Origin of the sequence: Halomonas sp. DP1Y21-3 (assembly GCF_019801245.1) — a bacterium.
GTDB classification, from domain to species: Bacteria; Pseudomonadota; Gammaproteobacteria; order Pseudomonadales; family Halomonadaceae; genus Halomonas; species Halomonas litopenaei.
The window spans coordinates 57,672-219,847 of record NZ_JAHVJM010000007.1 but is presented as its reverse complement, the minus strand read 5'-3'; the positions used below and the strand labels follow the sequence as shown (position 1 = coordinate 219,847).

The window sequence follows — 162,176 nt, the reverse complement described above, 5'->3', positions numbered from 1 at the left end:
AGTGGGAACCACCTGATCCCTTGCCGAACTCAGAAGTGAAACCGCTCAGCGCCGATGGTAGTGTGGGGTCTCCCCATGCGAGAGTAGGTCATCGTCAGGCATTTATTCAGAAGAAGCCCAATTCCGAGAGGAGTTGGGCTTTTTCGCATGCATGGCTCTCTACAAGTTCAGCCCCGCTCTTTATATGTGGGGCCGCACTGCGTGCGGTCCGGCCGCTCGCAAGCTCGCGTCGTTCGTCACCCCTTGCGGCGTTGCCGCAAAAGCTCGGGGTGACTCACCCCCATGCGAGCGACCTTGCTGTCTAAGCGTCATCGTCAGGCATTTATTCAGAAGTAAGCCCGATTATTGAGAGATAGTCGGGCCTTCTTTTTGTAAAGAGCGCATGCATGGCTCTCTACAAGTTCAGCCCCGCTTTTTATATGTGGGGCCGCGCCGCCGCCCCCGAGGTGTGGTCCGGCCTGGCTCTTCTCAAGGGCAGGCTCGCGTCGTTCGTCCCCCCTTGCAGCTTCGCTGCAAACCCTGGGGTGACTCACCCCCATGCGAGCGACCTTGTTGTCTTAGCGTCATCGTCAGGCATTTATTAAGAAGTAGGCCCGATTGTCGAGAGACAGTCGGGCCTTCTTTTTGTAAAGAGCGCATGCATGGCTCTCTACAAGTTCAGCCCCTCTCTTTATATGTGGGGCCGCGCCGCCGCCCCCGAGGTGCGGTCCGGCCTGGCTCTTCTCAAGGGCGGGCTCGTGTCGTTCGTCCCCCCTTGCAGCTTCGCTGCAGCCCTTGTGAAGAGCGCTGGGGTGACTCACCCCCATGCGAGCGACCTTGCTGTCTAAGTGTCATCGTCAGGTGTCGATTCAAAAGAAGGCCCAATTCCAGGAGGAGTTGGGCCTTCGTTTTGTAAAGTCTGGTCATCGAGCAGCTGAGCCATCGCTATCACCGGAATCTTCCACCAGAAGGGGAGAGTCGGCGACCGACAAACTTGATTTAGGCTTGTGCGATACGCGGGTTGAAGCACGGCGGCTGGACCTCCATCTTGTACAAGCACGTGACAGATAGAGTCGATTGTCTAATTTATCGATCCATGGAGGATGTCATGACGCAGCAAGTGGAAGGCAAACGTGTCGCGATTCTCGCCACTCACGGTTTCGAGGAGTCGGAGCTGGCGGTACCCAAGGCGAAGCTTCAGCAGCAGGGCATCGTGGTGCACGTGGTCTCCCCGGAGGCCAAGGGCATCAAGGCCTGGGCAGAAAACGACTGGGGCGACACCTACGACGTCGACGTGGCCCTGGATGATGTCAGCGAACATGACTATCACGCTCTGGTGTTGCCTGGCGGCCTGTTCAATCCCGACGCCCTGCGCCAGGACGAGAAGGCCTTGAGCTTCGTCAAGGCTTTCTTCCAGGCTCACAAGCCGGTGGCAGCGATCTGCCACGCCCCCTGGATCCTGATCAACGCCGGGGTGGTTGAAGGTCGCAGGCTGACCTCCTACCCGAGTGTCGAACAGGATCTGCGCAATGCAGGCGCCGATTGGGTCGACGAGCAGGTAGTGGTGGATAACGGCCTGGTGACCAGCCGTAAGCCCGATGATCTGGATATCTTCTGCCACAAGCTGGTCGAGGAAATCCACGAAGGGCGTCACGAGAAGCAGCACGCCTGACGCTGTTCGATACAGCAACCTGGCGGAACGCAACAGGCCCCCGGCGACTTGGTCGCCGGGGGCCTGTTGCGTGTCGAGGTGGTGTTGGCTGGTGATGTAGCCGAGCCAGTTCGACGGGCTAGTTCGAAGGGCTGGTTCGACGGGCCTATTTGACGGTGGAAGAAGCGTTCATTGATGGAGTGACCGAATCGGTCTGTTCCTCGCCAGTGGGCTCGATGCGCTTTACGCCGAACCAGCCGGTCCAGGGCCCGATCATGGCAAGCAGGATCGAGAAGACGATACCCAGGTAGTTGAACAGCGCCCAGGGAGCGTAGTCCAGTGTGGCAACACCCAAGGTACCTGCCATGTAGACGGCGGAGACGGTCCAGGGGGCCAGCGGCTCGGGAATCATGCCGCCGTCTTCCATGCTGCGCGACAGATTGAGCTGGTGGAGGCCTCGCTTGCGATATTGCTCGGCGAACAGCTCACGGGTCAAAAAGAAGGTCACATAGCTGTTGCCGGTGGCCAGGATGATGGTACTGCTGGCCGCCAGCGAGGCCAGGATGGTGCCGCGGGCGGAGCGCACGTAGGCCAGGCTGCGATCGAGCACGACCTTGAGGATGCCGGCTGCCTCCAGCGCCGAGGCAAAGAAGAAGGCGCACAGCGCGAACAGCACTGCTCCGTGCATGCTGTAGAGCCCGCCACGGTTCAGCAGGCTGACCAGTGCCGGGGGCAGGGTGGCGACGTCCAGGCCCGGGTTGAAGCCGGCCAGCAGGCTGACGTTGAAGCCCGAGACTGCGGCCTTGGCCACCGCCTCGGGGCTGGCGCCCTGGAGCAGTATCGCCAGCAGGGCGGCGCAGGCCGAGGCCAGGAATAGTACCACCAGGGTCGGCTTCTTGCGCACCGAGCCGAACAGCACGATGGCCACCGGCAGCAGCAACAGGAGGTTCAGCTGATAGAGCCCGCCGATGGTCTCGGCGCTGGCGGCGATGGCCTCCGGGGTGCCCTCTGCCAGGTCCATGTTGAGGCCGAGTATCAGGTAGACCACAGCGGCCACCACGCTGGCGGGCAGTGAGGTGTACATCAGGTGGCGGATGTGTCGGTACAGGTCTTCGCCTACCACCATGGAAGCCATGATGGTGGTGTCCGACAGCGGCGACAGCTTGTCGCCGAAGTAGGCGCCCGAGAGCACCGCGCCGGCGGTGATCGCCAGGTTGATGTCCATGGCCGCGGCGATGCCCATGATGGCCACCCCCAGGGTCCCGGCGGAGCCCCAGGAGGTGCCGGTGAAGGTGGAGACGATGGCGGTGCCGAAGAACGCCATGACGTACAGGTAGCGGGGATCGATCAGCTCCAGGCCATGGTAGATGAAGTAGGGAATGGTGCCCGAGATCATCCAGGTGCCGATGATGATACCGATGCTGTAGAGCACCAGTAGCGCGGACAGGGCGGTGCGTACCTTGTTGCCCATGATGTCCATGACGCCTTCCCAGGTCCCGCCGTGCAGCAGACTGAACAGGGTGGCGGCGGCGCCCAGGGTGATCAGCACCAGTTCGGTGGGTAGGCCCGCCACCACGATGCCGTAGACGATGGCGAAGGCGATGGCGGTCAGCAGGATCAGGGATGGAACAAGTCCAGGTTGTCGTTGTATGGCTGGCATGGGATGTCCTCCTCGTGGTGATCAGCGGTCGAGCGCGGCGAACCCCCGCTCGAGGTCGTCGATGATGTCGTCGATGTGTTCAAGCCCGATGGCCAGGCGAATCAGCGGCTGGCCGCTGCCGTCGGGGCGCATGGGAGACAGCGCAAGACTTTCGTAGCCGCCCCAGCTGACGCCGATACGCATCAGTTCGAGGGCGTCGATGAAATTCGCGATGCGCGAGTAGCTGGGGTGGTGAAGCGCAAGGCTGAGCAGGCCCGAATGGCCGTGCAGCTGGCGGGCGGCCCAGTCGGCGGCGGCGCCTTTGGCGAGGCTCGGGTGATGCACCGCTGCGACCTGCGGGTGGTCAGCGAGAAAACGGGCGACCGCCAAGGCGTTGCGCTGATGCTCGGCCATGCGCACCGGCAGGGTGCGTAGACCGCGCAGGATCAGCGAGGCGCTGTGGGGCGACAGAGCGGCGCCCAGCAACTGGTGACCGTTGGCGAAGAGCCTGTCGATCAGCTCGGCGTCGGCGATGACTGCGCCGCCGACCACGTCGCTGTGCCCGCCGATGTACTTCGACAGCGAGTGCACCACCATATCGATGCCGTGGGTAAGCGGCTTCTGGAATAGCGGGGTGGCCCAGGTGTTGTCGATCAGCGTGAGGATGCCGCGTTTCCGGGCGATGGCGGAGATAGCCTCGAGGTTAGCCAGCTCCATGCGCAGCGATGACGGACTCTCGATGTAGATCAGGCGGGTCTCGGGCCGCAGGTGGTCGCTCACATCCTGATCACCGCCAATACCGTCGTGGCTGACGCCGTAGCGGGCCATATGGTCGAGCAACTCGACGCTCGGCCCGTAGGTCTGGTTAATGCGCAGGACGTGGTCGCCGTGCTTCAGCAGCGAGAATAGCGTGGCGGAGATGGCGCCCATGCCGGAGGCAAAGGCCTTGCAGGCCTGGCCACGTTCCAGCGCCGCCAGCTTGTCTTCCAGCAACTTGACGGTGGGATTGAGCCCGCGGCTATAGATGAAGTGGTCGCGTTCGGCCAGCTGTGCGCGGCTGAAGCTTTCGAGGTCCGGGAAGGTGAAGATGCTGGTCTGGTAGACGGGAGGTGCCACGGCGCCGTGATGATCCTGGCTGTGTTCGAAGGCGTGACTACAGATATGGCGATCCTGTGGGTCCACGGTGCGGTCTCCGCAAGCAGGGTGGATTGAGCTATCAGCCTGTCTGATAGCTAAGCTAGCACGGCCCTGCTGGCCCCACAATTGATCCAGAAGAGGTTTGCCGTTACCGTCGATCAGGCCCCTGGACGCCTTTCCTGCCTGGATGCCAACGTCATGAAACGACTCTACTTATCGGACACCGTCGCCGGAGAGATCAGCGCCTATATCGCCAAAGAGCAGTTGGCGCCGGGGGCGCGCCTACCTTCGGTGGGGGAGTGGATGGAGCGCCTGGAGGTAGGTCGATCTACCCTCCGGGAGGGCCTCAAGAAGCTCCAGGCCGAGGGCATCATCGAGGTGGTCAACGGCAAGGGGATCTTCGTCAGCGAACAGCGGACCTTTCAACTGCTGGCCAGTCTTGGCATCCACGACGCCAGGGCGCATCTGCTGGAGATGCTCGAGGTTCGCCAGGCGCTGGAGGCCCAGGCCATTCTGTTAGCCGTGCGGCACGCCGAAGAGGCCGCCTTCGAGGCCATGGCCGGCCACCTGGATGACTATCGACGTGCTCGGGCGAGGGAGGATTTCCTCGCGGTCAGCGAGGCCGACGCGGCCTTTCACCTTGCGATCTATCAGGCCTGCGGCAATCGCGTGCTGGTTGGGCTGATCCAGATGATGCACGACGAGCTGTACCTGTCCTGGGACTCGCCGGACGATCGTCATGAAGTCTTTGACGCAAGTTTTGCCCACCACGAAGACCTGCTCGAGGCCATGCGGCGGCGTGATGAGCAGGCCGCTCTGGCCGCCTTCGACAACCTGGTCGGTGCCACGCGCAAGAGCGTCGAGGCCATGGTGTCGTGAAGACGCCGGCCTGGTGGCTGGTTCGTTGCGCCTGCAGCAATAGCGTACAGGGCGGGCTTCGCCCATCAGATATTGCTGCTTCGATGCAGCAAGCAGCGACGCAGTGGCCAGTCAGTAGGCGGCTGGCATTGGCGTTGTGGAGGACTTTCGAGTCCAGGCTCCGGCATTGTCCGCGTGGCTACAATCGAGCAGAGTGGCGGACGCTTGCATGGTGCCATTTTCCTTTTGCTCGCCACCGCCCGCCGGTGCTCGTAACACCTGGAGGAGTTGCTCAGAGGCACACCCACAGGAGTGTTGCAGACGCGTGGATTTCCGGCGACAGGCGACATTCGATAGACTATGCCCTTTTCCCGTGGAAGGGGCGAGGGATGACCATTGGTGAGCTGATTCGGCTGTTGAGTGACGGCGAGTTCCACTCCGGCCAGCAGCTGGGGGAAAAGCTGGGCGTGTCGCGGGCGGCGGTGTGGAAGCAGCTGCGCAAGCTTGAGGATCTCGGCATCCCCATGGAGGCGGTCAAGGGGCAGGGGTATCGGCTAGCCGAACCCCTTGAGCTGCTCGATGGGCCCTCGGTGGTAGCCGCGTTGTCACGCGAGTCGCGTCGACACCTCTCGCGCCTCTTCGTGGAAGACACCCTGCCCTCGAGCAACGAGTTCCTGCGCGAGCGTTTTCGTCAGGGAGCAGGGCACGCTGAGGCCTGCCTGGTCGAACAGCAGAGCGCCGGCCGTGGGCGGCGCGGGCGCACCTGGACGACCCCCTGGGGGCGCACGCTGATGTGCTCCGTGGGCTGGCGCTTCGATTCGGGTGTCGCTGCCCTGGAAGGCCTCAGCCTGGCCATCGGTGTGGTGCTGGCCCAGGTGCTGGAACGCCATGGGCTCAAGCCCGGGCTGAAGTGGCCCAACGACGTGCTGTTGCCCTTGGGCCCGCAAGGGTCGGCTCAGCAAGGATTGGATGAGCAGGGAGCGACCGGGCAGGGGGCGGGTCAGCAGGGCTTTGGCAAGCTGGCCGGTATTCTGGTCGAGATGAGCGGTGACGCCGCCGGCCCCTGCGAGGTGGTGCTCGGCATGGGCATCAACGTGGATCTGCCGGAGAGCTTCCGGGCGAAGATCGATCAGCCGGTCGCTTGTGTGCATGATCAGGCTCCAGGGCTATCCCGTAACGTGCTGGCGGCCGAATTGCTGGACGGTCTGCTGGGCATGCTGGCAGGTTTCGAGGAGCAGGGGTTCGATGCCTGGCGCGACGCCTGGAACGCACGTCACGCCTTTGCCGGTTGGGACATCGAAATCATTCGAGGGGAGCAGCGCGAGCTGGCCCAGGCAGGAGACGTGGATGGCAGTGGCAATCTCTGGGTGCGCAAGGGCGTTGACGGAGAGCGGCAAGAGCGCCTGGTGGGAGGAGAGATCAGCGTGCGGGCTCGCCCATGATTCTTGATCTGGATATCGGCAATACCCTGTCCAAGTGGCGCCTGAAGGACGCTGACAGCAGCGAGATTCGCTCCAGGGGCGCGGTGTGGACCCGGGAGGAGTGGAAGCCCGGGTCGGACATTCCCGACCTCGACGTGGTCGAGACGGTGCGCATTTCCAGTGTAGCGAGGCGTTCGGTGCTGGCGCAGACCGAGTCGCTGCTCAAGGACCGGGTGCGTTCGGTGCACGTGGCGCGCTCCTGCCACGAAGCACTGGGCGTCACCAACGGCTATCACGAGCCGGGTCGACTGGGCGTGGATCGCTGGATGGGGGTGCTGGCGGGCTATCAGCTCGCCGGTGCCAGCTGCACGGTGGACTGTGGCAGTGCCATCACCATCGACTTCGTGCTGCCAGGCGGGCGTCATCTCGGGGGGTACATCCTGCCGGGGCTGCGTCTGATGAAAGAAAGCCTGAAGCTGGGCACCCGCAACGTGGCCATCGACCCGGACAGCGAGGCAGACGAGCTGCTCGCTCCTGGGCGGCGCACGGTAGAGGCGGTCAATCACGGCATCTACATGGCCGCTGTCAGCGCGGTCAATCGGATCTACAGCGAGGTCTGCGACCGTGAGGGGGTGGCGCTACCCATGCTGGTCACCGGCGGCGATGCCAGGGTGGTGTCTCGTGGTATTCGCGTACCCCACGCGATCTGGCCGGACATGGTCTACGCCGGTCTTGAAGCGTGTTTCCCTCTGACGGCAGCAGAACGTGCCGGCAAGATGGCGGGGGCGCCGGTGCCGCCGGCTCCGGTGGCGCTGGAAAAGATCCGCGCGGGCCTGGCGTTTTCGATGCTGCTGTGACCGTGGTTTTCCGGTGCGCCGTAAAAAAAGCCTATGGAAGCCTTGCGTTATCCATTCTGCTTTGACACAATGCGCCGCGTTCCGAGGTACAGCGACCCGCGGGTTGCAGGCTGCCGTCGAGATAGGTTGTAAGAGTTTTGCGTACAGCTTGATTCTTTTAAAACAACCACTTGACTTCTCGGAGCAGGGCGATAAAATACGTCGCCAGTTGGAGGGGTTCCCGAGTGGCCAAAGGGAGCAGACTGTAAATCTGCCGCGAAAGCTTCGAAGGTTCGAATCCTTCCCCCTCCACCAGATTTTGATCGATCAGAGTTGTGGTTTCTGGTTGATGTGGAGCAGGCGGTCGGACGCTGCCAGGCTGGTTTGGGTTCGGTGGGCTTTGCTTCAGCAAAGAAGGTTTAGTACCGATTTTGCGGGCATAGTTCAATGGTAGAACCTCAGCCTTCCAAGCTGATGATGCGGGTTCGATCCCCGCTGCCCGCTCCAGAGTTCAGGCAATGTGAAGTAGTTGGATTGCCGAAGAGTGCGCTCATGTAGCTCAGGGGTAGAGCACACCCTTGGTAAGGGTGAGGTCGACGGTTCAAATCCGTCCATGAGCTCCATCTAAGAAAAGCGAGCCTAGGCTCGCTTTTTCTTTCTCCGCCGCGTCTGCAGGGCGGAGGGGGTTGCCAGGCGAGATCCGTTTCGCTATCATGGTGCCCGCTGTTGCAGAGGCTGCCCGCAAAGGGTGGTTTGCATCGAGTACAGGCCAGTAGCTCAATTGGCAGAGCAGCGGTCTCCAAAACCGCAGGTTGGGGGTTCGATTCCCTCCTGGCCTGCCAGTCTTCCCCAGGCTGGCAGTTTTTTATATACTTTCGTGTTTCGATTGCCGCGCCCTGAGGAGTCTCGTTTTCATGAAGCATAACGCCGAGGTGCAGGAGTCGCGCCACGACGGGCTCAAGTGGGCGGTTGTCGTCGTTCTTCTGGTGCTGGCCGTCGTTGGCAACACCTACTTTGCCGACCAGCCGCTTCTGTATCGTGTTCTGGGCGTTGTTGCCCTGTCTGTCGTTGCTGCCCTGGTCGCATTGACCACCACCAAGGGGCGTGAATTGGTGGAGCTGGCGCAGAGCGCCAGGAAGGAAATTCAACGTGTCGTCTGGCCGACGCGCCCCGAGACCATCCAGACCACCGCCATCGTGCTGGTGGCTGTGCTGGTGGTCGGGCTGCTGCTCTGGTTGATCGACACGCTGCTCAGCTGGGCGATGTCCGGCGTCATCGGTTAGGAGTCTTCATGTCCAAGCGTTGGTACGTCGTCCACGCCTACTCCGGCTTCGAGAAGCACGTCATGCGCTCGCTGATCGAGCGTGTGAAGATGCACGGCATGGAAGATCTTTTTGGTGAGATTCTGGTGCCGACCGAAGAAGTCGTCGAGATGCGTGACGGCAAGCGCCGCAAGAGTGAGCGCAAGTTCTATCCCGGCTATGTGCTGGTCGAGATGGAAATGGTCGACGAGACCTGGCACCTGGTCAACGAGACGCCCCGTGTCATGGGCTTTATCGGCGGGACCAAGGAGAAGCCGGCGGCGATCACTCAGCGCGAGGCCGACGCCATTCTCAGTCGCGTCAGGGATGGGGCCGAAAAGCCGCGTCCCAAGACCATGTTCGAGCCCGGTCAGTCGGTGCGCGTCATCGATGGCCCCTTCGCCGATTTCAACGGCGTGGTCGAAGAGGTCAACTACGACAAGAGTCGTCTGCAGGTCAGCGTGCTGATCTTCGGGCGCGCCACTCCCGTCGAGCTGGAGTTTTCCCAGGTCGAGAAGGAGTAGGTCGACAAGTTTCTTACGGTGGGTCTGCTCAGGCAGGCCCGCCGTCATGTGCTGAAAGTTTTCAGTGCGTAGGGGTCGCCTCGAGAGGCGGCCGTTTTGTCCGGGGAGCCGCAAGGCGCTACTACCCAACTGGAGTCCATCATGGCCAAGAAAGTACAGGCTTACATCAAGCTGCAGGTTGCAGCTGGTAAGGCCAACCCGAGTCCCCCCGTGGGTCCCGCGCTGGGTCAGCACGGTGTCAACATCATGGAATTCTGCAAGGCGTTCAACGCCGAGACGCAGAACATCGAGCCGGGTCTCCCGACTCCCGTGGTCATCACCGTCTACTCCGACCGCAGCTTCACCTTCGTCACCAAGACACCGCCCGCCGCGGTGCTGCTGAAGAAGGCCGCTGGCATCAAGTCCGGCTCTGGTGAGCCGAACAAGAAGAAGGTCGGTACCGTGACCCGCGAGCAGCTCGAAGAGATCGCCAAGACCAAGGAGCCGGACATGACGGCTGCCGATCTCGACGCCGCGGTGCGTACCATTGCCGGTAGCGCCCGCAGCATGGGCCTCAACGTGGAGGGTCTCTGATCATGGCAAAGCTTACCAAGCGCGCAAAGCAGATTCGCGATAAGGTTGACGCCACCAAGGTCTACTCCATCGACGAGGCCGTGGCTCTGCTCTCCGAGCTGTCCACCGTCAAGTTCAAGGAGTCGCTGGACGTCGCCATCAACCTGGGCGTCGATCCGCGTAAATCCGACCAGGTGGTTCGCGGTGCGACCGTGATGCCCAACGGTACCGGCAAGGACGTGCGCGTTGCCGTCTTTACCCAGGGTGCCAACGAAGAAGCCGCCAAGGAAGCCGGTGCCGACATCGTCGGTATGGACGACCTGGCCGAGCAGGTCAAGAAAGGCCAGCTCGACTTCGACGTGGTCATTGCCTCGCCGGACGCCATGCGTGTCGTCGGCCAGCTGGGTCAGATCCTGGGTCCGCGTGGCCTGATGCCGAACCCCAAGGTCGGCACCGTGACCCCCGACGTCGCTACCGCCGTCAAGAACGCCAAGGCCGGTCAGGTGCGTTTCCGTACCGACAAGAACGGCATCATCCACACCACCCTGGGCAAGGTCGATTTCGAAGCCGACGCCATCAAGGGCAACCTGGATGCGCTGCTCGCCGACCTGAAGAAGCTCAAGCCGAGCACTTCCAAGGGCGTGTACTTCAAGAAGATGACCCTGTCCACCACCATGGGCCCGGGTCTGACCGTCGATCACTCCGCGCTGGTGTGATGCGACACAACAGGCAAGACACTTTGCGGTCCCCGTGCCGGGTGATTCACCCGGCCGGCGGGGCACCGTCAAAGACCGCAGGCGCCGCCGCCTGACCTTCGGGTCTGCCGGCGGCTTAATCGCCCCCGGGCACCTGCGCAGATGGTGTTGCCGCCAGGCATCTGGTGAGCACCATCATTGAAGCCCCTCTTCTACGGAAGGGGAGATGGTAACCATCGGAGCCCTCGGGTTCCGGCACGAAGGAGTGATCACAGTGGCACTAGCACTCGAAGGCAAGAAGGCAATTGTTGCCGAGGTCAGTGAAGTCGCCAAGGATGCACTCTCCGTCGTAGTTGCCGACTCTCGCGGCGTCGCGGTCCACAAGATGACCGAACTGCGTAAGCAGGCTCGCGAGAATGGCGTCCAGGTGCGTGTTGTGCGCAACACCCTGGCACGCCGCGCCCTGACCGGTACTCCCTGGGAGTGCCTGTCAGAGACCTTCGTTGGTCCGACTCTGCTGGCCTTCTCCAACGAACATCCGGGCGCTGCCGCTCGTCTGTTCAAGGAGTTCGCCAAGGATGAGAAGAACTTCGAAGTCAAGGCGCTGGCCTATGAAGGTGAGCTGATCCCGGCAAGCGATATCGACCGTCTGGCGACCCTGCCGACCTACGATGAGGCGATCGCCAAGCTGATGTCCGTCATGAAGGAAGCTTCTGCCGGCAAGCTGGTTCGTACTCTCGCTGCGCTGCGCGACCAGAAGCAGGAAGAAGCCGCTTAAGGCGTCGTCCTGTCGACCGACCACGATCCATTTCGCGTTCTCGGGTGACCGAGACGCCCGCAAAGTTAGGAATCTAGACAATGGCACTGACCAAAGAAGATATCATCAACGCCGTCTCCGACATGTCCGTCATGGAAGTCGTCGAGCTGATCGAAGCCATGGAAGAGAAGTTCGGCGTTAGCGCCGCTGCTGCTGTCGTGGCTGGCCCGGGCGCTGGTGGCGAAGCCGCCGCTGCCGAAGAGCAGACCGAGTTCGACCTGGTGCTGACCTCCGCTGGCGACAAGAAGGTCAACGTCATCAAGGCCGTCCGCGAGATCACTGGTCTCGGCCTGAAGGAAGCCAAGGGTGCCGTCGACGGCGCGCCGGCGACCATCAAGGAAGCGATGAGCAAGGACGACGCGGAAGAAGCCAAGAAGAAGCTGGAAGAAGCCGGCGCGTCCGTGGAGCTCAAGTAATCCTTGTGCCCATGGCTTTACGCGCTGCGTAAGCTTCCACGGCTGGTGGCGGGACGCCCGCTACCGGCCTTTTTCTGTTGTCACTAGCTGCCTGCCCCCAAGGGCCTGTAGCTTGCAGAATTCCGACGGCGAGTCACTCATCCGAGGACTTGCCGTCAGCGCCTGACGGAGACCGTCCGTCGGGTGGCGCCGACACGCATCGGTCACCCATGGTGAACAAGCTGGGGAATACAGATGGCTTACTCATACACTGAGAAAAAACGCATCCGCAAGGATTTCGGCAAACTGCCCCAAGTGATGGATGTGCCTTACCTGCTGGCCATCCAGCTTGATTCCTACTACGACTTTCTCCAGCAGGACCGCTCTCCCGAAGAGCGCATGGAAGTCGGCCTGCACGCCGCCTTCAGGTCCGTGTTCCCGATCGAGAGCTTCTCCGGCAACGCTGCGCTCGAGTACGTCAGCTATCGTTTCGGCACTCCGGCCTTCGACGTCAAGGAATGCCAGCTGCGCGGCGTCACCTACTCCGCTCCTCTGCGTGTCAAGGTTCGCCTGATCATCTACGACAAGGAGTCGTCGAACAAGGCCATCAAGGACATCAAGGAGCAGGAAGTCTACATGGGGGAGATCCCCCTGATGACCGAGAACGGTACCTTCGTGGTGAACGGTACCGAGCGCGTCATCGTGTCTCAGCTTCACCGTAGTCCCGGCGTGTTCTTCGATCACGACAAGGGCAAGAGCCACAGCTCCGGTAAGCTTTTGTACTCCGCTCGCGTGATTCCTTACCGCGGCTCCTGGCTGGACTTCGAGTTCGACCCGAAGGACAACGTCTTCGTGCGTATCGACCGTCGTCGCAAACTGCCGGCGTCCGTGCTGCTGCGCGCGCTGGGCATGAGCGCCGAGGAGATCCTCGACGAGTTCTTCGACACCAGCACCTTCCATATCGAGAAGTCCGGCTTCTCGGTGGAGCTGGTGCCGTCTCGCCTGCGTGGCGAGACCGCGACCTTTGACATCAAGGGCGCCGACGGTGAGGTCATCGTCGAAGAGGGTCGTCGTGTCACCCAGAAGCATATCCGCCAGTTGGAGAAGGCGGGTCTCGAGCGTCTGGAAGTGCCGATGGACTACCTGTTCGGCAAGACCCTGGCCAAGGATCAGATCAACCCCGCCACCGGCGAGCTGATCTGCCCCTGCAACTCCGAGATCACCCCGGAGCTGCTCGAGGCCCTCGGTCAGGCCGGCATCACCACCATCGAGACGCTCTACACCAACGATCTGGACTGCGGTCCCTTCGTCTCCGACACCCTCAAGCTGGACACCACCGGTTCCCAGCTCGAGGCGCTGGTCGAGATCTACCGCATGATGCGCCCCGGCGAGCCGCCCACCAAGGAAGCCGCCGAGACGCTGTTCAACAACCTGTTCTTCAGCGAAGACCGCTATGACCTGTCCGGCGTCGGCCGGATGAAGTTCAACCGTCGTCTGCGTCGTGATTCCGACACCGGTTCCGGTGTGCTGGATCGTACCGACATCCTCGACGTGCTGCGCGAGCTGATCAACATTCGTAACGGCTTTGGCGATGTCGACGACATCGACCACCTGGGCAACCGCCGCATCCGCTGCGTCGGCGAAATGGCAGAAAACCAGTTCCGTGTCGGCCTGGTGCGTGTCGAGCGCGCGGTCAAGGAGCGTCTGTCCATGGCCGAGAGCGAAGGCCTGATGCCTCAGGACCTGATCAATGCCAAGCCGGTGGCCGCTGCGGTGAAGGAGTTCTTCGGCTCCTCTCAGCTGTCCCAGTTCATGGACCAGAACAACCCGCTGTCCGAGGTGACCCACAAGCGTCGTGTGTCCGCTCTCGGCCCGGGTGGCCTGACCCGTGAGCGCGCCGGTTTCGAGGTGCGTGACGTTCACGCTACCCACTACGGCCGTCTTTGCCCGATCGAGACGCCGGAAGGTCCGAACATCGGCCTGATCAACTCGCTGGCGACCTACAGCCACACCAACAGCTACGGCTTCCTCGAGACGCCGTACCGTAAGGTCGTGGATGGTGTGGTCACCGACGAGGTGGTGCACCTGTCGGCCATCGAGGAAGGTGACTTCGTCATCGCCCAGGCCTCGGCCACCGTCAACGCCGACAAGAAGCTGGTCGACGATCTGGTCCAGGTGCGTCACCGCGGCGAGACCACCTTCATGCGTCCCGAACAGGTGACGCTGATGGACGTGTCTCCGCGTCAGGTGGTGTCCGTCGCCGCCGCACTGATTCCGTTCCTCGAGCACGATGACGCCAACCGCGCCCTGATGGGTGCCAACATGCAGCGTCAGGCGGTGCCGACCCTGCGTGCCGACAAGCCGCTGGTCGGTACCGGCATGGAGCGCTTCGTCGCCCGTGACTCCGGTGTCTGTGCCGTGGCCCGTCGTGGCGGCGTGATCGACTCGGTCGACGCCAAGCGCATCGTGGTGCGGGTCAACGAAGACGAGATCATCGGCGGTGAGGCCGGTGTCGACATCTACAACCTGACCAAGTACCTGCGTTCGAACCAGAACACCTGCCAGAACCAGCGTCCGATCGTTCGCCCCGGCGACAACGTCGCGCGTGGTGACATCCTGGCCGACGGTCCGTCCGTCGACATGGGTGACCTGGCGCTTGGCCAGAACATGCGCATCGCCTTCATGCCGTGGAACGGCTACAACTTCGAGGACTCCATCCTGCTGTCCGAGCGGGTGGTCCAGGAAGACCGTTTCACTACTATCCACATCCAGGAACTGACCTGTGTGTCCCGTGACACCAAGCTGGGGCCGGAGGAGATCACCTCCGATATCCCCAACGTCGGTGAATCGGCACTGGGCAAGCTGGATGAGGCCGGTGTGGTGTACATCGGTGCCGAGGTCGGTGCCGGCGACATCCTGGTCGGCAAGGTCACGCCCAAGGGCGAGACCCAGCTGACCCCGGAAGAGAAGCTGCTGCGTGCGATCTTCGGTGAGAAGGCGTCCGACGTGAAGGACACCTCTCTGCGTGCCCCCACCGGCATGAAGGGCACCGTCATCGACGTTCAGGTGTTCACCCGCGACGGCGTCGAGAAGGACTCGCGCGCTCTGTCCATCGAGCAGATGCAGCTCGACGAGGTGCGTAAGGACCTGCAGGAGACCTACCGCATCGCCGAGGACGCCACCTTCGAGCGTCTCAAGCGCACCCTGTCCGGTCAGCCGGTCAACGGTGGTCCGCGCCTGTCCAAGGATGATGTGCTGTCCGAGGACTATCTCGAGGAGCTGCCGCGTCAGCAGTGGTTCAAGCTGCGCATGCAGGACGAGAAGCTCAATGAACTGCTGGCTCAGGCCGACGAGCAGCTCGAGAACCGTCGCAAGGAAATGGACGAGCGTTTCGAAGACAAGAAGCGCAAGCTCACCCAGGGCGACGATCTGGCACCGGGCGTGCTCAAGATCGTCAAGGTCTACCTGGCGATCAAGCGTCGCCTGCAGCCGGGTGACAAGATGGCCGGCCGTCACGGTAACAAGGGTGTCATCTCGGCTATCATGCCGATCGAGGACATGCCGTTCGACGACAACGGTGAGCCCATCGACGTGGTGCTGAACCCGCTGGGTGTACCGTCGCGGATGAACGTCGGTCAGATCCTCGAGACGCACCTGGGCATGGCGGCCCGCGGTCTCGGCGTGAAGATCGAGCACATGCTGCGTGACGCCCGCGAGCAGCAGCTGGCTCAGCTGCGCGAGTTCCTCGGAGAGGTCTACAACTCCACCCAGGGTACCCGCGTCGAGGAGATCGAGTCGCTGTCCGATGACGAGATCATCGCGCTGGCCAAGAACCTGAAGAAGGGCGTGCCGATGGCGACGCCGGTGTTCGACGGTGCCAAGGAGCACGAGATCAAGCACCTGCTGAAGCTAGCCGATCTGCCGGATTCCGGCCAGATGACCCTGTACGACGGGCGTACCGGCGAGTCGTTCGATCGTCCGGTGACGGTGGGCTACATGTACATGCTGAAGCTCAACCACCTGGTCGACGACAAGATGCACGCGCGTTCCACCGGCTCCTACTCGCTGGTCACCCAGCAGCCGCTGGGCGGCAAGGCGCAGTTCGGTGGTCAGCGCTTTGGTGAGATGGAGGTCTGGGCCCTGGAGGCCTACGGCGCCGCTTACACTCTGCAGGAAATGCTCACGGTCAAGTCCGATGACGTGGAAGGTCGTACCAAGATGTACAAGAGCATCGTGGATGGCGATCACACCATGCAGGCGGGCATGCCGGAATCCTTCAACGTATTGGTGAAGGAAATCCGCTCGCTGGGCATCGATATCGAACTGGAGAGCTGAGGCGGCCCGAAAGGCGCTTCAATGAATGACGGTCCGCGGGGAGCAATAGCTCCCCGCCCATGACAACTCCGCAACGGAGCCGACCTAATGAAAGATTTGGTGAAAGTCCTCAAATCGCAGTCACAGTCCGACGAGTTCGACGCGATCAAGATCACGCTCGCGTCGCCGGACATGATCCGCTCCTGGTCCTTTGGCGAGGTCAAGAAGCCGGAGACCATCAACTACCGGACTTTCAAGCCCGAGCGTGATGGCCTGTTCTGCGCCAAGATCTTCGGTCCGGTGAAGGACTACGAGTGCCTGTGCGGCAAGTACAAGCGCATGAAGCACCGCGGCATCATCTGCGAAAAGTGCGGCGTCGAAGTCACCAAGGCCGCCGTGCGCCGCGAGCGCATGGGGCACATCGAGCTGGCAAGTCCGGTCGCCCACATCTGGTTTCTGAAGTCGCTGCCGTCTCGCATCGGCATGCTGATGGACATGACCCTGCGCGACATCGAGCGCGTGCTCTATTTCGAGAGCTTCATGGTCGTCGATCCCGGCATGACCACCCTCGAGCGTGGCCAGCTGCTCAACGACGAGCAGTACTTTGAGGCCCTCGAGGAGTTCGGCGATGACTTCGACGCCCGTATGGGTGCCGAGGCCGTCCAGGCGATGCTCAAGGATATCGATCTCGAGGAAGAGATCGAGCGTCTGCGTGAAGAGATCCCGCAGACCAACTCCGAGACCAAGATCAAGAAGCTGTCCAAGCGTCTGAAGCTGCTCGAAGCCTTCCAGGGCTCCGGCAACGATCCGGCGTGGATGGTGATGGAAGTGCTGCCCGTGCTGCCGCCGGACCTGCGTCCGCTGGTACCGCTGGATGGCGGCCGCTTCGCGACCTCGGATCTCAACGATCTGTACCGTCGCGTGATCAACCGCAACAACCGCTTGAAGCGTCTGCTCGACCTCAATGCGCCGGACATCATCGTGCGCAACGAGAAGCGCATGCTGCAGGAGTCCGTCGATGCGCTGCTCGACAACGGTCGTCGCGGTCGCGCCATCACCGGCTCCAACAAGCGTCCGTTGAAGTCGCTGGCCGACATGATCAAGGGCAAGCAGGGGCGTTTCCGTCAGAACCTGCTGGGCAAGCGCGTCGACTACTCCGGCCGCTCGGTCATCACCGTGGGCCCGACCCTGCGTCTGCACCAGTGCGGTCTGCCCAAGAAGATGGCGCTTGAGCTGTTCAAGCCGTTCATCTACTCCAAGCTGCAGGCCAGCGGCCAGGCGTCCACCATCAAGGCCGCCAAGAAGATGGTCGAGCGCGAGCTGCCGGAGGTGTGGGACATCCTCGCCGACGTCATCCGCGAGCACCCGGTGCTTTTGAACCGCGCCCCGACCCTGCACCGTCTCGGTATCCAGGCGTTCGAGCCGCTGTTGATCGAAGGCAAGGCGATCCAGCTGCACCCGCTGGTGTGTGCCGCCTACAACGCCGACTTCGACGGTGACCAGATGGCCGTGCACGTGCCGCTGACGCTGGAAGCCCAGCTCGAAGCGCGCGCGCTGATGATGGCCACCAACAACGTGCTGTCACCGGCCAACGGCGAGCCGATCATCGTGCCGTCCCAGGACGTGGTGCTGGGTCTGTACTACATGACCCGCGAGCGCATCAACGCCAAGGGCGAGGGCATGGTGTTCTCCGACCTCAACGAGGTCGAGCGCGCCTTCGGCACCCAGAACGTGTCGCTGCACGCCCGCGTCAAGGTGCGCCTGGACGAGGTCGACATCGACGAAGAGACCGGCGAGCGCTCCGAGCACCGCCGTCTGCGTGACACCACCGTCGGCCGTGCGCTGCTGTTCCGCATCCTGCCGCAAGGGGTGCCCTTCGATCTGGTCGACCAGGCCATGAAGAAGAAGGCCATCTCCAAGCTGATCAACGAAGTGTATCGTCGCGCCGGTCTCAAGGCCGCGGTCATCTTCGCCGACCAGCTGATGTACACCGGCTTCCGTCTGGCCACCTGGTCCGGCGCCTCCATCGGCGTCAACGACTTCGTCATCCCGGACGCCAAGGCCGAGATCGTCGAGGCGGCCGAGGAAGAGGTCAAGGAAATCGAGGACCAGTTCTCCTCCGGTCTGGTGACCGCGGGCGAGAAGTACAACAAGGTCATCGATATCTGGGCGCGTGCCAACGACCAGGTCGCCAAGGCGATGATGGCGGGCATCTCCAAGGAGACCGTGATCGACCGCGAAGGCAAGGAAGTCGAACAGGACTCCTTCAACAGCGTGTTCATCATGGCCGACTCCGGTGCCCGTGGTAGCGCCGCCCAGATCCGCCAGCTGGCGGGTATGCGTGGTCTGATGGCCAAGCCGGATGGCTCGATCATCGAGACCCCGATCGTCGCCAACTTCCGTGAAGGTCTGAACGTACTCCAGTACTTCATCTCGACCCACGGTGCGCGTAAGGGTCTGGCGGATACCGCCCTGAAGACCGCCAACTCCGGTTACCTGACCCGTCGTCTGGTCGACGTCGCCCAGGACGTGGTCATCACCGAGGTCGACTGTGGCACCGAGCGTGGCCTGACCCTGCACCCGGTCATCGAAGGCGGCGACATCATCGTCTCGCTGGCCCAGCGTGTACTCGGCCGAGTGGTCGCTCAGGACGTCATCGACCCGAGCACCGACGAAGTGCTGATTCCGCGTGGCACCCTGCTGGACGAGGCCTGGTGCGAGCAACTCGACACCATGGGCGTCGACGAGATCATCGTGCGCAGCACCATCACCTGTGAAACCAGTCACGGTGTGTGTTCGTCCTGTTACGGGCGCGATCTGGCCCGCGGCCACCAGGTCAACATCGGTGAGTCGGCCGGCGTCATCGCCGCCCAGTCCATCGGTGAGCCGGGTACCCAGCTGACCATGCGTACCTTCCACATCGGTGGTGCCGCCTCGCGGGCCTCTGCGGTGGACAGCGTCCAGGTCAAGCATGGCGGCAAGGTGCGCCTGCACAACATCAAGTACGTGGAACGCGCCGACGGCAAGCTGGTCGTGGTGTCGCGCTCCAGCGCCCTGGCGGTGGCCGACGAGCATGGCCGCGAGCGTGAGTACTACAAGCTGCCTTACGGTGCCGAGCTTTCGGTGCGTGACGGTGATGCGGTCGATCCCGGCCAGGCCGTGGCCAAGTGGGATCCGCACACCCACCCGATCGTCGCCGAAGCGGAAGGCCAGGTGCACTACGTCGACATGGACGAAGGCCTGACCATGCACCGCAGCGTCGACGAGATGACCGGTCTGTCCTCGATCGAGATCATCGAGTCCGCGGCGCGGCCGATGGCCGGTCGCGACAAGCGCCCGATGATCATGCTCAACGACGCCGCCGGCAAGCCGGTGACCGTCTCCGGCAGCGACACTCCGGTGCAGTACCCGCTGCCCGGCAAGGCGATCGTCACCGTCGACAATGGCTCGTCCATCGGCATCGGTGAGATCGTCGCGCGTATCCCGGTGGAGGCGTCCGGCAACAAGGACATCACCGGTGGTCTGCCGCGCGTGGCCGACCTGTTCGAGGCGCGCAAGCCGAAGGAGCCGTCCATCCTGGCCGAGATCAGCGGTGTGATCAGCTTCGGCAAGGAAACCAAGGGCAAGCGTCGTCTGACCATCACCCCGTCCGAAGGCGACCCCTTCGAGATGCTGATTCCCAAGTGGCGTCAGATCGCGGTGTTCGAGGGCGAGACGGTCGAGAAGGGCGAGGTGATCTCGGATGGTCCGAGCAACCCGCACGACATCCTGCGACTGCTCGGCATCGCCGAGCTGGCCAAGTACATCGTGGCCGAGGTACAGGACGTCTATCGTCTGCAGGGCGTTGGCATCAACGACAAGCACATCGAAGTGATCGTGCGTCAGATGCTGCGCAAGGTCGAGATCACCGACGCCGGTGACTCCGACTTCATTCCGGGTGATCAGGTCGAGCTGGTCCGTGTGCTGGAGCAGAATGCCGTGCTCCAGGCCAATGACAAGTTCCCGGCCAAGTACCAGCGCCTGCTGCTGGGTATCACCAAGGCCAGCCTGGCCACCGAGTCGTTCATCTCTGCGGCCTCCTTCCAGGAGACGACCCGCGTGCTGACCGAAGCGGCGGTCACCGGCAAGCGCGACTACCTGCGCGGCCTGAAGGAAAACGTGGTGGTGGGACGTCTGATCCCGGCCGGTACCGGTCTGACCCACCACGAGGAGCGTCGTCGCAAGCGTGAAGACACCGAGCGACTGCTCCAGCCGTCGGCCTACGACGTCGAGCAGGAGCTGGGCGCCCAGCTCACCGCGCTGGACTCGGACGACGACGAGATCTGATGTCGGCAAAAAGCCTGGAGCCTTTGCGGCTCCGGGCTTGACGCGCCTTGGCATCAGCCAGTAGAATGCGCAGCCTTTAACAGTGGGGTGGGTGTATCCGCGCCACTGTGAAAAGGCTTAGGCAACCCATTGGAGTCAGCTAACAGCTATGGCAACGATTAATCAGCTCGTGCGCAAGCCGCGCAAGCGTCAGGCCGCGAAGACCGACGTGCCTGCGCTTCAGGCCTGCCCGCAGAAGCGCGGCGTCTGCACCCGCGTCTACACCACCACCCCGAAGAAGCCGAACTCCGCACTGCGGAAGGTCTGTCGTGTGCGCCTGACCAACGGCTACGAGGTGTCCTCTTACATCGGCGGTGAAGGCCACAACCTCCAGGAGCACTCTGTGGTCCTGATTCGTGGCGGTCGAGTAAAGGACCTTCCGGGTGTGCGTTATCACACCGTTCGCGGCGCTCTCGACACCTCCGGTGTCCAGAACCGTCGTCAGGGCCGTTCCAAGTACGGCACCAAGCGTCCGAAGTCCTAAGGGCTCCGTCGCTTTCCATTACCAAGTTTGACCCGGTCTGATAAGAGTAAGGTCGAGCCGCCAAGCGCGAGTCTCGGGTTTACCTGAAGGACCCTTCAACCGAGGGCTTATCATGCCTAGAAGAAGAGTTGCGGCCAAGCGCGAGATTCTGCCGGATCCCAAGTTCGGATCCGAGCGTCTGGCCAAGTTCATGAACCACCTGATGATCAGCGGCAAGAAGTCCGTAGCTGAGCGTATCGTCTATGGTGCGCTGGACAGGGTTGCCGAGCGTTCCAATGAAGAGCCGCTGGAAATCTTCGACAAGGCGCTGGAAACCATCCAGCCCATGGTCGAGGTGAAGTCTCGCCGCGTCGGCGGTGCGACCTATCAGGTGCCGGTCGAAGTCCGTCCGTCCCGCCGCCAGGCGCTTGCCATGCGCTGGCTGGTGGACGCCGCTCGCCGTCGTGGCGAGAAGACCATGGTGCAGCGTCTGGCTGGCGAAATGCTGGATGCAGCCGAAGGCAAGGGTTCGGCAGTCAAGAAGCGTGAAGACGTGCATCGCATGGCAGAAGCCAACAAGGCCTTCTCTCACTACCGCTTCTAAAGCGCATCGCCAACCAACGGGAGTTACATCGTGGCTCGCAAGACTCCGCTTAAGCGTTACCGCAATATCGGTATCGTGGCCCACGTCGACGCCGGTAAGACGACTACTACCGAGCGTGTCCTGTTCTACACCGGTCTGTCCCACAAGGTCGGTGAGGTCCATGAGGGCGCCGCCACCATGGACTGGATGGAGCAGGAGCAGGAGCGTGGTATCACCATCACCTCCGCGGCGACCACCTGCTTCTGGCAGGGCATGAACAAGCAGTTCGATGAGCACCGCATCAACATCATCGACACCCCTGGACACGTTGACTTCACCATCGAAGTCGAACGTTCCCTGCGTGTGCTTGACGGTGCCGTCGTCGTGCTGTGTGGCTCCTCCGGTGTGCAGCCGCAGACTGAGACCGTCTGGCGCCAGGCCAACAAGTACGAAGTTCCGCGCATGGTGTTCGTCAACAAGATGGACCGCAGCGGCGCTGACTTCTTCATGGTCGTCAACCAGCTGAAGGATCGTCTCGGCGCCAACGTCGTGCCGATCCAGATCAACTGGGGCTCCGAGGACGAGTTCAAGGGCGTCATCGACCTCATCCAGATGAAGGCCATCCTGTGGGATGAAGACAACTTCGGGATGAACTACGACCTCGTTGATATCCCGGCGGAGCTCCAGGAGACCGCCGAAGAGTATCGCGAGCAGATGGTCGAGGCCGCCGCCGAGGCGTCCGAAGAGCTGATGGACAAGTACCTCGAAGAGGGCGAGCTGACCAACGACGAGATCAAGGCTGGTCTGCGTCGTCGTACCCTCGACAACGAGATCGTGCTGGTCACTTGTGGCTCTGCGTTCAAGAACAAGGGCGTTCAGGCCGTTCTCGATGGCGTCATCGAGTACATGCCGTCTCCCACCGAGGTCAAGGCGATCGAAGGTGAGCTCGACGACAAGGACGGCACCATCGCGACCCGTGAGGCCGATGACAGTGCGCCTTTCGCCGCGCTGGCGTTCAAGATCGCGACCGACCCCTTCGTTGGCACCCTGACCTTCATCCGCGTCTACTCCGGCGTGCTGAAGTCAGGCGACAGCGTCTACAACTCCGTCAAGCAGAAGAAGGAGCGCGTCGGTCGTATCGTCCAGATGCACTCCAACTCGCGCGAGGAGATCAAGGAAGTTCTGGCCGGCGACATCGCCGCCTGTATCGGCCTGAAGGACGTGACCACCGGTGATACCCTGTGCGACCTGAACGACAAGATCGTTCTCGAGCGCATGGAGTTTCCGGATCCGGTTATCTCCGTGGCCGTGGAGCCGAAGTCCAAGGCTGACCAGGAAAAGATGGGTATTGCACTGGGCAAGCTGGCCCAGGAAGATCCGTCCTTCCAGGTCAAGACCGACGAAGAGACTGGCCAGACCATCATCTCCGGCATGGGCGAGCTTCACCTCGACATCATCGTTGACCGCATGCGTCGCGAGTTCAAGGTCGAGGCGAACATCGGCAAGCCGCAGGTGGCCTACCGTGAGACGATTCGTCAGAGCGTCGAGCAGGAAGGCAAGTTCGTTCGTCAGTCCGGTGGTCGCGGTCAGTACGGTCACGTACACCTGCGCATCGAGCCGTTGACGGCCGAAGACAAGGGCGACGACGAAGAGATGCACTTCAAGTTCGCTTCCGAGATCGTCGGCGGCGTGGTTCCGAAGGAATACGTGCCGGCCGTCGAGAAAGGGGCCTATGAGCAGCTCCAGAACGGTGTCATCGCGGGCTACCCGATGATCGACGTCAAGGTAACGCTGTTCGACGGTTCCTACCACGACGTGGACTCCAACGAGACCGCGTTCAAGGTCGCCTCTTCCATGGCGATCAAGCAAGGCGCTCCCAAGGCCAAGGCAGTTCTGCTCGAGCCGGTGATGAAGGTCGAGGTCGTGACCCCTGAAGAATTCATGGGTGACGTCATGGGCGACCTGAACCGCCGCCGGGGCCTGGTCCAGGGTATGGATGACTCTTCCTCCGGCAAGGTCATTCGCGCCACCGTGCCGCTGGCTGAGATGTTCGGTTACGCAACCGACCTGCGCTCTCAGACCCAGGGCCGCGCAAGCTACACCATGGAGTTTGCGGACTACGAAGAGGCGCCGTCCAGCGTCGTTGAAGCCGTCATCAACCAGAACGGTTAACCGTTAGCTAACGAAAGAGGTCATAGCAGTGGCTAAGGAAAAATTCGAACGTTCCAAACCGCACGTCAACGTCGGCACCATCGGTCACGTCGACCACGGCAAGACTACCCTGACGGCGGCCCTGACTCGCGTTTCTGCCGAGGTGTTCGGCGGTGACTGGCGTGAGTTCGACACCATCGACAATGCTCCGGAAGAGCGTGAGCGTGGTATCACCATCGCCACCTCTCACGTCGAGTATCAGTCCGAGGAGCGTCACTACGCTCACGTCGACTGCCCGGGACACGCTGACTACGTCAAGAACATGATCACCGGTGCTGCCCAGATGGACGGCGCTATCCTGGTCTGTTCCGCTGCTGACGGCCCCATGCCGCAGACTCGCGAGCACATCCTGCTGTCTCGTCAGGTTGGCGTTCCGTTCATCGTCGTGTTCCTGAACAAGGCCGACATGGTCGACGACGAAGAGCTGCTCGAGCTGGTCGAGATGGAAGTTCGTGAACTTCTGTCCGAGTACGACTTCCCGGGCGACGACACTCCGATCATCACCGGCTCTGCCCTGATGGCTCTGGAAGGCAAGGACGACAACGGCATGGGTACTACCGCCGTTGCCAACCTGATCAAGGCTCTGGATGCTTACATCCCCGAGCCGGAGCGTGCTGTCGACCAGCCGTTCCTGATGCCGATCGAAGACGTGTTCTCCATCTCTGGTCGCGGTACCGTTGTGACCGGTCGTGTCGAGCGCGGCATCGTCAAGCCGGGCGAAGAGATCGAGATCGTTGGTATCAAGGACACCACCAAGACTACCGTTACCGGTGTCGAGATGTTCCGTAAGCTGCTCGACGAAGGTCGTGCTGGCGAGAACGTCGGTGCCCTGCTGCGTGGTACCAAGCGTGACGAAGTCGAGCGTGGTCAGGTTCTGGCCAAGCCGGGCACCATCACTCCGCACACCCAGTTCGAGGCGGAAGTGTACGTGCTGAGCAAGGACGAGGGTGGTCGTCACACTCCGTTCTTCAAGGGCTACCGTCCGCAGTTCTACTTCCGTACCACCGACATCACCGGTACCTGTGAACTGCCGGAAGGCGTCGAGATGGTCATGCCGGGCGACAACGTCCAGATGGTCGTCAACCTGATCGCTCCGATCGCCATGGACGAAGGTCTGCGCTTCGCCATCCGCGAAGGCGGCCGTACCGTCGGCGCTGGCGTCGTGGCCAAGATCCTGGTCTAAATCAGACCGGTGATCACCGAAGGGGGCTCCGCAAGGAGCCCCCTTTTCTGCGCATCGTCATTGAGGGTTTGACTCTCGATGGCGCGGCGCATATAATGCGCATCCTTTGAATGCGTGGGTTGACGGCTCGCGCCGTCAAGTTCCATTGGAGTTAGGGCAAATGCAGAACCAGAAGATTCGCATTCGGTTGAAGGCTTTCGACCATCGCCTGATCGACCAGTCCGCCGCGGAGATTGTTGAAACCGCCAAGCGTACCGGCGCCCAGGTTCGTGGTCCGATTCCTCTGCCGACCAATCGCGAGCGTTACACCGTGCTGGTTTCCCCGCACGTGAACAAGGACGCCCGTGATCAGTACGAGATTCGTACCCACAAGCGTGTGCTCGACATCGTCGAGCCGACCGAGAAGACCGTTGATGCCCTGATGAAGCTCGACCTCGCCGCTGGCGTGGACGTGCAAATCAAGCTCGACTGATATCACTAGACACTCGCGGCCCAGCGTTCCTCTCACCCAGTAGAGGTTCAGCAGCCGCCACGCCGGGATGGCGTTACACAACGTGCTAGTGGAATGCTCTGGAAAGGGCAGCCATAGCGGGTGATAGCCCCGTACACTAAAGGAGACTAAGCATGACTATCGGTTTGGTCGGTAGGAAGGCCGGCATGACCCGTGTCTTCACCGAAGACGGCGCGTCTGTGCCCGTAACCGTTATCGAGGTTGATCCCAACCGCGTGACCTGCGTGAAGTCTGTCGAATCCGACGGCTACGCCGCGGTCCAGGTGACAACCGGCTCCCGCAAAGCCAAGCATCTGTCCAAGGCCCAAGCTGGCCTGTACGCCAAGGCAGGTGTCGAGGCTGGTCGTTCCCTGATGGAGTTCCGCCTGAGCGAAGGCGACGAAGCTCCGGAAGTGGGCGGCGAACTCACCGTATCCCTCTTCGAAGCTGGTCAAAGCGTTGACGTGACCGGCACCTCCAAGGGTAAGGGCTTCCAGGGCGCAGTGAAGCGCTGGAACTTCCGTACCCAGGACAACAGCCACGGTAACTCTCTGTCCCACCGTGCTCCGGGTTCCATCGGCATGTGCCAGACCCCGGGTCGCGTGTTCAAGGGCAAGAAGATGGCCGGCCAGATGGGCAACGCACGTTGCACCGTTCAGAGCCTGGAAATCGTCCGTGTCGATGCCGAGCGCAACCTGCTGCTGATCAAAGGCGCCGTTCCTGGTGCTACCGGCAGTGATGTCATCGTGCGCAGCGCCGTCAAAGCTGGCTGAAGGGGAACTTTCCAATGAATCTGAATCTTGCAGGTGCAAGCGCCGGGACCGTTGAGCTGTCCGACGCTACCTTTGGCAAAGAATTCAACGAAGCGCTCGTGCACCAGGTCGTCACCGCCTATCTGGCTGGTGGTCGTCAGGGCACTCGCGCCCAGAAGAACCGCTCCGACGTCCGTGGCGGCGGCAAGAAGCCGTGGCGCCAGAAGGGCACCGGTCGCGCTCGCGCCGGTACCATTCGCTCGCCGATCTGGCGCAGCGGTGGTGTGACCTTCGCGGCCCGTCCGCAGGACCACTCCCAGAAGGTCAACCGCAAGATGTACCGTGCGGCCATGCGCTCGATTCTGTCCGAGCTGGTCCGTCAGGAGCGTCTTGTTGCCGTTGATGCCTTCTCTGTCGAGTCGCCCAAAACCAAGCAGCTGGTCGCCAAGCTTTCCGACCTGGGCCTGGAGAAGGTGCTGATCGTCACCGAAGAAGTCGACGAGAACCTGTACCTGGCAGCCCGCAACATCCCCAACGTGGATGTGGTGGACGTCGCCGCCGCCGACCCGGTCAGCCTGGTCGCCTTCGACAAGGTCCTGGCTACCGTCTCCGCACTGCGCAAATTCGAGGAGAAGCTGGCATGAACCAGGAGCGTGTATTCAAGGTTCTGCTTGGTCCGCACGTGACCGAGAAGGCCGCCATGGCCGCCGAGCGTAACCAGTACGTGTTCAAGGTGGCGAGTGACGCAACCAAGCCCGAGATCAAGGCTGCCGTCCAGGAGCTGTTCGGCAAGAAGGTCGACCGCGTTTCTGTTCTGAACGTGAAGGGCAAGACCAAGCGCACCGCGCATGGTGTTGGTATGCGCAAGGGTTATCGCAAGGCGTACGTGACACTGGCCGCCGGCGAGACGCTTGAAGACTTCTCTGGCGCCGAGTAAAGGCAGGAGTACGGATCATGGCAATCGTCAAGACAAAACCCACATCCGCCGGTCGTCGCCACGTCGTCAAGATTGTTGGTGAGGAACTGTACAAGGGCCGCGCTTACGCGCCGTTGCTCGAGAAGCAGTCCAAGTCCGGTGGTCGTAACAACCAGGGTCGCATCACCACTCGCCACGTCGGCGGTGGTCATCGCAACCACTATCGGATCATCGACTTCAAGCGCACCAAGGATGGCGTTCCGGCCATCGTCGAGCGCCTGGAGCATGACCCGAACCGTAGCGCCCACATCGCGCTGCTGAAGTACATCGACGGTGAGCGTCGCTACATCATCGCCCCCAAGGGCGTGAGTGCCGGTGATCGCCTCGAGTCCGGCGTCAATGCGCCGATCAAGAAGGGCAACGCACTGCCGCTGCGCAACATCCCGCTGGGTTCCACGGTGCACTGCATCGAACTGAAGCCTGGCAAGGGTGCTCAGATCGCACGCAGCGCCGGTACCAGCGCCCAGCTGGTGGCTCGTGAAGGCAACTACGCCACCCTGCGTCTGCGCTCCGGCGAGATGCGCAAGGTGCTGGCCGAGTGCCGCGCGACCCTGGGTGAGGTGAGCAATTCCGAGCACAGCCTGCGTCAACTTGGCAAGGCCGGTGCAAAGCGCTGGAGAGGTGTGCGCCCGACTGTTCGCGGTGTCGCGATGAACCCGGTGGATCACCCGCACGGTGGTGGTGAAGGCCGCACCAGCGGTGGTCGTCATCCGGTGTCCCCGTGGGGTATGCCCACCAAGGGCCACAAGACCCGCAAGAACAAGCGCACCGACAAGCTGATCGTCCGCCGCCGCAAGGCTCGCGGTTAAGATCCCACGCCAAGACATTAAGAGGTAACGGCTGTGCCACGTTCACTGAAGAAAGGTCCTTTTGTAGACCTTCATCTGCTGAAAAAGGTTGAGACTGCAGCGGAAAAGAACGATCGCAAACCGATCAAGACCTGGTCGCGTCGTTCAATGGTCCTGCCCAACATGGTCGGGCTCACCATTGCAGTCCATAACGGTCGCCAACACGTCCCGGTGCACGTCTCCGAGGAAATGGTTGGCCACAAGCTGGGCGAATTCGCTGCTACCCGCACCTATCGCGGCCATGCGGCGGATAAGAAAGCCAAACGGTAAGCCAGAGAGGATTAAGAGATGGAAGTCACAGCAAAGCTGCGTGGCGCCAGTTTATCCGCCCAGAAGGCCCGTTTGGTGGCTGATCAGGTGCGCGGTAAGCCTGTCGCCGAAGCAATCGACCTGCTGACCTTCTCACCGAAGAAGGCGGCCAAGCTGGTCAAGAAGGTGCTGCAGTCCGCCATCGCGAATGCGGAAGAAAACAACGGCATGGACATCGACGAGCTGCGCGTCTCGACCATCTGTGTCGATGAGGGTACGACGCTCAAGCGCATCCGTCCGCGCGCCAAAGGCCGTGCGGATCGCATTTTGAAGCGCACTTGCCACATCACCGTCAAGGTAGCCGAGAAGTAGGAGTCGACCAGATGGGTCAGAAAGTCAATCCGACAGGCATCCGACTGGGTATCGTCAAAGACCATACCTCTGTCTGGTACGCCGAGCGCGGCGCCTATGCCGATAAGCTCAACAACGACCTCGCGGTGCGTAGCTTCCTGGAAGAGCGTCTGAAAAACGCCTCCGTTAGCAAGATCACCATCGAGCGTCCCGCGAACAACGCGCGCATCACCATTCACACTGCCCGTCCGGGCATCGTGATTGGCAAGAAGGGCGAAGATGTCGATCGCCTGCGTCGCGACGTCACCGAGATGATGGGCGTGCCTGTTCACGTCAACATCGAGGAAGTTCGCAAGCCCGAGCTGGATGCTCAGCTCGTCGCACAGAACATTGCCGGCCAGCTCGAGCGCCGTGTGATGTTCCGTCGCGCCATGAAGCGCGCTGTCCAGAACGCCATGCGTCTGGGCGCTGGCGGCATCAAGGTGCAGCTCTCCGGTCGCCTCGGCGGCGCGGAAATTGCCCGCACCGAGTGGTACCGCGAAGGTCGTGTTCCGCTGCATACCCTGCGTGCGGACATCGATTACGCCACCTACGAAGCAAAGACCACCTACGGCATCATCGGTGTCAAGGTCTGGGTCTTCAAGGGTGAAATCCTCGGGGGCATCGAGGAGGTCCGCGCCAAGGCGAAGCAGAGCCAGGCAGCGCCCTCCAAGAAGAAAGGTTCCAGGTAAGGGGAGAGCGATTCGATGTTACAACCCAAGCGTACAAAATTCCGTAAGGTGCAGAAGGGCCGCAACCGTGGCCTGGCGCATCGCGGAAGCAAAGTGAGCTTCGGCGAGTTCGGCCTCAAGGCCACCGGCCGCGGTCGTGTCACCGCCCGTCAGATCGAAGCTGGCCGTCGTGCCATCACCCGTCACGTCAAGCGTGGCGGCAAGATCTGGATCCGTGTCTTCCCGGACAAGCCGATTTCCAAGAAGCCCCTGGAAGTCCGGATGGGTAAAGGTAAGGGCTCCGTCGAGTACTGGGTCGCACAGATCCAGCCCGGTCGTGTCCTTTACGAGATCGAAGGCGTTTCCGAGGAACTGGCCCGCGAAGCTTTCGCACTGGCCGCCCAGAAATTCCCGGTCTCCACCACCTTTGTGAAACGGACGGTGATGTGATGAAAGCCCAGGAAATTCGTGAAAAGTCCGCCGAGCAGCTCAATGAGCAGCTCCTCGAACTCCTCCGCGAGCAGTTCAACCTGCGCATGCAGAAGGCCACCGGCCAGCTGAGCCAGACTCATCTGCTCAAGCAGGTTCGTCGGGATATCGCCCGCGTGAAGACTGTGCTCAACGAGAAGGCAGGTGTCTGAGATGGCCGAAGAGAAAAAAGCCCGTACGCTCACCGGCAAGGTGGTGAGCGACAAGATGGACAAGTCCATCGTTGTAATGATCGAGCGTCGTGAGCGCCACCCGATCTACGGCAAATACGTTAAGCGCTCCACCAAGCTGCACGCCCACGACGAGACCAACCAGGCCAAGGCCGGTGACACGGTATCCATCCAGGAATGCCGTCCGCTGTCCAAGAAGAAGGCCTGGACCCTGGTCGAGGTTGTCGAACAGGCCAAGGGTTAAGGCCACGGCCTTAACCTCGTGCAGTCAGTTTAGGTTTGGAGAAAACCGATGATTCAGACTCAGACAATGCTGGATGTCGCCGACAACAGCGGAGCGCGCCGGGTGCAGTGCATCAAGGTGCTGGGTGGTTCACACCGCCGCTACGCTCGCGTTGGTGACGTCATCAAGGTCACGGTGAAGGAAGCTATTCCGCGCGGCAAGGTCAAGAAAGGCCAGGTGCTGAAAGCGGTAGTTGTCCGGACCCGCAGTGGCGTCCGTCGCAGCGACGGTTCGCTGATTCGCTTCGATGGAAATGCGGCCGTCTTGTTGAACAACACCAACGAGCAGCCGATCGGTACCCGTATCTTCGGGCCGGTGACGCGTGAACTTCGCAACGAGAAGTTCATGAAGATCATTTCCTTAGCGCCTGAAGTGCTGTAAGGGAGCGAGGCGACATGCAAAAGATCAAACGTGATGATGAAGTGATCGTCATCGCCGGCAAGGACAAGGGTAAGCGCGGTACCGTGAAGCGCGTCCTCAAGGACGAGCGGTTCGTGGTAGCGGGTGTGAACATGATCAAGCGTCACACCAAGCCGAACCCCATGGCCGGCAATCAGGGCGGTATCGTCGAGCGCGAGGCTCCGATTCACGCGTCCAACGTAGCCATCTTCAATCAGGAGACCGGTAAGGCGGATCGCGTCGGCTTCCAGATCAAGGAAGACGGTACCAAGGTACGTATCTACAAGTCGACGCAAGCGCAGATCGACGCCTAACGCGAGTCGGGTAGCAAAATGGCGAACTTGAAAGAACGTTATCAAAACGAGGTGGTGGCTCAACTGAAAGAGCAGTTCAGCTACGCCAACGTTATGCAGGTACCCCGGATCACCAAGGTGACTCTGAACATGGGTATCGGCGAAGCGACCAGCGATAAAAAGCTGATCGACGCTGCCGTCGGCGACCTGGAGAAGCTCTCCGGTCAGAAGCCGATGGTGACCAAGGCACGTAAGTCCATCGCGGGCTTCAAGGTGCGTGAAGGCTGGCCGATCGGCGTGAAGGTCACACTGCGCAGTGAGCGCATGTGGGACTTCCTCGATCGCCTGGTGAATATCGCGATCCCCCGCGTTCGTGACTTCCGTGGTCTCAACCCGAAGTCCTTCGACGGTCGTGGCAACTACAGCATGGGGGTGCGTGAGCAGATCATCTTCCCGGAGATCGAGTATGATAAGATCGACCGGATTCGTGGTCTGGATGTCACCATCACCACCACTGCCAACACCGATGACGAAGGTCGTGCGCTCTTGAGTGCACTGAACTTCCCGTTCAAGAAATAGGGGTGGGATCATGGCAAAGAAGAGCATGATTGAGCGTGAGCTGAAGCGCACGCAACTGGTTGAGAAGTATGCTGCCAAGCGTGCTGAGCTCAAGGCGATCATCCAGGACGTGAACAGCTCCGATGAGGAGCGCTTCGATGCGCAGCTGAAGTTGCAGTCGCTGCCGCGTGACTCCAGCCCCGTGCGTCAGCGTAACCGCTGCCGCGTGACTGGCCGTCCGCACGGCTACTACAACAAGTTCGGCCTTGGCCGTAACAAGCTGCGTGAAGCCGCCATGCGTGGCGACGTGCCCGGACTGAAGAAGTCCAGCTGGTAACGCCACGTAGAATCATCAGGAGCGCAAGTTAAATGAGCATGCAAGACACTCTGGCGGATATGTTTACCCGTATCCGCAATGCGCAGCAGGCCACCAAGGAGACGGTCACCATGCCGTCCTCCAAGATCAAGGTTGAAGTGGCCCGCGTGCTGAAAGAAGAGGGTTACATCACTGACTTCGCCGTGAGCGAATCAGCCAAGCCCGAGCTGACCGTCAGCCTCAAGTACTTCGAAGGCAAGCCGGTCATCGAGCATCTGCAGCGGGTTTCCAAGCCGTCCCTGCGTAGTTACAAGGGCAAGGATGCGCTGCCGAAGGTCGCCGATGGCCTGGGTGTCGCGATCGTCACCACCTCCAAGGGTGTGATGACCGATCGTGCCGCGCGTCAGGCTGGTGTCGGCGGCGAAGTCCTCTGCACCGTATTCTAGGAGTTTGGAATGTCCCGCGTAGCCAAATATCCGGTTAAAGTGCCCGCTGGCGTCGAGGTCAAGATCGACGGCGCCACGCTGACCGCCAAAGGCGGTCAGGGCACCCTCTCCATGCCCGTTCACGACGATGTCGTGGTCGCGCAGGAAGATGGCCAGCTGACCTTCCAGCCGAGCAAATCTGCTAAGAGCTGGGCCATGGTCGGCACCACCCGTGCCCTGGTTCAGAACCTGGTCACCGGCGTGTCCGAGGGCTTTACCAAGTCTCTCGAAATCATCGGCGTCGGTTATCGCGCTCAAGCGAAAGGCCAGACGCTCAACCTGACACTGGGCTTCTCTCACCCGGTCGACTATCAACTGCCTGAAGGTGTCACGGCGGAAACGCCGAAGAACACCGTCATCGTGCTGAAGAGCGCGGACAAGCAGAAGCTCGGCCAGGTCGCAGCGGAAATCCGCGCTTTCCGTCCGCCTGAACCCTACAAGGGCAAGGGTGTGCGTTACGCGGATGAGCAGGTCCGCCGTAAAGAAGCCAAGAAGAAGTAAGGCAGGGTTATGAACGCGAAGAAAGAATCTCGTCTCCGTCGTGCCCGCCGCGCTCGCGCGAAGATCCGCGAGCTGGGCGTGTCTCGCCTGTGCGTCAATCGTACCCCCCGTCACATCTACGCGCAGATTATCTCGCCGGATGGTGGCAAGGTCCTGGCCAGCGCTTCCACGCTGGACAAGAGCCTGCGCGAGGGTTCGACCGGCAATGCAGACGCCGCAGCCAAAGTTGGTGCGCTGATCGCTGAACGCGCCAAGGAAGCGGGCATCACCCAGGTGGCCTTCGACCGCGCTGGCTTCAAGTACCACGGTCGTGTGAAGGCCCTGGCCGACGCCGCACGTGAAGGCGGCCTGGAATTCTAAAGGGTTTTACGATGGCGAAGAACGAACAGCAAAACGGCGATCTGCAGGAAAAGCTCGTGCAGGTCAACCGTGTCGCCAAGGTGGTCAAGGGTGGCCGTATTTTCGGCTTCACCGCTCTGACTGTCGTGGGCGACGGTAACGGTCGCGTCGGCTTCGGTCGTGGCAAGGCACGTGAAGTGCCGGTCGCGATTCAGAAGGCGATGGACCAGGCGCGCCGCAACATGATCAAGGTGAACCTGGTCGGCGGTACCCTCCAGTATCCGGTCAAGGCACGTCATGGCGCCTCCAAGGTGTACATGCAGCCGGCCTCTGACGGTACTGGTATCATCGCCGGCGGCGCCATGCGCTCCGTGCTGGAATTGGCCGGCGTGCACAACGTGCTGGCCAAGTGCTATGGCTCCACCAATCCGGTGAACGTGGTCCGCGCGACCGTGAATGGCCTGGCTTCCATGCAGTCGCCGGAAGACGTGGCCGCCAAGCGCGGTCTCTCAGTCGAAGCGATCACGGGGTAATACACCATGGCAGCTACGATCAAGGTTACCCAGACCCGCAGCACCATCGGCACGTTGGCCAAGCACAAGGCCACCATGAAGGGCCTCGGCCTGCGCCGCATCGGTCACACGGTTGAACTGGAAGACACCCCTGCCGTTCGCGGCATGATCCACAAGGTCAACTACCTTGTGCGTGTTGAGGGAGAGTAATCCATGAAACTTAACAGCCTGAGCCCGGCACCGGGCTCCAAGCACGCTGAAAAGCGCGTCGGTCGTGGCATCGGTTCCGGTCTGGGCAAGACCGGCGGCCGTGGCCACAAGGGCCAGAAGTCGCGCAGCGGTGGCAGCGTGAAGCCCGGCTTCGAGGGCGGTCAGATGCCCCTGCAGCGTCGTCTGCCGAAGTTTGGTTTCACCTCCGCCAAGTCTTTGGTTTCCGAGGAAGTCCGCCTGGCCGAGCTGGCCAAGGTCGCGGGTGACGAAGTCACTCTGGAAAGCCTCAAGGAAGCCAATGTGCTGAAGGATTCCACGCAGCATGCGAAGGTGATCCTTTCCGGCGATCTGAACAAGGCGGTCACCGTTCGCGGTCTGCGGGTCACCAAGGGTGCCCGCGCAGCGATCGAAGCCGCCGGTGGCAAGGTAGAGGACTAAATGGCCAAGTCAGGAAACATGCCGGCGATGGGCAGCGGTCTGAGTGAACTGTGGGCGCGTCTGCGCTTCGTGCTCCTCGCCATCGTGGTCTACCGTATCGGTGCCCACATACCCGTTCCCGGTATCAATCCTGACCAGCTTGCTGCCTTGTTCAGGGAGCAGCAGGGCACCATCCTGGGCATGTTCAACATGTTCTCGGGCGGTGCCCTGGAGCGCATGAGTATCCTCGCCCTCGGCATCATGCCGTACATCTCGGCGTCGATCATCATGCAGCTCCTGACCGCCGTCTCGCCCCACCTCGAGCAGTTGAAGAAGGAGGGCGAGAGCGGCCGCCGCAAGATCAGCCAGTACACGCGCTACGGCACGGTGGTGCTGGCCCTGGTTCAGGCCACCGGCATGTCCGTGGGTCTGGCCAGCCAAGGCATTGCCTATACGGCCGATCTCAGCTTCTATTTCACCGCGATCATCACCTTCGTGAGTGGCGCGGTGTTCTTGATGTGGCTGGGTGAGCAGATCACCGAGAAGGGCATCGGCAACGGCATTTCGCTGCTGATCTTCGCGGGTATCGTCGCCGGCCTGCCCGGAGCTGTGGCTCAAGCCTTCGAGCTTGCCCGCAACGAGGGCGCGTGGAATGTGTTGCCGCTGTTGGCGCTTAGCCTTCTGGGTATCGCCACCGTGGCGTTCGTCGTGTTCATCGAACGCGGCCAGCGCCGGATCACGGTGAACTACCCGCGCCGCCAGGTAGGCAACAAGATGTATGCAGGGCAGAGCAGCTACCTGCCGCTCAAGGTCAACATGGCGGGTGTCATTCCGGCCATCTTTGCCTCGAGCATCCTGTTGTTCCCCGCCTCCCTCGGTCAGTGGGTAGGTGCGGGCGACGGCATGGAATGGTTGCAGCGCGCGTCCCAGGCGTTGGCCCCAGGTCAGCCCCTTTATATCTTGCTTTTCGCGGCGGCGGTGGTATTCTTCTGCTTCTTTTACACAGCGCTGGTCTTCAACCCCAAGGATGTGGCCGACAACCTCAAGAAGTCGGGTGCCTTCCTGCCGGGGATTCGTCCTGGCGAGCAGACCGCTCGTTATGTCGACAAGGTCATGACTCGTCTGACCCTGTTCGGCGCTCTCTACATCACTGCGGTTTCCCTGATGCCCCAGTTCCTGATCGTAGCGTGGAACGTGCCGTTCTTCTTTGGCGGTACCTCGCTGCTGATCGTGGTCGTGGTCATCATGGACTTCATGGCCCAGGTGCAGTCGCACCTCATGTCGCACCAGTATGAGTCGGTGATGAAGAAGTCCAACCTGAAAGGCTACGGTAGCGGCGGCATCATGCGCTAAGGCGCCGCAGGCCGATTTGGCACGCCGCAAGCCGATTTTGGAGAGAACGATGAAAGTTCGAGCTTCCGTGAAGAAAATGTGCCGCAATTGCAAGATCATTCGTCGCAATGGCGCTGTTCGCGTCATCTGCACCGAGCCGCGGCACAAGCAGCGCCAGGGTTGATCCTGGCCTGAATTGAACCGGGTGCTGGCATACCCCTTGCCCTAATGATGGGAAGGGGGTATGCTATTGCGCCTTTTGTAGTTGATTAACCGAGCAAGCCGCTCAAACTTCGGAGTAAGCTGATGGCCCGTATTGCAGGCGTCAATATCCCGGACAACAAGCATGCGGCGATCTCGCTGACCTACATCTTCGGGATTGGCCGTACTCGCGCACAGGAAATCTGTGAAGCGACCGGCATCGCGCCGACCACCAAGATCCAGGATCTGTCATCTGAAGAGATCGACAGCCTGCGTAGTGAAGTCGGCAAGTATACCGTTGAAGGCGACCTTCGTCGTGATGTGACGCTGAACATCAAGCGTCTCATGGACTTGGGTTGCTACCGTGGTCTGCGTCATCGTCGTGGTCTTCCGATGCGCGGTCAGCGCACCAAGACCAACGCGCGTACCCGTAAGGGACCGCGTAAGCCGATCCGCAAATAACACGCACGTTCTGGCGTAAAGACAGGAATTGACATCAACATGGCTAACCCGCGTAGCAACCGTAAAAAGGTTAAAAAGCAGGTAGTGGATGCCGTTGCGCATATCCATGCCTCTTTTAACAACACGATCATTACGATCACAGACCGCCAGGGCAACGCTCTTTCCTGGGCGACAGCCGGTGGTTCGGGTTTTCGTGGTTCTCGCAAGAGCACCCCGTTCGCTGCTCAAGTGGCAAGCGAGCGTGCAGCAACTGCTGCAGCCGAGTATGGTGTGAAAAACGTCGACGTGCTGGTCAAGGGCCCCGGTCCTGGCCGTGAATCCGCCGTGCGTGCACTCAACGCCGCCGGCTTCCGCGTGCAAAGCATCACCGACGCGACGCCCATTCCCCACAATGGCTGCCGTCCGCCGAAGAAACGCCGCGTTTAAGGAGACAGATTCATGGCTCGTTACATTGGACCGAAGTGCAAACTGTCTCGCCGGGAAGGTACCGACCTCTTCCTCAAGAGCGGTGTCACTCCCTTCGAGAAAAAGTGCAAATCCGAACAGATTCCGGGTGTGCACGGCCAGCGCCGTCAGCGTCTTTCCGACTACGGCTTGCAGCTTCGCGAGAAGCAGAAAGTACGTCGCATGTACGGCGTACTCGAAAAGCAGTTCCGCAACTACTACAAGGAAGCCGCCCGCCTGAAGGGTGCGACCGGTGAGTTGTTGCTGCAGCTGCTTGAGTCCCGACTGGACAACGTCGTCTACCGCATGGGCTTTGGCGCCACTCGCTCCGAGGCTCGTCAGCTGGTAAGCCACAAGGCGATTGCCGTCAACGGCAAGACCGTCAACGTGGCCTCCTACCAGGTCAAGCCCGGCGACGTGGTATCCGTTCGTGAAAAGGCCAAGCAACAGGCGCGTATCCAGAACGCCCTGAGCATCGCCGCCAACCGTGGCGACGTGGCCTGGATCGAACTCGACGCCAAGAAGATGGAAGGCACCTTCAAGGCCCTGCCTGAGCGCGGTGACCTGACTGCCGACATCAACGAGCAACTGATCGTCGAGCTGTACTCGAAGTAAGCGGTCCGTCCGCGCCGCCCTCCTCCGGGAGGGCGGCGGTTATTACCGAGTATTCGTTTGGCAGCCTGAAAGGTGTTCATATGCAGCGTTCAGTGACAGAGTTTCTCCGTCCTCGCGACATCAAGGTCGAAGAGATCAGCGCACACCACGCAAAGATCGTGCTCGAGCCGTTCGAGCGTGGCTTCGGCCACACGTTGGGCAATGCTCTGCGTCGTATCCTGCTCTCGTCCATGCCCGGCTGCGCCGTGGTGGAGACCGAGATCGCCGGCGTCGACCATGAGTACAGCGCGATCGAGGGTGTCCAGGAAGATGTCATCGAAATCCTCCTGAACCTCAAGGACGTGGCGATCAAGATGCACAGCCGCGACGAGGCGATGCTCTCGCTGAACAAGCAGGGCCCGGCCGTCGTCACCGCTGGTGACATCGCCGTCGATCACGACGTCGAAGTGGTCAACCCCGAGCACGTCATCGCCCACGTCAATGAAGGCGCCGAGCTCAAGATGCAGCTGAAGGTGGCCCGTGGTCGCGGCTATGAGCCTGCGGATGTCCGCAGCGAAGCCGACGACGAGACACGCGCCATCGGCCGTCTGCAGCTGGATGCGACCTTCAGCCCCGTGCGCCGCGTTTCCTACAGCGTCGAAGCCGCCCGCGTCGAACAGCGCACCGACCTCGACAAGCTGATCATCAACCTGGAAACCGACGGCACCCTGGATCCGGAAGAGGCGATCCGTCGCAGCGCGACCATCCTGCAAGAGCAGCTGGCAGCGTTCGTCGACCTGGAAGCCGACAAGGAACAGGAAGTGGTCGAGGAAGAGGATCATATCGATCCCATCCTGCTGCGCCCCGTAGACGATCTCGAGTTGACCGTTCGTAGCGCCAACTGCCTGAAAGCCGAGAATATCTACTACATCGGCGATCTGATTCAGCGCACCGAGGTGGAGCTGTTGAAGACCCCGAACCTCGGCAAGAAGTCCTTGAACGAGATCAAGGACGTGTTGGCTGCTCGTGGTCTGTCCCTTGGCATGCGGCTTGAAAATTGGCCGCCGGCTAGCCTGAAGGACGACAAGGCCACCGCCTAAGCGTCGGCTCGAGTCCCAGTTTGGTAAGGAATCACAACCATGCGTCATCGTAAGAGTGGTCGTCACCTCAATCGTACCAGCTCGCACCGCCAGGCCATGTTTCGCAACATGAGCGTGTCGCTGGTCGAGCACGAAGTGATCAAGACAACCCTTCCCAAGGCCAAGGAGCTGCGTCGTCATATCGAGCCGCTCATCACCCTGGCCAAGGAAGACAGCGTCGCCAACCGGCGTCTGGCCTTCAGCCGTACCCGCTCGAAGGAAGCGGTCGGCAAGCTCTTCAATGAGCTGGGTCCGCGTTACGTCGAGCGTCCGGGCGGTTACGTCCGTATTCTCAAGTGCGGTTTCCGCACCGGCGATAACGCCCCCATGGCCTACGTCGAGCTGGTCGATCGCCCCGTCGTTGAAGAAGAGGCCGTCGGCGAGGAGTAATCCTTTCGACAGCGCTTCGATACGACGCGAAACCGACACCTCCGGGTGTCGGTTTTTTTGTGTCTGTCATTTGTCGACGGGACTCTTGGGCATGATGGTCGGAAGCTGGGCCGGCCCGAGAGGGCTGGCATCCAGGGGCAGCGATGACATAAGCGCCAGGGCTGTGTGTCCGCACGGCGTGGCTTCCCCTATGCTGTCAGTCAGGGACAAGGTATCGGGGGAAGGCATGCAAAGGACCTGGCAGAGGCTGTTGTCGATGCTGGTGCTGTCGCCAGTCATCGCCGTGGCGCAGACGCCGGGCGATCCAGAAGAAGCGGGCAAGGAGGCTGCCCAGGCGTCATCATTGGCCGAGGTGGGGGGCAGTGCGGCGCCCACGGTCGCCGCAGGCGAGGTGCGCGACTGCTTTGTACAGATGGGCCAGGGGGCGGTGGGTGACTGCATCGGACTCGCCGCCGACGCCTGCCAGCAGACCCCGGGCGGGGCCACGACCCTGGGCATCGTCGATTGCCTGGCCCAGGAGACCCGGGTCTGGGATGAACTGCTCAACGCCCAGTATCAGGAGCTGCGCGCGTTGATGCGCGAGCAGGACGAGGGTAATCCTGACGTGGGTATCTCCCGGGTGGACGCGCTAAGAGACGTGCAGCGCGCCTGGATCACCTTTCGCGACGCCGAGTGCGGCTACGCCTATGCCCGCTATCAGGATGGCACCATCCGCAGCGTCGTCGCCGCCGCCTGTCAGCTTGAACAGACCGCCCAGCGGGCGCTTACCTTGAAGGGCATCCTGCACGAGAGCAGTCTTTAGGCGTGCGCCTTGCCGCCACCCAGCGATCGCGGCCGCGTCTTCCTGTGGTTTACTGGACGCTTTGACTGAGGCGCTGATCGATCCAGCGGGCCAGGTCGCCCAGCGCGTTCAGGGCGCCTTCTCGGGTATAGGGGTGGGGCCAGGCATCGAGGACCAGATAGCGCTTGTTGCTTTCAAACCTGAAGTCTTTAGGTTCGCCATCGCGATAGAAGGAGCAAGCATCGCTGCAGGTGTCCGGAACGGTGCTCATGAAGTCCTCGGCGATGTCCTCTAGATCTGCAGAAGTAGCCTGCCGGTCGATGTAGCCTCTGACGTAGAAGCCGATACTTTCGCTGTCGGCAGCGTCAGACTCCGAGGTGGGGTAATAGACCAGGCAGGCCTGGTTGTTATGCCCTTCCCAGTGGGGGCAGGAGAAGCGGAGTACCCGCTGTTCGTCACGCCAGGTGCTGCTCGACTTGATGATCTCGTTTTCCGAAATATCCAGAGTGGACGCCAACGTGCGAGTGCACTGCTGAACCAGTTCGCTTTCCAGTAGTCCGAGTTTCCTCGCCGCCTGCTTGAGTTGAGCGAAGTGCTTGAGGGCGAACGTGAGTTCCTTGTCGTCCATGATCATGGCCTTGTCCTGGTGGGCGATGGCGTGCAGGTGCTGCAGCAGTTCCTGATAGAAGACCTGCCATTTGGTAAAGGTGCTGGTGGCGACTTCCTCGCCGAATCGCTCTCGAGCGGCGGTGATCAACTCGTCGTAGGAGACGCATACCCAGTCGACGGGGACATCGTCCCGCTGGGTCAGGGGGCTCAGTACGCAGCGGACCTGATAGGGCTGCTGATAGGCGTCAATCATGGCGGCGTAGGTAGTGAAGGGGTTGTATGACGCCGACGCCCATACCTTGTGTTCGATGCCGATCACAAAGCTGTCGCTCGAGATGACCAGATCGAGCCGCTTGTCGTTGCCATCCCGAACGTCCGGCGACGGGACTTCGCGCTCGACCGAGAGGCTGTCCCAGTCAGTGCACAAGAGCAGGTCGTCTTCTAGCTCACCCGGGAAAGCGCCCTTTTTCAGAAGGCACGCCACTAGCGCCTTGGCCAGCCACCTTGGGGCGCCTTCGTGGCTACCCATGAAGATCGCCATCAGGTCCGACAGTCGGTTCTCGTGTTGCCCCGGCCCTGAAATGGAAAAAAGGTTGGGCTCTGGCGGCGCCGGCGGGGGCATCTGCTCCATCCTTTCGAATAGCGCTTCCAGTGCGCGATGCTCATCATCAAGTGATGGCTCCTTGTTCTCGTGTGGCATGGCGGACCTCCCTGTGTGGGCAAACCGATGATTGTGTGTCTCAGCATATCGAAAGGTGGAGGCACAAAAAGTGATCGAGTTCAGGTGCCAGTCTTCTATTGGTGTTGATATCTGGTATTCAGATGACAACGGCAGTCGCAGGATGAGGCCGCGCCTGTTCCCCGTGATAAAAGTGCGCGACGCCTGGAAGATAAAAGGGGAAGGCCTTGGCCTTCCCCTTTTTTCATTTGCCTTATCTCGGGCGTCTTGCGTTGGCGATGTTGCGACACCCGCTCGTTGTGTTCCGAGGCGTCCTCAGGCGGTCGCGGTTTCCTTGTCGCCCTTGCGCGAGGTGGGGGCGGCGCGTTTGAGCAGCGGCTTGAGGAAGCGTCCGGTGTGGGAGACCTCCATCTCGGCGAGCTGTTCCGGGGTGCCTTCGGCGATGATGCGTCCACCGCCGGAGCCGCCCTCCGGGCCCAGATCGATCAGCCAGTCGGCGGTCTTGATCACGTCAAGGTTGTGCTCGATGACCACCACGGTGTTGCCGTGGTCGCGCAGCCGGTGGAGGACCGTCAGCAGCTGGCGGATGTCCTCGAAGTGAAGGCCGGTGGTGGGCTCGTCGAGGATGTACAGGGTCTTGCCGGTATCGCGCTTGGCCAGCTCCCGGGCCAGCTTGACCCGCTGGGCCTCGCCGCCGGACAGGGTGGTAGCGCTCTGGCCCAGGCGGATGTAGGTCAGGCCCACGTCGACCAGGGTCTGCAGACGACGGGCGATGGCGGGCACCGGGCTGAAGAACTCCAGCGCCTCCTCCACGGTCATCTCCAGCACCTCATCGATGGTCTTGCCCTTGTAGTGGATATCCAGGGTCTCGCGGTTGTAGCGCTTGCCCTTGCACACGTCGCAGGGCACATAGATATCCGGCAGGAAGTGCATCTCGACCTTGATCATGCCCTCGCCCTGACACGCCTCGCAGCGCCCGCCCTTGACGTTGAACGAGAAGCGGCCGGGCTTGTAGCCGCGTGAGCGCGCCTCCTGGGTGCCGGCGAACAGTTCACGAATGGGGGTGAAGATGCCGGTGTAGGTCGCCGGGTTGGAGCGCGGCGTGCGGCCGATCGGGCTCTGGTCGATGTCGATGATCTTGTCGAGCTGATCGAGGCCCTCGATGCCGGTGTAGGGTGACGGCGTCAGGGTAGTGGCCTTGTTCAGCTCGCGCGCGGCGATCGGCATCAGGGTCGAGTTGATCAAGGTCGACTTGCCCGAGCCGGACACCCCGGTAACGCACACGAACAGCCCCAGCGGCAGCTCCAGGGTGACGTCCTGGAGGTTGTTGCCCGAGGCGCCGGTGAGCTTGAGCATCTTTTCCGGGTTGCCGGGGATGCGCCAGGGCGGTACCTCGATGGCGCGGGTACCGGACAGGTACTGACCGGTCAGCGAGGCCGGGTTGGCCATGACCTCCTCCGGGGTGCCTTCGGCGACGATCTCGCCGCCATGGACACCGGCGCCGGGGCCGATGTCGAGCACGTGGTCGGCGGCACGAATCGCGTCCTCGTCGTGTTCGACCACGATCACCGTGTTACCCAGGTCGCGCAGGCGTTCCAGGGTCTGCAGCAGGCGGTCGTTGTCGCGCTGGTGCAGGCCGATGGAGGGCTCGTCGAGGATGTACATCACGCCCACCAGGCCGGCACCGATCTGGCTGGCCAGGCGGATGCGCTGGGCCTCGCCACCGGACAGGGTCTCGGCGCTGCGCTCCAGGTTGAGGTAGTCGAGGCCGACGTTGACCAGAAACTCGAGCCGCGCCGAGATCTCGTTGAGGATCTTCTCGGCGATCTCGCCGCGCCGGCCAGGCAGGCTCAGTTCACTGAAGTAGCGCTGGGCGTCGCCGATCGGCAGGCGCACCACCTCGGGCAGGGTGGTGTCGTCGACGAACACGTGGCGGGCTTCCTTGCGCAGGCGCGAGCCCTCGCAGGTGCGGCAGGGCTGCACCGCGATATAGCGGGCGAGTTCCTCGCGGACCATGCTCGACTCGGTCTCGCGGTAGCGGCGCTGCATGTTCGGCAGCACGCCCTCGAAGGGATGCTCGCGGGTGACCTTCTTGCCACGATCATTGACGTAGCTGAAGGCGATGTCGTCCTTGCCGCTGCCGTTGAGGATCACCTCGCGCTCGTGGCGGGCCAGATCCTGCCACGGTGTCTCCAGGGTGAAGCGGTAGTGCTCGGCCACCGACTTCAGCTGGTTGAAGTAGTAGACGCTGCGCCGGTCCCAGCCCTTGATCACGCCTTCCGCCAGGGACAGCTCCGGGTGGCTGATCAGCTTTTCCGGGTCGAAGAACTGCTGCACCCCCAGGCCGTCGCAGGTGGGGCAGGCGCCGGCCGGGTTGTTGAACGAGAACATCCGCGGTTCGAGTTCGGCGATGGAGTAGCCGCAGACCGGACAGGCGAAGCGTGCCGAGAACGCCATGTCGTCCTGTTCACCGTCCATGAAGTGGACCATGGCGGTACCGTCGGCCAGACCCAGGGCGGTCTCGAAGGATTCCGCCAGGCGCTGCTCGAGGCCTTCGCGCACCTTGATGCGGTCCACCACCACGCTGATGTCGTGCTTGCGGTTCTTGTCCAGCGGGCGCACGTCGTCGAGTTCCAGCACCTGGCCGTCGACCATGGCGCGTACAAAGCCCTGGGAGCGCAGCTCCGCCAGCAGCTGCAGGTGCTCGCCCTTGCGTCCGCTGACCACCGGGGCCAGCAGCATCAGCTTGCTGCCTTCCGGCAGCGCCATCACCTGGTCGACCATCTGCGAGATGGTCTGGGCCTCGAGGTCCTCGCCGTGTTCCGGGCAGCGTGGGGTGCCGGCACGGGCGAACAACAGGCGCAGGTAATCGTAGATCTCGGTGATGGTGCCGACGGTGGAACGCGGGTTGTGGGAGGTGGACTTCTGCTCGATGGAGATCGCCGGCGACAGCCCCTCGATATGGTCCACGTCGGGCTTTTCCATCATCGACAGGAACTGGCGCGCATAGGTGGACAGCGACTCCACGTAGCGGCGCTGCCCCTCGGCGTAGAGGGTATCGAAGGCCAGCGACGACTTGCCGGAGCCAGACAGCCCGGTGACCACGATCAGCTTGTCACGGGGTAGTTCGACGTCGATCTGCTTGAGGTTGTGGGTGCGGGCACCCCTGACCAGAATCTTGTCCATTCCCACCTCGAAGACGCGGCAAAAGGTCGATTATACGTGGCCGGTCGCCCGGCCGGCAAAGCCACCGGTGAAAAGACGCTTGTGAAATGACTCGAGTGTCGGCATTTTCTGGATCGCCCCCAGGCGCTAGAATATGCGGTCCACCTTCGGGGCTCTCTCCCCGCTCTCAAGCCGGAATTCGTTCATGTCCAAGGCCAGACTCTTGTTAGCCTCCGAGCGGCGCGCCATCGTCGGTCTGGCGGGGCTCTATGCCACACGCATGCTCGGGCTGTTCATGGTGTTGCCCGTACTCGCCCTCAACGCCGACCACCTGGTCGGGGCCACCCCGCTGCTGGTGGGGCTGGCGCTCGGCGTCTATGGCCTGACCCAGGCGGTACTGCAGATTCCCTTCGGTCTGCTGTCGGATCGCATCGGGCGCAAGCCGGTGATTGCTGCTGGCCTGGGGTTGTTTCTGATCGGCAGCGTGGTCGCCGCTCAGGCGGACTCCATCGCCATGATGATTGTCGGTCGCAGTCTGCAGGGCAGTGGTGCGGTGGCCGCCGCCATCATGGCGCTTCTGGCCGACCAGACCCGCGAGCAGGTTCGCACCGCCGCCATGGCGACCATCGGTCTGTCGATCGGCGTGGCCTTTGGCGTCGCCATGGTGCTCGGCCCGCTGGTGGCCAGCCACTTTGGCCTGGCCGGGGTGTTCTACTTCACCGCCCTGCTAGCGGCGCTGGGGATGCTGGTGCTGTGGAAACTGGTGCCGCCGGCGCCGCGCCGGCGCGGCCATCGTGACGTCGGCCTCGACCGCGGGCAGCTCGCCAGTATCCTCGGGCGCATGGACCTGTGGCGCATGGACGCCTCCATCTTCAGCCTGCACCTGATCCTGATGGCGATCTTCACCGCCGTGCCGTTCAAGCTGGTCGATGCCGGCGTCGTCGAAGCCCGCCATGGCCTGGTCTACCTGGTGGTGATGGGACTGTCCTTCGTCGCCATGGTGCCGCTGGTGATCGTGGCCGAGAAGAAGCGCAAGATGAAGCTTATGTGCCTGGGTGCCATCGCTACCATCACCCTGAGTCTGGTCGGGCTGGGCCTCGCCGGTTCGGGCCTGGTAGCCCTGGGCGCCTGGCTGTTGGCCTTCTTTACCGCCTTCAACCTGCTCGAGGCCACCCTGCCGTCGATGATCAGCAAGCTGGCGCCGGCCGGGGCCAAGGGCACGGCTATGGGGGTCTATTCCACCAGCCAGTTCCTGGGGGCCTTCCTCGGTGGTGTGATGGGCGGCTTCCTGGCGCAGCAGTTCGGGCTGTCGGCGGTGTTCCTGGGGGCAGCGCTGCTGGGGCTTGGCTGGTTCGTGCTGATGCTCGGCATGCGCGCGCCGCGCCACCTGTCCAGCGAGGTGGTGGCCCTGGCCGACGAACACGAGAGCGATACCCTGGACAACCTGATGGCGCGCTTTGCCGCCGTCGCCGGGGTCGAGGACGTGCTGGTGGTGCCGGAAGAGCGGCTGGCTTACCTGAAGGTGGATCGCGCCACCCTGGACACCGAGGCGCTGGCGCGGCTGACCCGTTCTTCGACCCAGCGCTCCTAGGTAGCGGTAGATAGTTGCGGTAGATAGCCGCGGCAGATAGTCGCGGTAGATAGTGTCGGCACCTTGTCGCGACATCACGTCGCCGCACACTGTCTGCGCTCGAGTGCCGAGCCGTTCTTCACGGCGGCGAATCGTCTCGATCTCGCGTATAGTAGCGACATCCGCTTTTGTGGCGTCGACCGATCGACGCCGACCGATTGTCACCGGGGGCGTGGCAGCTATCCTGCCCGCCGGCCCGGCACCCATTGTCTGCATCAAGGAGTCAACCATGGCCCGTGGCGTCAACAAGGTCATCCTCATCGGCAACCTCGGCCAGGATCCGGAGGTACGCTTTACACCGTCCGGCACCGCCGTGGCCAACCTGAACCTCGCGACCACCGATACCTGGATGGACCGCCAGAGCGGCCAGCGCCAGGAACGCACCGAATGGCACCGGGTGGTGATGTTCAACAAGCTGGCCGAGATTTCCCAGCAGTACCTCAAGAAGGGCTCGAAGCTGTACATCGAAGGTCGCCTGCAGACTCGCAAGTGGCAGGACCAGAACGGCCAGGATCGCTACTCCACCGAGATCGTCGCCAACGACATGCAGATGCTCGATGGTCGCGGTGAAGGCGGCCAGGGTGGCGGCTTCGGCGGCGGCCCTCAGGGCGGCGGCAACTTCGGCGGTGGTCAGCCCCAGCAGGGCGGTGGCAACTTCGGTGGTGGTCAGCCCCAGCAGGGTGGCAACTTCGGTGGTGGCCAGCCCCAGCAGGGCGGCAACTTCGGTGGCGGCCAGCCCCAGCAGGGCGGCAACTTTGGCGGCGGTCAGCAGGGTGGCGCTCAGCAGAACCGTCCGCCCCAGCAGGCGCCCAACCAGGGCGGTGGTCAGAAGGGCGGCTTCGGCGCACCGGACCCGGGCAACTTCGACGACTTCGACGATGAGATCCCGTTCTAAGTCCCGTTGTGGATGCCATCAAATGGCGTCATTAGCAAACCAAGGAGGCCCTGCATCGGCAGGGCCTCCTTGCGTTTCGGGTCTTCTTTTTTGGTCAGCACCTCTTCAGTGCAGAGCCTCTTCTCGCCCAGTGCCTCTCTCTTGCAGCGTCTCTCTTCGGCCAAGGCGCTTCGCCTCAAGTGCCCGGGGTATCAGGGCGTCCTGGGCATGGCACGCTTGTGGGCGGTGCGTCGCCAGGTGGCGATGATGCGCTCGGCGTCCTCGGGGGCGACACTCTCGCCGGTGAGGAAGCGGTCGATCGCGGCGTAGCTGACGCCGAGGGCTTCCTCGTCACTCAACTGCGGGCGCAGTGACTCCAGGTCCGCCGTTGGTACCTTGTTGACCAGGGTGTCCGGGGCGCCCAGCTGTGCAGCCATGTCGCGGACCTGGCCCTTGGTCAGGCCGGCCAGTGGCGCCAGGTCGCAGGCGCCGTCACCGTGCTTGGTGTAGAAGCCCATCACTGCCTCGGCGGCCTGGTCGGTGCCGATGACCAGGCCTCCTTGAGCGCCGGCCACGGCGTACTGGGCGATCATCCGCTGGCGCGCCTTGATATTGCCCATCACGAAGTCGCGGTGGGCCTGATCGCGAAACTCAAGGCCTGCCTGCTCCAGCGCTTCCAGCATGGCGTCGCTGGCCGGCTTGATATTGACCGTCAGGCACTCGTCCGGCTGGATGGCGTCCAGCGCCTGCCTGGCGTCGTCATCATCCTGCTGCTCGCCATAGGGCAGGCGCATGGCGATGAAGCGTGCTTCGGGCAGTCGCTCCCGCGCCGCCTCGACCGCCCGCTGGGCCAGCAGGCCGGCGCTGGTCGAGTCCACGCCGCCACTGATGCCGAGCACCAGGCAGTGCTGGCCGGTGGTGTGAAGCTGGTCGATCAGAAACGCCTGGCGCCGCTGAATTTCATCCCTGATGTCCGCCCCGGGCTGGACTTCGAGTTCACGCGCGATGATGCGCTGCAACTGGTCGATATCGTCGTGGGTCATCCGTGCCTCCTTGCGGGATTGGGGTGTCAGTCGTGCTCACGCCAGTAGGGCGCGAGCTTGCCGTCGCGAATGTCGCGGTGCCAGTCACACACCCGTTTGAGGGCATGATGGGCCGCCGCCAGGCGGACCTCGTTGCGATCCCCGTCGAAATGCTCGGTGGTGGTGATCACGTAGATCTTGTCCTCGTAGCGAAAACCCCAGCCCAGGCACACCGTGCCCTTGGGCGGTCCATCCTCGGGTTCGCCTGGGCCGGCGATGCCGGTGTTGGCGATCGCCAGCTTGGCGTTGGAGTTGTTCAGGGTGCCCAGCACCATCTCCCGGGTGATCTCCTCGCCGGTCAGGCCGTAGCGCGAGATGGTCTCGAAGGGGATCCCGAGGTAGCGGTTCTTGGCCTCAGGCGAGTAGACGGCCAGTCCGCTGTCGATGACCTGGCCGCTGCCAGGTACGCGGGCCAGTTCCGAGGCGATCAGACCGGCGGTGCAGGACTCCGCGGTGGCCAGCTTGATGTCGTGCTCGGTCAGGTAGTCGACAAGATCTTCCAGCCATTCCATGGCGTGCTCTCCTGCGAGGATGAGAGTGGGAAATGCTCGTTTTGGCAAATTCAGCATAGGGGCTGAAGGCCGGGTCTTCCAACCCACTCCTTGCGAGACGGATGCCTCTCTATCTCCACTGATGTCTTATGTTGCCGTGCAGCCAGACAGGCTAAAGTGATAAGCAGACAAATAATTTAGTGGTGATCCAGGAGGGAGCGGCGGATGCAGGATCTGTTGTGGTACCAGTACGCGTTGATCGGGCTGATCTTCTGCTGGAGCGGTTTCGTGCGCTCCAGTCTGGGGTTCGGTGGGGCGGTGCTGGCGCTGCCCTTCCTGCTGCTGGTGCTCGATGAGCCACTGGTGTTCCTGCCGCTGGTGGCGGTGCATCTGTTGATCTTCTCGAGCTGGATCGCCTGGCGCGGCCATCGTCAGATCCAGCAGACCGGCAATACCGGAGACAGCAATATCGACTGGCGCTACTTGAAGCGCGCGCTGGCGATCATGATCGTGCCCAAGCTGATCGGCGTGGTTGGCCTCTTGACCCTGCCGGCTGAGCTGATGACGGCGGTGATCTTCGTGATCGTGATCGTCTACGGCGCCAGCTACGCCCTCAATCGCCCCTTTCGTAGCCGCAGCAAGACGGTGGACGTGGTGCTGCTGGCGCTGGGCGGCTACGTCAGTGGAGCATCGCTGATCGGCGCTCCGCTGATCGTCGCGGTATTCGCTTCCCATGTGGCCAAGCACCAGTTGCGCGACACCCTGTTTGTGCTGTGGTTCATCCTGGTGGTGATCAAGATGGTGTCCTTCATCATCGCCGGAGTGGACCTGCAGCTCGAGCATCACCTGTGGCTGTTGCCCTGCGCCATGGTGGGCCATGTACTCGGCGAGCGAGTCCACCAGGCGCTGCTAGGTGCTCGCTCCGAGGTGTTCTTCCGGGTGCTCGGGGTGGTGCTGGTGGCGGTCAGTCTGGTGGGCCTTGCGACCAGCGTCGGCTGATCGCGCCAACCGGCAGCAAGACGTTTCACCTCGATGGATGGCGAGGGTCTGCTACCTCCAAGAGGGGCGCTGATCGATGAGCAGTTGGTGTAGAATATGGCCCTTTGGTGTCCTCGGGCGTGATGTGCGAGTGGTGGTTCTCGCCGCTATTCTTGTCGCAGCGTCTGGACACCGGCCGTAACGCCAGGGCGTCGTACGAGTCTCGTGCGGCGCTCTCATGGACGAGGAGTCGTCGTGAAGCTGCTGATTCTGGACGCCGGGCATTGTCTGTCCCTGGCCCTGGCGCGGGAAAGCAATCGGCGCGGTGATACCGAGCTGGTGATCGATCCCGCGACCCGCGTGGATCCTGAAGCGCTGCGTACGCTGGCGCCGGACGCGCTGATCATTCCCCCCTTGTCGCGCCCCTTCAGCGTGCCGCCCGCCGCGGTGGTCGAACACGCCGAGGCGGTCGAGGCCTGCATGGAGGCGTGCCGTGACGTCGGCATACCGCTGGTGTGGTGCGTCTGTGACCAGCTCTACGAGGATGGCCACGATTCGCCCATCGACGAGCACGTGATTCCGGCGCCTCGGGATGAGGGGCTGCGCCGGCTGGTGGCGACGGGCGACCGTATCCGTGCCGAGTGCCCCGAGCACCTGATCGTGCGGGTCGGTCCCATGTTCGCCCTGGAGGGTAGCCACGCCTGGCTCGGCGAACTGCTCGATACCCTGATCGATGGCGGCACCGTGCCCGCCGAGACCGACGTGACCCTGTGCCCGACGTCCGCTGATGCCGTGGCCATGGCGCTGATCGGCATGCTGCAGCAGCAGTCCTGCGGCGCCAATGCCTGGGGCAGCTACCATCTGGCCGGGGTAGAGCCGGTCAGCGCCTATACCTTCGTGTGCATGGTGCGCACCCAGTTGGGCACGCGTCTGGAAGGCCAGGGCGAAAACATCGCGCTGGGCGAGGTGAAGGCGCTCAGCCACCACCATGATCAGCCGCTGCGCCGGGTACTCAACTGTCGCCGGGTGCTGGAAGTGTTCGGGGTACACCAGAAGCCCTGGCGGCTCGAGGTGGGGCGCATGCTCGACACCTGGTGTCGGGCGCGGGAAGACGTGGCCTGCCAGGCGACGAGTCAGGGGAAGGACGCATGAATCTGCTGCGCAGCGTGATCTTCTATATTGGCTATTTTGCCGCGATGCTGGTGTGTGGCTTGCTGTTTCTGCCGCCGGCGCCGCTGCTGCCACTGCGCTCGCGCTATCGGCTGCTCAACCTCTACAACCACTTCATCATCGCCTGGTTCAGCCTGGTGTGCGGGGTGCGCTACGAGATGAAGGGGCGTGAAAAACTGCCCGATGGGCCGGTGGTGATCCTGTCCAATCACCAGTGCGAGTGGGAAACCGTCTACCTGCAGTTGCTCAAGCCTCCGGTGTGCACGGTGCTCAAGAAGGAACTGTTGAACTTTCCGATCTTTGGCTGGGGGCTGCGCCTGTTGCACCCCATCGCCCTGGACCGCTCCAAGCCTGCCCGGGCCATGCGCCAGGTACTGAGCCAGGGAGGCCAGCGGCTCAAGGAGGGGTTGTCGGTGCTGATCTTTCCCGAGGGAACCCGGGTAGAGCCAGGCAAGCGTCGCCGCTACAACAAGAGTGGGGCGGTGATCGCCTGTCGCGCCGGGGTGCCGGTGGTGCCGGTGGCCCACAACGCCGGCGAATGCTGGCCGGGGCGTGACTGGATCAAGCGGCCTGGCCGCATCTCGCTGGTGGTGGGCGAGCCTATCGCCACCGAAGGACGCACCCCTGAAGAGGTGCTGGTCGAGACCGAAGCCTGGATCGAGGCGCGCCTGGAAGAGATCTCCAGCGTGCCGAGACCCGCGCCCGAAGAACTGGCACGCAGTGTCAGTCGCTGAACGCGATCCGGCCCCACTGGGGCCGGTCTTGGGGCGCTCGGCATCATCGCCGATCGCCGAGAGCAAAGGCGGTCAAGCCGTCGCTTCGGTGGTGTTTTCCATCTCCTGATAGCCTGTCCGCTGCCTTTCGGCAACACTCAGGTCGTGTACACGCTCTCGCATGCCGTGAACGTCCCTGATGCCGGGAATAAGTTGGCGCGGATGGGGCCGGTCTGCCGTCAGCAGTATCAGGTTACCCAAGCCAAAGAGCCTGAGCAGCAAAGGCTCTGATGTCGACAGGTCGCGGATGCGTGCGATCTCCAACTGATCCACGCGGCGATTCAAGACGCCGTGATAGTAGTAGACTCGGCGCGGTGTGATATCAAACTTGGTGGTGGCCAAGCCAATGATCTTGCAGATGGGAATAATAAGACAGAACACCCAAACAGTGATGATGGCGCAGGATCGGTTCAAGATGATTGAACTGTCTGGAATGTGCAGGCTGATGAGAAACCCATAAAGATAAACGGCAACATGTACTAAATAGTATGTTCCGATTGATGCGAGCAACAATCCAACTATCAGTGAACCCACTCCCGCCAGAATCGAAGGCTTCAGCGTTGCGATAACGCTTTCATTCGAGGTGCTGCCGCTCATGGTCTTCTCCTTTTGTCGTTGGTGCGGGCAAAGCGAGTGTGGCAGCTCCGAGCATGAAAGGGCTGAAGCTGCCACCTATCGTCAGTCCTAGCCGTTGGCCAGGCGCTCGCGAATATTGTCGGCGCGTTCCATGGAGCCCGGGTGTGACGACATCAGGCTGCTTTCGCCGCCGTCGAGATCGGCGAACTTCTGGAAGCCGGTCATCAGCCCCTCGCGCGGGATGCCCCGCTCGGTCAGCAGGTCGAAAGAGAAGTTGTCGGCGTCGCTTTCCTGACTCTGGGAGAACTGGGCGTTGATGAACTGCTCGCTCAGGTCACCCAGTTGGGAGTCCGACAGGGTCGCCATCGCGCTGTTGCCAGATGCCGCCATGGCATCCCGGGCGATCGCGGTGGCGTAGGCCGTCTGCATGCGCTTGCGGCTATGCCCCAGGGCCACGTGGCCGAGTTCGTGGCCCAGTACGCCCTCGATCTCGTTGTCGTTCATCATGTCCATCAGCCCGCTGTAGACACGCACGCAGCCGTTGGCCATGGCCCAGGCGTTGATGTCGTCGGTCATGTAGACCTTGTAGTTGACCGGGGTGCCTTCGATCTGGTGACCCAGGTGGTCGGCAATGCTTTTTAGGCGCTGTGCATACTCAGAGTCGGGCGACGCCAGGACGGATTGGCTGTCCATCTGCTGGCAGCTCTGGTCAGACATGGCCTTGACCTCGGCGTCGCTGATGGTGGCGGCGTTGAAGCCGGCGAGCCCGGTGTTGATCATGCTGTCGGTGGACATGTTCTCGCAGCCGGTCAGCAGGGTGGTGCAGCCAAGCACGGCGACAGAAAGCGTAAGGCGTAGGTTCATGCTCATCATCCTTGATGAAAGAGGGAGTCGGGATGGTTCCTGCAGGACAGGGTCCTGATCGGCGGTTGCGCGCGCAGGATCGCGACGGGAGTTTCTGGAGCGCAAGCTGACCGTGTTCGGAGTTGTAGCACGCGCTATTGCAGCGCAACAAACCTACCCATTTTTCGTGTTTTTCAGACAACACTTTGTCAGCAATATCGTCTTGCTCTCCCTGGCAGTGGGAATAGCGCTATCCACAAACAACGACGGCGCCCCGAGGGGCGCCGTCGTGTTACTACCTGGCCGGGCTTGATCAGTCGTTGAAGCGCTGCAGCACCAGACAGGCATTGGTACCGCCGAAGCCGAAGCTGTTGGACAGTACGCGATCCAGCTTCACGCCATCACGGCGGCTGGTGACGATATCGAAGCCCTGGGCCTCGTCGTCCAGGTCGCTGACGTTGGCCGAGGCGGCGATGAAGTCGTTCTCCATCATCAGCAGCGAGTAGATCGCTTCCTGCACGCCGGTGGCGCCCAGCGAATGCCCGGTCAGAGACTTGGTGGAACTCATCGCCGGGGTGCTGTCGCCGAAGACCTCGCGCACCGCCTTGAGTTCGGCCACATCGCCCACCGGCGTGGAGGTGCCGTGGGTGTTGATGTAGTCGATGTCGCCGTCGACGCTGGCCATGGCCTGGCGCATGCAGCGAATGGCGCCTTCACCTGACGGCGCGACCATGTCCTTGCCGTCGGAGGTTGCGCCGTAGCCGACCACCTCGGCGTAGATCTTGGCGCCGCGAGCCTTGGCGTGCTCGAGCTCTTCAAGCACCAGCATGCCGCCGCCGCCGGCGATGACGAAGCCGTCGCGGCTCTTGTCGTAGGGGCGAGAGGCGGTCTGCGGGTCGTCGTTGTAGCTGGTCGACAGCGCACCCATGGCGTCGAACAGACACGACAGCGTCCAGTGCTCCTCCTCGCCGCCGCCGGCGAATACCACGTCCTGCTTGCCGAGCTGGATCTGTTCCATGGCGGAACCGATACAGTGGGCAGAGGTGGCGCAGGCAGAGGAGATGGAGTAGTTCACGCCCTTGATCTTGAACGGGGTCGCCAGACAGGCCGAGACGGTGCTGCCCATGGTGCGGGTGACCCGGTAGGGGCCCACACGGCGCAGACCCTTCTCGCGCATCACGTCGGCGGCCTCCACCTGGTTGGCGCTGGAGGCGCCGCCGGACCCGGCGATCAAGCCGGTACGTTCGTTGGACACCTGCTCGGGCGTGAGGCCGGAATCCTCGATGGCCTGGGCCATGGAGACATAGGCGTAGGCCGCAGCGTCACCCATGAAGCGGCGCAGCTTGCGGTCCACCAGTTCGTCCAGGTCGATGTCGACCACGCCGGCGACGTGGCTACGGAAGCCACGCTCGGCGTATTCTTCCTTGAAACGAATGCCGGACTGGCCGTTCTTGAGTGCCTCGAGTACCTGTTGCCGGTCATTGCCCAGGCACGACACGATGCCCAGACCGGTGACTACCACTCGTCGCATGGGAGCCTCCTGATCAGAAATTCGCGGTGGAGGTGAACAGGCCGACACGCAGGTCGTTGGCCTGATAGATATCGCGGCCATCGACGGAAACGGTGCCGTCCGCCATGCCCAGAATCAGGCGGCGGGTGATGACGCGCTTGATATTGATGCGGTAGGTGACCTTCTGGGCGTCAGGCATGATCTGCCCGCTGAACTTGACCTCGCCGCAGCCCAGCGCCCGGCCGCGTCCGGGGTGACCGAGCCAACCGAGGTAGAAGCCCACCAGCTGCCACATGGCATCGAGGCCGAGGCAGCCGGGCATGACGGGGTCGCCCGGAAAGTGGCAATCGAAGAACCACAGGTCAGGGCGGATATCGAGCTCGGCGATCAGTTCGCCCTTTCCGTACTCGCCACCCTCTTCGTAAATGCGCGTGATGCGGTCGAGCATCAGCATATTGGGGGCCGGCAGCTGGGCATTGCCCGGGCCGAACAGCTCACCGCGGCTGCAAGCCAGCAGTTCATCGCGATCAAAAGAGTGTTGCTTGGTCACTGGAGCGTTCCGAGAGTCGAAGTGATGTACGCCGCGCACGGCAATCTGCCGCCATGCGGCCTGCCTAGTCTACTGTTCGTGGGGGCTGAATGCACCCCGTGGGCCTTCGATCATGGTCGTGGTAGACAGAAAGTCTGCTTTAACACTACAGATTCGGGGGAAAGCGCCGATAACGACAGCACACTTTTTTCGCGTTCTCTATCGCGGGAGTCCAATTCGACCATGTGGCCTCGGTTATCTTTCAATCGCCCGCTGATCTGGCTCGGGCTCTCGGCGATGTCAGCCGTCCTGTGGCTGCCGAGCGTCTCGCTCAGGCTCGGTGCGCTGTTGCTGATGGCGGTGGCCATGTGGGACGGCTGGCGTCAGGTGAAGCTCGAGCAGCGTCGCTCGCGGTTGACCGAGCAGGTGATGCGACAGTCGGGGGAGGCGGTGATGATCACCGACGACCAGCACCGTATCCAGGCGGTCAACCCGGCGTTTACCGAGCTCTCGGGGTTCGAGCTGTCCGAGGTGGCCGGCCTCAGCGCCAGCAACCTGGCGGCGGCGCGCCATGACAGTGCCTTCTTCGAGCGCTTCTGGCAGGCGCTGATCAGCGCCGGTCGCTGGGAAGGCGAGCTGTGGCAGCGACGCAAGGATGGCAGCGAGTACCCCATGTGGCTGGAGGTCCAGGTGATCACCGACCCCCATGGCCGCGCCGAGCACCATATCGCCACCTTTACCGATATCTCGCTGCGCAAGGCCCGGGAGCAGGACCTCAGGCGGATCGGTCGGGAAGACCCGCTGACCGGCCTGCCCAACCGTTTCCGTCTTCATGAATTGCTGGCCTCGCGTCTGCGTCATCTGCGTGCCGGTGAGTGCCTGGATCTGGCGCTGATCGATATCGATGGTTTCAAGGAGATCAACGACGGCCTCGGTGTCAGCGCCGGTGATCGATTGCTGGCACGTTTCGGCAAGCGCCTGGCCGGGCATGTGGCCGGCGGTGTGGTCGGGCGGCTGGGCGGGGACGAATTCATGGTCCTGCGTACCACTACCTACGACGATCACGAGCGCTGGGTCGAGGGCTTGAGGAGCCATCTGGGGGAGCCGTTCGAGATCGACGGCAGCACCTTGAGGCTCGGCATTACCATCGGCAGCTGTCGTGCCCCGGAAGACGGCAACGATGATGGCGTGCTGTTTCAGCGCATGGAGGCGGCGCTGGCGTCCGCCCGCCGCCATGGCGGTAATTGCTGCCAGCGCTTTCGGCCTGCCCTGGACGTCGGTGACGGTCCCAATCTGACGCTGCTCAATGACCTGCGGGAAGCGCTGGCCCAGGGAGGACAGCTTGAGCTTCACTACCAGCCACAGCATCGCCTCGCCGATGACGCCATGATCGGCATGGAGGCCTTGCTGCGCTGGCGTCATCCCCGCGACGGGATGATCTCCCCGGCGGAGTTCATCCCCCTGGCGGAGCGTCATGGACTGATGGCGCCGCTGGGTGACTGGGTGATTCATCAGGCCTTGACCCAGCTCGCCCACTGGCGCTCGCGGGGGCTATCGCCGCTGCCGGTGTGGATCAACATCTCGGCGATGCAGCTGTTCCAGGGCGACCTGGAGAAGACCCTGGCCACCGGCCGCGCGCGCCATGACGTGGCGTCCCAGTGGCTGGGGCTCGAGCTGACCGAGTCGGTGCTGCTGGACGATCGTGGCGGCGATATCGTGCCGCGCCTGGAGCGATTGCGTGACCTGGGCCATCGCATCGCCCTCGACGACTTCGGTACCGGCTATTCGTCGCTGGGCTATCTCAAGGAGTTGCCGCTGGACAAGCTCAAGCTGGATCGTGCCTTCATCAAGGCGCTGCCGGGTGACAGTGCCGATGCGGCCATCGTCAACGCGGTCACGGCGATGGCCCGAGGGTTGTCACTGGAGATACTGGCCGAGGGCGTCGAAACCGCAGAACAGCGCGACTACTTGCGCCAGGCCGGTTGTGATGAGGTGCAGGGGTACTTCTACGCCCGGCCGATGCCGGCCCACGAGCTCGAAGCCCTGTGGCGGGAAAGCGCTACCCGTCAAGAGGCCAATACCCGTCAGGCGGTGGCCTGATGGCGCCTTCCGCCCTTGTTCAGCCTGAGCGTCGACGCAGGCCGATGCCGATGACCAGGCACAGCGAGGCCCAGATCAGCGCCTGGGTCGGCAGCAGCCAGTCGGCCAGCTCGACGCCCGCCAGTGCCGCGCCGCCCAGATAGGACGAGGGGCCGCCGATCAGGCCGCCGAGGGCGGCGAGCCAGGGGCGCGCCCATAGCCACTCCAGCGAGTGATGAATCAGGGTGGCGAACAGCGGCCACAGCCACAGTAGCCACAACGCCAGCGGACCGAGGCTCGGGTTCTGCGGGTCGAAGCGATAGCCGCCCAACGCCGCCAGTGAGCCATCGATCACGACCCCAGCCAGCAGAAACCCCAGCAACCAGCGCCATTCTCCGGGCTTGGCCAGCCAGCGCAGGTGAGCCACGATCACCGCCAGGGCAATGGCTCCGCCGGCCCAGGCGCCCATCAGCACACAGCCGAACCAGCCCAGCTGGAAGCCCGCCACATTGAGCAGCGAGGCCTGCCAGCGGGGGGGCATCGGTCCCCTGATCACGGCTTGCCGAGCCGAGTTCGCGGCCGCGCATCGGGCTTGGCCAGCAACAGGTGGCAGGTGCTGATGGTGCGCTCCGCGAAACCCGCCTCGCAGTAGCACAGATAGTAGCGCCACATCCGCACAAAACGCTCGTCGTAGCCCAGCTTGCCGACCTGATCGAGGCTCGCCTCGAAACGCTGGCGCCACTCACGCAGGGTACGGGCGTAGTGCGGGCCGATATCATCCAGATCGACAAGGTTCATCGAGGTGTGTTTCGTCAGGTTCTGCAGCAGTACCGTGGGCGATGGCAGAAAACCACCGGGAAAGATGTAGCGCTTGATGAAGTCCATCTCTCTGCGCGCGGCTTCATAGCGCTGATCACGTACGGTGATGGCCTGCAGCAACGCCAGCCCCTGGGGCGCCAGCAACTGGTCCAGGGTCTTGAGGTAGCGCGGCAGGTAGTCGGCGCCGACCGCCTCCACCATCTCCACCGAAATCAGCCGGTCGTAGCGCCCGCTCAGTTCGCGGTAGTCCTTGTTGAGCAGGGTGACCTGGTCCTCGAGTCCCTCCTCGGCCAGGCGGCGAGCGGTATGCTCGTATTGCTCGCGGGAGATGGTGGTGGTGGTCACCCGGCAGCCGCGGGTACGGGCGGCATGGATCGCGAGCCCGCCCCAGCCGGTGCCGATCTCCAGCAGGTGGTGGTGAGGCCTGACGTCCAGCTTGTCGAGCATGACATCGAGCTTGTGCGTCGAGGCCTGCTCGAGGGTAGCCTCCGGGGAGGGGAAGATGGCACTGGAGTACATCCAGTGTTCACGGTCCAGAAAGGTCGCGAACAGGTCATTGCCGATGTCGTAGTGGGCCGCAATATGGCGCCGGGAGCCCTTGCGGGTATTGCGCTGCAGACGCAGCAGCGTGGACAGCAGGGCGCGTCCCAGGCCGGCCAGGCCGCCTTCCACATCGTCATTGACCCGGTCGATGTTGCGCGCAAACAGACGCACCAGTCCGACCAGATCGTCCACGTCCCAGTCACCGTCCATGTAGGCTTCTGCCGCCCCCAGGGTGCCGCCCAGCGCCATGCGCTTCCACACCCGACTGCGGCGTACCACCAGGGTTACGCTCAGTTCCCCCTGTTCCCCAAGCTGATGGCGCTCATGGCCGTCGACAAGGGTGATGCTGCCGTGGCGCAGTTGGCCCAATTGCGCCAGCACCCGAGGCTTGAGCCAGTGGCTGAGCCTGTCGCCGCGTCGGCTGATGGTGACGCCTTGTTCGCTCCTGAGTGTGGTCAAGACGGAGTCTCCTCGGATCTGGATGAGAGGCCTTCGGCCGGCGGTGGGTGATCGTGCAGCGGGACGCCCTTGAGCCACAGCTTGATTGCCTCCCAGTGGATGGCCGCCAGGGTCTTGGTGGCCATCCAGGGTTGCCGCGCAAGGCCGGCGAGCAGCGCCGGTCGGGTAGCCGGCCGGCCTGCCAGGGTCAGGGTGGCATCGAAGTGGCGCTGGCCATCCCGCCAGGTCTCCATATGCATGGCGAGCTCACGCCCTGGGCTGTTGAAGCGCCAGTGGTAGGTCATGCCCATGGGCAGAAAGGGCGATACGTGCAGGTCCTTGTCGAACTCAGCGCGGTGGCTGTGACGCTCGGGGTCTACCGCGGCAGCGTAACGGGTGCGCTCGCGCCAGGGGGTATTGGTGACTTCACCGAGTATCGCGCCCAGACGCTCGCGTCCCTCGGCGTCGGGTTCGTGGTAGAGGTAGTAGAGCGAGATGGGATTGAACGACACCCAAGGAGAGCCAAGTTGGGTCAGCAGGCAGACGCGGCCCTGGGGCGCCTCGCCCAGGCGCTCGCGGACCTCGGCCCGGGCGGCGTCGGCCAGGGTTATCTCGCTGCCCCGTGCCGGCAGGTAATCCTCGCGCCTGAAGCGGGCCAGCGCCGGCCTGCGGGCACTGAAGCCGGGCACCCGGTCGAACAGTTCGGGCAGCTCCTCCAGGTCGAGCCAGGCCATCCATACGCGATAGGCAAACTCGTGGGGTCGCGGCAGAAAGCGCCGATGGCGCAGGGTGCCGCGGTAGATCCGCGAACGCGGCTTGGCGATCATGGTGCCACCGCCTCCAGCCGCTCATGGTCGCTTTCCTCGCAGCCCAGCGCCTTTGCCACCCGCAGCGCGCTCCATACGCCATCCTCGTGAAAGCCGTTGCGCCAGTAGGCGCCACAGAAGTGAGTACGCAGCGCCGCAGAGGAGATCTCGGCATGACGCGCCTGGGCCAGGCTACCCTGGGCCGTGAACTGGGGATGGGCGTAGCGAAAGCGCCCGAGCACCTTGGCCGGGTCGATGCTGTCGGCGTCGTTCAGGGTCACGCAGAAGGTGTGCGGCGCGCTCAGGCGCTGGAGGATATTCATGTCGTAGGTGACCGAGACCCGGTCAGCGTCGCTGCGGCTGTCGAGGCGATAGTTCCAGCTGGCCCAGGCGCGCCGACGGCGCGGCAGCAGGCGAGTATCGGTGTGCAGTACCACCTCGTTGTCGGCGTAGGGCAACGCCGACAGCACCTCGCGTTCGGCGTAGCTGGGGTCATCGAGCAGCCCGAGCGCCTGGTCGGCGTGGCAGGCCAGCACCAGTTGGTCGAAGCGTTCCTCGCCGGCATCGGTGCGCAGCACCACGCCGTCGTGTTCCCGACGAATACCGCGCACCGGCGTCGCCAGGCGGATGGCGTCGGCGTAGGGCGCCACCATGGCATCGATATAGCCGCGCGATCCCCCTTCCACGGTGTACCACTGTGGCCTGTCGTTGACCGACAGCAGCCCATGGTGGTGGAAGAAGCGCAGGAAAAAACGTGTGGGAAAGGCGCGGATATCGGCCAGGCTGGCCGACCAGATGGCGCCCCCCATGGGCAGCAGGTAGTGGCGCTGAAAGTCGTCGCTGAAGCCATGGCCATCGAGATAGTCGCCAAGGGGCATCAGCAGGGCATCGCTGGACGTATCCTGGCCCGGTCGCGCCAGATCGGCGATGGCCAGTCGGTTGAAGCGCAGGATCTCGCCCAGCAGGCGGTAGAACGCAGGGCGCAGCAGGTTGCGACGCTGGGCAAACAGCGAGGTCAGGGTGTGGCCGTTGTACTCGAAGTCGCGGTCGGTGCGATGCACCGAGAAGCTCATCTCGGTGGCCTGAGCGTTCACCCCGAGGTGTGCCAGCAGGCGCTGGAAGTGCGGATAGGTGCGGTCGTTGAAGACGATGAAGCCGGTGTCGATGGCGTAGTCACGTCCGTCCAGGCTGACATCCACGGTAGCGGTGTGTCCCCCCAGCCGGTCGGCGGCCTCGAACAGCGTCACTTGGTGACGCGCGCTCAAGTAGCGGGCGGCGGCCAGGCCGCTGATACCCCCACCGATCACCGCGATGCGCTGGGCCTCGAACGGCGGTTGAAGGCGAGTCATTGGTTGCGTTCCTTGTGGGGGGTGGAAGCGTCATCGTCTTCGCGCCTGACCAGGCGCTTGCCCAGGGCGATCCTCAGCCGCAGGGGCAGGATGCCCATGAACTTGACCAGGTAGGTGAAGCGCCGCGGGAAGTGGATGTCCCGTCGGCGTGCCGACAGTCCTTCGAAGATCGCCTTGGCCGCCTGTTCCGGCGTGACCGCCATGGGCATGGGGAAGTCGTTGCGTTCGGTCAACGGCGTCTTGACGAAGCCGGGGTGGATGACGCTGACGTCGATGCCTTGATGGGCCAGGTCGAGTCGCAGCGACTCGAGAAAGTAGCTCAGTGCCGCCTTGGACGCGCCGTAGGCTTCGGCACGCGGAAGCGCCAGATAGGCCGAGGCACTGGACGTCGCCACGATCTGCGGGCGGGCACCCTGGCATCGGGCCTTGTGCAACAGCGGCAGAGCCACCTCGATGCCATGGATGGTGCCGAAGAAGTTGGGTTCGAAGTTGTCGCGAACCAGAGTGGTGTCGACGCGGCCGCCGTCGAGGTAGACGCAGGTCCCGGCGTTGAAGATCACCATGTCGAGGCCGTCGAAGGCCTCGTCGATGCGTGCGGCGGCCTCCTGCATCGACGCGCGGTCGGTGATGTCGGCGGGGACCGGCATGGCATTCTCGTGATCCTTGGCCAGTCGTTCCAGGCCAGCCTTGCCGCGCGAGGTCAGGGCGACGCGATGGCCATCGTCGAGCAGGCGTCGTGCCAGTGCCTCGCCGATGCCGGAGGTGGCGCCGGTCAGCCAGATGCGCTGAGGGTTGGGGTCGCGTGCCATCTACTGTCGCTCCTTTTGCGGTGCGGCCTTGCTGTCTGAGCTTGCTGTGGGCTCGATTCACGCTCGCTGCGATTCACGCTTGTCGAGACTCACTCTTGTTGTACAAGGTCGGATCAGAATTCTGGGCCTGCTGTCAGCTACGTTTCGGTGCCGTCCATGGTTTCAGCCGACGGTGCGTATATTTACCGAAGGCGCGGGCATCGACCGGCGCTGCCAGCCTCAACCGGCGGCGTGTCGCTTGATGCTGCGTATCACCGCGCCGAGCAACGGCAGGCGCTCGTAGAGCAGCGCACCGGCGTCGAAGTGGTCCTGGTGGTGGACCACCTTGCCGCCGTCCGGTGAGGCGAAGCGCAATACCGAGCAGCCTTCCACGTCGATCTGGCGGCCTTTGCAAAGGCGCCGGTGGCGCAGCGCCATGGTCCAGCACACGAAGCCCCGGTCGCCGTCCCGCAGGCCATGGTGAAAGCGGAAGCGGCAGTCGATCACGTTGGCGTACAGGGCGTCGAAGTCGCGCTTCAGTGCCTCTATGCCTTCCACCCGATGCAAGGGGTCGATAAAGACGATGTCGCTAGAATATATACTGTATAGCTTTTCTGTACAGGTATTGTCTAGTTTGTTGAAGGTGTCGCAGAAGGTCGCCAGCACAGGGTCCTGGATCATGGGGGCTCCTTGTCGGTGTTGTTGTCGTCGGCAGATCGGACTGAGGTGGATCGGGCTGGGGCGGATCAGCAAAGGGACCACAGGATGACGCTGGCTTGTGCCGGGCTATCTCACGCCAGGCCAAGCCAGACAGTGTCCTTATCCCGCGTCCTTCGACAGGCTCTTGAAGGCGTCGAGTGCGCGCTCGCGGGCGGCGCGGTGGTCGACGATGGGGGCGGGGTAGTCGAGGTCGGTGAGCAGATCCCGGGTCGGGGCATGTCGCTTCTTCGGCGCCAGTGACGCAAGCTCCGGCACCCAGCGCGCGATGAATTCGCCTTCGGGATCGAAGCGTTCGGATTGGGTGGTGGGGTTGAAGATGCGGAAGTAGGGCGCGGCGTCGGTACCGGTGGACGCCGCCCACTGCCAGCCGCCGTTGTTGGCGGCGAATTCACCGTCGACCAGGTGCTCGAGAAAGAATCGCTCTCCACGTCGCCAGTCGATCAACAGATGCTTGGACAGGAACATGGCGGTCACCATGCGCAGGCGATTGTGCATCCAGCCGGTAGCGACCAGCTGGCGCATGGCGGCGTCGACCAGCGGATAGCCGGTGCGTCCTTCGCACCAGGCGGCAAAATCCTCGGGGGCATCGCGCCAGTCCAGGGCCTCGGTGTGGCGTTGAAAGGCCCGATGGCGGCATACCCTGGGGAAGCCTGTGGCCACGTGCTGGTAGAACTCTCGCCACACCTGTTCGCTGACCCAGGCGGTCAGGCCGGCGTCGCCGTCGCTCAAGCTACCGTCGTTGATCGCCATCACCGCCTGCATGCACTGACGCCAGGAGATCATGCCCAGCGCCAGATAGGGCGATAGCTCGCTGGTGCCGCGTCTGGCCGGGAAGTCCCGCTGCTCCTTGTAGCGCTTCGCCGGGCTGTCAGGGAAACCTCGCAGAAAGCGCGACAGGCGGTCACTGGCGGCCTCCTCGCCGGCCGGCCAGTGGCGACCATCCACGTTCTTGTCCGGATAGTCGGGGCGCTGGCTGGCGCTGGAGGACAGCTCCAGCGGCGCCTGGCGCTCCGGTGGGTCCAGCACCTCGAGTCGCTCGGCGCTGATGGCCTTGTGCCAGGCCTTGGCGAAGGGGGTGAAGACGCCGTAGTAGTCGCCCTTGCCGGTGAGCAGCTCGCCGGGACTGAAGGCCACGGCGTCGCGCAGGGCACGTGCCTCGAGGCCGCTGTGCTCGGCCTGCGCCAGCACCGCCTGGTCGCGCTTGACCTCATCGAGAGGGTACTCGCGATTGAAATAGAGGGCGTCGGCGCCGAGCTCCTCGGCCAGCGCCATCAGTGCCTGGGGAGCGTCATCGAAGCGCGGCACCTGACGCTGGATCAACGGGATATTGCGCTCGGCCAGGGCTTCGCCCAGGGCCTCGACGCCACGACACAGAAAGTCGAGCTTGTTGTCGCCGTGGCCGTGTTCGCGCCACTGCTGCTCGGCGTGCAGAAAGACCCCGATGACCGGGCCGCGTCGGGCGGCGTGGTAAAGCGCAGTATTGTCGTGAATACGCAGATCGCTGCGAAACCAGACCAGAGTGACAGGCATGGGGAGCTCCCGCGAATCGTGTCGTGGTTAGAGGGGGCATCGCGCCGCGACGGGGATGATCAGGCTGTCTTGTCGTGGCTCAGTGCTGGCGAATCAGCGGCCTCAGCCGGTCCAGCGCCATGGGGATGTCGTCACCGAGCACCTCGATCTGGCTGTCGGCCAGTTCGGCGGCGCGGATGCGTGCCACCGGGCCGCACAGCGCCAGCGGAGTGTCGAGCTGTTCGGCCAGACGAGGCAGCAGTCGACGGACCACGTCGGAGCGTTCGGCCTTGCCGCTGCACAGCACCACCGCACCGGGGCGCAGGCGTTCCAGCGCCAGCGGCAGATCGGTGAACGGCAGCGGCGCATCCATCAGGGCGATGCGGTAGCCGCGTTCACTGGCGGCGAGCGCCAGCATCAGGGTCCATAGCGAACCGTCATCGTCTGGCAGGGTGTCCAGCAGCAGGGTGGAACCACGGGCGGTGCGATTGGCGTGAAACAGGCGAATACCGATGCGCGTGCGCAGGAAGCTCTCCAGGCTGCGTCGCTGCAAGGCCGCACCAAGCTGCCCTTCCCAGCGTTCCTCAAGCTCCTGGACCACCGGCTGCCATAGCTCACTGATGCAGGTGCCGACCGGGTAAAGGGCCAGGGACTGCTGATACAGGCCGTCCAGATGATCCATGTCGAGGGCATCCACCGCGCCCAGCATCTGGCGGCGCTGCGAGGTCCAGTCGCCGGCGGCGGGCGGTGCCGTCTCGGCGGGCTCGGGCTGGGTCAACAGATCCTTGACCTGACTGACCGGGACTCCGCGGTTGAGCCATTGCAGAATACGCTCGACCCGCTCGATGTCTTCCCGAGCGTAGAGGCGATGCCCCTTGGGCGTGCGGCGCGGCTCGATCAGTCCGTAGCGCCTCTCCCAGGCACGCAGGGTCACCGAATTGACCCCGGTGAGCCGCGACACTTCGCGGATGGGGTAGAGAGGAGATTCGGTGGGGGGCGCCGTATGACTCATGAGGGCCTCGATGCGTGTCCTGGTGCGATTGTGAAGGCGCAAGCTGCGCCCTGTCCCTGGAAGTTGTCGATGGCGTAGGTGACTCGACGTTTCCGTAGCTGTACAGACGCTACAAAGTGTACAACAGTTTTACCGCTTTTCGCTCACGCTGATTGAACGTCTAGGCTTAGTCTGAAAAGTCGGCGAGCGAAGGTTAGACAAGGCAAAAATCGGTGAGACAGCGCAGTTTACGGGGTGTAAATGAGCATGTTGATCCGATTTTTAACGCCGTATTACCGAGCGTAGGCACTTTTCAGACAAGCCCTAGGGGGCTGATCAGGGGGCGGGTGACAGCGTCTCGCCGACCTGGTCGGCCACTGCGCTTGCCAGCGCCTCGACGAACACGGGGTGTTCTCCTACCGGCGCCAGCAGCGTCAGCTCGAGCCCCGGGTGTTCGCTGCGCAGGGCGTCGATCTGGGCAGGCACATCCTTGCGCAGATGACGACCGGCGGCGAAGAACAGCGGCAGCACCTCGATGCGGGTAGCACCGGCTGCGCTCAGTTCGGCCACGGTGGACTCCAGCGACGGCTCGCACAGCTCCATGTAGGACAGCCGGATCGGCGTGCCAAGGCGTGGCGCCAGGGCGTCGCGGAAGTGCTCGAAGGGCGCCCGCCAGTTGGGATCGCTGGAGCCGTGTGCAAGTAGTACCAGTGCGTATGACATGTTCGGTTTCCTGATGACCTGAAAATGGGTAAGCCTGTGACTGGCGCCCGCTTCAGGCGTCGGTGGCAGTACGATGCAGGGCCTCGGCGACGTGCACGCCCGACAGCCAGGCATCCTCGATACGTCCGCCGCGCAGACCGTCACCGGCCAGTGCCAGGCCATCCTCGCCGAGACGGTGATCGGGCGCCGCCAGCGTAAGGTCCGCGGTGGCGTAGCGCCAGCGATGGGCACCGCTGGCCGTGATCTGGGGCAGAGAGGAACCTGTCGGCAACCGGGTTGCGAGGGCCTTCTGCAGGGCTGCCGTCAGCCTGCTGGCCACGTCCTCGGCGTCGTCCTCGAGATGGCGCTGACTCCATTCGTCCCGGGCCAGCAGCGAAAGCGTCTCGCTCTGGTGCTCGCGCCCGGGCTTGCGATTGTGGCGAACCGCCAGGCGCAGCGGCCCCTGGTCAAAGCGTACCACTGGCCAGTCGGCGTCGATGCCCTCGAGCGTCAGCGCTGTGTCGAAGCGCACCCAGGCACTCCAGCAGGGCAGCATGCGGATCTCACGACAGGCCTTCGCCAGCGCCTCGTCGTGGGGGCGCAGCAGGGGTTCGGCCTGGGCCGCCGGCGCGGTCACCACCACCCGGTCGAAGGGGCCGTAGCTGTCGCCCTGCGGGTCCTCTAGCCACCAGCCGTCCAGGCGATCGGTCAAGCGGGTGACGCGAGTCGCCGCAAACAGCTCATGGGGGGCGGCCAGGTGGCGGGTGATGGCGCTCATGCGTGGAGTGCCGCAGTAACGATGTTGATCGTCGCCTTCCTCATGCCAGGCGCCCGAGGCGTCGACCCGATAGCTGGAGGGCGGCCAGGGCGTGGCCACCCCTGCGGCTTCCCAGCGGTCGACCTCGGCGGCGAAGGCAGCGTCACGCACGCTGAAGTATTGAGCACCCAGGTCGAGGGATTCGTCTCCCTCCCGGCGAGAACTGGCGCGCCCACCGGGTCCTCGGCCCTTGTCGAACAGCACCGCACGGTGACCGTGTCGGCGGAGCTGGCCGGCGCAAGCCAGGCCGCTGAACCCCGCTCCAATGATGGCGACCTGCAGCATCGACGGAAGCCCTCCTCGAGTCTGTGGTGTCAGTATCTTGGATGTAGCGTATAAGTGATGTACAACTTGAGTCAAATGAAGTCCTAGGCTCTGTCCGAAAAGTCGACGAGCGAAGGTTAGACAAGGCAAAAATCGGTGAGAAAGCGCAGTTTACGGGGTGTAAATGAGCATTTTGACCGGGCTGGCGCACCAGCCGATTTTTAACGCCGTATTACCGAGCGCAGGCACTTTTCAGACAAGCCGTAGACCGGCCAGCGCACAACCGACTAGGCTGGAATCAGGCTGGTCGCACGCTGCGGTGGTCGCTGCCGTCAAAGAGGGCCGACGGTATGTGGTCGGGGCCAGGGATCGTTGTGTATTGCGAGAGGACAAGCTATGCGAGTACTGATCACCGGTGGCAGTGGCTTTGTGGGCCAGCGTCTGTGTCGACGCCTGGTGGACGCCGGTCACCGCGTACAGGTGGTCTCCCGCTCACCGGCGCAGGCGGCGAAGGTGCTTCCCGAGGGAGCGGATGTACGGGTCAGCGCGCTGGACTTCGTCGACGCGCCGCCCGGGGTGCTGGTCAACCTGGCAGGCGAGCCCATCGCCGACAAGCGCTGGAGTGACACCCAGAAGGAAAGACTTATCGATTCGCGCATCAACGCCACCAGGGAACTGGTGATGCTGTGCGAACAGCTGTCGCAGACCGCCAAGGCCCCCAGGGTGCTGGTCAGTGGTTCGGCCATGGGCTTCTACGGCGATCAGGGCGGGGGCGAGGATGCGCCGCCGGTAACCGAGCAGACAGCGCCCCATGATGAATTTGCCCACCGCCTGTGCAAGCGCTGGGAACAGGCCGCCGCTGGAGTGAAGGACTTCGGCGTGCGCCTGGCGATCCTGCGCACCGGCCTGGTGCTGGATGAAGGCGGCGGCATGCTCAAGAAGCTGCTGCCACCGTTCAAGCTGGGGCTGGGGGGGCGGCTCGGCAAGGGCGATCAGTACATGCCCTGGATCCATCGCGAGGATCTGGTGGAAATGATCCTATGGTTGATCGAGAAGGAGCACCTGAGCGGGCCCTTCAACGGCAGTGCCCCGGAGCCCGTCACCAACCGCGAGTTCACCGAAGCGATCGGGCGTCACCTGAAGCGCCCGACGCCCTTTCCGGTGCCGGCGATGGTGCTGGAGACCGCCTTCGGCGAGATGTCGCGGCTACTGCTGACCGGCGCGCGCATGGTGCCGCAGCGCTTCGAGGAAGAGGGCTTCAGCTTTCGCTACCCGACCCTGGACAAGGCGCTGGACGACATTCTTTAAGACGGCGCGAGTTCCGCTGTTCGACACCGGCGGTCGCTACTGCCGGTCAATACCCCAGGCGACTCACGTTACGCCAAGGCCTTGCACCGGACACATCTCGCAAACAGCAGGAGCCCCGCGCTGTCGGTCGCAGCGCGGGGCCGCCATATCCGAGACGATCCTTAGGCGCTGTCGTCGTCGATGGTCACGATTACACGCACGGCGTCCAGGCGCAGGCGGGTGCCTTCGATGGCCTGGTCCAGCGCCTGGCGCTCGTCGCGCAGGGCGGTGATCTCGTCCTCGCGTACCGACGGGTTGCGCTGTGCCAGGGCCTCGAGTCGGGTCAGCTCGTTGTCCAGCGTCTGGCGCATGCGCACCTGGGCGGCCTCGACAATCGTCGGCAGCTCACGCTGGGCCTCGGCCTCGGCGCTGTCGAGCAGGTCGCGCAGCTGGTCGTGACGACTCTTGATCAGGTCCCGCGCCACCGCCTTCTTGACCTTCTTGAGGTTCTTCGAAAGACCGGTGAAAGACACCTTGTCGGTGAGGTTGGCGCCGGACTCGTCGAGCAGCACCCGCACCGCGGTGGGCGGCAGGAAGCGATTGAGGTGCAGGCGCTTCGGTGCCGGACAATGGGTGCGGAACACCAGCTCCGCCATCAGCCGGCCGGCAGGGATCGCCGGATGCTTGAGCAGGGCAAGGGCGGTGTTGCCCATGTTGCCGTCGAGGATGCGGCCCATCATCTCGCGCAGCAGCGGATGTTCCCAGGACAGCCGCTGGACGTCGTCCCGGGCCAGCGCGCGGGAGCGCGAGGTGGTCACGGTGAAGCCTTCCTCACCCTTCACCAGCCCTGGCAGGCCGTCGAGCATGTGCGAGCCCGGTGACAGCAGGGTCAGGTCGTTGCCAAGTTCGCGACTGTCGACGCCGAAGATGTCCAGCGCCTGGTCGAGGTAGCGTGGCAGGGCGCGGTCCTCGTCGAGTTCGACGATCCCCTGCTTGACCGACTCGACCCGCTCGGGACGGCAGGCGTTGAGCTCCAGCAGGCGATTGCGACCGGCGTCGCGTTCCGCCAGCTTGGCGTCGAACAGCGCGCGGGTCTCGCCGATGACTTCTTCCAGGGCCTCGTCGTCGAGCAGGCTCTCGGCCAGGTCGTCGCCGAAGGCGTCGAACAGGTCATTGCCGATACCGTGCGGCGCACTGAAGGCGTCCATCCCCTCCTGATACCAGCGCAGCAGTTTCTCGCCGGGGCTGCCTTCGAACACCGGCACATGGATCTCGATGGCGTGGCGCTGGCCGATGCGGTCGAGACGGCCGATGCGCTGCTCGAGCTGATCCGGGTGCAGCGGCAGGTCGAACATCACCAGATGACGACAGAACTGGAAGTTGCGGCCTTCGGAGCCGATCTCGGAGCACACCAGTACCTGGCAGCCGTCCTCGTCATCGGCGAAGGCGGCGGCGGCGCGGTCGCGCTCGACCAGCGACAGGTCCTCGTGGAACACCGGTGCCTGTACCCCGCCGAGCACGCGCAGGCCGTCAGACAGCCCCTGGGCGGTCTCGCGATCGTGGGCGATCACCAGCACCTTGTCGTCGCCCATCTCGGTCAGCCGTTCAAGCAGCCAGGTTACCCGGGGGTCGAACTGCCACCAGGGTTCGGCGTTGAGCGGATCCTCGGTCAGGGCGCTGTACATGCCGTCCAGATAGACCATCACTTCGGGGTGGTCGAGGCCAGTCTCGATCAGCAGCTCGTCGAGGTAGTCCTCGTCCCGCCCCAGGCGACGCAGCACTCGGCGATAGGACGACGGCAGCTCCAGCTTGTCGACGTGCAGGCGACGTTCAGGGAAGCCGCCGACGTGGCGACGGCTGTTGCGGAACATCACGCGGCCGGTGCCGTGGCGGTCGAGCAGCTGGTCTCGCAGCTGGGCGCTGGCCTGCTGGTGCTGTTCCAGGCTGCATTCGGGGTTGGACAGGGTCGCCAGCAGCGCCTGGCTGTCGCCGTCGTCGGCGACCGCGCCGATGGTGTCCCGGGCGCCGGCATCCAGCGGCCCGTCGACATCGCCCAGGGCGTCGATGGCCTCGGCCACCGCCACATAGCCCTGCTCTTCGGCGCGGAAGGCCTCCAGGTCCGAGTAGCGCTCGCGATCGAGCAGGCGCAGCCTGGCAAAGTGGCTGGCCAGCCCCATCTGTTCCGGCGTCGCGGTCAGCAGCAGCACGCCGTCGGTGGCGCCGGCCAGGCGCTCGACGCAGGCGTAGCCGGGGCCGACCTCGTCCTCGCTCCACTCCAGGTGGTGGGCTTCGTCGACGATCAGCAGGTCCCACTCGCAGGCTTCGGCCTGTTGCTGACGGTGGGTGTTGGCGAACAGCCAGTCCTGGCTTGCCAGCACCAGTTGGCCGGCCTCGAAGGGGTTGGTGTCACCATGGGCCTGGCTCTGCTGTTCGTCGAGCAGGGTCACCGACAGCGAGAAGCGTCGCAGCAATTCCACCAGCCACTGGTGAGTCAGGCTCGCCGGCACCAGGATCAGCGCCCGCTCGACGCGTCCGGTCAGCAGCAGGCGATGCAGGATCAGTCCGGCTTCGATGGTCTTGCCGAGGCCGACTTCATCGGCCAGCAGCACGCGAGGCGCCTGACGCGAGGAGACCTCGTCGGCGATGTACAGCTGATGGGGGATCAGATCGATGCGTGGGCCGGCCAGACCCAGCGCCGGGTTCTGCTCGATGCGATGGTAGTGATGCAGGGTGCGAAAGCGCAGGTCGAACCAGTCGTTGCGATCGACCTGGCCGGTCAGCAGACGATCCCGGGCCTGGTCGAACTGCATGCTGTCGGCCAGCCGGGCCTCCGGCAGTTCGCACAGCTCGCCCTTGTCGTCTTCGCCGATATAGACGATCAGGCCATCGATTTCCTTGGTGTCGTCCACCGTCATCTGCCAGCCCTCGGCGGACTGGATGCGATCACCACTGCCGAAGGCGACTCGGGTCAACGGGGCAAGACGGGTACTGTAGGTGCGGGTTTCCTGGCTGGCGCCGAAGAGCACGGTGACGCTGCGCGCGTCGCAGTTCAGGATAGTGCCCAGGCCGAGTTCGGCCTCGCCGTCGCTGATCCAGCGCTGGCCGGGAGAGAAGTCGCTCATGATGCCTCGGGAGATGCGTCGTTACGGTTCGTGGTCGCGGGCCAGGCCCGCCGCCGACAGGGCGCGGTATCTTACAGCAATCTTCAGTCTGGCTTAAGCGCCATCGTCATGCCCGTGATCAGATGTCGCATGGCGGCTGAAACCTTCGCATCGAGGCGTTCCCGAAACGCCCCCGCGCTTGCCGCCGTGCCCGGGCCAGCGATGAGCTTGGCCGTGAGGTGGCGGATTCAGGCTACGTCAGTGCAGGAAAAGACAGGTTGGGCGGGCCGAGGCGGGGTGTCCCCCTCGGCCCTGAGACTGCGGGTGCGGTTCACCTGCAGTATGTGCTCAGGTTGGCAAAGTTTCAGCGCGCCAGCCAGTCGTCCAGCAGAGGCAGGGTCAGCTCCCCCACATGGCGCTCGAGCAGCTTCCCTTCGGCGTCGAACAGCAGTGTCGTGGGTAGCCCGGGAGATTGACTCGCGGCCAGCAGTTGCTGGCGCGGGTCGAGCAGGGGGTAGCGAAAGTCCAGGCCGGCCTCGTCCAGGTAGCGCGCGACCTGAACCAGCGGCTCGCCCTGATTGGCCACGACCACGGTGACGTCGTCGCGTTGGTCGATGTCGGCCAGCAACGGCATCTCGCGCCGGCAAGGCGGGCACCAGGTGGCCCATAGATTGATGATCAGCGGCTTGCCGGTGGGGCCGCCTGCCAGCGAGGCCAGTTCGATGGGGGCGCCATCGACGTCTTCCAGGGTCAGCTCTGGCACGCGTTGCGGCGCCGGACTTGCCGACAGCGGCGCCCAGCTGACCAGCGCCAGCCAGGCAAGCGAGGCGACCAGCGTCAGACCCAGGGCACCGAGCAGGGCGCCGAGGCGATCACGCAGTGACCACAGGGTCCACAGGGCGGCGGCGACCAGCCCCCAGACCCCGCTGTAGCCGGGTAGCCACAGCTTGATGATATCCAGCCAGTTGTCCTGATAGGCGGCCCAGTGCGGCAGCACGTGCCCGAGCCGAGCGCCGACCAGCCAAGCCAGCATCAGGCCGTTGAACCAGCGACCGTGGCGGCGGCGGGGCAGGCCCAGCAGGAAGGCGCTGGCGGCCAGCAGCAACAGGGTGACGACGAGGGCGTAGAGACGCGGCAGGCTCACTAGCACCGGTCCGATGGCGATGGCATCCATGGATGGGGCGAACTCCATTGGGGAAACGCGAAAGCACGAAAATGCGCAGGCGAGCAGGTACACTTGGTGGGCTCGATCCGGCAAGGCTACTGCGCCCGATGCGCGCTGTCATCTCGAGCCGCCTGCCGGGCCATCGGTTTTCGAGCCATCTCTCTGATTCAGGATCTGTGATGTCACCACCCAAGACCTTCGACCCCCTGCGCGCCCTGGCCATCGGCAGCCAGGCCCTCGGCTTCGTGATGATCTTTGTGCTCGGCACCACCCTGGACCACCCGCGCCCGTGGCAGGGGCTCACCTTGGGGCTGATGCTGGTGGTGGCGCTGGTAGTAGCGATCGTCCGGCGCTACCGCAACAACCGCCTGCAGAAGTTCCGTGACGAACGGCGCCAGCGGCTGTTGGGTGATGACGAGGGTGACGAAGAAGCGGGAGACGGCGAGGGTCGCGATTGATCAACGGCGTCAGGCCCGGACCTCTCGGGTCGATGAGGCGCAGCGGGCCGGATCGATGGCGGTAAGCCTCAGCCAGTGCCCCTCCGGCATCCGGCACAGCACCACCCGAAAGGCGCACTGACGCGAGGTGCTGTTGTCTCCCTCCCAGCTCTGTACAAAGCCGCACTCGTGTCCGCAGTCTTCCAGGCGTCGACGCAGCGCAGGAAAGCTGGCGGCGTCGACCTCGAGATTCAGTGTTCTCGGCGGCGTCGGGGTGTGGCTCGCCAGCAACATCAGCACCTGGGTGTTCTCGCCGCCTCCCAATTCAAGGGTCACCCCAGTGTCGCTGGCGACCAGCACCCGAAGGCCCAGTGTCGTCTCGAAGAACCGACGCATTCCCGCCAGGTCGCTGACCTCCAGGGCGCCCGGCTCCAGACTGAGATGCTGCATGACATGCCTCCGTGGGATCATGTGTCGGATTCAGTCTGGCGCCGAAGCCGCCGGTTTTCCCTTCAAGCCTGTTTATGGCCTTTATCGCCTGGCGCTATGGGCGTGGCGATTGGCCGCTTGCTGGTGCCTCCTTGCAAGACTTTTCAGGGCGTCTTGTCCATCTTCCTTTTCGTACAGATGGACGACGTCTTCGTCCATAGGTCGCCCTGCCTGAGTATGACGAATCGGCGGCAATGACGTGACCGCTGCATGACAGTCGCCCCCAACTCCTTGTTTTTTCTACCTCTGGCGAGGTAGTGCCGGTGCGCTTGCTCCGTGTGCAGGGAAATTTGTCATCTCAATGACATTGTCTAGACAACTGGCCTTCATCTTTGATGTCCAGACTGGCGCCATTCCTAGAGGAGAGGCGTCATGTCCATTCCCACCATCATCGTCGAGCGGCTCAACAAGAACTTCGGCCATAGCCGAGTGCTCGAGGATGTCAGTTTCGAGATCACCCCGGGGGAGATCGTTGCGCTGATCGGCCCGTCCGGCTCCGGCAAGTCCACCCTGATGCGTCATCTGGTCGGACTGACCTGCTGCAACCGTGATCGCGGTGGCCGAGTCAGCCTGCTGGGGCGCGAGATCCAGGCCAGCGGTCGCCTGCGCCGGGCCAGCCGTGGCCAGCGTTGCCGGGTCGGCTACATCTTCCAGCAGTTCAACCTGGTCAATCGCCTCAGCGTGCTGACCAATGTGCTGATCGGCCAGCTCGGGCGCATGCCGCGGGCGCGGGCGCTGCTCGGTCGCTTCAGCGACGAGGAACGCCAACGGGCCCTTCAGTGCCTGGCTCGGGTCGGCCTCGAGGGCATGGCCTACCAGCGTGCCAACACCCTTTCCGGCGGTCAGCAGCAGCGGGTGGCCATCGCCCGGGTGCTGATGCAGGACGCCGACGTCATCCTCGCCGACGAGCCCATCGCCTCGCTGGACCCGCGCAGCGCCCGGGAGGTGATGGAGATCCTCGAGCGGATTCACGCCGAGGATGGCCGCACCGTGGTCATCACCCTGCATCAGGTCGATATCGCCCGGCGCTACTGCCACCGGGCCATCGCGCTCAAGGATGGGCGCCTGTACTTCGACGGCAAGACCTCCGAGCTGACCGACGCACGCCTCAAGACCCTGTACGAGAACGCCGGCCTCGACGAGCTGCGTGCCGGCAGTCAACCCGACCTGCCGTCACCGCTGCGTGAGCCGAGCTACACCCAGGCCCAGACGGCTGTGTCGGCGCAGGTCGTCCATAGCTGAGCCACCACATCCTGCGACACCTGTTCCCACAACGACCGATAACCTTCAGGAGAATCCCATGTCTCTCGCATCCTTTCGTCGCCTGTCGCTGCCATTGATCGCCGGTATCGGCCTCGCCGCCAGTGCCCAGCTGGCCGCCGCCGAGACCGAGACCCTCAAGTTCGGCATCATCTCCACCGAGGCCAGCCAGAATCTGGCGCCGCTGTGGGACCCGTTCCTGGCCGATATGTCCGAGCAGATCGGCATGGAGGTCGAGCCCTTCTTCGCCACCGACTACGCCGCGGTGATCCAGGCCATGCGCTTTGATCAGATCGACCTGGCCTGGTACGGCAACAAGTCGGCCATGGAAGCCGTCGATCGTGCCGACGGCGAGATCTTCGCCCAGACCGTGGCGGCCAACGGAGCCCCGGGCTACTGGAGTCTGATGATCACCCACAAGGACAGCGACATCGAAAGCGTCGATGACGTCCTGGCCAACGCCTCCGAGCTGGTGTTCGGCAACGGCGATCCCAACTCCACCTCCGGCTATCTGGTGCCGGGCTACTACGTCTTCGCCAAGAACGGTGTCGACGCCTCGTCAGCCTTCAAGCGCACCCTGAACTCGAGCCACGAGACCAACGCCCTGGCGGTGGCCAATCAGCAGGTCGACGTGGCCACCTTCAATACCGAAGGCATGGAGCGTCTGGAAGTGACCGCGCCGGACAAGGCCGAGCAGCTGCGGGTGATCTGGAAGTCGCCGCTGATCCCGTCCGACCCGCTGGTGTGGCGCGGCGACCTAGACGACGCCACCAAGGAAAAGCTGCGTGAGTTCTTCCTGAACTACGGCGATGACGCCGAAGAGCAGCAGATTCTCGAGCCGCTGCAGTGGTCTGGCTTCGATGCCTCCGACAACGACCAGCTGTTGCCGATCCGTCAGCTGGCGCTGTTCAAGGAGCGCTCCGAGGTGGCCAAGGACGAAAGCCTGGACGAAGGCGATCGCGAGGCCCGACTGGCCGAGATCGACAGCCAGCTCGACGATCTCGATGCGCGCATGAAGGAAGTGCAGGCCGCCGAGGCGATGCCCGAGGATGCCGCCACCAACGCCGGCTGATGTGACGCCAGGCCGCGCCGGGACGAAGGCCCGGCGCGGCCTGGACCGCTCACGCTGTCACCGCTTTCTCAAGTTCCCCCAGGAAAACGCATGACCACCCAGACACAACTTTCCGGCATCAGCCTGCCGCCCAAGCGTAGCTGGACCACCCTGGCGCTGTGGGGCGTCGGCCTGGCGGTGCTGGCCTGGTCCTGGCAGGGCGTCGAGATGCGCCCGAGCCTGCTGGTGACCAACGCCGACAATATGGCGACCCTGGCCGGCGACTTCTTTCCCCCGGCCTTCGGCAACCTCGGCCACTACATCGAGCAGATGCTGGTGACCATCCAGATCGCCATCTGGGGCACCCTGCTGGCCATCCTGGTCGCCATTCCTGCGAGCCTTCTGTGCTCCGAGAATCTGGTGCCCTGGTGGGTCTACCAGCCGGTGCGCCGACTGATGGACGCCACCCGTGCCATCAACGAGCTGGTATTCGCCATGCTGTTCGTGGTGGCGGTGGGGCTTGGGCCTTTCGCCGGAACCCTGGCGCTGTTCATCCACACCACCGGGGTGCTGGCCAAGCTGTTTTCCGAAGCGGTGGAAGCCGCCGAGGCCGGGCCCATGGAAGGCATTCGGGTCACCGGAGCAGGGCGCATCGAGGAGATCGTGTTCGGTCTGATTCCCCAGGTGCTGCCGCTGTGGATCTCGGTGAGCCTGTATCGCTTCGAGTCCAACATCCGCTCGGCCACGGTGCTCGGCATGGTCGGTGGCGGCGGTATCGGGGTGGCGCTGTGGGAGACCATGCGCGGATTCCAGTACGCCGAGACGGCCACCATCATGCTGGTGATCATCATCGCCGTGACGGCGCTGGACATGGCCTCGCAGTTCGTACGCAAGCGCTTCATCTAGGCTGACACAGCAGAGCCGAGTAAGCAGACCAGAACGGCTGGTCTGCCGGTGGCTTCGGCCACCACCCGATACCTTCTTTTTTGGAGCGAAGATGTCTAGACAAGTGACCGAGGCAGGCAGCCCGCCGCGCTATCGCCAGTTGGCCGATGTCCTCTCGCGCGAAGTCCGGGCGCAGTACTCTCCCGGCGATCTGCTGCCCAGCGAAGCGGCGCTGTCCAGGCGCTTCGGCGTCAACCGCCACACCGTACGCCGGGCGCTGGACGAACTGGTGGCCGCCGGCATGGTGACCCGTCACCAGGGCCGTGGCACCCAGGTGGTGGACCGCCGCCTGGACTATGCGGTCAACGCCGCCAGCAAGGTCACCCACAACCTGGCGGAACTGGGCCTGGCCACCGAGACCTGCTGCCTGACCCAGGGCCTGGCGGTGCCGCCGGAGGCCATCGCCCAGCGCTTTGCGCGTGGGCCGGGCGAGAGCCTTCTGTGTGTCGACACCATGCGCCATGTCGACCGGGCCCCGCTGTTGCGGCTGCGCCACTGGTTCGACCCCGAACGGGTGCCGGGCTGGCTAGATCGCTATCGCGGTGGTTCGACCCGGGCGCTGCTGGACCAGCACTACGGGCTGCGCCTGAGGCGCTCCCGGGTGCGCCTGGAAGCGGTCCAGGCCGACGCCGACGACAGCCGCATGCTGCAGTGCGCCCGCCTGGCGCCGCTGGTGGTGCTGACCAGTGACAACGTCGACGCCGATGGTCGTCTGGTGGAGATCTCCGTCAGTCGGGCACGGGCCGATCGGCTGGCCTATCACTTCGACTTTCCCGCGGACGAGCGTCCGCAGTCCCACGACGACGAGGGCTTCTCATGACACCGACCATGACCCCGACGCAACGTCATCGCCTGCTCGCGTTGACTCCTTTCGACCGTCTTGCGCAAGGCTGGCAGTCCCTGGGCATCCAGGCGAGCCACCGCTGCGTGCGTGGCCCCGAGACCGGCATGGCGATGGTCCGTGGTCGCATGGGCGGCAGTGGCTCGGCCTTCAACCTGGGCGAGATGACCCTGACCCGGGCCAGCGTCGCCCTCGATGACGGCACCCTTGGCCATGGCTGGGTGCGTGGTCGCGACAAGGCCCACGCCGAGCTGATCGCCCTGGTCGACGCCTGCGCTCACCACGACCACTGGGCCAGGCGTATCGACAGCGAACTGATGGCACCGCTCGAGCAGGCACTCGATGAGCAGCGCAACCAGGCCTCGCAGACCGCCGCCGCCACCCGCGTCGACTTCTTCACCATGGTAAGGGGCGAATGAACATGACCCAGCAGACCTCCGAGGCCGTCCGGCCCCACGACTGGCCGGGACTCGCCGATCCCGTTCACGACAGTCAGCGGCTGTTTCGTCAGCTGCTCGGCGCCATGTCCGAGCCCGGCACCCTGACCGAGCTTGTCTTGCCGGAGCTGCCGACCGGCGCGGCGATCTCGCCCGCCGCCTGGGGCGCGCTGCTGGCGCTGTGCGACCTCGATACCCGGGTGTGGGTGGACCAGGGGCTGGCTGGCGCCAACCTCGCCGCCGCCCTGGCCTTCCACACCGGGGCGCGACTGACCGACGACCCGGCCCAGGCCGACTTCGCCCTGGTGACCCCTGACACCCTGTCCCGCGAAGACGGCTTCGCGCTGGGCTCGGACGCCTGGCCCGATCGCAGCACCACCCTGATCGTGATGGTCGAGGCGCTGGCGCAGGGCGAGGACTGGTGGTTATCCGGTCCCGGGGTACCCGGTCAGCGCGGCCTTGCGCTGGGTAACGCCGAGCGCGCGCTGCCGTTGATGCGTGTGCTCGCCGCCAATCGTGCCCACTTCCCCCGGGGGCTGGACGCCTTTATCGGCAGCGGGACGCGACTCACTGCCATCGCCCGCAGCACCCGCCTGGCCGGACCTGGATTGGCCACCACCGATGACGCCGAACATCAAGAGGAGACCGCCTGATGTATGTCGCCGTGAAAGGAGGCGAGAAGGCCATCGCCAATGCCCATCGCTGGATGGCCGATCGTCGTCGTGGAGAGCGCGACCAGCGCGAACTCGAGGTGTCCCAGGTCCAGCAACAGCTGGGGCTGGCGGTGGACCGGGTGATGGCCGAGGCCTCGCTGTACGATCCCGAGCTCGCCGCCCTGGCGCTCAAGCAGGCCAGCGGCGACACCGTCGAGGCGGTGTTTCTGCTGCGCGCCTATCGCACGACCTTGCCGAGGCTGGCCGAGACGCTGCCGGTGGATACCGGCGCCATGCGCATCGAGCGTCGCATCAGCGCCACCTTCAAGGACGTGCCCGGCGGCCAGGTGCTGGGTCCGACCTACGACTACACCCACCGGCTGCTCGACTTCATGCTGCTGGCCGGCGAGGAGGTCGAGACCGATACATCGGCGCCTCCGCGTGCCGAGGAAGGTCTCGAGGCCTGCCCCCAGATCCTCGACTGTCTCAACCATGAAGGCCTGATCGAGCGGGAAGAGGACGACAGCAGCGAGCCCTACGACATCACCCGCGATCCCCCCGACTTTCCGGTGGATCGCGCCACCCGGCTGCAGATGCTGGCGCGTGGCGACGAGGGCTACCTGCTGGCGCTGGGCTATTCGACCCAGCGGGGCTACGGGCGCAACCACCCCTTCGCCGGCGAGATTCGCCAGGGTGCGGTGGAGGTCGAGATCGAGGTCGAGGGCTTCGACGGGCCGGTGTGCGTCGGCGAGATCGCTATGAGCGAGTGCCAGATGATCAACCAGTTCGCCGGCAGCGGTGACACCGCCCCCCAGTTCACCCGGGGCTACGGCCTGGCCTTCGGCCGCAACGAGCGCAAGACCATGGCCATGGCGCTGGTCGACCGCGCCCTGCGCGCCGAGGAGCTTGGCGAGCCGATCCAGAGCCCGGCCCAGCAGGCCGAGTTCGTGCTGGCCCACGCCGACAGCGTCGAGGCCTCGGGCTTCGTCTCGCACCTGAAGCTGCCGCACTACGTCGACTTCCAGTCGGAGCTTGAGCTGATTCGCCGCCTGCGTCGAGAGCACGCCGAGCGTACCGCCGCCACGGCCGAGGCCGTGTCTGACACCCAAGCCGCCAGCGCACGTCCTGCACCAGGCGATGGCGACAGTACCCGTTCTGAAAAAGCCCAGACCGCAAACGCCCAGGCCAAGAACGTCCAGGAGAACGTCCGATGAACACCGCCATCGACAGTGGCTACAACTTCGCCTACCTGGACGAGCAGACCAAGCGCATGATTCGCCGTGCCCTGCTCAAGGCGGTGGCGATCCCCGGCTACCAGGTGCCCTTCGGCGGGCGCGAGATGCCGATGCCCTACGGCTGGGGCACCGGCGGCATGCAGCTGACCGCCAGCGTGCTGGGCGCCGACGACACCCTCAAGGTGATCGATCAGGGCGCCGACGACACCACCAACGCGGTCAGCATCCGTGCCTTCTTCGAGCGCGTCGCTGGGGTCGAGACCACCACCGCCACGGCAGAGGCCAGCGTGATCCAGACCCGTCACCGGATTCCCGAGAAGACCCTGCGCGCCGACCAGATCCTGATCTTCCAGGTGCCGATCCCCGAGCCGCTGCGCTTTATCGAGCCCAGCGAGGAGGAGACCCGGGTCATGCACGCCCTCGAGGAATACGGGGTGATGCACGTCAAGCTCTACGAGGACATCGCCCACCACGGCCATATCGCCACCACCTACGCCTACCCGGTGAAGGTCGACGGGCGCTACGTGATGGACCCCTCGCCGATTCCCAAGTTCGACAACCCCAAGCTGCACATGAGCGAGGCGCTGATGCTGTTCGGCGCCGGCCGCGAGAAGCGCCTCTACGCGATTCCGCCACACACCCGGGTGGAGAGCCTCGACTTCGAGGACCACCCCTTCGAGATCCAGGCCTGGGACGAGCCCTGCGCCATCTGCGGGGCCACCGACAGCTACCTGGACGAGGTCATCATCGATGATCAGGGCGCACGCATGTTCGTGTGCTCGGATACCGACTACTGCAACTCCCGCAGCGAGGAGAAGGCATGAAGCGCCCACAGCTTGAACGTCCCGCCCTGCTCGAGGCCCGCGCCATCCAGCGCCTGTACGGCCCCGGCAAGGGCTGCGAGGAGATCGACTTTACCCTGCACCAGGGCGAGGTGCTGGGCATCGTCGGCGAGTCCGGCTCGGGCAAGTCGACCCTGTTGCGGGTGCTCTCCGGGCTCGAGGCGCCGGATCGCGGTCAGGTGGTCTATCACGCCGGGGAGGCCGGCTCGGTCGGCGGCAGCCCCGGCAAGGACGAAGCGCTCGACCTCTACGCCATCAGCGAGGCACGCCGTCGCGCCCTGCTGCGCATGGAGTGGGGCCTGGTCCACCAGAACCCCCGGGATGGCCTGCGCCTGGGCGTCTCCGCCGGGGCCAACGTCGGCGAGCGGCTGATGGCGCTGGGCCAGCGTCACTATGGCGAGCTGCGCGCCGCCGGCCAGGACTGGATGGGCCGGGTCGAGCTCGACCCGGCGCGCATCGACGACGCGCCCCAGACCTTTTCCGGCGGCATGCAGCAGCGCCTGCAGATCGCCCGCACCCTGGTGACCCAGCCGAGGCTGGTGTTCATGGACGAGCCCACCGGCGGCCTCGACGTCTCGGTCCAGGCGCGGCTTCTGGACATGCTGCGCACCCTGACCCGGGAGCTCGGCCTGTCGGTGATCCTGGTCACCCACGACCTGGCGGTGGCCAGGCTGCTGGCCCACCGCCTGATGGTGATGCGCCGGGGCAGGGTGGTGGAGGCCGGGCTGACCGATCAGATCCTCGACGATCCGCAGCATCCCTACACCCAGCTGCTGGTGTCCTCGGTGCTGACGCCATGAATTCGCTTTCTCAGGAGTCCAAGATGACGTCCCCCTTTCTTACCGCCCGACGGCTCGACAAGACCTTCGTGCTGCACGCCCAGGGCGGCCAGGCGCTGCCGGTGATGCGCGGTCTCGATCTGTCCCTGTCGCCGGGCGAGTGCCTGGTGCTGGCCGGGCGCAGCGGCATCGGCAAGAGCACCCTGTTGAAGATGGTCAACGGCAACTACCGGGTCAGCGGCGGGCAGCTGACGCTGCACTTCGAGGACGGCGAGCTGGAGCTGTCGGCGCTGCCGGCCCACGCCTGGCACCTGTTGCGGCGCGACGTGATCGGCTACGTCAGCCAGTTTCTGCGGGTGGTGCCCCGGGTCTCGGCCCGGGAGGTGGTGATGGAGCCGCTGCTGGCCCGGGGCTGCGACGTGTCCGAGGCCCGCACCCGTGCCGAGGCCCTGCTGGCGCGGCTCAACCTGCCCGAGCGACTGTGGGAGCTGGCGCCGGGCACCTTCTCCGGCGGTGAGCAGCAGCGGGTCAATATCGCCCGTGGCTTTATCGCCGAGCACCCGCTGTTGCTGCTCGACGAGCCCACGGCGTCGCTGGACGCCGCCAACCGCGAGGTGGTGGTGCAGTTGATCGAGGAGGCCAAGGCCCGTGGCACCGCCATGCTCGGCATCTTCCACGACGAGGAGGTGCGCGAGCGGGTCGCCGATCGCCTGCTGGAGCTGGAAGGGCATATGCTGCTTGGTGGCGCCGACGCTGACCGCACCGGGTCAGACCATACCTCATTCCGTCAGACCGACTCCGGGGAGTCTCTTTCATGAACCAGGATCAGATTCTGACCAACGCCAGACTGGTGCTCGACGACGAGGTGGTGCACGGCAGCCTGGTGATCAAGGACGGCGTGATCAAGGCGCTGGAACGCGGCCCGGTGTCGCTGCCGGGGGTGATCGACTGCCAGGGCGATATCCTGATGCCCGGCATGATCGAGCTGCACACCGACAATATGGAAAAGTACTTCCAGCCAAGGCCCAAGGTGTCCTGGCCGGGCCGCCAGGCGGCGCTGGCCCACGACGCCCAGATGGCCGCCAGCGGCATCACCACGGTGTTCGACGCGGTGTCGATCGGTGACGTCGACGAGCAGAGCATGCGCCACGGGGCCCTCGACGAGATGGTCTCGTCCTTGGCTGCGATCAACGACAACGGCATGGCCCGGGTCGACCACCGTCTGCACCTGCGCTGTGAGGTGTGCCACCCGGATACCCTGGCGCGTTTCAAGAGCTTCATGGACTCGCCGCTGCTGGGGCTGGTGTCGCTGATGGATCACTCGCCGGGCCAGCGCCAGTTTGCCAGCCTCGATGCCTACCGGGTCTACTACCAGGGCAAGTACGGCCTGGACGATGCCAGTCTCGAGGCCTTTATCGAGAAGCAGCTGGCCAACAGCACCGCCTATTCCAGCGCCCACCGTCGCGCCATCGCCGAGCTGTGCAGCGAGCGCGGCCTGGCCCTGGCCAGCCACGACGACGCCACCGTCGCCCACGTGGCGGAAAGCCTCGAGTACGGCACCCGGGTAGCGGAGTTTCCCACCACCCGGGAGGCCGCCGAGGCCTCCCATCGTCACGGCATGGCGGTGATGATGGGCGCCCCCAACGTGGTCCGCGGCGGCTCCCACTCCGGCAATATCGCCGCGGCCGAGCTGGTGCGCCTGGGCGTGCTCGACATCCTGTCCTCCGACTACTACCCGGCGGCGCTGCTCGATGCGGTCTTCCGTATCGCCGCCATGGAGGACGGCTACGACCTGCCCCGCGCGGTGGCCACGGCCTCGCGTAGGCCGGCCGAGGCCGTGGGCCTTGATGATCGCGGACGCATCGCTCAGGGGCTGCGCGCCGACCTGGTGCGGGTGCGAGAGGTCGATGGCCATCCGCTGGTCCAGCGCGTGTGGTGCGCGGGCAGGCAGGTGCACTGATGCTGGTCTACCTGATCGGTGCCAGCGGCGTGGGCAAGGACAGCCTGCTCGACGCCGTGCGAAAGCGGCGCCCGGACCTGCTGGTGGCGCACCGCTACATCACCCGGGCAAGCGGCGTCGGCGAGGACTCGGTGGCGCTGTCGCCGGCCGAGTTCGAGGCCCGGCGGGCACGTGGCCTGTTCTGCCTTGACTGGGTCGCCCACGGGCTTCACTACGGCGTTGGCATCGAGGTGGAGGCCTGGCTGGCGGCCGGGGCCACGGTACTGCTCAACGGCAGTCGTCGCGAGCTCGCGGCCGCCCGTGCGCGCTTCGGCGAGCGCCTCACGCCGGTGGTGGTGACCGCCCCGCCCGGGGTGCTGCGTGAGCGGCTCGCCAGGCGCGGGCGCGAGAGCGACGATCAGATCAAGGCGCGCCTTGCGCGCCACGCCGAGGTGGAGGCCGAACTCGAGCGCTGCCATCCGGCGCTGGATCGCGTCGACAACGGTGGCAGCCTGGACGAGAGCGTCCGGGCGCTGGAGGCGATCATCGCCTCCCGCCTCTGACGGAGCCGGCGTCGAGTCTGTCGGCGCCGGCCTTGTGTCGATCGTCGACTACAGCGGCAGTGCGTACCACCTCATCAGCGCAAGCGGCTTGTGCCTCTTGCTTCAGCTCGGAGACTTCCATGGAGTTTCGCTTCAACGGCACCGGAGACAGCGCCCAGGTGCCTCGCTTCGGCTGCGACTGCCGCGCCTGCACTCGGGCCAGGGTGTTCACCAGCCATCAGCGTGGCCCCTGCTGCGCCGAGCTGAGCGTGGACGGCCGGCGCTACCTGCTCGACGCCGGGCGCATGGACCTGGCCCATAGCTGCGAGCTGGAGCGTCCCGCCGCCTTCTTCGTCACCCACTACCACGCCGACCATGTGCAGGGGCTGTTTCACCTGCGCTGGGGGACCGGCACGTCGATCCCGGTCTACGGCCCCAAGGATCCCAACGGCTGCGCCGATCTCTATCGCAACAGCGGCATCCTCGACTTCCAGCCGGGGCTCAAGCCGTTCAAGCCGCTGGACTTCGATGGGCTGACGGTGACCCCGGTGCCGCTCAATCACAGCAAGCCGACGCTCGGTTACTGCCTGGATGATGGCGGCACCCGCCTGGCCTACCTGACCGACACCCAGGGTCTGCCCGGCGCCACCGAGCGTTTTCTGCGCCAGTGGGACGCCGACGTCGTCGTGCTCGACGCCTGCCACCCGGCCAGCCAGCTCGAGACGCGCAACCACAACAGCATCACTCAGGCGCTGGAGATCATCACCCGGCTCGACCCGCCCCGGGCCTATCTCACCCACATCAGCCATGAACTGGACGCCGAGCGCCTGGACCAGCCGACCCCCTTGCCGCCCAAGGTGCGCATCGCCCGGGACGGCGAGACGCTGGAGGACTGGGATCGCCTGGAGGCGGTCTGCTAGGGCTTGCAGGAAAAGTGCCTGCGCTCGGTAATACGGCATTAAAAATCGGATCAACGTGCTCATTTACACCTCGTAAATTGCGCTGTCTCACCGATTTTTGCCTTGTCTAACCATCGCTCGCCGGCTTTTCGTACTAAGCCCAGGCAAGGCGCTGCTCCAGTTGCGGCCTTGGCTTCCTTCATGCTGACTTATCTGCGAGAGCACCCCTGATCATGTCCGATGTCCCCACGCCGTCTGTGTCTGACGGCTCCTTGTCTTGTGACTCGCCCAGTGGCTCACCCAGAGACTCATCCAGCGCGCTGGACCAGCCGACATCCCCGCGTCTTTCCGAGCGGCCTAACGTCGCCGCGGACGCTCGCCTGCACCACAGTGAGCTGGGGCGCTTCACCGAGGTCGGCAGTCGCTGCGTGTTCAACCATGTCAGTCTCGGCGACTACAGCTATATCGAGCGTGATGGTGACGTCATGTTCGCCACCATCGGCAAGTTCACCTCCATCGCTGCCAGCGTGCGCATCAACCCGAGCAACCACCCCTGGTGGCGGCCGACCCTGCATCACTTCAGCTATCGCCCCGGCAAGTTCGGCTTCAGCGACGAGGCCCTCGACGGCGAGGTATTCGCCTGGCGCGAGGCCGACCGGGTCGTCATCGGCCACGATGTCTGGATCGGCCACGGCGCCATCGTGCTGCCCGGCGTGACTATCGGTCATGGCGCCATCGTCGGCGCCGGCAGCGTGGTGACCAGAGACGTGCCGGCCTACCACATCGTGGTGGGCAACCCCGCCCGGGTGCTCAGGCCACGCTTCGATGATCCCGCCATCGCCGAACGGCTCGAACGACTGGCCTGGTGGGACTGGCCGGACGAGCGTATCAAGGCCCATCTGAAGGGCTTTCAGGGCGACGTTGAGGACTTTCTGGCCGAGGCGGAGCGGAGGACATCCAGGTAGAGACAAGAGGGGCAGGCGGTGTGGGGGAGGCTTCATGACCCCTAGTCGGTTGGACATTGACGTTATAGGGCGCCGACATACGCCAGCGACTTTGCTGAATTGAAACGATTGATGACGCTTTGATGGCAGCGTTGTGAATCGCCGCCTAGCTTTCCTGAATCGTCGGGAGGAGCGCTCGAGCAGTGGCCAGGGCTCGCAGATTCTCTCCGGCTCTGTCGGCGACCGTCCCTGCTCAGGAGTGCCCCTTTTGATCCACCGCCTCTTTTCCCCAGTGCAGCGCCCCCCGACCCTGACGGAGGCGCTGGTATCGCTGATCGCCCTGGTGGTCGGCATCGGCGTATCCATCGTCGTCTACGGGCTCGACCCGCAGATTCCCATGTTGCTGGGGGTGATCGTGGCAAGCCTGGTGGCGCTGCGCTGCGGCTACCGCTGGGACGATATTCAGGAAGGCATGGTGCGAGGCATCCACAACGCCCTGCCGGCCCTGATCATCCTGATGGTGGTGGGGGTACTGATCGGGGTGTGGATTCAGGCCGGGGTGGTGCCGACGCTGATTTCCTATGGCCTCAAGCTGCTGTCGCCGACGATCTTCCTGCCAGCGGCGGTGGTCATCTGCGCCATCTCGTCGCTGGCGACCGGGTCGAGCTGGGGCACCTCCGGCACCCTGGGGGTGGCGCTGATGGGGATCGGCGGCTCGCTGGGGATTCCGCTGCCGCTGGTGGCCGGGGCGGTGCTGTCCGGGGCCTACTTCGGCGACAAGATGTCGCCTCTGTCGGATACCACCAACCTGGCACCGGCCATGGCCGGTACCGACCTGTTCACCCATATCAAGCACATGTCCTACACCACCGGGGTCAGCATTGGCCTGACCCTGGTGATCGAGATGGCGCTGAGTCTTTACTACTCGGGCACGTCCGGCGGGCTCGAGCGGGTCGAGGTGATGCAGCAGACCCTGGCGGCGCACTACGTCATCAACCCGGTGCTGCTGCTGCCGCCCTTGCTGGTGCTATTCGTGTCCTACAAGCGGCTGCCGGCGATACCCGGCATCACCCTGGGGGTCATCGCCGGAGGTCTCTGTGCACTGGGCATGCAGGGGGCCGACTACGCGGAACTGATGCAGGTGGCCTTTGGTGGCGTGACCTCCGATACCGGTGTCGAGGCGGTGGACAGCCTGCTTAGCCGCGGCGGCCTGAACTCGATGTTCTACACCATCAGTCTGGTCATCGTGGCGATGATGTTCGGCGGGGTCATGGAGCGCACCCAGCAGCTCAGGACCATCGCCGAGACCATTCTGAAGGCGGCAAGGACCCGGGGCTCGCTGATCCTGTCCACGGTGCTGACGTCGATCGGCGCCAATGTGGTGCTGTGTGATCAGTACATGGCCATCGTCATGGGCGCACGTACCTACGCCGAGGCCTACCGAGAGCGGGGACTGGCGCCGGAGAACCTGTCCCGGGCGGTGGAGGATTCGGCCACCGTCACCGCCAATCTGGTGCCCTGGAACTCCGGCGGCGCCTACCAGGCGGCGACGCTGGGGGTCGCGACGATTGCCTATCTGCCGTTCAACTTCTTCTGCTGGTTGTCGCCGCTGGTCACCGTGCTCTACGGCTACACCGGCTGGACGATCAAGCCGCTGGCAGCACCCGAGGGCGACGCCACGCCAGCGGTACCAGGCGCCAAGGAGTGAAGACAGCGCCAAGGGGGCGGTGGCGCCAAGGCGACACAGGAGCTACACCGGAAAGTCGTGCTGGCTGCCATCCGCCAGCTCGATGGTCAGGCTGACCTTTCCACCGATGGCTTCGACATAGCGCTTGATGGAGCTCAAACGCACGTCCTGGCCGCCTTTTTCCAGTCCTGCGATGGTGGGTTGCTTGACTCCCAGCGCATCCGCCATCTCGCGCTGGGTCATTTCCGCCAGTTTGCGAATGTCAGCGATCCTGAGCTCGGGCAGCATGGCGTCGGCTTTCTTCCTGGCTCTTTCGACGAGCGCTGGATCTTCGCGGGAGATCAGCGTCTCCAAATCTGTGGCCATGGGGTTGCCTCTCTGAGGACTGACCAGATGGTCATGGTGCGCGTGCGACTTTGTGGTCGCCCCGTGGCTTTACTATCGGAAACGATCGCCCCGTGGGCCATAACACAGGCCATTTGCGCCTAGATTGTCAGACCCTGTGGCAAGACACCTGACGCAAGAAGCGAAAAAAAGCGCCACCTGCGGTAGTAACCTCAGGTGGCGCCTTTGGTCAGGTCTGATCGACGATCAGCCCGTCAAGAGATCAGCGATGGCAGCGTCGGTCTGCCGGTCTACTGATCCCACTTCGGTGCGAAATCGGGGCTGGCGACACGCTCGCCCCGATCCAGCTTGGCGATGGCGTCCATGTCCTCCTGGGACAGCTCGAGCTTCAGCGCCTCGAGATTGCTCTTGAGGTTCTGCTCCTTGGTCGAGGAGGGGAAGGTCGGGATACCGAGCTGGTTGAGCCAGGCGATGGCGACCTGGGCCGGATTGGCGCCATGCTTCTCGGCGATGGCCTTGAGCGTCTCGTCCTCGAGCACCTTGCCCACGGCCAGCGGCATGAAGGCGGTGGGGATGATGCCGTGGCGTTCGCAGTGGGCGATCAGTTCGCGGTTCTGCAGGAAGGGGTGGACCTCGATCTGGTTGGTCAGGATCTCTCCCTTGCCGAGGATATCCACCGCCTGATCGATGTGCGCCTTGGTGAAGTTGGACACCCCAATGTGGCGCGCCTTGCCGGCGACCTTCACTTCCTTGAGGGCGGTCAGGTAGTCGCGCATGGGGACTTCATCGTCCGGCGACGGCCAGTGGATCAGCAGCAGGTCGACGTAGCCGGTGCCCAGCTTGGACAGGCTCTCCTCGACGCTTGCCTTGAGTGATACCGGATCCAGACGATCCCACCACACCTTGGTGGTCAGGAAGATCTCGTCGCGGGGGACCGAACTCGCTTCGATGGCGGAGCCGACCTCGGCTTCGTTGCCGTAGAACTGGGCGGTATCGATATGCCGATAGCCAAGCTTCAGCGCGGTGGTGACCGCGTGACGCAGGGTGTCGCCCGTCAGGCGAAAGGTACCGAGACCGGGGTTGGGGATAGGCTGAGACATCTTGGCTCCATTGTCGTGGCGAGGCCCGCACAGCGGGACCCTGGATTCCTTTGTCACCGGCAGGCCGGTGTTTTGCCGATACGTGCTTCGATGTGTCGTTAATGACATGCGGGGAGACCCTTGCGACTTCAAGGGTTCGTCAAAAAAAATTTAGCAGGCGAAGCAATAATGCGACAGCCACGAGGCTCTTCCGTTCGCTCGGTGGCTGTCGCGGGACGCGGGTCGCGGGTCGCGGGCTTCAGGCGCTGGCCAGGCGAGCGGCGCGACGCTGATCGAGCCTGCCGGACAGCCGGGTCAGTACCAGCGCCGCCAGCACGATGATGGCGCCGATCCAGGCGGTGTCGGTCAGTGCGAGGTGCGTGACCACCTGGCCTCCGACCACCGAGCCCAGCGCGATGCCGATATTGAAGGCAGCGATATTGAGCCCTGAGGCCACGTCCACCGCTTCGGGCACATAGCGCTCGGCCAGCTTGACCACGTAGACCTGCAGGCCCGGCACGTTACCGAAGGCGAAGGCGCCCCACACCAGGATCGTCAGCACCGCGGCGACCGGGTGGACGGCGCTGACGCTGAGCACCAACAGGATGGCGACGAGTCCGGCAAAGATCAGGGTCAGGGCGGGGATGGGGCCGAGACGGTCGGCCAGCCTGCCGCCGTAGAGGTTACCGATGGCCACCGAGGCGCCGTAGACCAGCATGATCAGGCTGACCATGGACGGCGCGAAGCCGGTGGTCTGCTCGAGGATCGGGGCGAGGAAGGTGAAGGCGGTGAAGGTGCCGCCGTAGCCCAGGATGGTGATGGCGTAGACCAGCAGCAGTCGCGGATGGGTCAGTACCTTGAGTTGCTGGCCCAGCGTCGCCGGAGCCGAGCGCTTGAGGTTGCCAGGAATCAGCAGGGCGCTGCCGATCAGGGCGAGCAGGCCGAGCGCCGAGACCACCAGGAAGGTCGCGCGCCAGCCGAAGGTCTGGCCGATCCAGGTGCCCAGCGGCACGCCGGTGACCAGTGCCACGGTCAGGCCGGTAAACATGATGGCGATGGCGCTGGCTTCCTTGTCCTTGGCGACCAGGCTGGTGGCAATGGTGGAGCCGATCGAGAAGAACACGCCGTGGGCGAGGCCGGTCAGTATGCGGGCGGTGATCAGCGAACCATACCCGGGGGCCTGCCAGGCCAGTAGATTGCCGGCGATGAACAGCGTCATCAGGCCGAGCAGGACCCACTTGCGATTGAAGCGGCCGGTCAGGGCGGTCAGTACCGGTGCCCCTACCGCGACACCGGCAGCGTAGAGGCTGACCAGCAGTCCCGCAGAGGGCAGGCTGACGCCCAGGTCCTGGGCGATGGTGGGCACCAGTCCGACGATGACGAACTCGGTGGTACCGATGGCGAAGGCGCTGAGGGTCAGCGCAAATAGCGCGATGGGCATCTGTTTCTCCTGTCGAGATGGCGTCGTCTCGGGAGACGACTTGACGACGCGGAGTCTGGGGGAGGAGACTTTTGCGATAAACGCGTCTAATCGAGAAACACTTTTGTCGCTATCGAGACAATTGCGCGCTAAACAGAAACGAACTCAGCAGCGCCGAACCGAACAGGAACCGCAACGATGAAGACCCGCTCAGAAGATCTGGAACTGCTGCTGGCGGTGGTCGATAGCGGCGGCTTCAGCGCCGCGGCGTCGCGTCTGGACGTCCCGGTGGCGCGGGTCTCCCGGGCGGTGCAGCGCCTGGAACAGCGCCTCGAGGTGCCGCTGTTGAACCGCACCACGCGAAGCGTCGCCCTGACCGATGAAGGCTGTCGCTTTATCGAGCAGGTGCGCGTCGGGCTCGAGCGCTTGATCGCCGCCGAAGAGTCGCTGGCACTGGGGCGCGGCGAGCCCAGCGGACGCCTGCGAGTGGACGCTGCCAGCCCCTTCGTGCTGCACCAGCTGGTACCTCTGGTGGGAGAATTCCGTCGTCGCTATCCCGGTATCGAGCTGGAGCTGTCCGCCAGCGACGGCATCATCAATCTGCTTGAGCAGCGTGCCGACGTGGCCATTCGCATCGGTGCCCTGGCGGACTCCACCCTACACGCCCGGTTGCTGGGGCGCTCGCGGCTGTACCTGGTGGCGAGCCCCGCCTATCTCGAGCGGGCCGGACGGCCAGCCTCGGTGGCGGAGCTGGCCGATCATCAGCTGATCGGCTTTCTCGCCCCGACGGCACTTAATCGCTGGCCGGTGGAGGGCCTGGACGAGGAGATCACGCCCACGCTTGCGACCTCCAGTGGCGAGGTGATGCGAAACCTGTGCCTGGCCGGGGAGGGCATCGCCTGCCATTCGAACTTCATGGTGGGCGATGATATCGCCAGCGGACGCCTCGAGGTCATCCTGCCTGACGCCATGCGCCACGGCGGTCCCCGGGAACTGGTGCAGGCGGTGTACTACCGCAATACCGCCCTGTCTGTCCGCATTCAGGCGTTTCTCGACGTCATCCAGCCCAGGCTGCGGCTGTAACGGGCGGTCCTTGCCACCGGGTTTGCCCAGCGGGTTCTTGTGTCGGGCCATTTCCCACCGCTATTGCCAAGGGCTATTGCTAAGGGCTATGGCGTCGCTTCTGCCTGCACCTCGGCAAACCGACGCCGAAAGCGCTGAACAAACTCCTCGGCCAGCCGCGACAGCGGCTGGTCCCGGGGCGTCAGCAGGTAGAAGGTCTCGGTCAGGGGCTCTTGCAGCGGTAGCGCAATGCTGTCGCTGCCGCCCATGGCGCGGGCGTTGAGGGCGTCGACGATGGCGATGCCGGCGCCCTGGCCAACCAGACGGGTTGCCTGCAGCGCCAGCGACACCTCCAGCCGCGAGCGTGGCGTGACGCCTCGCTCGGCCAGGGCTCGCTCCAGCGTCTGGCGGCTGGGGTCTCCCGGTTCATAGTGGATCAGCGTCTGGCCATCGAGGTCCTTAAGGGCGATGCTCTCGCGCCTTGCCAGCGGATGATCCCGGGGCAGCAGGCAGACGCTATCGAGGGTGAAGGCTGACGCACCAAGGCGCTCGTCCTGGCCGCCCAGCAGGGAAAAACCGATCTCCGAGCGCTGGGTGACCACGTCTTCCACCACCTGCTCGGAGCGGAAGGTGGACAACCGCAGGTGCTGGTCCGGGTGATCCTTGGCCATCCCGGCGATGACGTCCGGGACAAAGGTCAGGCCGAGCAGCGGCATGGCGCTGATGCCGAGCCCGCCAAGCTCGCGCTGGCGAATCCGCCGGGCGCTGTCTCTGAGGTGTTCGAGTCCCTGCCACAGGCGCTGCTGTTCGCGATAGAACAGGCGCGCCTCCGGCGTCGGTACCAGGCGTCCCTTGATCCGCGAGAACAGCGCAAAGCCGAGGTCGTGTTCGAGCTGCTTCAACAGCCGAGTGACGCCTGGCTGGGCGATGCGCATGCGGCTGGCGGCGGCGGTGACGCTGCCGCTGTCCATGGTGTGTTGAAAGGCCTGCAACTGGCGGTCACTGAGCCGGGGGCTGTCCATCGCTGTCCTCCATCGAAACCTCCACTGAACCCACCCATCAGCCCCACCCATCAGCCCTGCATCCAGCCCTGCATCGAAAGGAGCCATAACATCAGGGCATGGGTTTGCCATTGATTGGTATTGGATCGTATGGGATGTGGATTCTATCGTCGAGTCATCGGCAATCGACGGCTAGGGGTCCAAGGCTTCCATGGCACACGAGGTAATGATCATCGGCGGTGGTGTGGTCGGCATGGCGGTGGCCTACGGGCTTGCGCGCCGTGGCCGTCGCGTCTGCGTTCTCGATGAGCACGATACCGCCCTCAAGGCTTCCCGGGGCAACGCGGGCCTGGTCTGGGTCCAGGGCAAGGGCGCCGGCATGCCCGCCTATGCGGCGATGTCGTTGGCCTCGAGTCGAGCCTGGCCGAGATTCGCCGGCGAGCTTGGCGAGCGCACCGAGGTGGATCTGGAGTTCGAGCAGCCCGGAGGCGTCGATCTGTGTCTTGACGACGACGAGGTGCGTAAGCGTTGCGCCGAGTACCAGGCACTGTACGACGCGCCCTGGGCCCGTGAGGCCGGCGTGCGCTGGGAGTACCTGGAGGGCGCGCGACTTGAGCGACTGCTGCCGGGCCTTGGCGGCGACGTCCCGGGGGGCATCTGGACACCCCACGACGGCCACTGCAATCCGCTGTTTTTGCTGCGCGCACTCTACAGTGCCTGCCAGGCGCTCGGCGTGGACGTACGGCCTCATCATCCGGTCGCCTCGATCGACCCCGGCGAGGCGGGCTTTGTTGCCCATACCGCCCGTGGCGCCGTGCGTGCCGAACGGCTGGTACTGGCCTGCGGACTGGGGGCGGCGCGGCTGGCACCGCCGCTCGGGCTCTGCGGTCGGGTCACGCCGGTGCGTGGCCAGGTGCTGGTCAGCGAGCGTCTGCCCGCCGCCGGCCGCCTGCCGACACCGCAGATTCGCCAGACGGCGAGCGGCGGCTACCTGATCGGCGACGTGCTTGAGCACGTCGGCCACGACACCCGGGTCACCCTCGATACCCTGCACGCCCTGGCGCGGCGGGCGGTGACCATCTATCCCGATCTGGCGGCGGCGCGGCTGGTGCGCAGCTGGGCGGCGCTGAGGATCATGACGCCGGACGGCTGCCCCGTCTACGAGGCCTCGCAGCGCTATCCCGGGGCCTACAACCTGAGCTGCCACAGTGGCATCACCCTGGCCGCCTTTCACGCCGATGAGCTGGCCGCAGCGCTGGACGATGATCGGCTCACCGAGCGCTATCCGCTCTTCTCGGGAGGACGCTTCGATGTTCAAGCGGCATAAAAGGGCCACGGCCACACCCGAGGTCACCATCACCATCGACGGCGCGCCTTATCAGGTGCCCTCGACGCTTAGCGTGGCGGCCGCGGTGCTGATGCACCAGGGCGCCGCCGGCTATCGCCGCCACGTCGCCGGTGGCCATCGCGCACCGCTGTGCATGATGGGGGTGTGCCACGACTGCCTGATCACCATCGACGGTGCCCCCAATCGACAGGGCTGTCTGGTCACGGTGGAGCAGGGCATGCGGGTACGCCGCCAGCTCGACGAAGAGACAGCGACGGCTTCCCGGTGGGACACCGCCAACCATGCCAGTGGTGACGAGCAGAGGGGGCGCGAAGATGCAGACCTGTGAGCCGAGGGAGACCGTCGGCACCGACGGCAGCAAGGACCGCGCCCGAGTGGTGGTACTCGGCGCCGGCCCTGCCGGCATGGCGGCGGCCCTGAGACTGGCCGAGGCCGGCCTGCGCTCGCTGGTACTGGATCAGGCCAGGGCGCCGGGCGGGCAGATCTATCGCGATCTCGACCAGCCCCAGCTCGACGCCGCAGTCATGGGCAAGGACTACCATCGCGGTCGCGCCCTGGTCGGCGCCTTCCTGGACGCCGCCAGACGGGGGGAGATCGACTATCGCCCAGGCACGCGGGTGTGGTGGATCGAGGCGCTGGGCGATGCCCTGAACGACGCCCTGGACGACGGCCTGAACGACGCCCATCGCCTGGGCGTGCGGGGGCACGATGGCATCAGCCGGGAACTGGTTGCGGAGCGTCTGATCATCGCCACCGGCGCCATGGAGCGGGGCTGGCCCTTCCCCGGCTGGCAGCTACCTGGGGTGATGCAGGCCGGTGCCGCCCAGATCCTGATGAAGCAGGGCGCGCTGCTGACCGAGGGGCCGCCGGTGCTGGCGGGCAACGGGCCACTGCTGTACCTGCTGGCCTGGCAGTACCTCAACGCCGGCTGCCCGCCCCGGATGATCCTCGATACGGCGCCGAATCTGGGACTGGCGCGGACCCTGCGCCATCCGCTCAGGGCCTGGCGGGCGCGCGGCTACCTCGCCAAGGGCGCGCGCATGCTGGCGGCGTTGAGGCGTGCTGGGGTGCCGATCGTGCGTGGCGTCCAGTCGCTGGCTGCCGAGGGTGACCAGCGCTTGACCGGGGTGCGCTATCGCCGGCGTGGCGACAGCGACGAGCACAGGCTCAAGACCGATTGGCTGTTGACCCATATGGGGGTGGTGCCCGAGCCGCAGCTCCCCCGAGGGCTGGGCATCGAGCACCGCTGGCAGGAGGCGCAGCAGGCGTTCGTGCCCAATCGCCGCGACGACCTGTCGGTGCGCCCGGGCGTGTGGCTGGCCGGTGACGGCGGTGGCATCGGCGGCGCCGTGAATGCCGAGCGCGAAGGGCGACTGGCGGCGCTAGCCGTGCTGGACGACCTGATGGATAAGCCGCTGGACGACCTGATGGCTGCCCCGCTGGAAACGCCAGCCGACGCGAAAGGCGCCGCGGCGCCGATACCAGACGCCGATAACCGCCGGGCGATCGCCAGGGAGAGCGCCAGGGCGATCGCCAAGGAAAGCGCCGCGCTGAGGCGTCGACGCCGCCAGGATCTGTCGGGCCGACGTCTGCTGGATGCGTTGTTCACTCCACCGGCGGACTGGGTCGAGCGACAGCCCGGCGAGACCCTGATCTGTCGCTGCGAAGGGGTGAGCCAGGCCCAGCTCAAGGCGGCGCTGGAAGCAGGGCCCGCCGGGCCCAACCAACTCAAGGCCTTCACCCGCTGTGGCATGGGCCCCTGCCAGGGACGGCTATGCGGCACCAATGTGTCGCGGTTGATGGCCCGCGAGCAGGGCCGCGACATGGACGAGGTCGGCTACTACCGCATTCGCCCACCGTTGACCTCCATCACGCTGGGCGAGCTGGCACTGGCGCCCTCCGATCACCTGACCACACAATCACAATAGAGCGAGAAACGACCATGAAAATTAACGCTTCGCTGTCTGCCTCCCTTGGCCTGGCGATGGCCCTTGCCGGCGCCAGCGCCGCTGTTGCCACCACCGCCCAGGCCGACGATCGTCCGCTGCGCATCGGTGTCGACGTGCCCTATCCGCCGTACCAGGAAAAGCTGCCCGACGGCAGCCTGACCGGCTTCGAGGTTGAGCTGGTCGAGGCCGCCTGCGAGCGCATGCAGCGCCAGTGCGAGTGGGTCGAGCAGGGCTGGGACGGCATCATCCCGGGGCTGCTGGCGCGCAAGTATGATCTGATCGCCTCGGCCATGAACATCACCGACGAACGCGCGAAACAGGTGCTGTTCTCCGATCCCTACTATCAGGTGCCCTCGGTGTGGGTCGGTCAGGCCGACGCAGAGATCGATCCCGAAGGCGACCTGTCGGAGATGACCATCGGTGTGCAGCAAGGCACCATCCAGGACGAGTACGTGACCACCTACCACGGCGAGGCGGACATTCGTCGCTATTCGGACTCCGGCGGCGTGGTCAACGACATGTTTACCGGCCGGCTGGACCTGGTCTTTACCGCCTTCCCGCTGGCCCAGGAGCGGCTGTTCAGTGATGAGCGCTTTGCGCGCAAGGGCGAGCTGGTGACCGGCCCCGAGTCGATCTATGGGCCCGGCGTCGGCGCCGCCTTCCGCCAGCGTGATCGGGAACTGGCCGTCGAGTTCAGCGAGGCCATCCAGGGACTCAAGGACGACGGCGACTACCAGGCGCTGTGGGCCCGCTACTTCGAGAAATAGCACCGGCGGAGTCGACCTCCCACGGGGATGAAGACGAGAGGCGTGACAGCCCGCTATGCGACGAGCCCATCATGCGACGAGCCCACCATGCAACGAGCCCTCCATTGGAGGGCTCGTTGGTGTCGGGGGTTCGGCCATTCGTGCCATCGGCGGCTACGGTGCAATGGGCGGCTATGGCGTCACCGGTAGCGCCGCGTAGGCCACCATCTCGACCAGCATTTCTTCCCGGGCGAAGCCGGAGACGATCACCGCCGCGCGGTTGGGGTAGGGCTCGCTGACGTACTCGGCGTAGACCCGGTTGACCGTGGCCAGGTCCTCGCGTCGGGTCACGTAGATCAATACCTGGGTCAGCGATTCAACGCCGCCACCGGCGCAGGTGAGGGTGTGCACCAGATTGTCCAGTGTCTGGCGGGTCTGGGCCTCGATGCCGCCGTCGACCACCTCGCCGCTTTTGTCGATGGGGATCTGGGCGGTGAACAGGATGCCGTTGCCGACGCTGGCCCAGGACAGTGGGGCGCGGGAGGCGAACAGCTTGGTCTTGACCGGGTGAACCATGGGGTATCCTCGAACGTTGGAAGTCGGGGGCAGTAGGGCAAAGAGAGTGCCAAGGGGTGAGGGTTGTGCGTCAGTCGTTGTCGTGGGTGCCGGCGCCGGCACCGCTGCGAGAGGCCTCGGTAGACTCCACCAACAGCCGGGTGGCCAGCGCCTTGAGCTGTGCCCACAGGCCGTCGTCGACCTCGATGCCTTGCTGCATGGCACGCTCGCGGCAAGCCAGCAGGTCGGACTCCTGGTGGCGGGCGAGCAGGTCGAGCTGATACTCGGAGCGCAGCGACGGCAGCAGGTCCACGTGGTTGGCCATGATCAGCGTCACCCCGTCGTTGGGCTCGTTTTCCTCGGGCACCTCGTGCACCGCGTAGACACGGATCTCCGGCACCGAGCTTCCCGCACGAAAGCCCACTACCTGCTCGATCAGCGGGGTGGCTGCCGCCTGCTCTGCGCCAGCGGTCCGGGCCTCACCGTCAGGCGCTTGGGCATTGCGCCAGAAGGCGGTGACGTTCATCCCGCGCCCGGCCAGTCGCGCTAGATAGCCCATGATCAGCTGGCGATTGTGGCAGTGGCGGATCTTGATCACCGCAAGGCCCCGCGCCCGGGCCTTGGCGAAGCCCAGCTCCAGTGCCAGGGTCGAGCTCTTGAGCACGCTGGCGCCGTGGCTGTCGAGTACCGCCAGGTCGCCGTCGGAGTAGACGAGTTCCGGGGGGCGCTCGCCCTGATCCGCGAGCAGAAAGTCGAGGCCTCGTCCCAGCGCTGCCAGTCCACCGAGCTCGTAGAGCTGCATCCAGGCCACCATGTCGGCGGCGTCGCTGGCGTCTCCGTCCTCGAAGCCCATGGCCTGGAAGGCCTTGCGGCAGAGTCCCTGGAGTTCGTTGTAGGACACCTTCATGAGTTGGCTCCGGCGTGCTGGCGGGGTTGGGCATCGGCTTCCTTGAGCGTGCCGGCGGCGTCCTGGTCGGGCTCCAGCGGGAAGCTCCAGTCGTCGAAGTCGATCAGATCGCTGGGCTCGGCGTTGAGCTCCTCGACCAATGGCGCGCCCTGGAACAGGGTGATGCGCACCCAGCGATCGGACTTGGGATCGAAGCGACTGGCGCCGAAGAACGACAGCTTGGTGCGAAGCAGGTGCATTGGCTTCATCTCGCGGGCCCACAGATTGGCGCGGATCTCGCCGAAGGGCGTCTCGGCCATGCTCTGGATGCGCCGGATGATGTCCTTGTGACGCGGATGGTGAATCAGGAACTCCACCACCAGGGCGCGCGGATGGGCGCTGAGGAAGTCGTCGATGACCCCATGGGTATCGGCCACCCGAGGCGCGATGGCGAGCTTCAGTTCACGGTCGGCACCGGGCTCGACGTCGCGCACGCCCAGGCGCGGTTCTTCCTTCTCGACCGAGCGATACCAGAACCAGTAGCGTTCCTCGGGGTCGGCGAAGTCATGACGCAGGGCCCAGTCGTAGTGGGTCTCGATCAACTGCTTGAGTCTGACCAGCGGCATGTCCGGGGTCAGCTCCAGGCCCTCCTCGACCCCCATCTGGTCCTCGAAGGGATCGACGATCTCCGGGTAGAGCTCAAGCAGCAGGGTGTGGATCAGCTCCTGGGCTTCCAGGCTCAGGGTCTGGCGGCTCCAGTCGATCAGCTCCTGCCACAGCTCCTCGGCCAGTGGTACCTGCTCGAGCCAGGCGCGCACCGCCGGCAGGGCGCTGGCGGTCTCGCGGTTGCGCGCGCTCTGCTCGCTATCCTCGGTCACGGTCTGGGCCAGGTGGCGCTCGGCCCGGGCGACAAGCGCCACCAGGCGCTGTCGCTCCGGTTCACCAGGGACCTGACCACTGACCTGGGCCAGCGCCTTCTCGCGGCTCTCGACCCAGCGCTGGATCAGCTGCGGGTGGTTGATCAGAAAGGGCGCCATGCCCAGTCCGGTGGAATTGCCGATGCCCAGATAGCGGCGCAGCGGTGCGGCCATGGCGACGGCGCTGCCCGGCGCGCGGGCTCGGGCCATATGCTCGATCTGCTCGATGGAGAAGTGGCGCAGCAGGTAGACCGCCAGCATCTGGGCCGAGAAGGGACGCTGGAAGTCCGGGTTGTGCTTCAGCCGATCGAAGTCGGCGATGCCGAACTTGCCATTTCCGTAGACCGCGGTGGTGCGATACAGATAGCCGACCCGGGTCAGCCAGGCCGGGTCCGGCTGGCGCCCGGCGCACAGCGCGTCGAGAAAGGCGGCGAAGTTTCTGAGGCTGCGGTTGGCCCGGGACAGCACCAGCAGACGTGGATGCTGGCGCCCGGCCTCCTGTAGCGGCACATTGGCGGCCATCTGTTCGAGCAGCGAGTCGTCCACGTCACCTTCGACCACGCCGAAGGTGACGTCCCAGGCCTCGGCGATGACCCGGTCGGAGCGGGCGGCGTCATCCAATGGCTGGGAAAAGATCACCCCGTGGTAGCGGGCCTGGGGCGTCTGCAGACGATAGATGGCGACACCGTGGCCCTCGGCGTCGAGCTCGAAGCGGGTGGTGCTGATCTGCCAGCGCTGGCGCGCCATCTGGCGCACCAGGCTACGGACGAAGCTCAGCCGGCTGGCGTGCAGGCTGCCCAGGCGATCGAGTTGCATCACCTCGTCGGGCGCGCGCAGACGCAGGCGCTGCTCGACGTCGGAAAGGCGGCTGGCGAGGTCTTCGCGTCTCATCTCAGGCCTCCCCTGTAGCGCTGGCTTTGTGGCTGGTGATGCCCTGGGCGCGGGCCATGGCGAGGGCGGCCTGGGGGCCGGTCCACAGCGACGGCAGCAGCACCAGCGACACCGGGATGGCGGTCAGCACGATGAACTGCTGCAGGGCGCTGATCTGCCCCGCGCCCATGTACAGGAGGATAGCCGCCATCAGCGCCATGGCGATGCCCCAGAAGGCACGAACCAGCGGGCTCGGCTCGTCGTGGCCGGCACCGACCACGGCGATGGCGTAGCTCATGGAGTCACCGGTGGTGGCGACGAAGATGGTGGTCAGCACCAGGATCGCCACCGCCATGACGGTACCGCCGGGCAGCGCCTGGGCCACGGTCAGCGTAGCCACGTCGAACTGGAAGTTGTTGAGCGCCTCGGTCAGGTCGATGGCTCCGGTCATCTGGTAGAAGATGCCGGAACCGCCCAGCAGGGTGAACCAGATGGCCGTGGCCACCGGTGCCAGCACCGCCACGGTAAGTACCATCTGGCGAATGGTGCGGCCCCTGGAGATGCGCGCGACGAAGATCGCCATCAGCGGGCCGTAGCCGATGAACCAGGCAAAGAAGAACACCGTCCACCACTGCATCCACCAGTCCGGCGCGCTCTGGGCGGTCATCGTCGACATCGCGAAGAACGACGTCAGGTACTCGCCGAAGCCCTGGGTGAAGGCGTTGACCATGAACAGCGTCGGCCCGAACAGGAAGATCACCGCGGCGATGGCGAGCGCCAGGAAGACGTTGAAGCGCGACAGGATCTGGATGCCCTTGTCGATGCCGGTAACCGCCGAGGTAACGTAGACCGCGCCGAGGCCGATCAGGATGATCAGCTGAGTCATGTAGGTGTTGGCCACGCCGAACAGCTCATGCAGACCGAAGCTGACCTGGGTGGCAAGAAAGCCGATGGGGCCGACGGTGCCGGCCACCACCGCGATCACGCACAGGGCGTCGACCACGCCGCCCAGCGGGCCCTTCATCAGCCGCTCGCCGAGCACCGGATAGAGCAGGGTGCGCGGCTGCAAGGGCTGGCCCTTGTCATAGTGGGCGTGGGACAGCACCACCGCGGTCAGGCTGCCGAGCACCGCCCAGGCCAGAAAGCCCCAGTGCATGAACGACTGGGCCAGGGCCGGGGCGATGGCGGAGTCGCTACCGGCCTCGATGGCCGCGCTGCCGGCAAAGGCCGGCGGCGTGACCACGAAGTGGTAGATCGGCTCGCCGGCGGCGAAGAACACCCCGCCCCCCGCCAGCAGGGTGCACATGATGATCGACACCCACTTGAAGGTGGACAGTTCCGGCGTGCGGGTGTTGCCGATGCGTGCACTCGCCGCCGGGGTGGCGATCAGCCCCATGGCGATAAAGAAGGTCAACAAAAGCAGGATCTGGAAGTAGCTGCCGAGCGCCTTGGCGGTCCAGGCGAAGCCCGTGCCGATGGCCCCCGCGACGCCGTCGATGTCGTACAGCGACAGGCCGACGAACAGCAGGATGAAACCGATGCTGAGACAGAGCACGACGGGGTCGCCCAGGCGATACTGGCCGGCGGGCAAGTCCGCGGTCGCGGTCGCTGGCGCCGAGCGATCGGCGGGTGACGAGGTGCCGGTGGTGGAGGTGGTCATGGCATGAACCTCTGGCGTGCGGCACCGTCGGGGCGGTGCCTGTTATGGTGATTGATGACCGCCGGCATTCGGTTGTTGTTGAGATATGGAATGCCGGCGGGTCGGTGGCTGACGGATGGCTGGTCCAGGGTTGGTCGAGGGCTGGTCGAGGACTGGTCGGGGGCTGTTCCGAGTGCCGCCTCAGGCGACCTTGGCGATCCCCTGAGGCGTGGCGGCGCGCTCCAGCAGCGCCACCCAGTTGCGGCCCATGATGCCGGCCACTTCGTCCTCGTTCATGCCGACGTCGCGCAGGCCCTGTATCAGGTTGGGGAAGTCGCGACTGTCCTTGAGCCAGGCCAGTGGCCGCGGCCAGCCGGCGTTGGTGGCGCTGCCCTCGCCGTAGTCCATGTCCTTGGACCAGCGGCCGTTGCGCATCCAGTCGAGCACCGAGGTGGGCTGGTTCTGACACAGGTCGGTGCCGATGCCCAGGTGTTCGACCCCCATCAGGTCGGCGGTGCGGGCGATCATCTCGCAGTACTCGGCAAGGGTGCAGTCCGGGCCGTTGCGCAGGTGGAAGGGGTAGGCCGAGAAGCCCAGCAGGCCGTTGCACTCGGCGATGGCCCTGAGTACCCGGTCGGACTTGTTGCGCTTGGCCGGGTGGAAGCTCTCGGGGTTGGCGTGGGAGATGATCACAGGACGGCTCGACAGCTCGATGGCCTCGAGGGTCGAGCGCTCAGCGCTGTGGGACATGTCGATGACCATGCCGACCCGGTTCATCTCGCGAATCACCTGGCGCCCGAAGCGGGTGATACCGCTGTCTTCTGCCTCGTAGCAGCCGCAGGCCAGCAGGCTCTGGTTGTTGTAGGTGAGCTGCATGATCAAGAGGCCGAGATCGCGCATCACCTCGACCATGTCGATATCGTCCTCGATGGGCGAGCAGTTCTGGGCGCCGAGAAAGACCCCGATGCGCCCGCTGGCCTGGGCCCTGGCGATATCGCCGGGCCCGCGCACCGGCATGATCAGGTCCGCATGGGCCTCGAAGCGGCGGTTCCACTCGCCCAGGCGCGACAGCGTCTCGCGGGTGGTCTCGTGGTAGACCAGGGTGGCGTGGACGGCGTCCAGGCCGCCCTCGCGCATCTGCTCGAAGATCTCCCGCGACCAGTTGGAGTACTGCAGGCCGTCGACGGTCAGCATTTCTCGGGACATGACGTCTCTCCTCAGGCCTTGACGTAGCAGGTCTTGACCACGGTGTAGAACTCGCGGGCGTAGCGGCCCTGCTCGCGGGGGCCGAAGCTCGACGCCTTGCGGCCGCCGAAGGGCACGTGGTAGTCGGTGCCCGCAGTGGGCAGGTTGACCATCACGCAGCCGGTCTCGGCGCGGGCCTTGAACTCGCTGGCAAGCTTCAGCGAGTCGGTGATGATGCCGGCGGTCAGGCCGAAGTGGGTGTCGTTGAGCACCTCGATGGCCTCGTTGGCGTCGGCGACCTTGATCACGCAGGCGATCGGGCCGAACACCTCCTCGCGATTGATGGCCATGTCGTTGGTGGTATCCACCAGAAGCGCCGGTGCCATGAAGTAGCCGTCGCTTGCCGCGCTGACGCGCTCGCCGCCGAACACCAGCCGAGCCCCATCGGCCTGGGCGCGTTCGACCCATGCCAGGTTGGAGGCAAGCTGGCGGGCGTCGGCCGCCGGGCCGATGTGCACGCCGTCTTCCAGAGCGGGGCCGACACGCACCTGCTTCAGGCGCTCGATCAGCCGCTCGACGAAGGCGTCGTGGACCTTTTCGGTGACGATCAGCCGCGACGAGGCGGTGCACTTCTGGCCGGTGCCGGAGTAGGCGCCGTTGAAGGCGGCCTCCACGGCGAGGTCGAGATCGGCGTCGTCGGCCACGATCAGGGCGTTCTTGGAGCCCATCTCGAGCTGGCACTTGACCAGGTTGGCGGCGGTGGCGCCGGCCACCCGGCGACCGACCTCAAGCGACCCGGTAAAGGTCAGGGCATTGATCTCGGGACTCGAGATCAAGGCGTCGCCGACGCTCGAACCCGGCCCCATGATCAGGTTGAAGCTGCCTGCGGGCAGCGCCTGGCGGCTGAGGATCTCGGTCAACGCCCAGGCGCTGGCGGGGACCAGGTTGGCCGGCTTGAACACCACGGCGTTGCCGAAGGCCAGCGCCGGGGCGATCTTCCACACTGCGGTGGCCATGGGGAAGTTCCAGGGGCTGATGACGCCGACCACCCCCACCGGCTCACGGCGCACCTCCACTTCCACGCCGGGGCGCACCGACTCGGCGCGCTCGTCGATCTGGCGCAGCACCTCGGCGGCGTAGTAGTGGAAGAACTGGGCGGAGCGGTGGACCTCGCCGACCGCCTCGGCCAGGGTCTTGCCCTCTTCACGGGCCAGCAGCTCGCCGAGCTCGGCCTTGCGCGCCATCAGTTCGTCGCCCACCGCCATCAGCACGCCGTAGCGCTGCTCCAGGCCGCTCTTGGCCCATTCGCGGCCACCCCGGCGGGCGGCGGCGATGGCGTCCTTGACCTGCTCGGTCGAGGCCTGGGCGTAGACGCCGATCAGGTCGCTGGTATCCGACGGGCTGCGGTTCTCGATCTGGTCGACGCCGTCGATCCACTGGCCGTCGATATAGAGTGGGTAGGCTGACTGCTGAGACATGATGACCTCCTGTGACGAATGCGACACAGCCTAGGAGAGTCACCAAAATAAAGATAATCAATAATAACGAGCATATGATAAATAAGGCTTACCGCCTGTCTGTGTGACGGCCCGTGTGAGGAAATGCCATGCTCCCCGACCTCAAGATCCAGCCGCTGCGCTACGTGCTGGCGATTGTCGACCACGGCGGCTTTCACGCCGCCGCGCGCCAGCTTCACCGCAGCCAGCCGGCGGTGTCGATGGCGGTGCGCGAGCTGGAGGCGCGCCTTGGTGAGGCGCTGTTCGAGAAGGGTGCCCAGGCGAGCCTCACCCCCTTCGGCGAGTACTGCGTGCCGCGCTTTCGCGAGCTGATCCTCCAGCATGATCGCCTGAGCCGTGACCTGCTCGCCCAGGTCGAGCGCCAGGCGGGGCATCTAGATATGGCGGCGGTACCGTCGGTGGCCAGCCGCCTGATGCCGAGCTTGCTGTCGGAGTTCGTCGAGCGCTATCCGGGCATCCGCGTGGCGCTGCACGACGGCAACGCCGACTTCGTGCGCGAGCAGGTGCTGGGCGGTGAGGTGGATATCGGGCTTTCAAGCCTGTGGCAGCCTGACGATGCCCTGGCGTTCACCCCTTTGCTGCGCGACAAGGTGGGGGTGGTGTGTCGCGATGACCATCCCTTCGCCGGGCGCGAGAGCCTGCACTGGCGCGAGCTTGCCGGCGAGACCCTGATCGGCAATGGCACCTCGCGGCTGCTCGAGGGCACCGAGGCCGAGGCGCTGCTGGCAAGTCCCACCTTCTTCATCTCCAACATGATCTCGCTGACCGCCAGCCTGGTGGCGGGGCTCGGCATCACCACCCTGCCGCGACTGGCGTTCGCCGAGGAGTACGAGCGGCTGAGGTTCGTTCCGCTGGAGTGCCCGGTGGTGGAGCGCCAGGTGGGACTGGTGCGCCTGGCCGGTCGCAGCCTGTCGCCGGCCGCCGCTGCCATGGCGGCCTTTATTATCGAGCGCCTGGAGGAGGGGCAGGGGGAGGATGGCCATGGCCCGAGCAGCCAATAGCCGATCAGCCAATAGCCGATCAGCCAATAGCCGTTCAGCCAATAGCCGATAACGCCAGGCGGGCTCGCCGTCCGTCAGCCGTTGCGGTCGAGTTCGCCGGCGTCCATGCCGTTGCGTCGCCGGACCTCGAGCAGCAGGGCGCTGTGGTCGAGGTCAGCACCACCTGCGTTGACCAGATCGCCGAACAGGCGGTCGGTCAACTCAAGCAGCGGCAAGTCGAGGCCGAGTTCCCGGGCGACGTCGCAGGCGGCGCGAGTGTCCTTCAGCTGATGCCTGGCCGGTCCGCCGGGTGCGAAGTCGCCGTCCAGCATGCGTTGGCCATGCTGGTCGAGAATCCGCGAGTAGGCGAAGCCCCCCAGCATGGCCTGGCGCACCTTGGCGGGGTCGGCGCCGCCGGCTTCGGCCAGCACCAGGGCTTCCGACACCGCCGCGATGGTGCTGGCCACCGTCAACTGATTGACCAGCTTGGCCAGGGCGCCGCTGCCTGCCGGGCCAATATGCAGGGGATGGCCCATGGCCTCGAGAATGGACTTTGCCCTGTCGTAATCGACGGCGTCTGCTCCGGCCATGATCGAAAGAGATCCTTCGCGCGCGCCCTTTTCGCCGCCGGAGACCGGGGCGTCCACCCAGCCAAGGCCAAGCTCGCGACAGCGTTCGGCCAAGGCGATTGCTTCACTGTGGCCAATGGTCGACATCACGATGAGCAGGGTACCGGGAGACAACTGACGGGCGATGCCGTCGTCGCCGAACAGCAGCGTCTCGCATACCGCGCCCGAACTTACCATCATCACCACCGCCTGGGCGTTTGCCGCTGCCTCGATGGGTGTCTCGGCCAGAGTGGCGCCAAGTTCGCCCAGCGGGGCTGCCTTGTCGATGCTGCGATTCCAGGCACGCAGGGGGAAGCCTGCACGGATCAGATGACGGCCCATGGGCAGGCCCATGATACCGGTGCCCAGCAGGGCGATGGTGGCAGGAGAGGTCATACGGGCGGCTCGTTGTAGATTAGAAAGTAGGTAACAGCCTAACCTCTTCCGCCCGGTGCCTCCACGCTCAGTCGACCTGCCGCCACCACTGTACCGGCCAGCCGCGCTCGCGGGCGGTGGCGTCAAGTGTCGGGTCGGGGTTGATGGCGAAGGGACAGTCGACGAATTCCAGCAGGGGCAGGTCGTTACGCGAGTCGGAGTAGCCGAAGCTCTCCACCGGGGTGTGCTCGGCCAGCCACTCGCGCAGCGCCTCGAGCTTGCCGCCCTGGAAGGTGCGGATGCCCTCGGCCTTGCCGGTGTAGCGCCTGCGGGAGTCGAGTTCGAGGGCGGTGGCCAGCGCTTGATCGGCGCCGAGGCGCTCGGCCAGCGGGCCGACCACGTGGATCGGCGAGGCCGAGATGATCACCACCCGATGGCCCTGGTCACGGTGCCAGGCCAGGCGTTCGTGGCCCTGGGGGAAGAGCCGGGGCACCACCTCGGCCTCGAGGAAGGCGTCGACCTGTTGCCTGACGTCGGCCTCGCTGCGGCCGGCCAGCGGCGTCAGCAACAGCGCCAGATGGGCTTCCATGTCGAGCGTTCCGGCGGCGTAGGCGGTCATGTGCTCGGCGAAGGCGGCGCGGTAGGCGTCGCCGTCCTCGATCCAGCCGAGATCGATCAGCCACTGGCTCCAGAGTCCAGTGATGTCGCCGTTGAGCAAGGTGTCGTCTAGGTCGAACAGGGCCAGGGTCATGGGCGCGTCGGGGGCCTTGGCGGCGTCGCCGTGGCAGGCGTCAGTGGTCATGGTGACAGCGCTCGTCAGATCGTTCATGCATCCAGCTCCTGAACCTCGTCGAGATCGACGTGGATCGTCACCTCGCAGCCGGCGGGCAGCAAGGTGCGGGCGGAGCGATTGAGGGTATCGACGGCGAGGCTGGTGCCATCGCAGTCGATGTCGTAGCGCACGATGTTACCGAGCAGGCGATGTCGACGCACACGTCCGCTGACGCCCGGTCCCACCCGCGCCGGCCGTTCGCCACCCAAAGGGCGGCCCTGCACGCTGAGATAGAGCGCCTCGGGGCGCAGCGCGACACGCCCGGCCTGGCTGCGAAAGCCCAGCAGTGGCGCGGCCTCGACGGCGTCGAGCAGGCAGTAGTGGCCCATGAAGCCGGCGGCGTTTTCGTCCCGGGGCCGGGTGTAGAGCACCTCGGCGGTGTCCTTTTGCAGGATCCGCCCCTGGTGCATCAGGAATACCCGGTCGGACATCAACATGGCCTCTTCCTGATCATGGGTCACGAACAGGGTGGTCAGGCCGAGGGTCTTCTGAATCTCGCGGATCTGGTCGCGCAGATGTCGACGAATGCGGGCGTCCAGCGCCGATAGCGGCTCGTCCATCAGCAGTACCTTGGGTTCCACCACCAGCGAGCGTGCCAGTGCCACCCGCTGGCATTGCCCGCCCGACAGCTGGTGGGGAAACTTGTGCGCCTGGTCCTGCATCTCGACCAGGCGCAGCACCTCGTCCACCCGGCGCGCGCGCTCGTCACCGGGGACCTTCTGCATGCGCAGGCCGAAGGCGACGTTGTCGGCGACCTTGAGGTTGGGAAACAGCGCATAGTGCTGAAACACCATGCCGACCCCGCGCCGCTGGGGCGGCAGGCGGGTGATGTCGTCACCGCCGATGTGGATGCTGCCGGCGTCCAGCGAGGTCAACCCAGCGATGGCCCGCAGCAGGGTCGACTTGCCGCAGCCGGACGGCCCCAGCAGGGTGATGAACTCGCCATGCTCGATATCGGCGTCGATGTCGGCGAACACCGAGGTTTCGCCGAAGCGCTTGGCCAGCCCCCTCAGCGAGACCGCGTTGCCGCTTTCCTGGCGGCCTGGCGCGGACGGGGTCGTGGTCTGGACCGAGGACGGGATAGTGGACGGGACCGTGGACGGGGCGGCGCGCTGGGTGGCAGGTGTAGTGGCAGCCATCATCGTGTGGCCTCCGTGATGGTGTGCTCGGCCTGGCGATTGCCCAGCCAGGTCAGGATCAGGGTAAAGGCGAACAGGGTGATCACCAGGGCGCTGGTGAAGTGGCCGCTGGCGCCGCGCATATTGTTGAGGTAGACCTGCAGCGTCTCGAAGCGGGTGCCCACCAGCATGTTGGCGAAGACGAATTCGCCGACCAGGAACGAAAACGACAGGAAGATGGCGATCTGCACCCCGCCACGCAGGTTGGGCAGGATGACCAGAAAGAAGGCTTTAAGCGGCCCGGCACCCAGCAGCTGGGCGGCGTCCATCAGGCTTTGCACGTCCACCGCACGCAGGCTGTTGGCAATGGCGCGGTACATGAACGGCAGCACGATGGTGAAGTAGGTGGGAATCAGGATCCAGGGGGTGCCCACCAGCGGCAGCGGGCCGCCAGCGTAGAGCTTGAGTAGCCCCACCGAGGACACCACCGGGGGCACCGCGAAGGGCATCAGGATCAGGGTGTTCATCCAGCGGTCCAGCCACGGATAGCGGGTGTGGGCCAGCAAAGCCACCGGCATCACCAGCACCAGCGACAGCGCCAGGGCACCCACGGCGACAGCCAGCGACCGGGCGAAGGCCGCCACAAAGCGCGGGGTGGTCCATAGCTCCACGAACCAGGCCAGGGTCAGGCCATCGGGGACCAGGGTCGCGCCCCAGCGGGTGGCCAGGGCGTAACCCAGGGTCGCCACCAGCGGCAGGGCCAGCACCGCGAAGACGCTGCCGACGATCCAGGCGTAGGGGTTGAAGGTCGCCGACAGCGGCGCTGCGGTCGGGCTCTTGTGAGCCGGCAGGGTTTCAGCGTGAGCCATGCTGTGCACTCCTTCTCAACAGCCACTGCTGGACCAGGGTGACCAGCACCAGCAGCATCACCAGAATCAGCGCCAGGGCGCTTGCCAGATTGGGCTCGAGGAACAGGTCGCCGGCCACCAGGTTGGCAATACGAATGGTCATCAGGTTGTAGCTGGTGTTGACCAGCGCGTAGACGGTGGCGTAGGCGCCCATGGCGTTGGCGAACAGTACCGTGAAGGTGCCGGCCAGGGCCGGCCACAGCACCGGCAGGCCGATGCGCTGCCAGTAGGCGATGCGCCCGGCGCCGAGCAGGCTGGCGGCATCACGCCATTCGGCCTTGAGGCCGGCGAAGGCCGGGAACAGCAGCAGGATGCCCAGCGGAATCTGGAACCAGGTGTAGATGACGATCAGCCCGCCGGTGGAGTAAAGACGCACGTCCTCGATGATGCCGAGTCGTTGAAGCGCCAGGGTCAGCACGCCGTTGGCCCCCAGCAGGATGATGAAGGCGAAGGCCAGGGGCACGCCGGCAAAGTTGGAGGTCATGTTGGTGAAGGCGATCATCGCTCGCCTCAGGCGTCCGCCGGAACGTACCAGGGCGTGGCAGGTCAGGGTGGCGATGACCAGGCCGATGGCGCTGGACACCAGCGAGATGGTCAGACTCTTCCAGATCGCCTGGCGGAAGAACGCCGACTGGGCGATCTCCTGAAAGTGGCCAAGGCCCCAGTTACCGTTGACGTTGAAGGCGCTGATCGCGACCCAGGCCATCGGCGCCAGCTGGAAGGCGGTGAATATCACGGCGAAAGGCACAAGCCACAGCCAGGCCGGTAGGGGCGCCTTCACGATCCGGCCTCCTCGTTGCAGGTGGCGTTCGCGGTGGATGCGACGCTGGCAGTGTTGGTCGCGGCCAGCAGCTCGGGATGCCAGGGCTTGTCGTGGGAGAGCCCGAGGACGCTTGCCAGGGTGCCGCACAGGTGGGTCTGGCGGATGACCCGTCCGGCGGGGTCGGCAAAGGCATCGCCGAACAGCCACAGCGGCACCCGGCGTTCTTCTTCCAGCAGGCCCGAGTGGGAGCGATCGGCGTTCATGCCATGGTCGGCGGTGATCATCACCTGGCAGCCGTCGGCCAGCCAGCGTGGCAGGTAGTCGGCCAGGGCGATGTCGGCGTGGCGGGCGGCGTTTCTGTACTGGGGCGAGTCGCCGCCATGACGATGGCCGGTGTCGTCGATGTTCATGCTGTGAACCAGCAGGAAGTCCGGCGCGTGGCGTTGCCTCAGGGCCTCGGCGTCGCTGAACAGGTGATCATCCGGATAGTGGTCCTGCCAGTAGAAGATGCCGGCCTGGATGGCCGCCGCAGGGTCGTCGAGAAAACGGTCGCGGGTGCGCTCGAAGGGCGCCTTGACGTAGAGCTCACTGACCCAGTGATAGGCCGCCGCAGCGGTGGCAAGGCCCTGGCCGCGGGCCAGGTCGAACAGGCTGATGCCATGGGACCGGCGCACGATGTCGTTGTGCACTACCCCGGAGTCCACCGGGCGATCGCCGGTCAGCAGGCACTCGTAGAGCGGCCGAGACATGGCCGGCAGCTCGCAGTCGAGGTGGGTGGTGTAGCCGCGTCCGGCCTCTACCAGGGCGCTCAAGTGGCCCATGGCGTGATGGCCGACGGCGTGATTGAGGCCGTCCAGCACCACCAGTATGACGGGTCTGGTCATGATGACTCCCGGCCGCGCGGCAATACAGGGCGCGGCGCTGTCGCGATAAGACGTGGAATGCGCTGAAGACAGGCCACTTGGGCACTGTCTTCAGCGGTCGATCGACGTAGCGGCGCTGTCCTCAGCGCTTGATCACTGCTGGTGGATCAGCACCTCGGACTGCCACTGGCGCGGCAGCACCTTGGCGCTCTGTTCCCAGGCGGCAAAGTCCTGGATCGGACGGGCGCTGGCGTACTGCTCGTTGGGCAGCAGCTTGGCGGCGATGTCGTCGGGCAGGGTCAGGTGCTCGGCGCGGATCGGGCGAGCGTAGCCCTCGGCCAGGTTGAACTGCCCTTCGTCGGACAGGATGTACTCACGGGCCAGCTTGGCGGCGTTGGGGTGCTGGGCGTGGGTGTTGATGATGGTGGCATAGCCGGAGGTCACCGAAGCGTCCGAGGGGATTACCACCTCGAAGGCGTCACGGTCGATCTGGTCGCGGTAGTTCAAGGCGTTGAAGTCCCACAGCAGGGCCACTTCCACTTCGCCCTTCTCCAGGTTGGCGATGGACACGTCGGCCAGCGACAGTCGGCCCTGCTCGGCCAGTTCGGCGAACAGCTCGAGGCCCGGGGCCAGATTGCCCTCGTCGCCACCGGCGGCGTAGGCGGCGGCGAGTACCGCATTGTTGGCCTGGGAAGCCTGGCCCACGGCGCCCACCGATACCGAGTAGTCACCCTCGCGCAGGTCGGCGAAGGAACTCGGGCGCTGGTCCTCTTCCACCAGGTTCTTGTTGATCATCAGCGCAATGGTGCCTGTGTAGCCGAGCATCCAATGGCCATCTTCGTCCTTGGCCCAGTCGGGGATCTCGTCCCAGGTGGTGGGCTTGTAGGGCTGGGTCACCCCCTGCTGCACCGCGATCGGTCCGAAGGCGAAGCCGACATCGCCGATATCGGCGGTGGCGTTCTCGCCCTCGGCCTTGAACTTGGCGACTTCCTCGGCGGAGCTCATGTCGGTATCGGTGTGCGCCAGGCCGTAGACGCTTTCCAGGTCGGCCCAGGTGTCCTTCCAGTTGGCCCAGGTGTCGGGCATGCCGACGCTGTCGACGCGGCCTTCCTGCTTGGCGGCCTCGATCAGTGACTCAAGCTCGGCGGTGCTTGCCTGGGCGGCGGTGGACAGCAGGCCAGCGCAGGCCAGGGCGGTCAGGGTCGGGTAACGCAGAGAAGTGACGATCACGGGAGGGTCTCCGGGTCAGGGGCGTGAAGTCGACGGAAACCGATGCGCCTTTCTGGTCTAGATCAGTTTCCGTTGACGATCACCCTAAGGAGCTAGCGTGACAGCCTCGTGTCAGTTGCGTGGCAGTCTCGTCTCAGTCCATATGAGCTAGGTAAAGGACGAAAAACCCGACTCGTTCGAGCACTGTCATCGCGTTGTCACCGGCTTGCCACTAGACTGCTGAAATTACGTTGAACCTTCTTTGGTCTATACCAGAAAGCTGGACGCCGCCGGATACTGCCCGGCGGCGATCCTGGTCAGAGCTTCGAGAGTCCGCCTTGCCTACTGTCCCTGACGACACCTCGCACGACGCCTCACCCTCCCATCGCCTGCGCGAGCGTCTTGCGCCCTTGCTGAGTCTGGCCTCGACACGGGGCGATCGCCGTCTGCCCAGCGAGCGAGACATGATGGCGCGCCTCCAGACCACCCGCATCACCCTGCGCGAGGCACTCAATGAGCTGGAGGCGGAGGGCTGCGTGTATCGCGAGAATCGGCGCGGCTGGTTCGTGTCGCCGCCACGGCTACGCTATGACCTGTTGGCCTGCCTGCCGTTTCACGAGATGGTGCGATCCCAGCAGCGCAGCGCCCGCACCCTGTTGCTCAGTGCCGAGGAAGTGATCGCGCCCGTCACGGTCGCCCGCCGGCTGGGACTCGCCGAAGGCGAGCGCGTCTACCGCATCTGTCGTGCCCGGCTGGTGGACGAACGCCGGGTGCTCTACGTGGAACACCATCTGTTGCCGCGCTGCTTTCCCGCCATTCTGGAGTTCGATCTGGCGCGGGAATCGCTGACCGAGCTCTACCGCCGCGAGTACGGCATCCGGGTCGGGCGGGTCAGCTACGAGCTCGGAACCTGTGTACTTTCCAGCGACGCCGCCAGCGCGCTCAACGCGGTACGCGGCAGCCCCGCCCAGCGCATCACCCGCATCAACCACGACCAGAACGGCCGTGCCATCGACTGTGATGATGAGTACTGGCGCCACGACGCCATCGAGCTGACGCTTTCCGCCGCCCCTCAGGGAGTTTGAGGTGCGAGATCGAGGGGCTTCGAACTGCAGGGGAGTGCTAGACCGCGGGAGGGCGTTCTTCCAGCAGGTGCCACAGGGGGGCTGCCACTGCCGCTTCGTCGCGATGGCGATAGCAGGCCACTTCCAGAGAGGGGCCGCCGAGGATTTCCTGCAAGGAAATCAGCTTGCCGCTCTCGAGGTCTTCCTCGATCAACCCGTGGGGTAGCCAGCCGATGCCGAGACCGGCCAGGGCGAGTTGGCGAATGCCGATGGTGAAGGCGGTCTCGCAGACCAGTTCGATCTCGTAGTGGCGTTGGGCATCGAGCAGGTAAGGCGTCGCCAGGGCCTGGCCAAGAAAGCTGTCCGGATCGTAGCCGATCAAGGGCAGTCGTTGACCTTCCTCGAGTTCGTGCATGAGACCACCGTGATGATCCGATGCGCACACCGGCAACAGCCGTTCAACGCCCAGTGACAGCCGCTCGACGCTGTCGCTGCCGCTGAACAGGGGGGCGCCCTCCAGCTCCGAACACAGCAACAGGTCGGCCTTGCCTTGCTCGAAGTCGTGGATGCACTGGCTGCGGTCGGACGAGGTGATCTGCAGTCCCACCTCAGGCGCGTGATGACGCAGGTGGCGCAACAGGCGCGGCAGGTAGCTGACGGTCAGGGTGTGCTGGGTGGTCAGAATGGCCCTGGGCCCCTGGCGGGCATCGCTTCTGAGACGACTGCGCATGGCGTAAAGGCGTGCCAGCCACTCTCGTAATTGGGGCTCGTACGCCCGCGCGTGGGCGGTCAACTCCAGGCGCGAGGCGCTGCGATCGATCAGCGCCACCCCCAGCCATTCTTCCAGCTGGCGGATACGGCGCGAGAATGCCGGCTGGGTGACGTGGCGCCGTTCGGCCGCCTGGGAAAAGGTGCCCGCTTCGATAAGCTCGAGAAAATCCTCTATCCATTCGATCTTCATTGGTGTTTTGGTCTGCCTTAGTGGGTGGCGGCCGGGGCTAAGCAGTGGCTATGCAAAAATTTAACAGCTGGCGAGCAACTTGGCATTGGTCTCATGTTCCAGGCGAGGCTTAACTTGGAAGCGATCGCTCGAGGGCAGGCCTTCAGGCCTGCTGTGTCTTTCGACGTAGGTCGTCAAGAGAGCACGCCAATGCCAACAATGACTCGCCTGGAGGCCCGTATGCACCTGTCCCGTTTTCCCCGTGTCCGTCTCGGCCATATGCCCACTCCGCTGGAGCCCATGGACAACCTGAGCAAGCTGCTCGGCGGTCCGCGGCTGTGGATCAAACGCGACGACTGCACCGGCCTGTCCACCGGGGGCAACAAGACCCGCAAGCTTGAATTCCTGATGGCCGACGCCCTGGAACAGGGCGCCGACACCATCATCACCCAGGGCGCCACCCAGTCCAACCACGCCCGCCAGACCGTGGCCGCCGCCTGCAAGCTGGGGCTCGAGTGCCACATCCTGCTGGAAGACCGCACCGGCAGCGAGGACCCCAACTACAACTACAACGGCAACGTCTTCCTTGATCAGCTCCACGGCGCCAGCGTCGAGAAGCGCCCGGGCGGTGCCGACATGGCCGCCGAGATGGAAGGCCTGGCCGATCGTCTGAAGAGTGAAGGCAAGAAGCCCTACATCATCCCCGGCGGCGGCTCCAACGAGATCGGTGCCCTGGGCTACGTCAATGCCGCCCTGGAACTTCTGGCCCAGGCCAACGACATGGGTCTGCGCATCGATCATCTGGTCCACGCCACCGGCAGCGCCGGCACCCAGGCGGGCCTGGTCACCGGCCTCAGCGCCTGCAACGCCGGTATCCCGGTGCTCGGCATCGGCGTTCGCGCGCCGAAGGACAAGCAGGAAGCCAACGTCTTTGCCCTGGCCCAGAAGACCGAAGCCAAGCTCGGCCTGTCCGGCGTCGTCAGCCGCGACCAGGTGGTCGCCAACTGCGACTACGTGGGTGAGGGCTACGGTGTGCCCACCGACAGCATGATCGAGGCGGTCACCCTGCTGGCCCGTCACGAAGGCATCCTTCTGGACCCGGTGTACTCCGGCAAGGGCATGGCAGGGCTGATCGACCTGATCCGCCAGGGCCACTTCAAGCAGGACGAGAACGTCGTCTTCCTGCACACCGGCGGCGCCGTTGCGCTGTTCGGCTATCCCGATACCTTCGGTTTCCCCGACTACAAGGGCTAGGCCCAGGGCGCTTCAGGGCAGGCGCCCGCTGAGTTCGGGCGCCCTCGACGACGTTATTCGGAGACAACAATGACCATTCGTCATCTCAAGACGGCGGAGGCCGCCGCTGGCGTTGCCGCCGAAGACCAGCGCGTGACGGAAGCGGTGCGTGGCATGCTCGAGGATATTCGTGCCCGCGGCGAGGCGGCCGTGCGCGAATACGCCGAGAAGTTTGACGGCTGGACCGGCGACTTTGTGTTGAGCGACGACAAGCGGCGTCAGTTGATCGACAGCGTGCCCCAGTCGGTCAAGGACGACATCGACTTCGCCCACCGCCAGATCCGCCGTTTTGCCGAGGCCCAGCGTGACAGCCTGACCTCCTTCGAGATCGAGACCGAAGAGGGCGTGCTGCTCGGTCAGCGTGTGCTGCCGGTACACAGCGCCGGCTGCTATGTGCCGGGCGGCCGCTACGCTCACGCCGCCTCGGCGCTGATGAGCGTGGCCACCGCCAAGGCCGCCGGTGTCGAACACGTGGTGGCCTGTTCGCCGCCCCGGGGCGACAGCATCAACCCGGCGGTGGCCTACGCCATGCATGTGGCCGGCGCCGACATGATCCTCGAGATGGGCGGCGTCCACGCCATGGCCAGCATGGCCTTCGGTCTGTTCGGTGGCCGCGAGGCCGACATCCTGGTCGGTCCCGGCAACGCCTACGTGGCCGAAGCCAAGCGCCTGCTGTTCGGTGAAGTGGGTATCGATGTGTTTGCCGGCCCCACCGAGTCGGCGATCATCGCCGACGAATCCGCCGACCCGATGACCATCGCCGTCGACCTGGTGTCCCAGGCCGAGCACGGCCCGAATTCACCGGTGTGGCTGTTCAGCACAAGCGAAGCGACCGCCCGCGAAGTGATGGAGATTCTGCCGAAAGTCGCTGACGACATGCCTAACGCTGATATCGTTCACGCTGCCTGGCGCGACTTCGGTGAGGTCATCGTGGGCGACAGCCGCGAGGAGATCGTCGCGATCAGCGATCAGTACGCCTGCGAGCACCTGCAGGTGCTGTGCGAGGATCTGGACTGGTGGAAGCAGCATCTGAGCAACTATGGCTCGCTGTTTCTGGGTGAGGGCAGCACCGTCACCCACGGTGACAAGTGCTCCGGTACCAACCATATCCTGCCGACCAAGCGTGCCGGGCGTTACTCCGGTGGACTCAATGTCCACAAGTTCATGAAGGTGCTGACCACCCAGCAGTTGAGCGTCGAGGCCAATCTGACCTTTAGCGCGGTGGGATCCCGGATTTCCCGTACCGAGGGCATGGAAGGCCACGCCCGGGCCTGTGACTGGCGCCTGGCCAAGTACTTCCCCGAGCAGGAATGGGATTTCCCTGTTCACCGTCAGGCTCGTTACTGAGTCGCAAGCGAAGGAGCCTGCCATGCGCCGTTTTGCCAAATCCTTCACCCAGCAGGAAGCCATCTCTGACGACGCCATCGCCTCGGCGGTGGCCGTGCTCCAGAGCGGTCGCCTGCATCGCTACAACCTGGCCGAAGGCGAGGCCGGTGAGACCGCCCTGCTGGAGTCCGAGTTCGCCGCGAGCCTGGGTGTCGACTACGCACTGGCCTGCGCCTCCGGCGGTTATGCGTTGCAGCTGGCGCTGCGCGCCTGCGGACTCGAGGCCGGCGACAAGGTGCTGTGCAACGCCTTCACCCTGTCGCCGGTGCCCGGCAGTATCGTCGCGGCAGGGGGCGAGGCGGTACTGGTGGACATCCTGGACGATACCACCGTCGATCCCGGCGACCTGGATCGCGCCGCTCGCGAGAGCGGTGCCGGCTTCTTTGTGCTGTCGCACATGCGCGGCCATATCGGCGACATGAACGCCATCGTCGCGGTGTGCGAGTCCCACGGCATCGTGCTGATCGAAGACTGTGCCCACACCATGGGGGCGGCCTACGATGGCCGACCCAGCGGCACCTTCGGCAAGGCAGGCTGCTTCAGCACCCAGACCTACAAGCACATCAATTCCGGAGAGGGCGGACTTCTGGCCACAGCCGATGCCGAGGTCATGCGGCGTGCGGTGATCCTGTCCGGCTCCTACATGCTGTTCGATCGGCACCTGGCCGCACCCGCGCCCGAAAGCTTCGCCGAGACGCGTCTGATGACACCCAACATGAGTGGCCGCATGGACAATCTGCGGGCGGCCATCCTGCGTCCTCAGCTGGCCGAGATGGAGCACCGCAAGACGCGCTGGAATTCGCTGTATCGGCGCATGGAGCAGCGTCTTGGAGATATCGCCGAGGTGTGCCTGATTGACCGGCCCGCCAGGGAGGACTTCGTCGGCAGCTCCATCCAGTTCCGCCTGCCGGCGCTGGGCGCCGACACCATTGCGCGCTTTGTCGAGGGCTGCGAGGCCCGCGGCATTCCGTTGAAGTGGTATGGCAAACCCTTGCCGGAGGACTACACCAGCCGCTACGACAGCTGGGGTTATCTGGCCGGCACACGTGCGCTGCCGATCGCCGACAGAGTACTCGCCACCCTGTGTGACCTGCGCCTGCCGCTGACCTTCGATCAAGCAGACTGCGACGACATCGTCGCGCTGATGAGCGCCGCCATGGATGAGGCGGTGCAGCCCCCCGAGGCAACACCCGACAAGGCGCTCGGCTCTCGCTGAGCCACGTCTGACGACGCAATAACAAGACATCCGGAGTGACAATAATGTTCAAGAAGACTCTACTTACCGCCGCCATCGTCATGGCAGCCACTGCCACCGCCGCAGAGGCCAAGACCTTCAAGGTCGGCATGGGCGATCCCATGGACTCCGACCAGGGGGCCCTGGCCCAGCGCTTCGAGGAGTTGGTCGAATCGCTGTCCGACGGCGAGATGCAGGTCGAGTTGTTCCCCGGCGGCCAGCTCGGTTCCGAGACCGGCATGATCCAGGACACCCGCATCGGCAAGCTGGACTTTGCGCTGGTCGGTGTCGGCAACCTGACGCCCTACGCAGCGCGTCTGGGCGCCTTGACCATGCCCTATGCCCTGCGTAGCCACGCCGATGCGGTCAAGGCCACCACCGGCCCCCTGGCCGATCGGTGGAACACCATCGCCGAGGAAGAGGCCGGTGTGCACATCGTCAGCTGGCTGTACTCCAACTTCCGTCACCTGACCAACTCCCAGCGGCCGGTGACGACCCTCGCCGACGTCGAGGGACTCAAGGTTCGCGTGCCGCAGAACGAGATCATGCTGGCCAGCTACGAGGCCTGGGGCGCCAGCCCCATCAGCATGTCCTGGCCGGAGGTCTTCACCGGCCTGCAGCAGGGCGTGATCGATGGCCAGGACAACCCCTACATCGTCAACAGCACCATGAAGTTTCACGAGGTGCAGGACCACCTCACCGAACTTCACGCCCAGTACTCGCTGCAGCCCATCGTGATGGGGGTGCGCAGCTACGAGCGTCTGTCCGACGAGGAGCGAGCGATCATCGATCGCGCCGGCCTGGAGGCGCAGCTGTACGCGCTGCAGTTCCAGCTGACCAAGGCCTCCGAGGCGCGCGCTGCCATGGAAGCCGAAGGGGTCGAGGTGGCCACCCTGGAAGATGAGGATGAATGGATCCGCATCGCCCAGGAAGAGGTGTGGCCGCAGTTCTACGAGGACATCGGTGGCCAGGAAGCCTTCGAGGAAATGCAGGCGGCGCTCGGTCACTGATCGTTGTCGCCGCGGGCGGCGGTCGCTGACCGCCGCCCGGGTCTTGTTGTCATCGCTGCTGCATTCCCGTCGGGAAGGAGGCCTCCATGCTGGCCAAACTCAACTATATCGAAGACTACGCCTGCCGCTTTCTGCTCGGGCTCTTTGTCATTCTGCTGTTCGTTCAGGTGGTGATGCGCGTCACCCTGGGCATCGGCATGGCCTGGATCGAAGAGCTCGCGCGCTACGCCTTCGTCTGGTTCGTCTTTCTGGGCGCCGCCCACGCCGCCCACTTGAGCGCGCATAACCGTCTGCAGACCCATATCAAGCTGATGCCACGCAAGGTGGCCAATACCCTCTTGTTGCTGGTGGATCTGATCTGGGTCGCCTTCTGTCTGGTGCTGGCCTACAAGAGCCTGGATCTGATCGGGCTGTTGCTGGAATTCCCCTATGACTCGCCGGCCCTGGGCTGGTCGCTGGCCTACGTTTACTTCGTCTTCCCCATCGCCTTTACCTTGATGGCCTTTCGCGTGCTGCAGGTGCAGTACCTGAAGCTGTTCAAGGGCATCGAGCCAGGTGACGTGGACGCTCAGGAAGTGTCCAGGATCACCGAGGAAACGAGCCACTACAGCGACGGCAAGACGTCGTCCAAGGCGGAGGGCTAAGCCATGGCCGCAACCGTACTGTTTTCCATGTTTGCCGGGCTGTTGTTCTTCGGCACCCCTATCGTCGTCTCTCTCGGTGTGGCCTCGATGGCCGTCTATGTGCTCAACGGCGACGATCTCAGTTCGCTGATCGAGCTGGCCTTTTCGGCCATCAACTCGTTTCCGCTGATGGCCTTGCCGTCGTTCATCCTGGCTGGCGCACTGATGGGGGATGCCGGTATCGCCAGACGCCTGATCCTGATCGCCGAGGAGCTGGCCGGTCCCGCCGCTGGTGGGCTAGGCGCCGCTGCGGTGATGGCCTGCATGTTCTTTGGCGCGATCTCGGGCTCGGGACCTGCTACTACCGCAGCGGTGGGGATGCTGGTGATACCGGCGATGATCGAGCGCGGCTACGGCAGAAGCTACCCGGCGGCGATCACCGCCACCGCTGGTGGTCTCGGGGTGGTCATTCCGCCCAGCATGCCGCTGGTGATCTATGGCGTCACCGCCAACGAGTCGATTTCTGCACTGTTCATGGCCGGCGTCATCCCCGGCGTGATGCTGGGGGCGGGCCTGATGGTGGCCAACTACATCACCGCCAAGCGCAACGGCTACCAGACCGAGGGAACTTCCTACGATCGCAAGCGGGTGGTCGCGGTGCTCAAGGATGGTTTCTGGTCGCTGATGGCGCCGGTGGTGATCCTGGGCGGCATCTATTCGGGCATGTTCACGCCCACCGAGGCGGCCGTGGTCTCGATCTTCTACGCCCTGTTCGTCGGTGTCTTCATCCACAAGGAGTCGTCGCTGCGCGGGCTCAACGAGGCCTTCCAGAGCACCACCTGGCTGACCGGGCGTGTGTTGATCATCATGTTCACCGCCACCGCCTTCGGCCGCATCCTGGTCGAGAATCACATTCCGGCGATGATCGCCCAGGGCATCCTGGATATCACCAACAGCCTGTGGCTGGTGTGGATTCTGGTGATCGGCTTTCTCCTGATCGTCGGCATGTTCATCGAGATCCTGGCAACCATCATGATCGTCACGCCGGTGCTGTTGCCGGTGATGGTGGAGCTCGGCGTCGATCCCGTGCACTTCGGCATCGTGCTGGTGGTCAGCCTGGGCATCGGTTTCTCGACGCCGCCGCTGGGCGAGAACATGTTCATCAGCTCGTCGATCGCCAATGTCTCCATCGAGAAGATTTCGGTGCGCGCCTTGCCGCTGGTGGGTTCCATGGTGGTCATCGCCTTGCTGCTGGCCTTCTTCCCGCAGCTCAGCCTGTGGTTGCCCAACCTTCTCGGCTTCTGATACCGGTCATCACTCGTCAAAGGACCCGCTATGACGCTTTCCACCGATAACTCCGCAACAATCGCCGACCATACGATGGTCGGCGTGCTGGGCGGCATGGGACCGGACGCCACGGTGGCCTTCATGCAGAAGGTCATCGAGGTGACGCCCGGCGAGGACGATATCGACCACGTGCATATGCTGGTCGACAACAATCCCAAGGTGCCATCACGGATCAAGGCGCTGATCGACGGTGACGGCGAGTCACCGGCGCCTGCCATTGCTGCCATGGCCAGACGACTCGAGCAGGCAGGCTGCGATTTTCTGGTCATGCCCTGCAATACCGCCCACTACTACTGGTCGGCCGCCCAGCAGGCGGTGGACATTCCGGTGTGGCATATCGTCGAGCGCACCCTGGACCGGGTCGCCGCCGAGATGCCGGGGGCCAGGGTGGGCATGCTGTGCTCGCCGGCGCTTCGCAAGATTGGTCTTTACGAGGGATTCATCGAGCCAAGGGGGCTGTCGTTGGTCTATCCCGACAACGAGGATCGCGTGCTCGACGTGATCCGAGCGGTCAAGCGTGGTGCCGGGCGCGCGCCCGCCACCCGTGCCGCCTTCATCGAGGCCGCCCATGATGTCCAGGCGCGTGGTGCCGACGTGCTGGTCCTGGCCTGTACTGAGCTTTCGGTGATCCGCGATGCGCTCGATGGTCGCGTGCCGATCATCGATACCGTACAGGTGCTGGCCGAAGACGTGGTCGCCGAGGCCACCGGAAAGGCACCGCGCGGTTGATTCGGAGAACCGAGTCGAGCGCTGAAGCGAGAGTACTGTAACGAGAGCGCTGTAACGAGAGCACTGCACAGAGGTTGAAACAGGGCGGCGTCGAGCGCCGCCAGCACGTCGATCTTCCTGTCCCGTTCACCAAAGAGACGCCTTCGTCCGCCGGCCTCATCCGGCAGGACCGGGGTCGCTCGTTTTCACGATCCGGAGTCGTCCCATGACCTCACCCTCTTCTTCCCCCTCGACGGCGACCTCGCGACAGCGGCTAAGCCGTCGACTGGCGTCCCTGAGCCCGATCGGGCGAGGACTGCTGGTGTGCGTGACCATTGCCCTGGCCACCACCTTTATCGCCGATCACTACGGTGGGCCGACCCTGCTCTACGCCTTGCTGTTTGGCATGTCGCTGCACTTCTTGAGCGAAGAGGGACGCTGCCTGCCGGGGATCGAGTTTGCCGCGCGCACCGTGCTGCGCCTTGGCGTGGCGCTGCTGGGCGCACGCATGACCCTCGAGCAAGTCGGTGACCTGGGGCTTGGACCGGTGCTGACGGTGCTCGCCGCGGTGGGACTGGTGATCTGCGCAGGGGGGCTGCTGGCCCGGGCGCTTGGCCTGCACCGTGATCTGGGCCTGCTGACCGGTGGTGCCGTGGCGATCTGCGGGGCCTCGGCGGCGCTGGCGCTGTCGGCGGTGATGCCGAAAAACGACACCAGCGAGCGCAACACCATCCTCACAGTGGTGGGCGTGACCACGCTGTCGACGGTGGCCATGGTGACCTACCCGCTGCTGGTGGGGGTGCTCGACCTTGCCAATACCCAGGCCGGCATCTTCCTGGGGGGCACCATCCACGACGTGGCCCAGGTGGTCGGGGCGGGGTACATCATCTCGGAGGAGACCGGCGACGTCTCGACCCTGGTCAAGCTGGTGCGTGTGGCCATGCTGGTGCCGGTGGTGATGATCTTCAGCTGGCTCTATCGCGCCTCGCGCAACAGCGAGGGAAAGCGCCAGGTGCCGATGCTGCCTGGCTTCCTGGTGGGGTTCGTGGCGCTGGTGCTGATCAACAGCCTGGGGCTGATTCCCGACAGCGTGAACGAAGGACTGTCGACGCTGTCGCGCTGGTGTCTTGTCACCGCCATCGCTGCCCTGGGCATCAAGACCTCCTTTCAGAAGCTCGCGGTGGTCGGCTGGAAGCCGGTCATCCTGATGGTGCTGGAGACCCTGCTGCTGCTGGCCATCGTGCTGGGGGTGGTGGTCTTCGGTGGGCTGGGTAGCTGAGCGGCGATGAAACGCTGTTCTCGCTAATACACCAATAAAACACAATAAGGTCCCTGATAATGACAACACAAACCGCAACACCTTCACTGTCCTTTCGTGGGGGCACCCTGGGTGCCTTGACGCCCCTGATCCTGCTGGTGCTAGGCCTTATCTATCTGTCGGTGTTCGAGCGTGCCGGCACCAAGCCATTCTGGGCCTGCGCCTGGGTGGCCATGGGCGTGGGACTCTTTCTTTGTCGGCAACGCACGGCGTACTGTGACAGCCTGCTCAAGGGGATGGGCAATTCCACCGCGACGGCCATCATCGCACTGTGGCTGCTGGCCGGTGTCTTCGGCAAGTTGATGGCCGCCGGCGGCCTGATCGATGGCTTGATGTGGTTGGGAGCAGCGGTGGGCGCCGAGGGTGCGGCCTTCACCCTGCTGGCCTTTGCCATGGCCATGGTGTTTGCCCTGGGGACCGGCACCAGTACCGGTACCGTCATCGGGCTGTCGCCGGTGCTGTACCCGGCGGGCGTCCTGTTGGGGGCGGATCCGTCCATGCTGGCGGTGGCGATCCTGTCCGGTGCGGCCTTCGGTGACAACCTGTCCCCGGTGTCGGATACCACCATCGTGTCCTCCTATACCCAAGGGGCGGAAATCGCCGACGTGATCCGCACCCGTCTACCGCTGGCGCTGTCGGCTGCGGCGATCTCGATGCTGATCTTCCTGTTGTTCGGTGCCAGCGGCGAGGCCTCGGCGTCAGCCGTGGAGGTGCCTTCCGGTCATGCTTCCGGCCTGGTCATGCTGATTCCGCTCGCGGCGGTGGTGTTCTTTGCGCTGAAGCGCCGACACATCGTCGAAGCCATGTTTATCGGCAATCTGGTGGCCATGCTGTGCGCCCTGGCGATCGGTGCCATTGGCCTGGGTGATCTGTTCTCGTTGCCCGAAGCCAGAGGCGAGAGCACCGGCCTGATCGAAAATGGTATTGCTTCGGTAACCGGCGCCGTGCTGTTTGCGCTGATGGTGCTGGCGCTGACCCAGGTGATTCTCGATACCGGTCTGATGGAAAAACTGCTGGACGGCGCCAGGAAGCGCCTGGTCAAGGACCGGGCCAGCGCCGAGACCAGCATCGTGGCAGTGACGATTGCCGCATCTACTCCGCTGTCGGCCAACGCCCCGGCGCTGCTGCTGGTGGGGCCGGGATTGGTACGAAGCTTGGCTCAGCAGTTCGGCATCTCGCCGGCCAGGGCCGCCAACCTGATGGACTGCGCGGTCTGCACGGTGTTCTTTCTGCTTCCCTGGCACATCGTGGTGGCGGTCTGGCAGGAGGTCATCGCTTCCACCGCGGTGCAGAACGAGGTCGCCGCGCCGTCAGCCTTTGCCTCCTTCCTGACCCCGTACCCCTGGGCCATGCTGGTGGTGCTGGCCGTCTCGATCCTGCTTCGGCGGCGCAAGCAGGGCACCACCGAGGTCGCAGCCGTCTGACCGGCCTCCGCTCACCTGGCAGTAAAAAAACAGCCCCGCCATGCTGGCGGGGCTGTGGCGCTCTTGTGGTTGTCGTTGTTGGTAGTAGCGCAGGGAATGTTTTTTTAGAGCGTTAGAGAGGCCAGCGCTACGCAAGCAACGACCGACAGTCCGGTCAGGAACCAGAACAGGGTCATCTCATTAGAAGTGAGGGGGGAAGGTTCAGCACCGAAGCGGTTGTCACCATCACTCCCCTTGATGAAGGTCACCATGATAAATGGGATGAGGTTTATAAGGGGGATAAAGAAAAGTAGCATGAGCCAGCCTGACTTGTTCAGGTCATTTAGCCTGCGCTTTCCCTGGATTAGCGCAAAGATAGTCAATGGAATTCCAAGCACGAATTGGCTGATGGTAAAGGCGCTGGCGGCTGTCTCTGCAGCGGCCGGTGTTGCCGTCAGACTATAGTAGATAAGTATCCCGTGTACGGCATAGACGAACAATACCGGCAAGGTTAAGCGATTAAAGTATCTTACTCTACCGATACGACCATTGGTCGACCATAGTCCAGGGTTTTTATTTGCTGCCTGGCGGTCGTTTGCATCACCTTGCGTGTTGGAGATTTCTGTATCTGAAGGGAAGTTGATTTCATTTGAGTTATCTAACGTAGTGCTTTCGTTTGTCATCTTGCTGCTTCCTTCCTTGGGGTAAGAGTTCCGGCGATCCTTTCGCCGAGTCGGTTAATATCTATGCTTTTAGCAGTCCACTGGGAGGGTCTAAAGACCCAGGTGAAACTGTAGTGGTCCATAGCAGATGGCCGCTGACGCCACGGCAATGTTAAGAATGAGCAAGCACCAGAAGCGCTTCGTTTCCGATGAAGTCGATGGAGAAGGTGGTGGTCCGAAGGGGTTGCTTCCTGGTGTGCCACGAGAGAAGACTAGGGTGATGACCAGCCATACGTTGATCAGGGGAATCAGTCCAAGAAGCAGTACCCACCCAGAACGCCCCTGATCGTTAAGGCGACGTTTTGCCTGAAGAATGGCGAAAAGGGTGAAGACTGAGTACAGGCCTGCGTAGGCGTAGATCAGGATGGTAAAGGTGCTCTGGGTGAGTGTCGCAGGGTACAGGTAGTCGAGATAAAGTGGGAGAAAGAGCGCGAGGTTATAGATGAGTCCTACTGCGGCAAGTCGGCTACAGTAGCGAATGCGCCCGATACGGCCACGAGTTGACCAGAGTCTGCTGCTTCTACCGGGTACGCTATACAGCGGCAGCGGCAAGGTGACGGAAGATGAGGTGGCTGACGACATGGAGTTGAGTCTCATCTTCTTCTCCTGTTTCCTTCTTTAAATCGGTCTTCGATTCATCAAAGGTGTCAAGGCGTTGTCGGATTTTCCCATGCCTTGATGGATGGTCAGTCGTCATGGCAATGGTTGGCGGTGGCGCATGTTGTCCTTGCATGAGGAACGCATCATTGGTGCCTGCAGCGAAGGCTTCACTGCGACTCTAGAAAGCCATTTCGTCAGGGGATATGGGGGATGTCCTACATCCTTTCTCTTTTTAAGAATTTTCTAATTATTTGACCTCGGGTTGGCCGAACTGGCACGAAATTGCGTCGCTGCGACAAAAAAACACCCCGATGGCCGGGCGCCTTGGCCTGCCATCGGGGTGATGTTGTTGAGATATTGCCGCGGTGATACTGAGTCGTCGCTGAGGCGATGGTCCGGAAACAGGACCGGGAGAGGTTAAGCGGCAGGGCCAATCAGATGCTTTACCTCAAGATAACCGGACAGTCCCCAGGGGCCGAGTTCACGTCCGATGCCGCTGGCGCCGAAGCCGCCCCAGCTGGCCTCGGGCATCACCAGCTGTTCGGAGTTGAACCAGATGCTGCCTGCACGCAGGGCGCGGCCAACACGCCTGGCGCGCTCGGCGTCACCAGAGATCACGGTGGCGGCGAGGCCAAAGGCGCTATCGTTGGCCAGGGCGATGGCCTCGGCTTCGCTCTCTGCGCTGCGCGCACACAGCACCGGGCCGAAGATTTCCTCGCGCCACAGACGGCTTGAGGTGGGCACATCGCGGTACAGGGTCGGGGCGACGAACTCGCCCTGGGCCGGCAGGTCACGATGGCGGCCGTCACGCACCGGCGTCAGACCTTCCTCCTTGGCGATCTCGAGGTAGCGCTCCACGGCTTCGCGCTGACGGGCGCTGGTCATCGGGCCCATGTCGGTGCCCTCGGCCAGCGGGTCACCCAGGGTGAGGCCGTCGATACGGTCGGCCAGCGCCTGGTAGAGCGGTTCGGCCAGCGTCTGATGCACGATCAGTCGCGAGGTGGCGGAGCAGATCTGCCCGGAGTTGAAGTAGATGCCGGCCATCACCCAGTCGGCGGCGGCTTCGACCTCGGCGTCATCGAGCACCAGGATCGGCGATTTGCCGCCGAGCTCCAGTGATACGCCGCGCACGCCGTTGGCGGCGGCCCGCATGACCTTCTCGCCGACCCCATTGCTGCCGGTGAAGGACAATTTATCCACACCCTGATGGGCGGACAGAGGGGCACCGATGCCTTCGCCGTCACCCAGCAAGAGGTTCAGCACACCGGCAGGCAGGCCGATCTCCACGGCGATGTCGGCCAACGCCACCTCGGGCAGCGGGGTGACCTCGGAGGGCTTGAACACCAGGGTGCAGCCGGCGGCCAGTGCCGGTGCGATCTTCCAGGCGCTGGTGACCAGCGGGAAGTTCCAGGGGGTGATCAGTCCGACCACGCCGGCGGGGTCTTCGAACACCCGCGCCTCGACGCCGTCCATGCCGTGCTCGAGCAGGCGACCCTGACGCTGCTCCAGAGCGCGGGCCTGGCCGGCGTAGTAGCGGTAGCAGGCGATGGCGTCGTCCAGGTCGATGGCGGCCTCGGCCAGGGCCTTGCCGTTGTTGGTGGAGGACAGCCGTTCGAGATCGCCGCGGCGGGTTTCGAGGGCCGTGGCGAAGGCTTCGAGAAAGTCGCCCCGACGCTGTCCGCCCAGCGCCTGCCAGGCGGGCAGGGCGGCACGCGCGCTGGCCACGGCGGCGTCGACGTCGCTGGCATCGCCGGCGGTGATCTCGGCGATCTGGGTCTGGCGGTAGGGATCGGTCACAGCCAGGCGCCGGCGGCTGTGGCTATCGACCCAGCGGTTGTCGATAAACTGTTGTGTCAGCTGTTGCACGGAGGGACTCCAGGGGCAAAGACATTAGAGGGAATAAGCGAATGAAATGATCGGCGAGATGAGGGGGTGTCCCGCGTTCACGCCTGGTGGCGCTTGAGCCAGTCATCGATCATGGCGTGGCAGTGACGGCCCGAGAAGCTCGGGAAGTGGCCGCCGTGCACCGTGGCGATAGGCAACCGCCGCAGGCGCTCGAGGCTCGCCGCGTAGTCGTCCAGGTCGCTGTGATAGGCGTCCTCGATCAGCTCACCGTCGTAGATGATGTCGCCGCTGATCAGGGTGGCGCTGGCGGCCTCCCACAGGGCGATGCCGCCGGGCGAATGGCCGGGGGTGTGGATCACCTCGAAATGGCGATCGCCCAGCTCGATGACGTCGCCGTCCTCCAGCGTCTCGATACGCGGCGGCGCCGCAATGCGATAGCCGCTGTGGGCGTAGGGCAGCGGTGGCAGGGCGTCGAACATGGCGTCGTCGAGAAAGGCCTCGGCCAGGGTGCGACGGTTGTCGGGGCTTGCCAGGATATCGGCCTCGGCGCGATGAACGTGGCAGCAGTCGAACTCGTGAGCGGCGCCGATATGATCGAAGTGGGTGTGGCTTGCCACCGCCACGATCTCGCGTTCGGCCAGCAGTGCCACGCGCTCGCGCAGTGGCACCGCGCCCAGGCCGAAGTCCACCACCAGATCGCGCTCGCGGCCGCGAACGTGCCAGATATTGCAGCGGTAGAACGGCTTGATGGCCGGTTCGTCGATCAGGGTGATGCCGTCGGCCAGGCGCTGGGTGCGATACCAGCTGGCGGCGTCACCCCGGGGCAGGGTGAAGGTGCTCACGTGTTGCCTCCCGGCAGGGCGCGCAGGTCCTTCAGGTAGTCCTGGTGGCTGCGGCTCTCGTCGATACGCGAGTGTTCGATGTCCACCACCAGCACCCCGGCGTCGTTGCCAAGGCGCCCCAGCACCTCGCCGTCCGGTCCCGCCACCAGGCTGTTGCCACAGTAGTGCAGCTCGCCCTCGATGCCGGCGCGGTTGATGCAGGCGACGAAGCGCTGGTTGTCCAGCGCCCGGGCGCGGATCTGCAACTGCTGGCGTTCGGCGTTGGGCACCATGTTGGCGGTGGGCGAGAGGATCACCTCGGCGCCGGCCTGGGCCAGCGCTCTGGCTATCTCCGGGAACTCGTTGTCGTAGCAGATCATCAGGCCCAGGCGGCCGAGCCGGGTGTCGACCACGCACAGCTCGTCACCGGGGATGAAGTACTGATGTTCACGATCCCATAGCTGGCGCTTGTGGTAGCAGGCCAGGGTGGTGCCGGCATCGTCGATCAGCACCGCCGAGTTGGTCAGGCGGCCGTCGGCCTGGCGCTGGGCCAGGCCGAACAGCAGGTGCAGGCGATACTGGTGCGCCAATCGGGCGACCTGATCGATCAACTCGCCTTCGTCGGCCAGCTCATCGAGCCGTTCGAACACGTTGTAGCCGGTCAGCGCCAGTTCCGGCAGGGCCAGCAGCTGGGCGCCGGCGGCCACCGCCTGCTGGCACAGGCCATCGAGAGCATCGAGGTTGGCGGCGACATCCGCGTGGACGGGGTCGGTCTGGGCCAGCATCAGGCGCATGGATCAGTCTCCTTGGGCAGCGAGGCTGGAACGGGTGAACAGGGCACAGCCCAGCCAGTAGAGTCCGCCGGTGATGACGAACACCGGCAGCGAGGCACCGATGGACAGCGGTGCCACCAGGGTCCAGTAGGCCGCCAGGGCCGCACCGATCAGGTAGGCGCCGATGGCGATACCGGCGGTGGGCCGACCGAGCTGGTGCGGCGAGCGCAGCAGCTCGGCGCTATAGCCGTCACGGCCGACCAGGTAGTAGTCGACGATCATCACCGAGAAGGCCGGAATGAACAAGGCGCCGATCAGCAACAGGAAGTTCTGGAACTGGTCGAGGATACCGGGGATCAGGGCGCCAAAGACCGTCACCACGCCGATCACCAGCGCCGGCTTCCAGAAGGCCATGCCGGGGGACACGTTCATGCACGACAGGGTGGCGCTGTAGACCGCCATCACGTTGGTGGTCATCACCGAGAAGAAGATCACCAGCGCAGCGGGCAGACCAAAGCCGAAGCCGGACAGCAGCCGGGTCGGGTCGTAGGTCTGTTCCATGCCGCCGAGCACCGACAGGCCGGATACCGCGGCACCCAGCCCCATGGCGATCATCGAGGCGCAGACGTAGCCACCGTAGGTGCCGAGTACCGCGATGCGTCCGCTCTTGCAGTTGCGGTTGTAGTCGGCGGAGGTGGAAATCCACGAGAAGGCGGTGGCGACGACGATGTCGAAGGCGATGCCCAGGGTGATGCCGTTGCGGGATTCGGCGGGCATCTCGAACAGCGCACCGACCTCGTAGTGGCGGTTGAGCTGGTAGACCACGCCGGCCGCCAGCACCATCATGGCCGCCGCCGCCCAGCGCTCGATGCGCTCGATACCCAGGTGGCCGCGCAGCACGATCAGCACCACGATGGTCTCGCACAGGATCGTCATCAGCGGCAGGTTGGAGTAGCCGGTGGTGGCCTCGATGGCGTAGTCCAGGCTCATGCCGGCCAGCAGCGCCTGGATCCAGCTCCAGGCGATCAGCACCGCCATGTTGACCAGCGAAATGATCTTCGAGCCGGTGGGGCCATAGGCGCGGCGGGTCAGGGCCATCGAGGGCAGGCCGGTGCGCTGGCCCATCAGTCCTACCAGCAGCAGCGGAATGGCGCCGATCAGCGAGCCGATCAGGACCCAGGTCATGGCGACCGGGAAGCGCAGATCGGGCACCAGCAGCATGCCGGTGAGGATGGTGGTGACGACCACGTTGGCGCCGAGCCACAGGGCAAAGGTGGCCATGCCTCCCATGCTCTTGTGCTGGTGTTCATCCAGGGTGTCGTGGCCGATCAGCCGCTTGAGTGAAATCATCTAGGAAACCTTTGTGGTTATGGTTGGTAGGTACCGCAGGGGCGCGAAATTGGGAGCGCAAAACGGAGCAGATAAAAGGGGCGGACAAAAGGAGCAAAAGGGCCGGCGCCGTGGCGCCGGCAAAGGGGTCGTTGCTCGATCAGGCCACCGCGGCGTTCCATGCCGTGGCGTCGATTTCGATCAGCATCGGGCCGTCTTCGGGGCGATGGGCGATTGCCCGGGCGAGGCCGGCGGGGTTGCCGACCCGGGTCGCCGCACAGCCGAAGCCGGCCGCCAGGGTCTGGAAGTCCGGTGCCTGGATGTCCACGCCGAGGCGGGTGACGCCGGCGTTGTCCATGAAGCGGCGGATTTCCTCGTAGCCCTGGTTGTGCCACAGCAGCACGATGACCGGCAGCCTTTCCTCCACCGCACAGGCAAGCTCGGTCAGGGTGAACATCACCCCACCGTCGCCCACCAGCGCCACCACCGGCAGGTCCGGCTGGCCGAGGCTCGCGCCCATGGCCGCGGGCAGGCCGTAGCCGAGAGTGCCGTAGCCGGTGGACGCGTTGAAGAAACGGCGCGGCGCGTCCTGGCTGACCAGATGGTTGGCGGCGTAGGTGGTGGCGCAGGAATCGCCCACCAGGATCGCCCCCGGCAGGCTCTCGCGCAGGGTGTCGAACAGCGGCACATAGGGGCGGAAGGCCGGATCATCGGCCAGCGCCAGGGCGCTCAGCGCATCATGTGTACGCTTGCGGCCATCGCGCGAAAGCTGCTCACCGCCGAGGCGCTGGTCGCAGCCGGTGGCCAGCGCTTCGAGGCTGGAGGCAGCGTCGGCCACCAGTGCCAGGTCGGCATGCTGGTTGCGGGCAAGCTGCTCGGGGTCCAGGTCGATGCGAATCAGTCGACCGTCGAGGGTAAAGCCGTCGTCGAACACCACGTCATAGTCGGTCTCGCCAAGCTCGGTGCCGATGGCCAGCACCACGTCGGCTTCATGGGCAAGCTCCCGCACCGCTGGCAGCGAGGCGTTGGCGCCCAGATCCAGCGGATGGTCGCGGCCGAGCAGGCCCTTGGCGTTGATGGTGGTGACGGTGGGGGCGTCGAGGCTCTCGACCAGACGACGGGCGGCGTCCGGGGCATCGACGCAGCCGCCGCCGAGCAGCACCAGCGGGCGCTTGGCGTCGACCAGCCAGTCGAGCGCCTGCTCGAGTGCGGCGGGGGCCGGTGCGGCCTTGGCCAGCGCCGTGCGGCGCGTGCTGACAGGCTCGCTGACCGGGGCGTCGAACAGGTCGATGGGGATCTCGATATGCACCGGGCCGGGGCGGGCGCCATCGAACACGGCGAAGGCACGGGCCAGCACCTCGCCGAGGCCGTTCGGGTCGAGCAGGGTGTGGCTGAAGCGCGAGACGCCGGCCATCAGCTCGCGTTGGCCGGGGAGTTCGTGCAGCCGGCCCTGGCCGCGTCCCAGGGTGTCGCGGCGGTTGACGCTGGAGATCACCAGCATCGGCACCGAGTCGGCCAGGGCCTGGCCCATGGCGGTGGCGATATTGGTCATGCCGGGGCCGGTGATGATGAAGCACACGCCGGGCTTGCCGGTGGTGCGGGCGTAGCCGTCGGCCATGAAGCCGGCGCCCTGTTCGTGGCGCGGGGTGACGTGGCGGATGCCACTGCCCTGGTGGTCGTGTCCATTGCCGCCTTCGAGGCCACGATAGAGCTCGATGGTGTGGACGCCGGGGATACCGAAGACGGTGTCCACGTCGTAGGTGTCACGCAGCAGACGGATCAGCAGTTCAGCGCAGGTCATGCGGTACTTCCTTGAGACGGATCAGGGGCTTGAGACGGGCCAGGGGCTTGAGACGGATCAGAGGCTTGAGACGAGCCAGGGGCGAGGGCGGGGTCCGGGGCCACCGAGTAGGGGGCTCTTGCAAAGATCCGCCTGACCATGGGCTCGAAGTGCGCCAGCGGCAGGGTGTCGTAGGCGGGGTCGAAGGACGGGCAGTCCCAGTCACGACAGAAGGCTTCGCAGTCGTCGAACCAGGGATGGCCGCGGAATTGCTCGCGGGCGTCCTTGTCGCCGCCGACCTTGTCCCAGTAGTAGTGCCCCTGGAAGACGTCGTGATGCTGGACGATCCAGTGGGTCTTCTCGCTGACGAAGGGTCGCAGGATCGAGGCAGCGAAGGCGGCGTGGTCGAAAAGCGCCAGTTCGTCACCGATGTCATGGACCAGGGCGGCGACGATCATCTCTTCGTCGGCGCCGGCACGCTCGGCCCGGGTCGCGCTCTGCAGGCAGTGCTCCAGCCGGGTGATCTGGTAGGGCTGGTGGCCCTCGCCCAGCCGGGCGAGGGTGTCCAGTACGCTGTCGGCGAGGCCGGCCAGGTAGTCGGCGTCGTGGGCGGCGATCACCGCCCAGTCTTCTGCCGTGCTTTGGTCGATGCGGGTGAAGGCCGCCTTGCCGGCGGCGTGAGCATCGTTTGGGTCTGTCATGTCGGCCTCCCGATCAACCCACCAGCCAGTGGGCCATGACCACGATGATGGGCAGGGTGATGGCGGTGCGCAGCAGGAAGATCACCACCAGTTCCCACAGCTTGAGCGGGATCCGTGACTTCAGCAGCAGGGCGCCGATCTCTGACATGTAGATCAACTGGGTCAGTGACAGACAGGCGATGACGAAGCGAGTCAGTTCGCTCTCGATATCGCTGGCCAGTACCGCCGGCAGGAACATGTCGGCGAAGCCCACCAGGGTCGCCGGCGCGGCGGCCTCGGCCTCGGGCAGACCCATCCACTCGAGCACCGGCACCATCGGCATGGACAGCCAGGTGAACAGCGGAGTGAACTCGGCCAGTACCAGCGCCACGGTACCGATGGCGATGACCAGCGGCAGCAGCCCGAAGAAGATGTCGGCGACGTTGAACAGTGCCAGGCGGGCGAGCTTGAGCGGGCCCGGGGCGGTCTCGGCGCGGGCCACGGCGATGCCCAGGCTGTAGCGCAACAGGCTCTGGTTGCCGGTGTTTTCTTCCTGGATCTGGCAGCCCACCGGCTCGTAGTAGGTGTTGGCCTTGCGTGACAGCGGCGGCAGGCGCGGCACGATGACAGCGGCGACCAGGCCGGCGACCACCACGGTCAGGTAGAACGGCACGAACAGGTGGTTGATGCCGATGAAGCTGGTCACCAGCAGGGCGAAGGCGATCGACACGATCGAGAAGTTGGTGGCGATGGCCGAGGCCTCGCGGGCGTTGTAGAAGCCCTGCTCGTACTGCTGGGTGGTGATCAGTACGCCGACGGTGCCGGAGCCCATCCAGGAGGCGGTGGCGTCGATGGCGCTGCGCCCGGGCAGCCCGAAGATCTTGCGAAAGGGCGTGCGCACCATGGAGCCGATGAACTCCATGAAGCCGAAGTCCACCAGGAAGGGCAGCAGGATGGCGGCGAAGAAGAAGAAGGTCAGCAGCACCGGCGCCAGGTCATTGAGCATCACCCCGCCGGTGAAGGAGGCGGTGACCATCTCCGGGCCGACCTGGAAGTAGGTCATCAGCGCGAAGGCGGCGCCGAGGGCGCGCATCACCACCCACAGCGGGGCGATGTCGAACAGCTCCTTCATCGCGCCCTGGCGGGCCCAGCCTGGTTTGGTCAGCTTGACCACCAGGGTCAGCACGATGGACAGGGTGAGCACTACGGTGGCGATGGCGGGCAGGGCGTCGCCGAGGGTGGCCTTGAGCCAGTCGGCGGCCAGACCCATGCCGATGTTGATGGTGTCACCGACCGAGAAGGGCACCAGGAACAGCAGGATGCCGATCAACGACGGGACGAGGAACTTGATCAGACCATGGGTGCTTAGCTTGCCCCCGTCGGTCGTGATCTTGTCGGCAGAATGCAGGTGGGAGGACATGGGCGATCACTCTTTGCTGTTGTAATGGTCGGCGCCCTGACGCGGGCGCCTCGTTGGCTGTCGCCAGGGCCACTCCCTGGCCCTGTGAGGATTCAGTCGCGGCGCGCGACTCCGGGGAGCACGCACAGCATTTCATAGAGCAGGGTGGCGCCCATCAGGGCGGTGTTGCCGCTGGGGTCGTAGGGCGGGGAGACTTCGACCAGGTCGCCGCCGACGATATTGAGCCCCTGGGCGCCGCGCACGATCTCCAGGCCCTGGGCCGAGGTCAGGCCGCCCATTTCCACCGTGCCGGTGCCGGGCGCCACCGACGGGTCCAGGCCATCGATGTCGAACGAGATGTACACCGGGCCATCGCCCATCTGCTCGCGCACCTCGGCCATCAGCGGCTCGAGAGACTTGTGCCAGCACTGTTCGGCCTGGACCACGCGGAAGCCCTGCTGGCGACACCAGTCGAAGTCCTCGGCGGCGTAGCCGGTGCCGCGCAGGCCGATCTGGACGACCCGGTTGGCGTCCAGCAGCCCTTCTTCCTGGGCACGGCGGAACGGGCAGCCGTGGGCCACCTCTTCACCGAACATGTGCTCGTTGACGTCGGCGTGGGCGTCGATATGGATCAGCCCGACCGGGCCATGCTTCTTGGCGATGGCGCGCAGGATCGGCCAGGTAAGGGTGTGGTCACCGCCCAGGGTCAGCGGCACGCAGTCGTGGGACAGGACGTCGTCGTAGAAGCGGCTGATGATGTCCAGGTTCTTCGGCAGGTTGAAGGTGTTGATCGGCACGTCGCCGATGTCCGCCACCTGCAGGCTGTCGAAGGGTGCAGCACGGGTGGCCATATTGTAGGGGCGCAGCATGCGCGATTCGTCGCGGATCTGGCGCGGCCCCAGTCGGGTGCCCGGGCGGTTGGAGGTGCCGATGTCCATGGGAATGCCGATAAAGGCGGCGTCCAGACCCTCGGCGCTGGTCTGGGTGGGCAGACGCATCATGGTGGCAGGGCCACCGAAGCGCGGCATCTCGTTGCCGCCGAGAGGTTGATTGAAGTCGCTCACAGGGAACTCCTGGCATCGTGGATGGGGACGGTCGCGGCCCTGGGCCTGACGGTTGTTATGGGTGATGCAGACGTCGTGCCATCTTTTAAGCATTTATACTAAAGATGTAATAGAGGTGCAGGGATTCCAAGGGAAGGTCTGCTGTGGTGATAGACGTGATCCAGAAGTGAATCGCGATCCCGACGCATCGTGATACACTTCTGAATCAATGATGCATTTATGGATCGCTGGATGAGCGACGACGACACCAAGATTCTCAAGACCATCATCGACACCGCCCACGACCACTTCTTCATCGTCGCGCCGGATGGTCGTATCCGCGACGTCAGTCCCGGGGCGGCGGCGGTCTACGGCATGTCCTGCGAAGAGCTCTGCGCCACCAGCGTGCAGCGGCTCGAGGCCGATGGCGTGCTGACCCCGTCGGTCAGCCTGGAAGTCATTCGCAGCGGGCGGCCGGCCCAGCTGGTCCAGCGCACCGGCACCGGACGCAGGGTCATCGCCCAGGCCCATCCGGTATTCGAGGGTGAGCGGCTGGTGGCGGTGGTCAGCCGCTCCATGGACTTGACCGATCTGCAGCTGCTGCAGCAGGAGTACGCGCTGTTGCAGCGCCGCTTCAGCGAGCACTTGCGCCGGGGCCATGCGCTGGAGAGCGACAGCGAAGCACTCGAGGCCGAGCTCGATGACCTGGAGGTGAAAAGCCAGCTGATGCGCGAGGTGGCGCTGCTGCTCAAGCGGGTCGCGCCCACCGACGCCACGGTCTTGATGCTGGGCGAGTCCGGGGTGGGCAAGACCGCTTTCGCCCGCCAGCTGCACCGTTGGAGTTCTCGCCGCGATGGCCCCTTTATCGACGTCAACTGCGCCGCCATCCCTGAAAGCCTGTTCGAATCGGAGATGTTCGGCCATGAAAAGGGCGCGTTTTCCGGCGCCGCGCCGGGGGGCCGCAAGGGGCTGATCGAGCAGGCCGAGGGCGGCACCCTGTTTCTCGACGAGATCGGCGAGTTGCCCCTGGCGGTGCAGACCAAGCTGCTCAAGACCATCCAGGACGGCAGTATTACCCGGCTTGGGGACAGGGCCCCGCGACGGGTCGACTTTCGCCTGGTGGTGGCCACCAATCAGGACCTGTCGGCACGGGTCGAGCAGGGCCTGTTTCGCCTGGATCTGTACTACCGGCTGAACGTGATTCCGGTCACCCTGCCGCCCCTGCGCGAGCGCCGCGAGGATATTCCCGGCCTGGTCGAGCGCCAGCTAAAGCGCCTCAATCGGCGTTATGGACGCGACAAGATGCTGGCGCGAGACGTGTGGCAGGCACTGATGGGCTGGGATTGGCCGGGCAATGTGCGTGAGTTGGAAAACACCCTGGAAAGGGCCTGGTTATCCAGTGACGATGTCATCCAGGGCGATCTGCTGGTGCCGCCCACGGGGGCCTCGTTAGGGCCGCTCGGCTCGCAGCAGCGTGAAGCGCAGCAGACGGCGGCGTCTGTCACCGGAGCCTCCGCTGCGCTGGCTGATGGCGCTACTTCACCCGCGACACTATCCGCACCAGGTGCAGCGCGACCCGAGCTGCCGCTTGCCCGGGGCGAGGGCCTGAAGGCCGCCCTGGCCCGGCGCGAGCGTGAGATCCTTGCCGACTGCTGCCGTACCCTTCCCACCACCTACGCCATCGCCGAACAGCTGGGCATCAGCCAGCCAAGCGTGGTGCGCAAGCTCAAGCAGCATGGGTTGCGGATCGGGTGACTGGTGATGAAGGGCCGAGCTCTGCGGCACTTACTGACGGAAGACGTAAAAGAACCCGACCCAGGTGGCCAGGATCAGCAGTGGCTTCAACACCAATACCGCACCGCTGGTGGAGCCCTGTTCGTCGTGCTCGGTGTCGCTGGACTCCCCGGGCTGCATGGCGAGTACCACCGTCAGCAGCAGGTTGGCGCCGGGGACCAGCAGCATCAGGCTCCACAAGCCCGCCTGGCCCAGGTCGTGCAGGCGACGAGTGCCGTGGAGCACCAAAGGCTGAAGGCTGATGACAACCCACCAGATCCCCAGCAGGCCTGCCTTGATCGTCAATGCGTCCTCGAGGGCGGGGGCGGTGATGGTGGTCGCCCACAGGGCGGCATAGTAGAACGATAGCGCCAGGGTAGCGTTGAGACAGAAGTCGAGACGACTCTCGCGCCCCGCCAGGCTGTCGAACCAGTAGCCCGGCAACACTCGCCTGAGCTCGAAGGCCTGGGGCGATGAGTGACCGGGGGCGACAGGGTCGTGAAATCCGGGAGCAGTAGGGCGATGCATCGGTATCTCGTCCTGTAGATCCAGCGTGATGCCGGTGTGCAGTTGAGGGAGACTGGTTCGATAAGCTGCGTCCTTCCGACTTGAATCCTACCCATTTTCTCCCTTGGTCTAGATAGGCGATCACGTAGTTTCTAGTACGAACCGCGTAAATAGTGCTGGTTCATAAGTCTGGTGGGCGACCTGCTTCCGAAGGATGGAAGCGTTCGGCCTCTGCCTGGTCCTTGAACACCAGAGTGCGGTAGGGGAAGGGAATCTCGATATTGGCCTCATCGAGCGCGCGCTTGATGGATGCCACCACCTGATCGCGGGAAGCGCGGATGTCGACGGGGCGGGACCCGGTCCACCAGGCCACCTCGAAGTCGATGGAACTGGCGCCGAAGGCCTTGGCGAAGACCTGCACCGCACGTACGTCGCTGCGCACCGAGTCCACCTCGGCGACCGCGCCCTGGATGATCTCGCGAGCCTGGTCCACGTCCTCGTCGTAGGCGACGCCAACGATGATGGATGTGCGCCGGATATCGCGGTTGGTGCGGACGATGACCGGCTGCTGGAACAGCAGGGCGTTGGGCACCACGATCATCTGGCCGTCGGTGCGGCGGATACGGCTGTCGCGCACCGTGATCTGCTCTACCTGACCTTCCACGTCGTTGGCCTCCAGGGCGATGTGGTCGCCGATCTGGAAGGGTTCTCGCCACAGGATCAAGAGGCCGGCGAGGAAGTTCTCGAACACGTCCTTGAAGGCGAAGCCGATGGCGATGGAACCGAGGCCCAGGGTGGTAAGGGCCTTGCCGGGAGTGACGGTGGGGAAGATCAGGGTGATGGTGATCAGAAGTCCCCCGAGCCAAAGACAGAGCCCCGTCAGCATGGTCAGGACATCGCGCAGATTGCGTCGGAGCTTGGCCTTGTCGGCCACCCGCGCCACCAGGGCGCGGCCGAATCTCGCCACCAGCCAGGTCACCAGGATCAGCAGCAGGCCGGCGGCCAGTCGTGGGCCAGCAGAACCAATGTCTGACAGGTAGGCCTGAACCTCTCCCAGCAGCAGCGACACGAAGGGTAGTTGTTCCAGTTCTTCCATCGCATCCTCCCGGGCCATGTTCAGGCGGCGGGCGCACTATCCTGCGCCCTTGTTGCTGAGCATAGCGGGGCGCCAGGCAAATCGCGCGTCACCTGCCAACGCTGGCAGTCCGGATACCTCGTCGGTTCCGACTTGACCCTCTATTTATCATGATAAATACTTTTGTTCATCTGGAGGTGGCCGCGATACGCTCGCGGCGTCACTCCATCGCCAGGCCTTCTTCGACAAACGATCCAGAACGGTTCTTCCACAACAAGGACAACTCCATGAGTGCCCACGACCAGACGCTGAAAGAGCGCAAGAAGTGGTATCGCACGGTGCCAGACCCGATGGTGCTGATCTTCCTGATCCTGCTCGCCACCTATGCGCTGACCTTCATCATTCCCGCCGGCGAGTTCGAGCGGGTCATGCAGGATGGACGCACCCGCGTGGTGCCGGACTCCTTTCATTATCTGAGCGACGTGGCGGCGATCTCGCCTTTTGACATCTTCGTGGCGATTCCCAAGGGCTTGAACGCGGCCTCGCTGTACCTGTTCATCGTGTTCATCGCCGGCGGGCTGTTCCATATCCTTCAACGCACCGGCGCCCTCGAGAACGCCATCGGGGTGGCGGTCAATCGGGTCGGCGTCGAACGGCGTAACGTCATCATCACCGCCGGCACCTTCATCTACGGCTTCTTCGGTGTGGCCGTCGGCTTCGAGAACAATATTGCGCTGGTGCCCATCGCGGTGCTGATCGCCAGCGCGGTGGGCTGCTCCAGCCTGGTGGGCACCACCATGGCGGTGGGTGGCATCGGCGTGGGCTTTGCACTGTCGCCGATCAATCCCTATACCGTGGGCGTGGCCCAGGGCATCGCCGAGCTACCGACCTTTTCCGGCGCCTGGCTGCGCGCCTTGCTGGTGCTGACCTCATTGGGCCTGTTGTCCTGGTATATCTGTCGCTTCGTCACCCGCATGGACTTCGAGGAGCCCAACGACGCCAAGGCCATGAGCAAGTCGCTGGACGAGTACCACATGAGCAAGCGCGACAAGCTCACGCTGGTGGTGTTCGTCGGTGGCCTCGCCGCCATGCTGGTGGGGGTCTTTACCCAGGGCTGGTACATCAATGAGATCGCCGGCATGTTCCTGCTGATCGCCATCGTGATCGGCATCGTCAACGGCCTGTCGGCCAACGAGATCGTCAAGCAGATGATGGAGGGGGCATCCGGCGTGACGGCGGGCGCCCTGGTCATCGGCCTGGCCGCCTCGATCCAGGTGATCCTCAAGGACGCCCAGATCATCGACACCATCGTCTACGCCCTGAGCGGTCTGATTCAGGATATCCCGGGGGCGCTGTCGGCGATCATGGCCAGCGTCGTCCAGGGGGTGATCAATCTGTTTGTGCCATCCGGCTCTGGCCAGGCGCTGGTGACCATGCCGATCCTGGTGCCGGTGGCCGACCTGGTCGGCATGAGCCGCCAGCTGATGATCACCGCCTTCCAAGTGGGTGACGGCCTGACCAACCTGATCGTGCCGACCTCCGGTGGCACCCTGGCGATGCTGGCGCTGGGCCGGGTGTCCTACGAGAAGTGGCTGAAGGCTATCCTGCCCTTCATGGCGCTGGTCTACCTGCTGTCCTGGGGTGGTCTGGTGATCGGCCATATGGTCGGCTACTAGGTCGCGCCATGACACTGTCGCTGCTGCATGTTCATCCGGCTACCGGCACGGTAGCCGCCCTCACCGCCACCGGAGGTGTGGCGGTGGGCGGCTACGTTCACCATGTGTGGCGTGGCGTCGGCGCCTGCGCGACCCAGGGGCGGGTTACCCACCCCTGGTATCCCGACGGTGTCCGCCGGGCGCTGGAACGGGGGGAGGATGCCCGCGGTGCGCTTGCCCGGCAGGTCGACGCCGACAAGGGTGCCTCGTTGCGCCAGTGCCTGGTGATGGATGCCCGGGGGCGCTCAGCGCTGCATAGCGGTGCCGACAACCTCGCCACCGTCGCTTCCTGCTGCTACCCCGGCGTGGCCGCGGCGGGCAACCTGCTGGCCAGCGCCAAGGTGGTCGAGGCCCTGGCCCACGCCTTTGTCGACACCTGTTGTACCAACGCCGACGCCGTGCGCCAGGGCGCAACGCCCGAGTACCGCGACGACTATGAGGCGTACCTGCTCGAGGGACTGATCGACGCCCTGGAGGTCGCCTTGGTAGAGGGAGGCGACGTCAGAGGCACGCGCTCCGCCGCCCTGCGTATCGAGTCGTTTACCCAGGCCCCCCTCGATCTGCGTGTCGATTGGTGTGAGGGCGATATCGCGGGCGAGTTGCGCGCCCTGGCCAGGCGTGTGCGCGCGCCAGCCTTTGCCGACTTTCTGGCGTCCCTGCCGCGTCGCTGACGCCATTCCTTCGTTATTCCGGTGCCTCAAGGCACCCGATCTGGAGATATCATGACCGCTGACCACGAGACCATGACGCTCGGCGCACAACTGCTCGAGCGCCTCGACGAGGCTGCGTGTTTCTCGGAGCCTGGTGCCGGCGTGACCCGGCTGTTCTGCTCGGAGCAACACCGCCAGGTACTCGAACTTATCGCCGATTGGATGCGCCGGGCCGGACTTGAGCCCGAAATGGATGCCTCCGGGAATCTGGTTGGGCGATGCGACAAGGCGCGCGCCGGCGCGCGCACGCTGATCATGGGGTCACACCAGGACACCGTGGTCGAAGGTGGCAAGTATGACGGCATGCTCGGCGTAGCGCTGCCGCTGCTGGCGCTGGAGCGATTGAAGAAGGATGGGATCGAGCTCGACTACGGCGTCGAAGTGGTGGCCTTCGGTGATGAGGAGGGGACCCGCTTTCAGTCGACGCTGATCGGCAGTCGTGCCCTGGCCGGTACCTTCGATCCTGCCAGCCTGGAGGCCAGGGATGCCGATGGCATCAGCGTGGGCGAGGCGCTTCGGGCCTTTGGTGGTGATCCTGAGCAAATTCCGTCATTGGCCCGAGATCCTGACTCGGTGCTGGGCTTCGTCGAGGTCCACATCGAACAGGGGCCGGTGCTCGAACGGCGCGATCACGCTCTCGGCGTGGTGACCTCCTTGACCGGGATCGAGCGTCACCGGCTGACGGTGGCCGGCAAGGCAGGCCACGCTGGCACCACGCCGATGCCGGGCCGTCGCGATGCGTTGGTGGGGGCTGCCGAGATGATCGCCGAGGTCGACCGCATCCTTAACGCCACCGAGGATTTTGTCGGGGTGGTGGGTAAGCTGGAGGTACGCCCCAACGCGGTCAACGTGATTCCTGCCGAGGTGGTGTTCACCCTCGAGCTGCGCTCTCCCCACGCCGAGGTTCGGCGTCGTGGTCGCGAGGACATTCTGGCCGCCTGCCGACAACTGGCACAGGCGCGCGAGTTGTCACTGACGGTGGAGACGACCTATGAGGCCGAGGCGGTGGCCTGCGCGGACTGGCTGATCGAGGCCTTGGGGGATGCCTGCCAACGGTGTGATGAGCCGGCTGATCTGCTGTTCAGCGGCGCCGGTCATGACGGTCTGGCGATGTGCGACCTGACCGGTATCGGCATGTTGTTCGTGCGTTGTACCGATGGCCTGAGTCACCATCCGGACGAAGCCATCACCGCGGCCGACGGTGAGGCGGCCACTCGTGTACTGATGCAATTTCTCAAGGACCTGACCGTGAAGGAGCAATAAGCGTCGCCGAGACTCGCACCTCCGCAACTACTAGGCGCTGTCCGAAAAGTCGACGAGCGAAGGTTAGACAAGGCAAAAATCGGTGAGAAAGCGCAGTTTACGGGGTGTAAATGAGCATTTTGATCCGATTTTTAACGCCGTATTACCGAGCGCAGGCACTTTTCGGACGAGCCCTAGTGGTTAACCTTCGTTGAGAAACCCGCGTCTTACCTGCGCCTCGTTGTCGTGCATCACCGCCTGGGCTTCCAGCAGATGCTCGCGCATCAGGGTGCGGGCGCGTTCTCCGTCGCCGGCCTCGATGGCGTCGAGCAGCCAGGCGTGATACTGGCAGCCGGCGGGACCGATATGATGGTCGCCGGGCTCGTACAGCCGCCGATAGACGGTAAGGTCGGACAGCACCTGGGCGGTGAAGCGGATGATGAAGGACAGCAAGGGGTTGCCGCCGGAAAGCTGCGCCAGTTGTTCATGAAAGTCCAGCGAGTCGATGTGCTGCTGGCGCTCGGCGTCCAGGTCACAGGCGGGCTCGGCGTAGCTCGCAAGCGACTGGCGCAGCCTGGCGATCTCTGAAGCCTCGACCTGCCCCGCCAGCGAGGCTACCAGCTCCGGTTCCAGCGCCAACCGGATCTGGTAGATGTCGCGGATCGAGATGTCCTTGAAATAGAGATAGTGGCTGAGCAGCGAGATGGCGCGGGATTCGCTCATTTCCCGGATAAACACGCCGCCGCCGGGTCCGGTACGCGTCTCGACCAGCCCCTGGGCTTCCAGCACCCGGGTGCTTTCACGAACGGTGCCCTTGGAGGCGCCGAGGATCTCCATCAACTCCGCCTCACCGGGCAGGCGATCACCCGGTGACAGCTCGCGTTCGACGATCCAGCCCTTGATGGTCTCTGCCAATTGATAGGGTCGTCTGCGAGGTGTCGATCCGGTCATGTTGGTCTCTCGTCGGTGATGAAACCACAGCATATCAGAGCTCATGACGGACTGGCCGCCACCTCGTCGGTCAGGGCTGCCGCGACTGCGCAGGGCTGGACGGCAAAGATTTTGTGAATATTAGTTACATTTAGTAACAGTATGGCTATTCTAGAAGCCAAAGGGTGAAGCCTGTGCCTGAAGTGGCCTAAGCCGGTTAGACCGCAGTGCCCGTGAGGGGGTTACGGGTGACTTTATCTGCCACTCTGTGTGCAGCGTTTGTGTGGTGGTGGCGCCATCGACAATCTGTGGAGGCCTTTCGATGTCCTTTCGTGCTCGGCTACTGCTGGTGATGCTGGTCCTGACCATCGGGATCCAGCTGGTCGTGTCATGGGCGGTACTCAGTGCGCTCAAGACGACCGCCATGGAGCAGGGCGAGAAGGAACTGGGCGTGGCCTCCGGCGTGGCGCAAGCCCTGCTCGATGGCTGGGGCCAGCAATTGCTGCACAGTGTGGATCTGCTGGTGGAAGATCCGCGTTTCCGCGAGGCCATCGACCCGCTCGACAGCGCGGTGCGAGTGGACGTGCTTGGCGAGTACGCGGAGCGCATGGGTGCCAACATGGTGAGCCTGCTCGATGATGAGGGCCGTGTGATGGTGTCGAGCCATCATGATGCCGGGGCCACGGATGCTTTCCCTGACCTCCGGGATCAGGCGAGACGCACCGATGGGACCATCACCCTGTTCATTCATGATGGCGAGGCCTTTCAACTTGTCCTGCATCCGGTGCGGGGGACGACGTCCGTGGGCTGGCTGGTCATGGGGTTTCGCCTGGACGAGGACATGGCAACGGCGCTGTCGGCGCTGATTCGTAGCGACACCCATTTCGAGGTGCAGGTGGGTGAAGGTGAGGACGTTGGCCTTGTGGGGAGCGAGGGTCTGCGCCGAGCCTCGACGCTGTTCGAGGATGCAAAGGGGCGTATCCAGCTCGTGGTGGAACGTTCCTACGAGACTCTGCTGGCCGACTATCAGGCGATAAAGCGCCAGCTGGCCATCATCCTGGCGATCAGCCTGGCGCTGATGCTGGTGGCCGCCAGCTTGATCGCTAGAGGCGTGAGTCTGCCGCTGTTGCGGCTGGTCGGGGCGGCCAAGAGTGTGGGGCGTGGGGAACCTCTGGATCTCGATCGACTTCCCCGCAAGGGAGAATTTGGTCTGCTGTCCTCGACCATGCTGAAGATGCAGAACGACCTGGTGCGCCGGGAAGCCGACATTCGCAAGCGCTCACGCCAGGACCAGTTGACCGGGCTAGGCAATCGCCAATGCGCCAACGAGGATATCGAGGCTGCCATCGCCACCGGGCGTCCCTTTACCCTGCTGCGGCTGACCATCAACCATATGCGCCGGATCAACGACACCTTCGGCCATGACTTCGGTGATCAGGTACTGAGTACGCTGGCCGGACGCCTGGCGGATCTGCCGGCACCCAAGGCAGGGGCTTACCGTCTCAGTGGCGACGAATTCCTGCTGCTGCTGTCAGTGTCTCACCTCGACCCGCTGTGGCTTGAGGATACGCATCGTCGACTGACCCGGGCGATCCGTCTGGATGGGTCGCCGGTGACACTCGATTGCGCCATGGGCGAGGCGCGCTATCCGGAGCATGGCGGCGAGGCCAACCTGCTGCTGCGGCGGGCCGAGATCGCACTGGATCGAGCACGTCAGCTACGCCAGTCCTATCAGTGTTACCTGCACGGCCAGGACGAACGCCATCTGCGCCATCTGTCTCTGGTGCGCGATCTCCAGCACGCCGCCAGCAACGGTGAGTTCTCGCTGCGTTATCAACCCCAGGTGTCGGCCCTGACAGGACGGGCCCTCGGCATGGAGGCACTACTGCGGTGGGATCACCCCAGGCTCGGACGCATCCCTCCGGATGAATTCATTGCACTGGCCGAACGCTCGGGGCTGATCCACCAGCTGACCCAGTGGGTCATCGACACCGGCTGCCAGCAGCTGGCCAGGTGGAGCGAGGCAGGGCTCAATGTGCGCCTCGGGGTGAATATCTCGGCCATGGACCTGCAGCAGCCAGGGTTGATCAAGCGGGTCGAGCGGGCGCTGGACCGCCATGGCCTGCGCGGCGAGTGTCTGTGCATCGAGCTCACCGAGAGCGCGCTGATGGAATCGCCGGAGATGGGGGCGCGCAAGCTGCAGTCATTGCGCGCCATGGGGGTGGAGCTGGCCATCGATGACTATGGAACGGGCTATTCGTCGCTGGCCCAGCTCAAGCGCATGCCGGTCCAGGAGCTGAAGATCGACAAGTCTTTCGTCATGCAGCTGGTGAAGGGGTCCGAGGACGACGTCATCGTGTCCTCCACGATCGAGCTTGCTCACCATCTGGGGCTCAGCGTGGTCGCCGAGGGGGTGGAAGACCAGACGGTGGCGGACCACCTGGCGGAGCAAGGCTGCCATATGCTGCAGGGCTTCCTGATTTCACGACCAATGACCGCCGAGGCCGCCACCGAGTGGCTGCGCAGTCGCGTAGGGGACGGCATCCGCGACGCCGCCAACGAAGAACTGCGCTGAGCCTTGACGACGCTGCTTCAGGCGAAGCCGCCATTGGCGCGGATGACCTGGCCATTGATCCACTCGGCCTCGGGGCTTAGCAGGAAGGCGATCACCGCGGCGATGTCACGCGGTTGGCCCAGTCGCTCCAGTGGTGGCATATGGGTGAACCTTTCGATCTGTTCCTCGGTCTTGCCCGAGCGGAACAGTTCGGTATCCACCGGTCCCGGCGCTACCGCGTTGACGGTGATCCGCCTGCCGCGCAACTCGCCGGCAAACACTCGGGTCAGCGACTCCACCGCAGCCTTGGTGGCGTTGTAGAGCCCGTAGCCAGGCAGATTCAGCGCCAGCGCGCTGCTCGACAGGTTGACGATTCGGCCGCCATCTTCCAGGCGCGAGGCGGCTTCCCTCAGGGTGTTGAAGGTGCCGCGCGTGTTGGTCTCGAAGTGCGTGTCGTAGTCGTCGTCCGCCGCCTCGGCGATGGGCACCGCCTTGAGCACGCCGGCATTGTTCACCAGCGCATCGACGCGACCGAAGCGCTGCATGGCAGTGTCGAAAAGCTGCGCCACTTCGTCGGTGCGTGAGATGTCTGCCTGAACGGCCAGCGCCGCGCCGCCCTGGGCCAGGATCTCCTCGACCAGGCCGTCGGCGACCTCGCGGTGATGGGCGTAGTTGACGATCACTGCATAGCCATCGTTGGCCAGACGCCGACTGATGTCGGCCCCGATACCGCGTGAGCCACCGGTGATGATGGCGACCTTGGGAGAGTCGGATTCGCTCATGCTTCAGGCCTCTGGGGGTGCGTCGTAAACCTGGGGGCGCCGCCGATGGACAAGCCGAAAGCGGCGGCATGTGAGCAGCGATTCAGCGCAGTGCGATCGGTGGATCATCGAGCCCACGTACGCCGGGAAGCGCTTCGCTCAGGTCGAACAGGAAGGTAGCGCCGTCCTGGCGGCCTTCCTTGTGTTCTCGCTGTCCTTCGGTGGCGGTGGTGATCAGCAGGGTGGTCAGCTCACGCCCGCCGAAGGCCGGGCAGGAGGGCTGGTCGGCGTTGACCCTGACATGACCGACCTCCTCGCCATCCGGCGTCAGCCGGGCAACCCGCCCTGACCCCCATAGCGCCAGCCACATGTAGCCATCGGCATCGATCACTGCGCCGTCCGGGTTTCCCGGGTCGTCGTTGAAGTCCGCCCAGGGTTCGGGCTCGGCCAATTGTTCGGGCCTTGCCGCCACCCCGTCCTGAAGGAAGGCGCCGCCATCCTGGCGCAACGGGAAGCCCTCGGCGTCGAGCGCCCAGCGCATGACCACCCCGGTGGCGGTGTCGGTGAAGTAGCCAAGGCGACCATCCGGTGAAAAGCACAGGGCATTGGGGATGGTGATGTCTTGCTTCAGGCAGAAGATCTCGCCGCGGTACAGGCGATAGAGGCTGCCGGCTGCGGCTTCGGCGGCCTTGCCCATGGTCGAGAACCACAGCCCGCCGTGGCGATCGATGCGCGCATCGTTGCTGCGCGTCACCGGGTTGGCAGCCTCGACCTCGCGCCAGGGTGACACGCCGCCGTGGGCGTGGTCGCGTTCCTTGAGGCCGTGTTCGGTGACCAGCAGATCATCACCGCTGGTCAAGGGGGCGGCGAAGGACACCAGCTCGTCCAGCGCCTGGGACCGATGATCGCCGTCTTCGAGGCGGTAGCGATGGAAGCGGCGCCCGAGGATATCGAGCCAGCGAAACTCGCCACGCCGGGCGTCCCAGCTGGGGCCCTCGCCGAGTTCGCAGGGTGCCTCGACGATGGCGCGAGCCTCGCCAAGGCAGGGGGATGCGGAACGGGACATGACGTCTCCTCGAACTTGGCGGATGGCACCTTGGAGCGCGCATCCACCAGGACTGTTGTCATTGTTCGGCAACGCGATCAGCCGTCGCTCACCACTCGGCGACGGAGCCGTCATCGTGTTGCCATACCGGATTGCGCCAGCGGTGTCCGACCTTGGCGCGTTCCTCGACGAACGCCTCGTTGATCTCGACGCCGAGGCCGGGCCCCTCGGGAATGGCACAGAAGCCGTCCTCGATCGCCAGCGCGTTCTTGTCGACCAGATAGTCGAGCACGTCGTTGTCCTTGTTGTAGTGGATGCCCATGCTCTGTTCCTGGATAAAGGCATTGTGACATACCGCATCCAGCTGCAGCGACGCCGCCAGGGTCAGCGGGCCCAGCGGGCAGTGGGGCGCCAGGGCCACGTCGTAGGCCGAGGCCAGGGTGGCGATCTTCAAGCCTTCACTGATGCCGCCGCAGTGAGACAGGTCCGGCTGGACGATATCGACCATGTTGTCGGCGAGCAGGTCACGGAAGGCGAAACGGGTGTGCAGGCGTTCGCCGGTGGCGATCGGGGTGGCCAGATCCTGGGCGATGGTCTTGAGCACCGGCAGGTGCTCGGGTGCCACCGGCTCCTCGATGAACATCAGGTGATAGGGCTCGAGCTCGCGCATCAGCGTCTTGGCCATGGGCCGATGGACACGGCCGTGGAAGTCCACCGCGATGCCCACGTCGGGACCGACGGCGTCGCGAGCCTCGGCGACGCGGGCGACCGCCTCGTCGATCTTGCGATGGCTGTCGACGATCTGCATCTCCGGCGTACCGTTCATCTTGAAGGCGGTAAATCCCTGATCGGTCAGTGCCTTGGCGCCGGCACCCACGTCGGCGGGACGATCGCCGCCGGTCCAGGCGTACATGCGCATGCGATCACGCACCTTGCCGCCCAGCAGTTGGTGCACCGGGACGCCGAGTTCGCGGCCCTTGAGGTCCCACAGCGCCTGGTCGATGCCGGCGATGGCGGACATCAGAATCGGGCCGCCGCGATAGAAGCCGGCCCGGTACATGACGTTCCACAGGTGCTCGATATTGCGCGGATCCTGGCCGATCAGGTAGTCCGACAGCTCGTGCACTGCGGCTTCCACGGTGGCGGCCCGGCCCTCGATGACCGGCTCGCCCCAGCCGTAGACGCCCTCGTCGGTCTCGATCTTCAGAAAGCACCAGCGTGGCGGAACCTGCCAGGTCTTGAGTCGGGTGATCTTCATGGTCGATGCCTCTTGTGGGGGCCTGCTTGGCCCGATGTCGATGGGGTTGGGTGAAGCGAGCGGACGGGCTTAAAGGTGTCGCGACGCCGGTGTCGTGATGCCACTGGCCGGGAGTGTCTTGTCCAGGTCACGTGCGGTGCGCTCGAGCAGCAGTTCCGTGGCGCGGCGGGCCTGCTCTGGCTGCCTCAGGCGAATCGCCTCGAGTAGCTGGCGGTGGCGCTCCAGGCTGTCGCTGAGTCCACGCGCATGGCCGCCTGCTGCGTCGTCCGTGGGGCCGTCAGAGGAACTCCCGGCATGGCGCTGCGAGCGCTGGATCAGGGCCACGATGGAAGGTCTCAACAGCAGCCCCATCTGGCGCCAGACCAGGTTGTGGCTGGCGCGATAGATGGCGTCGTGAAAGGCCACATCGTGCTCGGCGTGGGCCAGTCGCTGTGAGGCCGCATCGGCGGTCTCCTGCATGCCTTCAAAGGCGCGTTCGATGCGTGCCAGGTCTTCGCCGGAGGCGTTAAGCGCCGCCAGCTCGCCGATATAGGGTTCCGCTGCCAGGCGAAAGGCAAACACCGCCTCGACCAGTTGCGGGTGGGGCGCGTCCAGGCTGGCCATCCAGCCGCTCATCTGCGGATCCAGCAGATGCCAGTCGACGATATCGCGCACCACGGTGCCGCGACCGGCGGTGCGCTCGATCAGACCCGCCGCGCTGAGTTCGCCCAGGGCGTTACGCACCCGATTGCGGCTGGCCTCGAAGTGCTGGCACAGATCCAGCTCCCGAGGAAACAGATCCCCCGGCTGCCAGTGTCCCGACAGAATCGCCCGTGCCAGTACCTCGGCCAGCGCCGCGGCACCGCGACCCTCGGCGGGCCTCGGGAGTGAAGCGAGAGCGTCCATCCAGGCCTCCATAATGTTCGACGTTACTATAGTTAATGTCTGACATTTTAGGCAAGGCAGGAATGCCTCGAATGGGGTAGACCTTGGTGGAAGGAGCGGTGCTGAACGCGTGCGCTTGTTAGCTCGCCGATTAGTGGCTGCCTGATTCTCGGCAGCCTCCGTCATTACCTTTATCTACTGATCGAGTTTCAGAGCAGCGTCGATCCCTTCATGGCGCTACGCATCATGACCTACGTGGGTCTGCTGTATCAGGACCTGGTAAAGCAGAGAAAGTTGGCCAGCAAGCGCAGCTTGCCGCCGGTACTGCCCATCGTCCTCTACAATGGAGAAAGGCGCTGGAGTGCCGCGAAGGAGCTGTCCGAACTGATTCATCCCGCAGCGGCACAACTGGCTCGCTACCAACCCTCGCAGTCCTATCTGCTGCTGGATGAAGGTGCAATCGTCGCCGACGAGCGCTGGCCTACGGACACCCGCAACCTGGTTGCCGCTATCTTTCGGCTGGAGTATCACCACAGCCAACAGGACGTGATCGACACCATCGGCCAGTTGGTGGAGTGGTTGAAATCACCCGGGCAGGCTCGGCTGCGGCGCCACTTCGCGACATGGATCAAGCGTGTCCTGCTGCCCAATTGGGTGCCGGGCGGGAACGACGACCACGAGCAGTGGCAGGCGCTCAATGACCTTGAGGAGGTACACACCATGCTGTCGGAACGTGCCAAACGATGGCCTGAACAGTGGAAGCAGAAGGGACTCGAGGAAGGGCGCGAGGAAGGGCGCCTGGAAGCCGCGCGTAACCTGCTTGCGCGCACCGCCATGGATGACCGCGAAATCGCAGAAATCTGTGAACTCGAGCTTGAGCAGGTGGCGGAGCGGAGAAGACAAGCATAAGGCAGGACAGCAGTGAATAAGGCCCACCTCCTGCTTTCCAGATGGCCCCATCCGGCGCCGATGACGCTCTCTCAATCGAATGTCTGAGGAAGCCCCGTCCAGTCCGGCAACTCCAATCCACCCAAGTGCATCTCGATGGTCAGCTCGGGTTCACGGGCGCACAGGCTCAGGGTGAGGCGGTCATCCTGGGCCTGCCAGGCGTAGAGGGGATCGCTCGACTGCTGACTATTCGAATGGCTATTGGAATGGCTATTTGAATGGCTGATTATGTCGGTCAGATCAGGCGCCATCAATGAGCCGATGCGGGTGGCAAGGACGTGGTCCGGGGGCTGGCCTTCGAGACAGCCGAGCTTGTAGTGAGCCTCGTACAGGGTCCAGGCGCGGTAGAAGGCTGCCAGGGCATCCGGCGCCCGCTGGATGGCCCTGCGTACGCTGGCTTCGGGCAGCGTCGCGATCAGGCCATCGAGGCGGCTTCGGTGACGCTGTCGCTGTCGCCGGTCGGGACATTCGATATCCAGCCCTACCGGCACCTCGGCGAGCCCAGCGACGACCAGGCTGCCGCTGTGGCTGAGGCACGTGGTCCAGGGCGAGGGTAGCCCGGGGTGGCGAGGCGGCCCGGCACCGCGGGGCGACCAGCCCGCCACAGGGCAGTCAAAGCCGAGTCCGGCGGCGAGTCGGCTGAGCCGTTCACGACCCAGGTGCGAGGCAGCCTCGCCGCGAATGCCTGCTTGAATGCGTCGCGGCTGTCGTCCGTTGTCGTGTCCTTGGCGTGCTTGCTGCGACCCAATTCCCTGTAGTCTCCCCCGTGCCGCACCCTGATCGGGCGTGCCGCTGGCCGGCAGTTCGGCGATGGCCAGCAGCAGGCGTGGGAGACGAGCCTCAGCGCAGGGTGACGACATCGCCCTTCAGCGCGACACCGGCCATCAAGGCGCCGGCGTGGCACTCGTACTCGCTGGTCGAGGCGCGTGCGTTCCTGTCGTAGAAGCTCTCGATATTGACCACGGCGTTGCCGCCCTGCTGGCGGGCACTATCCTGGAGCGCGATCAGCGCCGACAGCATGACCCAGCGACAGGCCTCTTCGTCGGTCTTGTTGAAGGCGTTGGTCTTGCGGCTGGTGACCACCTCACCGAAGTCCTGGCTGACGTTGCCGCCGGCATCGGCAAACACCAAGCGGATGTTCGGGTCCAGCTTCTCCTGGGCGGCCGGTGTGGCCAGGGCTTCCTGGATCGGCAGGAAGTAGGGGGTGTCCCTGGCTTGTGCGCTGGCGGCTGCGCCAAGGCCTGCGATCAGTAGCGTCGGTGCGAGGATTCCCTTTCTCATGGTGTCGTTTCCTTTCTTTTTGGTGGGAGGCCTGGTGGCCCCTTGGGCTTCAGCTACGGCCAGCGGCGGAAGATCAAGGAGGTGTTGATGCCGCCGAAGGCAAAGTTGTTGCTCATCACGTACTCGCAGTCGATGCGTCGGCCCTCGCCGCGCAGGTAGTCGAGCTCTGCACAGGCCGGGTCAGGATGGTCGAGATTGAGGGTGGGGTGAAACCAGCCCTCGCGCATCATCTCGATGGCGACCCAGGCCTCGAGGGCTCCGCAGGCCCCCAGGGTGTGGCCGGTGAAGCTCTTGAAGGCGCTGACCGGCTGGCGCTCGCCGAATACTGCCCGGGTTGCCTGGCTCTCGGCGATGTCGCCACGATCGGTGGCGGTGCCGTGGGCGCTGACGTAGCCGATCTGGGCGGGGCTGACGCCGGCATCGTCGAGGGACTGGCGAATCGCGCGCTCCATCATGGCGGCGTCGGGCTGGGTGACGTGGCGGCCATCGCTGTTGGTGCCGAAGCCGACCAGTTCGGCGTAGATGCGGGCGCCGCGAGCCTGGGCATGCTCCAGGTCCTCGAGGATCAGGCTACCGGCGCCTTCACCGATCACCAGGCCGTCGCGGTCGCGGTCGAAGGGGCGCGGCGTTGCCTCGGGGGTGTCGTTGCGGGTGCTGGTGGCGAACAGGGTGTCGAAGACCGCCGCCTCCGAGGCGGACAGTTCCTCGCAGCCGCCGGCGATCATCGCCTTCTGACGGCCGAAGCGGATCGCCTCGTAGGCGTAGCCGATGCCCTGGCTGCCTGAGGTGCAGGCGCTTGAGGTGGTGTGAATCCGTCCCCGTAGGCCGAGAAAGACGCCGATATTGACCGGCGCGGTGTGGGCCATCATGCGGATGTAGGAATTGGCGTTGAGGCCGTCGGTGGACTTGTTGATCAGCATGTTGCCGAAGTCGGCCACGGCGTCGGGCTCGCCGGCGGAGGCCCCGTAGGCGATGCCCATCTCGCCGCTGCCCAGCAGGTCGCTGTCGAGCAGCCCGGCATCCTCGAGCGCCAGCTCGCTGGCGCGGGTGGCCATGCGCGCGCCGCGCCCCATGCTACGCAGGGCCTTGCGATGGTAGTGGGCGGGCAGGCTGAAGTCTTCCACCGGGGCGCCGAGGCGAGTGTTGAGCCCATCGTAGACGTCCCACTCGGGAAGGTGGCGAATTCCACTTTCACCGCGCTGCAGTCGGGTCTTGATCGTGTCCCAGTCGTTGCCGACGGGAGAAAAGCCGGCCATGCCGGTGACCACCACGCGGCGGCCAAGTCCATCGGCTCGATGTCCATTGTGATGCATCAGCAGAGGCCTCCATTGACGGCGATGACCTGGCGGGTGATATAGCCTGCGTCCTCGGAGCACAGGAAGCTGACGGTGGCGGCCACTTCCTCGGCGCGACCGCTGCGGCGCATCGGAATCGCCTTCAGCGCTTCCTCGCTGGCCAGACCCTCGGTCATGTCGGTGTCGATCAGTCCCGGGGCCACGGCGTTGACGGTGATCCGGCGCTTGGCCAGCTCCACCGCCAGGGCCTTCACCGCGCCGATCAGGCCGGCCTTGGCGGCGCTGTAGTTGACCTGGCCACGATTGCCCATGATCCCCGACACCGACGACATGACCACGATGCGGCCTGGCCTGCGGCGTCGCACCATGGGCATGGTGATCGGCTTGACCACGTTGTAGAAACCGTTGAGACCGGTATCGATGACGCTGTCCCAGTCGTCATCGGTAAGCGCAGGGAAGGCGCCGTCGGCGGTGATGCCGGCGTTGCAGACCACCCCGTGGTAGGCGCCGTGGACCTCCATGTCGGCCTCGAGAGCGGCTCTGGCGGCGTCTCTGTCGATGACGTCGAAGCAGAGCACGCGGGCGTCACGGCCTAGGGCGCGAACTTCGTCGGCCACCTGTTCGGCGGCGTCACGGCGGCTGCGGCAGTGGACCACGATATCGAAGCCATCGCGGGCGAGCCTCAGGGCGATGGCGCGGCCAATGCCCCGACTGGAGCCGGTGACGAGCAGGGTATCGGTCATGGCGCTGAATCCTCGAGCATGGCCGACAGGGTCTCGGCGCTGTCGGGTTGAAAGACGTTGAGGGTGGCGTGGGCCAGGTGCCGATCCTCGGTGTCGCGCAGTTCACCACGAAAGGCGCCGAGTCCATTGTCGGCGCGGTAGTCGAGTTCGACCTTGACCTCGACAGGGGAATCGAAGACGAAATGCTCGACGTCGCAGTGATAGTGCCGTGAGCCCAACAGAAAGCCGATCCGGGGTTCGCCTCCGGCCTCGCGGGCGGCCCGCCCGGACCAGGCGGCAATGGCCTGGGCCAGCCACTCCAGGCCGACCCAGCCGGGAATGCCGTGGTCATTGGCAAAGGGGTCCTGCCGGTCGGGCGTGATACGGGCGATCAGATGTTCCTCACCGATCTCCAGCACGCTGTCGAGCAGGCACATGGCGCCGGAGTGGGGCACCAGGTCGGCGATAGGGGGCAGCGCGTCTGCACTGCCGGATGAAGAGGCATCAGTGGACATAAGGGGTGCTGTCACGGGAGTCGGAAGTGTCGTCATGGCGCGCGCTCCATCACCAGGGCGATATTGTTCCCACCAAAGGCGAAGGCGTTGGTCAGGGTACGGCGCACCTCGGTGGCTGGCGTCGTATCAGATCCGCACAGCGAAAGCGCGGGCAGTTGCGGGTCTGCTGCGTGCAGATGTGGCGGCCGCCGGTTGTGGTGCATGGCCAGCCAGCAGAAGGCTGCCTCCAGCGCGCCGCAGGCGCCCAGAGTGTGGCCGGTGAGGCTCTTGGTCGAGCCACAGGCCACGCCATCGGGGAAGGCTTGAGCGACCGCCCGGGACTCCATGCTGTCGTTCTGTCGGGTGGCGGTGCCGTGGAGATTCAGATAGTCGATCTGATCCGGACCGAGGCCGGCCATCTCGAGAGCGGCGCGCATGGCCTCCAGAGCGCCCATGCCGTCGGGGCGAGGGGCGGAGATATGGTGGGCGTCGCTGGTCTCGCCGCAGCCGCTGAGCTGAACGCCGCCGGGTTCGGCGGTGACCAGGAACAGTGCGGCGCCTTCGCCCAGATTGATGCCGTCGCGATCCTCGGCGAAGGGGCGACAGGGCTCGTCGCTGACCGCCTCGAGGGCGGCAAAGCCGTTCACCGTAAGTCCGCACAGGCTGTCGGCGCCACCGGCGATGACGGCGTCGCACAGCCCCGCCTTGAGCATCCGCCTGGCGCTGGCCAGGGCCTTGGCGCTGGAGGTGCAGGCGGTCGACAGGGTATAGGCGGTGATCAGACGGATATCCGGCCGCTCGGCGGCCAGGCGCCAGGCCAGAAAGTCGGACGCTGCGCCGATCTCGTGGCGGCAGTAGTTGAAGGGCTCCGGCCACTGGCCGCTGGCGGCACGATGGGCCACCGCCGCCTCGGTCTCGCCGATACCGGAGGTGCTGGTGCCCAGCACGACGCCCAGGCGTGCCCCGGGATGGCTGGCAAGGTAGTCATCAAGGGTCGGCCGCAGACGCGCGAAAGCGGCGTCCAGCAGGCGATTGTTGCGCGAACGATGGCGCGCCGGCCAGTCACCGTCGTCGGGCAACGGCGTGGTCACGGTGCCCAGCCACAGCGGCCTGCCGGGGGTGTATTCATCGTTTCGTACCAGACCGTGCTGGCCGTCGAACAGCCGCGCGGCGATGGTCGAGAGGTCATCCCCCAGGGGGCAGACCAGTGCCGGCGCATGCAGTCGGCAGGGTGTCTGCGCAGGTGTCACGTCGAGGGGCATGGTGAATCGGTCACTGCGTTATGGTTGGTGGTGGTCGTGCTGACGCTGCTGTTCGGGCTTTTGTTCTCGCGGGCATCCGGGGAGGGCGCGAGGGTCGCCACGCTGAGCCGGTAGTCAGCCTCGATATCATGAATCACGTGGCAGGTCGGCGTCATCTCGAGTCGCACCGCCAGGCGGCCCTGATGATAGATGCGGCGCTCGTGGTCGCGCTGCGCGAGCGACCAGTCACTGCCGGCGAAGGCCTCGCGCAGGCGTGCTTCGGGCCACAGGCTGAAACTCAGGCGGCTGGCCAGCCAGTCGGCGCTGAAAGGCGGCTCGAAGGCGGCGCCCGGGGCGAAGCGCGCGCCCTCGTCATCCTGCACCAGGGTCAGCAGTCGCTGGCCCTGAGGGCTTATCAGCGCCAACTGAAGCTGCTGGTGGTCATGACGCAGCACGCCGAGCAGCACGCGGCGCTCGCCCTGGTGCTCGAAGGTCAGCCGCTGGGTCTGAGCGCTGATGGGCGCTAGCGTGTGCAGTGCCGGCATCGGCGCCACGCCTGGACCCAACCCGCAGGCGCCGAGCAGGCAGAGTATCACCAGCGCCGCGAAGGACCTGCCTGGCCCACGCAGCCTGGCCCAGGGGCTCGACCACCCGCCATTTGGCGGGTGGAGCGGGAGCGTAGAGCGCACCTTCACGGAGCGACGGCCTGGCTGTCCAGTTCGCAACGCTCGGCCAGGCTGGTGAGGCGTCGACGGCTGGCGGCGACAAAGGGGTTGTCGATGTCCCAGGCGTATCCCGCCAGCACCGAGGCGATCATCTGACGCACCCGGGGCTGTTGATCCGGATGGAAGATGACGCGTGGCAGGCGGCCGTCGTACCAGGCATCGACAAACTCGCGGAAGGTGGCGACACCACGGCGCAGCGGTGCTTCAAAGGCCTGCGCCCAGTCCACGGCGTCGCCGTCGAGCTGGTCTGCGACCAGCGGCGCCGCGCGCAGCGCCGAGTCCAGCGCGATGGTGACGCCGGAAGAGAACACCGGATCGAGAAACTCGCCGGCGTTGCCGAGGATGGCATAGCCGGGTCCGTGCAGGCGGGTGATATCGGCGGAGTAACCGTCGATGCGCTGGACCTCGCGGGTGGCCGTCGCGTCCTTGAGCAGGCGAGCGTAGCGGGGCTCCTGACCCAGCATCGCCCACAGCCGCTGGTCGTCGCTGTCGCCGGCGCTCACGAGCAGCTCGGGACTGGCGACGACACCGACGGAGGCCCGCCCGTCACGGAAGGGGATCAGCCAGTACCACACGTCCGGGTGGGTCGGGTGGACGCCGATCAGAATCTTGTCGCGGTCATGCTCGGCGCGATCGATGCGATCTTCGACGTGGGTGAACAGCGCACAGCGAGTGGCCAGGCTGGAGGGGCGGTCCAGCGCCTCCAGGCGTGCCAGCACGCGGCCATAGCCGCTGGCATCGAGGACGAAGCGGGCTTCGATGTCGAAGCACTTCCCGTCATCGTCGACACAGCTCAGTCGCGGCCTGAACGGATCGGCGCGAAAGTCGCTGACGCTGACGCCGAAGTCGACGCGCGCCCCCGCCGCCCTGGCACCCTCGATCAGGCGCTGGTCGAAGTCCTCACGGGGCACCTGCCAGGTGGTGCCGGGGCCATCGCTGAACTTGTCACGGAAATCGATGGCCGCGTAGTCGTCGCCCCGGCAAAAGGCGGCGCCGTTTTTCGGCTGGTAGCCACCGGCCTTGGCCGCCTCGAGCAGGCCGCAGCGCTCCAGGTGCACCATGCACTGGGGCAGCAGGCTTTCGCCGATGACGAAGCGCGGAAAGTGGGTGCGCTCCAGCACCCTGACCGAATAGCCCTTGCGCGCAAGCCAGGCAGCGGCCGCCGCGCCCGAGGGGCCGGCACCGATGATGGCGACGTCGGTATCAGGTCGATCTTCCATGGGATGAACTCTCCAGTTCTTGGGTGTCGCTTCCTGCGACACCCCGGTGGGCGGCCACGCCAGCGCGTTCCGTCGCGCCTCGGGCCAGGGGGACCAGGCACCAGGTGGCAACCAGTCCGATCAGGCAGGTCTGACCAAGAAAGTGCAGTGCTGGCGTGGCGCTGAAAGCCAACAGGCCGAACGCCAGCAGGCTAGACGCGCAGGACAGGCTGATCGCCAGCCATGCGCCCGGGTCTTGCGGGTGCTCGGTGCTGAAGATACCGGCGTCGAGGCCGATGCCGAGCACCAGCAAAAGGCCCAGCAGGTGAAACAGGGTCAGGCCGGTGTGGCTCAGTGCGTAGAGACCCAGGGTGATGATCGCTGCGCCCACCGGCGGCAGCAGCACCCGCCAGGCGTGGCGACGGTAGCGAAGGCCGAACACCACCACCAGCAGTGCCAAGGCGAGTGCCAGCCAGCGCACCAGCTCCTCGCTGAGCAAGGCGAGCTGCTGCGACAGCGCCGCGACCCGATCGCGATAGATCACGTCCGGCGACTCGGCGAGCTGCGTCAGCGCCTTCGATGCGGTGGCGTCCACCTCACCGATGGTGATCAGGGCGGCGGGGCGTTCGAGGCCATCGAGCCAGAGCGCACGGTCGGCTTCGCCGGCGCGGCTCGACAGCCAGGTCTGTGGGGACAGGTAGGGCACCTCGTGTAAAGGATCTTCAAGGCGCGGGATCAGCGTCGAGGGCAAGCCGGCGGCCGTCAGCAGCTCCGGCAGAGCCGCGGCGTAGCGCTCGCGCACCCGTTCGAGGTTGTGCTTCTGGGTCTGCATCGACGGTACCGCCTGGGCCAGGTGGCGATGGGAGGACAGGTGGCCCCCCCGTTCGAGCCGGGGCAGCGGCTCGTCGAGCTGTTCCAGGCGCTTCAGCAGGGCATCCGGGGTCTCGGCGCTGACGATCAGGTAGCGGAAGCTGGCCGGACGCTCGAGCAGCGTCTGCACCCGCTGCTGTTCGGCGATCAGTGCAGCCGGCGACGGATTAAGCTGGCGCAGGTCATGGCTGGTGGTACTCCGGGTCAGCGCCAGCACGGCAGCCACAACCAGCACCAGCGCCAGGGCGGGATACACCCAGCGCTGGCCGCGGCCGACACGCAATCGATCGAGCCGCCTGGCGATGGTGGCGGTAGCCGGGTGGTGATAGAGCGGCAGCCGTGGCAGCCACAGACGCACGCTGAGCCAGGCGCCGAGCAGGCCGAGTGCGGTGAAGGTGGCCATCTGGCGCAGCCCCGGCAAGGGAGTTGCCAGCTGCACCAGGTAGGCGCACAGGCTCGAGGCCAGGCCTAGCGTCAGGCCCGGCCAGAACACGCGCAGCGAGCGCCCCGGGTTGAGTTGGCGGGTGCATTGCAGGTGCAGCGCGTAGTCCACCGACAGACCGATCAGGCTGGCGCCGAAGGCCAGGGTGATCAGGTTGAGCGAGCCGAAGATCAGCCAGGTCAGCGCGCTGGCAAACACCAGACCGGTGGCCACCGGCAACAGCAGCGTGGCGATCACCAGCGGGCGGCGGAACACCAGCGCCAGCAACGCCAGAATGCCGAACAGCGAACCCAGACCGATGGTGGCGATCTCGTGACTCGCCTGCCTGGCACCGGCGGCGGCATGGAACACCAGCCCGGCGCGCAGCAGGGTCAGCTCGGGATGCGCCTGGCCGAAGCGCTCCAGCACCGCACTCAGCTCTTGCTGCAGTGCCATGTCGTAGGGGCTGGCCGCCAGGGTTGCGCCGATCAGGCTCCACTCGGTCTTGTCGGTGACCACCCCGGGGCCGCCGGGGTGCCAGCTGACCGGGCCCTGGAAGCGTGCCTCGAGCCAGCCGTCGAGCAGGCCGAAGGGGTCGCGCTCGAGATCGGCGTCGACGCCCGGGGCGAACAGCCGTGACAGGCCGCGCTGGCGCCAGGCCTCGGCGTCTTGGCGGGCCAGCGAATCGGTCAGCAGGCGATAGCGATAGGGGGCCAGGGTCTGGTCCGGGCGCGGCGGTGATTGGCTATCCAGGCTTGCGATGATGCCGCTGGCCGTCAGCGCCTGGCGAAGCTCGTTGACCGCCTCCACGGGGGCGGCGTGCGGCGTCGCGTCGCTCGCGACCAGCAACAAGAAGCGGCGCTCGAAAGTGGACGCAAGGCTGTCATCGGCGCGGGCGATCAACTCGCCCTGCTGATGTTCGGGCAGCAGGGCGGTGATGCGGGTATCCAGTGGCGCACCGCGCAGCACCTGCACGGCCAGCAGCACGATACAGGCCAGCAGCACCAGTCCCCAGCCGCGACTCGCCAGCAGCGCGCCGCGGGCTGAATCAGTGCCCCCGAGACTCATGCGCTGGGGGCTCCGGACAGGGCGTCACAGAGCAGCGGCGACAACTCGAGGCGCAGACGGTCGCCGTCGGTGAAGCTGACCTGAAGGTGCTCGACCTGCTCGGCGCCGTCCAGTTCGATCCCTTGCAGGCGCTCGGCGATGGCCCTGTCCAGGGGCGCAAGTTGTGCCTGCCAGTCATTGAGGTTGCCGCCAAGGCGCACGCTGAAATGCCCTTCAAGGCTCGCCCAGTTGCCGTCGAACAGTCCCGTCAGAACGGGTAGCAGGGCCTTGAGCCCGGGTGGCAGTTCGGGGTTGTCGGCGGACAGCACGACCCGATCCTCGATCGGGCTCAGGGTCTGCCAGACCAGCCCCGAGGGCTGGCGACGAAAGTAGCCGGCGCTGGGCAGTTCGGTCTGCAGGTCCGCCATCCAGCGGTTCTGCTCGAAACTCACGCAGGCCGGCTGATGCTGCTCCAGTTGCCGGCTCAACTGCGGCAGACTCGGTACCGTGCCGGTGGAGGCAACAGTAGCCGTTGCCAGCATCGGCAGCACCAGCAGGGTGCCCGCCAGGACGCCCCTCAAGGCTCGGCTTTTCCCGTGAGCCCAGTGAGCCCAGTGAGGCCGGTGTGAACGGTGGTACATGGAGCTGTGGTTCATGGTTGCGCCTCCTGCCAGGCGATCAGCCGCTCGATCAGCGCAGGTGGCGAGGCCAGGCGCATCTCGCCATCGTCCAGGCCCACCGCGACCTGGACCGACCAGGCGCGGGTCAGGCGCTTGCGGCTCTCGGCGCAGCGGATGGTGTAGTCGATCTTGAGGCGGTTTTCCCATTCGCTCAGGCGAGCCTCGATGGCCAGGCGCTGGGCGAAACGAGCGGGCGCGGCGTAGCGCAGGCGCAGATCGATGATCGGCCAGGCGAAGCCCGATGCGCGCATCTGCAGGTAGTTGTAGTCGATGGCGTCGAGCAACCGGCAGCGGGCGATCTCGAGATAGCGCACGTAGTGGCCGTGCCAGGCCACCTCCATCATATCGACGTCGTGAAAGGGCACCTCGAGCTCCACCTCGGCTCGGGGGAGCGGGCGATCGTCAGGCGTCATAGAGCCTCCAGTGACGGCGGCGTATCAGGCCACAGAGGTGGTTGAGGTCGCTGTCCATGGCGCGGTCCTCGGCCAGGGGGGCGACGTCGCGGCGCACGCTGTCGACGAAGGCCGCCAGGCGCTCGGGAACGGCGCCGGCGTCGTTCAGTCGGCTGCGCAGTTCGACGCCCTGCACCGCGGCGTGCAGGGTCGCGGCAGCCACCTGCTCGACCAGGGTCAGCACGCGCAGGGCATCGCGCGCGGCGATGGTGCCCATGCTGACCTTGTCCTGGTTGTGGCACTCGGTGGAGCGCGAGAAGACGCTGGCCGGCATGGTCAGCTTGAGCGCCTCGGCGGTCCAGGCGGAGGCGCCGATCTGTACCGCCTTGTAGCCATGATTGAGCGCGAGGCGCTCGGCACTGGCGCCGCTCAGGTTGCTCGGCAGCCCATGGTTGTAGCGGCTGTCCACCAATAGTGCCAACTGCCGGTCGAGCAGGTCGGCCAGATTGGCGGCGGCCTGCTTCAGACTGTCCATGGCAAAAGCCACGTGGCCACCATAGAAGTGGCCGCCGTGCATCACCTTGCCGGCCTCGGCATCGATCAAGGGGTTGTCATTGGCGCTGTTGAGTTCATTGGTCAGGAACTGCCGCCACCAGGGCAGGGCGTCTTCGACGACGCCGATTACGTGGGGCGCGCAGCGGGTCGAGTAGCGATCCTGTAGTCTGGGGGAGTTACGCGGGGTACGCGGTGCGTGCAGGTCCTGGCGCAGCCTTGCGGCCACCTGCTGCTGTCCCGGGTGCGGCTTGGCGGCAAACAGTTCGGCATCGAAGTGGTAGGGGTTGCCGTCCAGCGCCTGGACCGACAGCGCGGTGATGCGCGTCGACAGTTGTGCCAGGTAGGCGCAGCGGGCAAAGGCCAGGCAGCCCAGCGCGGTCATCACCGCGGTGCCATTCATCAGCGCCAGGCCTTCCTTCGGCTTCAGTTTATAGGGGGCCAGGCCGCGCTCGGCCAGGGCCTCGGCGGCCGGACGGCGGGTACCATTGTCGATGACCTCGCGCTCACCACACAGCACCGCGGCCAGATAGGACAACGGCGTCAGGTCACCGCTGGCGCCGACCGAGCCTTCTTCGGGAATCACCGGCAGCACGTCGTGCTCGAGCAGCCAGGCCAGCCGCTCGAGCAGCTCGAAGCTGACCCCGGACACCCCCTGGCACAGCGATACCAGACGCACCAGCACCACCGCCCGGGAAGCCTCGATGTCGAGGTCCTGGCCCATGCCGCAGCCATGGAAGGTGTACAGCTGGCGGGGCAGGTCGTCGATGTCCTGATGGGCCACCGGTCGGGTACAGGCGTCGCCGTAGCCGGTGGTGACGCCGTAGACCACGCCGTCTTCTTTAAGCAGGCGCGCGAGAAAGCGCTGGCCGCGCTCGATGCGCGTGCGAAACTCGGGAGCTGGCGACAGCGCGACGCACCGGCGGCGCTGGGCCACATCGAGTACGTCCTCCAGGCTCAGGGCGCCGCCATCGAGGATCAAGGGGGCGGTCGGCTCAGCGGGGTGGGTCATGGTCAGTCGTCTCGTCGGCGATCCAGAAAGGAAAGAAGTTGAACCACTGCAACGGGTGGCGCTGGACGCGCCAGGCCAGGTCGGCGCAATGGCGTTGCATGGCCTCGGCGATCCAGGCGCTGCGGCCACGGCGCCCTAACCGCGAGGTGTCGTCGATCAGGTCGAAGTCGACCACAAAGCCGTCGCCATCACGCACACAGGCAAGCCGGTAGAGCCGACAGCGCAGCAGGCTGGCGAGCAGGAAGGGGCCCTCGGGAAAGGGCGCCGGTGCACCGAGAAACTCGAGCGCACGGGTACGGCCCTGGCGCAAGGGAATGCGATCGGCGGCGATGACCACGAAGCCTCCGGCGCGGATGCGCGCGTCCAGGCGCTGGGCGCTGGACGGTGAAATCTCGCTGACCTCGAGAATCTCGGGGCGACGGCGGCCGGTGGCGCGCTCCAGCAGTTCGTTGAACTTGCGCGCGTTGCGGGTGTGCATGATCACCGTC

At 64.8% G+C, this 162,176-nt stretch carries 161 protein-coding genes, 4 tRNA genes and 1 rRNA gene (1 of these 166 only partly in view); 95 read left to right on the top strand and 71 right to left on the bottom strand.

Annotated features, from left to right (window positions below; all coding sequences use genetic code 11):
* Together rrf and KUV74_RS19450 are read left to right on the top strand one after the other, a co-directional pair.
* Nucleotides 1-100, top strand: a 5S ribosomal RNA gene (gene rrf / locus KUV74_RS19455); the annotation flags it as partial.
* Between the two features lie 987 nt (nucleotides 101-1,087).
* Nucleotides 1,088-1,651 (top strand): type 1 glutamine amidotransferase domain-containing protein, encoded by a 564-nt coding sequence (locus tag KUV74_RS19450; protein ID WP_124805273.1) that lies wholly within the window; start codon nucleotides 1,088-1,090, stop codon nucleotides 1,649-1,651.
* Nucleotides 1,652-1,796: 145 nt separating this feature from the next.
* On the opposite strand, the gene nhaC (KUV74_RS19445) is transcribed toward KUV74_RS19450, so the two are convergent.
* Both nhaC (KUV74_RS19445) and KUV74_RS19440 read right to left on the bottom strand, forming a co-directional pair.
* Nucleotides 1,797-3,290, bottom strand: coding sequence for a Na+/H+ antiporter NhaC (gene nhaC, locus KUV74_RS19445; protein ID WP_108133873.1), 1,494 nt, complete (start codon nucleotides 3,288-3,290; stop codon nucleotides 1,797-1,799).
* A 21-nt stretch (nucleotides 3,291-3,311) separates the two neighbouring features.
* The gene (locus KUV74_RS19440; RefSeq protein ID WP_222517137.1) at nucleotides 3,312-4,451 is read right to left on the bottom strand and encodes a trans-sulfuration enzyme family protein; all 1,140 of its coding nucleotides are present in this window, start codon (nucleotides 4,449-4,451) and stop codon (nucleotides 3,312-3,314) included.
* A 153-nt stretch (nucleotides 4,452-4,604) separates the two neighbouring features.
* On the opposite strand from KUV74_RS19440, the gene KUV74_RS19435 reads away from it, so the two are divergent.
* The 48 genes from KUV74_RS19435 to KUV74_RS19200 all read left to right on the top strand — a co-directional run bounded on the left by KUV74_RS19435 (nucleotide 4,605) and on the right by KUV74_RS19200 (nucleotide 39,636).
* On the top strand, nucleotides 4,605-5,285 hold the full coding sequence (locus KUV74_RS19435) for a FadR/GntR family transcriptional regulator (protein ID WP_222517136.1): 681 nt from the start codon (nucleotides 4,605-4,607) through the stop codon (nucleotides 5,283-5,285).
* Nucleotides 5,286-5,653: 368 nt separating this feature from the next.
* On the top strand, nucleotides 5,654-6,706 hold the full coding sequence (locus KUV74_RS19430; protein WP_222517135.1) for a biotin--[acetyl-CoA-carboxylase] ligase: 1,053 nt from the start codon (nucleotides 5,654-5,656) through the stop codon (nucleotides 6,704-6,706).
* On the top strand, nucleotides 6,703-7,542 hold the full coding sequence (locus tag KUV74_RS19425) for a type III pantothenate kinase (protein WP_045990874.1): 840 nt from the start codon (nucleotides 6,703-6,705) through the stop codon (nucleotides 7,540-7,542). Before KUV74_RS19430 ends, KUV74_RS19425 begins: the two co-directional genes overlap by 4 nt.
* Nucleotides 7,543-7,752: 210 nt before the next feature.
* Nucleotides 7,753-7,836, top strand: a tRNA-Tyr gene (locus tag KUV74_RS19420).
* Between the two features lie 118 nt (nucleotides 7,837-7,954).
* Nucleotides 7,955-8,028, top strand: a tRNA-Gly gene (locus KUV74_RS19415).
* Between the two features lie 41 nt (nucleotides 8,029-8,069).
* Nucleotides 8,070-8,144: transfer RNA gene (locus KUV74_RS19410), tRNA-Thr, on the top strand.
* A gap of 143 nt (nucleotides 8,145-8,287) precedes the next feature.
* A tRNA-Trp gene (locus KUV74_RS19405) sits at nucleotides 8,288-8,363 on the top strand.
* 72 nt (nucleotides 8,364-8,435) lie between these two features.
* Nucleotides 8,436-8,804 (top strand): preprotein translocase subunit SecE, encoded by a 369-nt coding sequence (secE, locus tag KUV74_RS19400; protein WP_045990873.1) that lies wholly within the window; start codon nucleotides 8,436-8,438, stop codon nucleotides 8,802-8,804.
* Nucleotides 8,805-8,812: 8 nt separating this feature from the next.
* Complete coding sequence (nusG, locus tag KUV74_RS19395) at nucleotides 8,813-9,346, top strand: transcription termination/antitermination protein NusG (RefSeq protein WP_045990872.1); 534 nt, start codon at nucleotides 8,813-8,815, stop codon at nucleotides 9,344-9,346.
* Nucleotides 9,347-9,487: 141 nt separating this feature from the next.
* Nucleotides 9,488-9,919 (top strand): 50S ribosomal protein L11, encoded by a 432-nt coding sequence (gene rplK, locus KUV74_RS19390; RefSeq protein WP_045990871.1) that lies wholly within the window; start codon nucleotides 9,488-9,490, stop codon nucleotides 9,917-9,919.
* Nucleotides 9,920-9,921: 2 nt separating this feature from the next.
* The gene (gene rplA, locus KUV74_RS19385) at nucleotides 9,922-10,614 is read left to right on the top strand and encodes a 50S ribosomal protein L1 (RefSeq protein WP_045990870.1); all 693 of its coding nucleotides are present in this window, start codon (nucleotides 9,922-9,924) and stop codon (nucleotides 10,612-10,614) included.
* A gap of 253 nt (nucleotides 10,615-10,867) precedes the next feature.
* The gene (gene rplJ / locus KUV74_RS19380; protein WP_045990869.1) at nucleotides 10,868-11,371 is read left to right on the top strand and encodes a 50S ribosomal protein L10; all 504 of its coding nucleotides are present in this window, start codon (nucleotides 10,868-10,870) and stop codon (nucleotides 11,369-11,371) included.
* An 80-nt stretch (nucleotides 11,372-11,451) separates the two neighbouring features.
* Nucleotides 11,452-11,826, top strand: coding sequence for a 50S ribosomal protein L7/L12 (gene rplL / locus KUV74_RS19375; protein WP_108133877.1), 375 nt, complete (start codon nucleotides 11,452-11,454; stop codon nucleotides 11,824-11,826).
* 234 nt (nucleotides 11,827-12,060) lie between these two features.
* The gene (gene rpoB / locus KUV74_RS19370) at nucleotides 12,061-16,140 is read left to right on the top strand and encodes a DNA-directed RNA polymerase subunit beta (protein ID WP_045990867.1); all 4,080 of its coding nucleotides are present in this window, start codon (nucleotides 12,061-12,063) and stop codon (nucleotides 16,138-16,140) included.
* Between the two features lie 87 nt (nucleotides 16,141-16,227).
* Nucleotides 16,228-20,445: a DNA-directed RNA polymerase subunit beta' gene (gene rpoC, locus KUV74_RS19365; protein ID WP_045990866.1), complete on the top strand. Its 4,218-nt coding sequence runs from the start codon at nucleotides 16,228-16,230 to the stop codon at nucleotides 20,443-20,445.
* 148 nt (nucleotides 20,446-20,593) lie between these two features.
* Nucleotides 20,594-20,968 carry a 30S ribosomal protein S12 gene (gene rpsL, locus KUV74_RS19360; protein WP_045990865.1) on the top strand — a complete coding sequence of 125 codons (375 nt, stop codon included), beginning with the start codon at nucleotides 20,594-20,596 and terminating at the stop codon, nucleotides 20,966-20,968.
* A gap of 112 nt (nucleotides 20,969-21,080) precedes the next feature.
* Nucleotides 21,081-21,551, top strand: coding sequence for a 30S ribosomal protein S7 (gene rpsG, locus KUV74_RS19355; RefSeq protein ID WP_023007554.1), 471 nt, complete (start codon nucleotides 21,081-21,083; stop codon nucleotides 21,549-21,551).
* A 30-nt stretch (nucleotides 21,552-21,581) separates the two neighbouring features.
* On the top strand, nucleotides 21,582-23,702 hold the full coding sequence (gene fusA / locus KUV74_RS19350; RefSeq protein WP_045990864.1) for an elongation factor G: 2,121 nt from the start codon (nucleotides 21,582-21,584) through the stop codon (nucleotides 23,700-23,702).
* 28 nt (nucleotides 23,703-23,730) lie between these two features.
* Nucleotides 23,731-24,924: an elongation factor Tu gene (tuf, locus tag KUV74_RS19345; protein WP_045990863.1), complete on the top strand. Its 1,194-nt coding sequence runs from the start codon at nucleotides 23,731-23,733 to the stop codon at nucleotides 24,922-24,924.
* A 160-nt stretch (nucleotides 24,925-25,084) separates the two neighbouring features.
* The gene (rpsJ, locus tag KUV74_RS19340; RefSeq protein WP_045990862.1) at nucleotides 25,085-25,396 is read left to right on the top strand and encodes a 30S ribosomal protein S10; all 312 of its coding nucleotides are present in this window, start codon (nucleotides 25,085-25,087) and stop codon (nucleotides 25,394-25,396) included.
* Between the two features lie 152 nt (nucleotides 25,397-25,548).
* Nucleotides 25,549-26,187 carry a 50S ribosomal protein L3 gene (rplC, locus tag KUV74_RS19335; protein WP_045990861.1) on the top strand — a complete coding sequence of 213 codons (639 nt, stop codon included), beginning with the start codon at nucleotides 25,549-25,551 and terminating at the stop codon, nucleotides 26,185-26,187.
* 14 nt (nucleotides 26,188-26,201) lie between these two features.
* Nucleotides 26,202-26,810: a 50S ribosomal protein L4 gene (rplD, locus tag KUV74_RS19330; RefSeq protein ID WP_045990860.1), complete on the top strand. Its 609-nt coding sequence runs from the start codon at nucleotides 26,202-26,204 to the stop codon at nucleotides 26,808-26,810.
* Nucleotides 26,807-27,103, top strand: a complete 297-nt coding sequence (gene rplW, locus KUV74_RS19325; protein ID WP_045990859.1) for a 50S ribosomal protein L23 — start codon at nucleotides 26,807-26,809, stop codon at nucleotides 27,101-27,103. The genes rplD and rplW overlap by 4 nt, the downstream gene beginning before the upstream one ends.
* 17 nt (nucleotides 27,104-27,120) lie before the next feature.
* Complete coding sequence (gene rplB, locus KUV74_RS19320) at nucleotides 27,121-27,951, top strand: 50S ribosomal protein L2 (protein ID WP_108133879.1); 831 nt, start codon at nucleotides 27,121-27,123, stop codon at nucleotides 27,949-27,951.
* A 33-nt stretch (nucleotides 27,952-27,984) separates the two neighbouring features.
* Nucleotides 27,985-28,260, top strand: coding sequence for a 30S ribosomal protein S19 (rpsS, locus tag KUV74_RS19315; RefSeq protein ID WP_045990857.1), 276 nt, complete (start codon nucleotides 27,985-27,987; stop codon nucleotides 28,258-28,260).
* Between the two features lie 18 nt (nucleotides 28,261-28,278).
* The gene (rplV, locus tag KUV74_RS19310) at nucleotides 28,279-28,611 is read left to right on the top strand and encodes a 50S ribosomal protein L22 (protein WP_045990856.1); all 333 of its coding nucleotides are present in this window, start codon (nucleotides 28,279-28,281) and stop codon (nucleotides 28,609-28,611) included.
* An 11-nt stretch (nucleotides 28,612-28,622) separates the two neighbouring features.
* On the top strand, nucleotides 28,623-29,321 hold the full coding sequence (gene rpsC, locus KUV74_RS19305; RefSeq protein ID WP_045990855.1) for a 30S ribosomal protein S3: 699 nt from the start codon (nucleotides 28,623-28,625) through the stop codon (nucleotides 29,319-29,321).
* Between the two features lie 15 nt (nucleotides 29,322-29,336).
* Nucleotides 29,337-29,750 (top strand): 50S ribosomal protein L16, encoded by a 414-nt coding sequence (gene rplP / locus KUV74_RS19300; protein ID WP_045990854.1) that lies wholly within the window; start codon nucleotides 29,337-29,339, stop codon nucleotides 29,748-29,750.
* Complete coding sequence (gene rpmC / locus KUV74_RS19295) at nucleotides 29,750-29,941, top strand: 50S ribosomal protein L29 (protein ID WP_045990853.1); 192 nt, start codon at nucleotides 29,750-29,752, stop codon at nucleotides 29,939-29,941. Before rplP ends, rpmC begins: the two co-directional genes overlap by 1 nt.
* A gap of 1 nt (nucleotide 29,942) precedes the next feature.
* The gene (gene rpsQ / locus KUV74_RS19290; protein WP_045990852.1) at nucleotides 29,943-30,203 is read left to right on the top strand and encodes a 30S ribosomal protein S17; all 261 of its coding nucleotides are present in this window, start codon (nucleotides 29,943-29,945) and stop codon (nucleotides 30,201-30,203) included.
* Nucleotides 30,204-30,251: 48 nt separating this feature from the next.
* Entirely contained in the window at nucleotides 30,252-30,623 is a 372-nt protein-coding gene (gene rplN, locus KUV74_RS19285; RefSeq protein ID WP_009723896.1) for a 50S ribosomal protein L14, read from the top strand.
* 14 nt (nucleotides 30,624-30,637) lie between these two features.
* The gene (gene rplX / locus KUV74_RS19280) at nucleotides 30,638-30,955 is read left to right on the top strand and encodes a 50S ribosomal protein L24 (RefSeq protein WP_045990851.1); all 318 of its coding nucleotides are present in this window, start codon (nucleotides 30,638-30,640) and stop codon (nucleotides 30,953-30,955) included.
* A gap of 18 nt (nucleotides 30,956-30,973) precedes the next feature.
* Nucleotides 30,974-31,513 carry a 50S ribosomal protein L5 gene (gene rplE / locus KUV74_RS19275; protein WP_045990850.1) on the top strand — a complete coding sequence of 180 codons (540 nt, stop codon included), beginning with the start codon at nucleotides 30,974-30,976 and terminating at the stop codon, nucleotides 31,511-31,513.
* A 10-nt stretch (nucleotides 31,514-31,523) separates the two neighbouring features.
* The gene (rpsN, locus tag KUV74_RS19270) at nucleotides 31,524-31,829 is read left to right on the top strand and encodes a 30S ribosomal protein S14 (protein WP_045990849.1); all 306 of its coding nucleotides are present in this window, start codon (nucleotides 31,524-31,526) and stop codon (nucleotides 31,827-31,829) included.
* 32 nt (nucleotides 31,830-31,861) lie between these two features.
* Entirely contained in the window at nucleotides 31,862-32,254 is a 393-nt protein-coding gene (gene rpsH, locus KUV74_RS19265; RefSeq protein ID WP_045990848.1) for a 30S ribosomal protein S8, read from the top strand.
* A gap of 9 nt (nucleotides 32,255-32,263) precedes the next feature.
* Nucleotides 32,264-32,794, top strand: coding sequence for a 50S ribosomal protein L6 (gene rplF / locus KUV74_RS19260; RefSeq protein ID WP_045990847.1), 531 nt, complete (start codon nucleotides 32,264-32,266; stop codon nucleotides 32,792-32,794).
* Nucleotides 32,795-32,803: 9 nt separating this feature from the next.
* Complete coding sequence (gene rplR, locus KUV74_RS19255) at nucleotides 32,804-33,154, top strand: 50S ribosomal protein L18 (protein WP_045990846.1); 351 nt, start codon at nucleotides 32,804-32,806, stop codon at nucleotides 33,152-33,154.
* Nucleotides 33,155-33,165: 11 nt separating this feature from the next.
* Nucleotides 33,166-33,666 carry a 30S ribosomal protein S5 gene (gene rpsE / locus KUV74_RS19250; protein ID WP_045990845.1) on the top strand — a complete coding sequence of 167 codons (501 nt, stop codon included), beginning with the start codon at nucleotides 33,166-33,168 and terminating at the stop codon, nucleotides 33,664-33,666.
* A gap of 6 nt (nucleotides 33,667-33,672) precedes the next feature.
* Nucleotides 33,673-33,855 (top strand): 50S ribosomal protein L30, encoded by a 183-nt coding sequence (gene rpmD / locus KUV74_RS19245; RefSeq protein ID WP_045990844.1) that lies wholly within the window; start codon nucleotides 33,673-33,675, stop codon nucleotides 33,853-33,855.
* A gap of 3 nt (nucleotides 33,856-33,858) precedes the next feature.
* Nucleotides 33,859-34,293: a 50S ribosomal protein L15 gene (rplO, locus tag KUV74_RS19240; protein ID WP_045990843.1), complete on the top strand. Its 435-nt coding sequence runs from the start codon at nucleotides 33,859-33,861 to the stop codon at nucleotides 34,291-34,293.
* Entirely contained in the window at nucleotides 34,294-35,625 is a 1,332-nt protein-coding gene (gene secY, locus KUV74_RS19235; protein WP_045990842.1) for a preprotein translocase subunit SecY, read from the top strand.
* Between the two features lie 49 nt (nucleotides 35,626-35,674).
* The gene (gene rpmJ, locus KUV74_RS19230; RefSeq protein ID WP_031384759.1) at nucleotides 35,675-35,788 is read left to right on the top strand and encodes a 50S ribosomal protein L36; all 114 of its coding nucleotides are present in this window, start codon (nucleotides 35,675-35,677) and stop codon (nucleotides 35,786-35,788) included.
* 122 nt (nucleotides 35,789-35,910) lie between these two features.
* A complete protein-coding gene (gene rpsM / locus KUV74_RS19225; protein WP_045990841.1) occupies nucleotides 35,911-36,267 on the top strand; it encodes a 30S ribosomal protein S13 in 357 nt (118 codons plus the stop codon).
* Between the two features lie 39 nt (nucleotides 36,268-36,306).
* Entirely contained in the window at nucleotides 36,307-36,693 is a 387-nt protein-coding gene (rpsK, locus tag KUV74_RS19220; RefSeq protein ID WP_013331014.1) for a 30S ribosomal protein S11, read from the top strand.
* Nucleotides 36,694-36,705: 12 nt separating this feature from the next.
* Nucleotides 36,706-37,326 carry a 30S ribosomal protein S4 gene (gene rpsD, locus KUV74_RS19215; protein WP_045990840.1) on the top strand — a complete coding sequence of 207 codons (621 nt, stop codon included), beginning with the start codon at nucleotides 36,706-36,708 and terminating at the stop codon, nucleotides 37,324-37,326.
* A gap of 80 nt (nucleotides 37,327-37,406) precedes the next feature.
* Nucleotides 37,407-38,405, top strand: coding sequence for a DNA-directed RNA polymerase subunit alpha (locus tag KUV74_RS19210; protein ID WP_108133880.1), 999 nt, complete (start codon nucleotides 37,407-37,409; stop codon nucleotides 38,403-38,405).
* 39 nt (nucleotides 38,406-38,444) lie between these two features.
* A complete protein-coding gene (gene rplQ / locus KUV74_RS19205) occupies nucleotides 38,445-38,834 on the top strand; it encodes a 50S ribosomal protein L17 (protein WP_045990838.1) in 390 nt (129 codons plus the stop codon).
* 226 nt (nucleotides 38,835-39,060) lie between these two features.
* Nucleotides 39,061-39,636, top strand: a complete 576-nt coding sequence (locus KUV74_RS19200; RefSeq protein ID WP_222517134.1) for a lysozyme inhibitor LprI family protein — start codon at nucleotides 39,061-39,063, stop codon at nucleotides 39,634-39,636.
* Between the two features lie 49 nt (nucleotides 39,637-39,685).
* On the opposite strand, the gene KUV74_RS19195 is transcribed toward KUV74_RS19200, so the two are convergent.
* Entirely contained in the window at nucleotides 39,686-40,924 is a 1,239-nt protein-coding gene (locus KUV74_RS19195; protein ID WP_222517133.1) for a PD-(D/E)XK nuclease family protein, read from the bottom strand.
* A gap of 294 nt (nucleotides 40,925-41,218) precedes the next feature.
* The gene (uvrA, locus tag KUV74_RS19190; RefSeq protein ID WP_045990837.1) at nucleotides 41,219-44,089 is read right to left on the bottom strand and encodes an excinuclease ABC subunit UvrA; all 2,871 of its coding nucleotides are present in this window, start codon (nucleotides 44,087-44,089) and stop codon (nucleotides 41,219-41,221) included.
* A gap of 184 nt (nucleotides 44,090-44,273) precedes the next feature.
* Here uvrA and KUV74_RS19185 point away from each other — a divergent pair, with 184 nt between their 5' ends.
* Nucleotides 44,274-45,659 carry an MFS transporter gene (locus tag KUV74_RS19185; RefSeq protein ID WP_108133424.1) on the top strand — a complete coding sequence of 462 codons (1,386 nt, stop codon included), beginning with the start codon at nucleotides 44,274-44,276 and terminating at the stop codon, nucleotides 45,657-45,659.
* Between the two features lie 268 nt (nucleotides 45,660-45,927).
* Nucleotides 45,928-46,593 (top strand): single-stranded DNA-binding protein, encoded by a 666-nt coding sequence (ssb, locus tag KUV74_RS19180; RefSeq protein ID WP_045990835.1) that lies wholly within the window; start codon nucleotides 45,928-45,930, stop codon nucleotides 46,591-46,593.
* A gap of 191 nt (nucleotides 46,594-46,784) precedes the next feature.
* Here the strand turns inward: ssb and nadE are convergent, their stop codons facing one another.
* Entirely contained in the window at nucleotides 46,785-47,615 is an 831-nt protein-coding gene (gene nadE, locus KUV74_RS19175) for an ammonia-dependent NAD(+) synthetase (RefSeq protein WP_222517132.1), read from the bottom strand.
* Nucleotides 47,616-47,641: 26 nt separating this feature from the next.
* On the bottom strand, nucleotides 47,642-48,166 hold the full coding sequence (locus tag KUV74_RS19170) for a CinA family protein (RefSeq protein WP_045990833.1): 525 nt from the start codon (nucleotides 48,164-48,166) through the stop codon (nucleotides 47,642-47,644).
* 204 nt (nucleotides 48,167-48,370) lie between these two features.
* Here KUV74_RS19170 and KUV74_RS19165 point away from each other — a divergent pair, with 204 nt between their 5' ends.
* From KUV74_RS19165 to KUV74_RS19155, 3 genes are all read left to right on the top strand, one after another.
* Nucleotides 48,371-49,144, top strand: a complete 774-nt coding sequence (locus tag KUV74_RS19165) for a sulfite exporter TauE/SafE family protein (RefSeq protein WP_045990832.1) — start codon at nucleotides 48,371-48,373, stop codon at nucleotides 49,142-49,144.
* A 234-nt stretch (nucleotides 49,145-49,378) separates the two neighbouring features.
* A complete protein-coding gene (locus KUV74_RS19160) occupies nucleotides 49,379-50,275 on the top strand; it encodes a sugar nucleotide-binding protein (RefSeq protein WP_045990831.1) in 897 nt (298 codons plus the stop codon).
* On the top strand, nucleotides 50,272-51,027 hold the full coding sequence (locus tag KUV74_RS19155; protein WP_045990830.1) for a lysophospholipid acyltransferase family protein: 756 nt from the start codon (nucleotides 50,272-50,274) through the stop codon (nucleotides 51,025-51,027). The genes KUV74_RS19160 and KUV74_RS19155 overlap by 4 nt, the downstream gene beginning before the upstream one ends.
* A 72-nt stretch (nucleotides 51,028-51,099) precedes the next feature.
* Here KUV74_RS19155 and KUV74_RS19150 read toward each other — a convergent pair whose 3' ends face one another.
* The 4 genes from KUV74_RS19150 to fabA form a co-directional block, all read right to left on the bottom strand.
* Nucleotides 51,100-51,663, bottom strand: coding sequence for a PH domain-containing protein (locus KUV74_RS19150; protein WP_222517131.1), 564 nt, complete (start codon nucleotides 51,661-51,663; stop codon nucleotides 51,100-51,102).
* A gap of 87 nt (nucleotides 51,664-51,750) precedes the next feature.
* The gene (locus KUV74_RS19145) at nucleotides 51,751-52,506 is read right to left on the bottom strand and encodes a M48 family metalloprotease (RefSeq protein WP_222517130.1); all 756 of its coding nucleotides are present in this window, start codon (nucleotides 52,504-52,506) and stop codon (nucleotides 51,751-51,753) included.
* 292 nt (nucleotides 52,507-52,798) lie between these two features.
* The gene (fabB, locus tag KUV74_RS19140) at nucleotides 52,799-54,016 is read right to left on the bottom strand and encodes a beta-ketoacyl-ACP synthase I (protein WP_045990828.1); all 1,218 of its coding nucleotides are present in this window, start codon (nucleotides 54,014-54,016) and stop codon (nucleotides 52,799-52,801) included.
* 13 nt (nucleotides 54,017-54,029) lie between these two features.
* Entirely contained in the window at nucleotides 54,030-54,545 is a 516-nt protein-coding gene (gene fabA, locus KUV74_RS19135) for a 3-hydroxyacyl-[acyl-carrier-protein] dehydratase FabA (protein ID WP_045990827.1), read from the bottom strand.
* Nucleotides 54,546-54,767: 222 nt separating this feature from the next.
* Between fabA and KUV74_RS19130 the strand changes: the two genes are divergently transcribed.
* Nucleotides 54,768-56,624 carry a putative bifunctional diguanylate cyclase/phosphodiesterase gene (locus tag KUV74_RS19130; protein WP_045990826.1) on the top strand — a complete coding sequence of 619 codons (1,857 nt, stop codon included), beginning with the start codon at nucleotides 54,768-54,770 and terminating at the stop codon, nucleotides 56,622-56,624.
* 19 nt (nucleotides 56,625-56,643) lie between these two features.
* Here the strand turns inward: KUV74_RS19130 and KUV74_RS19125 are convergent, their stop codons facing one another.
* From KUV74_RS19125 to KUV74_RS19080, 10 genes are all read right to left on the bottom strand, one after another.
* Nucleotides 56,644-57,144: a DUF2878 family protein gene (locus KUV74_RS19125; protein ID WP_045990825.1), complete on the bottom strand. Its 501-nt coding sequence runs from the start codon at nucleotides 57,142-57,144 to the stop codon at nucleotides 56,644-56,646.
* Between the two features lie 11 nt (nucleotides 57,145-57,155).
* The gene (locus KUV74_RS19120; RefSeq protein WP_045990824.1) at nucleotides 57,156-58,424 is read right to left on the bottom strand and encodes an SAM-dependent methyltransferase; all 1,269 of its coding nucleotides are present in this window, start codon (nucleotides 58,422-58,424) and stop codon (nucleotides 57,156-57,158) included.
* Nucleotides 58,421-59,230 carry a DUF1365 domain-containing protein gene (locus KUV74_RS19115; protein WP_222517129.1) on the bottom strand — a complete coding sequence of 270 codons (810 nt, stop codon included), beginning with the start codon at nucleotides 59,228-59,230 and terminating at the stop codon, nucleotides 58,421-58,423. Before KUV74_RS19115 ends, KUV74_RS19120 begins: the two co-directional genes overlap by 4 nt.
* Nucleotides 59,227-60,558: an NAD(P)/FAD-dependent oxidoreductase gene (locus KUV74_RS19110; RefSeq protein ID WP_222517128.1), complete on the bottom strand. Its 1,332-nt coding sequence runs from the start codon at nucleotides 60,556-60,558 to the stop codon at nucleotides 59,227-59,229. The genes KUV74_RS19115 and KUV74_RS19110 overlap by 4 nt, the downstream gene beginning before the upstream one ends.
* Complete coding sequence (locus KUV74_RS19105) at nucleotides 60,555-61,367, bottom strand: SDR family NAD(P)-dependent oxidoreductase (protein ID WP_222517127.1); 813 nt, start codon at nucleotides 61,365-61,367, stop codon at nucleotides 60,555-60,557. Before KUV74_RS19105 ends, KUV74_RS19110 begins: the two co-directional genes overlap by 4 nt.
* A gap of 219 nt (nucleotides 61,368-61,586) precedes the next feature.
* The gene (locus KUV74_RS19100; RefSeq protein WP_108133436.1) at nucleotides 61,587-62,027 is read right to left on the bottom strand and encodes a nuclear transport factor 2 family protein; all 441 of its coding nucleotides are present in this window, start codon (nucleotides 62,025-62,027) and stop codon (nucleotides 61,587-61,589) included.
* Between the two features lie 138 nt (nucleotides 62,028-62,165).
* Nucleotides 62,166-63,596, bottom strand: coding sequence for a deoxyribodipyrimidine photo-lyase (gene phrB / locus KUV74_RS19095; protein ID WP_222517126.1), 1,431 nt, complete (start codon nucleotides 63,594-63,596; stop codon nucleotides 62,166-62,168).
* 79 nt (nucleotides 63,597-63,675) lie between these two features.
* Nucleotides 63,676-64,587 carry a MerR family transcriptional regulator gene (locus KUV74_RS19090; protein WP_045990818.1) on the bottom strand — a complete coding sequence of 304 codons (912 nt, stop codon included), beginning with the start codon at nucleotides 64,585-64,587 and terminating at the stop codon, nucleotides 63,676-63,678.
* A 315-nt stretch (nucleotides 64,588-64,902) separates the two neighbouring features.
* Nucleotides 64,903-65,289, bottom strand: a complete 387-nt coding sequence (locus KUV74_RS19085; protein WP_108449193.1) for a sirohydrochlorin chelatase — start codon at nucleotides 65,287-65,289, stop codon at nucleotides 64,903-64,905.
* Nucleotides 65,290-65,341: 52 nt separating this feature from the next.
* Complete coding sequence (locus KUV74_RS19080; RefSeq protein ID WP_108449194.1) at nucleotides 65,342-66,370, bottom strand: NAD(P)/FAD-dependent oxidoreductase; 1,029 nt, start codon at nucleotides 66,368-66,370, stop codon at nucleotides 65,342-65,344.
* Between the two features lie 375 nt (nucleotides 66,371-66,745).
* Between KUV74_RS19080 and KUV74_RS19075 the strand changes: the two genes are divergently transcribed.
* On the top strand, nucleotides 66,746-67,657 hold the full coding sequence (locus KUV74_RS19075; RefSeq protein WP_124805177.1) for a TIGR01777 family oxidoreductase: 912 nt from the start codon (nucleotides 66,746-66,748) through the stop codon (nucleotides 67,655-67,657).
* Between the two features lie 161 nt (nucleotides 67,658-67,818).
* Here KUV74_RS19075 and rapA read toward each other — a convergent pair whose 3' ends face one another.
* Nucleotides 67,819-70,758: an RNA polymerase-associated protein RapA gene (gene rapA, locus KUV74_RS19070; RefSeq protein ID WP_222517125.1), complete on the bottom strand. Its 2,940-nt coding sequence runs from the start codon at nucleotides 70,756-70,758 to the stop codon at nucleotides 67,819-67,821.
* A 343-nt stretch (nucleotides 70,759-71,101) separates the two neighbouring features.
* Nucleotides 71,102-71,911 carry a TlpA family protein disulfide reductase gene (locus KUV74_RS19065; protein WP_108133442.1) on the bottom strand — a complete coding sequence of 270 codons (810 nt, stop codon included), beginning with the start codon at nucleotides 71,909-71,911 and terminating at the stop codon, nucleotides 71,102-71,104.
* Nucleotides 71,912-72,081: 170 nt separating this feature from the next.
* Here KUV74_RS19065 and KUV74_RS19060 point away from each other — a divergent pair, with 170 nt between their 5' ends.
* Complete coding sequence (locus KUV74_RS19060) at nucleotides 72,082-72,360, top strand: hypothetical protein (RefSeq protein WP_222517124.1); 279 nt, start codon at nucleotides 72,082-72,084, stop codon at nucleotides 72,358-72,360.
* A gap of 9 nt (nucleotides 72,361-72,369) precedes the next feature.
* Here KUV74_RS19060 and KUV74_RS19055 read toward each other — a convergent pair whose 3' ends face one another.
* Nucleotides 72,370-72,789: a glyoxalase/bleomycin resistance/dioxygenase family protein gene (locus tag KUV74_RS19055; protein WP_045994223.1), complete on the bottom strand. Its 420-nt coding sequence runs from the start codon at nucleotides 72,787-72,789 to the stop codon at nucleotides 72,370-72,372.
* Nucleotides 72,790-73,200: 411 nt separating this feature from the next.
* Here KUV74_RS19055 and phnC point away from each other — a divergent pair, with 411 nt between their 5' ends.
* From phnC to nhaC (KUV74_RS18980), 15 genes are all read left to right on the top strand, one after another.
* Nucleotides 73,201-74,070 (top strand): phosphonate ABC transporter ATP-binding protein, encoded by an 870-nt coding sequence (phnC, locus tag KUV74_RS19050; protein ID WP_108133444.1) that lies wholly within the window; start codon nucleotides 73,201-73,203, stop codon nucleotides 74,068-74,070.
* A 58-nt stretch (nucleotides 74,071-74,128) separates the two neighbouring features.
* Complete coding sequence (gene phnD, locus KUV74_RS19045) at nucleotides 74,129-75,160, top strand: phosphonate ABC transporter substrate-binding protein (RefSeq protein WP_045994225.1); 1,032 nt, start codon at nucleotides 74,129-74,131, stop codon at nucleotides 75,158-75,160.
* Between the two features lie 90 nt (nucleotides 75,161-75,250).
* The gene (gene phnE, locus KUV74_RS19040; protein WP_045994226.1) at nucleotides 75,251-76,045 is read left to right on the top strand and encodes a phosphonate ABC transporter, permease protein PhnE; all 795 of its coding nucleotides are present in this window, start codon (nucleotides 75,251-75,253) and stop codon (nucleotides 76,043-76,045) included.
* A 91-nt stretch (nucleotides 76,046-76,136) separates the two neighbouring features.
* Nucleotides 76,137-76,904, top strand: a complete 768-nt coding sequence (gene phnF, locus KUV74_RS19035; RefSeq protein WP_083970561.1) for a phosphonate metabolism transcriptional regulator PhnF — start codon at nucleotides 76,137-76,139, stop codon at nucleotides 76,902-76,904.
* Nucleotides 76,901-77,344, top strand: a complete 444-nt coding sequence (gene phnG / locus KUV74_RS19030; RefSeq protein ID WP_239452594.1) for a phosphonate C-P lyase system protein PhnG — start codon at nucleotides 76,901-76,903, stop codon at nucleotides 77,342-77,344. The genes phnF and phnG overlap by 4 nt, the downstream gene beginning before the upstream one ends.
* 2 nt (nucleotides 77,345-77,346) lie before the next feature.
* Nucleotides 77,347-78,015: a phosphonate C-P lyase system protein PhnH gene (gene phnH / locus KUV74_RS19025; protein ID WP_222517123.1), complete on the top strand. Its 669-nt coding sequence runs from the start codon at nucleotides 77,347-77,349 to the stop codon at nucleotides 78,013-78,015.
* On the top strand, nucleotides 78,015-79,229 hold the full coding sequence (locus KUV74_RS19020) for a carbon-phosphorus lyase complex subunit PhnI (protein ID WP_222517122.1): 1,215 nt from the start codon (nucleotides 78,015-78,017) through the stop codon (nucleotides 79,227-79,229). The genes phnH and KUV74_RS19020 overlap by 1 nt, the downstream gene beginning before the upstream one ends.
* Nucleotides 79,226-80,074, top strand: a complete 849-nt coding sequence (locus tag KUV74_RS19015; RefSeq protein WP_045994227.1) for an alpha-D-ribose 1-methylphosphonate 5-phosphate C-P-lyase PhnJ — start codon at nucleotides 79,226-79,228, stop codon at nucleotides 80,072-80,074. Before KUV74_RS19020 ends, KUV74_RS19015 begins: the two co-directional genes overlap by 4 nt.
* The gene (gene phnK / locus KUV74_RS19010) at nucleotides 80,071-80,892 is read left to right on the top strand and encodes a phosphonate C-P lyase system protein PhnK (protein WP_045994228.1); all 822 of its coding nucleotides are present in this window, start codon (nucleotides 80,071-80,073) and stop codon (nucleotides 80,890-80,892) included. Before KUV74_RS19015 ends, phnK begins: the two co-directional genes overlap by 4 nt.
* A gap of 23 nt (nucleotides 80,893-80,915) precedes the next feature.
* Nucleotides 80,916-81,689 (top strand): phosphonate C-P lyase system protein PhnL, encoded by a 774-nt coding sequence (phnL, locus tag KUV74_RS19005; protein WP_222517121.1) that lies wholly within the window; start codon nucleotides 80,916-80,918, stop codon nucleotides 81,687-81,689.
* Nucleotides 81,686-82,831, top strand: a complete 1,146-nt coding sequence (locus KUV74_RS19000; protein WP_222517120.1) for an alpha-D-ribose 1-methylphosphonate 5-triphosphate diphosphatase — start codon at nucleotides 81,686-81,688, stop codon at nucleotides 82,829-82,831. Before phnL ends, KUV74_RS19000 begins: the two co-directional genes overlap by 4 nt.
* A complete protein-coding gene (gene phnN, locus KUV74_RS18995) occupies nucleotides 82,831-83,373 on the top strand; it encodes a ribose 1,5-bisphosphokinase (RefSeq protein WP_222517119.1) in 543 nt (180 codons plus the stop codon). The genes KUV74_RS19000 and phnN overlap by 1 nt, the downstream gene beginning before the upstream one ends.
* 119 nt (nucleotides 83,374-83,492) lie before the next feature.
* A complete protein-coding gene (gene phnP, locus KUV74_RS18990) occupies nucleotides 83,493-84,272 on the top strand; it encodes a phosphonate metabolism protein PhnP (RefSeq protein ID WP_222517118.1) in 780 nt (259 codons plus the stop codon).
* A gap of 212 nt (nucleotides 84,273-84,484) precedes the next feature.
* Nucleotides 84,485-85,216 (top strand): DapH/DapD/GlmU-related protein, encoded by a 732-nt coding sequence (locus tag KUV74_RS20940; RefSeq protein ID WP_261395592.1) that lies wholly within the window; start codon nucleotides 84,485-84,487, stop codon nucleotides 85,214-85,216.
* A 247-nt stretch (nucleotides 85,217-85,463) separates the two neighbouring features.
* Nucleotides 85,464-86,903: a Na+/H+ antiporter NhaC gene (gene nhaC / locus KUV74_RS18980; RefSeq protein ID WP_222517117.1), complete on the top strand. Its 1,440-nt coding sequence runs from the start codon at nucleotides 85,464-85,466 to the stop codon at nucleotides 86,901-86,903.
* A gap of 42 nt (nucleotides 86,904-86,945) precedes the next feature.
* On the opposite strand, the gene KUV74_RS18975 is transcribed toward nhaC (KUV74_RS18980), so the two are convergent.
* The 3 genes from KUV74_RS18975 to KUV74_RS18965 form a co-directional block, all read right to left on the bottom strand.
* The gene (locus KUV74_RS18975; RefSeq protein ID WP_222517116.1) at nucleotides 86,946-87,248 is read right to left on the bottom strand and encodes a helix-turn-helix domain-containing protein; all 303 of its coding nucleotides are present in this window, start codon (nucleotides 87,246-87,248) and stop codon (nucleotides 86,946-86,948) included.
* A 269-nt stretch (nucleotides 87,249-87,517) separates the two neighbouring features.
* Nucleotides 87,518-88,327, bottom strand: coding sequence for a 2,5-didehydrogluconate reductase DkgB (gene dkgB, locus KUV74_RS18970; protein ID WP_222517115.1), 810 nt, complete (start codon nucleotides 88,325-88,327; stop codon nucleotides 87,518-87,520).
* Nucleotides 88,328-88,565: 238 nt separating this feature from the next.
* Nucleotides 88,566-89,747, bottom strand: a complete 1,182-nt coding sequence (locus KUV74_RS18965; RefSeq protein ID WP_222517114.1) for an MFS transporter — start codon at nucleotides 89,745-89,747, stop codon at nucleotides 88,566-88,568.
* 177 nt (nucleotides 89,748-89,924) lie between these two features.
* Between KUV74_RS18965 and KUV74_RS18960 the strand changes: the two genes are divergently transcribed.
* Nucleotides 89,925-90,809: a LysR family transcriptional regulator gene (locus KUV74_RS18960; protein ID WP_222517113.1), complete on the top strand. Its 885-nt coding sequence runs from the start codon at nucleotides 89,925-89,927 to the stop codon at nucleotides 90,807-90,809.
* Nucleotides 90,810-90,895: 86 nt separating this feature from the next.
* Here the strand turns inward: KUV74_RS18960 and KUV74_RS18955 are convergent, their stop codons facing one another.
* Nucleotides 90,896-91,810, bottom strand: coding sequence for a LysR substrate-binding domain-containing protein (locus KUV74_RS18955; RefSeq protein WP_222517112.1), 915 nt, complete (start codon nucleotides 91,808-91,810; stop codon nucleotides 90,896-90,898).
* Nucleotides 91,811-92,000: 190 nt separating this feature from the next.
* Between KUV74_RS18955 and KUV74_RS18950 the strand changes: the two genes are divergently transcribed.
* From KUV74_RS18950 to KUV74_RS18935, 4 genes are read left to right on the top strand one after another with little or no spacing between them, the layout of a single operon-like run.
* Entirely contained in the window at nucleotides 92,001-93,116 is a 1,116-nt protein-coding gene (locus tag KUV74_RS18950; protein ID WP_222517111.1) for an NAD(P)/FAD-dependent oxidoreductase, read from the top strand.
* Nucleotides 93,100-93,465: a (2Fe-2S)-binding protein gene (locus tag KUV74_RS18945; RefSeq protein WP_222517110.1), complete on the top strand. Its 366-nt coding sequence runs from the start codon at nucleotides 93,100-93,102 to the stop codon at nucleotides 93,463-93,465. Before KUV74_RS18950 ends, KUV74_RS18945 begins: the two co-directional genes overlap by 17 nt.
* Nucleotides 93,452-95,065, top strand: a complete 1,614-nt coding sequence (locus tag KUV74_RS18940; RefSeq protein ID WP_222517109.1) for an NAD(P)/FAD-dependent oxidoreductase — start codon at nucleotides 93,452-93,454, stop codon at nucleotides 95,063-95,065. Before KUV74_RS18945 ends, KUV74_RS18940 begins: the two co-directional genes overlap by 14 nt.
* A 14-nt stretch (nucleotides 95,066-95,079) precedes the next feature.
* Nucleotides 95,080-95,853 (top strand): transporter substrate-binding domain-containing protein, encoded by a 774-nt coding sequence (locus tag KUV74_RS18935; RefSeq protein ID WP_222517108.1) that lies wholly within the window; start codon nucleotides 95,080-95,082, stop codon nucleotides 95,851-95,853.
* A gap of 171 nt (nucleotides 95,854-96,024) precedes the next feature.
* Here the strand turns inward: KUV74_RS18935 and KUV74_RS18930 are convergent, their stop codons facing one another.
* The 6 genes from KUV74_RS18930 to KUV74_RS18905 all read right to left on the bottom strand — a co-directional run bounded on the left by KUV74_RS18930 (nucleotide 96,025) and on the right by KUV74_RS18905 (nucleotide 103,362).
* Nucleotides 96,025-96,408 carry a RidA family protein gene (locus KUV74_RS18930; RefSeq protein WP_222517107.1) on the bottom strand — a complete coding sequence of 128 codons (384 nt, stop codon included), beginning with the start codon at nucleotides 96,406-96,408 and terminating at the stop codon, nucleotides 96,025-96,027.
* Nucleotides 96,409-96,478: 70 nt separating this feature from the next.
* Nucleotides 96,479-97,294, bottom strand: a complete 816-nt coding sequence (locus KUV74_RS18925) for a DUF3726 domain-containing protein (protein ID WP_045993663.1) — start codon at nucleotides 97,292-97,294, stop codon at nucleotides 96,479-96,481.
* Nucleotides 97,291-99,081 (bottom strand): hypothetical protein, encoded by a 1,791-nt coding sequence (locus tag KUV74_RS18920; RefSeq protein WP_261395586.1) that lies wholly within the window; start codon nucleotides 99,079-99,081, stop codon nucleotides 97,291-97,293. Before KUV74_RS18920 ends, KUV74_RS18925 begins: the two co-directional genes overlap by 4 nt.
* 1 nt (nucleotide 99,082) lies before the next feature.
* Nucleotides 99,083-100,720, bottom strand: a complete 1,638-nt coding sequence (locus tag KUV74_RS18915) for a BCCT family transporter (protein WP_222517106.1) — start codon at nucleotides 100,718-100,720, stop codon at nucleotides 99,083-99,085.
* A 180-nt stretch (nucleotides 100,721-100,900) separates the two neighbouring features.
* On the bottom strand, nucleotides 100,901-101,905 hold the full coding sequence (locus KUV74_RS18910; RefSeq protein ID WP_204248966.1) for a dipeptidase: 1,005 nt from the start codon (nucleotides 101,903-101,905) through the stop codon (nucleotides 100,901-100,903).
* An 11-nt stretch (nucleotides 101,906-101,916) separates the two neighbouring features.
* A complete protein-coding gene (locus KUV74_RS18905; RefSeq protein ID WP_222517105.1) occupies nucleotides 101,917-103,362 on the bottom strand; it encodes an aldehyde dehydrogenase family protein in 1,446 nt (481 codons plus the stop codon).
* Between the two features lie 128 nt (nucleotides 103,363-103,490).
* Here KUV74_RS18905 and KUV74_RS18900 point away from each other — a divergent pair, with 128 nt between their 5' ends.
* Complete coding sequence (locus tag KUV74_RS18900; RefSeq protein WP_222517104.1) at nucleotides 103,491-104,402, top strand: LysR family transcriptional regulator; 912 nt, start codon at nucleotides 103,491-103,493, stop codon at nucleotides 104,400-104,402.
* 74 nt (nucleotides 104,403-104,476) lie between these two features.
* On the opposite strand, the gene KUV74_RS18895 is transcribed toward KUV74_RS18900, so the two are convergent.
* From KUV74_RS18895 to KUV74_RS18865, 7 genes are all read right to left on the bottom strand, one after another.
* A complete protein-coding gene (locus tag KUV74_RS18895; protein WP_222517103.1) occupies nucleotides 104,477-105,385 on the bottom strand; it encodes an NAD(P)-dependent oxidoreductase in 909 nt (302 codons plus the stop codon).
* Between the two features lie 67 nt (nucleotides 105,386-105,452).
* Nucleotides 105,453-106,193 (bottom strand): HAD family hydrolase, encoded by a 741-nt coding sequence (locus KUV74_RS18890; protein ID WP_222517102.1) that lies wholly within the window; start codon nucleotides 106,191-106,193, stop codon nucleotides 105,453-105,455.
* Nucleotides 106,190-107,338: an ABC transporter ATP-binding protein gene (locus KUV74_RS18885; RefSeq protein WP_222517101.1), complete on the bottom strand. Its 1,149-nt coding sequence runs from the start codon at nucleotides 107,336-107,338 to the stop codon at nucleotides 106,190-106,192. Before KUV74_RS18885 ends, KUV74_RS18890 begins: the two co-directional genes overlap by 4 nt.
* Nucleotides 107,335-108,183, bottom strand: a complete 849-nt coding sequence (locus KUV74_RS18880) for an ABC transporter permease (RefSeq protein WP_108133473.1) — start codon at nucleotides 108,181-108,183, stop codon at nucleotides 107,335-107,337. Before KUV74_RS18880 ends, KUV74_RS18885 begins: the two co-directional genes overlap by 4 nt.
* Nucleotides 108,170-109,003, bottom strand: a complete 834-nt coding sequence (locus KUV74_RS18875) for an ABC transporter permease (RefSeq protein ID WP_108133474.1) — start codon at nucleotides 109,001-109,003, stop codon at nucleotides 108,170-108,172. The genes KUV74_RS18880 and KUV74_RS18875 overlap by 14 nt, the downstream gene beginning before the upstream one ends.
* Nucleotides 109,000-109,869: an alkaline phosphatase family protein gene (locus tag KUV74_RS18870; RefSeq protein ID WP_222517100.1), complete on the bottom strand. Its 870-nt coding sequence runs from the start codon at nucleotides 109,867-109,869 to the stop codon at nucleotides 109,000-109,002. Before KUV74_RS18870 ends, KUV74_RS18875 begins: the two co-directional genes overlap by 4 nt.
* Nucleotides 109,870-110,001: 132 nt before the next feature.
* Nucleotides 110,002-111,078 (bottom strand): ABC transporter substrate-binding protein, encoded by a 1,077-nt coding sequence (locus KUV74_RS18865; RefSeq protein WP_222517099.1) that lies wholly within the window; start codon nucleotides 111,076-111,078, stop codon nucleotides 110,002-110,004.
* Nucleotides 111,079-111,395: 317 nt separating this feature from the next.
* Here KUV74_RS18865 and KUV74_RS18860 point away from each other — a divergent pair, with 317 nt between their 5' ends.
* Nucleotides 111,396-112,142 (top strand): UTRA domain-containing protein, encoded by a 747-nt coding sequence (locus KUV74_RS18860; RefSeq protein WP_231498696.1) that lies wholly within the window; start codon nucleotides 111,396-111,398, stop codon nucleotides 112,140-112,142.
* Nucleotides 112,143-112,179: 37 nt separating this feature from the next.
* On the opposite strand, the gene KUV74_RS18855 is transcribed toward KUV74_RS18860, so the two are convergent.
* Complete coding sequence (locus tag KUV74_RS18855) at nucleotides 112,180-113,082, bottom strand: LysR family transcriptional regulator (RefSeq protein WP_108133476.1); 903 nt, start codon at nucleotides 113,080-113,082, stop codon at nucleotides 112,180-112,182.
* Nucleotides 113,083-113,271: 189 nt separating this feature from the next.
* On the opposite strand from KUV74_RS18855, the gene KUV74_RS18850 reads away from it, so the two are divergent.
* From KUV74_RS18850 to KUV74_RS18810, 9 genes are all read left to right on the top strand, one after another.
* Nucleotides 113,272-114,315, top strand: a complete 1,044-nt coding sequence (locus KUV74_RS18850) for a D-cysteine desulfhydrase (protein ID WP_261395581.1) — start codon at nucleotides 113,272-113,274, stop codon at nucleotides 114,313-114,315.
* Nucleotides 114,316-114,384: 69 nt separating this feature from the next.
* Nucleotides 114,385-115,701: a histidinol dehydrogenase gene (gene hisD, locus KUV74_RS18845; protein ID WP_222517098.1), complete on the top strand. Its 1,317-nt coding sequence runs from the start codon at nucleotides 114,385-114,387 to the stop codon at nucleotides 115,699-115,701.
* A 22-nt stretch (nucleotides 115,702-115,723) separates the two neighbouring features.
* The gene (locus KUV74_RS18840) at nucleotides 115,724-116,956 is read left to right on the top strand and encodes a DegT/DnrJ/EryC1/StrS family aminotransferase (RefSeq protein WP_222517097.1); all 1,233 of its coding nucleotides are present in this window, start codon (nucleotides 115,724-115,726) and stop codon (nucleotides 116,954-116,956) included.
* Between the two features lie 44 nt (nucleotides 116,957-117,000).
* Nucleotides 117,001-117,984 (top strand): TRAP transporter substrate-binding protein, encoded by a 984-nt coding sequence (locus KUV74_RS18835; RefSeq protein ID WP_052704426.1) that lies wholly within the window; start codon nucleotides 117,001-117,003, stop codon nucleotides 117,982-117,984.
* A gap of 86 nt (nucleotides 117,985-118,070) precedes the next feature.
* Nucleotides 118,071-118,628 carry a TRAP transporter small permease gene (locus KUV74_RS18830; protein WP_108133479.1) on the top strand — a complete coding sequence of 186 codons (558 nt, stop codon included), beginning with the start codon at nucleotides 118,071-118,073 and terminating at the stop codon, nucleotides 118,626-118,628.
* Between the two features lie 3 nt (nucleotides 118,629-118,631).
* The gene (locus KUV74_RS18825; RefSeq protein ID WP_222517096.1) at nucleotides 118,632-119,912 is read left to right on the top strand and encodes a TRAP transporter large permease; all 1,281 of its coding nucleotides are present in this window, start codon (nucleotides 118,632-118,634) and stop codon (nucleotides 119,910-119,912) included.
* 30 nt (nucleotides 119,913-119,942) lie between these two features.
* The gene (locus tag KUV74_RS18820; protein WP_222517095.1) at nucleotides 119,943-120,683 is read left to right on the top strand and encodes an aspartate/glutamate racemase family protein; all 741 of its coding nucleotides are present in this window, start codon (nucleotides 119,943-119,945) and stop codon (nucleotides 120,681-120,683) included.
* Nucleotides 120,684-120,888: 205 nt separating this feature from the next.
* Nucleotides 120,889-121,941 carry a YeiH family protein gene (locus tag KUV74_RS18815; RefSeq protein ID WP_108449223.1) on the top strand — a complete coding sequence of 351 codons (1,053 nt, stop codon included), beginning with the start codon at nucleotides 120,889-120,891 and terminating at the stop codon, nucleotides 121,939-121,941.
* Between the two features lie 59 nt (nucleotides 121,942-122,000).
* Nucleotides 122,001-123,404, top strand: a complete 1,404-nt coding sequence (locus KUV74_RS18810; RefSeq protein ID WP_108133481.1) for a Na+/H+ antiporter NhaC family protein — start codon at nucleotides 122,001-122,003, stop codon at nucleotides 123,402-123,404.
* Nucleotides 123,405-123,508: 104 nt separating this feature from the next.
* Here KUV74_RS18810 and KUV74_RS18805 read toward each other — a convergent pair whose 3' ends face one another.
* From KUV74_RS18805 to speB, 10 genes are all read right to left on the bottom strand, one after another.
* Nucleotides 123,509-124,066, bottom strand: a complete 558-nt coding sequence (locus tag KUV74_RS18805) for a DUF805 domain-containing protein (RefSeq protein WP_222517094.1) — start codon at nucleotides 124,064-124,066, stop codon at nucleotides 123,509-123,511.
* Between the two features lie 90 nt (nucleotides 124,067-124,156).
* The gene (locus tag KUV74_RS18800) at nucleotides 124,157-124,702 is read right to left on the bottom strand and encodes a DUF805 domain-containing protein (RefSeq protein ID WP_222517093.1); all 546 of its coding nucleotides are present in this window, start codon (nucleotides 124,700-124,702) and stop codon (nucleotides 124,157-124,159) included.
* Between the two features lie 420 nt (nucleotides 124,703-125,122).
* Nucleotides 125,123-126,571 carry an aldehyde dehydrogenase family protein gene (locus KUV74_RS18795; RefSeq protein WP_222517092.1) on the bottom strand — a complete coding sequence of 483 codons (1,449 nt, stop codon included), beginning with the start codon at nucleotides 126,569-126,571 and terminating at the stop codon, nucleotides 125,123-125,125.
* Nucleotides 126,572-126,648: 77 nt separating this feature from the next.
* Nucleotides 126,649-127,392: an MBL fold metallo-hydrolase gene (locus KUV74_RS18790; RefSeq protein WP_108133485.1), complete on the bottom strand. Its 744-nt coding sequence runs from the start codon at nucleotides 127,390-127,392 to the stop codon at nucleotides 126,649-126,651.
* A complete protein-coding gene (locus KUV74_RS18785) occupies nucleotides 127,389-128,165 on the bottom strand; it encodes a carbon-nitrogen hydrolase family protein (RefSeq protein ID WP_108133486.1) in 777 nt (258 codons plus the stop codon). Before KUV74_RS18785 ends, KUV74_RS18790 begins: the two co-directional genes overlap by 4 nt.
* A 3-nt stretch (nucleotides 128,166-128,168) precedes the next feature.
* Entirely contained in the window at nucleotides 128,169-129,494 is a 1,326-nt protein-coding gene (locus KUV74_RS18780; protein ID WP_045993648.1) for a purine-cytosine permease family protein, read from the bottom strand.
* A gap of 139 nt (nucleotides 129,495-129,633) precedes the next feature.
* On the bottom strand, nucleotides 129,634-131,274 hold the full coding sequence (locus KUV74_RS18775) for a 5-guanidino-2-oxopentanoate decarboxylase (protein ID WP_222517091.1): 1,641 nt from the start codon (nucleotides 131,272-131,274) through the stop codon (nucleotides 129,634-129,636).
* Nucleotides 131,271-131,954 (bottom strand): HD domain-containing protein, encoded by a 684-nt coding sequence (locus KUV74_RS18770; protein ID WP_222517090.1) that lies wholly within the window; start codon nucleotides 131,952-131,954, stop codon nucleotides 131,271-131,273. Before KUV74_RS18770 ends, KUV74_RS18775 begins: the two co-directional genes overlap by 4 nt.
* A gap of 13 nt (nucleotides 131,955-131,967) precedes the next feature.
* Nucleotides 131,968-133,353: a YjiH family protein gene (locus KUV74_RS18765; RefSeq protein WP_083970496.1), complete on the bottom strand. Its 1,386-nt coding sequence runs from the start codon at nucleotides 133,351-133,353 to the stop codon at nucleotides 131,968-131,970.
* A 92-nt stretch (nucleotides 133,354-133,445) separates the two neighbouring features.
* Nucleotides 133,446-134,396, bottom strand: coding sequence for an agmatinase (gene speB, locus KUV74_RS18760; protein WP_045993646.1), 951 nt, complete (start codon nucleotides 134,394-134,396; stop codon nucleotides 133,446-133,448).
* Nucleotides 134,397-134,627: 231 nt separating this feature from the next.
* Here speB and KUV74_RS18755 point away from each other — a divergent pair, with 231 nt between their 5' ends.
* Nucleotides 134,628-136,130 carry a sigma-54 interaction domain-containing protein gene (locus KUV74_RS18755; protein WP_222517089.1) on the top strand — a complete coding sequence of 501 codons (1,503 nt, stop codon included), beginning with the start codon at nucleotides 134,628-134,630 and terminating at the stop codon, nucleotides 136,128-136,130.
* Nucleotides 136,131-136,160: 30 nt separating this feature from the next.
* On the opposite strand, the gene KUV74_RS18750 is transcribed toward KUV74_RS18755, so the two are convergent.
* Complete coding sequence (locus KUV74_RS18750) at nucleotides 136,161-136,676, bottom strand: DUF805 domain-containing protein (RefSeq protein ID WP_222517088.1); 516 nt, start codon at nucleotides 136,674-136,676, stop codon at nucleotides 136,161-136,163.
* Between the two features lie 160 nt (nucleotides 136,677-136,836).
* The gene (locus tag KUV74_RS18745) at nucleotides 136,837-137,751 is read right to left on the bottom strand and encodes a mechanosensitive ion channel family protein (protein ID WP_108449236.1); all 915 of its coding nucleotides are present in this window, start codon (nucleotides 137,749-137,751) and stop codon (nucleotides 136,837-136,839) included.
* A gap of 266 nt (nucleotides 137,752-138,017) precedes the next feature.
* On the opposite strand from KUV74_RS18745, the gene KUV74_RS18740 reads away from it, so the two are divergent.
* From KUV74_RS18740 to KUV74_RS18730, 3 genes are read left to right on the top strand one after another with little or no spacing between them, the layout of a single operon-like run.
* Nucleotides 138,018-139,406 carry a YfcC family protein gene (locus KUV74_RS18740; protein WP_045993637.1) on the top strand — a complete coding sequence of 463 codons (1,389 nt, stop codon included), beginning with the start codon at nucleotides 138,018-138,020 and terminating at the stop codon, nucleotides 139,404-139,406.
* Between the two features lie 8 nt (nucleotides 139,407-139,414).
* Nucleotides 139,415-140,116, top strand: coding sequence for a DUF1028 domain-containing protein (locus tag KUV74_RS18735; RefSeq protein ID WP_222517087.1), 702 nt, complete (start codon nucleotides 139,415-139,417; stop codon nucleotides 140,114-140,116).
* A 51-nt stretch (nucleotides 140,117-140,167) separates the two neighbouring features.
* On the top strand, nucleotides 140,168-141,418 hold the full coding sequence (locus tag KUV74_RS18730) for an allantoate amidohydrolase (RefSeq protein ID WP_222517086.1): 1,251 nt from the start codon (nucleotides 140,168-140,170) through the stop codon (nucleotides 141,416-141,418).
* Nucleotides 141,419-141,598: 180 nt separating this feature from the next.
* Here KUV74_RS18730 and KUV74_RS18725 read toward each other — a convergent pair whose 3' ends face one another.
* On the bottom strand, nucleotides 141,599-142,393 hold the full coding sequence (locus KUV74_RS18725; protein WP_258183966.1) for a FadR/GntR family transcriptional regulator: 795 nt from the start codon (nucleotides 142,391-142,393) through the stop codon (nucleotides 141,599-141,601).
* A gap of 256 nt (nucleotides 142,394-142,649) precedes the next feature.
* Here KUV74_RS18725 and KUV74_RS18720 point away from each other — a divergent pair, with 256 nt between their 5' ends.
* Nucleotides 142,650-144,902, top strand: a complete 2,253-nt coding sequence (locus tag KUV74_RS18720; protein WP_222517085.1) for a putative bifunctional diguanylate cyclase/phosphodiesterase — start codon at nucleotides 142,650-142,652, stop codon at nucleotides 144,900-144,902.
* A gap of 17 nt (nucleotides 144,903-144,919) precedes the next feature.
* On the opposite strand, the gene KUV74_RS18715 is transcribed toward KUV74_RS18720, so the two are convergent.
* The 4 genes from KUV74_RS18715 to KUV74_RS18700 form a co-directional block, all read right to left on the bottom strand.
* Nucleotides 144,920-145,663 (bottom strand): SDR family oxidoreductase, encoded by a 744-nt coding sequence (locus KUV74_RS18715; protein ID WP_045993634.1) that lies wholly within the window; start codon nucleotides 145,661-145,663, stop codon nucleotides 144,920-144,922.
* Nucleotides 145,664-145,745: 82 nt separating this feature from the next.
* Nucleotides 145,746-146,708: an SMP-30/gluconolactonase/LRE family protein gene (locus KUV74_RS18710; RefSeq protein WP_045993633.1), complete on the bottom strand. Its 963-nt coding sequence runs from the start codon at nucleotides 146,706-146,708 to the stop codon at nucleotides 145,746-145,748.
* An 88-nt stretch (nucleotides 146,709-146,796) separates the two neighbouring features.
* Nucleotides 146,797-147,945, bottom strand: coding sequence for a galactonate dehydratase (dgoD, locus tag KUV74_RS18705; RefSeq protein ID WP_045993632.1), 1,149 nt, complete (start codon nucleotides 147,943-147,945; stop codon nucleotides 146,797-146,799).
* A 69-nt stretch (nucleotides 147,946-148,014) separates the two neighbouring features.
* Nucleotides 148,015-148,830 (bottom strand): FadR/GntR family transcriptional regulator, encoded by an 816-nt coding sequence (locus KUV74_RS18700; protein WP_222517084.1) that lies wholly within the window; start codon nucleotides 148,828-148,830, stop codon nucleotides 148,015-148,017.
* A 129-nt stretch (nucleotides 148,831-148,959) separates the two neighbouring features.
* Between KUV74_RS18700 and KUV74_RS20935 the strand changes: the two genes are divergently transcribed.
* Complete coding sequence (locus KUV74_RS20935) at nucleotides 148,960-149,718, top strand: Rpn family recombination-promoting nuclease/putative transposase (protein ID WP_315900880.1); 759 nt, start codon at nucleotides 148,960-148,962, stop codon at nucleotides 149,716-149,718.
* A gap of 71 nt (nucleotides 149,719-149,789) precedes the next feature.
* Here the strand turns inward: KUV74_RS20935 and KUV74_RS18685 are convergent, their stop codons facing one another.
* The 13 genes from KUV74_RS18685 to KUV74_RS18625 all read right to left on the bottom strand — a co-directional run.
* On the bottom strand, nucleotides 149,790-150,617 hold the full coding sequence (locus KUV74_RS18685; protein ID WP_222517083.1) for a 4'-phosphopantetheinyl transferase superfamily protein: 828 nt from the start codon (nucleotides 150,615-150,617) through the stop codon (nucleotides 149,790-149,792).
* Nucleotides 150,598-151,038, bottom strand: a complete 441-nt coding sequence (locus KUV74_RS18680) for an excinuclease ATPase subunit (RefSeq protein WP_222517082.1) — start codon at nucleotides 151,036-151,038, stop codon at nucleotides 150,598-150,600. Before KUV74_RS18680 ends, KUV74_RS18685 begins: the two co-directional genes overlap by 20 nt.
* A 53-nt stretch (nucleotides 151,039-151,091) precedes the next feature.
* A complete protein-coding gene (locus KUV74_RS18675; RefSeq protein ID WP_213230398.1) occupies nucleotides 151,092-152,351 on the bottom strand; it encodes a beta-ketoacyl-ACP synthase in 1,260 nt (419 codons plus the stop codon).
* Complete coding sequence (gene fabG, locus KUV74_RS18670) at nucleotides 152,351-153,076, bottom strand: 3-oxoacyl-ACP reductase FabG (protein ID WP_222517081.1); 726 nt, start codon at nucleotides 153,074-153,076, stop codon at nucleotides 152,351-152,353. The genes KUV74_RS18675 and fabG overlap by 1 nt, the downstream gene beginning before the upstream one ends.
* Nucleotides 153,073-153,570, bottom strand: coding sequence for a hotdog family protein (locus tag KUV74_RS18665; RefSeq protein ID WP_108133502.1), 498 nt, complete (start codon nucleotides 153,568-153,570; stop codon nucleotides 153,073-153,075). The genes fabG and KUV74_RS18665 overlap by 4 nt, the downstream gene beginning before the upstream one ends.
* Nucleotides 153,571-153,602: 32 nt before the next feature.
* A complete protein-coding gene (locus KUV74_RS18660) occupies nucleotides 153,603-154,811 on the bottom strand; it encodes a beta-ketoacyl-ACP synthase (protein WP_222517080.1) in 1,209 nt (402 codons plus the stop codon).
* The gene (locus KUV74_RS18655) at nucleotides 154,796-155,335 is read right to left on the bottom strand and encodes a DUF3261 domain-containing protein (RefSeq protein WP_213230404.1); all 540 of its coding nucleotides are present in this window, start codon (nucleotides 155,333-155,335) and stop codon (nucleotides 154,796-154,798) included. The genes KUV74_RS18660 and KUV74_RS18655 overlap by 16 nt, the downstream gene beginning before the upstream one ends.
* Nucleotides 155,336-155,481: 146 nt before the next feature.
* Nucleotides 155,482-156,735 (bottom strand): NAD(P)/FAD-dependent oxidoreductase, encoded by a 1,254-nt coding sequence (locus tag KUV74_RS18650; protein ID WP_222517079.1) that lies wholly within the window; start codon nucleotides 156,733-156,735, stop codon nucleotides 155,482-155,484.
* Nucleotides 156,719-159,073 carry an MMPL family transporter gene (locus KUV74_RS18645; RefSeq protein ID WP_222517078.1) on the bottom strand — a complete coding sequence of 785 codons (2,355 nt, stop codon included), beginning with the start codon at nucleotides 159,071-159,073 and terminating at the stop codon, nucleotides 156,719-156,721. Before KUV74_RS18645 ends, KUV74_RS18650 begins: the two co-directional genes overlap by 17 nt.
* Nucleotides 159,070-159,708, bottom strand: coding sequence for a LolA-related protein (locus KUV74_RS18640; protein ID WP_222517077.1), 639 nt, complete (start codon nucleotides 159,706-159,708; stop codon nucleotides 159,070-159,072). The genes KUV74_RS18645 and KUV74_RS18640 overlap by 4 nt, the downstream gene beginning before the upstream one ends.
* On the bottom strand, nucleotides 159,705-160,145 hold the full coding sequence (locus KUV74_RS18635) for an acyl-CoA thioesterase (RefSeq protein ID WP_045993622.1): 441 nt from the start codon (nucleotides 160,143-160,145) through the stop codon (nucleotides 159,705-159,707). Before KUV74_RS18635 ends, KUV74_RS18640 begins: the two co-directional genes overlap by 4 nt.
* Entirely contained in the window at nucleotides 160,135-161,688 is a 1,554-nt protein-coding gene (gene hutH, locus KUV74_RS18630) for a histidine ammonia-lyase (RefSeq protein ID WP_222517076.1), read from the bottom strand. Before hutH ends, KUV74_RS18635 begins: the two co-directional genes overlap by 11 nt.
* On the bottom strand, nucleotides 161,672-162,176 hold the 3' portion of the coding sequence (locus tag KUV74_RS18625) for a glycosyl transferase (protein WP_222517075.1). The gene runs 434 nt beyond the window's last position; the window shows 505 of its 939 coding nt (coding positions 435-939); its start codon lies beyond the right edge, outside the window; the stop codon is at nucleotides 161,672-161,674. The genes hutH and KUV74_RS18625 overlap by 17 nt, the downstream gene beginning before the upstream one ends.

Coding starts and splice junctions, on each gene's coding strand:
- KUV74_RS19110 (WP_222517128.1), bottom strand. CDS start 60,558: ATGACTCGCCTTCAACCGCCGTTCGAGGCCCAGCGCATCGCGGTGATC.
- KUV74_RS19065 (WP_108133442.1), bottom strand. CDS start 71,911: ATGGATGCCATCGCCATCGGACCGGTGCTAGTGAGCCTGCCGCGTCTC.
- rapA (WP_222517125.1), bottom strand. CDS start 70,758: ATGAGCGACTTCTCTCCCGGCCAGCGCTGGATCAGCGACGGCGAGGCC.
- rplP (WP_045990854.1), top strand. CDS start 29,337: ATGTTACAACCCAAGCGTACAAAATTCCGTAAGGTGCAGAAGGGCCGC.
- KUV74_RS19425 (WP_045990874.1), top strand. CDS start 6,703: ATGATTCTTGATCTGGATATCGGCAATACCCTGTCCAAGTGGCGCCTG.
- secY (WP_045990842.1), top strand. CDS start 34,294: ATGGCCAAGTCAGGAAACATGCCGGCGATGGGCAGCGGTCTGAGTGAA.
- KUV74_RS18825 (WP_222517096.1), top strand. CDS start 118,632: ATGGCCGCAACCGTACTGTTTTCCATGTTTGCCGGGCTGTTGTTCTTC.
- KUV74_RS19055 (WP_045994223.1), bottom strand. CDS start 72,789: ATGCAGCATCTCAGTCTGGAGCCGGGCGCCCTGGAGGTCAGCGACCTG.
- KUV74_RS19145 (WP_222517130.1), bottom strand. CDS start 52,506: ATGAACCTACGCCTTACGCTTTCTGTCGCCGTGCTTGGCTGCACCACC.
- KUV74_RS18745 (WP_108449236.1), bottom strand. CDS start 137,751: ATGGAAGAACTGGAACAACTACCCTTCGTGTCGCTGCTGCTGGGAGAG.
- KUV74_RS18765 (WP_083970496.1), bottom strand. CDS start 133,353: ATGTCCTCCCACCTGCATTCTGCCGACAAGATCACGACCGACGGGGGC.
- KUV74_RS18935 (WP_222517108.1), top strand. CDS start 95,080: ATGAAAATTAACGCTTCGCTGTCTGCCTCCCTTGGCCTGGCGATGGCC.
- phnL (WP_222517121.1), top strand. CDS start 80,916: ATGACGTCCCCCTTTCTTACCGCCCGACGGCTCGACAAGACCTTCGTG.
- rpsD (WP_045990840.1), top strand. CDS start 36,706: ATGGCTCGTTACATTGGACCGAAGTGCAAACTGTCTCGCCGGGAAGGT.
- rpsG (WP_023007554.1), top strand. CDS start 21,081: ATGCCTAGAAGAAGAGTTGCGGCCAAGCGCGAGATTCTGCCGGATCCC.
- rplL (WP_108133877.1), top strand. CDS start 11,452: ATGGCACTGACCAAAGAAGATATCATCAACGCCGTCTCCGACATGTCC.
- rplK (WP_045990871.1), top strand. CDS start 9,488: ATGGCCAAGAAAGTACAGGCTTACATCAAGCTGCAGGTTGCAGCTGGT.
- KUV74_RS18775 (WP_222517091.1), bottom strand. CDS start 131,274: ATGACCTGCGCTGAACTGCTGATCCGTCTGCTGCGTGACACCTACGAC.
- KUV74_RS19075 (WP_124805177.1), top strand. CDS start 66,746: ATGCGAGTACTGATCACCGGTGGCAGTGGCTTTGTGGGCCAGCGTCTG.
- KUV74_RS18885 (WP_222517101.1), bottom strand. CDS start 107,338: ATGATGGCTGCCACTACACCTGCCACCCAGCGCGCCGCCCCGTCCACG.
- KUV74_RS19000 (WP_222517120.1), top strand. CDS start 81,686: ATGAACCAGGATCAGATTCTGACCAACGCCAGACTGGTGCTCGACGAC.
- KUV74_RS18960 (WP_222517113.1), top strand. CDS start 89,925: ATGAAGACCCGCTCAGAAGATCTGGAACTGCTGCTGGCGGTGGTCGAT.
- phnN (WP_222517119.1), top strand. CDS start 82,831: ATGCTGGTCTACCTGATCGGTGCCAGCGGCGTGGGCAAGGACAGCCTG.
- KUV74_RS18890 (WP_222517102.1), bottom strand. CDS start 106,193: ATGAACGATCTGACGAGCGCTGTCACCATGACCACTGACGCCTGCCAC.
- KUV74_RS18965 (WP_222517114.1), bottom strand. CDS start 89,747: ATGCCCATCGCGCTATTTGCGCTGACCCTCAGCGCCTTCGCCATCGGT.
- KUV74_RS18930 (WP_222517107.1), bottom strand. CDS start 96,408: ATGGTTCACCCGGTCAAGACCAAGCTGTTCGCCTCCCGCGCCCCACTG.
- KUV74_RS18645 (WP_222517078.1), bottom strand. CDS start 159,073: ATGAGTCTCGGGGGCACTGATTCAGCCCGCGGCGCGCTGCTGGCGAGT.
- rpsH (WP_045990848.1), top strand. CDS start 31,862: ATGAGCATGCAAGACACTCTGGCGGATATGTTTACCCGTATCCGCAAT.
- KUV74_RS18755 (WP_222517089.1), top strand. CDS start 134,628: ATGAGCGACGACGACACCAAGATTCTCAAGACCATCATCGACACCGCC.
- KUV74_RS19100 (WP_108133436.1), bottom strand. CDS start 62,027: ATGATCCAGGACCCTGTGCTGGCGACCTTCTGCGACACCTTCAACAAA.
- KUV74_RS20940 (WP_261395592.1), top strand. CDS start 84,485: ATGTCCGATGTCCCCACGCCGTCTGTGTCTGACGGCTCCTTGTCTTGT.
- KUV74_RS18660 (WP_222517080.1), bottom strand. CDS start 154,811: ATGCCCCTCGACGTGACACCTGCGCAGACACCCTGCCGACTGCATGCG.
- KUV74_RS19150 (WP_222517131.1), bottom strand. CDS start 51,663: ATGAGCGGCAGCACCTCGAATGAAAGCGTTATCGCAACGCTGAAGCCT.
- rpsQ (WP_045990852.1), top strand. CDS start 29,943: ATGGCCGAAGAGAAAAAAGCCCGTACGCTCACCGGCAAGGTGGTGAGC.
- phnK (WP_045994228.1), top strand. CDS start 80,071: ATGAAGCGCCCACAGCTTGAACGTCCCGCCCTGCTCGAGGCCCGCGCC.
- KUV74_RS18940 (WP_222517109.1), top strand. CDS start 93,452: ATGCAGACCTGTGAGCCGAGGGAGACCGTCGGCACCGACGGCAGCAAG.
- KUV74_RS19080 (WP_108449194.1), bottom strand. CDS start 66,370: ATGCTGCAGGTCGCCATCATTGGAGCGGGGTTCAGCGGCCTGGCTTGC.
- KUV74_RS18680 (WP_222517082.1), bottom strand. CDS start 151,038: ATGAGAAAGGGAATCCTCGCACCGACGCTACTGATCGCAGGCCTTGGC.
- fabB (WP_045990828.1), bottom strand. CDS start 54,016: ATGCGACGAGTGGTAGTCACCGGTCTGGGCATCGTGTCGTGCCTGGGC.
- KUV74_RS18785 (WP_108133486.1), bottom strand. CDS start 128,165: ATGCGCCTGATGCTGGCCCAGACCGACCCCGTCCACGCGGATGTCGCC.
- rplX (WP_045990851.1), top strand. CDS start 30,638: ATGCAAAAGATCAAACGTGATGATGAAGTGATCGTCATCGCCGGCAAG.
- KUV74_RS18725 (WP_258183966.1), bottom strand. CDS start 142,393: ATGAGCTCTGATATGCTGTGGTTTCATCACCGACGAGAGACCAACATG.
- KUV74_RS19430 (WP_222517135.1), top strand. CDS start 5,654: ATGACCATTGGTGAGCTGATTCGGCTGTTGAGTGACGGCGAGTTCCAC.
- KUV74_RS18770 (WP_222517090.1), bottom strand. CDS start 131,954: ATGACAGACCCAAACGATGCTCACGCCGCCGGCAAGGCGGCCTTCACC.
- KUV74_RS19155 (WP_045990830.1), top strand. CDS start 50,272: ATGAATCTGCTGCGCAGCGTGATCTTCTATATTGGCTATTTTGCCGCG.
- KUV74_RS18710 (WP_045993633.1), bottom strand. CDS start 146,708: ATGTCCCGTTCCGCATCCCCCTGCCTTGGCGAGGCTCGCGCCATCGTC.
- hisD (WP_222517098.1), top strand. CDS start 114,385: ATGACCATTCGTCATCTCAAGACGGCGGAGGCCGCCGCTGGCGTTGCC.
- nadE (WP_222517132.1), bottom strand. CDS start 47,615: ATGACCCACGACGATATCGACCAGTTGCAGCGCATCATCGCGCGTGAA.
- phnG (WP_239452594.1), top strand. CDS start 76,901: ATGACACCGACCATGACCCCGACGCAACGTCATCGCCTGCTCGCGTTG.
- phnF (WP_083970561.1), top strand. CDS start 76,137: ATGTCTAGACAAGTGACCGAGGCAGGCAGCCCGCCGCGCTATCGCCAG.
- KUV74_RS18635 (WP_045993622.1), bottom strand. CDS start 160,145: ATGACGCCTGACGATCGCCCGCTCCCCCGAGCCGAGGTGGAGCTCGAG.
- dgoD (WP_045993632.1), bottom strand. CDS start 147,945: ATGAAGATCACCCGACTCAAGACCTGGCAGGTTCCGCCACGCTGGTGC.
- KUV74_RS18900 (WP_222517104.1), top strand. CDS start 103,491: ATGCTCCCCGACCTCAAGATCCAGCCGCTGCGCTACGTGCTGGCGATT.
- ssb (WP_045990835.1), top strand. CDS start 45,928: ATGGCCCGTGGCGTCAACAAGGTCATCCTCATCGGCAACCTCGGCCAG.
- KUV74_RS18715 (WP_045993634.1), bottom strand. CDS start 145,663: ATGAGCGAATCCGACTCTCCCAAGGTCGCCATCATCACCGGTGGCTCA.
- KUV74_RS18975 (WP_222517116.1), bottom strand. CDS start 87,248: ATGGCCACAGATTTGGAGACGCTGATCTCCCGCGAAGATCCAGCGCTC.
- KUV74_RS19020 (WP_222517122.1), top strand. CDS start 78,015: ATGTATGTCGCCGTGAAAGGAGGCGAGAAGGCCATCGCCAATGCCCAT.
- KUV74_RS18925 (WP_045993663.1), bottom strand. CDS start 97,294: ATGAAGGTGTCCTACAACGAACTCCAGGGACTCTGCCGCAAGGCCTTC.
- KUV74_RS19185 (WP_108133424.1), top strand. CDS start 44,274: ATGTCCAAGGCCAGACTCTTGTTAGCCTCCGAGCGGCGCGCCATCGTC.
- KUV74_RS19090 (WP_045990818.1), bottom strand. CDS start 64,587: ATGAGTCATACGGCGCCCCCCACCGAATCTCCTCTCTACCCCATCCGC.
- phnC (WP_108133444.1), top strand. CDS start 73,201: ATGTCCATTCCCACCATCATCGTCGAGCGGCTCAACAAGAACTTCGGC.
- KUV74_RS18650 (WP_222517079.1), bottom strand. CDS start 156,735: ATGGAAGATCGACCTGATACCGACGTCGCCATCATCGGTGCCGGCCCC.
- uvrA (WP_045990837.1), bottom strand. CDS start 44,089: ATGGACAAGATTCTGGTCAGGGGTGCCCGCACCCACAACCTCAAGCAG.
- KUV74_RS18675 (WP_213230398.1), bottom strand. CDS start 152,351: ATGCATCACAATGGACATCGAGCCGATGGACTTGGCCGCCGCGTGGTG.
- rplN (WP_009723896.1), top strand. CDS start 30,252: ATGATTCAGACTCAGACAATGCTGGATGTCGCCGACAACAGCGGAGCG.
- KUV74_RS19130 (WP_045990826.1), top strand. CDS start 54,768: ATGTGGCCTCGGTTATCTTTCAATCGCCCGCTGATCTGGCTCGGGCTC.
- KUV74_RS18810 (WP_108133481.1), top strand. CDS start 122,001: ATGACAACACAAACCGCAACACCTTCACTGTCCTTTCGTGGGGGCACC.
- KUV74_RS18685 (WP_222517083.1), bottom strand. CDS start 150,617: ATGTCGTCACCCTGCGCTGAGGCTCGTCTCCCACGCCTGCTGCTGGCC.
- rplR (WP_045990846.1), top strand. CDS start 32,804: ATGAACGCGAAGAAAGAATCTCGTCTCCGTCGTGCCCGCCGCGCTCGC.
- KUV74_RS19170 (WP_045990833.1), bottom strand. CDS start 48,166: ATGGAATGGCTGGAAGATCTTGTCGACTACCTGACCGAGCACGACATC.
- KUV74_RS18835 (WP_052704426.1), top strand. CDS start 117,001: ATGTTCAAGAAGACTCTACTTACCGCCGCCATCGTCATGGCAGCCACT.
- rpmC (WP_045990853.1), top strand. CDS start 29,750: ATGAAAGCCCAGGAAATTCGTGAAAAGTCCGCCGAGCAGCTCAATGAG.
- KUV74_RS18815 (WP_108449223.1), top strand. CDS start 120,889: ATGACCTCACCCTCTTCTTCCCCCTCGACGGCGACCTCGCGACAGCGG.
- dkgB (WP_222517115.1), bottom strand. CDS start 88,327: ATGTCTCAGCCTATCCCCAACCCCGGTCTCGGTACCTTTCGCCTGACG.
- rpmD (WP_045990844.1), top strand. CDS start 33,673: ATGGCAGCTACGATCAAGGTTACCCAGACCCGCAGCACCATCGGCACG.
- nhaC (WP_108133873.1), bottom strand. CDS start 3,290: ATGCCAGCCATACAACGACAACCTGGACTTGTTCCATCCCTGATCCTG.
- KUV74_RS18840 (WP_222517097.1), top strand. CDS start 115,724: ATGCGCCGTTTTGCCAAATCCTTCACCCAGCAGGAAGCCATCTCTGAC.
- rplD (WP_045990860.1), top strand. CDS start 26,202: ATGAATCTGAATCTTGCAGGTGCAAGCGCCGGGACCGTTGAGCTGTCC.
- secE (WP_045990873.1), top strand. CDS start 8,436: ATGAAGCATAACGCCGAGGTGCAGGAGTCGCGCCACGACGGGCTCAAG.
- KUV74_RS18655 (WP_213230404.1), bottom strand. CDS start 155,335: ATGCCGGCACTGCACACGCTAGCGCCCATCAGCGCTCAGACCCAGCGG.
- KUV74_RS19060 (WP_222517124.1), top strand. CDS start 72,082: ATGTCACCACCCAAGACCTTCGACCCCCTGCGCGCCCTGGCCATCGGC.
- rplB (WP_108133879.1), top strand. CDS start 27,121: ATGGCAATCGTCAAGACAAAACCCACATCCGCCGGTCGTCGCCACGTC.
- rpsL (WP_045990865.1), top strand. CDS start 20,594: ATGGCAACGATTAATCAGCTCGTGCGCAAGCCGCGCAAGCGTCAGGCC.
- KUV74_RS18665 (WP_108133502.1), bottom strand. CDS start 153,570: ATGTCCACTGATGCCTCTTCATCCGGCAGTGCAGACGCGCTGCCCCCT.
- rpsC (WP_045990855.1), top strand. CDS start 28,623: ATGGGTCAGAAAGTCAATCCGACAGGCATCCGACTGGGTATCGTCAAA.
- KUV74_RS19435 (WP_222517136.1), top strand. CDS start 4,605: ATGAAACGACTCTACTTATCGGACACCGTCGCCGGAGAGATCAGCGCC.
- KUV74_RS18870 (WP_222517100.1), bottom strand. CDS start 109,869: ATGACCAGACCCGTCATACTGGTGGTGCTGGACGGCCTCAATCACGCC.
- KUV74_RS18805 (WP_222517094.1), bottom strand. CDS start 124,066: ATGACAAACGAAAGCACTACGTTAGATAACTCAAATGAAATCAACTTC.
- rpsJ (WP_045990862.1), top strand. CDS start 25,085: ATGCAGAACCAGAAGATTCGCATTCGGTTGAAGGCTTTCGACCATCGC.
- KUV74_RS19450 (WP_124805273.1), top strand. CDS start 1,088: ATGACGCAGCAAGTGGAAGGCAAACGTGTCGCGATTCTCGCCACTCAC.
- KUV74_RS19195 (WP_222517133.1), bottom strand. CDS start 40,924: ATGCCACACGAGAACAAGGAGCCATCACTTGATGATGAGCATCGCGCA.
- KUV74_RS19125 (WP_045990825.1), bottom strand. CDS start 57,144: ATGCCCCCCCGCTGGCAGGCCTCGCTGCTCAATGTGGCGGGCTTCCAG.
- KUV74_RS19015 (WP_045994227.1), top strand. CDS start 79,226: ATGAACACCGCCATCGACAGTGGCTACAACTTCGCCTACCTGGACGAG.
- KUV74_RS18950 (WP_222517111.1), top strand. CDS start 92,001: ATGGCACACGAGGTAATGATCATCGGCGGTGGTGTGGTCGGCATGGCG.
- KUV74_RS18955 (WP_222517112.1), bottom strand. CDS start 91,810: ATGGACAGCCCCCGGCTCAGTGACCGCCAGTTGCAGGCCTTTCAACAC.
- phnD (WP_045994225.1), top strand. CDS start 74,129: ATGTCTCTCGCATCCTTTCGTCGCCTGTCGCTGCCATTGATCGCCGGT.
- KUV74_RS18780 (WP_045993648.1), bottom strand. CDS start 129,494: ATGATTTCACTCAAGCGGCTGATCGGCCACGACACCCTGGATGAACAC.
- KUV74_RS19085 (WP_108449193.1), bottom strand. CDS start 65,289: ATGTCATACGCACTGGTACTACTTGCACACGGCTCCAGCGATCCCAAC.
- rpsK (WP_013331014.1), top strand. CDS start 36,307: ATGGCTAACCCGCGTAGCAACCGTAAAAAGGTTAAAAAGCAGGTAGTG.
- fabG (WP_222517081.1), bottom strand. CDS start 153,076: ATGACCGATACCCTGCTCGTCACCGGCTCCAGTCGGGGCATTGGCCGC.
- rpoB (WP_045990867.1), top strand. CDS start 12,061: ATGGCTTACTCATACACTGAGAAAAAACGCATCCGCAAGGATTTCGGC.
- KUV74_RS18640 (WP_222517077.1), bottom strand. CDS start 159,708: ATGAACCACAGCTCCATGTACCACCGTTCACACCGGCCTCACTGGGCT.
- KUV74_RS18905 (WP_222517105.1), bottom strand. CDS start 103,362: ATGTCTCAGCAGTCAGCCTACCCACTCTATATCGACGGCCAGTGGATC.
- KUV74_RS18945 (WP_222517110.1), top strand. CDS start 93,100: ATGTTCAAGCGGCATAAAAGGGCCACGGCCACACCCGAGGTCACCATC.
- KUV74_RS18735 (WP_222517087.1), top strand. CDS start 139,415: ATGACACTGTCGCTGCTGCATGTTCATCCGGCTACCGGCACGGTAGCC.
- KUV74_RS19200 (WP_222517134.1), top strand. CDS start 39,061: ATGCAAAGGACCTGGCAGAGGCTGTTGTCGATGCTGGTGCTGTCGCCA.
- phnP (WP_222517118.1), top strand. CDS start 83,493: ATGGAGTTTCGCTTCAACGGCACCGGAGACAGCGCCCAGGTGCCTCGC.
- KUV74_RS19115 (WP_222517129.1), bottom strand. CDS start 59,230: ATGATCGCCAAGCCGCGTTCGCGGATCTACCGCGGCACCCTGCGCCAT.
- rplO (WP_045990843.1), top strand. CDS start 33,859: ATGAAACTTAACAGCCTGAGCCCGGCACCGGGCTCCAAGCACGCTGAA.
- rplW (WP_045990859.1), top strand. CDS start 26,807: ATGAACCAGGAGCGTGTATTCAAGGTTCTGCTTGGTCCGCACGTGACC.
- rpsM (WP_045990841.1), top strand. CDS start 35,911: ATGGCCCGTATTGCAGGCGTCAATATCCCGGACAACAAGCATGCGGCG.
- KUV74_RS18700 (WP_222517084.1), bottom strand. CDS start 148,830: ATGGACGCTCTCGCTTCACTCCCGAGGCCCGCCGAGGGTCGCGGTGCC.
- nusG (WP_045990872.1), top strand. CDS start 8,813: ATGTCCAAGCGTTGGTACGTCGTCCACGCCTACTCCGGCTTCGAGAAG.
- rplE (WP_045990850.1), top strand. CDS start 30,974: ATGGCGAACTTGAAAGAACGTTATCAAAACGAGGTGGTGGCTCAACTG.
- KUV74_RS18720 (WP_222517085.1), top strand. CDS start 142,650: ATGTCCTTTCGTGCTCGGCTACTGCTGGTGATGCTGGTCCTGACCATC.
- KUV74_RS18730 (WP_222517086.1), top strand. CDS start 140,168: ATGACCGCTGACCACGAGACCATGACGCTCGGCGCACAACTGCTCGAG.
- phnE (WP_045994226.1), top strand. CDS start 75,251: ATGACCACCCAGACACAACTTTCCGGCATCAGCCTGCCGCCCAAGCGT.
- hutH (WP_222517076.1), bottom strand. CDS start 161,688: ATGACCCACCCCGCTGAGCCGACCGCCCCCTTGATCCTCGATGGCGGC.
- phnH (WP_222517123.1), top strand. CDS start 77,347: ATGACCCAGCAGACCTCCGAGGCCGTCCGGCCCCACGACTGGCCGGGA.
- KUV74_RS19210 (WP_108133880.1), top strand. CDS start 37,407: ATGCAGCGTTCAGTGACAGAGTTTCTCCGTCCTCGCGACATCAAGGTC.
- phrB (WP_222517126.1), bottom strand. CDS start 63,596: ATGCCTGTCACTCTGGTCTGGTTTCGCAGCGATCTGCGTATTCACGAC.
- KUV74_RS18915 (WP_222517106.1), bottom strand. CDS start 100,720: ATGACCACCTCCACCACCGGCACCTCGTCACCCGCCGATCGCTCGGCG.
- KUV74_RS18820 (WP_222517095.1), top strand. CDS start 119,943: ATGACGCTTTCCACCGATAACTCCGCAACAATCGCCGACCATACGATG.
- KUV74_RS18830 (WP_108133479.1), top strand. CDS start 118,071: ATGCTGGCCAAACTCAACTATATCGAAGACTACGCCTGCCGCTTTCTG.
- rpmJ (WP_031384759.1), top strand. CDS start 35,675: ATGAAAGTTCGAGCTTCCGTGAAGAAAATGTGCCGCAATTGCAAGATC.
- KUV74_RS18855 (WP_108133476.1), bottom strand. CDS start 113,082: ATGAAGATCGAATGGATAGAGGATTTTCTCGAGCTTATCGAAGCGGGC.
- rplF (WP_045990847.1), top strand. CDS start 32,264: ATGTCCCGCGTAGCCAAATATCCGGTTAAAGTGCCCGCTGGCGTCGAG.
- rplA (WP_045990870.1), top strand. CDS start 9,922: ATGGCAAAGCTTACCAAGCGCGCAAAGCAGATTCGCGATAAGGTTGAC.
- rpoC (WP_045990866.1), top strand. CDS start 16,228: ATGAAAGATTTGGTGAAAGTCCTCAAATCGCAGTCACAGTCCGACGAG.
- KUV74_RS18910 (WP_204248966.1), bottom strand. CDS start 101,905: ATGTCCCGAGAAATGCTGACCGTCGACGGCCTGCAGTACTCCAACTGG.
- KUV74_RS18740 (WP_045993637.1), top strand. CDS start 138,018: ATGAGTGCCCACGACCAGACGCTGAAAGAGCGCAAGAAGTGGTATCGC.
- KUV74_RS19105 (WP_222517127.1), bottom strand. CDS start 61,367: ATGGCACGCGACCCCAACCCTCAGCGCATCTGGCTGACCGGCGCCACC.
- KUV74_RS18880 (WP_108133473.1), bottom strand. CDS start 108,183: ATGGCTCACGCTGAAACCCTGCCGGCTCACAAGAGCCCGACCGCAGCG.
- rplV (WP_045990856.1), top strand. CDS start 28,279: ATGGAAGTCACAGCAAAGCTGCGTGGCGCCAGTTTATCCGCCCAGAAG.
- rpsE (WP_045990845.1), top strand. CDS start 33,166: ATGGCGAAGAACGAACAGCAAAACGGCGATCTGCAGGAAAAGCTCGTG.
- rplQ (WP_045990838.1), top strand. CDS start 38,445: ATGCGTCATCGTAAGAGTGGTCGTCACCTCAATCGTACCAGCTCGCAC.
- rpsN (WP_045990849.1), top strand. CDS start 31,524: ATGGCAAAGAAGAGCATGATTGAGCGTGAGCTGAAGCGCACGCAACTG.
- KUV74_RS18800 (WP_222517093.1), bottom strand. CDS start 124,702: ATGAGACTCAACTCCATGTCGTCAGCCACCTCATCTTCCGTCACCTTG.
- KUV74_RS18895 (WP_222517103.1), bottom strand. CDS start 105,385: ATGACCTCTCCTGCCACCATCGCCCTGCTGGGCACCGGTATCATGGGC.
- rplC (WP_045990861.1), top strand. CDS start 25,549: ATGACTATCGGTTTGGTCGGTAGGAAGGCCGGCATGACCCGTGTCTTC.
- KUV74_RS18920 (WP_261395586.1), bottom strand. CDS start 99,081: ATGAGACGCGAAGACCTCGCCAGCCGCCTTTCCGACGTCGAGCAGCGC.
- KUV74_RS18750 (WP_222517088.1), bottom strand. CDS start 136,676: ATGCATCGCCCTACTGCTCCCGGATTTCACGACCCTGTCGCCCCCGGT.
- KUV74_RS19165 (WP_045990832.1), top strand. CDS start 48,371: ATGCAGGATCTGTTGTGGTACCAGTACGCGTTGATCGGGCTGATCTTC.
- KUV74_RS18850 (WP_261395581.1), top strand. CDS start 113,272: ATGCCAACAATGACTCGCCTGGAGGCCCGTATGCACCTGTCCCGTTTT.